Annotated in this window: 199 protein-coding genes, 14 tRNA genes, 3 rRNA genes, 7 pseudogenes and 2 riboswitches (1 of these 225 running past the window's edge); of the genes and pseudogenes, 54 read left to right on the forward strand and 169 right to left on the reverse strand. The window is 39.2% G+C overall.

Annotation, left to right across the window (positions count from 1 at the left end; all coding sequences use genetic code 11):
- Positions 1-712: 712 nt before the first annotated feature.
- From MUN88_RS00230 to MUN88_RS00270, 9 genes are all read right to left on the reverse strand, one after another.
- The gene (locus MUN88_RS00230) at positions 713-1972 is read right to left on the reverse strand and encodes an oligosaccharide MFS transporter (protein ID WP_244719426.1); all 1260 of its coding nucleotides are present in this window, start codon (positions 1970-1972) and stop codon (positions 713-715) included.
- 17 nt (positions 1973-1989) lie between these two features.
- Positions 1990-2973, reverse strand: a complete 984-nt coding sequence (locus MUN88_RS00235) for a glycoside hydrolase family 43 protein (RefSeq protein ID WP_244719429.1) — start codon at positions 2971-2973, stop codon at positions 1990-1992.
- Between the two features lie 652 nt (positions 2974-3625).
- Positions 3626-5572 carry a PTS fructose transporter subunit IIABC gene (locus MUN88_RS00240; protein WP_244719432.1) on the reverse strand — a complete coding sequence of 649 codons (1947 nt, stop codon included), beginning with the start codon at positions 5570-5572 and terminating at the stop codon, positions 3626-3628.
- 154 nt (positions 5573-5726) lie between these two features.
- Complete coding sequence (abc-f, locus tag MUN88_RS00245; protein WP_244719435.1) at positions 5727-7583, reverse strand: ribosomal protection-like ABC-F family protein; 1857 nt, start codon at positions 7581-7583, stop codon at positions 5727-5729.
- Positions 7584-7957: 374 nt separating this feature from the next.
- Positions 7958-8095, reverse strand: coding sequence for an RAxF-45 family protein (locus MUN88_RS00250; RefSeq protein ID WP_244719438.1), 138 nt, complete (start codon positions 8093-8095; stop codon positions 7958-7960).
- 65 nt (positions 8096-8160) lie between these two features.
- Positions 8161-10077, reverse strand: a complete 1917-nt coding sequence (locus MUN88_RS00255) for a BglG family transcription antiterminator (protein ID WP_244719441.1) — start codon at positions 10075-10077, stop codon at positions 8161-8163.
- 233 nt (positions 10078-10310) lie between these two features.
- On the reverse strand, positions 10311-10967 hold the full coding sequence (locus MUN88_RS00260; RefSeq protein ID WP_244719444.1) for a hypothetical protein: 657 nt from the start codon (positions 10965-10967) through the stop codon (positions 10311-10313).
- Between the two features lie 17 nt (positions 10968-10984).
- On the reverse strand, positions 10985-11458 hold the full coding sequence (locus tag MUN88_RS00265; protein ID WP_244719447.1) for a sensor histidine kinase: 474 nt from the start codon (positions 11456-11458) through the stop codon (positions 10985-10987).
- Positions 11445-11708, reverse strand: a complete 264-nt coding sequence (locus MUN88_RS00270) for a hypothetical protein (protein WP_244719450.1) — start codon at positions 11706-11708, stop codon at positions 11445-11447. The genes MUN88_RS00265 and MUN88_RS00270 overlap by 14 nt, the downstream gene beginning before the upstream one ends.
- Positions 11709-12007: 299 nt before the next feature.
- On the opposite strand from MUN88_RS00270, the gene MUN88_RS00275 reads away from it, so the two are divergent.
- Positions 12008-12211, forward strand: coding sequence for a hypothetical protein (locus MUN88_RS00275; protein WP_244719453.1), 204 nt, complete (start codon positions 12008-12010; stop codon positions 12209-12211).
- Between the two features lie 282 nt (positions 12212-12493).
- Here MUN88_RS00275 and MUN88_RS00280 read toward each other — a convergent pair whose 3' ends face one another.
- The 6 genes from MUN88_RS00280 to MUN88_RS21750 form a co-directional block, all read right to left on the reverse strand.
- A complete protein-coding gene (locus MUN88_RS00280; RefSeq protein ID WP_244719456.1) occupies positions 12494-13447 on the reverse strand; it encodes an ABC transporter permease in 954 nt (317 codons plus the stop codon).
- The gene (locus tag MUN88_RS00285; protein WP_244719458.1) at positions 13440-14498 is read right to left on the reverse strand and encodes an ABC transporter permease; all 1059 of its coding nucleotides are present in this window, start codon (positions 14496-14498) and stop codon (positions 13440-13442) included. The genes MUN88_RS00280 and MUN88_RS00285 overlap by 8 nt, the downstream gene beginning before the upstream one ends.
- A complete protein-coding gene (locus MUN88_RS00290) occupies positions 14495-16030 on the reverse strand; it encodes an ABC transporter ATP-binding protein (RefSeq protein ID WP_244719461.1) in 1536 nt (511 codons plus the stop codon). The genes MUN88_RS00285 and MUN88_RS00290 overlap by 4 nt, the downstream gene beginning before the upstream one ends.
- 489 nt (positions 16031-16519) lie before the next feature.
- Positions 16520-17641, reverse strand: coding sequence for a BMP family lipoprotein (locus tag MUN88_RS00295; protein ID WP_244719463.1), 1122 nt, complete (start codon positions 17639-17641; stop codon positions 16520-16522).
- Between the two features lie 387 nt (positions 17642-18028).
- Positions 18029-18175 (reverse strand): hypothetical protein, encoded by a 147-nt coding sequence (locus MUN88_RS00300; protein WP_244719465.1) that lies wholly within the window; start codon positions 18173-18175, stop codon positions 18029-18031.
- A gap of 379 nt (positions 18176-18554) precedes the next feature.
- Positions 18555-18863, reverse strand: coding sequence for a hypothetical protein (locus tag MUN88_RS21750; protein ID WP_369809921.1), 309 nt, complete (start codon positions 18861-18863; stop codon positions 18555-18557).
- A gap of 171 nt (positions 18864-19034) precedes the next feature.
- On the opposite strand from MUN88_RS21750, the gene MUN88_RS00310 reads away from it, so the two are divergent.
- From MUN88_RS00310 to MUN88_RS00320, 3 genes are read left to right on the forward strand one after another with little or no spacing between them, the layout of a single operon-like run.
- Positions 19035-19235, forward strand: coding sequence for a helix-turn-helix transcriptional regulator (locus tag MUN88_RS00310; protein WP_244719467.1), 201 nt, complete (start codon positions 19035-19037; stop codon positions 19233-19235).
- Between the two features lie 2 nt (positions 19236-19237).
- On the forward strand, positions 19238-19615 hold the full coding sequence (locus MUN88_RS00315; protein WP_244719469.1) for a permease: 378 nt from the start codon (positions 19238-19240) through the stop codon (positions 19613-19615).
- Positions 19616-19631: 16 nt separating this feature from the next.
- Positions 19632-19805, forward strand: a complete 174-nt coding sequence (locus MUN88_RS00320; RefSeq protein ID WP_244719471.1) for a hypothetical protein — start codon at positions 19632-19634, stop codon at positions 19803-19805.
- Between the two features lie 406 nt (positions 19806-20211).
- Here MUN88_RS00320 and MUN88_RS00325 read toward each other — a convergent pair whose 3' ends face one another.
- From MUN88_RS00325 to MUN88_RS00345, 5 genes are all read right to left on the reverse strand, one after another.
- Positions 20212-21309: a GGDEF domain-containing protein gene (locus tag MUN88_RS00325; protein WP_244719473.1), complete on the reverse strand. Its 1098-nt coding sequence runs from the start codon at positions 21307-21309 to the stop codon at positions 20212-20214.
- Positions 21310-21570: 261 nt separating this feature from the next.
- Positions 21571-22512, reverse strand: a complete 942-nt coding sequence (locus MUN88_RS00330; protein ID WP_244719475.1) for an NADP-dependent oxidoreductase — start codon at positions 22510-22512, stop codon at positions 21571-21573.
- A 132-nt stretch (positions 22513-22644) separates the two neighbouring features.
- Complete coding sequence (locus tag MUN88_RS00335) at positions 22645-23535, reverse strand: TIGR03943 family putative permease subunit (RefSeq protein ID WP_244719477.1); 891 nt, start codon at positions 23533-23535, stop codon at positions 22645-22647.
- Positions 23536-23552: 17 nt separating this feature from the next.
- Complete coding sequence (locus tag MUN88_RS00340; protein ID WP_244719480.1) at positions 23553-24560, reverse strand: permease; 1008 nt, start codon at positions 24558-24560, stop codon at positions 23553-23555.
- Between the two features lie 314 nt (positions 24561-24874).
- Positions 24875-25876 (reverse strand): ABC transporter substrate-binding protein, encoded by a 1002-nt coding sequence (locus MUN88_RS00345; RefSeq protein WP_244719482.1) that lies wholly within the window; start codon positions 25874-25876, stop codon positions 24875-24877.
- 248 nt (positions 25877-26124) lie between these two features.
- Here MUN88_RS00345 and MUN88_RS00350 point away from each other — a divergent pair, with 248 nt between their 5' ends.
- Together MUN88_RS00350 and MUN88_RS00355 are read left to right on the forward strand one after the other, a co-directional pair.
- Positions 26125-26424 (forward strand): hypothetical protein, encoded by a 300-nt coding sequence (locus tag MUN88_RS00350; RefSeq protein WP_244719485.1) that lies wholly within the window; start codon positions 26125-26127, stop codon positions 26422-26424.
- Positions 26425-26662: 238 nt separating this feature from the next.
- The gene (locus MUN88_RS00355) at positions 26663-28453 is read left to right on the forward strand and encodes a cation:proton antiporter (protein ID WP_244724701.1); all 1791 of its coding nucleotides are present in this window, start codon (positions 26663-26665) and stop codon (positions 28451-28453) included.
- 351 nt (positions 28454-28804) lie between these two features.
- Here the strand turns inward: MUN88_RS00355 and MUN88_RS00360 are convergent, their stop codons facing one another.
- The gene (locus MUN88_RS00360; RefSeq protein ID WP_244719488.1) at positions 28805-29470 is read right to left on the reverse strand and encodes an HAD family hydrolase; all 666 of its coding nucleotides are present in this window, start codon (positions 29468-29470) and stop codon (positions 28805-28807) included.
- 1070 nt (positions 29471-30540) lie between these two features.
- Positions 30541-30642, forward strand: a riboswitch (SAM riboswitch).
- A gap of 82 nt (positions 30643-30724) precedes the next feature.
- Here MUN88_RS00360 and MUN88_RS00365 point away from each other — a divergent pair.
- The 4 genes from MUN88_RS00365 to MUN88_RS00380 are packed head-to-tail and all read left to right on the forward strand — an operon-like array spanning position 30725 to position 34403.
- On the forward strand, positions 30725-31828 hold the full coding sequence (locus MUN88_RS00365; protein ID WP_244719493.1) for a 5-methyltetrahydropteroyltriglutamate--homocysteine S-methyltransferase: 1104 nt from the start codon (positions 30725-30727) through the stop codon (positions 31826-31828).
- Positions 31829-31840: 12 nt separating this feature from the next.
- A complete protein-coding gene (locus tag MUN88_RS00370; protein ID WP_244719496.1) occupies positions 31841-32605 on the forward strand; it encodes an SDR family NAD(P)-dependent oxidoreductase in 765 nt (254 codons plus the stop codon).
- A 29-nt stretch (positions 32606-32634) separates the two neighbouring features.
- The gene (locus tag MUN88_RS00375; protein ID WP_244719499.1) at positions 32635-33924 is read left to right on the forward strand and encodes a Na+/H+ antiporter NhaC family protein; all 1290 of its coding nucleotides are present in this window, start codon (positions 32635-32637) and stop codon (positions 33922-33924) included.
- Positions 33925-33935: 11 nt separating this feature from the next.
- Complete coding sequence (locus MUN88_RS00380; protein ID WP_244719502.1) at positions 33936-34403, forward strand: S-ribosylhomocysteine lyase; 468 nt, start codon at positions 33936-33938, stop codon at positions 34401-34403.
- Between the two features lie 116 nt (positions 34404-34519).
- Here the strand turns inward: MUN88_RS00380 and MUN88_RS00385 are convergent, their stop codons facing one another.
- The 3 genes from MUN88_RS00385 to MUN88_RS00395 form a co-directional block, all read right to left on the reverse strand.
- The gene (locus tag MUN88_RS00385; RefSeq protein ID WP_369809922.1) at positions 34520-35758 is read right to left on the reverse strand and encodes an IS256 family transposase; all 1239 of its coding nucleotides are present in this window, start codon (positions 35756-35758) and stop codon (positions 34520-34522) included.
- Between the two features lie 831 nt (positions 35759-36589).
- Entirely contained in the window at positions 36590-37603 is a 1014-nt protein-coding gene (locus MUN88_RS00390; protein WP_244719510.1) for a Rieske 2Fe-2S domain-containing protein, read from the reverse strand.
- Complete coding sequence (locus tag MUN88_RS00395; protein ID WP_244719513.1) at positions 37590-38957, reverse strand: nucleobase:cation symporter-2 family protein; 1368 nt, start codon at positions 38955-38957, stop codon at positions 37590-37592. Before MUN88_RS00395 ends, MUN88_RS00390 begins: the two co-directional genes overlap by 14 nt.
- 138 nt (positions 38958-39095) lie before the next feature.
- Positions 39096-39197, reverse strand: a riboswitch (purine riboswitch).
- Between the two features lie 202 nt (positions 39198-39399).
- On the opposite strand from MUN88_RS00395, the gene guaD reads away from it, so the two are divergent.
- A complete protein-coding gene (gene guaD, locus MUN88_RS00400; RefSeq protein ID WP_244719516.1) occupies positions 39400-40746 on the forward strand; it encodes a guanine deaminase in 1347 nt (448 codons plus the stop codon).
- A gap of 60 nt (positions 40747-40806) precedes the next feature.
- Here guaD and MUN88_RS00405 read toward each other — a convergent pair whose 3' ends face one another.
- On the reverse strand, positions 40807-41739 hold the full coding sequence (locus MUN88_RS00405) for a D-2-hydroxyacid dehydrogenase (RefSeq protein WP_244719518.1): 933 nt from the start codon (positions 41737-41739) through the stop codon (positions 40807-40809).
- Positions 41740-41830: 91 nt separating this feature from the next.
- Here MUN88_RS00405 and MUN88_RS00410 point away from each other — a divergent pair.
- Positions 41831-42613: pseudogene (locus MUN88_RS00410) on the forward strand (SDR family oxidoreductase).
- A 39-nt stretch (positions 42614-42652) separates the two neighbouring features.
- Here the strand turns inward: MUN88_RS00410 and MUN88_RS00415 are convergent.
- From MUN88_RS00415 to dhbA, 11 genes are all read right to left on the reverse strand, one after another.
- Positions 42653-42844 (reverse strand): hypothetical protein, encoded by a 192-nt coding sequence (locus MUN88_RS00415; protein WP_244719521.1) that lies wholly within the window; start codon positions 42842-42844, stop codon positions 42653-42655.
- A gap of 70 nt (positions 42845-42914) precedes the next feature.
- Positions 42915-43583 carry a ribose-5-phosphate isomerase RpiA gene (rpiA, locus tag MUN88_RS00420; protein ID WP_244719524.1) on the reverse strand — a complete coding sequence of 223 codons (669 nt, stop codon included), beginning with the start codon at positions 43581-43583 and terminating at the stop codon, positions 42915-42917.
- 528 nt (positions 43584-44111) lie between these two features.
- Positions 44112-45119 carry a bifunctional 3-deoxy-7-phosphoheptulonate synthase/chorismate mutase gene (locus MUN88_RS00425; RefSeq protein ID WP_244719527.1) on the reverse strand — a complete coding sequence of 336 codons (1008 nt, stop codon included), beginning with the start codon at positions 45117-45119 and terminating at the stop codon, positions 44112-44114.
- Positions 45120-45138: 19 nt separating this feature from the next.
- Positions 45139-45816 carry a 4'-phosphopantetheinyl transferase family protein gene (locus MUN88_RS00430; RefSeq protein WP_244719530.1) on the reverse strand — a complete coding sequence of 226 codons (678 nt, stop codon included), beginning with the start codon at positions 45814-45816 and terminating at the stop codon, positions 45139-45141.
- A 13-nt stretch (positions 45817-45829) separates the two neighbouring features.
- Positions 45830-47209 (reverse strand): DHA2 family efflux MFS transporter permease subunit, encoded by a 1380-nt coding sequence (locus MUN88_RS00435; protein WP_244719533.1) that lies wholly within the window; start codon positions 47207-47209, stop codon positions 45830-45832.
- Positions 47210-47219: 10 nt separating this feature from the next.
- Entirely contained in the window at positions 47220-47438 is a 219-nt protein-coding gene (locus MUN88_RS00440) for an MbtH family protein (RefSeq protein ID WP_244719536.1), read from the reverse strand.
- Positions 47422-54582: a non-ribosomal peptide synthetase gene (locus MUN88_RS00445; RefSeq protein ID WP_244719539.1), complete on the reverse strand. Its 7161-nt coding sequence runs from the start codon at positions 54580-54582 to the stop codon at positions 47422-47424. The genes MUN88_RS00440 and MUN88_RS00445 overlap by 17 nt, the downstream gene beginning before the upstream one ends.
- A gap of 22 nt (positions 54583-54604) precedes the next feature.
- Positions 54605-55495 (reverse strand): isochorismatase, encoded by an 891-nt coding sequence (locus tag MUN88_RS00450; RefSeq protein WP_244719542.1) that lies wholly within the window; start codon positions 55493-55495, stop codon positions 54605-54607.
- Positions 55496-55516: 21 nt separating this feature from the next.
- Positions 55517-57130, reverse strand: a complete 1614-nt coding sequence (locus MUN88_RS00455; RefSeq protein ID WP_244719547.1) for a (2,3-dihydroxybenzoyl)adenylate synthase — start codon at positions 57128-57130, stop codon at positions 55517-55519.
- A 12-nt stretch (positions 57131-57142) separates the two neighbouring features.
- Entirely contained in the window at positions 57143-58330 is a 1188-nt protein-coding gene (gene dhbC / locus MUN88_RS00460; protein WP_244719550.1) for an isochorismate synthase DhbC, read from the reverse strand.
- Between the two features lie 30 nt (positions 58331-58360).
- The gene (gene dhbA, locus MUN88_RS00465) at positions 58361-59131 is read right to left on the reverse strand and encodes a 2,3-dihydro-2,3-dihydroxybenzoate dehydrogenase (protein WP_244719552.1); all 771 of its coding nucleotides are present in this window, start codon (positions 59129-59131) and stop codon (positions 58361-58363) included.
- Between the two features lie 346 nt (positions 59132-59477).
- Here dhbA and MUN88_RS00470 point away from each other — a divergent pair, with 346 nt between their 5' ends.
- A complete protein-coding gene (locus MUN88_RS00470; protein WP_244719555.1) occupies positions 59478-59837 on the forward strand; it encodes an MFS transporter in 360 nt (119 codons plus the stop codon).
- Positions 59776-60222 carry an MFS transporter gene (locus tag MUN88_RS21755; protein ID WP_369809923.1) on the forward strand — a complete coding sequence of 149 codons (447 nt, stop codon included), beginning with the start codon at positions 59776-59778 and terminating at the stop codon, positions 60220-60222. The genes MUN88_RS00470 and MUN88_RS21755 overlap by 62 nt, the downstream gene beginning before the upstream one ends.
- A gap of 320 nt (positions 60223-60542) precedes the next feature.
- On the opposite strand, the gene MUN88_RS00475 is transcribed toward MUN88_RS21755, so the two are convergent.
- Entirely contained in the window at positions 60543-61244 is a 702-nt protein-coding gene (locus MUN88_RS00475; protein ID WP_244719558.1) for a deoxynucleoside kinase, read from the reverse strand.
- A gap of 193 nt (positions 61245-61437) precedes the next feature.
- Between MUN88_RS00475 and MUN88_RS00480 the strand changes: the two genes are divergently transcribed.
- Both MUN88_RS00480 and MUN88_RS00485 read left to right on the forward strand, forming a co-directional pair.
- On the forward strand, positions 61438-62283 hold the full coding sequence (locus MUN88_RS00480) for a MerR family transcriptional regulator (protein ID WP_244719561.1): 846 nt from the start codon (positions 61438-61440) through the stop codon (positions 62281-62283).
- Between the two features lie 62 nt (positions 62284-62345).
- On the forward strand, positions 62346-63710 hold the full coding sequence (locus tag MUN88_RS00485; RefSeq protein ID WP_244719563.1) for an MATE family efflux transporter: 1365 nt from the start codon (positions 62346-62348) through the stop codon (positions 63708-63710).
- Between the two features lie 296 nt (positions 63711-64006).
- On the opposite strand, the gene MUN88_RS00490 is transcribed toward MUN88_RS00485, so the two are convergent.
- Positions 64007-69637 (reverse strand): pectinesterase family protein, encoded by a 5631-nt coding sequence (locus MUN88_RS00490; RefSeq protein ID WP_244719567.1) that lies wholly within the window; start codon positions 69635-69637, stop codon positions 64007-64009.
- Between the two features lie 139 nt (positions 69638-69776).
- A complete protein-coding gene (pelA, locus tag MUN88_RS00495; protein ID WP_244719570.1) occupies positions 69777-73229 on the reverse strand; it encodes a pectate lyase in 3453 nt (1150 codons plus the stop codon).
- 377 nt (positions 73230-73606) lie between these two features.
- Between pelA and brnQ the strand changes: the two genes are divergently transcribed.
- Positions 73607-74929: a branched-chain amino acid transport system II carrier protein gene (gene brnQ, locus MUN88_RS00500; RefSeq protein WP_244719573.1), complete on the forward strand. Its 1323-nt coding sequence runs from the start codon at positions 73607-73609 to the stop codon at positions 74927-74929.
- 329 nt (positions 74930-75258) lie between these two features.
- On the opposite strand, the gene MUN88_RS00505 is transcribed toward brnQ, so the two are convergent.
- From MUN88_RS00505 to MUN88_RS00520, 4 genes are all read right to left on the reverse strand, one after another.
- The gene (locus MUN88_RS00505) at positions 75259-76953 is read right to left on the reverse strand and encodes a M20/M25/M40 family metallo-hydrolase (protein WP_244719576.1); all 1695 of its coding nucleotides are present in this window, start codon (positions 76951-76953) and stop codon (positions 75259-75261) included.
- A gap of 61 nt (positions 76954-77014) precedes the next feature.
- A complete protein-coding gene (locus MUN88_RS00510; RefSeq protein ID WP_244719578.1) occupies positions 77015-78214 on the reverse strand; it encodes an ornithine--oxo-acid transaminase in 1200 nt (399 codons plus the stop codon).
- A 533-nt stretch (positions 78215-78747) separates the two neighbouring features.
- Positions 78748-79116: a hypothetical protein gene (locus MUN88_RS00515; protein ID WP_244719580.1), complete on the reverse strand. Its 369-nt coding sequence runs from the start codon at positions 79114-79116 to the stop codon at positions 78748-78750.
- A 195-nt stretch (positions 79117-79311) separates the two neighbouring features.
- Entirely contained in the window at positions 79312-80058 is a 747-nt protein-coding gene (locus tag MUN88_RS00520; protein WP_244719582.1) for an SDR family oxidoreductase, read from the reverse strand.
- Between the two features lie 169 nt (positions 80059-80227).
- On the opposite strand from MUN88_RS00520, the gene MUN88_RS00525 reads away from it, so the two are divergent.
- Positions 80228-81388: an MFS transporter gene (locus MUN88_RS00525; protein WP_244719584.1), complete on the forward strand. Its 1161-nt coding sequence runs from the start codon at positions 80228-80230 to the stop codon at positions 81386-81388.
- A 15-nt stretch (positions 81389-81403) separates the two neighbouring features.
- Here the strand turns inward: MUN88_RS00525 and MUN88_RS00530 are convergent, their stop codons facing one another.
- From MUN88_RS00530 to MUN88_RS00560, 7 genes are all read right to left on the reverse strand, one after another.
- The gene (locus tag MUN88_RS00530; protein ID WP_244719586.1) at positions 81404-82099 is read right to left on the reverse strand and encodes a copper homeostasis protein CutC; all 696 of its coding nucleotides are present in this window, start codon (positions 82097-82099) and stop codon (positions 81404-81406) included.
- Between the two features lie 34 nt (positions 82100-82133).
- Positions 82134-82505 (reverse strand): iron chaperone, encoded by a 372-nt coding sequence (locus MUN88_RS00535; protein ID WP_244719588.1) that lies wholly within the window; start codon positions 82503-82505, stop codon positions 82134-82136.
- A gap of 669 nt (positions 82506-83174) precedes the next feature.
- Complete coding sequence (locus MUN88_RS00540) at positions 83175-84455, reverse strand: TRAP transporter large permease (protein ID WP_244719590.1); 1281 nt, start codon at positions 84453-84455, stop codon at positions 83175-83177.
- A gap of 4 nt (positions 84456-84459) precedes the next feature.
- Positions 84460-84960: a TRAP transporter small permease gene (locus tag MUN88_RS00545; RefSeq protein ID WP_244719592.1), complete on the reverse strand. Its 501-nt coding sequence runs from the start codon at positions 84958-84960 to the stop codon at positions 84460-84462.
- A 26-nt stretch (positions 84961-84986) separates the two neighbouring features.
- Positions 84987-85982, reverse strand: coding sequence for a TRAP transporter substrate-binding protein (locus MUN88_RS00550; RefSeq protein ID WP_244719595.1), 996 nt, complete (start codon positions 85980-85982; stop codon positions 84987-84989).
- A gap of 314 nt (positions 85983-86296) precedes the next feature.
- Positions 86297-87895 carry a hypothetical protein gene (locus MUN88_RS00555; RefSeq protein ID WP_244719598.1) on the reverse strand — a complete coding sequence of 533 codons (1599 nt, stop codon included), beginning with the start codon at positions 87893-87895 and terminating at the stop codon, positions 86297-86299.
- Entirely contained in the window at positions 87888-88682 is a 795-nt protein-coding gene (locus MUN88_RS00560; protein WP_244719601.1) for an ABC transporter ATP-binding protein, read from the reverse strand. Before MUN88_RS00560 ends, MUN88_RS00555 begins: the two co-directional genes overlap by 8 nt.
- A 123-nt stretch (positions 88683-88805) precedes the next feature.
- Between MUN88_RS00560 and MUN88_RS00565 the strand changes: the two genes are divergently transcribed.
- From MUN88_RS00565 to MUN88_RS00590, 6 genes are all read left to right on the forward strand, one after another.
- On the forward strand, positions 88806-90299 hold the full coding sequence (locus tag MUN88_RS00565; RefSeq protein WP_244719604.1) for a DEAD/DEAH box helicase: 1494 nt from the start codon (positions 88806-88808) through the stop codon (positions 90297-90299).
- Between the two features lie 25 nt (positions 90300-90324).
- Positions 90325-91335, forward strand: a complete 1011-nt coding sequence (locus MUN88_RS00570) for a helicase C-terminal domain-containing protein (RefSeq protein ID WP_244719606.1) — start codon at positions 90325-90327, stop codon at positions 91333-91335.
- Positions 91320-91457, forward strand: coding sequence for a hypothetical protein (locus MUN88_RS00575; RefSeq protein ID WP_244719609.1), 138 nt, complete (start codon positions 91320-91322; stop codon positions 91455-91457). Before MUN88_RS00570 ends, MUN88_RS00575 begins: the two co-directional genes overlap by 16 nt.
- A gap of 325 nt (positions 91458-91782) precedes the next feature.
- Positions 91783-92724: a response regulator transcription factor gene (locus tag MUN88_RS00580; RefSeq protein ID WP_244719611.1), complete on the forward strand. Its 942-nt coding sequence runs from the start codon at positions 91783-91785 to the stop codon at positions 92722-92724.
- Between the two features lie 167 nt (positions 92725-92891).
- Entirely contained in the window at positions 92892-93740 is an 849-nt protein-coding gene (locus tag MUN88_RS00585; RefSeq protein ID WP_244719613.1) for an ABC transporter ATP-binding protein, read from the forward strand.
- Positions 93740-94438: an ABC transporter permease gene (locus MUN88_RS00590; protein ID WP_244719615.1), complete on the forward strand. Its 699-nt coding sequence runs from the start codon at positions 93740-93742 to the stop codon at positions 94436-94438. The genes MUN88_RS00585 and MUN88_RS00590 overlap by 1 nt, the downstream gene beginning before the upstream one ends.
- A 152-nt stretch (positions 94439-94590) precedes the next feature.
- On the opposite strand, the gene MUN88_RS00595 is transcribed toward MUN88_RS00590, so the two are convergent.
- The 10 genes from MUN88_RS00595 to MUN88_RS00640 all read right to left on the reverse strand — a co-directional run bounded on the left by MUN88_RS00595 (position 94591) and on the right by MUN88_RS00640 (position 107158).
- Positions 94591-96648 (reverse strand): 5'-nucleotidase C-terminal domain-containing protein, encoded by a 2058-nt coding sequence (locus tag MUN88_RS00595; protein ID WP_244719617.1) that lies wholly within the window; start codon positions 96646-96648, stop codon positions 94591-94593.
- Between the two features lie 438 nt (positions 96649-97086).
- Positions 97087-98982, reverse strand: coding sequence for an ABC transporter permease (locus MUN88_RS00600; RefSeq protein WP_244719619.1), 1896 nt, complete (start codon positions 98980-98982; stop codon positions 97087-97089).
- Positions 98957-99721, reverse strand: a complete 765-nt coding sequence (locus MUN88_RS00605; protein WP_305852486.1) for an ABC transporter ATP-binding protein — start codon at positions 99719-99721, stop codon at positions 98957-98959. The genes MUN88_RS00600 and MUN88_RS00605 overlap by 26 nt, the downstream gene beginning before the upstream one ends.
- An 80-nt stretch (positions 99722-99801) precedes the next feature.
- The gene (locus tag MUN88_RS00610) at positions 99802-100803 is read right to left on the reverse strand and encodes a sensor histidine kinase (protein ID WP_244719623.1); all 1002 of its coding nucleotides are present in this window, start codon (positions 100801-100803) and stop codon (positions 99802-99804) included.
- A complete protein-coding gene (locus MUN88_RS00615) occupies positions 100800-101504 on the reverse strand; it encodes a response regulator transcription factor (RefSeq protein ID WP_244719625.1) in 705 nt (234 codons plus the stop codon). The genes MUN88_RS00610 and MUN88_RS00615 overlap by 4 nt, the downstream gene beginning before the upstream one ends.
- Positions 101505-102011: 507 nt before the next feature.
- On the reverse strand, positions 102012-103550 hold the full coding sequence (locus MUN88_RS00620; protein ID WP_244724243.1) for a BCCT family transporter: 1539 nt from the start codon (positions 103548-103550) through the stop codon (positions 102012-102014).
- Positions 103551-103780: 230 nt separating this feature from the next.
- The gene (locus MUN88_RS00625; protein WP_244719628.1) at positions 103781-104746 is read right to left on the reverse strand and encodes a permease prefix domain 1-containing protein; all 966 of its coding nucleotides are present in this window, start codon (positions 104744-104746) and stop codon (positions 103781-103783) included.
- Entirely contained in the window at positions 104746-105078 is a 333-nt protein-coding gene (locus MUN88_RS00630) for a PadR family transcriptional regulator (RefSeq protein ID WP_244719631.1), read from the reverse strand. Before MUN88_RS00630 ends, MUN88_RS00625 begins: the two co-directional genes overlap by 1 nt.
- Before the next feature lie 1037 nt (positions 105079-106115).
- The gene (locus tag MUN88_RS00635) at positions 106116-106448 is read right to left on the reverse strand and encodes a branched-chain amino acid transporter permease (protein WP_244719635.1); all 333 of its coding nucleotides are present in this window, start codon (positions 106446-106448) and stop codon (positions 106116-106118) included.
- Positions 106445-107158: an AzlC family ABC transporter permease gene (locus tag MUN88_RS00640; protein WP_244719637.1), complete on the reverse strand. Its 714-nt coding sequence runs from the start codon at positions 107156-107158 to the stop codon at positions 106445-106447. Before MUN88_RS00640 ends, MUN88_RS00635 begins: the two co-directional genes overlap by 4 nt.
- A gap of 208 nt (positions 107159-107366) precedes the next feature.
- Between MUN88_RS00640 and MUN88_RS00645 the strand changes: the two genes are divergently transcribed.
- Entirely contained in the window at positions 107367-108752 is a 1386-nt protein-coding gene (locus MUN88_RS00645) for an aminotransferase-like domain-containing protein (RefSeq protein ID WP_244719640.1), read from the forward strand.
- 710 nt (positions 108753-109462) lie between these two features.
- Here MUN88_RS00645 and MUN88_RS00650 read toward each other — a convergent pair.
- The gene (locus tag MUN88_RS00650; protein ID WP_244724246.1) at positions 109463-110989 is read right to left on the reverse strand and encodes a BCCT family transporter; all 1527 of its coding nucleotides are present in this window, start codon (positions 110987-110989) and stop codon (positions 109463-109465) included.
- Between the two features lie 774 nt (positions 110990-111763).
- Between MUN88_RS00650 and MUN88_RS00655 the strand changes: the two genes are divergently transcribed.
- Both MUN88_RS00655 and MUN88_RS00660 read left to right on the forward strand, forming a co-directional pair.
- Positions 111764-111913 (forward strand): hypothetical protein, encoded by a 150-nt coding sequence (locus MUN88_RS00655; RefSeq protein ID WP_244719643.1) that lies wholly within the window; start codon positions 111764-111766, stop codon positions 111911-111913.
- A 122-nt stretch (positions 111914-112035) separates the two neighbouring features.
- Complete coding sequence (locus MUN88_RS00660; RefSeq protein WP_244719646.1) at positions 112036-112500, forward strand: hypothetical protein; 465 nt, start codon at positions 112036-112038, stop codon at positions 112498-112500.
- 61 nt (positions 112501-112561) lie between these two features.
- On the opposite strand, the gene MUN88_RS00665 is transcribed toward MUN88_RS00660, so the two are convergent.
- The 3 genes and pseudogenes from MUN88_RS00665 to MUN88_RS00670 all read right to left on the reverse strand — a co-directional run bounded on the left by MUN88_RS00665 (position 112562) and on the right by MUN88_RS00670 (position 114315).
- Entirely contained in the window at positions 112562-113575 is a 1014-nt protein-coding gene (locus MUN88_RS00665; protein WP_244719649.1) for a DUF3231 family protein, read from the reverse strand.
- A gap of 236 nt (positions 113576-113811) precedes the next feature.
- Positions 113812-113928 carry a glycosyl-4,4'-diaponeurosporenoate acyltransferase CrtO family protein gene (locus MUN88_RS21760; protein ID WP_369809924.1) on the reverse strand — a complete coding sequence of 39 codons (117 nt, stop codon included), beginning with the start codon at positions 113926-113928 and terminating at the stop codon, positions 113812-113814.
- Positions 113928-114315, reverse strand: a pseudogene (locus tag MUN88_RS00670) (glycosyl-4,4'-diaponeurosporenoate acyltransferase CrtO family protein). Before MUN88_RS00670 ends, MUN88_RS21760 begins: the two are co-directional and overlap by 1 nt.
- A gap of 28 nt (positions 114316-114343) precedes the next feature.
- Here MUN88_RS00670 and MUN88_RS00675 point away from each other — a divergent pair.
- Positions 114344-114661 carry a hypothetical protein gene (locus MUN88_RS00675; RefSeq protein ID WP_244719655.1) on the forward strand — a complete coding sequence of 106 codons (318 nt, stop codon included), beginning with the start codon at positions 114344-114346 and terminating at the stop codon, positions 114659-114661.
- A 215-nt stretch (positions 114662-114876) separates the two neighbouring features.
- On the opposite strand, the gene MUN88_RS00680 is transcribed toward MUN88_RS00675, so the two are convergent.
- From MUN88_RS00680 to treP, 9 genes and pseudogenes are all read right to left on the reverse strand, one after another.
- Positions 114877-115596, reverse strand: a complete 720-nt coding sequence (locus MUN88_RS00680; RefSeq protein ID WP_244719658.1) for a nucleotidyltransferase domain-containing protein — start codon at positions 115594-115596, stop codon at positions 114877-114879.
- Positions 115597-115630: 34 nt separating this feature from the next.
- Positions 115631-116539, reverse strand: coding sequence for a class A beta-lactamase (gene bla, locus MUN88_RS00685; protein ID WP_244719661.1), 909 nt, complete (start codon positions 116537-116539; stop codon positions 115631-115633).
- A 190-nt stretch (positions 116540-116729) separates the two neighbouring features.
- Positions 116730-117278 (reverse strand): annotated as a pseudogene (locus MUN88_RS21955) (YgaN family protein).
- A gap of 48 nt (positions 117279-117326) precedes the next feature.
- Positions 117327-117779, reverse strand: a complete 453-nt coding sequence (locus MUN88_RS00700) for an ASCH domain-containing protein (RefSeq protein WP_244724249.1) — start codon at positions 117777-117779, stop codon at positions 117327-117329.
- A 546-nt stretch (positions 117780-118325) separates the two neighbouring features.
- Entirely contained in the window at positions 118326-119930 is a 1605-nt protein-coding gene (gene aspD / locus MUN88_RS00705) for an aspartate 4-decarboxylase (protein WP_244719669.1), read from the reverse strand.
- A 724-nt stretch (positions 119931-120654) separates the two neighbouring features.
- Positions 120655-121938, reverse strand: a complete 1284-nt coding sequence (locus tag MUN88_RS00710; protein WP_244719672.1) for an IS110 family RNA-guided transposase — start codon at positions 121936-121938, stop codon at positions 120655-120657.
- Positions 121939-122102: 164 nt separating this feature from the next.
- Positions 122103-122816 (reverse strand): trehalose operon repressor, encoded by a 714-nt coding sequence (gene treR, locus MUN88_RS00715; RefSeq protein ID WP_244719675.1) that lies wholly within the window; start codon positions 122814-122816, stop codon positions 122103-122105.
- 13 nt (positions 122817-122829) lie between these two features.
- Positions 122830-124503 carry an alpha,alpha-phosphotrehalase gene (treC, locus tag MUN88_RS00720; protein ID WP_244719678.1) on the reverse strand — a complete coding sequence of 558 codons (1674 nt, stop codon included), beginning with the start codon at positions 124501-124503 and terminating at the stop codon, positions 122830-122832.
- Between the two features lie 54 nt (positions 124504-124557).
- Positions 124558-125994, reverse strand: coding sequence for a PTS system trehalose-specific EIIBC component (gene treP, locus MUN88_RS00725; RefSeq protein WP_244719681.1), 1437 nt, complete (start codon positions 125992-125994; stop codon positions 124558-124560).
- A gap of 234 nt (positions 125995-126228) precedes the next feature.
- Between treP and MUN88_RS00730 the strand changes: the two genes are divergently transcribed.
- Positions 126229-126855: a 5-bromo-4-chloroindolyl phosphate hydrolysis family protein gene (locus MUN88_RS00730; protein WP_244719684.1), complete on the forward strand. Its 627-nt coding sequence runs from the start codon at positions 126229-126231 to the stop codon at positions 126853-126855.
- On the forward strand, positions 126848-127993 hold the full coding sequence (locus MUN88_RS00735) for a toxic anion resistance protein (RefSeq protein ID WP_244719687.1): 1146 nt from the start codon (positions 126848-126850) through the stop codon (positions 127991-127993). The genes MUN88_RS00730 and MUN88_RS00735 overlap by 8 nt, the downstream gene beginning before the upstream one ends.
- A 69-nt stretch (positions 127994-128062) precedes the next feature.
- Here MUN88_RS00735 and MUN88_RS00740 read toward each other — a convergent pair whose 3' ends face one another.
- The 8 genes from MUN88_RS00740 to MUN88_RS00775 all read right to left on the reverse strand — a co-directional run bounded on the left by MUN88_RS00740 (position 128063) and on the right by MUN88_RS00775 (position 134056).
- The gene (locus tag MUN88_RS00740; RefSeq protein WP_244719689.1) at positions 128063-128221 is read right to left on the reverse strand and encodes a hypothetical protein; all 159 of its coding nucleotides are present in this window, start codon (positions 128219-128221) and stop codon (positions 128063-128065) included.
- Positions 128222-128681: 460 nt separating this feature from the next.
- Positions 128682-129428: a tyrosine-protein phosphatase gene (locus MUN88_RS00745; RefSeq protein WP_244719692.1), complete on the reverse strand. Its 747-nt coding sequence runs from the start codon at positions 129426-129428 to the stop codon at positions 128682-128684.
- 18 nt (positions 129429-129446) lie between these two features.
- Positions 129447-130244: a PhnE/PtxC family ABC transporter permease gene (locus tag MUN88_RS00750; RefSeq protein WP_244719694.1), complete on the reverse strand. Its 798-nt coding sequence runs from the start codon at positions 130242-130244 to the stop codon at positions 129447-129449.
- Positions 130245-130269: 25 nt separating this feature from the next.
- The gene (locus MUN88_RS00755; protein ID WP_369809971.1) at positions 130270-130734 is read right to left on the reverse strand and encodes a PhnE/PtxC family ABC transporter permease; all 465 of its coding nucleotides are present in this window, start codon (positions 130732-130734) and stop codon (positions 130270-130272) included.
- Positions 130626-131066, reverse strand: coding sequence for a PhnE/PtxC family ABC transporter permease (locus tag MUN88_RS00760; protein ID WP_244719696.1), 441 nt, complete (start codon positions 131064-131066; stop codon positions 130626-130628). Before MUN88_RS00760 ends, MUN88_RS00755 begins: the two co-directional genes overlap by 109 nt.
- On the reverse strand, positions 131063-131893 hold the full coding sequence (phnC, locus tag MUN88_RS00765; RefSeq protein ID WP_244719698.1) for a phosphonate ABC transporter ATP-binding protein: 831 nt from the start codon (positions 131891-131893) through the stop codon (positions 131063-131065). The genes MUN88_RS00760 and phnC overlap by 4 nt, the downstream gene beginning before the upstream one ends.
- Positions 131893-132831: a phosphate/phosphite/phosphonate ABC transporter substrate-binding protein gene (locus MUN88_RS00770; protein WP_244719700.1), complete on the reverse strand. Its 939-nt coding sequence runs from the start codon at positions 132829-132831 to the stop codon at positions 131893-131895. The genes phnC and MUN88_RS00770 overlap by 1 nt, the downstream gene beginning before the upstream one ends.
- 391 nt (positions 132832-133222) lie before the next feature.
- Positions 133223-134056, reverse strand: a complete 834-nt coding sequence (locus MUN88_RS00775; protein WP_244719702.1) for a helix-turn-helix domain-containing protein — start codon at positions 134054-134056, stop codon at positions 133223-133225.
- A gap of 114 nt (positions 134057-134170) precedes the next feature.
- On the opposite strand from MUN88_RS00775, the gene MUN88_RS00780 reads away from it, so the two are divergent.
- Together MUN88_RS00780 and MUN88_RS00785 are read left to right on the forward strand one after the other, a co-directional pair.
- Positions 134171-135172 (forward strand): Gfo/Idh/MocA family protein, encoded by a 1002-nt coding sequence (locus MUN88_RS00780; RefSeq protein WP_244719704.1) that lies wholly within the window; start codon positions 134171-134173, stop codon positions 135170-135172.
- Between the two features lie 6 nt (positions 135173-135178).
- Positions 135179-136105: an aldo/keto reductase gene (locus MUN88_RS00785; RefSeq protein WP_244719706.1), complete on the forward strand. Its 927-nt coding sequence runs from the start codon at positions 135179-135181 to the stop codon at positions 136103-136105.
- Between the two features lie 98 nt (positions 136106-136203).
- Here MUN88_RS00785 and MUN88_RS21610 read toward each other — a convergent pair whose 3' ends face one another.
- From MUN88_RS21610 to MUN88_RS00795, 3 genes are read right to left on the reverse strand one after another with little or no spacing between them, the layout of a single operon-like run.
- Positions 136204-136326: a hypothetical protein gene (locus MUN88_RS21610; RefSeq protein WP_256463973.1), complete on the reverse strand. Its 123-nt coding sequence runs from the start codon at positions 136324-136326 to the stop codon at positions 136204-136206.
- Positions 136314-137387 (reverse strand): NAD(P)/FAD-dependent oxidoreductase, encoded by a 1074-nt coding sequence (locus MUN88_RS00790; protein WP_244719708.1) that lies wholly within the window; start codon positions 137385-137387, stop codon positions 136314-136316. Before MUN88_RS00790 ends, MUN88_RS21610 begins: the two co-directional genes overlap by 13 nt.
- Positions 137315-137659 (reverse strand): hypothetical protein, encoded by a 345-nt coding sequence (locus MUN88_RS00795; protein WP_244719711.1) that lies wholly within the window; start codon positions 137657-137659, stop codon positions 137315-137317. The genes MUN88_RS00790 and MUN88_RS00795 overlap by 73 nt, the downstream gene beginning before the upstream one ends.
- Before the next feature lie 539 nt (positions 137660-138198).
- Between MUN88_RS00795 and MUN88_RS00800 the strand changes: the two genes are divergently transcribed.
- On the forward strand, positions 138199-139047 hold the full coding sequence (locus MUN88_RS00800) for a CvfB family protein (RefSeq protein WP_369809925.1): 849 nt from the start codon (positions 138199-138201) through the stop codon (positions 139045-139047).
- A 261-nt stretch (positions 139048-139308) separates the two neighbouring features.
- Here MUN88_RS00800 and MUN88_RS00805 read toward each other — a convergent pair whose 3' ends face one another.
- On the reverse strand, positions 139309-139764 hold the full coding sequence (locus MUN88_RS00805; RefSeq protein WP_244719714.1) for a VOC family protein: 456 nt from the start codon (positions 139762-139764) through the stop codon (positions 139309-139311).
- A gap of 283 nt (positions 139765-140047) precedes the next feature.
- Here MUN88_RS00805 and MUN88_RS00810 point away from each other — a divergent pair, with 283 nt between their 5' ends.
- Complete coding sequence (locus MUN88_RS00810) at positions 140048-140530, forward strand: hypothetical protein (RefSeq protein ID WP_244719717.1); 483 nt, start codon at positions 140048-140050, stop codon at positions 140528-140530.
- A gap of 75 nt (positions 140531-140605) precedes the next feature.
- On the opposite strand, the gene MUN88_RS00815 is transcribed toward MUN88_RS00810, so the two are convergent.
- Positions 140606-141499 (reverse strand): macrolide 2'-phosphotransferase, encoded by an 894-nt coding sequence (locus tag MUN88_RS00815; RefSeq protein ID WP_244719719.1) that lies wholly within the window; start codon positions 141497-141499, stop codon positions 140606-140608.
- A gap of 78 nt (positions 141500-141577) precedes the next feature.
- On the reverse strand, positions 141578-142648 hold the full coding sequence (locus MUN88_RS00820) for an NAD(P)H-dependent flavin oxidoreductase (protein ID WP_244719722.1): 1071 nt from the start codon (positions 142646-142648) through the stop codon (positions 141578-141580).
- A gap of 138 nt (positions 142649-142786) precedes the next feature.
- On the opposite strand from MUN88_RS00820, the gene MUN88_RS00825 reads away from it, so the two are divergent.
- Positions 142787-143287, forward strand: a complete 501-nt coding sequence (locus MUN88_RS00825; RefSeq protein WP_244719725.1) for a DNA-deoxyinosine glycosylase — start codon at positions 142787-142789, stop codon at positions 143285-143287.
- A gap of 147 nt (positions 143288-143434) precedes the next feature.
- Here the strand turns inward: MUN88_RS00825 and MUN88_RS00830 are convergent, their stop codons facing one another.
- Both MUN88_RS00830 and MUN88_RS00835 read right to left on the reverse strand, forming a co-directional pair.
- The gene (locus tag MUN88_RS00830; RefSeq protein ID WP_244719727.1) at positions 143435-144217 is read right to left on the reverse strand and encodes a CPBP family intramembrane glutamic endopeptidase; all 783 of its coding nucleotides are present in this window, start codon (positions 144215-144217) and stop codon (positions 143435-143437) included.
- 243 nt (positions 144218-144460) lie between these two features.
- On the reverse strand, positions 144461-144655 hold the full coding sequence (locus tag MUN88_RS00835; RefSeq protein WP_244719730.1) for a hypothetical protein: 195 nt from the start codon (positions 144653-144655) through the stop codon (positions 144461-144463).
- A gap of 399 nt (positions 144656-145054) precedes the next feature.
- Between MUN88_RS00835 and MUN88_RS00840 the strand changes: the two are divergent.
- Positions 145055-145433: pseudogene (locus MUN88_RS00840) on the forward strand (PH domain-containing protein).
- 113 nt (positions 145434-145546) lie between these two features.
- Here MUN88_RS00840 and MUN88_RS00845 read toward each other — a convergent pair.
- Positions 145547-146410: a PhzF family phenazine biosynthesis protein gene (locus MUN88_RS00845; RefSeq protein ID WP_244719732.1), complete on the reverse strand. Its 864-nt coding sequence runs from the start codon at positions 146408-146410 to the stop codon at positions 145547-145549.
- A gap of 48 nt (positions 146411-146458) precedes the next feature.
- Positions 146459-146887 carry a GNAT family N-acetyltransferase gene (locus MUN88_RS00850; RefSeq protein ID WP_244719735.1) on the reverse strand — a complete coding sequence of 143 codons (429 nt, stop codon included), beginning with the start codon at positions 146885-146887 and terminating at the stop codon, positions 146459-146461.
- Positions 146888-147003: 116 nt separating this feature from the next.
- Between MUN88_RS00850 and MUN88_RS00855 the strand changes: the two genes are divergently transcribed.
- A complete protein-coding gene (locus MUN88_RS00855) occupies positions 147004-148392 on the forward strand; it encodes an aminotransferase-like domain-containing protein (RefSeq protein WP_244719738.1) in 1389 nt (462 codons plus the stop codon).
- 656 nt (positions 148393-149048) lie between these two features.
- On the opposite strand, the gene MUN88_RS00860 is transcribed toward MUN88_RS00855, so the two are convergent.
- The 5 genes from MUN88_RS00860 to MUN88_RS00880 all read right to left on the reverse strand — a co-directional run bounded on the left by MUN88_RS00860 (position 149049) and on the right by MUN88_RS00880 (position 152095).
- Positions 149049-149441, reverse strand: coding sequence for a DUF2178 domain-containing protein (locus MUN88_RS00860; protein WP_244719741.1), 393 nt, complete (start codon positions 149439-149441; stop codon positions 149049-149051).
- Positions 149434-149646, reverse strand: coding sequence for a helix-turn-helix transcriptional regulator (locus MUN88_RS00865; RefSeq protein ID WP_244719744.1), 213 nt, complete (start codon positions 149644-149646; stop codon positions 149434-149436). The genes MUN88_RS00860 and MUN88_RS00865 overlap by 8 nt, the downstream gene beginning before the upstream one ends.
- 144 nt (positions 149647-149790) lie before the next feature.
- Complete coding sequence (locus MUN88_RS00870) at positions 149791-150243, reverse strand: hypothetical protein (protein WP_244719746.1); 453 nt, start codon at positions 150241-150243, stop codon at positions 149791-149793.
- Positions 150244-150305: 62 nt separating this feature from the next.
- A complete protein-coding gene (locus tag MUN88_RS00875) occupies positions 150306-150758 on the reverse strand; it encodes a hypothetical protein (protein ID WP_244719749.1) in 453 nt (150 codons plus the stop codon).
- A 353-nt stretch (positions 150759-151111) separates the two neighbouring features.
- A complete protein-coding gene (locus MUN88_RS00880) occupies positions 151112-152095 on the reverse strand; it encodes a ketoacyl-ACP synthase III (RefSeq protein WP_244719752.1) in 984 nt (327 codons plus the stop codon).
- Positions 152096-152316: 221 nt separating this feature from the next.
- On the opposite strand from MUN88_RS00880, the gene MUN88_RS00885 reads away from it, so the two are divergent.
- Entirely contained in the window at positions 152317-152547 is a 231-nt protein-coding gene (locus MUN88_RS00885; RefSeq protein ID WP_244719755.1) for a helix-turn-helix transcriptional regulator, read from the forward strand.
- 1 nt (position 152548) lies between these two features.
- Positions 152549-152839: a hypothetical protein gene (locus MUN88_RS00890; RefSeq protein ID WP_244719758.1), complete on the forward strand. Its 291-nt coding sequence runs from the start codon at positions 152549-152551 to the stop codon at positions 152837-152839.
- A gap of 162 nt (positions 152840-153001) precedes the next feature.
- Here MUN88_RS00890 and MUN88_RS00895 read toward each other — a convergent pair whose 3' ends face one another.
- On the reverse strand, positions 153002-153175 hold the full coding sequence (locus MUN88_RS00895) for a hypothetical protein (RefSeq protein WP_244719761.1): 174 nt from the start codon (positions 153173-153175) through the stop codon (positions 153002-153004).
- A gap of 165 nt (positions 153176-153340) precedes the next feature.
- Entirely contained in the window at positions 153341-154381 is a 1041-nt protein-coding gene (locus MUN88_RS00900; RefSeq protein ID WP_244719764.1) for an NAD(P)-dependent alcohol dehydrogenase, read from the reverse strand.
- Positions 154382-154590: 209 nt separating this feature from the next.
- Here MUN88_RS00900 and MUN88_RS00905 point away from each other — a divergent pair, with 209 nt between their 5' ends.
- Both MUN88_RS00905 and MUN88_RS00910 read left to right on the forward strand, forming a co-directional pair.
- Positions 154591-154995: a MerR family transcriptional regulator gene (locus MUN88_RS00905; protein WP_244719767.1), complete on the forward strand. Its 405-nt coding sequence runs from the start codon at positions 154591-154593 to the stop codon at positions 154993-154995.
- A 134-nt stretch (positions 154996-155129) separates the two neighbouring features.
- Positions 155130-155429: a GRAM domain-containing protein gene (locus tag MUN88_RS00910; RefSeq protein ID WP_244719769.1), complete on the forward strand. Its 300-nt coding sequence runs from the start codon at positions 155130-155132 to the stop codon at positions 155427-155429.
- Positions 155430-155900: 471 nt separating this feature from the next.
- Here the strand turns inward: MUN88_RS00910 and MUN88_RS00915 are convergent, their stop codons facing one another.
- Complete coding sequence (locus tag MUN88_RS00915; RefSeq protein ID WP_244719772.1) at positions 155901-157292, reverse strand: family 4 glycosyl hydrolase; 1392 nt, start codon at positions 157290-157292, stop codon at positions 155901-155903.
- Between the two features lie 174 nt (positions 157293-157466).
- Between MUN88_RS00915 and MUN88_RS00920 the strand changes: the two genes are divergently transcribed.
- Positions 157467-158294, forward strand: coding sequence for an AraC family transcriptional regulator (locus tag MUN88_RS00920; RefSeq protein ID WP_244719774.1), 828 nt, complete (start codon positions 157467-157469; stop codon positions 158292-158294).
- Positions 158295-158669: 375 nt separating this feature from the next.
- On the opposite strand, the gene MUN88_RS00925 is transcribed toward MUN88_RS00920, so the two are convergent.
- From MUN88_RS00925 to MUN88_RS01000, 17 genes are all read right to left on the reverse strand, one after another.
- Entirely contained in the window at positions 158670-159749 is a 1080-nt protein-coding gene (locus MUN88_RS00925; RefSeq protein ID WP_244719776.1) for a DUF4179 domain-containing protein, read from the reverse strand.
- Positions 159746-159910, reverse strand: coding sequence for an RNA polymerase sigma factor (locus tag MUN88_RS21765; protein ID WP_369809972.1), 165 nt, complete (start codon positions 159908-159910; stop codon positions 159746-159748). The genes MUN88_RS00925 and MUN88_RS21765 overlap by 4 nt, the downstream gene beginning before the upstream one ends.
- The gene (locus MUN88_RS00930) at positions 159883-160263 is read right to left on the reverse strand and encodes a sigma-70 family RNA polymerase sigma factor (RefSeq protein WP_369809926.1); all 381 of its coding nucleotides are present in this window, start codon (positions 160261-160263) and stop codon (positions 159883-159885) included. The genes MUN88_RS21765 and MUN88_RS00930 overlap by 28 nt, the downstream gene beginning before the upstream one ends.
- Positions 160264-160660: 397 nt before the next feature.
- The gene (locus MUN88_RS00935; protein WP_244724260.1) at positions 160661-161914 is read right to left on the reverse strand and encodes an aminopeptidase; all 1254 of its coding nucleotides are present in this window, start codon (positions 161912-161914) and stop codon (positions 160661-160663) included.
- 249 nt (positions 161915-162163) lie between these two features.
- The gene (locus tag MUN88_RS00940) at positions 162164-162442 is read right to left on the reverse strand and encodes a hypothetical protein (protein ID WP_244719778.1); all 279 of its coding nucleotides are present in this window, start codon (positions 162440-162442) and stop codon (positions 162164-162166) included.
- 132 nt (positions 162443-162574) lie between these two features.
- On the reverse strand, positions 162575-163060 hold the full coding sequence (locus tag MUN88_RS00945; RefSeq protein ID WP_244719780.1) for a hypothetical protein: 486 nt from the start codon (positions 163058-163060) through the stop codon (positions 162575-162577).
- Positions 163061-163191: 131 nt separating this feature from the next.
- A complete protein-coding gene (locus tag MUN88_RS00950) occupies positions 163192-164460 on the reverse strand; it encodes a hypothetical protein (protein ID WP_244719782.1) in 1269 nt (422 codons plus the stop codon).
- 670 nt (positions 164461-165130) lie between these two features.
- Positions 165131-165526 carry a hypothetical protein gene (locus MUN88_RS00955; RefSeq protein ID WP_244719784.1) on the reverse strand — a complete coding sequence of 132 codons (396 nt, stop codon included), beginning with the start codon at positions 165524-165526 and terminating at the stop codon, positions 165131-165133.
- Positions 165527-165627: 101 nt separating this feature from the next.
- Positions 165628-166263, reverse strand: coding sequence for a hypothetical protein (locus MUN88_RS00960; RefSeq protein WP_244719786.1), 636 nt, complete (start codon positions 166261-166263; stop codon positions 165628-165630).
- Between the two features lie 530 nt (positions 166264-166793).
- The gene (locus MUN88_RS00965; RefSeq protein WP_244719788.1) at positions 166794-167111 is read right to left on the reverse strand and encodes an immunity protein CdiI family protein; all 318 of its coding nucleotides are present in this window, start codon (positions 167109-167111) and stop codon (positions 166794-166796) included.
- A gap of 265 nt (positions 167112-167376) precedes the next feature.
- Positions 167377-167811, reverse strand: a complete 435-nt coding sequence (locus MUN88_RS00970; RefSeq protein ID WP_244719791.1) for an SMI1/KNR4 family protein — start codon at positions 167809-167811, stop codon at positions 167377-167379.
- A gap of 90 nt (positions 167812-167901) precedes the next feature.
- Positions 167902-168729: a dihydrodipicolinate synthase family protein gene (locus tag MUN88_RS00975; RefSeq protein ID WP_244719793.1), complete on the reverse strand. Its 828-nt coding sequence runs from the start codon at positions 168727-168729 to the stop codon at positions 167902-167904.
- A gap of 394 nt (positions 168730-169123) precedes the next feature.
- Positions 169124-169441 (reverse strand): hypothetical protein, encoded by a 318-nt coding sequence (locus MUN88_RS00980; RefSeq protein WP_244724263.1) that lies wholly within the window; start codon positions 169439-169441, stop codon positions 169124-169126.
- Complete coding sequence (locus MUN88_RS00985; protein WP_244719796.1) at positions 169441-169833, reverse strand: zf-HC2 domain-containing protein; 393 nt, start codon at positions 169831-169833, stop codon at positions 169441-169443. The genes MUN88_RS00980 and MUN88_RS00985 overlap by 1 nt, the downstream gene beginning before the upstream one ends.
- On the reverse strand, positions 169826-170338 hold the full coding sequence (locus tag MUN88_RS00990; RefSeq protein WP_244719799.1) for an RNA polymerase sigma factor: 513 nt from the start codon (positions 170336-170338) through the stop codon (positions 169826-169828). The genes MUN88_RS00985 and MUN88_RS00990 overlap by 8 nt, the downstream gene beginning before the upstream one ends.
- A 547-nt stretch (positions 170339-170885) precedes the next feature.
- Positions 170886-172382, reverse strand: a complete 1497-nt coding sequence (locus MUN88_RS00995) for an MFS transporter (protein ID WP_244719803.1) — start codon at positions 172380-172382, stop codon at positions 170886-170888.
- Between the two features lie 333 nt (positions 172383-172715).
- Positions 172716-173144, reverse strand: a complete 429-nt coding sequence (locus MUN88_RS01000) for a MarR family winged helix-turn-helix transcriptional regulator (protein ID WP_244719807.1) — start codon at positions 173142-173144, stop codon at positions 172716-172718.
- A gap of 539 nt (positions 173145-173683) precedes the next feature.
- On the opposite strand from MUN88_RS01000, the gene MUN88_RS01005 reads away from it, so the two are divergent.
- The 5 genes from MUN88_RS01005 to MUN88_RS01025 all read left to right on the forward strand — a co-directional run bounded on the left by MUN88_RS01005 (position 173684) and on the right by MUN88_RS01025 (position 179923).
- Entirely contained in the window at positions 173684-175096 is a 1413-nt protein-coding gene (locus MUN88_RS01005) for a polysaccharide deacetylase family protein (RefSeq protein ID WP_244719809.1), read from the forward strand.
- 148 nt (positions 175097-175244) lie between these two features.
- Entirely contained in the window at positions 175245-176261 is a 1017-nt protein-coding gene (locus MUN88_RS01010; protein ID WP_244719811.1) for an ABC transporter substrate-binding protein, read from the forward strand.
- Positions 176262-176274: 13 nt separating this feature from the next.
- Positions 176275-178005, forward strand: a complete 1731-nt coding sequence (locus tag MUN88_RS01015; RefSeq protein ID WP_244719813.1) for an ABC transporter permease — start codon at positions 176275-176277, stop codon at positions 178003-178005.
- Complete coding sequence (locus MUN88_RS01020; RefSeq protein WP_244719815.1) at positions 178002-179075, forward strand: ABC transporter ATP-binding protein; 1074 nt, start codon at positions 178002-178004, stop codon at positions 179073-179075. The genes MUN88_RS01015 and MUN88_RS01020 overlap by 4 nt, the downstream gene beginning before the upstream one ends.
- A 305-nt stretch (positions 179076-179380) precedes the next feature.
- Positions 179381-179923 (forward strand): NADPH-dependent FMN reductase, encoded by a 543-nt coding sequence (locus tag MUN88_RS01025; protein WP_244719817.1) that lies wholly within the window; start codon positions 179381-179383, stop codon positions 179921-179923.
- 92 nt (positions 179924-180015) lie between these two features.
- Here the strand turns inward: MUN88_RS01025 and MUN88_RS01030 are convergent.
- The 5 genes and pseudogenes from MUN88_RS01030 to MUN88_RS01050 all read right to left on the reverse strand — a co-directional run bounded on the left by MUN88_RS01030 (position 180016) and on the right by MUN88_RS01050 (position 182709).
- Positions 180016-180765: pseudogene (locus MUN88_RS01030) on the reverse strand (ABC transporter permease).
- Positions 180755-181493: pseudogene (locus tag MUN88_RS01035) on the reverse strand (ABC transporter ATP-binding protein). Before MUN88_RS01035 ends, MUN88_RS01030 begins: the two co-directional pseudogenes overlap by 11 nt.
- A 172-nt stretch (positions 181494-181665) precedes the next feature.
- Positions 181666-181998, reverse strand: a complete 333-nt coding sequence (locus MUN88_RS01040) for a DUF1048 domain-containing protein (protein ID WP_244719819.1) — start codon at positions 181996-181998, stop codon at positions 181666-181668.
- Entirely contained in the window at positions 181995-182348 is a 354-nt protein-coding gene (locus MUN88_RS01045; RefSeq protein ID WP_244719821.1) for a DUF1048 domain-containing protein, read from the reverse strand. Before MUN88_RS01045 ends, MUN88_RS01040 begins: the two co-directional genes overlap by 4 nt.
- Positions 182349-182370: 22 nt before the next feature.
- Positions 182371-182709, reverse strand: a complete 339-nt coding sequence (locus MUN88_RS01050; RefSeq protein ID WP_244719823.1) for a PadR family transcriptional regulator — start codon at positions 182707-182709, stop codon at positions 182371-182373.
- Positions 182710-183405: 696 nt separating this feature from the next.
- On the opposite strand from MUN88_RS01050, the gene MUN88_RS01055 reads away from it, so the two are divergent.
- Positions 183406-183567, forward strand: a complete 162-nt coding sequence (locus MUN88_RS01055) for a YfhE family protein (protein WP_244719826.1) — start codon at positions 183406-183408, stop codon at positions 183565-183567.
- Positions 183568-184080: 513 nt separating this feature from the next.
- On the opposite strand, the gene MUN88_RS01065 is transcribed toward MUN88_RS01055, so the two are convergent.
- Complete coding sequence (locus MUN88_RS01065) at positions 184081-184320, reverse strand: hypothetical protein (protein ID WP_244719828.1); 240 nt, start codon at positions 184318-184320, stop codon at positions 184081-184083.
- Between the two features lie 264 nt (positions 184321-184584).
- Here MUN88_RS01065 and MUN88_RS01070 point away from each other — a divergent pair, with 264 nt between their 5' ends.
- Positions 184585-185154, forward strand: coding sequence for an MSMEG_1061 family FMN-dependent PPOX-type flavoprotein (locus MUN88_RS01070; RefSeq protein ID WP_244719831.1), 570 nt, complete (start codon positions 184585-184587; stop codon positions 185152-185154).
- Between the two features lie 311 nt (positions 185155-185465).
- Here the strand turns inward: MUN88_RS01070 and MUN88_RS01075 are convergent, their stop codons facing one another.
- The 14 genes from MUN88_RS01075 to rpsN form a co-directional block, all read right to left on the reverse strand.
- Positions 185466-186029: an NUDIX hydrolase gene (locus tag MUN88_RS01075; protein WP_244719833.1), complete on the reverse strand. Its 564-nt coding sequence runs from the start codon at positions 186027-186029 to the stop codon at positions 185466-185468.
- 206 nt (positions 186030-186235) lie between these two features.
- Entirely contained in the window at positions 186236-186739 is a 504-nt protein-coding gene (locus MUN88_RS01080; protein WP_244719836.1) for a hypothetical protein, read from the reverse strand.
- Positions 186740-186848: 109 nt separating this feature from the next.
- Positions 186849-187373, reverse strand: a complete 525-nt coding sequence (locus MUN88_RS01085) for a DinB family protein (protein WP_244719839.1) — start codon at positions 187371-187373, stop codon at positions 186849-186851.
- 344 nt (positions 187374-187717) lie between these two features.
- On the reverse strand, positions 187718-188425 hold the full coding sequence (locus MUN88_RS01090; protein WP_244719842.1) for an aspartate/glutamate racemase family protein: 708 nt from the start codon (positions 188423-188425) through the stop codon (positions 187718-187720).
- Positions 188426-188721: 296 nt separating this feature from the next.
- On the reverse strand, positions 188722-189291 hold the full coding sequence (locus MUN88_RS01095; RefSeq protein WP_244719845.1) for a GNAT family N-acetyltransferase: 570 nt from the start codon (positions 189289-189291) through the stop codon (positions 188722-188724).
- Positions 189292-190130: 839 nt separating this feature from the next.
- Positions 190131-190871 (reverse strand): type I methionyl aminopeptidase, encoded by a 741-nt coding sequence (gene map / locus MUN88_RS01100; RefSeq protein ID WP_244719851.1) that lies wholly within the window; start codon positions 190869-190871, stop codon positions 190131-190133.
- 815 nt (positions 190872-191686) lie between these two features.
- The gene (locus MUN88_RS01105) at positions 191687-192664 is read right to left on the reverse strand and encodes an aldo/keto reductase (protein ID WP_244719854.1); all 978 of its coding nucleotides are present in this window, start codon (positions 192662-192664) and stop codon (positions 191687-191689) included.
- Between the two features lie 223 nt (positions 192665-192887).
- A complete protein-coding gene (locus MUN88_RS01110) occupies positions 192888-194057 on the reverse strand; it encodes a GTP-binding protein (RefSeq protein ID WP_244719857.1) in 1170 nt (389 codons plus the stop codon).
- Positions 194054-194602 carry a dCTP deaminase gene (dcd, locus tag MUN88_RS01115; protein ID WP_244719860.1) on the reverse strand — a complete coding sequence of 183 codons (549 nt, stop codon included), beginning with the start codon at positions 194600-194602 and terminating at the stop codon, positions 194054-194056. The genes MUN88_RS01110 and dcd overlap by 4 nt, the downstream gene beginning before the upstream one ends.
- Before the next feature lie 16 nt (positions 194603-194618).
- A complete protein-coding gene (locus MUN88_RS01120; RefSeq protein ID WP_244719863.1) occupies positions 194619-195809 on the reverse strand; it encodes a GTP-binding protein in 1191 nt (396 codons plus the stop codon).
- Between the two features lie 17 nt (positions 195810-195826).
- A complete protein-coding gene (locus MUN88_RS01125; RefSeq protein WP_244719866.1) occupies positions 195827-197500 on the reverse strand; it encodes a nucleoside recognition domain-containing protein in 1674 nt (557 codons plus the stop codon).
- Complete coding sequence (locus MUN88_RS01130; protein ID WP_244719869.1) at positions 197494-198606, reverse strand: NAD(P)/FAD-dependent oxidoreductase; 1113 nt, start codon at positions 198604-198606, stop codon at positions 197494-197496. The genes MUN88_RS01125 and MUN88_RS01130 overlap by 7 nt, the downstream gene beginning before the upstream one ends.
- A 48-nt stretch (positions 198607-198654) precedes the next feature.
- Positions 198655-199620 carry a CobW family GTP-binding protein gene (locus MUN88_RS01135; protein WP_244719872.1) on the reverse strand — a complete coding sequence of 322 codons (966 nt, stop codon included), beginning with the start codon at positions 199618-199620 and terminating at the stop codon, positions 198655-198657.
- Between the two features lie 183 nt (positions 199621-199803).
- The gene (gene rpsN / locus MUN88_RS01140; protein WP_244719875.1) at positions 199804-200073 is read right to left on the reverse strand and encodes a 30S ribosomal protein S14; all 270 of its coding nucleotides are present in this window, start codon (positions 200071-200073) and stop codon (positions 199804-199806) included.
- A 631-nt stretch (positions 200074-200704) separates the two neighbouring features.
- On the opposite strand from rpsN, the gene MUN88_RS01145 reads away from it, so the two are divergent.
- Entirely contained in the window at positions 200705-202489 is a 1785-nt protein-coding gene (locus MUN88_RS01145) for a beta/alpha barrel domain-containing protein (RefSeq protein WP_244719878.1), read from the forward strand.
- A 365-nt stretch (positions 202490-202854) separates the two neighbouring features.
- Here MUN88_RS01145 and MUN88_RS01150 read toward each other — a convergent pair whose 3' ends face one another.
- Positions 202855-203169 (reverse strand): DUF3892 domain-containing protein, encoded by a 315-nt coding sequence (locus tag MUN88_RS01150; RefSeq protein ID WP_244719881.1) that lies wholly within the window; start codon positions 203167-203169, stop codon positions 202855-202857.
- A 193-nt stretch (positions 203170-203362) separates the two neighbouring features.
- On the opposite strand from MUN88_RS01150, the gene MUN88_RS01155 reads away from it, so the two are divergent.
- Entirely contained in the window at positions 203363-204511 is a 1149-nt protein-coding gene (locus tag MUN88_RS01155; RefSeq protein WP_244719884.1) for a DEAD/DEAH box helicase, read from the forward strand.
- Positions 204512-205055: 544 nt separating this feature from the next.
- Entirely contained in the window at positions 205056-205586 is a 531-nt protein-coding gene (locus tag MUN88_RS01160) for a hypothetical protein (protein WP_244719886.1), read from the forward strand.
- A gap of 83 nt (positions 205587-205669) precedes the next feature.
- Here MUN88_RS01160 and MUN88_RS01165 read toward each other — a convergent pair whose 3' ends face one another.
- From MUN88_RS01165 to MUN88_RS01175, 3 genes are all read right to left on the reverse strand, one after another.
- Positions 205670-206233, reverse strand: a complete 564-nt coding sequence (locus MUN88_RS01165; RefSeq protein ID WP_244719888.1) for a DUF2812 domain-containing protein — start codon at positions 206231-206233, stop codon at positions 205670-205672.
- Positions 206220-206537, reverse strand: a complete 318-nt coding sequence (locus tag MUN88_RS01170; protein ID WP_244719890.1) for a PadR family transcriptional regulator — start codon at positions 206535-206537, stop codon at positions 206220-206222. The genes MUN88_RS01165 and MUN88_RS01170 overlap by 14 nt, the downstream gene beginning before the upstream one ends.
- 427 nt (positions 206538-206964) lie before the next feature.
- The gene (locus MUN88_RS01175) at positions 206965-207567 is read right to left on the reverse strand and encodes an NAD(P)H-dependent oxidoreductase (protein WP_244719892.1); all 603 of its coding nucleotides are present in this window, start codon (positions 207565-207567) and stop codon (positions 206965-206967) included.
- Between the two features lie 120 nt (positions 207568-207687).
- On the opposite strand from MUN88_RS01175, the gene MUN88_RS01180 reads away from it, so the two are divergent.
- Positions 207688-208119 carry a MarR family winged helix-turn-helix transcriptional regulator gene (locus MUN88_RS01180; protein ID WP_244719894.1) on the forward strand — a complete coding sequence of 144 codons (432 nt, stop codon included), beginning with the start codon at positions 207688-207690 and terminating at the stop codon, positions 208117-208119.
- Positions 208120-208322: 203 nt separating this feature from the next.
- Here the strand turns inward: MUN88_RS01180 and rlmD are convergent, their stop codons facing one another.
- The 27 genes and pseudogenes from rlmD to MUN88_RS01315 all read right to left on the reverse strand — a co-directional run bounded on the left by rlmD (position 208323) and on the right by MUN88_RS01315 (position 228872).
- Positions 208323-209807, reverse strand: coding sequence for a 23S rRNA (uracil(1939)-C(5))-methyltransferase RlmD (rlmD, locus tag MUN88_RS01185; protein ID WP_244719896.1), 1485 nt, complete (start codon positions 209805-209807; stop codon positions 208323-208325).
- 410 nt (positions 209808-210217) lie between these two features.
- Complete coding sequence (locus MUN88_RS01190) at positions 210218-210640, reverse strand: VOC family protein (RefSeq protein WP_244719898.1); 423 nt, start codon at positions 210638-210640, stop codon at positions 210218-210220.
- Between the two features lie 75 nt (positions 210641-210715).
- Positions 210716-211696: a sigma-70 family RNA polymerase sigma factor gene (locus tag MUN88_RS01195; RefSeq protein ID WP_244719900.1), complete on the reverse strand. Its 981-nt coding sequence runs from the start codon at positions 211694-211696 to the stop codon at positions 210716-210718.
- A 785-nt stretch (positions 211697-212481) separates the two neighbouring features.
- The gene (locus MUN88_RS01200) at positions 212482-212988 is read right to left on the reverse strand and encodes an RNA polymerase sigma factor (RefSeq protein WP_244719902.1); all 507 of its coding nucleotides are present in this window, start codon (positions 212986-212988) and stop codon (positions 212482-212484) included.
- Positions 212989-213570: 582 nt separating this feature from the next.
- A complete protein-coding gene (locus tag MUN88_RS01205) occupies positions 213571-215757 on the reverse strand; it encodes an MMPL family transporter (protein ID WP_244719905.1) in 2187 nt (728 codons plus the stop codon).
- Between the two features lie 710 nt (positions 215758-216467).
- Positions 216468-216863, reverse strand: coding sequence for a hypothetical protein (locus MUN88_RS01210; RefSeq protein WP_244719908.1), 396 nt, complete (start codon positions 216861-216863; stop codon positions 216468-216470).
- The gene (locus MUN88_RS01215) at positions 216860-217924 is read right to left on the reverse strand and encodes a HAMP domain-containing sensor histidine kinase (protein ID WP_244719911.1); all 1065 of its coding nucleotides are present in this window, start codon (positions 217922-217924) and stop codon (positions 216860-216862) included. The genes MUN88_RS01210 and MUN88_RS01215 overlap by 4 nt, the downstream gene beginning before the upstream one ends.
- Before the next feature lie 30 nt (positions 217925-217954).
- Positions 217955-218626 (reverse strand): response regulator transcription factor, encoded by a 672-nt coding sequence (locus MUN88_RS01220; RefSeq protein ID WP_244719913.1) that lies wholly within the window; start codon positions 218624-218626, stop codon positions 217955-217957.
- Positions 218627-219691: 1065 nt separating this feature from the next.
- Positions 219692-220912, reverse strand: a pseudogene (locus MUN88_RS01225) (ISL3 family transposase).
- 199 nt (positions 220913-221111) lie between these two features.
- Positions 221112-221193, reverse strand: a tRNA-Leu gene (locus tag MUN88_RS01230).
- A gap of 10 nt (positions 221194-221203) precedes the next feature.
- Positions 221204-221277, reverse strand: a tRNA-Cys gene (locus MUN88_RS01235).
- Positions 221278-221327: 50 nt separating this feature from the next.
- A tRNA-Gly gene (locus MUN88_RS01240) sits at positions 221328-221402 on the reverse strand.
- A 6-nt stretch (positions 221403-221408) separates the two neighbouring features.
- Positions 221409-221483: transfer RNA gene (locus MUN88_RS01245), tRNA-Gln, on the reverse strand.
- 13 nt (positions 221484-221496) lie between these two features.
- A tRNA-His gene (locus MUN88_RS01250) sits at positions 221497-221572 on the reverse strand.
- Between the two features lie 14 nt (positions 221573-221586).
- A tRNA-Trp gene (locus tag MUN88_RS01255) sits at positions 221587-221657 on the reverse strand.
- 30 nt (positions 221658-221687) lie between these two features.
- Positions 221688-221773: transfer RNA gene (locus MUN88_RS01260), tRNA-Tyr, on the reverse strand.
- Between the two features lie 36 nt (positions 221774-221809).
- Positions 221810-221885: transfer RNA gene (locus tag MUN88_RS01265), tRNA-Phe, on the reverse strand.
- Positions 221886-221923: 38 nt separating this feature from the next.
- Positions 221924-222000, reverse strand: a tRNA-Asp gene (locus tag MUN88_RS01270).
- A 71-nt stretch (positions 222001-222071) separates the two neighbouring features.
- Positions 222072-222148 (reverse strand) — tRNA-Met (locus MUN88_RS01275).
- 27 nt (positions 222149-222175) lie between these two features.
- A tRNA-Val gene (locus MUN88_RS01280) sits at positions 222176-222251 on the reverse strand.
- A gap of 43 nt (positions 222252-222294) precedes the next feature.
- Positions 222295-222369 (reverse strand) — tRNA-Glu (locus MUN88_RS01285).
- Between the two features lie 11 nt (positions 222370-222380).
- Positions 222381-222472, reverse strand: a tRNA-Ser gene (locus MUN88_RS01290).
- A gap of 2 nt (positions 222473-222474) precedes the next feature.
- Positions 222475-222549 (reverse strand) — tRNA-Asn (locus MUN88_RS01295).
- A 13-nt stretch (positions 222550-222562) separates the two neighbouring features.
- Positions 222563-222679: ribosomal RNA gene (rrf, locus tag MUN88_RS01300) — 5S ribosomal RNA — on the reverse strand.
- Between the two features lie 118 nt (positions 222680-222797).
- A 23S ribosomal RNA gene (locus MUN88_RS01305) occupies positions 222798-225709 on the reverse strand.
- Between the two features lie 215 nt (positions 225710-225924).
- A 16S ribosomal RNA gene (locus MUN88_RS01310) occupies positions 225925-227487 on the reverse strand.
- The 16S, 23S and 5S rRNA genes sit together here with 14 tRNA genes alongside, the layout of an rRNA operon.
- Positions 227488-227999: 512 nt before the next feature.
- Positions 228000-228872 (reverse strand): nucleotidyltransferase-like protein, encoded by an 873-nt coding sequence (locus tag MUN88_RS01315; protein ID WP_244719916.1) that lies wholly within the window; start codon positions 228870-228872, stop codon positions 228000-228002.
- 208 nt (positions 228873-229080) lie between these two features.
- On the opposite strand from MUN88_RS01315, the gene MUN88_RS01320 reads away from it, so the two are divergent.
- Complete coding sequence (locus MUN88_RS01320; RefSeq protein WP_244719918.1) at positions 229081-229437, forward strand: YgzB family protein; 357 nt, start codon at positions 229081-229083, stop codon at positions 229435-229437.
- A gap of 75 nt (positions 229438-229512) precedes the next feature.
- Here MUN88_RS01320 and perR read toward each other — a convergent pair whose 3' ends face one another.
- The gene (perR, locus tag MUN88_RS01325; protein WP_244719920.1) at positions 229513-229962 is read right to left on the reverse strand and encodes a peroxide-responsive transcriptional repressor PerR; all 450 of its coding nucleotides are present in this window, start codon (positions 229960-229962) and stop codon (positions 229513-229515) included.
- Between the two features lie 168 nt (positions 229963-230130).
- Positions 230131-230686, reverse strand: partial view of a cob(I)yrinic acid a,c-diamide adenosyltransferase gene (locus tag MUN88_RS01330; RefSeq protein ID WP_244724266.1) — the 3' portion only. It continues 2 nt past the right edge of the window; 556 of the gene's 558 nt are visible here — the last part of the coding sequence; only part of the start codon is in view: it crosses the right edge, with 1 base visible at position 230686; the stop codon is at positions 230131-230133.

Genomic DNA, 230686 nt, shown 5'->3' on the forward strand with positions numbered 1-230686 from the left:
GTGCCCCACAGGACGCGCAGCATATTTCCGGAGCTATGCTTAGCACTCAAGACATATCAAAATCAACACTAAGATACTTTACATAATCCGTATTATAAGAACTCATACTGCAATATTATTTTATGATTTGCCTTCATGACAGTCATAATATAAAATACTTTCCTTACTTAACGAAAACATCATTTTAACCGAAACCATCGGTGATAGTACAGGAAGAAAATTAACAAGAGAAGAGTCAATCATTGTTAGAGAATTGTTCACTTCCAAGGACTTTTCATAAATAAAGGAGTGGTTTCTTGAAAAACAAACAGCTTGTAAAATATTTCATATACTCCATTGTTGTAGCTGGACTTTAATAGCACTAGGCTTTTACAGTCTGGTTCATTCTAATACCATTGAAAATACGAAAGTTGTCAAGGTTGATTGCGCAGGTCAAGATTATGTAACAGTTGCCAATAAGAAGATAAAATGTGACCACCATTACTACGTTTTTCTTAATGATATGAAGGTGTCAGTAAAAAATCAAAATACTTGGAACATCATTGATAAAAAACAAAAATATGATGTGACGTATGAATGGTATGGATTTGAGACACCTACCTTAACATCTATCAGACTAACAGGAGATACTGCTAATTCTCACTAGCATTTTAGAATACAAAAAACGCTTGGATGTGAAATATCCAAGCGTTTTACAAACATTACTTAATGACTAAGCAGCATGTTGTTCTAAGCTGTTTTTTGTATAGTATTTTTCACTTCTCATAATCAATCCACCAACAATAACAAATGCCAGAATGATGAATGCCATTACAATATAACCACTTTGGAAGCCAATCGCACTGTACAATACACCCATTACGTACGAGAATATGGTAATACCGACTTGCTTAGCAAAGTTAAATCCTAACATGTAAACCGTTGCAGACAATCGTACATCAAATACTCCAGTAATGTACTTCATAATAGAAACAAGCATTAAAGGCATTTCGATCGCTGCTAGTAAGCGCCAGATTGCAAGCATCCAAATCTCGGTAAACAGTGCTGAACCAAGAACACGGACAAATAACACCGCCCCAGCTATAATTAGACCGTTTTTGGCTCCTATTTTATTAATGATAAAAGGTGTTGCAATCATGAAACCAGCTTCAAGAAATACTTGTACAGAAGCGATTCGACTGAATACTAATTCACCTTGAGATGCATCGTTGAAAAAGCTTGCAAAATAGTTCGGGAATTGCTGATCAAATACGTCAAACATCGTCGCAATACCGATCATCATAATACAGAATCCCCAGAAACTGCGATTTTTGAAAACATTCATAATATTTTCTTTTGTAACAGGCGTTTCTTCTTCTTTCTCGTCTGTTTCTTCAGAATTATCTTCACCATAGCTATCTTTATCCACACGAAGCACAAATAAAAGGATACCTAACACAACGGCAGAAATAGAACATGCCCAGAAAATACTGTATGAATTTTGTACGAACATGATACCACCGATAAACGCTGCCGTACCACCAGCTAATGACCCGAATAAGCGAACGTGGCCATATTCATAATTACTGGCGCGTGAGGAACGTTCGATATATGCTTCTACGACTCCTACACCGCCATTTAAACAAAGACTTAAATAAGCACCGCCGACTACGGCACCAAAAATCGCATTGATTTCCAATAATGGAATAAACGCAAACTGCACAAATGGACCGATAAATAATAAACAAAGTACAACGAAACCGAATAACCATTTTCTCAAGCCCAGTTTATCTTGCACCACTCCGTATAACGGTTCCAAAACGAGGGCAGTAATTGCCATTGCAGAGAATACGAGACCAGAAACACTAGTATCAAGGTTCGCTGTTTTATTAAGCCAAAAAGGCAAAAAGGCGAAGATTAACGCCCAGATCATAAAGTAAAAGTAATACATACCGCCAAAATTCCAAAACTTTAACTGCTTTAAGTTTTTCATAGGTGTCTACTCCTTTTTTATTTTAATACTTCTGGTGTTTTCGGTGTCCAGCGATCATCTGGTAACGGCTCACCGAAGACTGGATATCCTTGCTCGTCCCATTCTATTTTTTGAGCACGAGCCTGACGATTCGGCTCATATAAAGGATCTCCTACTAATTCCGTATAATTTCTTGCATGGTAGACTAGGATTGTTTCGCCATCCTCAGATTCTGTAAAACTATTATGTCCTGGTCCATACTGACCATTTGCTTCATTACTTTGAAAAACAGGTTCCTCACTTTTTGTCCAAGCGTTTGGATCCAGCAAATCAGCGTCTGCATCAGCTGTAAGGATCCCCATACAGTAATCAACACCTGTCGCACTACCGGAATACGTCAAGAATACCTTTCCATTCTTAATTAAAACAGCAGGTCCTTCGTTTACCCAAAAACCTTGGATTTCCCATGAATATTCAGGTTTTGTCAACATAACTGGTTCCGTTTTCAAAGTCCACGGATTTTCCATCTTTGCAATATATAAATTAGAGTGACCCTGAATTGCTAAATCCTGTTGAGCCCAAACGTAGTACAATTCGTCCTTGTGATAGAAAATCGTTGCATCTAATGCGAACGTTGACATCCCCGTCTTTACTTCACCTTTTTCGATCCATTCACCTTCCATAGGATTATCTGAATCGTTTTCAAGAACGTACATACGATGGTTAAATGTATCGTCATCAATATTGGTATCAGGTGCAGCAGCGAAATAGATGTACCACTTACCTTCTGCACGATGGATTTCCGGTGCCCAGATTAATTGACTTAATGGACCGCTTTCATGTTTCCACCAAACAGCTGTTTCTTCTGCATCGTGTAATTCGTTTAACGTTTTTGCTCTTCTCAGTACGATTCGATCGTACAACGGATGTGAACCTGTAAAATAGTAATAGCCGTCTTCATGTTTGTAAACAAAAGGATCAGCTCGTTGTAATACAATTGGATTTTTGATTTCTTCTGCCATATTTAAACACCTCTTGATCATCTTTAATTTGAAATAACTATTTATTATCCAAAAACATAAAACGTTTCCTTCCGTTAAGAAGAATATCACTCATACGTATAAGTGTCAATAAAAATATCACGAAAGTTGTTTAATCACCTAAAATTTATTTACGCATTAATCATTTAGTTATGTGAACTCCCAGATGAAACGCATACATTTTTTATCATATCACCTTTTTGTTATGATAATATTATCGAAAATCCATTTTTCCTTATCAACAACTGACTTTCACTTAATACAAATATATACGTACAAGATTTCACTGACTACCCTTCTTTCATTCACTTGTTTAATGAGTGATGTTAATCGCTACGGCAAGATACTGCGCTTTATAGAGTGTTCTTACTAGGAAAAACAGGGCTTAAACACGCTCGACCCTAACTAACTTGAGTATATATAAAGTTACTTATAATACAAGTTATGTATGCTTCCTTTTCGTATAAAGAAAGACTGATGACATATGAATAAAACAACTTGCAGGTACTGCTGTACACGAGTTCACTTGATGGGTAGTGTATAGAAAAAAACGGACATAACCCGAATATTGCTTACATTCGTGTTATGTCCGGCTTGTACGGAGACTAAAACGAGACTCTTGTCCTATATATTATTATTGAACCTCCTCCAGAAGTTTCATCGCTTCTTCTTCCGTTTGAACAGCTAATAATTGATTTCTAAAGTTTTCGTCCATTAATTTACGAGATAGCATTTGCAATATCTTCAAGTGTGCATCTCCAGCGCTCTCTTCAGGGACAGCAATCATAAAGATCAGCTTAGCATCTGAACCATCCAGACTGCTCCAATCCACTCCATCGCGCTTAATACCAAAAGCTACTGCCGGACGTTTTACTGCTTTTGATTTTCCATGGGGAATAGCGATATTCATGCCAAGACCAGTAGAGCTTTGTGCTTCGCGGTCTAAAATGTCTTGTCGATAGACATCCTTGGATTCTAAGATCCCAGACGCTTGCATTTTGTCGATTAGTTCGTCAATGACCGCATCACGCGTCTCGCCTTCTAAACTTGTTTTGATCAAATTTGTATTTGTGATATCAACAAGCTTATTTATTTCTTGTTGTTCTTCATCTTGTTCAGTTGATTCTGCTGTCTTCTCTGGTTCTGTCTCTTCCTTAACCTCTGCTGGTCCGCCAGCTGGTACGGCTTCTGTTACATCTTTTTTCAAGAAATTAACCATCAGCACTGTTACGATTACACCCGCAATAGCAGCAATAAAGAACATGAGCACATTTTCCACTGCACCTAGCACAGCTACAATAGGACCACCATGTGCAACTTTATTTCCAACACTGCCTATCATCGCGATGACAGAACCTACTACAGAACCTGTAACGATACTCGGAATAACGCGGAGCGGATCCTGTGCTGCGAACGGAATTGCACCTTCCGTAATACCGAATAGCCCCATCGTAAATGACGCCTTTCCTGCTTCTCTTTCATTCGGCATATATTTATTTTTATTGATCATTGTTGCAAGTCCCATACCAATCGGCGGTATACAGATCGAAACCGCAATTGGTCCCATAATTTCATAGTTACCTTCTGCAATCATCGCTGAACCGAATAAGAAAGCTACCTTGTTAAACGGTCCACCCATATCAACTGCAATCATTGCACCAAGGATTACCGCCAACAGAATCGAACTTGCTCCTTGCATACCAGAAAGCATATTGGTTAAGCCTTCAAAAATTTGGGCAACAGGAGATCCAATTACAAAAATAAATAGAAGACCGACAATTACCGATGAAAAGATCGGAATAAAGATAATCGGCATGACAGGCTGTACGGCTTGTGGTACTTTTATCTTCTTGATCGCTAAAGCCACATAACCTGCTAGGAAACCAGCAATAATACCGCCGATAAAACCAGCGCCCGCTTCACTTCCATAAAAGCTTCCATTTGCAGCAATATAACCACCGATCATACCAGGTACTAATCCTGGACGATCTGCAATACTTACGGCAATAAAACCTGCCAAAATTGGCACCATAAACATAAATGATGTATTACCCAGTTTCTCAATCTGCTTCCAGATCGATTCTTCCGGTACTACAATACCGCTTGCCGTCTGCTCACCACCAAGGGTTAGCGCAAGTGCAATTAATAAACCACCAACCACGATAAACGGTACCATGTAAGATACACCATTCATCAAGTGCTTATAAATCGGATTTTCTTTCTTTTTACGATTCTGCTTAATTTCTTCCGAAGACTTCAATTCAGGTCGATAAACAGAAACATCGCCGTCCTGAATTCGCTTAATCAATTCTTTCGGTTTACGAATGCCGTCTTGTACACCGGTCACGATTAATTTTTTCCCGGCAAAACGGTCTTTTGAAACTTCTTTATCTGAAGCAATAATGATACCATCTGCTTCCTCTATATCCTGATCGGTTAACGCATTTTCGACACCGATCGAACCTTGCGTCTCGACTTTGATATCGATGCCCATTTCTTCGCCTGCTTTTTGTAAATTTTCTGCAGCCATATAAGTGTGTGCAATACCGACAGGACATGCTGTTACTGCTAATACTTTCATGTTGCTTCCTCCTTTTGTGCATGTTTACTGTAATTGCATACACCTATTTTACATCTCTAATAATCAATTATTATTTTTACTTTTTACCGGAACTTGTGGTAAAAATAAATTATTACCACAAGTTCAATTACGATTTCTTCGCTTAGCACATTTCTTATAATTGATTACACATTGCTTCCCATTTATTCTCTAATGTTTCTTTTTCCTGATAAAGTTCTTGTAATCGCACTAGATCATCTGTTCTCAACAATGCTTCTTCTATCTCGATAATCCTTTTCTCCAACGCATCTATCTCGGCTTTTTCACTATTCTTATTCATCTGTTTCCGATTGTTGCTATTAGTGGTTAGTTGTGGTTTATCTGTTCTTCTTGCTGGTATTTCTCTCATTTCTGTTATTTTTTTCTTGGCCCAATTATAATCACCCTCGAAAGTATAGAGCTTTTTAGATTCAATCCAATATATTTTGTGAAACAGTTTGTTAAGAAAATACCTGTCATGAGAAACTGCAAGTATCGTACCTTTGAAATCACTTAATGCCTCTTCCAGTACTTCTCTTGATTCAATATCCAAATGATTGGTTGGCTCATCTAAAAGCAGAACATTGATATCCTGATACATTAACTGCGCTAAACGTAATCGCATCCGTTCCCCACCGCTTAATTGAGACACGTGGCGAAAAACATCGTAGCCATAAAACATAAAGCGAGCAAGAATCGCTCTTGCCTCTCCTTCTGTTACCGCCACTTCTTCTCTAAAAACTTCTATCACTGTTTCCTGCTCAATTCCTGCAAATATTTGCTGCGATAGATAGCCAAATTTCACGTTACTACCAATACTGACCGCACCATTGCTGGGATCTAGCTGCTTGAGAATAAGTTTTATTAAAGTAGATTTCCCTGTTCCATTTTCACCAACAATCGCGGCTCGCTCCTGATATTGAAGCAGCAGATTTACTTGTTCCAGCAAGATTCGCCCAGCGAAACACTTTGAAACATCTGTCAATTTAATCACATCACTTCCACTTCGGTCAGACATTTCCATCGATAGTTTCATTTTGGCTGGATGTATTACAGGTCGATTTATTTTTTCCATTCGTTCTATCGCTCTTTCCATATTCCTTGCGCGTCGATGCAGGCTGGCATTGGGAGGATTAGCTCGATTCGCCCAATCTCTCAAGCGCTTGATCGCCTCTTTCATCTTTTTTATTTTTTTCTGTTGTTCTTCATACGCCATGAATTCCCTTAGAAGCTTTTCCTCTTTTTCTTTGACGAATCCTGAAAAATTAGTATGGTATGTCGATAACTCTCCATCTTCGAGATCAATGACTTTATTCGTCACTTCATCTAAAAAGTAGCGGTCATGGGAGATGATAACCACTGTTCCCTGATAAGTTTGCAGAAATTGTCCCAACCATTCCACAGCCATTAAATCTAAATGGTTGGTTGGTTCGTCTAACAGCAGCATATCTGACTGTTGCAGCAACATTAAACCTAATCCCACTTTCGTTTTTTCACCACCACTTAACGTGGAGAATGGTCGCTGCAGTAGATCCTGAATATTTAGACCATGCGCAATCTTTTCTATATTTGATTCTATTTCATAACCACCATTGATCGAAAACTGATCTTGTAAAATGCCATATTCAGCGATCAAGGTTTGTATGTGCTCGTTATTTTCCTCTGTTGCCATTTTCTTTTCCGTTTGTTTCAACTTATCCTCGATTTGCATTAAGGAGGAAAAGGCTGATCTTAAAACATCTTTTACTGTCTCTGCATTTTTATATTCTGGTATTTGGGAGAGATAGCCAATGACTAATCTTCGTTTCCAATGAATTTGACCAGAATCAGGGATTTCTTCTCCTGCTATAAGACGAAGCAGCGTCGTCTTGCCGCTACCATTTCGCCCAACTAAGGCAACACGTTGCTTCTCTTTTATTTCTAATGATAGATTTTGAAAAATGACATTTCCTCCGTACACTTTCTCTATATTATTTACACTGCATACAATCATTTCTGATTCTCCTTTTCATAAAAAAAACCATAGGAAGACAAATCTCCCCATGGCTAACGTTCTCACTATAGATAGATATAAGAAAAGCGCAAGTGCCCATTTAGAAACGAAGCGACTGGACGGCATTAACTAAGATAAAGGAATCACGGTGAGCAAGTGATTTCGATGATGACTTTCTCCCAAGGCCATAATCGTGACTAGGCCTCTTTTATCGTAGGGTGATGCAGGAAGTCGTCTAGTTTCTGAGTGCACGAGTGGACATGGCCGATATTCTTAAACATCGGTACATGGCCTCTAATTTTTCTTATACAATAAAAAAGGAGAGCACAAAACAGGCCCTCCTTCCTATCCTATATGTGGGTTAAGAGATGTTTTCACTGTTTTTCATTTGCTATTAAGTTGTTACAAAAGGACATACGTATCCCGTTAACAACTTCAATCGCAAATTTCGCACGGCAAAAATAAAGGTATTCCAACCATTGTCCATGCACAAAAACAGCTTGATTTAACATCTTTTCCCCACCTCCGATCATTAAAGTTAACACAATTGTACTACTAATTTGACAATAATACAAATCTAATGTAAACGATTTATAAAGGATTGGATATCCTTTACATCCAGTAATCGAGATACCGCTGCAGGACTTTCGCTTAATTGGACGATGTGACTGACTGCCGCACGATTCCATTGTTGATCGTTACCGGATATGGCCAGCATAAAAACAATCGATACACGTTCATCGCCCCATTTCATCGGTTCTTTTAGCAAAGCAACAGCTATCGCAGATTGAAGAACCTGCTTCGGATTACCGTGTGGAATCGCTATTCCTCCACCAATGGACGTAGCAGAACGTCGCTCTCGTAAAACCGCGCTATGGATAAACGATTTCTCAACAATGCCTTTTTCATATAATACGTTTCCAAGTTGTTCAATCACTTGAAAAGGATGTTCTTTCTCCAGTTGCAATTGGACAAGATCCCCTCTGATTAACGATGAGAGGGCCGTTGATTTGTTTTCTAGCTCCTTATGCTCTATCGCAGACAAAAATTGATTTAACTTCTGCTTGTCCTTTGATTCTAACAAGGGTGTAACTCTAACATAAGGAACTTGGGTAGTTGATAAATCAATCGTTGATATGATCAAATCAATGTGATCATGATCTAAATACGTGTTCAGATCAGCTTTTCCGACACAAGCGACTATCTCCATATCCTGATAATGCTGTTCGACCTTTGCTTGTAATAAATGAGACATCCCGACACCCATATGACAAACAATCAATGCTCTTCTTTTCCGTTCCCTGCTTGCCTCGAGACGTTCTACCGACGCTTGAAAATGTAGCACTAAATAGGCTGCTTCATCTTCTGGAACTTCGAGACGGTGCTTTTCTTTAATATCTGATAGAGCTATCATTACCATATTAAACATATAGGGATACATTTTTTTGATTTCAGGTAAAAGTGGATTTGTAATAGGAAATCCGTATTTCAAACGATTGATAACCGAATGAATGTGAACGGTTAATCCACTTTTCAACATGTCATCATTGCCGAATGCAAATAAGGTGAGATCACTAAGTCTTGCGATGAGAGTTTCAATCACTTCTGCTAGAAATTGATTATCAAGTAAGGAGTCGTCCTCTCTATCTCCTTTCTTCTTGCTGCTAATGAGATGCCAGGTGAAATAAATCCTTTCATCTTCTGAAAAAGAAAGCTTAAACACCTCTTCTAAATAGGCAAAGAAGGAAACCGCATACGCATATTCACGATGTTGAATGACGGTTTCTTTTTCAGTTAATGGAACCGTTACAGGAGACTTTTGTCTTGTTCGCTTCATCATAATCAATGCATGAACAAGCAGGCTTTCGATAGCTCCATCCGTAAAAGCGATCGCATATTGCTGTTGCAATTCATCAAGTGCTCGCTGGACTGTCGTTATTTCATATGGATAGAACAAATCCATCACATACGTCTTATCTGTTGAAACCGAGGAAATAAGCTCTGACAAATGTGCCAGTGCACTTCTCTTGTGCAGCTCGTCCCCTTCAACTATGTTACCGACGCGTGGTTTGGAAACCAATTCCAACTGATAATCAGATAGCCAATTTGCAATACTTGCTAACTCTTTTTTGACCGTTTGTTTAGGCACAAAGAACGCCGCCGAAAACTGCTGGAGCGTAGTCGGTTTATCATGTACCAGCAGTTGATATGCCATTTCTACCAGGCGATCTTCCTGACTTTTTGGTTCAGCTGCTAACAATTGCTGAAATACAGCAGTTCGATCATCATTGTTTATTTCCAGGGTAATTCCTATACCTGGCTGTCGTGTAATCTTTGCACTCTGATAATCGGCCAATACAGATTCTATTTTCTTTAAATCATTACGAACCGTTTTCTCCGCACATTCAAGTTGATTGGCTAAATGCATAATCGTAAGCGTTTGATCGTTTTGAATAAGTAGCGTACGTAACAATTCTTTTTGTCGATCGTTCATGATTACACCTCTTTTACTGTTGCTTCAAAGTGTAGCATATTCCGCTTTAACATGCATCAGCAGCTGTTTTGTTGGAAAGTTTCAGAATAAAAGTTTGTGTGAAAAAGGGGTAGCATTAAGACATTTCTAATAAAGAAAAACCGGGCATTACATCGCCCAGTTCTAACTAACATAAGTATATAGAACTCCTTTAATAAGAATCCATACTTTTATTTTTTCAATCTCTTTATGATTTACTCACCCAAGCATTGGTGGAATAGCCTCTTTTTTCCTAGATCTAGAAAATACGTACGAAGCCACTTTACGATCATTGGAGAAAAAACAAGTGTAATCATAAGGCCTGTCATCAGTTGTAAAAAAGTCCTCCGCCGATATATCGGATTGTTAGCCTCCACAATCATTGGTTTTTCTTCTTTTTTCACAGGTTTCACAAGTCGTTTAAACCACTTGCTCCTCGTAACACTATGATAAATCAAGTATGGCACACCAAGCCATGTAGCAAAACCATGGATAACTAATGCTCCTGAACTGATTATCGATGGAACTTGACGATGATAGGTCAATATTAGCCCTGATAAGATCAGCACTAATAGCACTGACAAAACATAATAAAGGTTGATTCGGTGATTTTTTCTCTTCTTTAGCGTTTTGAGATGCTTTTGCATTTTTGGTATATAGAATAATATAGGCAAAAGACTGATAAAACCTATCCATACATGACTCTCTCTTACCAAGACACGAATCGCTGGAAAAGCTAATCGAAAAGAAGAAGAGAATAATAGAAAACCGGTGATAGCTAATATCGTAAAGATAATCGCATTAGCATGATGAAGCCTGACTAACCGTTGTCCAACATTCAGCTTTCTTTTAAAGAATAAACGCCAATTCATCTATTTTCTCCCCTTTTTCAAATAGGTAACGTAACTGTAAAGGTAGTCCCTTCACCATAAATACTGTCCGCCGAAATGGTACCATCATGGGCTTCTACAATTGATTTAGCAATTGCCAGTCCTAGACCAGAACCACCATATTTCTGATTACGGGATTTTTCGGCACGGTACATTCGCTCAAAAATATATGCCAAATCCCCTTCTTTCATACCTTCACCACTGTCATGAATACTAATTTGCACCTCACTATTAAATTCGATTTGCACTGTTATCGTAATCGTACCATCTTCAACAGAATAGCGAATAGCATTATCGATTAAGTTAAACAAAACTTGCTTGAAGTAAGAGCTGTCGACATTTATGGCAACGGATTGTTTTGGCAGATCGATAGAAACGTGGAGATTTTTTTGCTCGATGTGAATATGCTCATGCTGAAGAACAGACAGTAAAAGATCATCTATATTTACCTTATTTCGATCAAGCTTCATCATTCCGGAATCTAACAATGATAATTGGAATAATTGCTGAATTAATTTTCTCTTCCTTTTCCATATCACCCTCTGACATGTCCTCTTCCGCCATTTCTTCAGCATCCATCTCACCTTCCATATCTTCTTCCATCATTTCCTCTTCGTTCATATTTTCATTTTCCATGTTATCTGCAGGATCCTCATCCCCTCCACAAGCTGCCAACACGAGTACACTCAATATGGATAATAATACCAACCATTGTTTCATCATTATATCTCTCCTTTAATTTGTGATTATAGTAAGGTTATCCAATAAATCTTGCGTATTTATAAATGAAATATTAAAAAAGTATTACATTTACATTCGAAAAGGTTGTCATAAAATCTCACACAGTATTTGTTACTTTTCACAATATGGTTTATTATTAAATTCAACAAACAGACACTAATCGATTAAATAAAATTAAGAATCTTTTACACTATCATTACAATAGTTAACAAAAAAGATGTTGATACCGTTTTCATTTTGTGGTAAGATACTAATACAAAGATCAAAATGGAGGTTCAGAGATGAATTTTTACGAAAAGTTGCCAGATGATGTATTAATTCAATTTTATGAAGAACTGAACAAATCGATCGAACTCGGCCACGTTACCAAATCATCTTATTATGAGCTCGGACTAATTATTTCTGTATTAAATAGTAGAAATATTAATGTGGAGCAACAAGTTTCAGAAGTAGCTAGCGAACGGATTTCATTTGTTATCGCATGATCACATTACAACTACTTTGTCTTTTTACATAATACAATGAAGGACAGTTCTTTTCAGGAGACCTGTCTTTTTTACGTGTAAAGAATGATAGTATCCCTATTTCTTTATTCTTATGAATATTTCATTTTGATTTTTCTCTTACTTGTCCATAAGTTTTAATCTTATGGACAGCTTTTTCATTTTCCCTCTTTTTGTCCATAAGATTCTCATCCGCAGGCATTGCGATATCTACTCTATATAAAAACAGACCTGTACCTATACAAGTCTGTTTCCTATTATTTTCTATCTGCTTCCTTTTATATATGGTACACCATTCGCTCGTGGTGCATCGGCACGGCCGATGAATCCTGCCAGAGCTAAGATCGTTAATAGGTATGGTGCAATCAACAGGATGATTTGCGGAATATTTTCCAGTACAGGTACTCCGGCACTGACTACACTTAAGCTTTGTGCAAGTCCAAAGAATAACGCTGCTCCCATTGCACCTAATGGATGCCATTTTCCAAAGATAACAGCTGCTAATGACATGAACCCTTGCCCAACAATCGTTGAGTGAGAGAAGTTCGAAGCGATGGTCAAGGCAAATACTGACCCACCTAGTCCACCTAATGCTCCAGACAGTAATACTGCAATATAACGCATTCTTTCTACTTTGATACCATTCGTATCAGCGGCCATTGGATGCTCACCAACTGCGCGCAAACGTAAACCGAATGGCGTCTGGTATAACACATACCAGGCAACAAAAGCAAGAATAATTGCTAAATACGATGTCACATACACGCCTTCGAAGAAGATTGGTCCGATCAACGGAATATTCGAAAGCACCGGGATATCTGTTGTATAAAAAGGCTGATTCACCATGTCTGTCTGACCTTTATCATACCAAACCTTTGTTAAGTAAACACCAATACCAAGTGCTAACATATTAATGGCCACACCACTTACAACCTGGTTGGCATAAAAAGTTATCGACGCAACGGCATGAATAAGCGAGAAAAGTGCACCAATCACTGTAGCTACGATGATCGACACCCATGGAGTCCAGGCGCCGAACACATCGGCAAATGTAAGGTTAAAGACAATACCGACAAACGCCCCCATCACCATGAGACCTTCTAACCCAATATTAACGACTCCAGATCGTTCACTAAATACTCCGCCTAACGCTGTTAAGATAAGAGGTGCTGAATAGAACAGAACAGTTGGAATAATCGATTGTAATATATCAAGCATCTATTTTCCCTCCTTTTTTGAAGCGAAGTAAGGCCCAGCGAATAATGTAACTAGATGCTACAAAGAAAATAATCAGTGCAATAATAATATCCACGAGTTCTGTCGGAACACCAGCTGCTGTCGGCATTTCCCCAGCACCTTCTTTCAAAGCACCAAACAAAATCGCGGCTAGTACGACTCCAAAAGCATTGTTTGAGCCAAGCAGCGCAACGGCAATGCCATCAAAACCAAGATTCGTAAAGCCTGACATGACAGAGATCGTACCATATGTTCCGAGGCCTTCCATTGTTCCCGCAAGCCCTGCGAAAGCACCACCTGCTACCATTGACAATATAATATTTCTGCTGACATTCATACCGGCATAATTCGAAGCATGCCGGTTAAAGCCGACCGCTTTTAATTCATAACCATACGTGGTACGTTCAATAATAAACCACATGATAAATGCCGCTAACAAAGCTATCAAAATACCGTAGTGTACCCTTGAATAAAACGTAATGTTTTGCAGCCAGACAGAAGCTAAAGAAGCTGTTGCTGTAATCGGTTCTGTTGTCGTGTCTTGATCTGTCAGTACACTTCGGATAATTTCATTGGTCACATGTAAAGCAATATAATTCATCATAATCGTAATAATAACTTCATGGACACCAAGTTTCGCTTTTAATAAACCAGGGATGAATCCCCATAATCCACCAGCTACCGCACCAGCTAACACTGCTAAAGGCAGATGAATAATCATCGGTGCATCCACTTCAATGCCAACCCAAATGGATGCGAGCCAACCGACTATTACTTGTCCTTCGGCACCGATATTAAAAAGCCCAGTCTTAAATGCAAATGCTACGGCAAGTCCTGTTAAAATTAATGGTGTGGTCCGACGAATCGTCTCTCCTAATGTATAGGCATCACCAAATGCACCTCTCCATAATGCTGCATATCCTTCGATCGGATTATGTCCTGAAGCTAGCATAATAATCGCCCCAGCTAATAAACCTACTATAACGGATATAACCGGAACTAAAATTCCAAACCATCTATTATTTACTATCATTCGCTTGTAACACCTGCCTTGTTCACTTGACTTCCTGCCATTAAAAGGCCAAGCTCCTGTTCATTTGTTTCTTCTGGTTTAACATCAGCAACAATTTTACCATCAAACATAACGGCAATCCTGTCACTGACATTCATAATTTCATCAAGCTCAAAGGATACTAGCAGAATTGCACTTCCCTTATCCCGTTCTTCAATTAATTTCTTATGAATAAATTCGATCGCACCAACGTCCAATCCTCTGGTCGGCTGGGCTGCGATCAATAGTTTCGGTGACCGATCGACTTCGCGACCAATAATCGCCTTTTGCTGATTACCACCCGATAGCGCCCGAGCCTTTGTATATACACTCGGTGTCCGCACATCATACTCTTCGATGATTTTCTCTGCTTTATCAAAGATTTCCTTATATTTAAGCACTCTGGCATTTGAATAAGGCTTCTGATAATACGTCTGTAATACAATGTTCTCTCCAACTGAATAATCTAGAACAAGGCCATATTTATGACGATCTTGCGGGATATGCCCAATGCCACTTTCAGTAATTTTTCTGGGAGATAGTTTAGTAATCTCCTTGTTCAATAATGTGATCGATCCTGATCTTGATTTTGCAAGTCCTGTTATCGCTTCAATTAATTCCGATTGGCCATTTCCATCAACCCCGGCGATACCGACAATTTCACCGGCACGTACGTCTAAATTTAACCCTTTTACCAAATCCACTTTTCTTGAATCTCTCACAAACAAGTCTTTTATAGCTAAAACGGTACCTTTTGGTTCTGCTAGTTTTTTCTCTGTTTTAAAGCTTACTTCACGTCCAACCATTAACGAAGCGAGCTCGGTAGTGTTCGTATCTGCGACATTGACTGTTCCGATCCCTTTTCCTTTTCGGATAACCGTACATCTGTCACAGACTTCCATAATTTCTTTTAATTTATGGGTAATGAGAATAATAGATTTACCTTCTTTAATTAAAGAGCGCATAATGTCAATAAGTTCATTTATTTCCTGTGGCGTCAGTACGGCAGTTGGTTCATCAAAAATCAACACTTCTGCACCTCGATACAACGTCTTTAAAATCTCTACACGCTGTTGCATCCCAACCGAAATTTCACTAATTTTTGCTTCTGGATCTACCTGTAGCCCATATTGATCGGATAATTCTTTTATTTCCTTACTTGCTTTAGCAAGATCAATCTTCCCGAATTTATTCGTAGGCTCGCTACCTAAAACTATATTCTGAGTAACCGTGAATGGCTCAACCAGCATGAAGTGCTGATGTACCATACCAATGCCTAATTCATTTGCAATATTGGGATTTGTTATGTTAACGGCTTTACCATTGACACGGATGTCCCCCTTTTCCGGTTGATATAGACCGAATAGTACATTCATCAATGTTGATTTACCGGCTCCATTCTCGCCTAATAATGCATGAATTTCCCCTTTTTTTAATTGAACGGTGATATTATCATTAGCCACGATTCCCGGGAACTCTTTTCTGATATTCAACATCTCAATTGCATAATCCACTTCTTTCACCCCTGTATATAAGACTTTGACTATTTTGAAATGATGTAAAAATGAGCAATGAAAAAGGCTTTTATTAGAAGAAACGCGAAAGCCCACCCAGTTCTAACTATTACAACTACCTATAATATGGATTATGTAACGTGGAACTGTCTGACGTTGTGGTAATTTTGATAGATTTCATCTGCTTAGCAAAGCTCCGGAAATATGCTCCGCGTCCTGTGGGGCACGGCGGTCTGCTAACTTTGGAATGAAAATTCTTTTCTTTCCAAAGTGGATCTTCAGTTCGCGCTGACACATGAGGAGTCTCCGCATATTTCCTACGCTTAAGCAGGTGCTAGTTTTATTTATACTTTACTCATTACAAATTTTGGATACCCTGAGCTTCTTCCATCACTAAAATTCTCCTAATGTAAAAACCTCTTTCATTGAAAATTTTCTGATCTAACATAATAGTAGAGAAGGCCTTAGATAGCCTTCTCTATTCAAAGCTTATAATGATTCTTCGAATGCTTCCAAATCTTCAATTGTAGAAGGAACTTCGATTTCACCGCTTAAAATTTTCTCTTTATACTCGTCCACAGCAGTAACAATTTCGTCAGTCATTGCTTCTTCATTTGTTTTAGCAAAATCAATACCATTTTCCTCTAATCCGTATTCCAGTTTCTCTCCACCAGGGAATTCACCGTTCATACCACGATTAGCGACGTCTTGAACCGCTACATCTACACGTTTCACCATCGATGTTAACGTTACGTTGTGGTCACCGATTGTACCTTCGTCATGCTGGTCACGGTCAACACCGATCACCCAGATTTCACGTTCAGGATCATTTTGCTTTATATCTTTTGCTTGGTTGAATACACCATTACCTGTTGCACCGGAAGCATGATAGATTACATCAACACCACTGTCATACATGTTCGTAGCAATCAATTTACCTTTGGCAGCATCAGCGAATGATTCTGCATATTGTACATCTACTTCAATATCAGGATTAACCGATTTAGCACCTGCAATAAAGCCTGATTCGAATTTTTTGATTAATGGAGAATCAACACCACCAACAAAACCTACTTTGTTTGTTGTCGTTTTCATTGCTGCTGCAACTCCAACTAAGAATGAACCTTGGTGTTCTTTAAAGGTAATACTTACGGCATTATCCGCCTCTACCGTATCATCTACCAATGCGAAGTTTGTATCCGGAAATTGCTCTGCCGCTTTTTGTATATCTTCTTTCAATTCAAAACCGATACCATATACTAAATTATATTCATCACGTACGAAGCGAGTTAAGTTCGGCATGTAATCTGCTTTATCAGTTGATTGTGCATAATCAAAGCCTTCTCCTTTAGATAAACCATGCTCTTCTCCCCATGCTTGAATACCTTCCCATGCAGATTGGTTAAATGATTTATCATCTACCCCACCAATATCTGTAACCATCGCTACACTATAATCACTAGAAGTTGCATCCTCACCGCTTGTACCTTCTTCATTACCTTCTGTTTCTGTATTGCCTTCTGCTCCATCTTCATCTGCAGTACCACAAGCAGCTAAAAACAGACCTAACGTTAAAGCCAATACGAATAATAAAAATTTACGATTTTTCATCGTATTCCCTCCCATGTTGGATTATTATGTAGGAAAAAACGCCTGTAATGAAAGGCTTTCCACCTTGTCCTTTCGAATTATCAAATCGCAGCAATACACACATTTTTTGATTAATAAGAACTATAATTAGACCTAAAAATAACCACAATATTATGTTATTCGATTTAATTTCGAAAGTCAGACTTAATATTACCACTATTAACTGGATTTATAAATACTATTGTTAAAAAATATTTCAATAAATTAATATTTTTGTAACAAAAACGAAACATCTCTAAGTCCTTTTAGGGAGCGCTTGTACAAAAGCTTGTTCCCATTAGTTATTCAAGCAGTATCGGGGATAATTGTCAGAATTTTGTGATTTTTAACAAGAGTTGAATCTGTCAATTAATACAACCATTCCAGTAACCAAACAAATAGATAACAAGGAACAGCTACCAATGTCACTCCTGCAAAAAAATAGCAGAGAGATTTTAATAAAGGATTACTTATACTATAGACGAACTGTGCTAGATTATCGATAAAATGCAACATGTTCTCCCTCCTTTTATTGATCAGTGAAGTATACGTTATTTCTTCCCTTGACGGAACGACTCCATCGATTTATAGTCTTGATTTAACACATCGACCATTTGCTTCTGGCGTTTTTCTTTTGTTTTTTCGTTGCTTTGCTGAATAAAGATAACTTGCGGAATCTCGTTGATAACCTAATGTTAAACGCAGGTAAAAATCCAATTGCTCAGGATAGTCTGATTAAAATGGCTCGATATCTTTTATATGGCCTCGATAATCTTCTAGCTTTTGACTAGCTGACTGTGTCTTTTTCGTTTTCTTTGGTTTCCGCTTTATCCATACAACAGTAAAAAACACCTCATCCATACTGACCATCCGGGAAAACTTCAGATCACTGCCCTCAATGTACCATCTTCCCCAACATGGAGAGAAGGAAAAATCTGATCGCGATGAACATATCTCTGCTATCGTTTATTTCCTTTTTTCGGATAAGCGAAATACAGTAACCTTTGTCAACCAAAGACTGCTGTTGCATAGTCTGCTGTACGTTCGTCACCATTTCCTCGAACGTTTCTACGAAAATAAAGATAGCAACATGTTGTTCGGACAAATCTTTGTCGTAATGATTAAGTAGTTCATAACCGTTTAGCTGGTTTAATACAACGAGATTTTTGTATTTACCCAGGTTCAGCTTGGTTATGACTGACATAATTCCCCCCCTTTTTTTTCATTTATTATTAGTATACTGCTTAATAGTTGTTTTATAAACCATACATTGCATTCAAAAAAATGTTGTTTGTAAACCCACATTGTAAAGTTCACTCGACGTAAAGCGACCTTTACATTTATACTATTGTTAATAAATGAGGAAGTGATTGGATTGAAAAATAAACTAAAAGAATTCCGCAATAAGCATCAATACTCTCAAGATTATTTAGCTAACTCGCTAGGTGTATCGAGGCAGACTATTATCTCTATCGAAAAAGGAAAATATAATCCTTCCCTTCCCCTAGCCATACAAATAGCAAGGATTTTCAACGTATATGTGGAAGAAATTTTTTTATTGGAACCAGAGGAGTGATCATGTTGTACAATCGTTTGGCATATTTCATATTTGGATGTTTGTTTACTGTGCTTGCCATGCTCATGTTATTATCAGCGATAATCGTCCAGGAAGCACCCTTAGCAATTACGTATACATTTGTATCACTGTCAATCATGTCTTTTTGTCTTTATTATCTTTTTCCGCATTTTGTTAAAAAGGATGAGAGAGTAAATATAATTAAGCAAAAAGGTGCCTATTTCTCGATCTTTGCCTTTTTACTTTATGTCATGATTTTCTTATTGCTTCTGCAAACGGAACTGTTAGAACTTTCTGCATCCTATTCGATAGCTATACTTGCTTCCCTTATGATAAGTACGATTTTTATTTCCTTTTGTATTTTTGCAAAGTTGTATTAAAAAAGGAGAAATGTCCATGCAAAACTTTTTATTCATTACTATCTTCATCATTAGTTACATCGTCTTGTTCTTGCTTGTTCGGAATGATGTTGACGAGGAGAAAAAACTGACGAGGAAAGGTTTTATCAAACTTCTAACAGGTATCACAGTTATATTCGTGTCAACAGCTGTAATAGTAGCGGCAACGTAAGAATACAATCCATAGCTAACTTAGGAAATTAAAGCCGCCTATAATACGGAGTATGTAAGTGGAACTATATCTCACAATATTGTAATTTTGACATGTTGTCACTGCTTAGCAAAGCTCCAAAAATATGCTCCGCGTCCTGTGGAGCACGGCTTCAGCTGTGCCCCGCAGGACGAAGCATAGTGGTTGGCCAGAGCGGTATCCCAGCACAAGAATTATTTCAACATTACCACCAAAGTCATTTTACATAATCAGTATTATCAGAACCAATCTTGTCGCCTTCTGCACTTCACCGTAATGACAGTAATTATTTGTATTCCTAGCTTACAAAAACAGGCTGATCATTATCTTGTCTGCCTGCATTCTCGTCCCTTTTCTATCCTCAGGATTGCTAGATGTCACATCGATTTCACCGTTTTTTATCCTGATACATCTTCTTATCTACTAACGTATACAACTCATCTACGCTCATTTGGCTGGAAAACTTTTGATAACCGTAGCTGTACCTTAAATTTTGGATGAATGTATCAGGATTTTTTGCTAATAGATGATCGATTTCTTTCATGCATTTCTTGATATCTCGATCGTTCGCTTCTAAGACTACAATAAATTCGTCCCCTCCCAATCTGGAAACGAGGGCATTGGTGTGAAATACTTTCTTCAAAACCTCTGCAAAAGAGACCAGTACTTGATCACCTTTATCATGACCGAAATAATCATTTATTTCCTTGAATTCATTGAGATCCATCAATAGAACACCAAACGGTTTTCTCCCTTCTACTAGATGCTGTAAATAAATTTCATAGCTTTGCCTGTTATAAAGTTTGGTCAAATAATCTTCTTCTGTTGAACTGGTTTCCAGAAAGATATAAGCTACTAATATCCCTAGTACAATTGAAGTCCAAGAAAAATGTAGTTTGGATTCGAATAGTTGAATAACCATTCCTATGATCGGCAGCATGAAGAAAACGAGGAAAATATTCATGACGTATTTTTGTGTCCGCTTACGATTAATGATCACAAAGACGAACATGTACACGTACAAACTTACGAGTATTAGATAATGCACCCATTTAAAGTCACCACTGTGAAAACTGTTGTCATCAGGAGTGATATAGAAATAAACGGGATAAAAAATATTGATAAGTAATACAATAAAAGTCAGCACACTGAAATCCTGATAAAACCTTCGTTTATAAAGACGGCCAGGTTCTTTAAAAAGATGATAATCTACGTATGATAGAATAATACCACCTATTACTGGACCTATCATAAACAACATAAAATTCGTCGCATATCCCCAAAAATACGCCCCGAAGAAATGCATGCCATCAAAAATCCATGTTAACGGTTCAACTATAATGGCAAGTGCAGTGGCAACCATCAATACTTTTAGAATTTTCTTACCAAAGCTTTTAACTTTTGATTTCATTTTAATAATGACATAGAGTACGATCAGAATCATGATAGCAAAAACATTTATTTGAAATTGCACCAAATAATCCATATATGTGACCCCTTCAAATTTTTTAATCATTTCACTGAATGATCCTTGTCATCATTATATACGGCTTTTTCGAAAGAGTCAAAAGACCTATTATTCTTGAAATTTTATGAACATAACACAATATAATGGAAATAATATTGAAATAAAGTCACATCGCATTCCATATAAAGTCATTTTATGTCATGTATTTCTAAATGATGCCATGCAACGTAAGATCCCCGAGGAAGGTGAACGTGTCACCCTTGTCGGGGATCTTATCGATTAAGATTTTATTATAATTTTTCCAACAGCATGGTGTGTCTCACTTAAGGCATGCGCATCATATACCCCTTGTTTGGTTAACGAAAATTCACTTCCTACTATACTTTTTATCTTTTTCGTTTCTAATAAATCTGCCAGGTTACTTAACTGTTTTCCATCCGGCTGCAGCCACATACTTATAGCTGTAATATTTTTTTGTTGGGCTCTTTCTTGATCAGGCTGGTTAACAACAGTGATTAAACGGCCACTTTCAGCCGTTAATATATCAAAGCTATCTTCCTGGGTTTCTCCACCTATCGTGTCAATAACTAGATCCACATTTTGAACAATATCTTTGAAATTGTTTTTTCGGTAATCAATCATTTCATCCGCTCCTAATGATTGAAGGAAAGGATGATTTTCTTGACTGGCAGTGGTTATGACATAAGCTCCAGCATCTTTTGCCAGTTGAATAGCAAAGATACCAACGCCGCCTGCACCAGCATGAATAAGCACTTTTTCACCTTTTTGGAGATTGCCATGTATGAATAGTGCCTGATAAGCCGTTAAACCAGCTAATGGTACTGCTGCAGCTTCTTCAAAAGAAATATTGGTTGGCTTCTTCGCTAGTAAATGATCATCGACAATGGTATGTTCGGCATAAGTACCGAATCTGGTTGTTTCCGGTCGTGCAAAAACCTCATCTCCTATTTTCCAGTCAGTTACTTCAGAACCAACTTCTTCCACGATGCCTGCTACATCCCAGCCAAGAATAATCGGAAATTCCCAATCCATCATTTGTTGCAAATAGCCTTCCCGAAGTTTCCAGTCAATCGGATTAACAGAAGTAGCCTTCATACGCACCACTACTTGATGTGCTCCTAATTCTGGCAGTGTCACGATACCTTCTTCCAGTACATCTTTTCCACCATATTGATTAATAATCACTGCTTTAGTCTCCACAATAATACACTCCTTTTTCTCTTTCTCCAAGTCCCCTTTCTTAGTCCATACTAGGGGACACTACTTGAATTATTCCCTTATTTATCGATATTAATCGTAAGTGAAGAGCTAAGGCAATTTAATCTGTAAGCCTTACATTAATTTTATAACTACCGGGTAAACATAAGGTTGCTCCGGCTGCTGAATCTCTTTCCAGTCCTTCACTTTTATTGCTGGTAAAGAAACACCATTATATTCTTGTAAATAGATAGTACCCTTTACACTAATCCAAGTATCTTCCGCTAATGACTCCACTCCTTGTAATGTCGACAAAAAGCCAATTAAGCTGGAGTCTGCCACACAATGAGTGATTAAGTAACGCCCTATCACCAGTTGGTCACTTTCAAATCCATCTTCTTTGTATACAAAACCATTTATAGTGATTTCTTTCCCTTCATACCTTGCTGGGTCGGCATTTATCATTTCATAATAAGTAGAATAAGCTTGATCTGTCATGTTTATCGAAGAGGCATCAGCTAATGAATCTTTCATTTGCTCATATTCTACCTTCTTCATTCCATTGGAGTTCAGATTAGGATCAGGCTGATTGTAGGCATCTTTTCTACTTGAGGCATTAGTAGTAGTAGTATTACTTTCATCGCTTTTGGCGTTATTTGTAAGTGAAAGCATGGCCCCTTTCTTTTCCGCCATCGACGCATCTAAGGTTGATAGCGGTAAAACGAGTCCTGTAACTATTGGCAATAGAATAATAGAGTACGACGTCAATTTTCTCAAGTTAATGATACCATATCCATGATCATGATGGTGATCAAATCCATGTTCATGATTCTCGTTCTGTTTCGTTTTCCAAATACGGTGAATCTGAAATCCAAATAAGATCAGCAAAATGCAAACACCGATCTTACTGATTGCTTCATACTTCGGATTAATTAGCAATAAGAGTTGATCCGAATAATGAAGATTAATAATAAATAAGGCAAACAGTAATAAAATCATGGCTCGAACAGCTTGTTGAACATTCATAAAATTAACGTCCCCCTTTAATACAATCCATTAAGCAAAAGCATGGTAATCAATACGGTAAACGTGACGATTCCTAAAAAAATAAACACAAACCTCGCTTTAAATGTACTTAACAACATAAACGTATTTTTTAGATCGATCATTGGACCATATATCAGAAACGCCAGTATAGCTGAGGTTGGGAATAAATTTCGAAAGGAGGCTCCAATAAAAGCATCTGCTTCCGAACATAGGGAAAGGAAATAGGCAAGGCCCATCATGACAGCAATAGATGAAAATGCCTGTCCATCACCTAATCCTACTAGTACTTCTGATGATATGTATGTTTGAACAAAAGCTGCTACCAATGCACCAATAATCAGGTATTTACCCATATCGAAGAATTCATCGACTGCGTGCAAAAAGACATTAGAACATTTATCGATGATCGATGTTGATGTTTTTTCTATATGATGCGAACAGCCAGCAGTGTGCGTGCTTATTTGTTTTAATTGATTCGATGTGAATAACATACTAATAATCATGGCGATCACGATGGCGATCACAAATCCGATTATCATTCTGGAAATGGCTATGTTCAGATCATTTCCAAATGCCATAAAAGTAGATAAAATCACAATCGGATTAATAAGCGGTCCGGTTAACAAGAATCCTATCCCCGCATAGATAGGTACGCCTTTCGCTATCAGACGCCGAACAATGGGCACAATACCGCACTCACATGCAGGGAAACACGCACCTACGACACAACTCATTACAATAGCCAAAAATTTATTCTTTGGTATTAACCGCCTGATATGTTCTTCTGTGATAAATGTTTGTATCCCGCCAGCGAGCAAGACACCGATCAGGACAAAAGGCAAAGCTTCAATTAAAATACTTAAAAAAATGGTATTCAAGTTATAGATAGAGTCTGGTAAAGTTAATACCCCTTTAAACATACTGCTTACCTGCAGTATACATATACAACACCCAAATAAAAAAAGCCCTGTTACATCTGTGATGGTGTTTCGAAAACTGCCCATTTCAGCATTCCTCCCCCTTATTACATTATGTATTTATCCATCAAACCAAAATCATTACGATTTAAAGTTATTACTAGTCTATGATAAATAGATTAGCTTATGCTATTTTCTTGGAAATACGATAACTACTTAAGTATAAAGCTACCTATACTTCAACTTGAGCATATTACTTCTGTGATTCGCCTTTATGATCGTATTTATCTTTACTCATAAGAAAAAGCCGAACGTAACACGCATCTTGTTCGATGAGATGTCGTGTTATGTTCGACTTACATTTTGGCTAAGAATCTATTGTCTAAGCTTTATACCCACTCTTATTCCGGTAGAAATTCAGTGGTAAAAATATCATTTGCATCAAATTTTTCGTCCAATAATTCTAACTCATATAATTGGTCAATTAAAGTAGACCAGCGTTCCTCTGTCATATAGCCAACTCCGTGCTCTGCTGCGTCACTGCCAAAAACAAATTCTTCTTGTGATTCCTGTTCAAATTGTAGTGCCTCTAATGAGAGATCTTCTGTCTCGTTGTGAATGACTTCTGTAATTTCATCAGGTGATTCTTTATAATAATTCCATCCTTTCACAAATGAGGTTACCATTCGTTGGACAATCTCTTTATTTTCCTCCAGATAATCCTTTGTAACAAATAAAACAATGTTATACGGATCATATCCGGAGTCGGAGATCAGCTTTGTTTGTGTTTTGATCCCCTCTTGCTTTAAGAAAAATGGTTCAGACGTGACAAACGCTTGACTTACTGAATCCGGATCATTGATGAAATTAGAATGTTGACCTGAATAAGCTAGTTCTTCAACTTCACTTAGCTCATAATTATTTTGTAAATAGTCCCAATAAACAATTCCTGGCTGAATAAAGACTTTCCTTCCATTCATTTCGTTGAAGTCCTTTACTCCTTTTCCCTTATGAAACATTAGTGCTTGTGGACTTCCCTGCATAGTTGCAGCGACAGCTACTAATTCTATTCCTTCATTTCTAGCTGTCACAAGCTGATCAGCATGGGCTAATCCAAATTCAGCGGTTCCTGAGGAAACCAGCTGTATCGGTGACACCTGTGAACCTCCTTGTTGTATCGACACATCAAGCTCGTTCTCAGAAAAAACACCTTGCTCTTCTGCTGCATATATGCCCCCATGCTGTGCTTTCGTAAACCAGTTCAGGATAAGTTTTACTGAGTCCGTTCCCTCCTCACCTGATGTAGTCTTACTAGATCCTTCTTCGCTGCATGCGATTAACAAAAACACCATCATTCCACAAATTATTAAAGCAAAACCGTTGATCCTTTTCCTATCCCCCATATCATCGCTCCTTCTTCACAACATATTTTTCTATCTTTTGGTAATTGCGTTTTTGCTTATTTATATCCTATATTTTTGTCTGACTGGTGTCATTGGATAGAATACACGAAAAAATCGGCATTAATTGTAAAGTGTTACAATTATAACCTAAATTTCATTCACTCTCATCAAATTCTCATCATCATCTCATAAGTTCTTAAAATTTTTCTATTAAGATTGGGAAAGAGTAAATAACAGGGGTGGATAGAATGAAAAAAATAGTATGGTTATGTATAGTTGTTTTTAGTTTGACAGCTTGCAACACCAACACAGGTGACATTAATGAAGATACAGCAGGAGAGTTAAAAGAATATGATTATATGGAGAGCTACACGGAGCTAGACCAGTATACGATCAATATAAAAGAGAATAATCCTTATAAAAGAATTATTCTCTATGAAGATACAAATGGGAATATTAAATATAAGTCCGTTTTAATTAAAAAAACAAACAGACTGAAGATCATTGATATTGCTCAAGATCAAATACTTTTTAATAATGATATATGAAGAACAAATGCCCTGAGCCTGAATATCGGCTCAGGGTATTGTACTACTCAGTTTTCCAGATAATTTTTTAACGCACCTTTCCACATTGAAGTGAATACTCAAACACATTACCCCTAACCATTTTTTAAAAGTATGTCATAAATAGATGATAGTCATTCACTGTTGGCACGTATTTTTTTACAATACAAAAACGAAAAGCTATAATTATCTGAAAGTCTAACACAATCAGAAGGTGATGATGATAGAGTCAGAATTTGCTTTGTTTAGTATCGTTATTGTCATATCGCTTGGAATCTTTTCACAATGGCTGGCATGGAGAATCCAATGGCCATCGATCGTGATAATGTCTATTGCCGGACTACTCATAGGTCCGATTACCGGTTTTATCAATCCACAGGAAGCGATAGGCAGCCTGTACAGTCCCATTATTTCGCTTGCAGTTGCCTTGATTTTATTTGAAGGAAGTACAAGCCTTGATATTCGTGAGCTTAAAGGAATTTCTAAATCGGTTTATCGCATCGTAACATTTGGCGCTTTCTTAGCATGGATTGGCGGTGCTTTAGCTGCTCACTTTATCGCGGGTCTTAACCTCGAAATTTCATTTATTATCGGTGGGTTGTTTGTTGTCACAGGTCCTACTGTCATTATTCCGTTGTTAAGACAGGCAAAATTAAAGACAAGAGTTTCCTCCGTTTTAAAATGGGAAGGGATTATCGTTGATCCGATTGGTCCACTTCTTGCCTTATTTGCGTACGAAATCATTAAAATAACATCTGCGGAATCATTTGAATTCGCTGATTTTATTCCCTTCTTTGGTGCTGCATTGCTCGCTGTGATGGTAGGATATATCATCGGTATTTTGGTAAGTCTCCTGATTGGAAAAGGAATCATCCCTGAATACCTCAAATCCCCGTTTATTTTATGTTTTGTATTAATTTGTTTCTCGATCGGAGAAGTGATTATGCATGAAACGGGAATGCTTGCGGTTACGATCATGGGCGTTACATTGGCTCGTACCAAGAAATATATCCGCTCGATTGGCAGTATCGGACATTTTATGGAAGATGTATCTGTTTTGTTAACTTCCACGGTTTTCATTCTACTGACTGCTTCGTTAACGAGAGATATCCTGACCGAAACGTTCACTTGGCCGATTATTAGCTTTGTCGTTGTAATGCTTTTCCTTGTACGACCGCTCTCTATTTGGATTTCCACGATTGGCACAGAGCTTACGTTAAAGGAGAAAGCGCTGGTTGGTTGGATCGCTCCAAGAGGAATTGTTGCATTGGCTGTTTCCGGGTATTTTGCTGAAGTATTGATCGCTGACGGTTATCAAAACGCAAGTATTTTAACATCGTTAACCTTTGCTTTGGTCTTTATTACCGTTTGTGTTCATGGCTTTTCGATTGGACCTCTTTCTAAGAGACTGGGCTTGGCGAATACCAGATCCAATGGTGTCCTAATGGTTGGCGCAAGCAGTTTTTCGATCGCTCTTGCCGCCCATTTAGAAACATTAGAAATAAAAGCGTTGATTGCGGATACCTCAGAGGACCGTCTCTACAAAGCGAAGAAGTTAGGGATCTCCACTTATCACGGTGAAATCCTCTCGGAACAAAGCGATTTCGAAATTGATATGACACCGTATCAAACAATATTGGCAATGAAGGGCGATGGTGCATATAATGCGCTTATATGTCAATCCTACCTTCCTACATTCGGGTATCACCATACCTTTTCGCTTATGATCGCTAAGAATACATTGGAACTTCAGGAGCTTTCGCCATCCATGAAAGCGAATATGCTTTTTGGTGAAAAAGAAACCTTTACTGAATTAAACAAAAAAGTCAACATTGGTTATACATTTAAAACAATAGAAATCACGGATAAGCGAACACTGGATAAAAATGCACGATCGGCAGAAGGAACACCGCTATGTGTTAAAAGTAGAAATGGCAAGTTGAATTTTGTTACTTTACAGAAAAAAGTGACGCTCGATAAAGGAGATCAACTAGTTGTGCTGGTAGCATAAGCTAAAGATATTGGAATCAGCAAGTATCATTAATAATTAATGATACTTGCACCCATCTTCCGGACGAAGGTGATGCCAGATATCGTACAATGTGTTCAGCCAATCAAATTCAAATAATTCCACATCCTGTGCCCGTGGAATATTTCTCGTAAACGTTTGTATTGGTTCCTGTCATTGTCCATTGTTATAATGTTTCTCGCATTTTTAATTAAAAGAGAATTCACTGTATCACCTACATCGTTGATTTTTAAAATGGATTGATCAAAAATAGCTTATCATCCACCATATAGTTTGTCATTGTAGTGATTAACAAATCGAAACTAATAAATTGTTCACACTAGTAAAACAGTGTTATACCACCCTGTTGTCACTGGCGATTGATAAGATTTCCTTTAAATCATCCACCGTCCAATCGGCAGAACAATTCTTCCATCCTTTATCCTTTTTCCAAATTGCTTGCATGCCTATACGCTGAGCGGCCAATACATCATTTTCCGGATGGTCCCCAACAAATACACCCTGTTGTGGCTGTACATGTAATTGCTGAAGTGCTTTTTGGAAAATACGAGGATCAGGCTTTTTCATTCCTTCCCACTCTGAAATCAGAATCGTATTAAAATATGGTTCGATTCCAAGTGCTTTTATATTGTCCATTTGGAACTGTCCTTTACCATTTGAAATCATCCCTAGTGCAAATCCTTTCTGTTTTAAAATCTCCAATGCTTCTTTCAAATGTGGAAAAGGTACACAGCTGAATTGGAATTGACTGATATAATCTTCAAGCAATGCTTCCCAGGAGAGACCTGTTATCTCAAATTCTTTGACCAGCTGTTGGTAGACTTTATCCTTCCAGACGTATCCTCTGTTGTCTAACTCGATAAATCGTGTAATATAGGAATCTTTGGATAGGTGATGTAACGAATCTAGTCTTTTGTATTGATTTGTTATAAAATGCTGGACGGAAGCATCCCTGTTTAATAATGTGCCATCTAAATCGAATAGAACTGCCTTGATCAATTTTAATTCCCCCCACTTTGTTTTTAAAAAAACCGGGAAAGCCCACCCGGTCCTAATTAACATAAATAATATACAACTACCTATAATATGGATTATGTCAACTAGCAGCTCTAAGCTATGTGATAGTTTTGAAATAATAAATCAGCTAGTATACCGCTCCGGCCAACCACTCCGCGTCCTGCGGGGCACGGCTGAAGCTAAATTTGTGAAGAAGACCGCTTCACAAAGTGGATCTTCAGCACCTGCATGTCCCGCGGGAGTCTACGTGGTTGGCCTACGCTCATGAATAGTTCTATAACTATTGCAGCAGGTAAAATATGGAGGACTATTTTCATGATTAATACCTTATTCTGATGACGTATAATGCCTAGCACCACTGCTTTTAGCTGTTCCAATCGTTGTAGTACTTCACTCAAGCGTAGGAAATATGCGGAGACTCCCGTGGGATCAGCGCGAGCTGAAGATCCACTTTGTCTGTGCCTGTGTCTGCTAGTATCGCTACGAAGTAAGCTTCCTCGGCACAAGGCAGCATGGAAGCAGTTCAAGTAGTAGCCTAGCTGAGGCCGTGCCCACAGGACGCGGAGCATATTTCCGGAGCTTTGCATAGCAGATAAATCATTTCAAAATTACCATACTGTAATACTGTTCCACTTTACATAATCCATATTATAAGAACCCATCTTCATGTTTAGCTTGATTACTTCTATGCCTGTACTTATATACTTTTACCTGGATGATACTTGTGCCTATGTTTATGAGTTCCTTATCCATTATTTGGGTGGTGAAAAAAGGAAAATAAAATATCAATCTATTGTCGCTTCTTCTCCAAATCTGCCAATCGACTGGCTCGTGTTAGAGGTATATCATAAATATGCGGATACTCTCTCCTTTTCATCCTGCCGTGATATAATTCGGCTCCTCGTGGTTACTTACCTTCATTGTACAGGGATCAGTTGTTTTTTTCCACAAGAAGGAAATTGACCTTCATGTATAATCTTAAAAATTTTTAACTTGACGTTTGTCGAATTTTAGGGTAAATTTAATCTTATTAATTTCATATTTTACGATAATTCTTATCAAGAGAGGTGGAGGGACTGGCCCTTTGAAGCCTCGGCAACAGCTGTTATTAGCATTGTGCCAATTCCAGAAGCGTTACGCTTAAAAGATAGGAAGAGTACTTGAACATTGTTTAATGACCTCTCCTTCTTGAAGGAGAGGTTTTTTATTTCGCACAAAACAATTAGGAGGAAATATATGATGACAATTTCTATTCACCCGCCATTTAAGGCAGACCATGTCGGTAGTCTCTTACGACCTGACAACTTACTTCAAGCACGAAAAGATTACAAAGCTGGTAACATCACTGCCCAGCAATTACATGACATCGAAACAAAAGAATTAAAGCGAATCGTCGACAAGCAAATAGAAGTTGGCCTTCAAGCAGTTACGGACGGAGAGTTCAGAAGAGATTGGTGGCACATAGATTTTCTTGAGCATCTGAACGGGATCGAAGGGTACGTCCCTAATCAAGGGTTCGATTTCGAAGACGAAGAAACAGACCCTTACAATGTTCGTAATATCGGTGAAATCTCATTTAATCCAGATCATCCATTTCTGCGAGACTTTAAAACGTTCAATAGTATAGTAGACGGGCGTGCAGTGGCTAAGCAAACGATCCCGAGTCCGAATCAATTATTATATGTAGGCATGAGAAACCCTGACATTTATCCAGATATCGAAGCGTATGCGGATGATATCGTGAATGCCTATCGAGATGCACTTGCTGCATTCTATGAAGCTGGCTGCCGCTATATTCAATTAGATGATGTATCGATCGCTGGTTTTGTCACAGAAAATGACTTTATTTACGACCATGCTTATTCCATGGATCAATTATTCGATCTGTCACTAAGAATGGTGAATCATGTATTAAATGATAAGCCGGAAGATCTTTATGTCACCACTCATTTATGCCGAGGAAACTATCGATCTACGCACGCTTTTTCCGGCGCCTATGATAAAATTGCACCTCGTTTATTTGCCGAGGAAAAAGTCGATGCCTTTTTCTTAGAATATGATGATGAGCGCTCAGGGACATTTGAACCGTTAAAGTATATTCCGGCTGGTGGACCTAATGTCGTGATCGGTATCTTTACTTCTAAAAAAGGAGAACTAGAAGATAAAGAAGAGATGAAAGCACGGATTGAGGAAGCAAGTCAATTTGTCCCAAAGTCACAACTGTGTATTAGTCCACAATGTGGATTCTCATCGACACATCATGGTAATAAATTGACAGAACAACAACAATGGGACAAGCTGAAATACGTGGTAGATATTGCAAAAGAAACGCTGAAATAATGGAGTGATCACATGTATGCGATGGATTTAACAAATAAAGTAGCCATTGTAACCGGAGGTATTAGCGGAATTGGAAAAGCGATAGTCGATGCATTTTTGGATTGTGGTGCTAAAGTGGCGGTAGCCGATATGGCACCACCTGCGATCACAGAGTCTGAACATCTCTTTTACCAGCAGGTTGATGTTTCCAATCAGAAACAAGTAACAGCCATGGTAGACAATGTCGCAGAGCACTTTGGCAAAATAGATATTCTCGTAAACAATGCTGGCATTTCAACGATGGATTACTTCGTAGATATCAAAGAACAGGACTGGGACAAAACAATGGATGTCAATGGCAAAGGTGTCTATATGTGCATGCAAACTGTCGCCAGGAAGTTACAACATCAAGGAGAGGGCGGTAAAATCATCAATATCGCATCGCAGGCTGGAAAAAATGGCTACCGGTTAATGGGCAGCTATGTTGCTTCGAAACATGCAGTCCTTGGCATGACAAAAGTAGCCGCTATCGAATTGGCAAAGGATCAAATCAATGTCAATGCAGTCTGTCCAGGTATTGTAGAAACAGAAATGAAGAAAAAGGAAAGAGTCATTGGTGGTAGCTTGCGCGGAGTTAATGCTGCAACGATTCAAGCGGAAGATCATTCGCAAGTACCACTTGGACGAACGGCAGTGCCGGCAGACATCGCAAATGTGGTTGTTTTTCTCGCATCTAATTACTCTAATTATATGACTGGTCAAGGCATCAACGTGACCGGCGGTATGACGATGAATTAACATAACTAAAAATGAAGGGGGCATACATCATGTCTAACAAGAAGGGGAATATAACGGCACTTGCCCCGTTATTCATCTTTGTCTTATTATTTATTGGAACTGGCATCATCTCTGGTGATTTTTCCAACATGCCGTTAAATGTGGCGGTCATTATCGCAAGTGCCATTGCATTAGCGATGAACCGAAAAGAGAAACTAGCTGATAAAATTGATATATTTACGAAAGGCGCTGGCCACCCGAATATTATGTTGATGGCTGTTATTTTTGTATTAGCAGGCGCCTTCTCCCAAACTGCTAAAGGAATGGGAGCAGTCGATGCTACGGTTAACCTGGGATTATCCTTAATACCTAGTAATCTATTAATGGTAGGATTGTTTATTGTTGGCTGTTTTATCTCGATTTCGATGGGAACTTCAATGGGAACTGTCGCAGCGCTGGCACCGATTGGAATTGGCATTGCGGAACAAACCGGCATCCCTTTGGCCTTAGCAATGGGGACAGTAATTGGCGGTGCGATCTTCGGTGATAATCTGTCGATGATTTCCGATACAACCATCGCTGCCGTTCGAACACAAAAAACAAAAATGAGCGATAAGTTTAAAGCGAACTTTTGGATCGTGTTACCTGGAGCGCTCGTCACTGCTATCATTTTATGGATCGTAACGTCTGGTGAGCAAATCGATGCACTTGGAGATTATTCTTATCAGTTTGTGAAAATACTTCCGTATCTTACTGTTCTGATTGCTGCAATACTAGGTGTCAATGTATTAATTGTTTTAACAGGCGGGACAATTTTTGCCGGTCTTATCGGTTTATTTGATGGTTCGTATACGTTGGCTTCTTTCATTCAAGCTGTTTCACAAGGAATCATCAACATGGAGGATATTGCTATTGTTGCGATATTAATCGGTGGTATTATTGCCGTTATTCAGCATAATGGCGGGATTCAGTGGCTATTACACGCTGTCACAAGTAAGATTAAAACGAAAAAAGGCGCGGAATTTGCCATTGCTGGCCTTGTCAGTACAACAGATATCGCGACTGCGAATAATACAATCTCGATAATTATTACCGGCCCATTAGCAAAAAATATCGCAGATGAATATCAGATTGACGCTCGTAAGTCTGCCAGTATTCTCGATATTTTTGCCGGAGGATGGCAAGGTATTGTACCTTACGGTGGACAAATGCTAGCAGCTTCAGGACTAGCAGCTATTTCGCCAGTAAGTATTATACCGTATTCTTTCTATCCGATTGCTTTACTGATTTTTGGGATAATAGCAATTTTAATAGGTTTTCCACGATTTAAACAAAAATAGGAGTGATAAACATGGTCAAGAAAATGAACGTAGAAAGTTTTAATCTAGATCACACAAAAGTAGCAGCACCATATATCCGCTTAGCAGGTACAACAGAAGGCGCAAATGGCGATATCATCCACAAATATGATGTACGTTTAAAACAACCGAATCAAGCGCACATGGAAATGCCCGCTCTCCATTCATTGGAACATTTAATGGCCGAAAACATTCGTAATCATCATGATACTGTCGTAGATTTTGGCCCAATGGGTTGTCAAACCGGCTTTTATTTAACGGTTATTAATCACGACAACTATGATGAAGTGTTAGATGCAGTAGAAGCATCATTAAAAGATGTGCTAGCAGCAACAGAAGTACCTGCATGTAACGAAGTACAGTGCGGGTGGGCTTCCAGTCACAGCCTCGAAGGCGCCCAAACATTAGCACAGGAACTGCTGGACAAACGGGCAGAATGGAAAAATGTATTTGCTGATTAATCTGCTTTTTATAGAAATCTTATAATACGCGAGAAAGAGACACCTTTTATGATAAAAGTGTCTCTTTTGGTTGAGGGAGTGTAATATAAACGGGCTTGTCAAGAAAAGTGTGTAAGTCATTCCAAATACTTTAATACACGATCCTTGAGGTGGTCATGAATTAATAACTGGTTCATCACCATGGCCCATTGCTGAATATGGCCACCTTCCCATTTATTTTCAAGTTCTTTTGTTCGTAAATATAAGACTTTTAATAGGGCATTCTCGTGTGGGAATGCTCCTTTTTGGGTAACTTTACGATAGCTGGAGTGAACACTTTCTACGGCATTTGTTGTATACATGATTTTGCGAATCGCACTACCGTAATCAAAAAGCTGTTCCACATGAGAAAAATGACGTTTCCACACATCAATGGCTCCAGGATAAGAAGACCATTGTTGTTGAAAGGTTTCAAAGGCGCTGCGACAAGCTTTTAGACTAGATGCTCCATATACTTTTCGTAAAGCAGCTGTGAAAGGTTTATAGTCTTTACTTGGTACATATTTAAGTGAATTTCGAATAAGGTGAACGATACAACGTTGGACTGTTAATGCCGGGAATATGGCACGAGCACCTTCTTCTAAGCCACTCACGCCATCGATAGATAGAAAGAAAATATCTTCTACCCCTCTTGTTTTAATCTCATCAAAGATTTGCATCCATTTATGCTTACTTTCGGTTTCATTAAGCCATAAGCCAAGTATCTCCTTTTTGCCTTCCATGGTGTAGCCTAACATCGTATAAACCGCATATTTCTTCGTTTCATAGTCATTGCGAATAGTGGCATAAAGGCAGTCTACAAAAACAAAAGGATAACACGGTTGTAAGGGTCTGGTTTGCCATTCTTCTAATTCTGTTAACACGTGATCCGTAATGTTAGACACCATTTCATGAGACACAGAAAACCCGTAAATATCTTCAATAGTCGAAGAGATATCTCTTTGAGACATACCACGGGCGTACATGGAAATTACTTTGTTTTCAATAGCTGAGACATCTCGTTGGCGTTTGGGAATGACTTGTGGTTCGAAGGAGCCGTCACGATCTCTTGGCACTTCTAGTTCCACTTCTCCAGTTGATGTTTTGACCGTTTTCTTTCCGTATCCATTACGTCGGTTTTCCGTATTTTTTTGGCCCTTTTCATTGGAGGAGTATCCTAGGTGATGGTCCATTTCGTCTTTTAGCATCGTCTCAAACATTGGTCCGAAAATGTCTTTTAATGCATTTTGCATGTCTTCTACTGTTTCAGGTTGATACTGTTCGATAATCTTGTTCGCTAAATCTACGGAGTTAGGATCTCTTTTTGGTTTCCCCATTTCAAACACTCCTTTAGCTTTATACTTTTATTCTAACAAATAAAAAAACTGTGTGAGTAAGAAACCGTACGCATTTCTTACTTACACAGTTTATATTACACTCCCACTGCTTCCATTTGAAGTTCCGTCATCTTCATGCATTTAACACTTCCGGTAGCTATTCTCCGCCTGAAGTTTCAGCATTTTCGAACGTTTTAACCTCTAAATTAGTTCCTTCCGTTTGAACCTCCTGCATCTTCAGACGCTTTAGCCTCTCGATTAGTTCCTTCCGTTTGAACCTCCTGTATCTTCAGACGCTTTAGCCTCTCGATTAGTTCCTTCCGCTTGAACTTCTTGCATCTTCAGACGCTTTAGCCTCTCGATTAGTTCCTTCCGCTTGAACTTCTTGCATCTTCAGACGCTTTAGCCTCTTGATTAGTTCCTTTCGCTTGAACTTCTTGCATCTTCAGACGCTTTAGCCTCTTGATTAGTTCATCTGTGCTGAGCATCGCTTTTATGAAATAAACCAGATAATTTAGCTGATTATTTTGGGATACCAATCAATATACTACCTCATGTCTTATTTGTAGGGTCTAAACATTATCTCTGGCCAACCGATAGACTCCCACGGTGCAGTACGAGCTGAAGATCCACTTTGTGAAGTGCCTTTCTTCACTAATGACTTTAATTATATACTGTCTATGCGTGATCAAAAGCTCAGCATTTCCCTCATCTTTATGCTCATGTCGAAGTTTTACGTATATCTAGTTTTTCGCTACACAGACTTCTAATGTAAAACTAAAAGTGGCACTCTGCAGGTTTCTGCATGAGTACCACTCCATCCTATTTCTACTAAGCTTTTTTCTTCTGTTTACTCCGTTTTTCCGGATCGATTGGCATTGTTCCATTTTCAACACCTAATTCATCCAGCCAGCGACGATATGCGATCGTAAGCGCGTCTGATTTTAAGTGCATTTCCATTTGCAGATCGAGTGGAAGTAATTCTGGTTTCTGACTTTCGACAACGTCTAAGTCTTGATAGAAAATGACATCCTGGAAATCGCGGAATGGCTGGTCCGGCGCATCTAAATCATAGTTTCTTGTTAACAGCATAAACACCTGACATTTTTCATGGTCTAACTGATTAACCGCCGTAAGAATCGTAAACTCTTCGTCAGAACCTTCCGTTGTTTTCGTAAATCTGGCAACAATCGGATTTAATACTTCATAGACATAATCGGTATAGCCACCTTTGGAGCGTCCATCCGAATTCGGCTGATAGACAGGAATTTTGCTTGTAATCAAACGACCATCGATAAAGTCTACATCATAATCGACTACTTCCGCATGGTCAGCATCACCCAGCATGCCTTCATGGACAAACATTAAGTGGGATACATCAAGAAAGTTTTCAATAATTCTTGGAGCATTGGCTTTTACATCATAGGGACCGCAAATAATCGTGCGATATCCTTTCTGCTCCCCTTCAGGATATTTAATAAATGGAGCTGGATCATCACCAAGATTAACCCAGATCAGACCTAAATAGTCCTCACAATGATACACAGTTGCTCTTGCTTTTTTCGGAATCGGTCTCTCACATGGAAGCGCCGGAATCTTTGTACATGTACCATGATCATTATACTCCCAGGCATGGTAAGCACATACTAACTTTCCATCGACGACTTTGCCTAATGATAGTGCAGCTCCTCGGTGAATACACAAATCCTTGAAAGCATGGACGCCTTTTTCATTACGAAAAACAACAACTCGCTCACCAAGCACATGTACTTGTTTCGGATCATCTTGTAATTCTGCTGCCGTACAAACCGGGTGCCATTCATTCCATAGCTTATCTTGTTGCATAGGTCATATCCTCCCCTTTATCATCTGCCGTTTTGTCATCACTTTTTGCTGGTAAAATTAAATTAAGAATTAAGGCTCCAATTGCTCCGACTGCTGTGCCTGAAGCAACGAAATACGTCACAATCTGTGGTAATGTGTTCATGGCATCTGCAGGTAATAAAACGGCAAACAATGCAAGCAAGATTGGTGCACCAATTACGATCATGTTGCGTTCAGTAAACGGTGCTTTCTTAATAACTTTAAATCCGTTCATCATAATAACCACACATAAGATTGCAAAAACGCCGTTAATAACAACTTCTGGAATACTTGCGATTACGTTCATTAATTTCGGCATCATCCCTAAAATTAATAGAATGACTCCACCCGCTAGTATTGGTTTACGACTTTTCACACCAGTAATCGCAATGATTCCTGCATTGGAAGAATAACCAGTGACTGGTGTACCACCAAAGAACGAGCCGATAAAACAACCTAACCCTTCACCAAATGCGCCACCATTCAAACGTTTATCATCCAGCTTTTCTTCCGTTACTTCTCCGACTGTAAACCACGTTCCGGTCGTTTCAATGACAATAATGAGATAAATAGCAAGCATAATTAAAATAGCATTAATATCAAATGTTGGTACGCCAAAAGCAAAAATACTTGGCAATGCAAACCATGACGCTTCACCAACTGCAGAAAAATCTACTAAATCAAAGAATGATGCCACAATCGTTCCAATACCCAAAGCTAATATAACCGAAGCTACTTTAACGAATTTAAATGATGTTACCTTTTCTCCAAGATACATACAAATGATGAGTACTGTTGCTGTAACAAAGGCAATCAGAATATTTTGATTAAAAGTTCCCTCACCGCCGTAAATAGAATTAATCGCACTCGGCATAAGCGAAATACCAACTACTACAATAACGGTTCCCGCTACGATCGGCGGAATAATTCTTTTCACAACTTTACTGAAAAGCTTTAACGGCTTTCCGATCAGCGCAATTAACAATGCGCCAGGGATTAAACTTCCAATCATTGCTCCAACTCCTGAAGTCGTGCCAATAGCTGCCAATGCACTTAGCGGGACAAAGGATGGTCCCTGCATAACTGGAAGCTTCATCGCAAATCCAGCTTGAATCAAGGTTGCCAGTCCACATGCAATAAAGGTCATTTGAATTAATAAGGCACTATCAGTTACGGAAAAAGATAATAATCCAGCCAAAATAATTGGAGGTATAAATAAGTCCATTGCTAGTACATGCTGTAACCCGATAAATAATGATTTCCCAATCGAAACATTCTCTTTCTCTATCTGTTCTGTTTTCACTTCTGTTTCTAACTTTCTAGCTGTGTTCTCCATGTTGCGCTCCCCCCCAATTTTGCTATCATTATTTTTCATATAATTAAAAAAGCTCGAAACACCTAATACACTATGGTAAAGTAGGTGATTCGAGCTTAAGAAGATCGAAATATGAAAAACATCTACAAAATAAGTAAATGCTTTTCTTTCCTTTTCCATAGTCGGTTTATTTAAGGTAAACCGGTAGAAACTCGCAGGCCATATCCCCGCTATTATATGAAAAACACGATTAAGTTTGTATTTAGTATAACATCCTTTTTTCTGTTTACAAGTATTATTTTGTCGAATTTTGAATTTTAAATTTTCTGACAAATGGCGAGAAGCCTTATCCACCTAGGCATCCTAGTTTTTGCTTCTATCACTTTTTTACTGTTGGACATCCGTTTACAATTCTATTATAATGACTAGTAAATATCCAAAATACGAACAATAAGGTGATAACATGAATAAATATTCGCGAATTTTCCTTGGAACTGCTTTTACTAGTCGATCGGAAAAAGAAGTTAACATTTTGCAAGACTATCTCTTTTGTATCAATGAACAAGGCATGATTGAAAAAGCAGTCGCTCCAGAAGACCCACAGTATCAAACTATTCTGAATGCGTATAAGGAAGAGGAATGCTTCCACCAGCTGCAATACGGAGAATATCTTCTTCCCGGATTCGTCGACTTGCATATCCACGCGCCTCAGTGGGCTCAAGCTGGCACTGCATTGGATCTTCCACTTAATGATTGGCTGCATACGTATACCTTTCCGCTCGAAGCTAAGTTCTCGGATATGGCTTTTGCTGAAAAGGTATATGATGACCTTGTTAATACATTGCTTGCTAACGGCACCACCACGGGACTTTATTTCGCCACTGTCCATAAAGAATCAAGTTTCCGGTTAGCTGAAATTTGTGCAGAAAAAGGACAACGCGGTCTCATAGGGAAGGTTGTGGCAGATGATCCGGAGCAAAATCCTGACTATTACCGGGATCTAGATGCAGAAACAGCTTTATCTGAAACAGAGGCTTTTATTCTTGAGGTCAAAGAATTAGCTAAGAACGTGAAACAAGGTGTTTATCCAGTTGTTACACCCCGGTTTATCCCAAGCTGTTCGGATGAGGCATTGAAAGGATTAGGGGAATTAGCAGAAAAGTATAATACACACATTCAATCACACTGCAGTGAGAGTGACTGGGAACACAGCTATGTAAAAGAGAGATTTGATAAAAATGATGCCTTTGCCTTAAATGATTTTGGCTTATTGCGAGAAAAATCTGTGATGGCTCATTGTAACTTTTTAGAAGACGATGATGTGGCATTATTTGCTGAAACAGGCACAGCGATTGGACATTGCCCATTGTCGAATGCGTATTTTGCCAACAGTGTCATTCCCATTTCCCATCTTCATGCAAAGGGTGTGGATGTTGGATTAGGTACTGACATCTCGGCAGGAGCGACGCCAAGCATTTACGATAATGCGAAGCAAGCAGTAGTTTCATCAAGAATGCTCGAAGATGGGGTCGATACCTCCCTTCCTCCAGCTAAAAGAGGAGTGGCAGATTCCCGGATAACCATTAATGAAGCATTTTATTTCGCAACCGCTGGTGGTGGCGAAAGTCTGAGCCTGCCAATCGGTCGCATCGACGCAGGGTACGCTTGGGACGTTCAGATCGTTAACACAGCGAAACTACCGATCTTCGATGAAAGTGAACCATTATACGACATTTTTCAAAAGATCTTATATTTGGTTAAAGCTGAGAATATTAAGGAAGTCTGGGTTCAAGGAGAAAAAGTCAAATAACGAGTAGGCAATAAGTATTTAGCGGATAAATCTCCCAATCAGAGAGATTTATCCGCTAAATTAGAATCCTTTTTCTATATCAACCTGGTTTTGTAAAGGACGATCATTTTCAACACGTTCGAGTGTTTCCACAAAACATTGTACAGCTTCTTCCGCTGTAGTAACAGCTGATATATGTGGTGTTATCGTAATTCTAGGCTCTTTCCAAAAAGGATGTTCTGCTGGCATTGGTTCATTTGCGAAGACATCTAATACTGCAAATCTTAGCTGTTCAGTATCCAGAGCTGTTAATAAGTCAGACTCTGCAACCGATTCTCCTCTGCCCACATTTATAAATCCCGCTTGAGAGAGATTGCTAAAAATACGATCATTGAAAAGCTGCTCCGTTTTTTTCGTTAATGGCAGTGTATTGATCATGTAATCAACGGACTTTAACATCATGCAATGGTCTTCGGTTTTAAATACTTGTTTAAACCCCGCTTTTTGCTTGCCGCTTAACGATACTCCGTACACTTCCACACCAAATGACGACAGTACAACTGCTAGCTTTTGACCAATCTCACCTGTTCCATATATGACAATCTTTGATTCCTTTAACATTCTCGGTTTTATTGGCTGCCAGCATTTTTCTGACTGGTGTTCAGTAAAACGATCATGAAATTGTAAATCTTTCAGCAGAAAACTTAAGCAATATTCACTGATTCTTTCACCAAATGAACAGATCGTTCTTGTTAGCAGAACATTCTCATCCCAATCTTTCTGAAACAAAAAATGATCCACGCCAGCACCAAGAGAATGAACCCACTTTACTTTACCATAGTCATAGCTTTTCTTGGTTTTAAAAGAAACAAAAGCATCCGCCCACTGCAAATCTGATGATTGGATGTCCTCTTCCTTTTTAAAGCGAATGTCTTTTTCTATTTGATACGGTGCGAGTAACTTCTCTAATTCTTGATTCAACTCACTCACAAATAAAAGATGATGAATCTCCATTGTATTTTCCCTCCTCATCAGAATCACTATGTATAGATCGCTATTATTCTAACATAATATGCATGTACACTTGAAAATGAGGTGAACTAAAATGGAACGTTACCAGGACAAAGTTGTTATTATTACTGGTGGTGCCTCTGGATTAGGTCGAGCATCTGCTTTACAAATTGCGAAAGAAGGCGGATCACTAGTTCTTGTCGATTTAAACCAAGAAGGCTTGGAAGAAAGCAAAAAAGAAATCCTCGCAGCTGCTCCTGATGCGAAAGTTGAATTAGTGGAAGCAAACGTTGCCAAAGAAGATGAAGTGAAACAGTATATCCAGCATACGATTGACACATTTGGTAAAATCGATGGCTTCTTTAACAATGCGGGAATTGAAGGAAAGCAGAGCCTAACAGAGGACTTCGGTATTGATGAATTTCACAAAGTTGTCAGCATCAACTTAGATGGCGTCTTTTATGGCATGAAATATGCGTTAAAAGAGATGAAAAAACAAGGCTACGGCTCGATCGTCAACACAGCGTCTGTTGGTGGTATTCGCGGTGTCGGAAATCAGTCCGGTTATGCGGCGAGCAAGCATGGTGTCGTTGGCTTAACGCGAAACTCTGGTGTGGAGTATGGTCAATTCGGTGTCAGTATAAAAGCAATTGCACCAGGTGCTATTATGACCCCGATGGTGGAAGGTTCCCTTAAACAAATAGGCGGAAATAATTGGGAAGAGGCAGGATAAGAATTTGTTAGTGTTAATCCAATGAAACGCTTTGGCAAACCGGAAGAAGTAGGCCATCTAGTTGCCTTTCTATTGTCGGATCAAGCTAACTTTATCAATGCGGCTGTCATTCCAATCGATGGCGGACAATCTTATCAATATTAAACACCGAAAAGAAAATCCCTTTCACTTGGGATTTTCTTTTTATCTTACACCTATATAAATTATCAGTGCCACAACAGATCCTATGATTGCAACAAGATAGATCGTACTTAATACAGTTAATTGAAACTTACTTTTTTCTCGATAATTCGGATCACTTCGACCAAGTTGTTTATACGTCAACACAAAAGCAATCACACCGAGTAGCAGGATAAGGACAACATAAACAGTCATTGTTGTTTACCTCCTTTATATGTCTGCTTACAGAACTATAACCTTGAAACAGTACATATAAACGTCAACCCTAGAAAGACAAAACTTCTGCATCACCATTTTCCCGTCCAATAATGAGTACATCGGCCATATCCACAAAGAGACCATTCTCTACTACTCCCGGAATGCTATTTAGTGCAGTATTCATGCCATCTCGATCCACTATCGAATCAAAGTAGCAATCTACTATATAATTACCATTGTCTGTAACAAATGGAGCTTGATTTCCCCGACGTAATATTGGCTTACATCCGAGTAAGCTAATTTGGCTGCTCGTGATCTCCCAACCGAATGTTATTATCTCTACAGGTAACGGGAATTGACCTAGCCTTTCCACATATTTGGAAGGATCAATTACCACGATAAATTGTTTCGCAATAGATGCTATCATTTTTTCGCGCAATAATGCTCCACCACCGCCTTTGATTAATGCAAAATTAGCAGTAGCTTCATCTGCTCCATCTATTGCAACATCTATTTTGTTAACTTCCGACATTTTCAACATTGGAATACCTAGTTTTTGGGCTAACTCCTCGGTATTTTTCGAAGTCGGAATTCCTTTGATGTTCAGCCCATCTGCTACTAATTCTCCCAGCTTCAAAATCGCCCAGTAAGCGGTAGATCCTGTGCCAAGGCCGACAATCATCCCATCTTCCACATATTTCGCCGCTTTTTCACCTGCTTTTCGCTTCAGATCCATCACAAACACCTCGTTTCCTTTTCTTACACTATTCCATCATACTATGTCAATCGCGCGATAAAAAGAGGAACGAAAAATAGATTTTTAGCCAAATAAAAAGCCAACATAACACGAAATCTCATCAAACTAAATTCGTTATGTTTGACTCTTTTCATTATGCAGTATGTATATACTGCGAATTATCTCTTCCATTTTTAATAGCTTACAAACAATTTGCTAAACGATACGGAAAGATTCTAAAAGGGCCACCTTCCACTTCAAATCAAGAGCGAATTGGGCGAAAGAAAGCCTCAATCGGACAATCCTACTTCATTCACATTGGTCGATAGAGCTTTCCAACCGGGACAAGTCCTAACCCACTCCTCATTATGCACTCATCACCGATCAGAAGTTCAGGAAGTCTTACCAACTTGTCATTACTTCGCAGTTTTCTTCAACTTCGTATTGCTTGCAATTAGAACAATATCTTTTGATAACGAGATTATTCGTATCGCAAACAAACTGCTGTTATATCACACCCTCTTCTTGTTAAAGCGAATGATGCTGTTCAAATTTTTCGATCGCATCCATAAAATCATGAAATTCCGAAAGGTCCATTTGTTGTTTCGCATCGGACAATGCAACGGATGGATTAGGATGAACTTCTGCCATAATGCCATCTGCCCCAACTGCTAATGCTGCCTTAGCAGTTGGCACGAGAATATCTTTTCGTCCTGTAGAATGAGTGATGTCCACAATCACAGGTAAATGCGTTTCTTGTTTCAAAATCGGGACAGCGGATATATCTAATGTATTTCTCGTAGCATCCTCATATGTTCGAATGCCCCTTTCACAGAGAATAACGTTAGGATTACCTTCTGCCAGAATATATTCTGCTGCCAATTTAAATTCCTTCATGGTGCTGGACAGCCCACGCTTCAATAGCACCGGTTTCTGCACTTGACCTACTGCTTTTAACAATTCAAAGTTTTGCATATTTCTTGAACCAACTTGAATAATATCGATGTATGGTAATGCTGTCTCTATCTGATCTGCACTCATTATTTCGGAGACCACTGCCATATCATGGATCCGTGCTGCATCAGACAACATTCTTAATCCATCTATTCCTAGTCCTTGAAAATCATAAGGAGAAGTACGTGGTTTGAAAGCACCACCTCTAATAAATTTCACACCACGTCTTGCTAAATCAGCTGTCGCCTGTCGAACCTGTTCTTCCGATTCCACCGAACATGGTCCCATTATTTTGACAGGTTCCCCTTGGCCAATCCAATGTTTTTTCACCTGAATGATCGTATCATCCCTCTGGTAATCCCTTGAATACAAATAGGTATCCTTTTTTGAATAAAATCGTTCATCAAGCTGTGTGAACAGCTTCTGAATCGACACAGTATCGTACGGTCCATCATTTACTTTCTCAATCTGATCCATTGTCAATTTGGCTTCTTCTTGATTTTCTAATATAAGCTTTCCTCTCTCGCTTATAAGCTGAATAATTTCCTCTTCCAGCTTTTGCAATGGTAATGTTACTGTCATCTTTTTCCCTCCTTGACTATTATTTCTGACCAGATAACAAAGACTGATATGTTATTTCATAGATAGCGGGTGTTTCATGAATATTCTCAGCACAAACACTTAAAGCATAATCAGCCTCTACCCAGTATGTGTTACCAGTCATCCAAGCAAGTAAATCCCGCTCCTCATATATATCGATCTGTCCACCTTGCTGAATCACCACTTCAAACGAGGTCAGGGAACGTGATAATCCCACACCACAGGCTTTCAAAAAGCTTTCCTTAGCAGTCCATATTTGATAGAACTTACGTAATGGAGATACATCGAGCGCTACAGTCCGACACTCATTATTCGTTAGAAATGCTGCAGCATAATCGATAGGTTTTATCTGTTCGATATCAATTCCGACTGGCGAATCGTGTACCGTGCAAGCAATCCACTCACCAGCGTGGGATACGTTAAAATGGAAACAGGAATCAGTTGATAGATACGGTTTACCGAATCGATTACGTTCGATCCATTTCCAATTCCATTCCTTACCATAATGCTTCTGATATAGATAACGAATCAGCAGATCACCAAGTGCAGAACGAAACTGATCTTCCAGACGGTGAAAACGTTGCAGCCGTGCAATTCTCTCCCTCATTAAATAAGGAAAAACAGCTGCTATATCTTGTTCCCGCTTCTCTTCTGGTAACCGACAAATCCAAACATCCAAGACTTGTTCCTCCTTATGCCCTCTCTGCTTGTACGTCTACTTGTTCTTTCTCTTGTTCTTGATAGGCTAAACCAATTAAAAAGCAAATACCAATAAATGCTGCCGATCCACCAAGCGCCCATTGATAAGGCACCATAGTGATGTCTGCTGTTTGCTGAGATCCGATGATGCTTGCGAGTAGGGCAACACCGAAGACACCTCCAAACCGTTTCTGGACATTATGTAAAGTTGTTGCCTGACTCATTTGATGTTTGGAAATGTGTTGGAAAGCGGATATCTGTGCTGCTGTTACTGCATGTCCTAAGAAAATTCCTACGCCGAACATAAGCAGCCGGATCAGCCATGGATTTGCTTCTGCTAATAAGGCGATTAACGAAAAGATAATCATCGAACCTAACAAGGACAACAGCATCAGTCGCCGGACGCCTAATTTTTTCATCGACCATGGCAGAAGCTGGGAAGCAACCATCAGTCCCAGCGCCTCCGGAAACGTCGTTAAACCGGTATGAAAAGCAGAAAATCCTAAAACATTTTGATACAGCAACGGAAAAACATATAACATGCCAAATAAACCTGCTGCCGAGAACATTCCTATTAAACTCATGACCCGGAACGAATTATCCTTAAAAAGGCTTAAATTCAGCATCGGTCTTTCAATCTTCCTCTCCCATTTCACGAGATACAGGAGGAAGGCTAAACCAATAAGAAACGGGATAAACACTTTGGGCTGAGCCCATCCGAGGATAGGCGCTTCAATCAAGGCATAGATTAACAGTCCGAAACCCGGAAGCGATAACAGAAATCCTTTTACATCAAATCTGCCAATAGAAGGCTCCTTGTATTCCTCAATAAATAAACCGGCTAATACAAGAACAATCACCCCAATTGGTATATTCAGATAAAAGATCCATCGCCAGGAAAGCTGATCAACTAAATAGCCACCAACTACCGGACCAAGTGCTGGTGCAATAGCGACCGGTACTACTAATACTCTCGATAACTTGGGACGTTCTTCAGGAGTAAACGTCCGGAACAGCATCGACATGCCAACCGGTGTTAAGAGACCCGCTCCCGCTCCTTGCAGCACTCGACATACATTTAACATCGTCTGACTCTGCGCCCAGCCACAACATAACGAAGCAATGGTAAATATACTGACTGCCAGCATCAACATCCGCTTCGATCCAAAACGATCTCCAAGCCAGCCTGCTACCGGCAGCAACATCGCAAGACTGACTAGGTAGCCAATGTTTACACCACTTGTGGCAGAAACGGGCACATTGAATTCCTCCCCGATTGTGGAGAGAGCAACATTAATAATTGTTGCATCCATCGCCACAATAAACATCGACATCACATATACCGCAATGATAATTTTTTTGGAAAAAGACAACGAGCGCATCTTATTTTCCTAATCCGATAGCTTTGTTGCTAGTTGAATCAATACGTATATCAATCCAATGTGTTTCAATATAATAGATGCAATCTTCTCTGTTTGCTTTACCATATTCGATATCCCAGCCATCGGGGATATCAAGAAAAGCAGGCCAAAGTGAATACTGCCCTTTATCGTTTTTTAATGCATAAAATGTTCCTTCTGGATTTTCAAATGGATTCTTCATGTTTTCTCTCTCCTTCATGTAATGATTTAAGAATTTGAGCACCAATTTCAGCAAGAGGTGCTGGCTGACACATATCCTTATGGCGACATGCTACTTCATATTCTTCGATATCACCAGTTACATATGGCTTCCACGTATCGGTATAAATGGGGTCGAACCATTCCGGGATGATGGTAGATCGGAAGAATAGCAAATCACCACGATACGGTTCTGGCTGATAGTCTTTTAGAATACTGACCGAATTAACATACGTATCCTTTAAATTCATCAATGTTTCGTGGTCTAAGCTGGCCAGTGCACTGCCATCTTCCTGAAGCAGCTCACTTACATTCTCAAAGGTTACCTTCTCCTCTCGCAAGCTTTCCGGATCATAGCCGCCAAGGGCAAGCAGTGCGACAAGTGCCTCATCGTCATCCGGAGCTGCTTTGATTGGTAAATAGAGACTTGGATAAGCGTCCAGCATCACCACCAGTCCAACTTCTTCTCCCTGACGCTGCAACTCATTTGCCATCGCATGAATGACATTTCCACCTAACGACCAGCCGACTAAATGGTATGGGCCATGTTCCTGAACGGTCTTAATATGTGCTACATAATCCTTCGCCATATCTTGAATCGAGCTTGGCCAGCCTCTTTCTTCGGCTATACCACGAGCTTGTAGTCCGTAAATTGGATAGTCTTTACCTAGTGCCTGCATCAATCCGGCATAGCACCAGCTCAAGCCACCTGCTGGGTGTACACAAAAGACAGCAGGTTTGGTTCCATTTTTTCTCAGCGGTAGGAGTATATCTAATGCATTGGCACTTTCACCATCCTCCATTTTTTCCGCCAGTCCTGCAACAGTTGGTGCTTCAAACAAGCTAGCGATCGTAATGTCCTTTCCGAATGATTGTTTAATGTTAGACATAAGTTTCACAGCTAGCAGCGAGTGACCTCCTAAATCAAAGAAGCCATCATCAATCCCGACATGCGAAAGTCCTAATACGTCTTTAAACAGCTGACAAAGTAGTTCTTCCGTCGGGGTACGCGGTGTTCGGTCTGAAACAGATCCAGAAAATTGTGGAGCAGGTAATGCTTTTTTATCCAGTTTTCCATTTGGTGTCAGTGGCCATTCTTCTACATGAACAAACGCAGAAGGTACCATATAATCTGGCAAACGGCTGTCTAGATATGCTTTCCACTCCGCTGTTTCTAATTTCTTGTCCTCATTTATCTGTAAATAGGCGACAAGACGCTGGTCTCCAGGCTTATCTTCGCGAACGAGTACTGCTACTTGGTTGACATCTTGGTGCTTAGACAATGCCGTTTCGATCTCACCTAACTCAATACGGAAGCCTCTTATTTTCACTTGGTGATCGGCACGACCGATATAATCAAGTGAGCCATCATCGCGCCATTTAGCAAGGTCACCAGTTCGATACATACGCGCACCATTTGGTTCAAACGGGTTGGCAACGAATCGATCAGCGGTCAAGTCTTGACGACCTAAATAACCTAGCGCCTGTCCATCACCTGATACATACATTTCACCGATCACACCTGATGGCACGGGCTGCAGCCAATTGTCCAATACATACACACCAAGGTCAGGAATGTTCTGACCTATCACACTATTTGCCCGAATATCGACGATACGCTGATCAAATTCGATATAACTGACATGGACCGTTGTTTCCGTAATGCCGTACATATTAATCAGTTTCGGTGCATCATTGGCGTGGCGATCGTACCACTCTTTCAGTCGGCCGGCTTCTATCGCTTCTCCTCCAAAAATAATGTAACGGAGTGATAAGCTTTGGCCGATTTCCTGATTGTCCCGGTCTGCTTGCATCAACTGATAAAAGGCAGAGGGTGTTTGGTTTAACACCGTTACGTTTTCTTTCACAAGCAGTTCGAGAAATGCTTCGGGTGAACGGCTGACATCATAGGGCACGATGACGAGACGCCCTCCGTTTAACAATGCCCCCCATATTTCCCATACAGAGAAATCAAAGGCATAGGAATGGAACAACGTCCAGACATCCTGATGATCAAAATTAAACCAATGATCCGTGGAACCGAACAAGCGGATCACGTTTTGGTGTGGGATAACGACGCCCTTCGGATTGCCTGTTGATCCGGATGTATAAATTACATACGCTGGATCCATTGGCGTTACTGGTCTACTTCGATCCCGATCAGTCGGATTGGTATCATTCTGTTGTTCTAATGCTTTTACTACCGCTGGTTCATCCAGCACGATCAGCTCTTCGCCATCCTTATCTTTCACAGCTTCGATATGTGCGGAAGTTGTAAGGATACATACAGGTTGAGCATCTTCCTTCATATAACGGATTCTTGCTGCAGGATAATTTGGATCAAGCGGTACATATGCTGCACCTGTTTTTAATATTGCTAGCAGCCCAACTACCATGTCTACTGATCGCGACATCGCTAGCGCAACAAACTGTCCTGGTCCTACACCTTTATCTATCATAAGATGCGAGAGACCATTCACTCGCTTGTTCAATTCTTCGTATGTCAGTACGATGTCTTCATAGCTTAATGCCAGTTGATCTGGGTACTTTTGCACTTGTTTCTCAAAAGCGGCAATTACCGTTTCTTCTGCAATTTCCATCTGCTCCGGACTACCTAAGTCTAACATCTTCGCTTTCTGCTGTTCACCTAACATATCAATCTGCGAAATAGTCTGATCAGCTTCAGCTGCTGCATGATCTAGAAAGCGCAGCAATTGATCTACTAGTCTCTCAATAGTGTCTCGTTTAAACAGTTCGGTACTGTATTCTACTAAGCCTTGTAAACCTTCACCTTCATCACGTCCATGTTCAGTAAACTCGAATGTCAGATCAAACTTAGAGGTTCCTACACTGCGAATACTGACGTTGCTGTCTAATTCCGGCAGATCTAACGATGCTTCCGGTGTATTCTGTAAGATTAACATGACTTGAAACAATGGATGCTTCGCTTTCGATCGGACCGGATTCAGCACCTCTACCAGTCTTTCAAACGGCAGCTCCTGATTTTCATAAGCACTAATGTTCACGGAACGAACACGGGCAAGCAGTTCACGAAAACTTGGATCATTGGATGTATCTGTCCGGAGAACAAGTGTATTAATAAATAAACCGACAAGGTCTGTTAAAGACTGTTCGTTTCGGCCAGCCACCGGACTTCCTAATGGAATATCCTCGCCTGCTCCAATTCGCGTTAACAGTGCACTTACTCCTGCTTGCAGAACCATGAATAAACTTACTTCATTCTCTTTCGCAACCTGCTCCAGTCGTTGATGGAGAGAAGGATGGAGTGTAAAGGCAAACGTCCCCCCTTGATGAGTGGATGCTGCAGGTCTTGGATAATCAGTCGGCAACTCCAATTGGTCTGGTAAATCAGCTAGTTCCTGCTCCCAATACTGAATCTGTTCCGCTATGAAACTATTTTTCCCCTGTTCTTCACTAATCAGATCTTTTTGCCACATAACATAATCTGCATAATCAATCGGTAATTCCTCCCAAGCTGGTCTCTCTTGTAATAAACGGGCTTTATAAGCCTCTTGTAAATCCTGTGTGAACGGATAAAGAGACCAGCCATCTCCGACCATATGATGGATAAGCACAAGTAATGTGTAACGTCCATTCCCCTGATCAAATAATCGGATCTGACAAGAGGGTTCTTCCGACAGATGGAAAGAATATTGGACAGCATCTTCTAATACCTGTTCGATATGTTCTGGTTTCACTTTCTCGATAGGAAGTGCCGGTATTACTTGTTCTGCTTCGATGATCGATTGGAATGGTTCGCCATCATGTTCTTTAAAAATAGTCCGAAGCGGCGGATGACGATCGACCACATCACAGAGTGCTTGATGCATGGCTGTCAGATCAAGATTACCTTGAAGCTCAATCACCATCGGGATATTGTAAGTCGGGCTCGCCCCTTCTAATTGATGCAGGAACCATAATCGCTTCTGAGCAAAGGATAAGCCTATCTCGTCTGGTTTTTCCCTTTTTTCAATCGACGGTTTCACCTTTCCTCCCACATTCAGCTGATGAACAAGCCCTGCTACAGTAGGTGCTTCAAACAGCTTACCAATGCTGATCTCCACTTCAAACTCATCTCGAATTCGATTAATTAAACGTCCTGCCAGTAACGAATGCCCCCCTAAATAAAAGAAATGATCATGTACACCAACATGTGGAAGGTCCAGTACCTCCGCAAATAATTCCGTTAAGTGTTTTTCCTGAGGGGTTCTTGGTTCACGATCATGTGAGGTACTCACTTGCTGCGGTGCAGGTAACGCTTTTTTGTTAATTTTACCGTTCGGTGTTAACGGAAAGGCATCGAGTACTACAATTGCTGATGGCACCATATATTCGGGCAAGTATTCGTACGCTAACTCGTGTAATTCCGCAGAAATCGATTCAGATGGCGCTGTGACATAGGCAACGAGACGCTTATCACCAGGGCGATCCTCTCTGACGATTACTTTCGCCTGATATACTTGGTTATGCTTGGCTAATATCGATTCGATCTCACCAGGTTCAATCCGAAATCCTCTTACTTTCACCTGATCGTCTACTCTGCCTCCGTAATGTAATGTACCGTCCGGATTCCATAAGGCACGGTCTCCCGTACAATACATCCGTTCTCCAGCTCCATCAAACGGATTCGCTACAAAACGCTCCGCCGTTAAAGCCGTTCGACGGTTATACCCTGCCGCAAGTCCGTTGCCGGCAATATACATGTTGCCCATTACACCAGGAGGAACTGGCTGGAGACTGTCGTCCAAAATATAGATTTGGGTATTCAGAATTGGTTTACCGATGGATGGCGTCTCTTCCACTTCCTGCTCAAACATCATCGCGGTTGACCAAATTGTTGTTTCTGTTGGACCATAAAGATTTGTGATCTTACATCCTTGCTGATGCAGAGACTGTGCCAACGTTTGTGGCAAAGCTTCGCCACCAACAAGCACTTCTACACCATGTAGTGCATCAGCGTTCTCTGCTACAATCGACTGCCACAATGTCGGGGTCGCTTGCATGATGGTAACGGCCTGATCTTTCATCTTCTCTGTCAATTTTCGTGGATCTTGAATCGTTTTTTTCTCGACAACTATACACGTTGCTCCACTTAATAATGGTAAAAATAATTCCAATACAGATATATCGAAGGCTATCGTCGTGACCGCCATTAACCGGTCTTGTCCGGTAAGCAAGAACTTCTGCCGCATCGCAAACAAGAAGTTCGTAATGCCTCCATGTGTCACCATTACCCCTTTTGGATTACCTGTTGACCCTGATGTATAGATCATATATACAGGATCATCCCAAGTTACGTCAGTCTCTGGGAAGTGTTGCCCTCGGTATGATTGCATCTCTTTTTGTACCAGAGAATTATCGAGCACGAGACAAGGAACATCGTTAGATTGAAAAACGTTCTGGATCTCCTGGTAGGTAATGGCATAGATCGGGCTGGCATCACGCAGCACATAACCAATCCGGTCAGAAGGATAACTCGGATCAATTGGTACATACACAGCTCCAATATTCATCACTGCTAGCATGGCAATTACCATGTCCTCGGAACGCGGCATAGATACTGCAATCACATCGCCTTTTTTGACGCCTCGATGATCTAATACATGGGATAATTGATTGACTTTTTCATCAACCGCGGCATAAGTATAGCTTTTATCACGAAATACAAGAGCTGTCGCCTCTGGTGTTCTACTTCGTTGCTCTCTAAATGCAGAGACAACAGAAATCATCGGGACAACGAGTGGCGTATCATTCCATTTCTCTAGCACTCGATCAAGTTCTTCTTCGAGCAGAAGGTGATAGCGACCGATCGAATCTTCAAAATTTTGATAGGCCAAATCTTTTATGTTTTTCACCATGCGTTGGACATGGAGCGCTACGTCCGTTTGTTTATATATATCGGGATTATAATCAAGATCGATTCTGATTCCTTGCTCGTCTTGCTGGTCATATACATTTACCGATAAATCATCAACAGGTCCTGTAGCTAGTTTGTGGGTAACACCTTTCACTTCACCGAAATGCCAATCATAGGTAAATGGCATAATATTGACTTGAGGTCCAAACAACCTGCTTTGGTCACCAACTTTATTTAAATCACGGCGTAAATCCTCATGCCGGTAATACTGATGCTGCTGGACCTGTTGCATTGCCGCTCTTATTTGGTGTAACAATGCCAGGAAAGACTGATCGGATTGCACTGTCACTCGAAGTGGCAGAATATTCATGACCATTGATGGCACATTGATCGATTTCGAACCCATTCGGTTCATCATTGGAACACTTAAGACAACATCATCTGATCCCGTCAATCGATGAACATATAAGGCGACAGAGGCCATCATCACCTCTGACCAATGAAAACGGTACTGCTGCGCCTTCTTCTTGAGCAGTTCAAACGCAGTTCTATCGAGATAATCTGTGCACTGTCCCACTGTTTTAGGTAACATGGAAGTCTCTTCTGTTAAGCTGACTACTTCAGGCTCATCAGCGAATTGGTCGATCCAAAATAGCCGATCGTCTTCAAATTTCTCTGATTGACGATATGCTTGATCCTCCTCTACCACAGATTCAAACGTTGAACCCTTTCGCTCTTGCTCATCATCAGCTTTTCCGTTTAGCAAGGATTGATAATGATTGACCACAGACTGATTGAGCAGGGTAAAACCATACGCATCTATGGCAATATGATGGATTTTTTGATACCAATAGTAATGGTCTTCCTCTAACTTAAATAAGACCTGCTTAAATAACGCTTCCTTGCTCAAATCAATCGCGGTCGCCACGTCTTCTTTCATCCAACGGTACGCTTGTTCACAAGGGTTCTGTTCATTACTAAGATCCATTAACCGAAACGGTACCTTTCGCTCGCTGCGTATTGTTTGGATCGGTCCGTCACCTTCATCGGCAAATTGCATCTGAAGAGCATCCGCTTCACGCATCGTCTTTCTAATCGCTTCTTCAAAGTAATCAATATGTAACGGACCGCGAATATCGACATACTCTGCCGTATTATAAATCGGGTTAGCCGGTTCAAGCTGTTGTGCATACCATATTCCAGTCTGCGCGCCAGTCAATGGCCAGTGCTGCGCAATTGTCTGCTGCATAAAAACTTGCCTCCCTTTCCAATTAGACACTTTGCTTTTGATAGTTGATTATTTTGGTCCACCAATCATTCAATGTTGGGTTTTCCGCCAATGTGACAAAGTCGACATCGATTCCTTCTTGTCGCAATTCTTCTCTGACACTCATCAATCGGATCGAATCAAGCCCGACATCAAGGAGATTCTCCTGACCTTTCAACTCATCTGGTGATTGGTCCAATAACTCTGCCACTCTATTTCGCAACCCTTCAAAAGAAGTAAATTGTAAGTCGTCTTGCTTTTGCTGTATTGCTTGTAATACTTGCTCTAAAGTGATTGTGACACCACAACGTGTCGCTACATAATTTAATGCCATATGGTGTTTTTCCACAGAAAAATCCGCTATCGCATCAGCTACCAGAAAGCTTTGAACATCCTCCATGAATGCCTCTGTGGCAGTTACTAAACAGCCAATATGCGCATAAACGCCAGTGATAACCAGCTGATCGCGACCTGTAGCTTCAAGAAATGATTGCAAGCTTGTCCGTTTAAAGGCACTATAACGCCATTTTGTTAACACAAGGTCCTCTTCATCTGGTGTGATGGTATCGGTAATTTTGGTCACTGATTCATCATCTGTTAGTCCACCTCCCCAAAAGTCTGTCAGCAGAGCTCTGTCTTTTGGATCCTGATCTCCTGGCTGTGCAGTATAAACAACCGGAATTCCAAGTGCCTTACACTGTTCTTTTAACTTCTCGATGTTATTAACTAGTTCAGGAATTGGCGATTGCTTCTGATCATAAGCATTCAGGAAATACTGCTGCATATCATGAATCAGAAGGACAGCTCGGTCTGCATCCACCTCCCATGAGACACAATTATCTGGTAAATCTTCTTTTGATGGCATTTGATAAGATGGAATGGTTGGTAATCCCATTATCCACACTTCCTTTCTCGTTTATTTTACTTTCACTAATTTATCCGAAATCTGTTGTCTTAATTGCTTTTTGCTCACTTTTCCTAGGGCAGTTTGCGGGAAGGATTCTACCCATTCGACTCGGTCAGGAATCTTGTATGTAGCCAATCCTCGTTCTTCCAAAAAGGAACGGATGACAGCCGTGGTTTGTTTTTCTCCCTTCGGTATGATGAACGCACAAGAACGTTCCCCTAAGAAATGATCGGGCATCGAGACAATCGCTGCATCATACACGTTTGGGTGCGCGAGCAAATGATTTTCTACTTCTTCTGCTGCAATTTTTTCACCACCGCGATTGATTTGATCCTTGTCCCTTCCTTCGACCGTGATACTTCCATCTCCATTACGTCTGACAAGATCTCCTGTTCGATAGAATCCATCATCTGTAAATGATTTCTTATTATGCTGTTCCGCTTTATAATAGCCACGAATTGTATAAGGTCCTCTCGTTAACAGTTCACCTACTTCACCGATCGCAACCTCCTGATCCTCTTCATCTACGATACGAATTTCATCATAGGCTGACATCGGTCGACCCTGTGTATGAATAATCGTTTCTTCCGGATCATCCAGGCGTGTGTAATTGACCAGACCTTCTGCCATACCAAACACTTGCTGCAGCTGACAACCGAAGGCAGGTCGTATTCGTTTCGCACTTTCCGCACTGAATTTAGCCCCACCGACTTGTATCACTTGCAAACTGGAAAAATCATATGAACGTGATTTAATTGCTTCAAGCCAAATCAACGCAATAGGTGGGACCATTCCGGTAATCGTTACTTTTTCCTTTTCAATGAGCGGAAATGCTTCATCCGGACTTGAGCCACTGGATAAAACAATTCTTCCACCTGCATAGATGGTTCCCAACACACCTGGCGAACTTAACGGAAAATTATGCGCAATAGGTAAAACAGTGAGATAGACACTGTCCTCTGTCAGTTCGCAAACCTCGTTACTTTTTATCAAGCTGTACATATAATCATCATGTGTTCGTGGAATCAGCTTCGAACGCCCCGTACTTCCTCCAGACAACTGCAGAAAAGCAACATCTGACGATTTTACATCTGGCTTTTCCAAAGGAGCGTCTTTATATAAATCTGTTAAACTGATAAACTGTTCGACCTCTCCATGAACGATAACATGCTGGAGTGTCGGCACCTCTTCCTTTACGCTTTGAGCCATCGGCAAGTAATTGTAACCGGCATGCTTGTCGGCTGCAATATACGCTTTGGCTTCTGAAAACTCACAGAAATACTGTATTTCACTATAGCGATGAGTTGGTAATGCAAAAACTGGCAAAGCACCTAGATTAAATAAAGCGAAAATCACTTCAAAAAATGCTATCTGATTGGGCAGCTGCACTACGACTCGATCTTCTTTTTCAATACCAAGCTGCTGCAAGCCAACCGCTAATCGTTCCACTCGCTCCTGCAGCTGTGCATAGCTGATATGTTCGTCATGTGTGGAGAGGACGATTCGATCACCGTTCTGTTCTGCCCGGTTTCGTAACATCTCATCAAATGTTTCCCCTTTCCAGCAGCCTTGTTCACGATAATATGCTGCCAATTCCGCTGGCCATGTCGGACAACCTTCCACAAATAATCCCTCCTAGTTATCATGAATTCCCATTGCACGTAGCATGGTTTGCATTTTCGCACCTGTTTCGGCTAATTCTTCCTCTGCTTTCGATCCGGCAACAACACCCGCTCCTGCAAACAGCTGCATCGAGTGATCGGTTGCTTCGGCACAACGAATCGTGACAATCCATTCCCCGTCACCTCGTTCATTGCACCAGCCGACCATACCGGTAAAATATTGGCGGTCAAATGGTTCAATATAGCGGATAGCCTCATGTGCCGCTTCTGTCGGATGACCGCAAACAGCAGGTGTCGGATGAAGAGCTGTCGCTAATTCTAAAGATGATGTTTTTTCATCTCTGACAATCCCTTTCACCTCAGTGGACAGGTGCCACATTGTTTCTGTTTTGATTAAGGATGGTTTATCTGGTACATGAATCATTTCACATAAAGGATCCAGCGACTCTTTCACGGCTCGAACAACCACTGCATGTTCATGAAGGTCTTTAGCAGATTGAATCAGTTCGTCTGCACGTCGTTGGTCTTCCGCCGGATCATTACTGCGAGGACGAGAACCGGCTAATGGATTGGCCATTACCATAAATCCTGACTTAGAAACCAATAGTTCCGGACTTGCACCAATCAATGTTCGAGGTCGATCATTTTCTTTTGGCAAATCAAGCGCAAATGTATAGCCGCTTGGATTATGATGTGCCAGATTGAATAGGATAGATTCGACTTGAATCGGTTGATCCGATGTCATTCGTAAGGAACGTGATAAAACAAGCTTCTCCATATCACCTTTTTTAATCCGATCTAAACCATCATTTATACCTCGTTCGTAATCCTCTGGTATTGGCACAGGCTCGAGTGTATACGAAGCTTGAAGATTGTTATGCTCCTTCACCTCATGATGTTCTATTGGTCCTGCTATTTCAACTTCTTCCGGGACGACCAATTGGGCTGGGTTCTTTTTATCAAAGGGTACTGCACCTATTACGATAGGGTGTGTATGACCTGCTTCTTTCGCCTCGGAAATAGCAGATTGAACCGATTCGGCTAGCGTCGGATACTTAGTATCACCGATACTCCATTCGACTCTAGCAAATACTCCACTACCTTTTAACGTTTGATTTGGCGAGGCAAGAAAGTAATCTCCCACTTCGTATTTGTTCATTAACTCGTTACCAGTTTGCTTTAAAACATCGGTAAGCATCATTGGCTGAAGACCTCCTTTTTGATTTTTCTACTAAACACCAAGGGTTGCACCACCATCGACACATATATCCTCCATCGTCATATGTCCTGAGCAGTCTGATGCCAAGAAAAGAATAGTATCGGCAACGTCTTGGGCTTGTCCCAATTTCTGAAGTGGAATACCGAGACGATATGCCTCCTGTGTACCTTTAATCGATTGCTCTGCTCCATTCGCATCCGTCCACAGTTGTCGTAGCATATCTGTTTCGGTAGATCCTGGTGATACGACATTGCAGCGAATGTTGTATGACGCAAGTTCGAGCCCTAAGCACTTTGTATACATGGTGGCAGCTGCTTTCGATGCTGCATAAGCCGCCATTGACATTCTAGGCATTCGTCCTGCATTCGAGCTAACAACTACAATGGATCCTTGCTCCCTAGATTTCATACGTCGACTTATAGCTTTCGTGACAATAAAAAGTGATGTCGCATTAACTTCAAAAGTTTGCTCCCAATCCTCTTGTGTCAATGCATCCACTTCCGCTAAATGAAGTACTCCTGCAACATTCGCGAGAATATCGATAGCACCTATCCTGTTTTCGACGGTTTCCACTAACTCCTCCACAGCATCAACATCTGAAATATCTACGCAAAATGGCGTGACTTGCGGTTTTTGCTGAAATCTTTCCATGACTTTGCTCTGACAATCGACAGCAGCTACATGTGCTCCTTGTTGTACAAATGATTCAACTACAACACGGCCAATTCCGCCTGCAGCACCTGTAACAATAACTGTTTTGCCTGCTATATCTTGTAATTGCATGTCATCCTCCTTTCCAATAATTACACACACAATTGATAACGATTATCATTATCGGTGATGTCTGTTTAAATGATAACCATTCTCAATGAAAAGCGCAACCCTTTTTCCATTATTTGAAATAAATTAACTAAGTAATTTACATAAAATGGTATATATAACTCTTTACACATTGCTCCCTGATAAATAACTACTACTACAAGGACTTACTGTACACTCAACAGGATTTGTGATGACGAGACGAAGACCAGATGTACTATTTTTAGTAGAATATTGCGCTGATTAGTAACAATATTCAGGAAGAAAGTCTTGATGATAATCTTTATAGTTGTAGGTGAGGTGAACTTACATGTTCAGAAAAGTTTGGAGAAATAAACATATACGTTTCTATCCGCGTGGTAGTGGTATCTCCAAGTTTGGGGATGTGTTATCAGGTATGGCTTTTTTATTTTTGGCATACGATCTCACGAAGTTGAATTCTCTGACAACCGTCATGGCGATTGCGGAAACCGTGCCCTATTTACTATTTGGATTGATTGGCGGTGTTGTGGCAGATTGGGCAAATAAGAAAAAATTATTAATCATACTTGATTTTAGTGCGGGTCCCATTGGTCTTGTCCGTTGTATGCTTCTACTATTTGGATCTAATGTCCTTCTATTACTTACTCATCGTCAGTTTTCTTATTCAGAGTATAGGTTGTTTCTTTAATCCCACGCACAGGACAGTTCTGCCTGCTATTACTCCAGAGGATGACAGAAATATCGTAAACAGCATAAATGATATACTCTCAAGAGGAATTAAGGTCTTAAGTCCCTTTTTGTCTGTGTGGATATTGAATCATTATGGGACAATTCATTTCTTTACCATTGATACGATCACCTATGCAGTGAGTGCGTGGTGCATTTCTAGGATTCCAATAACCGAACATCCCCCCGAATTCGGGAACAAAACGGTTAACAATTTGTTTCATTCCATAGCTGAATTTGCTTATTGGGCAACATCACACCTTACGATAAGACGGCTATTCCTATTTACGTTTATTACCGTATTTTTTAACACATGGGTTTGGGAAGTTGGGATATTACTTGGATGAGATGAGAGGGAATAGCGAAGCATGTCATTTTCAATTTTTCTGATTGGGGGGTTACAACCTTCCTATAATACGAATTATGTAAATGACAAAGTGGTAATTTTGAAAAAATTTATATGCTTAACAAAGCGCCGAAAATATGCCCCGCAGGACGCGAAATGGTTGGCCGGATCGGTATCCCAGCACATGAAACATTTCAAAATTACCCCATAGCCAGTTTTTACATATCCCGAATTATAAGCACCCATTTATACTTCCGATTCAGATAGAAAAAACCATTGCCAATAGATAGACAATGGTTTTGCTGGATAGAAATGATGTTATTAGTTCAAAGTCTCTACTAACTCCAACTTTACAAGCTCTTGACGGATCATTTCCACGACAGCTTCTCGATCGGCTGGGTTATTTTCAAAATCCAAATCATCGACATTTATCTTAAGAATCGGAGAGATATTATACTCATCAAAATAATGACGATATTCTTGATTTAGCCGCTCCCAATAAGCAATCTCTGTATCCAGTTCATATTGTCTGCCACGCTTTGTGATACGACGAACGGCTTCGTCTGTGGAAGCTTCCAAATAAATCATTAAGGCAGGCGGCTGACAGTGTTCAATCATATTTCCAAACAAATCTTTATATATGTTAAACTCTTCAACCGACATATCACCAGAATCCTTCAACATTTTGGCAAAAATGACATCACCATAAATACTGCGATCCAGTACTGCTTTGTTCAATTGGCTCGCATTTTTTATATGACGGAATCGTTCATTCAAAAAGAATACTTGCAGTGGGAAGCTGTAGCGCTCGCGGTCATAATAAAACTTATCCAAGATTGGATTGTTTACTACCGGTTCTTCAAATGGCGTATAGCCAAATTCATTTACAACGATATCCATTAACGTACTTTTTCCAACCCCTACTACACCATCTATTGTAATCATGTTCCATATCTCTCCTTCAATGTTGTCTTTTAGTCCTTTCAGACATTCTTGATAAAAACCCTTGTCTTGTTGTCTCAACCTGTTATCACTCCTTCAGATTGCGTTGGATTATCGGGTTTGCTGTGTTCTGTTTACACTTGATTCATTATACGGAAAATTAATCTATTTTACTATATCCATTCGAATTTTCATTTTACAATGTCGTGAACTCTGTATGTTATACTAAATAAACGCTTAAATCCTGGTCAATGATAGTCTATGGAGGTAAAAAATGAAAAATCATTTCCTTATTGGTGAACTTGCGAAATTATTTCAGTTACCCACTTCTACTCTTCGATATTATGATGAGATCGGTATTTTTCAACCGAAACATAAAGATCCAGACAGTATGTACCGCTATTACTCCGTCGATCAATTCATCGTATTGGACACCATCATCTTTTTAAAAAATCAAGGTTTTTCTATCAAAGATATAAAACAGCATTTGAAACAAAGAAAGCCTGAAAATATGAAAAGCTTATTAGAAAATAAACTTGAAGAAGTCGAGAAAGAAATGGAACGGTTAAATCAGGTATACGCAAAAATAAACAATAAGATTTCTACCATTAATACCGGGCTTTCTCTAAGCGCTAATCCTATTTTAGAATTCAAGTGGTTCCCATCAAGAACGATATCTTTTATCTATAATGATTCACCGATCAATTTACAAGAAGATTTTAATTCACTGTATATAAGGGATTTAGAAGAGATTTCTACATCTGGCATAGGATATGAAGGCTATTTTACTGGTGATTTTGGTAACATTGTTGACTTACAAAGTCTGTATCATGACAAAGAAGTTAAGTATCGCGCAGTTTTTGAAGTGCTCCCTAATGATAAGTACGGACACCGGATAAAACTGTCTAAACTTGACGAAGGTACATATGCATGCTATCCCCACTGCGGACCGTATGAGACGATTAAGACTACTTATTTATACGTATTAGCAGAACTAGAAAAAAGCGACTATCACATCACGGGTGATCCACTCGAAATTATCATGCTTGATGAATCGATCATCCAAGATGAAAAATCATATGTTACTTGGATACAAATTCCAATAAGCAAAGCGACTTGACCTTCAAGTTACTTGAAGCTTTATACTACCTCTTGTGACGAAAAAAGCAGGAGGTATGCTACATGAACAATACACACTCTCATTTAAAACATAAACCTGTGAAAAAGGTTTTTTTCGCTTATTTCTTTCCATCGATATTGGGTATGATGCTGATGTCAGCAAATATTTTAATCGACGGAATATTCGTTGGTAACGGTGTCGGTTCAGCAGGAATTGCAGGGGTAAACCTAGCAATGCCGGTATTCTCACTATTATTTTCAATCGCACTTTGGATCGGTATCGGTGCAGGTACCATGTACTCGATAAACATCGGCAGCGAAGCAAATGATAAAGCAAGCAGCATTTTTTCACTTGCAGTAATCAGTACATTGGTACTGCTATTTTTTATTGGTTTGATCGGATACTTGAACGTTGAAAAAATTGCGATTCTCCTCGGAGCTAATCATGACACCTTATCTTATACCGTTGACTATTTAACTATTCTGTTTTTATTCGGGTGGCTGATTGCTCTTCAGGAGCTGATTAGTATTTTTGTAAGAAATGATGGCAGTCCAAAATTATCCATGATCGCGCTTGGCATGACTGCCTTAGTAAATATCCTGTTGAATTACGTGATGATTTTTGTATTAGATCTAGCAGTTTTTGGCGCTGCTCTCGCTACTGTATTAGCTAGCGTTGTCGGCTTACTCATTCTGTGCCTTCACTTTTTGAAAGCTACCACCTTGCTGAAAATTTCCTTCCAATGGTGGTCATGGCGCTTGCTTGGTCGTATATTTACAGTTGGATTTCCGAGTTTTCTTGCAGAAGCTGGCACGCTGGTTTTTGTAGCGGGTTATAATTTAGCCATCGTCCATTTATTAGGCACAACAGGTGTGGCGGCATTTTCAGTGATAAACTATTTACATGGCTTTATGTACTTGTCATTTTTCGGTATTGAATTAGCTCTGCAGCCAATGATCAGTTATTACCATGGCGCAAAAGAAAAATCTCATATACAGGAAAGTTTGAGGATCGGAGAAAAAACAGCTTTCACGCTTGGAGGCATGCTTCTCATCATCGGTTTATTTGCTGCACCGGTGCTCGTTTCATTCTTTGGACTGGAATCAGATGAAGTACGCACATTGGCTGTCCAGGGAATCAGATTGTTTTTCATTGGCTATCTGTTCATTGGTTTCAATTTTGTTTATATGACCTACTTTCAATCAATTGGTCAAATCAGAGCATCGGTGACAATCGCGCTATTGAGAGGCTTCGTTATCCTTATACTACTTTTATGGCTTCTGCCGAAAATATTAGGAGTTGCAGGTGTCTGGTTGGCTTTACCGGTTGCAGAGATGATCGTGGCTTTGTTGATTATCTGTTTTGCCAGGAAGCATGTGATCAACAAACGAACTAAAACTGGAACAAAAGCATTCTCGTCACAATAACAGCCGAACATAACACGATAATGTCGTGTTATGTTCGGCTAGTTTCTTACTTAGTAAAGAGGACCGCTTAGCAGCTTTCTCTTATGTTTAAACGATACGGCTAGATTCTAAAATTCCTTTTGCTCAATAGGATTGTTAAAACATTCCATCTTTTCATGTGCGTATTATGGGCGATAGAAGAATGCTTAGGACAATTTCGCTCCTTTTCAACTCATATTGTCCGTTTGAACGCTTCTATCGGATAACTCCGCTCCTCTTCATGCTCACATTGGCCGAAAGAACGGTCCTGTACGTCTTTACTGTCTTCTTCTAATCGTCACTAAAGCACTTCCGGCAATTAGAAGAAGCAAGCCTGTTAACAGAAGATTAAAATATCCATTAAATGTATTTGGTAACTCTTCTTCTTCGTTTTGATCAGTGTCAGTGCTTGAAATCACATCTTCTTCATTTGAGGATGAGTCTTCGGCATCATCGTTATTTTTGTCACCATCAGATCCGATTTCCACGTCCTCAATGGATTCATCTGTATTTTCATCAGTCGTATCATCTGCATCATTATCCTCTTCTTCGCCAGTAACAAACGATAATCGATAGGTTTGCGTAATACCGTCCTCGGCTACTACTTCAATCACGGTTTGTTCTGACATATCCGCTGCTTCTGTAATGCTGACACTGCTTTGTTCACTTGCTGCATCAGCTGTTACAGTCGGAATGGCCGTTGTTCCATCAGATAATGTCACCTCATATTCTGATTCAGACGGATCAAATGCTGTCAAAGCTTCTCCATCTATTGAGATACCAGTCAATCCTGCATTACTATTTAAAAGCGTCTTACGATCTACCGGATTCCAATTATCTTCACCTGCCAACACTTTTTCTGGGGTATAAGCAGCCGCCTCTTCTGCAGTCAGCTGTTTAGACCATGAATATCGTGCTTGTGGATCTCCACCTGGGCCACTGTTAGCAAATTCCGAATATCTCGCAGTCTCTTCATTTGCCGGATCTCCCCAATTGTTCCAGCCATTCGGCTTAATATGATCATCCATCCAAGTATTGATATAGGCAACATTGGAATATGGTCGCCACGGTCTGCCAAGCTCTACTTCACCCTCAAGTCCTTCTGCTGCTGTTAGTTTACTATTATAGAAGATATAACCGGTTTTGCCTTCCTGTGTTGATGCGGCTGTCACATAACCAGAGTCTCTGCTATGAATGACAGTTTGATCAAAAACAGCAGTGGCATCCCCGAAGATAAAATCAACATCACCAGAAATATAACTGTCTACATAATATTGTCTTACATCTTCTGTTGCTAAAAGTGTATCCTGCCAACCGATCAATCTTACATTTCGATACACTTGACGATCTCCTCTCGCTGAAAGTGCTAATGCTTGTGACGTGTCGTTACCAGAATCATTTTCAATAGTTAAGTTTTCTGCGACAAAATCATCACTTTGTGCAAGCATACTGTAACTATCAGAAGTCCCAATTTCATTACCATCGGGGCCGATCGTTTTGGCATTGTCATCATATATTAACACCGTATCTTCCGGTTGATCGCCTTTACCGATTAGACTAATGTTGGATTTCTCTCTGGAAATAACAATCTTCTCACGATACTCGCCACTCTTTATATTAATGACAGTTCTTGTTTCATTATTATCTGGAACCGCATCGATAGCTGCCTGCACGGTTTCATAGTCTCCAGAGCCCTCTTTCGCCACCGTCATTACTTCTGCTGCAGTACCCTTTAGTTGTTCGGATGAGTATCCTTGCCCTTCATCATTAACAGCATGAACGAGATAGTAATAATCGGTACCTGTGGTCAGATCTTCATCGATAAAAACTGGCTCTGTGACATTATCTGCTATTGTTTCAAACGGTTCATCGACACTCTCTCGACGTTTTACCACATATGCATCAGCATCTTCCACAGCTTGCCATGATAATCGAAGTTTACCATCATCCGGATTACTTATTTCAATTCCGGTAGGCGTCGATGGTTTTCCATCATCTGCTTTTGGTTTATTGACTACCACTTGACTCGTTAAACTCACTGTATCTCCATTTTTAGCTGTAACTATATAGTAATACGGTTTTCCATTAAGAAGAGCTTGATCCGTATAGGATGGATCAGACACATTCGCAACCTTCTCAAAAGGGCCACCACTGTTTTCCGCACGCTTTACTTCATATTCTGTCGCACCTTCTACAGCTTCCCAGTTGAGTGTTATCTCTTCATTTCCAGCCTCCGCTTTTAGCTCAGCAGGCGTTGTTAGTGCCGCAACAGGGGTTACTTCCTGTTGTTCAGAATTCAAACTTTCCCCTCCCACGTGTTTCGCCGCAATCACATAATAGTAGGTCGTACCATTCGTTAATCCACTATCCGTGTAGAAAGTTTCGGTATAATCCTCAGCAACAATCTCATACGGACCTGCCTGATTAGTCGCACGCTTAATTACATAAGAAGTGGCATGTTCTACCGCTTCCCAGCTAATGTTTACCTGTGTGTTTCTCGCCTTTACTGTAACATGTTCTGGTGCAGGAGGAACTTCCGGATTCGCTGTTGGTGTCACTTCTATTTCCTCTGAATTAGGACTCTCCCCATTCTCACTATTACTGGAAATAACGTAATAATACGATCTCCCATTAATCAGTTCAGAATCTGTAAACGAAGTATCAGTAACGTCTTCTGCTACCATCGTATAGTCTCCACCACTTGTTTCACTTCGTTTGACATTATAAGAAGTAGCCCCCTCGGTCGCTTGCCAATTCAATTGTACCTTTGTATCCCCTACAATGGCGTCCAATCCTTCTGGCGCCTCCACCGGTTCAACAAAAACCTGGATATTGTCAAAATAAATGTGTCCACCACCACTTCCAGGTGTTGCCGATGCAATCCGGGCAATTCCTTCCTCCGATAGATCATCGGAAAAGGCTACATCCTCTGCTACCAGTTGATCATCAATATAAATATCGGTCGTTGAAGTTACGGCATTTGCAACCATTTTAAAATGGTACCACGCGTTATCTTCCGGTCGATCCGTCAGTTTCGTATAAGCACCACTCTTGGAATACACAAAGGTATATTCCTCTTCACCTGCCGGCTTGCGCAATTCCAGCGAAACAGCGGTTTTATCTCCCTCTTCATTTTGCAAGCTGAAGAATCGTGATGTACCTGCCATACTCGGCTGCATAAAGTCCATCTCCACAACGACTGTACCTTTTTGCGGAGCAAAGTTTTTGGCAAATGTTACGTTTGTTCCACCTTCATCATGAAGTTTCACTGCTTTTTCTGAGTTGTTTCCGTCTGAATCTTTCGGAACCTCTGCTACGATGGTTCGGTTAATATCGACTTGAGGAACCGGGCCAACGGTATAATCTGCTGGTGCCTCATTTACTGTTTGTTCTTCAAAATCATCATCTATATAATAAATTGTCTCAGGATCCCCTCTTGGAACAGCACTTACTTCCGTTGAAGGAAAACTCTCGCCATCTTCGTTCTTCGCACTGATCACAAAGTAATATGTTTTGCCTGCCGTGAGGTCTGACACCGTGTAATTAGTGTCTTCGTTTTCCTCCACTACTTGATAAGGACCACCTGGAACTGTCGATTGCTTCACCTTATAACTGGCAGCACCATCAACTTGATCCCAGCTCAGAGTCACTTGTTTATCACCGGCATTCGCTTCGACATTTTTTGGTGTATCCGGAATTTCACTTGATAATTCTTGAAGTGACACATTGGAAAATAGGGATCTGTTCAATTTCTCAAAATGATCATTCGGCTTAGCTGCATCTGCCATTAAGCCAAAGTAGATTGTGTCATCTAATGACAATGTTTCCGTTCCAAGCTTCGTCCATGATTCACCATCAGCTGATATCGAGCTTGTGAACTGATCGCCGATTCGAGTGATTCTTACCCAATATGGTGTATCTACTGCAGCATCGCTTGTTGCAGCATTTAGTTCTGCGCCATTTTCTGAACGGGTGAATGTTTTCGCAGCCTTTCCACCTTTCACATAGGATATCGCTGTCGTTACCATTGGAGAGGATTCTTTTAAGTCTTCTCTTATCATCACACCAGCTTCTGCTTCATTGTCTGTACCTGTTATCTCTTCCACTTTTGCAACTATTTCACCATTTCCTGTTAACTCCTGATAAGCATAATGGAAATGATCCGTTGCTCCTGCCACATCCCCGCTCGATTTAACGATGATTTCTTCTCCATCGATTTCCGTATGGCCAGCAATTCCCGGATTTCCAATATCCGTACTTGCCCATGGAGATATATCTTCCTCGGTATTGACATGAATGACAACATTACTAGAGTCTGTCGAAGTACCTGTGTCATCGATCGCTTTTGCAGTAAGATGGTGTGTGCCTTCAGGCACGTCACTCCACTGATACGTATATGGAGCAGAGCTGTCTTCGCCAAGCTTCTCACTTCCTTGATAGAAGACGACCTTTTCCACTGCACCATCGCTATCAGATGCATTCGCTTCTATCGTGATATCTGATCCAGTTTCATGGATATCATTCATTGCTGGTGATTGAATAGATACAGTTGGATTCGCTGACCCATTTGCTGCAATCGTATTTAAATATTCTTCTAGATTCGTATACCCATCTCCATCTGTATCATCATTTCGATCAGCCGGATCTGTTGAATCCAGACCATGATCTGCCTCCCATTGATCTGGCATACCATCTTGATCCTCATCTGCAATATCTGATTCCACTTCCGCAAAATCGGGATAACCACCGACTTCTTGTTGTGAATTAATGAAATGTCCTGTTCCATTCTCCACTTCATTAACGATTCTTGCATCAATCGCATCACGACGCGGCAATATTGCACCACTGTTTGCTAATACATCCTGAAAGGCGTCCGTTGCACTTTGGTCTGGTAAAGGGTTTTCCATTTCTTTTGGTGAATCGGAGACATTGACATCCGTATACGACCGTACTCCTTTCCAGTTATCCGCTGTCACTTCAGGAGACCCATCCATATAATTTCCGCTCAAGAACCAATTACTTCGCGGATCCATATCAGCAAATATTAATTCTCGGGAACTGTCATAGGTATTGACACCAGGTTTGTAATAGTTATCAGCGATATTATTTTGTCCATTCTCGCCACCATAGGAAGAAAATAAGCCCCAGTTATAAATCACGTTATTTTGAAAATCAACATGGTCAACCAGTCCATCTGGTAGTGCTGGCTCAGTACCTGGAAAGCGTGGATTACGGCTAAAATTATGTGCAAAAAGGTTGTGATGAAAGGAAGCATTATAACCACCCTGGATTCCGCCATAACCGTGGCGCCCCTTATGGTGTGCTGTCATTAACATACTTTCCGATATAATCGAGTATTGCACGGTCGTATGGAGGTTTGCATATAGAGAAAGCACTTCATCCACCGACCAGCTAAAAGAACTGTGATCAATCATGATATTTTCATGGTAACGGCCACTTAACGCATCTGCTTCGGTGAGATTCTTATCACCAAGGCGAAATCTCAAATAGCGAACGATAATATTATCTGCTTCGATTGTTACATTATGGCCAACTAAACTAATCCCTTCTCCTGGAGCTGTTTGCCCTGCGATCGTTAGATTTTCCCCAGTCAGTTTTAACGTGGACTCCAATTCGATTGTTCCACCAACTTGAAAGATAATCGTGGTATTATCACGTGAAACACCTTCACGTAAAGAACCTGGTCCGGAATCATTTAAATTCGTCACATAATACACATCTCCACCTCGACCACCAGTCGTATATTTCCCACCGCCTTCAGCTCCTGGAAAAGCTGGTGTTAATTGTTTTTCACTCTTCTCGTCTTTAGTTGTCTCGGCAGTCATTTGCACTGGCATCGATGGAAGTACAAGCAAAAGAATAAGTAAGATGATTAATCCTTTTTTCATGCAGTAATCCTCCTTTTTTTTGACCAAAACTTGTATGGATGGCTTGGTCGTCTCGTCTAATAAGTTCATCTAACCAACAAACAAAGAAGATATGGTTATACAGAAAAAGTCAGCACTAAACTGACTTTTTCTGATTGATTTAATCATTCTTAACGGATTTTGTTTTTTTCCGTTGATAGATGAAAATACCAGCTCCAACTAGTACAATAACGCCGCCCATCATTAACCAGTTATACATATTGGTAGCTGTATCAGGAAGGGACTGTCCTTCAGATTCTTCCATGTTTGCAGTGTTTTCTTTTTCTTCTGTGTTCTCGTTCGTTTCTTCTTTATCGTTCTCATCAGAAGAATCATCATTTACTTCTTCATTTCCGTCAGTGTCTGTTGTATTTTCATTGTCTTCTCCATCGGTGTTCTCATTTTCATCCTCACCATCATCTGGATCAGGATCTACCGACTCTGATTGTCCTTCAATTCGATGTAATGCATTTGATTTTAATGTCTCTCCTGCTATATTCGTAGAATTCTCTCCTACCACTTCTACATAGGCGCGATTTTCGAAGTAACCTGTAGTATTGGCTACTTGCAATAAGTCCGCAGCAAAATCACCAGCCCACATGTAGCTTGATCTGTTATCTTTGTCCAGGTCCATAATATCGTGGGTAACCAGCTCGTTACTGCGCTGCGTAAATAATGGTTTATTCGTACCAATTTCATAGAGTCGATACCAATATGAACTGGATGGATCCTCGTAATAATATTGTTCATTCTCATCAAACCGTTCAAAACGGTAGCCTTCTACTTCTACTTCATCAAACCAATTCAATGCGCCTTCAATCGCTGTCTGTACCGCTGGCGTCTGATCTGGTAATGCCATCAGATATTGCACAATGCTGACAGACTCAAAGCCAGATATCGATGGTATTTCGAAGGCTCTGCCTGTTGTTGGCTCATACGTAAAAGGGTCATGCTGCTGCCCCCATGCCGTCAGTTCCCCATCTACCTCGATCTGTGCGTTCACTAGATAATCAGTCGCCAGATCAACAGAATCTTGGATGTCTGTCGCTAAAGCATCACTGATAATATCTGAATTAAATGGATATTTTTTTTCTGCCATTAACGTCATCGCGTTTAATGTGCGAATCATCGCATTATCATTAAATGTCACATTATCCTGATAGCTTCCGTTTAATGGATAGGCTTGTGCAAAACCACCAGTTTCATATTGTAAGTTTTGCAAGAATTCTATCCCTTTTAAAACAGATTCTTTATACCTTTCATAACCGGTTTCCTTGTACATCAATGCCAGGAATAAAATTTCATCAATGGTTGCATTGTTATCAATCGTTCCTGTTTCCATGTCCTCAATAAACGAATACGATTCAGACCGTGGTTCTTCACCATCCCAAGGACGAGTGAATAATGTATCTGATTTATTTTTATCCCATCCCCCATGCTCAATCTGCCATGTTAACAGGTTATCTGCTTGAGTAATTGATTCTTCCAGGTTATCGGAATAATAATCAGCCTTTAAATATGGAACATGATGAGGATCTTCACTCACTTCTCTTTCAAGTGTTCCATCTAATCCAAATGCTTCTTCGGTCTCGTAAATCACTACCGTTTGACCAGCTTCGTTCTCTTCAACAGTAGTATCGACTATTGTAAAATTCGCCTGAAGATCAGGATTTAAGCTCTCCCATTCCCCCGTCGCCGCCAGTAATTCAAGGTCGTTCGGATCAAAATTGGCAATCTTACCATTAAAGGTCACTTTGACAGAATGTCGATCAAGTACTTCTGCGCTGACAATTTTAATTGGTCCTGGCGCTACGGTTTCTGTGTCAGGTAACACCGTTAATTGGATTTCTTCTGATCTATTTCCCGCCTTATCGACACCTACAATCGTAATGGTGTTTTTTTCACCTTGGGTAAGCTTCAAGTCCGTCTCGAATGAAAGATCTTCTTTTACTTCAACTTCTTTCCCATTAATCAATACGGTACCAGCTTCATTCATCGTACCTGCAATCGGATATGGATTATAAACGGTTTGGTAGTAACCCCCTTTATCCTCACCGACTGTATCATCTATTGTTACGATTGGTGCATCTGTTTCATATGTGACAGTTAGTTCCACTGGTTCTGCCGCTTCTCCATCATCATTAACAGCTTCGATGGTAATGATATTTTCCACTTTGGCAAGCTTCAGTGTATGGGTAAAGGTAAGATCAGCTACTTCCACTTGCTCACCATTAATCGAGACGGTGCTCGGTTGATCAACGGATCCTGAAATCGTATACATTTTTTCATTTGTAGAGGAAGGCAGTTCATCTAGTTCGATGACTGGACTTGTATCTACTGGTGTGACAGCAACTGATTGTGAATGGACACTGGTCGCGACATCATTACCAGCCGTTACTACATAGAAATACTCTTCTCCATTTGTAACATCGGTATCGGAATAGGTTGGCTCTGTCAGATTGTTTGCTATTAATTCATATGCATCTGATTGATCCACTGCACTTCGCAGCACATCATAGGAAGTTGCATCATCAACCGCATCCCAATTAAGCGTGACTTCGCCGTTCCCAGGTGCAGCATCTAAGCCCGTTGGAGCTTCTAATGCTTCTACCGGTGTAGCATGAATCTCCTCAGAAACATCACTTTCACCTTCATTTGATGTTAGCGAAAGCACATAATAATAAGTAGTGCCATTGTCTAGTTCACTATCTGTGTAGGAAGTAGTTTCCAATCCAGATGCTACTGTCTCATATGGTCCTCCTGCTTTTTCACTTCGTTTTAATGTAAATGTTTTTGCTGATTCGTCTGTATCAAGCGCCCATTTGACAGATGCATCGAATAGCTTCCAACCTGCTTCTGTCATGTAATCCTCTTGATCTTTAAATAAAAAAGTGGAAACACGCCGAGCTGGAATGGTGTCACCATTTACACGCTTGTCACTTTTTTCGTATCCAAATATAGTAGCCTTATCTTGATCTCCTGCAACGGTTGCGATCACTTCAGCATCTTCACCTGGAGTACCAAAATTGACTTTCCCTGCCTGATCATAAATCTCCACTGTATCTGTAAATCCTGCTGCCAATGGATGATCGCTATTTTGAATGGAAATAGAAGTTTGTCCGTCAATATCACCTGAATCGCCGGATGCAGCACTACTTAAATGCACATCATCTACGACCCATCCTTTTGCATAAATAACGGGAATTTTTACGTTCATAAATTTCTGACCAATATCTGCAGAGCCACCTGATTCGCCAACAAAGACAATGTCATGTCCCTCGGCATCTGATGTTACAGCGTCTTCCGCTCGTATCAGTTCAATGTTGTTAAACCCTAATGTTTCTAAATGGGCAATGGTCTTGTGATCCGCTGGAATGTCATTACCTATGTATAGTAATGATTTGCCGCTGCCTACAGAACGATTCCAACTCAATGTTACTTCCCCATCACCCGCGTTTGCCGTGAGTCCTGTTGGCGCATTAGTAGATGCTGCCCCCGATACTTTCAACGGGCCAATAGGTATTGTTGTGAAGGTAATAAGCAATACTAAAAATGATATCAATAATTTCTTCACTAAAACGTAACCTCCTTTTTTATAAAAATGAAATTAATTTAAGAAGCGGGATTCTTTGTTTGAAGTATTCTGAGGAAAATGAAGCTGGTGATCTAGTTGGTGTCAAAACACATTCTATTTTTACATATGGCTTTTTCACCTCCTGTTATTACTTTCATTCTATCAATGATTAGATTACATTTTTTTATATCAAACAATAAAACCCTTACATTTTTTGATAGTTGGACTTATGATCAGAAGGTCCATGGATCGCTTAATTCGTTGTTTACATTTACCAAAATAATATTTGTGAAAATAATTGCTTTTCAGATTATTCCATGATATTCTGTTAATATTTTGACGAAGAATGTCGATTTTGGAGAATGCGGAGGTTTAGTATGTCATCACGAAGTTCAATGGGGATCATAACGGTAGGCTTTATGTTATTTGCGCTGTTTTTTGGTGCGGGAAATCTCATTTTTCCAGCGCAAATCGGGCAAGCTGCTGGGGATCATCTTTTTACAGCTAACTTAGGATTTATTATTACAGGAGTAGGTTTACCAGTATTAGGGGTATTGGCTTTAGCGATTTCAGTGAAAAACGATCTTCAGACGTTAGCGAGCCAAGTACATCCTCTCTATGGTATTATTTTTACGGTGGCTCTTTATTTAACAATTGGGCCATTATTTGCTTTACCAAGAACAAATACAGTGGCATATGAAATAGGTATATCACCTTTTTTTGAAAACCAATCCAATGACTTGGTGTTACTCATTTTTACGGTTATATTCTTCAGCCTGTCTTTATTTATGGCATTACAATCAAGCAAAATTGTAGATATTATCGGTAAGGTGCTGACTCCTTTACTATTAATTGTGATTGCTTTATTAATTATCGCAGCATTTATTAATCCTATCGGGGCAATCCAGGAACCTACTGAGGCCTATACGGTGAACAGTTTCTTTAAAGGATTTCAAGAAGGATATTTGACGATGGATATGCTGGCAGCATTCGTGTTCGGGATAATTATTATTAACGCGGTCAAAGACCTTGGTTATCATTCAAAAAAACAGATGATGAGGTCTACGATGAAAGCAGCGCTAATAGCAGCAGTACTGCTAGCTATCGTTTATTCATCACTTGCGTATGTAGGGGCAATCAGTGTCAATGAAATTGGCTATGTTGATAATGGTGGTACGATTTTAGCCGCCTCATCGGAGTTTTATTTCGGATCATTTGGAAAAATTATTCTCGGGTTTATTGTGATAGGAGCATGTTTGACAACAAGTATCGGCTTGATCACATCCTGCGCATCGTATTTCCATAAAATTATCCCGAAATTGTCTTATCAACTATGGGCTGTTGTTTTCACCGTAATCAGTGCTGTCATCTCTAACTTCGGCTTAACGACCATTATTGAATTTTCGGTACCAGTGTTATCCATGTTATATCCTTTAGCAATGTGTCTATTGGTGTTAACCTTATTGCACCCGCTATTTAAAGGAAAAAAGGAAGTTTATCAAATCAGTATTTTGTTTACCTTTGTGATTGCATTAGTCGATGGCTTAAAAGCAGCAGGAATCAATATTAAAGCAGTGGATGAGTTATTCACATCTGTTCTTCCACTGTATGCTGTTGGTTTAGGCTGGATGATACCTGCCATTGCAGGTGGCCTGATCGGCTTTGTTTGGAGTCGTTTTAGGAAGGATACGGTAGCATAATATGGTAAATGCCAGGTGATGTCACCTGGCTTTTTTATTAAGCAAAAAGTATTTTTAAATGTCGTTCATATGAATCTCCTTAGAGAATGAAAACATAAAAGAAGGGTTCTTGGTTCTTGTAATACGGATTATGTAAAGTGGCATTGTATATCAAAAGTAATTTTGGGATAATTTGTCTGCTTAGCAAAGCTCGGGAAATATGCCCCGCAGGACGTGGTTTGCCGGAGCGGGATCCAATCAGATGAAATATTTCATAATTACCACTAAGCAGTTAGTTGACATAATCCATATTATAGGTAGCAATAGTTAGTGAGGACCGGCCGGATTTCTTACTGGCTTTGAGATAATGTCATTTGAATCGCTTGTTTTAATACTAGAGGGGCTACTTCTGCTGTGTATTGCACATCTAATCGTTCCGTTCGTTTATGTGCATCCTTGCCGTATGGGCAAACATTAATGGTCGGTACATCAAGTGCAGCAATCTCCTCAACAGGTATCGAATAGGTCTTTCCCCATAAGGGCATGTTTGCTTCAAGTGTTGGTAAAACCTGTTCAATATTTGCAATCCTGCAATAGCTGACATCAGACAATCCTGTGAAAAATTGCTTAGGAAGTAAGGTTTCCTTCCACTCTCGATTGTGTTGTTCAATCAGATCGCTTACGCATTTTGCTATTTTTTGGTCAGCTGGTTTTGTGCTATCCAAGCTCACATGTGGATAATATGGCGGCGCGAGCATAATAACAAAAAAAGGAGCCCGATCAACAAAAAACTCACAGACCACCTCCGCTACTTCGATCGTTATTTCTCTGTCATCGCATCCTTTTTCCTGACTGGTGTAAATGGTTTCTTGAATCGTTTCTTCAAAATGTGCCCCAAATTGCTGCACTCCCATCCGGTACAATTCTTGGAATTCATACACCACAGGCTGCTTTACGTTATAGAAATGGGGTCTTTCTCCTTGTTTAAACTTGTTGTACTGCAGCAAGGCTTTCTCATGTAATTGCTCGGCAGCATGTTCGATGACTGCCTTTAGCTTGGTTAAAACGGCTAACGGTGTTTGTGCGAGCGTCAAAATGTTGTACATGGCATAGGCCATTCCAATTGTTTGGACGTCATACCTTTTCTTCAAATCTCTCATTTGCAAACAGGTAGGTGGCGGATTGTTTTCCCCTTCAATTGTTTCGGTGAAAAGCTCTGACCATTCCATCTGCTGTACCACTTCCGTCAACATCCAGCCAGCATTCATACCCTCCAGCGGCTCACCTACATGTGTTTCTTTTCCAACACTCATCACAATCGGCAGTACTTTTCCAACAGAACCTTTATAAACATAGTTGGACCTGTCTCCCGGATACGCGGCGAAGTTCGGTTCTGAGCAGATACATAATTCATATGTTAGTTGGTGTTCTTGTTTTGTCCGGTTCAAAAATGGTATAGCAGCCAGCATCCCTTTTGAGTTGGTTTCTTCATCCGGTGTTGCAAGTAATAAAATATTCCCGTCAAAATCTTTTTGTTGAGACAACTCGTAAAGAACTGCTAATTGAATCGCAAGCCCTGCTTTCATATCCATAATCCCACGACCAAATAGCCAATGATCACTTTGTAAGTCTACCTTTACTTCTTCCGCCAACGTATCCACATACTGATCACGTAATATTTTCTTTATTTTAACAGGATCAAACGCATGATCCTTTAAATTCCCATAATCTTCTACACCGACGACATCATAGTGGCTGAGCAAAATAATTGTTTTGTTTGAATCGCCATTCCCTTTTAGCAATCCAGCAACGGAGAAACGAGATAATGGATCATTTTCAAGTGGTATTCTATATAAATGAGAGAGATTGGCTTTGAAATATGGCATTTCTTCTAAGATAGAAAAAATTTCATTACCCATCTGATTTTCCCCATCCGTATTAGTAATACTTGGAATGTTCACTAATCTTGTAATTAATTCGGGAATCGATTGTATTGTATTTTTTACACCCTCCATCATGTCACCCCATTTTTCTATTTTGTACATTGTAATCCTTACCTCTGGGAAAGAAAAGGAACATGACGTTTTATCTGCCGTTGTTTTTTTCTTAGACAAACACACATTTAATTCGTGCAATTGCCCAATCTAATTCCTCTTCTGTAATCACTAATGGTGGTGCAAAGCGTATGACATTTTCATGTGTTTCCTTACACAGCACGCCTTTCTCTTTCAGTTTTTCACAGTACGGTCGTGCACTTGTGTTCAACTCCATGCCAATGAACAATCCTTTCCCACGAACTTCTTTGATCGCTGGATGCTCGATCTGCTTTATTTTTTGTAAAAGATATTCTCCTTGCATTAGAGAACATGCTGCCAGCTTCTCTTCCTCGATTACTTGTAAAGAGGCAATGGCAACCGCACAGGCTAATGGATTGCCACCAAATGTGGAACCGTGAGAACCTGGATTAAACACCTGCATGATGTCTTGGTCTGCAGCAATGCAGGAAATCGGCATAACGCCACCGCCTAATGCCTTACCAAGGAGATACATATCGGGACTTACTTCCTCCCAATCACAGGCAAACATTTTGCCAGTCCGCCCAAGACCTGTCTGTACTTCATCGGCAATCCACAAAACATCGGCGTTTTGGCATACGTCCCACACTTCTTGTAAATAGCCAGCTGGAGGAATAATAATACCTGCCTCTCCTTGAATCGGTTCCATCAAAAAAGCCGCGGTATTAGGAGTTATTGCTGTTTTTAACGCCTCGATATCTCCATACGGTATCAGCTTGAGGCCTGGTAACATTGGACCGAAAGCTCGCTGATTACCGGCTTCCGATGATAACGATACAGCGGTCATCGTCCTGCCATGGAAATTCCCTTGACATGCTATGATTTCCGCTTGGTCTTCACGAATTCCTTTCTTGTCATAGGCCCAACGTCTTGCTGCTTTAACCGCCGTTTCCACCGCTTCAGCTCCGGTGTTCATCGGCAATACCTTTTCTTTACCTGTTAATTCTGCAACTTTTTGAAAAAATGTACCGAGCTGATCATGATGGAACGCACGTGAAGTCAGCGTTACATGATCCGCTTGTTCCTTTAATGCTTTTATAATCTTAGGATGTCGATGGCCTTGGTTTAGGGACGAATAGCCACTTAACATATCTAAATAGTCATTGCATTCAATATCTTTCACCCAGACACCTTTTGCTTCTGTAATGACAACCGAAAGTGGACGATAGTTATGTGCACCATATTTAGACGTCTGTTCAAGGATTTTTTGCGAATCATTTTTGCCCGCCATGTTCATTTCTCCTTTGCCTATGCAATCGATATGTAACCATAGTCTATGCAGGAATTGGATAGACGGTTATTACATAATTCACCAGGTGTTATCCCTCCCTTCATTCGCTTGGGTATAAGACAACAAGAACAAACAGTTAATTATCAGATTTTTGAAAGCTGTCACTACAACGCCTCAGCATCGCACTTGATTTTCGTTGCTATCGAGGCAAATCTTCGCTTTACTTCTGCACTTTTGGCTCCTTTCATCCGCTATCGAAACAAATCTTTGCTTTACTCCTGGACTTTTGGCTCCTTTCTCCACTATCAAAACAAATCTTCACTTTACTTCTGCACTTTTGGTCCCTTTACCAGCTATGAAGACAAATCTTTGCTTCTTTGCCTTATACTTAAAAAAATACAGACGACAAAACCGCATGAAGTCAAAATGATTCATGCGGTTCAAAAATATATTTATACATAAATAATATTGCAAATTATTGATAAGCTGTTCCAACATCCAAAAGAATTTATATCTTACTGCTTGGGAACAGACTACGCATCAATAATTTCATAGTTCGATAAATCAGCTGTTTCAGCCACAGATTCTAATTGTTTTCTGATTTCAATATTATTACTGATTAAAAACTCAATCTTTTTAAACTCGGAGGCTTTATACAACTTAAATGAATGCATTAATTTCGGAAGCATCTTCTCATCAATAACTTCGAAATCTTTACAATCTATTTCCAACAAATAATTAATCGTTGATATAGAACCTATTTTTTGTTGGTAATCATATTGAAATTGCTCTGCTTGTTCGGTAGTAAATGCTCCTACAACATCCATGTACACTTTTTTCTTTGCCGGTTGAACATCAATGACATACCCACCATTTTCGGTCATTTTCTCAATCTTTGACATTGGTATCTATCCTTTCTGATAGGGAGGAGAGCCTGCCTCCAGATTATATTCTATGTATAACCATAAAACGCCAAATAATAGGTAAAAAAGACCACTCAACTATACAATAACAAAACCATATTAGCAAGTATTTCCATTGTTTTTCACAAAAAAGAGCGGGCCCTCGTATGCCCGCTCTGCCCAACTTCTATTCCGTTAACCTTGATTAGTTGGCTTCACAATGATTTCACTGACATCAACATTTTTTGGTTGATTGACAGCATAATAGACTGCGTCGCCAATGTCAGCACTATCAAGCGATGTAATCCCTTCAAAAAAGCCTTCCTTCAGCATACTTTTCACATCTTCATCAGAAATCGTATCCAATAGCTCTGTTTCCACTACACCAGGTGATATGGTGGTAGTCCGTACATTACTTTTCGCTATTTCTTTTGATAAACCTTCCATTATAACCCGAGCAGCGAATTTCGTACCACAATAAACCGCTCCAGAAGGCATGACCTCATGTCCTGCAATAGAGGAAGTAGTGAGAATGTGCCCTTCATTTCTCTCGAGCATGTGAGGTAAAACGGCTGCAATGCCATATAATACACCTTTTATATTAACATCTACCATTTGATCCCATTCATCTACCTTCGTGTTTTTCATAAAGCTAAGCGGCATGAGTCCGGCATTATTAAACAGCACATCTACTTGATTAAATTCATCAATTACAAATTGAATTAAATCTTCCACTTCTTGCTGTGACGTTACATCTGTTGATTTTATCTTAATATCTCCTGAATACTGTTGTAAACGATCTTGAATTTCAGTTAGTTTATCCTCTCTTCTTGCAGCAAGCACAACATTTGCACCTTCTTTGACAAAACGTTCTGCTGTCGCTTCACCAATTCCACTGCTAGCTCCTGTAATTACTACAGACTTACCTTTCCAATTCGCCATTATAACAATCCTCCAATTTGATAGTTTCATTAAGCTTCTATTGGTGTTATTCACTGGGAATACTTTTCCTAAACTTATTTTATCGAGTGCTTCTAAAGCATATCATGTGTCCTTTCCCCCATTCTGTTGTATCATAATTATCGTTAAACAACGAAAGTGGTGATTTTGCATGTCGCATCTTAGAAATAACAGATTTCGGTTTTGGGTTTTGGTAAGTATTGTGGCTGTTTCCGGCTTTAGTCAAGGGATGCTGTTGCCTTTGATTGCGGTTATTTTTGAAAATAGTGGTGTATCTTCCTTTTTAAATGGATTACATGCTACCGCTTTATATATAGGTATTCTGTTGGCATCACCATTTATGGAACATCCATTACGGAAATACGGATATAAACCGATCATCGTTTGTGGAGGGTTATTAGTACTCGTTTCCCTTGCGTTATTTCCACTTTGGAAAACATTCTGGTTCTGGTTTTTCTTAAGACTTTTGATTGGTATAGGAGATCACGCATTAAACTTTGGCGCACAGACCTGGATTACCCATTTCTCACCGGAACACAAAAGAGGAAGAAACATTGCACTATATGGATTATTTTTTGGGATTGGTTTTGCAGTAGGGCCGTTATTGGTGCCTTTAGTTGACATCAATGAAAACCTGCCATTTATCATTTCTTCTGTTCTCAGTTTCATGGGATGGTTATGTTTACTATCCCTCACAAACGAATTTCCTGAACAGAACGTTGGCATGAATCATTGGGGAGAATCGTTTTATCGGTTTGCAAAAGCATGGAAAATAGCGTGGGTAGCTTTTTTACCACCTTTAGCATATGGTTTTCTGGAAACGTCTTTGAATGGGAGCTTTCCCGTCTATGCGTTACGGATTGGTTTAGATGTGAACAACGTATCTACTTTGTTAGTGGCATTTGCTTTAGGAGGAATTATCTTTCAGCTTCCTCTGGGGATGATTAGTGATAAGCTAGGCAGAAGCAACGTATTACTTGGCGCTCTGTTCCTTGGATTCGTGTTTTTCTGTATGGCAGCCATGCTGGAAACATCTTTTGTCAGTCTCCTTATCTGCCTGTTTATTGCAGGTATGTTTGTTGGTTCTACTTTTTCACTAGGGATTTCTTATATGACTGATTTAATGCCGAAAAATTTACTGCCTACGGGTAACCTCTTATGTGGTGTGTGTTTTAGCTTTGGAAGTTTAATCGGACCATCCATTGGGGGACTGGCGATTGAAACCCTTCATTCCATCAGTTTTTTCAGCATTATCAGCCTTTTATTTTTCGTTGTCTTTTTGTTAACACTGTATAAACGGGTAAAAACTTAACAGTGTTAACAAAAATTAATGCGTCGCTTTGAAATCGGTTAATGCTTGCACAGCCGTTTCATTAAATGACTGTTGAAAGGATTGCTGCTTTCTGATAGAACTTCCAAAGTGATACTGCGACGCATTGACACTATCATGAATGGATGCAATATTACTTGGGGAAAGTCCAGAGCCAGGCATGATTCGCGGGCCATTTAATTGCTTAGAAAGTGCCAGCAGTTCGCGTAATTGACTTAGTCCTGCCGTGCAATTGGCTTCTCCTCCAGACGTTAAGATTCTTTTTATATGTGGATGATATTTGGTTAGTGTCGAATACGCTTCGCTTTGAGAGCGCACAGCATCAAATGCCCGATGGAATGTAATATCAATAGTTGGAAAGCGTGTGACGACTGCCTCTAATAGGCTCTCATCAATCGTGTCGTCCTCTGTTAATCCGCCAATTACGATTCCTTTTCCACCAAGACTGACTACATGATCTATATCTTCTAACATGATTGCTTTGTCCGCGCTTGAATAGCGAAACTGGTAGCTGTGCGGACGAACCATGACTTGAACAGGAATAGAGACACTTCGTAAAACTCCTTTTAGTGCACCATGACTTGGCGTTAATCCCCCTTCACTAATCGCTGAAACAAGCTCAAGCCGGTCAGCACCCAAACATTCTGCCCGAACAGCTTCTTCTGCATTTTGCACAATAAATTCTACTAACATTGTGTTAACTCCTTCATTTTTTGTTTTACAGTGTTTACTTCCGCCAGAAGGTAGAACAATCGGCTTTATCTAATATGTTAAACTCAATCATTTTCTCTAGTAATGCATAATCAACTGGCTGGTTCCACTTGATCCGGATCAATTCCTTCGTGTGATCATAACGAGACGCTTCGATATCATTAGCAAAATGAATCATTGCTGCTCTCTCAGGTGCTATCGCTAAGTGATGTTTGGCCACACTAAACCCAATAATAAAAGTATCGTGATCAGTAAACATCGGCTGATTCCACTTCACGACCGGGGCTAATTGGGGAAATTTCTCCGGTATCCACTTTAATAATTCTTCCGTTCGTTCGCGATGATCAGGGTCGTCTATTTTCGATAAAAAGTCGGCAAATAATTCCATACCGTTTCCTCCTCAAAATACGAAATCTATCCCTTCTATCTTAATATATATCCAATTTAAATTCACCTCTGAGTATGTACAGAAAATGAGACTAGGGCCATACAAAATTATGTAGGCTTTGATTTAGTTACAAGTAGAAGAAAACTGCGAAGTAATGACAACCTAGTTATGTAGCAAGTTTTGTGTTAAGTAAAAATACTTCTTTCCTAATGATATAAAGTTGTATTTCCATTGAGTGATTTTGACATTTTTACTGTGCTAAGAAAAGCTCCGGAAATATGTCCCGCGTCCTGTGAGGCACGGTTTCAGCCAGGCTACTACTAGGACTACTTATTTGCTGCCTTGTGCCGAGGAAGATCACTTCGAAGCGATGCTAGTAGACACAGGCACAGACAAAGTGGATCTCCAGGTCGCGCTGACGCATGCGGAGTCTCCGCATATTTCCCACGCTTCAGTGAAGTGCTACAACGTATGGAACAGCTAAAAGCAGTGGTTCTACATTATATTATTTATTCAAATACTATTATTTATGGACACGACTATATAAGAAGTTACTTAGCAGCATACCTTTATAGCATAAAGACAGCCGAACATTCACGAATAATTTAGATTCGGGTATGTTCGGCTTAGAAATTAATTAAAAATCTTTCGCCAAAGCCTCACCTCTGTTTAAGCACCTAATAAATGTGGTAAAAATAAAGTTAAGCTTGGAAAGTATGCGATGATTAATAACGCAACAATCATCACAATGTAAAATGGCAGCATCCCTTTTGTTGCTTCTTCTATGGATAATTTGCCGATTGCTGACCCTACGAATAGAACAGAACCTACAGGCGGCGTTACTAATCCGACTCCTAACGCCAGCATTAATACAACACCAAAGTGAATAGGATCCATCCCTATATTTGTAGTTACTGGTAAAAGGATCGGCGTGATAATCAAAATGAGTGGCGCCATATCCATTATCATCCCAAGTACTAACATAATAATAAGGATCATTAGTAAAGTAATGGCCGGGTTTGGTGAGAAATTAATCAAGCCATTAGAAACAATCGAAGGAACTTCCAGCAATGCCAGTAACCAGCCAAAACCTGTAGAAGCTCCGATCAAGAATAGCACCATTGCTAACGTCTTAAACGTTCTTTGTAAAATAACGCCCATTCTCGAGATCTTGATATCCCGATAGACAAAAAAGGTAATGGAAAATGCATACAAAACTGCAATAGCGGCAGATTCTGTAGCAGTAAATATACCAGTTAAAATACCACCGATGATAATCACGATTGTAAAGATACCTAATAAACCTTCTCGTACAATTTTTGGCACTTCTTCTCGGCTGATCACTTCACCACGGGCATAATTTTTCTTCGCTGCAATGAGGTAGGTCAATACCATGATGACTAATCCTAGTAATAAGCCAGGAACCAGTCCTCCCATAAAAAGTCCTCCAATGGAAACCCCACCTGCAACGCTAGAGTAAATAATCATATTATGACTTGGAGGAATCAGCACGCCTTGCACCGAGCTGGAAATCGTAACCGCGATCGAATAGTCGGTATCATACTTCTGTTTTTTCATGATTGGAATTAACACAGACCCTAACGAAGAAGTATCTGCTAAAGCGGAGCCAGATATACCACCGAAGAAGCTGCTAGCCAACACGTTAACCATGGCAAGTCCGCCTCTGATTTTTCCAATCATAACATTCGCTAAATTTATTAATCTTTTTGAAATCCCACCTTCATTCATGATTTCGCCAGCCAAAATGAAGAAAGGAATTGCTAGTAATGAAAAAGAATTCAAGCCTGATGCCATCTGTTGAATAATCGCAGCAGGGCTGATCCCCATATAAATTCCTGTACCAATCGAAGCAATAGCCAAGGAGAGTGCGATTGGTATTCTAAGCAGTAACAGTAATATGAAACCACCAATCAAAAATAATATCTCCATTTTTTCACCCCTCCATTGCATCGTCATATTCCTGATGCAGTCCTTTTACAAATAACAACTCAATTCCATTTATCGTGACAAAAATTCCTGCCACTGGAACAGCAGCATATAAAAAGCTTGAAGAAATCCCCAATCCTGCCATCGTTGAATAATTCATCAACAACATAAATTCTGTTCCAAAATATATTAACACCAATCCAAAAATAATGATCAATGCTTTCGTCATGTATTCTATTAAACTTTTTATTCTATCGTTGAATTTCTTCACTAATAATCCGACTGCGATATGCAGCTTTTCTTTAAAGCCGTAAGCGATGCCGAGAAAACTGATCCAAACAAATAATAAGCGCGCAAGTTCTTCTGACCATGCGGGAGTAAAATTCAAAAATGTTCGAGTAAATATTTGTAATAGAATCGTTAAGACAATAATGCCTATTAACGATACCGAAAGACCAAGTAATAAGTGATCCATTACCTGCTTGATTCTTTTTAGCGCTTTCATCATACTCCTCCTTCATAGATGTCCATTAACTATTCATCCTCTGTCAATCTTTCAATCCACTTACTATATTTGTCACCATATTTATCGTAAACAGGTTGTACCGCTTCTCGCCATTCACTTACGTCATCGACTTCAATCAGCTCACTTCCCGCTTCGGTTACTTTTTCTTTTGAAACTTCTGTTAGCTCATCCCATGCCTCACGCTGCACTTCTATTGATTCCGTCGCGGCTTCTTTAAATATTGCCTGATCTTCTTCACTTAGCTGATCCCATGTTTCCTGAGAGGCTAAAAGAACTTCAGGAGCTCCTTGAAATCCATTTACCGTATAATATTTCGCAACATTATAATGACTGGAGGTGTAGTAGCTTGGAAAGTTATTCTCTGCCCCATCAATCACACCATTTTGCAGAGAAGAATACACTTCCCCATAATCCATTGGCGTCGCTGATGCTCCAAGCGATTCGACAATATCTATTGCTAATTCAGAAGATTGTACACGGATCTTTAAACCTTGTAAATCTTCTGGTGACTTAATTGGTCGTACCGTATTATAAAAGCTTCTTTCGCCAGAATCATAGAATGCCAGACCAACTAACCTAGTACCTGAAAACGTATTCAAAAGAGTATTTCCTACTTCGCCTGTTAACTGATCCCATTTTTTCTCTTCGTCCTCAAAAAGAAATGGCATTGCTAACACACCTATTTGATCATTAAATTCCGTTAGTGGGGTTGTATTAGATCGAACAAAATCAATCGCCCCTAACTGTGTAAGTTCGACGGCTCTCTTCTCATCACCTAACTGACCACCGTGATACACTTTGATTTTATATCTTCCATCCGTTTTTTCCTCGACCAATCTAGCGAACTCCTTTGCCCCGATAGTGGTTGGATAATCAGCTGGCTGGTTTTCAGCCAAAATCAAGGTGGTTGTTCCATCTGCATTAGCAGAATACTCACTACATCCTGCTAACAAAAGAACTGTGACACAAACTATCCAAATTAATGACATCGCTTTCTTTTTCATGTAGCTTCACTCCTAAATATGTGTTGAAATCAATCTGTGTAGATAATCATTCAAAATCTTAGTAGAAAAGGAACAAAAGAATTAGATTTTTTGTAAGCGTTAACTTTTCTAGTTTTACAATAACAACGTTGTTATTGTAAATCTTAAAATAAAAAGTCATGAAAATCAAGATTAACCTATCTGTTAAGGTGGAAATGGTTTTAAAGTAATAGAGAGAAAACAAAAAGAAGGTTCTTCTGTACCACTATACAAAAAACTGGAAATTATATTGCTCATAAAACGGGACAGGAGAACTGTTCTCCTGCCCTACTCTCCTATTTTCTCCATAAAACCACATTTGCTACCACTAATATTGCAATCAAGATATATGGACCGATTGCGAAGGAGCTTGCTATGAAATGGATGACGCCGAAGAATATCGTTAGACCTAGAAGTGCGAATGATTCTGCAGCTTGTTTGCTTTCTGCGCCTTTGTATGATTCTGAAAATGGCATGGACTCTTTGAGAAATACACGATAACAAATTCTGCTGTGAATCCCGGTCACCAATAGCAGCACAAGCAAAAACGTCCAGATTTTGACCGAGAATATCACAAGAAAAATAGCAGCTAACACAAGATAAACCGGGATAAACAACCTGACCAAAAACGCTTTTAACGCTGCACGATGTAATATCGCCTCGTTACTGACCGGTAATGCACGAAAAATCCAGGCGCCTTTCTCATTCGTGGAAAACTTAAGCATCTGAACACCTGCAGGAATTAAAATTAAACAAACATACATAGCGAAATACATTTTTCCTTCTCGGATTTCGGCCCAGGAATGTAGTGTCAGGTCATTAATGATAAAAATAAAAGGAAATACTAAAGCCATTCCGATAGACGGATAGACCTTCAACTTAAAATCTCGTTCATTTCGTAATATTCGTGATGTAAAATCGAAAAAAATCCGTTCTTCCTTCCCCCAGACCAACAGCTTCGACCACAGGCGACTCCACCATTCCTTCACTTGTTTATGCTTACCGTTGTTAGATAAGAGCTTCTCCAAATTCCGTTCAAAGGTAGGAATCATTTTTATATAAAGAATGATAGCAACGATTGGGACCACTACACCTAATGCAGCAAGTATGATATAGTCTGCATTCCACGCTCCATGCAAGACAATTTCATAGATGGCACCATACCAGATCGGCGGCATCAATACATGCCACCAGCCGAAATCAAATTGGACATGTAAATCAACAAATTCAAAGGAGCGCGCTACTACTTGATAGCCGACAATCATTGAAATACTTAACAGAATTTGGATATAATTGATAATATCTTTTAATTTCTCGCCATCAAAAAAACGCAAAATCAAAATATAAACAAAAGCTGTCATAATCAAAATCAGCAGATTTACAAAAAACAGGATCACAATACTTAACAAAAAAAAGACAATGCCGTGGTTCACAAGACCAACAATCATCGGAATAGCCGTAAAAGCAATCGTCAACTGGCACAGGTAAAGAGTAATATGCACTACTTTGGCACTGTTAATCGTTCGGCTGTCTACCGGCTTGGTATGGAGTATCATATTATCACGGACATCTAACAATACACTCGAAAAATCTGAAATTGTTGACGTCATGATAATAAACATGACAACGCCGTACAGGATACTCAGCTGGAAAATATATTGATCGCCTATTAAGAAGGCAATTAAGATAAGCCCCATCAAGGCGTAAATACCGAGTGATTTCAGAAACTGATTGCCCGAATCTGACTTGGAATCATTAAAAATTGTCGGTACCCTTCGCGAATCCATCGTTAATTTCAATTGCAGAATCTTGCGCATCATCGGATAATCAACATGCATTTGTTCAAAAAAGAAGCGCAGCATATCCAAGATTTTCAGCGATTTAAAATTATCCATTCGGATCACCATTCTTCACGATCTCAACAAAAGAATTAGCAATTTCCTGATGGTTATCAAATCCTGTCAGCTGATTGAAGATTTCCTCCAGAGAACCTTCCTGACTTTGCTGCTGTAATTGCTCAAATGTGCCATCCGCAACAATTTGCCCATCAGCCAGTAATACAATTCTGTTGCTGATTTTTTCGACGACATCCATAATATGTGAGGAATAAAAAATCGTCTTGCCTTCACTGGCTAACTGATCTAAGATTTCCTTCACAATCATCATACTGTTGGCATCAAGCCCACTTAACGGTTCGTCTAAAAACAGTAAATCCGGGTTATGTATAATACTTGCGATAAAAAGAACTTTCTGGCGCATCCCTTTGGAGAAAGAAGAGATCCTTGTATACACCACATTCTCTAATTCAAATAATCGCATTAACGCCATCGTTTTAGAAGTAATGACATGCTGATCCATCCCATACAATCCACCAATGAAAGACAGATACTCAAGTGGTGTTAAACTATCATAGATCTCACCGTTTTCCGGGACATATCCAATCCGCTTTTTATAAGCAACACCGTTCTTTTTGATATCTTCACCAAATATTTCAATGTCTCCTTCAAAACTGGAAATTAAGCCTAACATCATTTTTACTGTGGTACTTTTTCCTGCACCATTCGGTCCGATATAACCTATAATTTGTCCTTGATAGACATCGAGATTAATAGCTTCCAACACTCGGGTACTGCCATATGATTTCGATACATTTTTTAATGATAAAATGACTTCTTCTTCCATTTTCACACCTCCACCGATATCTTAACATATATTTCCTCCAACTGTTGTTTCTTTAGTGTCAAAAATAAGGAAAAATGTGTATAATTATCTATATAATCCATACATGAACGGAGCGTTTTTTACATGAATCATTTTCCTCAAGGAATTGCGTTTTGCTTCCCGTGGCGCAGTTATCAACATGATGTATTGGAACAGTTAGACCATCATCTGGAGAACCGGCATTTGCATCTGGTAGCCCCGCCTGGTTCAGGGAAAACGGTATTAGGGTTAGAAGTGATAAAAAGATTGGAAAAGGCAACACTTATTATCGCTCCAACACTTGCAATCCGTAATCAGTGGGCAGATCGTTTTACCGAGCTTTTTTTGCAACAGGAGGAGCAGCCGGACTGGATATCAACTGATATTAAGAGGCCAGCATTTGTGACAATAACAACTTATCAAGGATTGTATGCGTTATTTCATGATTCATTACAAGCGCAGGAAACAGAGCTGGATGATTTAGAAGAAGAAGAGATTCCTCTCGAAAATGAAGCCAAACATGCTGCTATCGAGCGACTTCTTCAACAAAACTTCCAAACGCTGGTATTAGATGAAGCCCACCATTTGCGAACGAATTGGTGGAAAACAACGATGCACCTCAGAAATCAGTTAGATGATCCGACACTCATCGCCTTAACAGCGACCCCGCCTTATGATGTGGGAAAATCAGAATGGGATAAATATATCGAATTGTGCGGACCGATTGATGAAGAAATCGAAGTAGACGCGCTCGTTAAAGAAGGAGATTTATGTCCCCATCAAGATTATGTCTGGATGTCGTCCATGACAGCAAAAGAAAAAGAACCGATTGATACGTTTCATGGTGAAGCAGAGACAATAAGAACCGGTTTATTGGATAATGCAACATTACGGCAAGCCATCGAGAATCATCCATGGATACTATCAGAGGAATATATTGAGGAAAAACTAGCAAACTATCCATATTTTATAAGTATGATTATATATTTGAAAGAAGTTGATAGTCTCGCTTGGAAGAAGCCTTTTGAAATGTTGAATGAAAAAGCAGCTGATCTCCCCTCGTTTGACCTGGAATGGGCGGAGGAGTTATTAACCTTTTTGTTATACCACGATAAGCATATCGATCCGAAAGAAGAGCCGTTAATGACAATCAAAAAGCATTTATCATCGATCAAAGCAATCGAACATCGCAAAGTGAAACTAATGGCGACAAGATCGATAGAAAGAACTTTATTACATAGTGCTTCGAAGCTGGACAGTATTACGGAAATAGTACAATTAGAGAAAAACGCGCAAAAAGAGTCACTTCGATTAGTCGTATTAGCTGATTTTATTTATAAAGAAGACCTTGGCGAAGATAAACCATTGATTCGTTTAGGTGTGGTCCCTATCTTTGAAAAGCTGCGCAGAAACGTATCTGATCAATGTCGTATCGGTGTACTAACTGGTTCTGTTGTGATTGTACCTAAAAAGGTGCTCTCATTACTTGAGGAATATCAGTTGCGATTTTCTGCACAGATACTTGAACATGATGATCATTATGCAACGATTACATGGAAAGGTGCATCGAGACAGGAAATGGTGAAAAGTCATCACTAACATTTTTGCAAGTGGGGAGATTGATGTGTTAGTCGGGACAACAGCATTGCTAGGAGAAGGCTGGGATGCTCCGAGCGTTAATACGTTAATCCTTGCTTCCTATGTGGGAAGTTTTATGCTGACCAATCAAATGCGTGGCCGTGCAATCAGAGCAGAACGTGGCAATGCAGATAAAGTAGCGAATGTCTGGCACTTAGTCTGTGTCGATCCGCATATGTATGGCGGTGGTTATGATTATCAGTCTTTAAGCAGAAGGTTTCAGTCCTTAAATGGGGTCGATGCAGAGCTTGCAATTATTCAAACGGGCATGAAGCGCTTGCGAATTGCGAAGCCGCCATTTAATAAACAGGGGATCAACGAAACCAATCGTATCATGTCAACTCGTGCAAAGGATCGTATTCGACTTTTTGAAAGGTGGCAGGAAGCCGTCCAAAAAGGGGAAAAGAAAAGAGAAGAAGTGGAAATAAGTGCAAACCAACTGCCACGTATTTTTGAGTATCGAAACACCATGAAATCGCTATTCATCATGACGATCACTACTATTTTAAGTATTCTTTATTCCATCGGTGAAAATAGCTACCATCTTCATTCATGGAAGGAACTAATGGTAGCACTGATCATGGGTCTTCTAATCGGAATCGTACTATCCAGCCCATATTGGTGGCGGGCATTACGGATTCTCTTATTCAATTCCACACTTGAAGCAAGGATGAAGCATGTCGCTGAAACGCTCTATCAAACCTTAAACGAGATCGGAATCATCCATACGCCGATGAAACAGAACAAAATCATTATTCATAAAGAGGACTCGGGCGGTCTGTCCGGCTATTTAGAACACAGTACGACTCAGGAACAAAAGCTATTTATCGAAGCGTTGGCACAACTGTTGGACCCTATTGAGAATCCGAGATATATTCTCCACCGACAGTCAGGAAAATGCTTATGGATTCGACATGATTACCACGCCATCCCTGATGGAATTGGACGAAAGAAAGAACACGTAGAAGTCTTTTTGAGAAATTGGAAAAAAAATTAGGAAAAGCAGCATACATCTATACGAGAACACCAGAAGGAAGACAGTTATTATTAAAAGCCAGATACCGTGCCATGTCCAATAAATTCGTCACCAAATCAGAACGGCGCAGTGTTTGGAAGTAGAATGGGGGCTCACTCCATTCATACAAGTATTCCTGGTTTCAATTTGTCATTGTTAATGTGGAAGACCATATATGGATTATGTTACGTTTATAATAGTAGAAAAAACATTTAGTCATCTCACGATATAAACCTCTTAAGAGGATGTTCAAAACGCCCGGAAAAAATCGCTTTGATTCTGCGTGTATGGATAAGCATACATTCTGGTGCTCGAAGCTGCGCCTTGCATTTCTTTGCGATTTTTGCCCTCCTTTTAGAACATGCTCGATAAGCATCACGTGCTATAAGGATAATAGAATATGTTTAACCGAATAGGAGTTTTCAATAAATGGTATATTTTAAAATTGACAATGATCATTCAACGAGTGAATTGCTTCCGTCTTTTTCGCTCACTGTGGAGGAAACATCTACTACGTCTCTTTACTGTGATGCAGACATTCAAGGCGAATTACTAAATTTTTTACAAAAACATAATCACATCCGTGTTTTTGACCAAAAGGATGGATTGTATCAGCGATTGACAGTGGAAGACAATATCGCTTTTTTCCACAAATGGTTCCGTTGTTCTGTACCACTTCCTGAGATCCTTGTCTTATTTGAGCTGCACACCTGTGTTAAAACACCTTTACATAAATGTTCAGTATCTGAGGTTCGCCGTGTCCATTTTGCCAAATATTTTATGAGCGGGAGCAGTCCCATGATTTTTAGAGAGCCTATTTACCATATTGATATCCGCTCCATCAATACATTTATAAAAATGCTGCAAAAAATAAAGGAAAGTCATATCCCTGTAATCGTTTTAGTCTCTAACATGGAACATGCCTTATTGCTCGGTGATGTAGCATACAAATTACAAAACAAAGGATTGCAACAAATAGAAGTAGAGGATCAAGACAGTGATACATCTTCAATTGAATCGGAAAGCACGTCCATCAACTTGTTGAAGATCCCTGCAAAAGTAGACGATAAAATCATTCTTTTCGACCCACCAGAGATCGATTATATCGAAAGTCAGGATGGCAAAGCAGTGATTTTTATTAATGAAACATCGTATACCATGGATTCCACGCTTACCAAAATGGAAAAGAAATTAGAACTGTACGGTTTTTATCGCTGTCATCGATCCTACATCGTTAACTTGCAAAAAGTGCGCGAAATTATTACGTGGTCTAAAAATACCTATTCATTAAGAATTGATAATAATGTACAGTCCACCATTCCACTGTCACGAACCAAAATTCAGGACATTCAGGAGAAATTCACCCTCTAATTGGTACTGTTCAGCATTAATAATCGAATAGGAAGGATTATTTGACCAACATTTCACCTGTTTTCGGATACAGTTCAGCTTATCTCCAGTACATTCCGTACGAATTCGGCTGAACACCTCCTTGCATCAAGCTACAATGAAGGTACCACATCAAAGGAGGTATTCGATTGGAACATGCAATTGAAGTAAAAAACGTACGAAAGGTATTTGATCAAGTCATCGCTATTGATCATATTCATTTTCATCTGAACAGAGGAGAAATTTTTGGCTTACTCGGTCCAAGTGGATCAGGAAAAACCACAACCGTTAAAATGTTAACAGGAGAAATGAAACAGACACAAGGTGAAATTAACGTATTAGGAATAAACGCTAAACAATTTCGAACACCCGCGTTCAAATCCATGATTGGCATTCTCTCCGATAATAGTGCGCTCTATGAACGACTCACGGTTTATGACAACTTGAAATTATTTTGTAAATTATACAATACGCCGCTTACAGCTATTGATACGATTCTTAAGGAAGTTAATTTGGAAGGCGAACAGTCCAAAACGGTCTCCAAATTATCCAAAGGGATGAAGCAACGGGTTTTACTTGCGAAGGCCCTGATTCATAAGCCTGATTTAGTATTTCTTGATGAACCAACCTCTGCCTTGGATCCTGGAAACATTGCGCAAATTCACCGCGGACTGCGTAAGCTAAATGAAGCGGGTACGACGATTTTCCTAACTACCCATAACATGGAAGAAGCAACCACATTATGTGACAGGGTCGCTTTCTTAGATGGAGGAAAAATACAAGAACTTGACACTCCAGAGGCACTTCGTTACAAATATTCCACCCATGCCTTTCATGTCGAGACATTTGATGGGCGACGCTTGGTCTTTGAGAACGAACCAAATAGTGCCGAACAGATGAAAGAACTGATTGCAAATGGAGAAGTGAAAACAATGCATACGGATAATCCTACGCTTGGCGATATCTTTCTTGAAGTAACCGGAAAGGAGTTGGTTTGATGAATGTTCAACGTATTAGTGCCATTTTTGAAAAAGACAGTAAAGATTTTATAAAAAACATAACCTTACTGATGATGCCTTTCATCTCGATTGTATTAGCGCTACTTTATGACCGAATCGGAGACAGTGAAGCGCAAATGCCAATGCTTATGATCTATATTATTGTAGGAGTAACCTTTTCGACGGTTACCTCTGTTACGATTATGACAATGATGGCAGAGGAAAATGAAAAGAAAACCTTAAGAGGATTGATCTTATCACCCGCCACATTTGTAGACATCATTGTCGGCAAAAGTCTAGTTACCAGCATCATTACATTTATTACGTTGGTTGTTTCGTTGCTCATTATCGGCATTGATCCCATACTAGACATTAGACCGATCATAAGCCTGGTTCTATTGTTTTTGTTCTTTCTCATGCTTGGCATAGGTATCGGCCTTTTTGCAAAATCGATGGCTTCTACATCTGCTTACGGCATGCCTGTTATGTTTCTTTTCGGTTTCACCCCTATGTTCTCTATCATTGGGTTAAGCGAGGATAATATTATAATGAAAATTCTTGAGCTGTTCCCTATCATGCAGGCAATCGAAATCCATAATACTTCGTCTTGGCTGCCTTTAGGGGTTTCCAGTATATGGGTTGTGGCTGCTGCGATCTTTATGTACGTATGCTTTAGAAAAACTGTGACGGATGAGTAAGTTATAGCCAATAGTTGGGTGCTGGAGAGTGGTGCTTAGGCGCCATTCTTTTTTTTCATAAATCCATATAAAAACAGGGCATTTCCAAAAAGAATGCCCTGTCACATTAAAATCGTTATATATCAGCTTCGTATCCTATCTTGTCACTTACCTTAAGACATTTTTATTCTTCTATATATGAAAATTGCTACACCAAGCATCATTAAAATCCCGCCAATCAAAATCAACCTATTCATATTGGTTGCCGTGTCTGGCAGTCGCTCACCAGATTCTTTGTTAGTATCTTCCTCTGAATTGGATTCCGTGACGCTATCATCAGAGAGTTCTTGTTGAGTTTCTTCTTCCGAATCTTGACTATTCTCTTCTGTTTCCGAACCGGTATTGTCTGTTGGATCGTTTCCTCCGTTCTTACTTGCGTTGTCTGAATTTTTTTCAGAATTGTTATTATCATTGCCAGAATTGTTATTATCATTGCCAGAATTGTCTTCGTCTGTACCCTCTTCTGCATCTTCCTCATTCTCGTCAGGCTGCTCTGGATCCTCTCCGAGTAAATCCGTAATTCGCCCTTCCACCTCTGGAGCAACCTTACCATTTAAATCATCTATCATATACTCGCGTAATTGTTCCCAGTCAATTTCACCAATATCTCTGACGCGCCCTTCATTGTAAGCTTGGGCAAATACTTCAAAACCGTCTCCACCTTTACCAGTAAAATTATTCGTCGTTACTAAATAAGTCTGACCGGCTTTGATTTCCTGATACTTCCCATCGATTTCCACTTCCATCTTCACAATGCGAGACCCGGGTTCCTGGGTACTGTCATAACTAACTTTCATACCGGCAACTTGCAGGAATCCGCCGCTTTCTTTAGGAGCCTGACGAACACTGTGCTCTAAGATTTTCTTAATTTCTCCACCTGTTAGTTCAGTAACCACTGGATCATTGCCGAACGGTAACACCGCAATTACTTCACCAACCGTAATCGGACCTTGATCAATGGCGGCACGGATACCACCACCATTTTGCATCGCAACCACGACATCTGGTTCTTTTTCCTGCGCTTTTGAAAGCATGGCATCGGTTATTAAATTACCTAATGCTGTTTCATTCGCACGCACGCTGACATCACTATCACTGAGACGCGGATTTGGAATAGACTCTATAGCAACAGCACCTGTCTCCTGATTGGCTAATGCATCGACCTCATCTTTGTATGAGGTGAGTACTTCTTCCGCTTCAGGATCGGCTTCTTTTTCATTTACATCGATTAATTGACCACCATAGTCAACAACTGTTCCATTCTCATCAAATGACACATCTAATGTCCCAAGCATTTGCGCATACTGATAAGCTTGAACAATAACAGTTGGATCTTTCTCAGCACCATTTTTATCTGTCGAAACGATGTCTGGCTCGTCCAATCTTGTATGGGAGTGTCCACCGACAATAATATCAATACCATCAACGACAGTTGCCAGTTGCACATCATTGCCCATGTTCGGATTACTGTTATAACCAAGATGATTGACTGCAATAATTTTATTGACACCTTGCTCTTCAAAGGCAGCAACCGCCCGCTGTGCTTCTTCCATATAGTTTAAAAACTTTACATTAACCGGGCTTGATATATTTGCCGTATCTTCCGTTGTTAAGCCGAAGATTCCTACTTTTTCGCCGTTAATTTCTTTTATAATACCATTATACACGGATCCATTTTCTGGTGACTCCGCAAATTTTTGATCATTTATGTAACTGTTCATAAACGAATCTCCTGAAAAATCAACATTTGTCCCAAGCAAAGGGAAGTCTGCTGCTGCTACGAATTTTGATAAAGACTCATGCCCATTTTCACCAGAACCGAGATCAAACTCATGATTACCAAAAACCATGGCATCGAAATCCATCATATTTAATAATGCTAAATCAGCTTGTCCTTTAAACTGGCTAAAATACAAGGTTCCTGAGAAAACATCGCCGGCATGGAATAACAATGCTTCCGGATTTTCTGCACGCACTTCCTTTATTGCCGTTAACATCTTTGGTAATGGTTCTACATGTGCATGGGTGTCATTCATATGCATAAGTGTTAACGAATAATTCTCATTATCATCTTCGGCAGCAAACATACTTACAGGTAACACGAGCGCTAATACGACAATTGCCATCACATACAACTTCAAAGAAAAAATGGTCAGTCTAGAGCTAAACATTATCATTGCCTCCTAAATAATTTTTTTAAATAGAAGTAAGTCGTGATAGTGTGCTATGCTATCATCCTACAATAATCCTCCTTTTTTTACCATCTTCTTTCATTTTAAAAATAATTTATTAAACGATAATGACACGCTCGTAAAATACTTGTAAATTTTTGCAGAAAATCCCCCTCTGTAATATCTAGAATTCTATAGCTGCTAGTAATACGAATTATGTTAACAGCATAGTGGTAATTTTGAAATTATTCGGGTGATTGATCGGTATGTATAAGCTATCAGAAATGTTACCATCATACTCCTTTTAAATTATAATGCTAAGAACCACTGCTATTTACTGTGTTTAACGTTTATTGGCATCCAGCTCTTTACACTCTTCAGCAAATTACCCTATTGACAGAAAAGGGACAAGAGAACCGTCCTCTTGTCCCGAATTTCTTATAAAATGGCACTTTTCACTTGTTTGATATAGAAATATCGCACTAGCAAAAAATAGATGATTTGAATGACAGCGAAGCTTCCCAACACGAGCGAAGATTCTGCTGTTAAGTTGTAATCGAATAGATGAGATAAAGCGGTTAGTGCTACAGCACCGTGAACCAAAGCGATAATTATTGGTGAGAAGAATAGTAATGCAATCTGCCGGTGCACCACTTTTTTTAACTCAGATTCTTTCAAACCAATCTTTGCAATAGCACGGAACTTGCGCTTTTCCTCATCCAAATCAGTAAATAGGCGGAAGTAAAGGAAGCTACCGGCGGAAACAAAAAAGACAATTCCAATAAACAAACCAATAAATAAAATCGGCCCATATGCTTTATTAATTTGATAAAGCGTATAATCATTGGCATATGCTTTATGTGGCAATTGTTCGTTTAATTTTCTTCCTGCTTCGAGTATTTGATCCTCTTGTCCTTCTTTTGCTTCCCATACAATACTCAAGTCGGTTCTCAATGGTGATCCTAGCCGGTCGTACGCCTTGTCATTTACCACATAGTAACCATTTAATTCAGAAAATATCTCTGAATGCACTACTTCTTCAGGTTGGATTTCCTGTCCAATATCCATTTGAATACTAGAGGCCATCAGCTTTTCACTTGCTTTCGGCCCTTGAGTCAGCATCGCAGCACTCTGTTCCACTACAATTGCCTCGTTTTCATCTGGATGTACTTCCTTCTCTCCAATTAAGGCAGCAAAGCGATTATAGTCAGAAGCACGAGTAATCAATACGCCATTGCTCATTTCTGATGTTTCAAAATAACGTAACTCAGCTGATTCCATCTTAGCCTCTACATCTTCTTCCTTCAGAATAGCATTAATCGTATGAATATCCTTCTCGATCACTTCTTCACTATCATCCTCCCAAGGTAAATATTCTATGGTATATGGATTAGCATCCTTTACACCTTTCGTGAGATAGGATTGAAATCCATATAGCGTACCAATCGCACTAAAAGCCACCGTTGAGATAATAGCCACTAAGAAAAATGTCCTTGCATTATCCTTCATTCGAAATGACAAGTCAGAGAATAACAGCATATTTGTTTTCCGCCAGAAAATAAGTTGATTCCCTTTTAAAAGACGGATTATAAAAACACTTAATTGCGTAAATAAAAGATACGTTCCAAGTGTGACAACTAAAATAACAGGAATCATTGCAAAAACAACAGTAGCACCCTTTACGTAAAGAGCAGTTCCATAGCCAGCAATAAGTAACAATGCTGCTAGAATGGACAGGAGCACAGAAGCTTTCGGTTCTCCCTTGGATTGTTTATCTCCTTTAATTAAATCAATTAATTTATTAGTACGAAGAATAAACGAAACAAATACCGATATACAGAAAAATAATAAGATAAAGCTCAGAAACGTCACTAAGATAGCCAGAGAAGGAAAATAAAAATCAAGTGATTCATTAATTATTAATACATTCTCCGCAATTAATAAAATCACTTTTGCAAATAGTAAACCAGTCAAGATACCTCCGACTGTCGCAAAAAAACCTATTAAGATATTTTCCAAAAATACCATTAGTCGAATTTGTCTGTCGGAAGCTCCCAGCATCATTAATAAGCCAAATTCTTTCTTTCTGGATTGTAAAAAAGAACTCATTGAATAGAGGACAAAAAAGAAAGAAAACACATAAATGATTCCACCAGAAACAGCCATGCCAAATAAAGCATTTTGATTGATCGAACCACCTGTAAACGCTGGATGAAACGCGAATATGGCAAAAGTGAAAAATACCATCACCGTGAACATACTACTAAGGAAGTAAGCAATATACATTCGTTTATTACGAAGTACATTATTAAACGCGAACTGACGAAAAGTCATTGCCATCGCCTCCCATCAAGGAAAGCATGTCTATTATTTTCTGAAAAAATGCTTGTCTGCTCTCCCCACGGTGAATTTCGGAATGTAACTTGCCATCTCGGATAAAAATAACTCGATCTGAATAGCTTGCCGCTTGCGGATCATGTGTCACCATCAATAAGCTTGCTTTTTCCTGCTCATTGATCGATACCAACATCTTCATCACATCTTTTGATGCTTTGGAATCCAGGTTTCCTGTTGGCTCATCTGCTAACAGTAACTTAGGCTGATGTATCATTGCCCGGGCAATAGCAGCTCGCTGTGCCTGGCCACCAGATATTTCGGATGTCCGTTTACTCATGATTGAAGAAATACCAAGATTTTCAGCAATTTTAGATGCCTTTTCTTTCATCTCTTTAACATTAGTACCATCTAACGTCAGTGGCAGTACAATATTTTCTTCAACGGTCAATGTATGCAATAAATTGAAATCCTGAAAAATAAAGCCCAATTCATTTCTACGGAATTTAGCTAAATCATTTTTCTTCAGATTATGAGGATTTTTCTCTTCGATTTCTACTGTTCCTGTAGTCGGTGAATCGTTTGTAGAGATAATATTTAGCAAAGTCGTTTTACCACTTCCGGATGGACCCATAATCGCGACAAATTCACCCTTTTCAATTTCTAAATCAATATCAGTAAGGGCACGGTAAGCTACTTTACCATCGTAAACCTTACTTACTTTTGTAAGTTTAAGCATAATCATTCTCCTTTCAAAACTTATAGTAAAAGTATAGCCAAGTCTTTACCTTTTAACTATCGATTATGCTTTCACGAATCTTACAGTGATGTAAGGTTTTGTGTTTTGGAAAAAATGATTCGAATGGTTGTACCTTTACCAACTGTTGATTCCAATTCGAGGCGATGATCCAATCTATCTGCAACTTCTTTTACTAGATATAGTCCCATACCTGTTGATTCCCGATATTCACGCCCATTTTCACCAGTATAAAACTTGTTAAAAACACGCTTTTGATCCGCAATCGGGATACCGATTCCAAAATCCTTTACCTCCAGGACCGCTTCTCCTAAATTTTCATAAAGTGAAATCTCCGTTTGATTTGCTTTTCCAGTAGTATATTTAACAGCGTTATGTACTAGTTGCGTTATCAGAAAAAAAAGCCATTTTTCATCGCTCTCCACTGTTATTCCTGGTTTCTTTTCCTTTAATTGTGGATACACTTCATTTCGAATATAGAAACGCCTGTTTTCACCGTTCACTTCATGTACCAGTTTGGATAACATGACAGGCTTAATCTGAAAATCTTCTGAAATGGTTCGGAGCCTTGCTATATAGAGGACCGTATTCAACCCATTTCGCATTCGATCTGTTTCTTCACGAATACTGGATGATTCTGGCTCATCTAGTGATTGTGCAGTTAGTTCAATCACTGAAAGTGGCGTCTTCATTTGATGAACCCAACGATCCATAAATAACAAATGCTCATCCTGTCTCTCCTCCGCTTTTTGCAGTTCTTCCTGATAGTGACGATATTGCGAGATCAGTAATTGGTCGAGTGCTTTTGAAATTGGTGTATATTCGGTTGTCTTAAGCGAGTCCTCTAGAGATACCATTGGATGTTGCAGCTTTTGGTAAACATTTTTTCTACTTGCATATCGATAAGCTAGTACGGCTGCTGTCAATATGATGGATAAAAAAACAGCGTAAATACTCACCTTAAAATCTCGATAGCCGTCTAAAAAAAAGAGTATAGAGATCAATACAGACTGGCTTATCTGAACCACTATCAATAACAAATGTTCACGAAGAAATAATTTCATGCTTCTTCCTCATTCCATGTAATTCGAAGGCGATATCCTGCCCCTCTAACCGTTTCGACAGCATCTTCAATTCCTAGCTCTTCAAATTTTTTCCTTACACGAGCAATGTTCACATTCAAGGTATTCTCATCAACATATGATTGAGCATCCCATATTTTTTCCAATAAATCCTGCCTGCCAGCAATACGTGGATATCGCTCCAACAGGCTTTCCATAATGTCGGTTTCGTTTTTAGTTAAGAGGGCCACTTCATTTTTAAACCTCAGTTCTAATCGTTCCGGATACAAACTCAATCCATCTTGAGTAAGTACCCTTTCCTCTACCTTAGCCGCATATTCCCCATAAGCCCGTCGTAGCTGACTTCTAATTTTCGCCATCACAATATCAGGATGAAATGGCTTAGTAATAAAATCATCTCCTCCATTATCTAACGCCATGACTTGATCCATTTCACCTGTTCGCGCCGAAATAAAAATCACCGGACAAATCGACTCTTTTCTAATTTGCCGGCACCAATAATACCCGTCATAACTTGGCAGATTGATATCCAGTAACAGCAGCTTTGGCTGTACTTCGCGAAAGGTGGCCAGAATATGATGAAAATCCTTGGCAATCATTACTTGATAGCCGTATTTCTCTATATAAGAAGATAAATATTCTGCGATTTTGATATCATCTTCCACAATCATAATTTTTTCCATGTCTGGTGTCTCCTAGCACATTAATTGATTTACGTTTAATATAACATATCCATTTCGTTTGAGACCATTTAACTGATCCGTTCATTCCTAAAATAGAGGGGGAATGTGTGACTAGGACAATCAAGATGTACATATTGATTGTCCTAGTTACACGTAATAGAAGTGGAAGAAAACTAAGAAGTGCTTAAAGGGGGAGTGAGATTGTCCGATGGAGCTCTCTTTCGATCAACTCAGTATTGAATTGAAGCTGAATTAGCCGATTGGATCGTTCTATTGCCCAAAGCATTTGGAAACAGAATCAAAAGGTTTTGACAATCGCCCCTGAGTAAATAACTTTGTGGAGTAGAAGGTGGAAATTATATAATCTTACCGTATCGTTTTAACAATTGTTTGTAAACATCCGCTGTTTTAGTCTTTACTTCATAAGAAAAAAGCCGAACATAACATGCATGAAAATCCGTGTTACGTTCGGCTGTTACTGTGACTAAAAATTATTTAGTCACAGGCTTATTTTTTCTTAATGATATTTTGTTCTTTCGCCATTTTTTTCGCTATGATTGGTGCATCCCAGAGTGATGGCAGCAGGAGTAATGATACCGGTGCTGCAGTTACAACGATAAAGTTTTGCAGCATACCGACTGTTTCCTCTCCGATCGCTAATAACGATACCCCAACAACGCCAAACATAAGCGCCCAAAACACACGAGTAATACGATTAGGTTCATCCGTACCACTTAATGTCACCGCAACGGTATAGGACATGGAATCAGCAGTGGTAGCTACGAATACAACTGATACAATAATAAATCCAATCGCAAATGCAGTTCCCAATGGAATTTGATTCATGATAGCCATCACCGTAGCGGGCATTCCACTTTCAATAAGTGCAGTCGATACAGAACCCGGGTTTTCCAGTTCAGAAAAAATTCCTGTACCACCGACAACAGTGAACCAAATGTTACTAACAATTGGCGCGATAATAGCAACAGCAATAATCAATTCTCGTATTGTTCTTCCTCGCGATATTTTACTGATAAACATCGCCATCATTGGGCCGTAGCCAATAAACCATCCCCAGAAAAAGATGGTCCACGATCCCAGCCAAGCCTGGTCTACCCGATATAAACTCATAGACAAAAAGTTTTGCAGGTGAAAGGCTTCTGCGCCAAGAAATAAATCTATGATAAACAACGATGGTCCAAGAATGAACATGGCAATCATTAACATGACAACCAGACTGACATTCACTCGGCTAAGCCATTGAATACCTCGTTTCACACCAGTCGCTGCCGAAATAGAAGCAATCACAGCTAAAAAGATAATAATGATAGACTGGGTAATAAACGTATTCGGAATATCAAATACTGCTTCCAGTCCATAGCCGACTTGAAGACCTAAAAAGCCTATTGGTCCAATAGTTCCCGCTGCTGTCGCTACGATCGAAACAATATCAGCCAATGAGCCAATAAAACTGTTTTTAAATATTCTCTCACCGAACATTGGGTATAAAAAGGTTCGTGGCTTTAGAGGGTGACCTTTGTGATAATGGGCATACATAAGCACGATCGTCGTTAACGTACCCAAACATGCCCATGCTGAGAAGCCCCAGTGTAAATAACTTTGTGCCATTGCAGGTATTGCGGATTCTATCGTTCCTTTTTCGATACCTGTAAATAGCGGAGGTGTCGTCACATAATGATACATTGGTCCTGCCGCGGCCCAAAAAACTCCCCCACTAGCTAAAAGTGTACACAGAATCATGGAAATCCAGCGAAAATTTCCGATTTCTGGTCGATCAATTTTACCAAGTCGTACTCTTCCATATTTACTAAACGCTAATATTAATCCAATAATAAACATGACAAGCAATAATACTTGCCAATATGCTCCGAAATACTTTGCTGTAAAAGAGAATGAATCATTGATCAGCTGTCCCACTAATTTATCATCAACAAGCGATGCGATGACAAATAGAATAAGCAGTCCTCCACTTATACTAAATGCGATCCAATCCAAACTCTTCTTCTTCCTCGTATAGTCATCCATCATTTTCCTCCTACAATACTTCCAGATAATCGTTACTTCTATGAACCTTATCCCGCTAGCCTAACCGCAAAATTCCATTATTGGAATTAATATTCATACTCTAGAATATTAGCGATAAATTGGTTGCAGATAAAAGCACAGATCATCAATTATAGGATAATGAGGACAATAAGTCAAAACACCCTTCGTTCTATCACTGAGTCAATTACACCAAAATATGGAAAGGGTATTTAAGCGTCTTTTTTTGAAAAAAGCGTATATGAAGCATTGAAAATAGCAATTAACAAACCAGCGATTGGGAACACAAGCCAGTTAATATGCCATAATCCAAAGACGAAACCGCTAATCAAGAAAAAGATAACAGCTAATGGCATGATGATTGAAGCAATCGCTCCGTTTATACGTCCTTCCTTTTCGGCAGCCCTTCTATTAATTGGACGCTCCAGCAGTGTCGTAAAACTACCATGCACCGTACCAAAATAAACAAATAGATAAATAGCGAAGGCGACCAATGTCAGCATAACGACCACACCAAAGATAATCAATTGCTCACTCACAGCCATTATAAAAATAAGAATGGCAGGCGATAAGATGATTAGAGAAACACCGCAAATAAGGGCAGCCACAAATCTTGGATGCTGATTGTTTTTCATCGTTTCTACTTTATAGTGGAGTTCCTTAGTCAAATCGAAATTCATCTGCTGATTAATATATTTAAATTTATCAAGTTTCAAGCCAGCGTAAATAAACAGACTTACGGCAATGGCAACGAGTATGGTAAATAGAATAACACCTGTAGTGAGAGCTAGGCTTCTATTCATATAGCCATTCTCAAATAATGCTGTGAAAAAGACTATAGTTGCTGATCCTATAATACAAAGCAAAACACCGATCCCTATCCATTTAGCTGCTAATCTATTTGTTTCGAGGTATTGATCAACCTCTGTTTCTGTCAGCAGCTGATTTGATCCTGTTTGTTTCTCCTGGGTAATATCAAAAGCTTCCATAATTTCATCGATATTACCGAACTCAGATATAACAATGCCAACCGCTTCATTTTCTGTCTTTCCATCTTGCTTTAATTCATGATACTTCTCTTCCATATTAGCCAAGAGCTCATCCCGTAATTGCTTCATTTCCAATGTTTTAGGAAGGGAAGCAAACATATTATCTAAATAATTGATAATCGTCTCCATCAGCGAAATTCCTCCTTAATAAATTGATTGATCACATCTTTCGTTAATTCCCACTCGCGACACTTCTCTTTGTAAAACCGCAGTCCTGCTTCGGTAATCTTATAATAAGTTCTTTTTTTGCCGAAGGTCTGCTCTTTATGAAAGGATTCAATAAACCCTTTCTTTAGCAGTCGGTTAAAGGCAGAGTATAGCGTTGTTTCCTTAATGATATATTTTTCATCAGACAGCTCCTTGATCCTTTTGGAAATTTCATAGCCGTACGATTCTTTCTCTAATAATAAATAAAGAATGATGGTGTCATTGTAACCGCGAATCACATCACTACTAATCAATAAGCTGATCCCCCTTCTTCACATGTTATTTTACTTCGTCTGTCGTAGTAATCTTATCATACCATAATTACTACGACAGGTGAAGTAATTTTTTTCCGAATAAGAAAAACCGGGCATAACCAGCCCGGTCTTAACTAACAAAATAATATACAACTACCTATAATATGGATTATGTTAAGTGGCACATAGCGGTCATCTTGAAATGATTCATGTGCTGGGACACCTTTACCAGCCACTTTTCGCCCTGTGGGAGTCTATGTGCCGGCCTGCGCTATGGTACAGACTTTTTAAGGAGACAAAACCAGCCGGGAAACACCAGCATTTGTCTTCTTTCTTTTTAAACACTACAAATCTTGTTGCGCTGCTTCCCACTTTTGGTCCCTTTCTCGCTAAACGATACAAATCTCTGGTGACTGCTCCCCACCTTTGGTTCCTTTCTCGCTAAACGATACAAATCTCTGGTGACTGCTCCCCACTTTTTGTCCCTTTCTCTTTAAACGATACAGGGCGTTTTTGATCGAATGCCCCCTCTTTCGACCATTAACCGCATCTCACATACAGCTATAAAGTAATTTACATATTTTACCACAAACCGTACTATAGTCTGTTTTATTCCGTATAATTCCACAATAAAAAAATATGCCTTCTCGACGTAGATGCCTAACATACTCTATCAATAGCTTCGTTTCTTCTTCTCTATAAAAAAAGTAGACACTTCACTCCAACTTCTATTGACGTGCGCCCACTGAAAACGAAGCAATTTTTAGGAGCTTTGCAAAGCAGATGAAATCTAGCAAAATTACCACAATGTCAGACAGTTCTACTTTACTAATCCATATTATAAGAACCCATAACCATGTTCAGCATGATTACTTCTTTACTCATTAGAAAAACTGGGCAGTTCCACCATCTGTTTTCATAACAGTCATCATGTGTTCCCATATTAGCAAAAAAGCGTATTATCCAAGAGCAGATAATACGCTGGGGCTATTTCTGTTTATTGATGCTTGGTACTTCTACAGCACCTTTTCATTGAATTAAAGCACTACTTGCACCATAACCATATACACAACCGTTCCTGTTGCAATGGAGAGAAGCATGTTTTTCTTCCAGAAATGGATCAGGACAACGGTTGCTACACCAACTAGTTCAGGTATGCCATAAGACCCCGATAGAAACGTTACATCTTTCAGACAATAGATCACCAACAGACCTAGTACCGCTGTTGGCAACACTTTCCCTAGGTAACGAATATAATCCGGCGTAGTCTTACCAGCTGGAAACAGGATAAATGGCAGAAATCTGGTCATCATGGTCCCTAGTACAACCATCGCAATCGTGATAACCTGCTGTGTTAAACTCATTGTCATACGGTGCTGACCTCGACTTTCTCCTGTGGTTTTCTAAGTAGAGTGAATACGGCTAAAATAGCGAGCATAGTAGGTATAATAAACAGATCTCCTCCGAATATGACAAGGCAGATAACGGAACAGCCCAGTCCTATAATGGCACTCTGATGTTTTTTCTCTTTCATCCAGTTGTCCATCAAAATAACGACAAACAAAGCCGTCAAAACAAACTCAAGTCCTTCTGTATTGAACGGGATAAGCGCTCCAAAATACGCCCCTATGATGGAACCAGCTACCCAATAGCCATGATTAAGCATTGTTACGAAAAACATAAACCAGCCCCTGTCAATATGGTCTGGAATATATGCTGTACTATTAATTGAAAAAGCTTCATCTGAAAGACCATATATCAGGTAAAACTTTTTCTTCCCCATCCCTTTATACTTCTCCAGCATCGAAACACCATAAAAAAGATGTCTTGCATTAACCATTATCGTTAAAGCCAGTGCATATAGCGGATTGAAAGTCGCTAATAATAACGTAGCTGCCAAGAATTCCATAGATCCCGAATAGACCACTAAACTCATTACAATCGGATAAATGGGATGAAAGCCTAATGAGTTCATGAAGATCCCATATGCTATGCCTAGAAAAATAAAGCCAGCCATAATTGGAATGGTAAGCGGAAATGCCGAACGTAATGCTGCTGTTATATGATTTCTGTCTGTCATACGATCACTTCCTGATAAATTACTGTATATTATTTTTATCACAATAAATCCATACAATAAACAAAAGAATTGTATGGATTACAATTCTTTTTGCTTACCATCATATGCAGGAAAAGATGAACTCCCCTGCTTTCTTCGACAAAATTGGACAGATATATGCATACAATCAATGGTATAATTGTACTAATTATAAATTGTGAGGTGTACCATGCCAGTAAATTCATTCGATCATTATCCAATGTCCTGGAAACCTGATAAACAAATATTGAAACGCCCTTATTATCAGTCATTAGCTGCGTTGCTGGAACAGGAAATAACAAATGGCTTTTTGGCACCTGGAACGAAGCTGCCACCACAACGAGAATTAGCTGATTTTCTTGATTTAAATTTCACCACCATTACCCGCGCCTATAAAGTTTGTGAAGAACGGGGCTTAATCTATGCCGTTACTGGAAGTGGAACCTTTGTCTCGGCGAATGCGACTCGTTCGATTACGATTTCAACCGATCAAGTCGCTACGAATATCGATTTAGGATTTGTCGCCTCTTTTGAACAAACGAATGCAATGGTAACAGAAACGATTGAAGAGGTTGTAAAGAAAAATTATTTAGAGCAATTGCTCAATTATAATGATCCGACGGGCATCCCGCATCAAAAAAAGGCAGCACTTAATTGGATGGCATCGTTCGGAATCAGTGTCGACCAGGACCACGTAGCGATTGTTTCTGGTGCGCAAAATGCGTTAGCGATCAGCATGTCGGCACTATTTGAACCGGGAAATCGGATTGCCACCGATTTATATACGTATTCTAATTTTATCGAATTGGCCAAAATGTATCAGATTCAGCTCGTTCCTATTATCAGTGATACGTATGGAATGTCAGCAGAGGAACTGGAGAAGCAGTGCAACAAAACCAATATTCACGGCATTTTTCTCATGCCTTCTTGCAGTAATCCTACTACGATCATGATTCCGGATTTTAGAAAACGAGAACTTGCCGAGGTCATCCGCAAGCATCGGTTAATTTTAATTGAGGATGATATCCACGCTTTTCTAACAGCTGGCATTATACCTGATTATCAGCAGCCTATGTTTCATCTGCTTCCAGAACAGACGGTTTATATTTGTGGTACGGGCAAATCGATTTGTTCTGGCTTACGAGTTGCCTATATGGTTTATGGAGATGTGTTGCGCGAGAAAATTTTGCGGGCTATTTTTAATATTAATCTTAAAACCTCTTCATTAGATGTGGAGATTATTACAGAATTGATCCTATCTGGCAAGGCGCATGAAATCATTACACAAAAAAAACAGCTGGCACAAACAGCGAATGATATTTATTCTGAGTATTTTCCAATTAGTGAGACAAACGGACATCCCCTTAGTTTCTATCGTTGGCTTCCAATCCAGGGACACGGCAATCAAATAGAACAACAATTAGAAGAACACGGCATTCGCGCTTTTCATTCTGATCGTTTTCTAAGTGGTCAAACAACGCCTGATAAGTATTTACGCATTGCCTTGTCGTCTGCGAAGTCTATGGATAAATTGCGAATAGGTTTACAAATTTTAAAACAGTATCTTAACCAATAGGAATGGTTAAGATATTGTTATGGATATCAATTTAAGAATGCTTGTATACTTTTTTGTTTACATGCATTCATTGCTAATGATAGCTACCTATAATATGGATTATGTAAACTATATGCTTAGTGTTTATTTTGAAATGATTCATGTGCTGGGACACCGCTCCGGCCATCCACTTCGCGTCCTGTGGGCACGGCTGAAGCTAACTTTGTGAAGAAGATCGCTTCACAAAGTGGATCTTCAGCACCTGCCTGTCCCGCGGGAGTCTACGTGGTTGGCCTGCGCTAATGTATAGCTCCACAATTCATGCGGCAGCTAGGATGTGTAGCGCTATCTGCGAGATTCACACCTTAATTTGATAAAATACAATGCCTAGCATGACTGCTTTTTGCTGTTATATACGTTGTAGAACTTTCCCTAAAGCGTAGGAAATATGCGGAGACTCCCGTGGAATCAGCTCGAGCTGAAGATCCGAAAGAAAAGAATTTTCCTTCCTAAGTTAGCAGACCGCCGTGCCCACAGGACGCGGAGCATATTTCCGGAGCTTTGCTAAGCAGTTAAATTCTATCAAAATTACCACAATATCAGACAATTCCACTATACATAATCCACATTATAAGAACCCGCCCTTAGGCGATGAATGATATGCTTTCTTCATTCAAAAAAGCCACTCTTATCTTGGGTTGATAAGCAGTGGCTTTTCTAGTTAGTTTATTCTATTTCTTTTTCACAATCTTTTGTTCTCTCGCCATCTTAGCTGCGATTTTCGGTGCATCCCATAGTGCTGGGAGCAGCAGTATGGAAACAGGGACTGCTGTTACTACGATAAAATTCTGCAGAGCAGTGATACTTCCCTCGCCAATCGCTAATAAGCAGACAGCGACAACACCGAACATAAGCGCCCAGAAGACACGAATGAAACGGTTCGGTTCATCGGTACCACTTAATGTGACCGCAACTGTATAGGACATCGAATCTGTAGTAGTCGCCACGAATATAATCGTCACAATTATGAAGCCAACAGACAATAAGAAACCTAGTGGAATCTGATTCATAATCGCCATTACAGCTGCCGGCATACCACTTTCGTTAAGAGCGGTGGACACCGAACCTCCATTTTGCATTTCGTAGAAAATACCCGATCCACCAACGACAGTGAACCAAAAGTTACTAACAATCGGTGCAATAATGGAAACCGCGATAATTAATTGTCTGATCGTCCTACCGCGGGATATTCTACTCATGAAAATGGCCATCATTGGGCCATAACCGATAAACCAGCCCCAGAAGAAAATGGTCCAATAACCAAGCCAGCCCTGATCAACCCGATACAGACTCATCGTTAAGAAATTTTGCAGATAGAAGCCTTGCGAACCAATAAACAGATCAATGATGAACAACGTTGGTCCCAAAATCAACATCGCTACCATTAACACAACCACAAAGCCAACATTTATTCTACTGAGCAATTGAATACCTCGCTCAATACCAGTGGCTGCTGAAATCGAAGCAATCACTACTAAGAAGATAATGATGAGAGACTGCGTAAAAAACGTATCAGGGATTCCGAATATTTCTTGTAAACCATACCCTACTTGCAGACCAAGAAAGCCGACAGGTCCAATCGTTCCAGCCGCAACAGACACGATCGAAACAATATCTGTAATCGTACCTATAACACTTTTGCGAAAAATTTTCTTACCAAACAATGGAAACAATAAAGTACGTGGCTTAAGTGGATACCCTTTGTGATAATGAGCATACATCAGCACAATGGTCGCAAGGGTACCTAAGATGGCCCAAGCTAAAAAACCCCAGTGTAAGAAACTTTGTGCCATTGCCGGGAATGCAGCTTCCATCGTCCCATTTTCCATTCCAGAGAATAAAGGTGGTGTCGTGATAAAATGGTACATCGGTTCTGCCGCTGCCCAGAACACTCCCCCACCAGCTAATAGTGTACATAGAATCATCGAAATCCAACGATAATTATCATTTTCCGGCTTAACCAAGTTACCCAGACGTACTTTTCCATATTTAGAAAAAGCTAATATTAATCCAATCACAAAGGTTGCTAGCAATAATACCTGCCAATAAGCTCCAAAATACTTCACTGAAAAGTTAAAGCTCTCATTAATCCACTGACCAGTTATTTGGTCATCCCAAACAGAAGCGAGGACAAATAGAATAAGGATGCCTCCACTAATACTAAAGGTAATCCAATCCATTCTGCTTTTTTTTTCTATCTCGTCGCGCATTATTTTCCTCCTATAATGTAATACCGTTACTTTTATCTTAACCTGATTCGTGTTTATTATAATTTTATTCTTTTTCAAAAATTAAGCTTTCCAAAAGTCAGCAACTCGCTCTTTCCCAAATAATCTTAAATAGTTTAGTGATAGTTCCACCTGCCAATCTTATTTTAAGCACAGATTTCACATTATAGGTGAGTATAGAAGAGAAGTCAAAACACACCCCACAACTTCTAACCACTGTAAAATCGTCCATTTCCGATAAGAATACCTCCTCCAAGTATAGAAACGGCTAGTTGGAGAAAAATTAGTTAATAGGATTGCTTTAATCTGGGATGGTTATCATTCGCAAAAAAATGTTTAATCAGAAACGAAATAATGATGAATATTCTAATACAAATAAAATAGAAAATGATTATTAGATGAACCGAATGATTTACACGTACGAACATTCACCATACGAGGCTCAAAGCATCTCTGTGCCACCGTCTATATTGATGGTTTAGCAGACAGCAAGAATGTACGTAAAAATATTATCGAAAATATTCAACTAAAAACGGAGAGAGGGCAAATTCCTGGATGATAAACAACAACTTTCCATGTATTAAATCAGGAGCTTCTACCCAGTTCCTCCCTTCAAATAGGGTATACGCTCGATGATATATCAATTAATCTCAAATAGTACGAAGACAGAAGTTTCTGCAAACGCTATTGTACGAAACATTTCGCTTCCGATAAAGCAAAAGATCAATGAATGGAGAGAGGATCATGTGGGAGAATATCATCGGAAGATTACCTGATAAATTAATTTTGATTTGCTCCATCTTCATCTTAACTTTTTTAGTACCTTTTGTTATTTATAAAATCAATAAAAAACTGCACGAGAACAGCGATCCTATTTGGAAGAAAGAAGACTAATCTTTTTATTAAAGTAAAGTAGGTGTTACGATTGAATTTCAATGCTAACAATATATCATTCAACGAGAAATTCCACCTTTATTTCTCTATAACAACCATTATTCTAGTAAAGGCTCAAAAAAATGAAAGTTGCTGAGGTATTGTTCTGGAGCATTGCATTACCAGGTTTCGGACAAATACTCAATGGGAAATTGGTAAAGGGGATCATATTAATAGGCCTGGAAATGATTATCAATGTACAGGCCCATATAAACGATATCATTATTTACAGTTTTTATGGGCAAATTGATCTCGCTATTGAGACAGCCGATTTCCAATGGCTGATGTTCTATCCTTGTTTGTATTTCTTTGCTATATGGGATGCTTATAAAGACGCTGGTGGTGGTAACAAGCCGTTTGCTTTCTTCCCCTTTGTATGTTGCGCTTATTCTGTAACAATTGGAACGATCTTCTCCTCAAGCTTCACTTTGTTTGACGTTTTAGTCGGCCCTATTTGGCTGCCCATTTTAAGTGTCCTGCCTGGACTTCTTCTAGGATTACTTTTGCAAATGATTATGACAAAAATCACTTCAACTAAGCTAAAATGAAAACAGTCCATTTTGCAGGATAGCGCGATGCCTCCTTCCAAATGGACTGTTTTTTGATGCATTAACTTTTATTTCTCACTAATTCCTCTCGATTCTTAGTACCTGGTGGTTCCTCTAACCAATTGTTCTTGATCATGATATCTACTCCGCTTTTGGCTAATTTCGCCACTTCTACAGACAACCTTTCATAACTGGCCATCAAATCAGTTCGTTGACTGGTAGCAGCTGCAGTAGCATAATTACCGATTCCCGATGAAATCATAAGTGACATATGGAACATCATTAATTTATCGGAAAAGGTTGGAGAAGTCGAGTCACTAACCGATACATCCGGAACCTGTGGAGCTTCCAAATCATTTTCTAAAAGAATATCCCCGAAAACCTTGATATGCTTTTTGGCGATTTCTTTTGCTCGCAACATGTAATCTTGCACTTCTTTCATCGGAGACGTCTGGGCGAAAGATAGACATAACTTTACCCCAATCGTATTTGTCTGAATGTTCATGTATAAATACGAAATCTCGCTAGCATTTAATGGACGTTTGTGATGTAATGGATTTAAACCGCTCATATATTGTTTACTGTCTATATAAGTTGCTTCTTTAGGCACTTCAATATATGGCTGCCTTGCATTTACGCCTTTGGATAGCGCAATCTCAGATGCTTGATGAAAAAGCTTCGTCGTTTCTTTAAGAGCATCCATAAAATAAAATCGGATATCCTTCCTGTCACTCATGGCAACTAACCCACTATAAGTCAGCATTCCTACTTTCGCCATATGAGTGACATAGCTTAAACAAAATAAATCTGTATAGAGCCAAGGAGCTTCCTCTTTCACATCACTGGAGGTAAACCCGACTGGTTTCGCATAATGCTCATGTTCAAAAATAGCCAGTAATTGGTCAAGATGGTTGGCTGATATGTCATACGCCAACTGAATTACTGGCTTTATCTCCTCATCCTCTATATGTTTCAGCATAAAACGCAAGATACTGTTCGCCATACTGTCATTCATGTACCCCATCCATAACGAAGAAATCTCGCCAGACGTCAGGTGTATATTTTTGTCACTCATCTGCATCCTCCCAAGTAATTCATTCTTCGTTTATTATGTGCAGAATGGAACATATTATGACAAAAGTCCTCTATTTAGCCCATATGATCTTTACAACTTTTCAGCAAAATTGTCGTCCTGCTTCGCTTTCCCCTCTTCAGACTTGCTGGTAAAAAATAATGGATTCATTCAGCCCTGGTGGAATCCTTAAGAAATGAGATCTTATTCCTTTTCATATAAAAAAGAAGCTAATCCCATTACATAACCAGCCTCCCCTTACCTTTTTTTCTTTTCACAACAAGTTCTAGTCTTGAGCGGTTATATCGTTGCAGCATAATAATAGGTATATTCACCACCAGTGCATATGCAAACATTATCGCTCCTGCCCATGGTGGATTCTATAAAAAAAGAAAAGAGCTGGGGGAATACACAGCCAATGTGTCAACTCTGCTCTTCGTGATTCCTTGATAAATGTCTCCAGATAAACTATATCCAGTGTCAGCAGCTCTTTTTTTTTGAAAACCTTTTTTAAATAATTTTGCTCCATCTGGGACAACATGCTTCCAGCGTTTTATCTTAAAATAATTGGCCCAAAACTTACCATCTTGTTCCCAGCTTCTAATTTGATATAATCCACTATTTTTTCTAAAACGTTCCTCTGGCATTATTAATGTGATGAATGAGATAGCTATATGGATGATACCCCACATCAACATGTTTACGATAATCGTCAACATGTTTCCTAATTCAATCATTTGCATAGTCCTACCACCTTAGACTTTACCTGCTATGAAAGTAACCGATAAAAACGAAAAAGAAATCGAACTGGCATCTTTAGATATACTCGTAACAAAGTGGTCCGATAAATCAGGCATTGCCTTATCTGTCATTAATAAACATCCGGAAGAAAGCCCAACGATCCATCTCTCCTTTTCCACTGCTAACAAAAAGGTAATGTTATATGGTATAAGCGGCGATTCACCTGATGTTTATAATGATGTCGACAAAAATAATGTCACTATTTTTGAGAAAGATCTTGGCGAATTTGTGCCTCATATGAAAGTGAAAGTAAAGCCGCATTCCTTGAATATTGTACAGATAGTGTGATCAGATAAGTAATTGGCAATGTTAATATTGCAAGTAGGGTCGAATTCATAATGTCGTTGTTAATATTAGGTTTTTTTCTGTGATTAGTGTGAAGAAAATTGGCAGTTTAACTCAATTGATCATGACCTTACGAGGGGGATGCTTGTCCACTTTCTGGTCATAAGTTTGTACTTATGACCAGTTCATTCCTTGGGCGCTTTTGCTCTTGGTTGTAATCACTTCACAGAACCTTTTCCCATACAAAATCCTTCAAATAATCGTCCGCCATATGGTGCCAAAACATTGTCAACCAGCTTAACAATCTTACCTTTTTCCCCAGTTCGATAATAAACGTCAAAGGCATCTACAAATCTTTCCGTGAAATTTTCATTATAATCATTTAATGCACGAACTATCCATTTCGAACTTCCTATCCACCGACCATTGGTTCTCAGAATAAATTCATGTATCAATTGGGCTAAAGTGTTTGCGATAAATATATCTTCCGCTCTGTTATTACTACCTGTAAAGTCATCAAGGGCATCTGTTATAAAATATCGCTTCGTTCTAATTATGTTATCCGTCCACTTTTCTGGCCCTTTAACCAACATATCAGCTGCTTCTTTTTTGATAGATTCTATGATTCCTTCATCCTTTAATATAATTCCCTCTGAAATCATTCTTGGCATTGAAGGCTTCGCAGATTTGCAATCCATTTCCATAAAATATTTATAAAAGGTTAAATTATGAACGAAGATCTCTATTGGCCAACCAAAATCAAACATGGACTCCCGATAAGAAGAAGCAAGTTTCTTATCAAAAATAACCAGATCTAGATCTGAAGTTTCAGTGTCTTCTCCCCGGACTACACTACCTGCAAGAATTGCTCCTTGGCACTCCGGAAAGTGCTTATCGATAAAGTTATTCGCCGCCTTAACAGGTTCAAGTTGTTTCATAGTCTTCACCTCAAAAAAATTTGACTATTTGCCCTTATTTAAAGGCATTTAATGTGACTTCAGCTGCCTTAGCAATCAATTCATTGTCATACTCCGCATCCTCTGTATCATGCCGTGACATAATAGCAATGACGATCGGTTCTCTGTCTGCTGGCCATACAATAGCAATGTCGTTTCTTGTACCATAGCTTCCGGCCCCGCTTTTGTCCGCCACTTCCCATCCTTTTGGTTTACCTGCTCGAATCAGCTCATTGCCTGTTGCATTTCCTAACATCCAATCGATAAGCAGTTCGCGCTTTTCTTTTGTTAGAAAATCGCCGAGTGCCACCTCTTTCAAATTCGTTGCCATGGCTTTCGGGGTACTCGTATCGCTGTTGTCATCTGGTGTAAAATTATTTAATTCGGTTTCGTATCGTTCGGGGTTCGTGACGTTATCACCAAGGTCGCGTAAAGCTTGTTTAAATTTAGCTGGACCTCCTAGTTCTTCCAGCATTAGATTGCCTGCCGTATTATCACTTTTTCGAATAGCCGCTTCACTTATTTCCAATAGTGTCATACCAGTCTCCACATGATTTTCAGTAACGGGTGAATAGGTAACCAGATCATCCTTATCAAAATGGATGACTTTTTCGAGATCATCGATGTCATTTTTCTTCAATAGTGCTGCTGCAGCTAAAACTTTGAAGGTAGATGTATAAGCAAAACGCTGATCTGGATTGTATGCAACCGTTTGATTGGAACCAGTATCAATTGCATACACACCAAGCAAAGCATCAAAGTCCTTCTCGAGTTGAGCGAACGCTTTGTCTTTGTTAATGGATTGATCTGTATTGTCCTTTTTATCAGCGAATCTGTTATCCACATTCGTGCATGCAGTAAGTGTTATAAGAGCCAATAATGCTATGTATAGTACGCCCTGCTTGATTGGATTCGATGTACTCATTAGAATACCTTCTTTCTATTAGAAATCGGTTGTTGGTTGAACTTGACCAGACAAAATATCTTATATCCGTTAAGAACGAATCGTTAAGCTGTTTTACGGCCATCCTGACTTTATTATATACACTTTCTTCATTATGATATTTTAATAAATGATACTTGAACTCCGTTATTACCTCGACCTGCTCTTATCTTTATTCCATAAATCGCGCTTTAACTATATAAGCAATATCATAATCTGCTAACTCATCCAAGTGACCATCAGCATCTTGATAAAAATCGTTTGTTAGTGAGGCCATGCTGCCTTCTTCTGAATAACAAATACTTGCTAATGTTACTTCTTCTTCAATCGATACATCTTCTTCTGAAAAACTGCCCCATACACTGCCCATATCTTGTAAATTGGAGAACGTTGGATCAAATCCACTTGTTGAAGCTGTACTTCCAGCGTTACTGCTTATACCGATGTGAAAGGTCTTCTGTTTCTCGCTTTCATTCGATTTAGCGGTTGACTAAATAATCGAGCCATTGTTCTCTATTACAGTTTTGAAATCGATTATTTTGTCATTGGCTAATTTACCAGTTTCATATTTTTCCACCCATACCACAACTTCTTTATACTTATTGTCGACATCGAAATCAAATACATATGATTGATCTGACGTAATCGAAAGGATTGCCTCTTCTCTTTCTGTTAATTCAAGCTGTAGAAATAGTGTTTGGAATATTACTGTCACAAGCACTTAACGCAACTATTAGTCCGGTTAATAGGAGGAAAAAATTTAACCTTTTCATTTTTCAACCTTCACATCAACCACTTCAAACCGCTCACAAACTAATAGCATATCTTGAGAAAATTCCCGTCCAATTGCTTGTAATTCGTTTCGGAAGAATGATTCATGTGCGTTCCACCAATACCGGTAAGACCTGTCTCCTTCACCTTCTGCAGCAGCAAATGCTTCTGACACTTCGTTCATTGGTGTTAAAGTAACTTCTATTGTCTTAATAAGCGCAACAGGCTTATCTTCACTATTTAAAACAACACTGTAATCCTCTGTTGTTGGCAGAGGTTCATTTTCCAGTTCATAAAATATATGGCCGGAGCATGTGGCCGTTTTGATTCCATCGATCACTAATTGTGCGAGGTAATCAGGATCAGCCCCGAATTGCCATGCACTGACATTTTGAGGTTGATCGCGATCACCCCAATATTCATTCCAGTATGCTTGAGCTTCTTGATTCATCATTTACCTCCAGTGTTTTTCCTATCACTCGTATATGAAGAAAATATTTTTGCTTGTCGTTGCCTTTAAGTAGAACACTTACGTAAGATATCATCATCTTAATTGATAATATTTACCATTGCAAATTTTTTCTTTTCTTCATTATAAACTAGATCTGTTTCTGACCAACTTATCGAACATTCAAGCTGTGACCATTTATTATGCTTTTTACCTTGTTGAAGCGTAGTAACTGATTAAAGGACACGGCAATCCTTAATCTATTTAGATTGTTAATTCGCCATTTATTACAAACGCTAGAAAAGTATAAAATTTTAGCAATGAAGAAGCTCGACGTAGTGAAAATTTAGATCGTACCAAGTATTAGAAAAACTACGGCACTCGCTAAAAGGTGAGGCGAATGCGGAGTTTTTCTAACAGCACAAAACAATAGCCGAACAAACAGAAGATTAAATGAAAAAACCATGTTCGTTCAACTATTATTGTGACTGCAACACCTTGTCCCAGGCTCAGCCATTATTCATATCCACTTTTGCACAGCTTCTACTGTCATCTATTTCCTTTCCATTCTTCCACATACTCATCCAATACATTTTTCAGTTCTTCACCTATTCGTGAGTATGCTTCATCATCAAGATTGGCGAGGGACACACGAATCGACCAGGCTGGTGCTAAGAAACCTTGACCACTTAGTAAAACAATCGATGACTTTTCGGCCAGGCGGTATAAAACATCTATCGGTTTATAATGCTTTGTAAGATAATCAGTGAATCCTTTTTCATAATGATGATCACACCAGATTTCCAAATCAATTTTTGTATAATAATCCGCTTCATTTGGTAGATGTTTTTTTGGTAAACCTAATCCATCGTATAATAGATGCATTCTTCGATGTAAAATGTCATTTGTTTTGTGTTTATATCCATTATCAGTATCTAACATAGAAAAAATGGAGAACATCGCCATTTGGACTTGCTGTGGTGTCGATAGTCCAGCTGTATGGTTCATCGCAACGTCTCTGCTGTCTGCCACTATTCGGTCAATAAACTTAAGGTTTTCCGGATTCCTTGTAAGAGATGCATACCTTTTGTTTAAGAGCTTCTTCTTTTCTTCCGGTAATTCCTTCAATAATTTCTCGAACACATTGTTTTGGTTAATAGCGATCGTACCTAATCGCCAACCCGTCACACCAAAATATTTCGAAAAGGAGTATACGCCGATTGTGTTGAAGGGCAGATCCTCCATTATAGAGTGAAAGCCCTCGACAAACGTACCGTACACGTCATCAGAAATAATCATAAGATTTGGGTTATCCTTCATAACAATTTGTACGATTTTTTCAACGGATTCCTCTTTTATCGAAACAGATGGTGGATTACTCGGATTAACCAGAAACAACGCTTTGATCTCCGGATCTCTGAGCTTTTTTAATTCATCATCAGGATATTGCCATGTATGATCGCCTTCATCATCTGTTTCCGTCGCTTTAATTTTCACCAGTTCGTAAGCATTATTGGGGAGTTCAGGAATCTCTATGTAAGGTGGAAAAATAGGAACCATGACAGCTATTTTGGACCCTTTTGTTAACAAATAATTTTTGTATAATGTTTCAAATATGTAGCACATCGCCGCTGTTGCGCCTTCCACAGCAAAAAGATCAAAAGTACCATCGTGACCACAAAGTTCTTTCATTAAAAAATCACGAACAACTTGTTCCGTTCTTACCAGCATCCGGTCCGGGTTAGGATAGTTATCTCCGATAATGCCATCTACTAATTCATAAACCCAGACATCTGGTTCAAACTCCTTTACTTCGATTCCGTATTGGATGATTTGCTTAAGCATTGGAATACCAGGAGTTTGCTTATTTTTCTCGGCGTATGTTTGGAATCTTTCCGCAATGCCTATACGACTTGGCATGCCAGCTAAATCCCCTTCATTCCATACTCGTCTTGCTTCTGTTATTGCAAATTGTCCAAGTGCAAAAAATGCTTCACGAGGAGTTGCTGCAATCCAATTGGGATTCCCCCGACCCGCATCCAGCATCGTTCTCGTCATCCTCTTTTTCCCTTGTGCAAGTTCAATAAGTTGGTCCTTTAATTCAAATGGACTTATTTCATCTAACTGCTGCCTTTCCTTTTTTGGTTCAACCATAAATACATCCTCCTACACAGACTGCTTTGTTCTTAACAAGAGTATTCCACAGTTCGGAGTAGAATATTATAGAACATTTCCTTCACTGCAGCTTGTTTAGAATAAACTGCTCAGATAATTCGTTCAAAAAGAATCATAAACCGAGGAGAATATTGTAGGAAATGGCTAAGCATTTCATCACAAATTGGAGCTTTCATTAGAAAAACTCGGCATTCGCCTCGTCTGTTAAAGAGTGCCGAAGTTTTTCTTATACTTGGTACATTCTAAATTTTCACTGCGTTGTGCTTCTCCATTGTTAAAATTTTATACTCCCTCTTTATTCTAACGAAATCTCTTGTTTTCTCTGTTTAGCTTAGAATTTCAGTTTATTTATCAAGAATCTATTACCTTTTTATGGATATAGAGAACGTTTTTTGTGTAGAAGGGTGCACTTAATAAACCATTCTCCTCTTTTTGAGAAAAAATAGGAATTATTGATATGATCGCACCTTTAATTCCCACAATACTCATGGCGACAAACCCTCCCACATCTCACCGCGTCTTTGCGCATACATTCCTTCGTTCGGTCTATCCATGAAGTGGGGCCGGCGATGCTTTCCTGCAGGGTCATTGCCCGTTTGTATAAAACTTTCCAGCTGCTCCGTGCTTCTATTATTAGGGATGATTCTATTCCAAATAAACGTCTAATCAAGCTTCACTTTGTACAGGTGACATCCTTATGTCTTTAGGCTACATGTTGTAATCGAAAATGCGGAATATCATGCAACATCTTCTCGGGACTAAATGGCACTTGTTTTGTTCCAACTGTAAATAATACGCGAATCAATTTACAACATAGGGCTATCAAGGATTGCTTTTTCTTCAACGAATTCTCTTTTCTGGTCGTAAAATAACCATGTAATGCTTTAAATGCAGGATTATGATGAACTAAAGGCAACACGACTTTAAATAATAGGGCTCGTAATTTAGGACGTCCCCTCTTCGTAATCACGGTTTGGCCTTTATATTTACCTGACGTAGCTAACTTTAAGTTTAACCCTGCTAACTTAATGATCTGTTCGGGATGGGTATACTTGTTTAGTTCCCCGGTTTCTGCGAGGAATGAGGCAACCGTTATTTCGCCTATTCCGTTTATATCTGTCATTTCTTTCACACCAGGAATCGGTCTAATTAATTCTTTTACCATGTCCAACACTTCATTTATCTTTTGATGGAGGAGGGCATATTGATCCATCAAGGTGTGGATTTTCACCCTCGCCATCCTTCTTCCTTCTTTGATCCCCACAGATTCACTTGATACTTCTTTTAGATGGCGGATCTTTTTTAATCCAATTCCTCGTTTCACTTCTTTGCGCATTTCTAGTAGAAGGCGTTCTTCATCCATTTTGGCTACCTCTTCCGGGAATAATCCCAGCTTCAATAGTTGAATCGATGCTTTTCCTTCCCAATTCGCAAAGACTTTCGTATATTCTGGATAATACCGATCCAACCATTGATGAACACGCCCTTGAACAGCTTGAAGATCTTTCATTAACTGCTCATACATATTCATCCCTTCCCGAAGATCTGCATAAATGGCTTCTGGTAAGTGCGGATCAGCGTAGCGTCCATCTTGAATCAAGCGCGAAATCACTCGAGCGTCTTTTACATCATTCTTCGTTGGTGAATTATCATCCAGCTCTTTTGACTTCTTCACATGTGCTGGATTAACAACTACAACTTTATATTGCTTTTCCATTAACCAATAGGCGAATGGCAGCCAATAGTGGCCGGTAGGCTCCATACCGATGATCCAATCACTTTTATTGTGCTGCCCCGCTAACTCTTTTCTCCAACACTCAAATCGTTGGAAGCCTTCCAAACTATTGTCAAAATACAGCACTTTTCCAAATTGTATGCCTCGGTAATCTTGAGCGCGAGCAACATGCCTTTCTTTGGCTATATCCACTCCAATAATCAAAGTTTGTTCAGACAGTTGTAATATCTTTTCATTTTGTTTATAATGCATGATAGTCCTCCTTGGTTTATTTAAGGGTCCTTTTTGCTGATCAGCTCTGGACACCTCGTATCATACCAAGGGGGCTTTTTTTATTCAATCCTCATTTTGCTTTATTACAGGAATGCTTTCCTAACGTATAAAAATAGAGCAGTAGCATATTAGCTACTGCTCCCTCAATGATTCCTCCGCGCAAAATCGACAAACCGGAATTTATCCGGGCGGTGTCGTGATTCGGTATACTGAAATAAACTGGCGTCATCCAGGTACACGTAGTTTTTGATCACTACAATGTTATGGAATCCTTTTAAGTCCAGCAACGATCGATCCTCTTCCGTCGGCTCCTCCACTACAATTTCTTTCTTGGCAAAGCTGATGGTAAGTTTTAGTTCCCCTTCGATATAAGCATAAATCGAATCCTGTGCGATTTCCTCGCTCATATGTGGGACAAAACGTTCCAGCAAGTAATCCTTATCCAAAATAATCTTACTTCCTGAAAAAGACCGGATCCGGCAAACCTGCCAGACTCGTTCTGCTTCTTTCAATTTCAGGTGCTCGCTTATATCTGAAGGGGCATCGATTAACTGACAGGCGTGCACCATTGTTTCCGGTTTTTGTCCGATTTTCTCTGACACTTCCTTAAAGCTTACAAGTCCAGATACCGGAAAATCAAACTTACTCCTGTCAATCACGACAGATCCCTTCCCTCTGATCTTCTGGATATAGCCGTTTTGCGCCAGTAAGGTTAACGCCTTCCGAATCGTTTCGCGTGATGTGTTGTATTTCGTTGTCAATTCATTTTCAGATGGCAAAAATTCCTTCGGTTTATATGCTCCGATGTCAATCTGTTTTACCATGTCCTGATAAATAATCATGTACTTATTCTGCATGCTGGAAATCCTCTTATTTCTTCTTTTGATAATAGACGAATGACTCATATGGCAGAAGCTCTCTATGATGAACTGCACGATCTTCCATCGGATAATTAGCTAGTATCACTTCACCTGATCCGTCAAATCTGTCTATGTCATCCGGTAATGTAAAAAGGACACGCTCGTCATAAAAATTATTGACGACAAGCATCCATTCCTCATCATTTTCTCTCACATAGGCAAAAATTGCAAGGTGTTCAGGTAACAGTAACTGATAAGTACCATCTGTGATGACCTGGTACTCTTTTCTTAGTGCGATGAGTTGTTGATAATGATAAAATATAGAATCACTGTCAGCTATCGCTTGTTCCGCGTTAATGTCAGGATAATTGTCAGCTACGTTAATCCATGGTGTGCCAGGCGTAAATCCCGCGTGTGCACCACTATTCCACTGCATCGGTGATCTCGAATTGTCCCGCGATTTCTCCTGTAAGATCTCGATTATTTTCTTTTCCGACATACCTTCTGCTTTTTTCATGTCATACATATTCAATGATTCAACATCTCGATATTGATCAATGGTTGCAAGCTTAGGATTGATCATTCCCAATTCTTCCCCTTGATAAATATAAGGCGTCCCTTGCATCAAGTGAATGGTGGTGGCGAGCATTTTGGCCGATTCCTCATGAAATTCCCCATCATCTCCAAACCGCGAAACGACACGAGGCTGATCATGGTTACACCAGAACAGTGCGTTCCAGCCACCGCCTTGCTGCATGCCGAGCTGCCATTTTGATAAGATTTGCTTTAATTCGAGAAAATCAAAATCAGCTTTCGTCCATTTCTCGCCATTCGGATAGTCCACTTTTAAATGATGGAAGTTAAACGTCATATCCAATTCTTCACGCGCAGGATTGGAATAATCGATACAGTCCTCTAAAGTAGTCGATGACATTTCTCCAACCGTAATCGTTTGGCGACCTTTGAAGACTTGCTGATTCATCTCATGCAAAAATTCATGCACTCTCGGCCCATCTGTATAAAATTTACGGCCATCTCCTGCATCGTCATTCGGAAAGAGCTGATCTTTGGAAATAAGATTGATAACATCTAACCGGAAGCCATCCACGCCTTTATCTAACCAGAAATTCATCATTTGATAGACTTCACGCCGAACCTGTTCATTTTCCCAATTGAGATCTGCTTGTGTGACATCAAATAAGTGGAGATAATATTGCTCTGTCGCTTGATCCCATTGCCATGCAGACCCGCCGAACTTTGATTGCCAGTTGGTTGGCGGTCCATCTGCTTCGCCATTTTTCCAAATATAAAAATCACGATACAGATTGTCCGGCGATGATTGTGATTGTTTAAACCAGTCATGCTCGGTTGATGTATGGTTTACTACAATATCCATGATTAATTTCATGCCACGCTGATGCGTTGCTTCCAGTAACGCTTCAAAATCTTGAATCGTTCCGTATTCAGGATGGATGGAAAAATAGTCAGAGATATCATAGCCATTATCGTTCTGTGGTGATGCATAGACAGGTGTCAGCCAGATCACATCCACACCCAACTTGCGTAAGTAATCTAATTTTTCAATAATCCCTTGAATATCTCCTGTGCCATTTCCTGTTGTATCCCGGAAACTTTTCGGATAGATCTGGTATACAACAGATTTCTTCCACCATTGTTTACTCATTGTCATACATCCTTTCTTACCTGTAACGGAAAGAGAGAGTTATCTCCTCTCTCCTTATCTTTTTCCTAGTCGTTCATACGCATCCTTACCAATCTTGGTTCTTGCGAGGATTACTGTCAATATAAACGGAACCACAATTGCTACAATCATCGCAACACAGAACATCACTATATCTGCGACTTGGATCGACAGCACGCCTGGGATACCACCTACACCGATCGAATTAGCCATAACACCTGATCCGACCGATATAACGGCAGCGATCGCTGAACCGGTAATTCCCGCGAAAAAGGGGAAAAGGTATTTTAAGTTAATCCCATATAATGCAGGTTCTGTTACACCTAAATAACAGGAAATCGCGGCAGGTACAGACACTTGCTGTTCTTGCTTGTCTTTGCGATTCAAATAAATCATAGCCACAACTGCAGATCCTTGCGCAATATTGGATAGCGCGATCATCGGCCATAATATCGTACCGTCGAAGTCACTCATCAGCTGTAAATCAATCGCATTGGTCATATGATGCAGTCCGGTAATGACCAGAGGCGCGTAGGCAAAGCCGAATATCGCAGCAAACAACCAGCCAAAACCTGATGTTAATCCAGAATAGACAATAGTTGAGATCCAGGAACCGATCTCCCAGCCGATTGGTCCTAACACAACATGTGCAACTAGTACGGCAGGAATCAATGCAAAAAATGGAACAAATATCATCGATACGACACTTGGAATCACTTTTCGTAACCAAATTTCTAAATAAGCTAAAACAAATCCGGCTAGGATCGCAGGAATAATCTGTGCCTGATAACCAATCATATCAATTTGGACAAAACCGAAATCCCACTGCGGAACCGAATCGGCTCCTGCTACACTATAAGCATTTAATAATTGCGGTGAAACTAACGTAATACCTAAGACAATACCGAGTACTTGTGTCGTTCCCATTTTTCTTGAGATTGCCCACGTAATCGCAACCGGTAAGAAGTGGAAGATCGCTTCCCCAATTAACCAGAGAAAGTCATAAACACCATTCCAGAATTGAGACGTTTCTGCTAAAGTCTGTGTTCCACCATTGACCATGCCAATCTCACCAATTACATTACGAAACCCGAGAATCAGACCCCCAACAACTAATGCAGGAATAATTGGGGTGAAGATCTCCGCAAGATGGGAAACCATCCGCTGCAGGAAATTCATGTTCTGCTTCGCTGCTTGTTTTGCTTCATCCTTTGAGCTGTCCCCCACACCGGCAACTTTAGTAAATTCATTATAAAACGTTGCAACCTCATTCCCGATAATGACTTGAAACTGTCCGCCAGATGTAAAGGTACCTTTAACAAGATCAATCTCTTCAATCGCTTCCACATCTGCTTTGTCTGTATCATTCAATACAAAACGCATCCGCGTCGCACAATGCGTCACAACGGAGATGTTGTCACTGCCGCCTACTTTTTCGAGCAGCTTCTCGGCCTGCTGTTTATATTTACTCATTTTCATTCCTCCTCACTTTTTGCATGTATATACAAGTGATTACGCTTTCATAATATCCTGTATATACATGTTTGTCAATAGAAAATATATCTGGGGGCAGAACAGCTTCGCTTGCCAACCTATCCTATATAAACACCGGATGGGGAAACAGGCAAAAATCGATACATTTCACTGAAACTTTTCTCTCTCTCAATCGTAGTACTAGTTAAGGATATAGTTAGGAGTCGATTAAAGATGTATAAATTACTAACGGTAGTCATCGGCATATTCATCGCTGTTCCGGTCATGATTACCACATGGTTCGTTAGTTTTTTTGCTATAGATTTGTCCTATTGGTACGCCTCTTTACTATCATTGATAGTGGCAGGTCTTACCTATGGACTGGTTTCGCTTATCAGTTATTCCCGTTTTCTCAAAAAGAATCATTTAACGATGAAGGATTATCGCTACATTCGCAAAAATCTGGCGGAGGCTCGTCCAAAAATACGCCGCATGCAAAAAGCCCTGTTCTCCATACACCATCTTACTTTCATTAAAGACAACATGGACCTGGTACGAGTCGTCAGGAAGATTTATCGCGTGACAAAGAAAGAGCCAAAACGTTTCTATCAAGGCAGTCAGTTCTATTTTTCACATCTAGATTCAGCAGTAGAGTTAACGGAAAAATATGCCCTGCTCTCATCACAGCCAACGAAAAACAAAGAGATGGAACTAGTGCTAAAAGAAACACGTCATGCATTAAAAGATATCCAGGCAAAAATTGAACAGGATCTCTATGACATTCTCTCCGACGATTTGGAGCAGCTACAATTCGAGGTAGATTTTGCAAAACATAAGAAAGGGTTGGATTACCATGAATAAAGAAGAACATAATTTGATGAATGACTTATTGGACAATCCATTTGCTGAGCATAAAAAGGAGACAGCTACAGAAGTTCCTGAAGAGAATAAACTGATTGACGTGCTTCCAGAAGAAGATCAGGAAAGAGCTCGTTCACTTGCCACGCAGATTGATCCAAAGAATCATAAAGCGATCATTTCCTACGGTACACAGGCACAGACCAAGTTATTATCCTTTTCCCATTCGATGCTCGACCATGTCCAGAAGAAAGATGTCGGGGAAGTCGGTCAGGTGATCAGTGACTTAATGAAGAAATTCAACGAGATCAACCCGGACGATTTGAAGCCGGAGAAACAAAATGTCCTGAAACGCTTATTCGGCAAGCTCTCCAGCTCGGTACAAGAAACACTGTCAAAATATCAAAAAACCGGTGCCCAAATTGACCGGATAACGGTGAAGCTCGAACGTAATAAAGAGGGACTGTTATCTGATATCTCGATGCTGGAAAAACTTTATGAACACAACAAGGAATATTTCAAAGGATTAAATGTCTACATTGCAGCCGGCGAACTGAAAATGGAGGAATTGCAGGAAAAAGAAATACCAGCTTTAAGAAAAACAGCTGAATCGACAAATGATCAGATGAAATATCAGGAAGTGAATGACCTGATTCAATTTACTGATCGTCTGGAAAAACGACTGCATGATTTGAAATTAAGTCGTCAAATTACGATTCAGAGTGCACCACAAATACGGTTAATCCAAAATACAAACCAGGTGCTGGTGGAAAAGATTCAATCATCGATACTCACAGCAATTCCATTATGGAAGAACCAAATCGCCATCGCGTTAACGATGTTCCGTCAGCAGCATGCCGTTGAAGCGCAGAAACAGGTTTCAAAAACAACAAATGACCTTTTGCTGAAGAATGCGGAGATGTTGAAAACCAATACGGTGGAAACCGCCAAGCTGAACGAGCAAGGCCTTGTTGATATTGAAACGTTAAAAACAACGCAGGAGAATTTGGTTTCCACACTGGAAGAAGTATTCAAGATACAGGAAGATGGACGCAGAAAACGCTTGGAAGCAGAGCAAGAGATTAGTACGATGGAAAATGAGATGAAGCAGAGATTACTGCAGGTTAAGGACAGCAATTAGATGATGAAATGGTGCCAGTCTTTTATCGGGGGCTGGCATTTTTTCTGATGGGGTCATGCTAGATAAAGATTAAGCTGTTCTTTTTAAGTTCTCTGCTTCCTTCACCTTATTTACATGCTGCCTTTTCACATCCCAATAGTAAATGCGGGGCAGGCCTGTTAATAACCAATATTCATGCAATAATGTCGAACTAACATATACGATCATCGTCCAGTCTAGAGACTTCATAAGAATCTCTCCCTTCGTCATATTTTATGGCGAAGGGAGGTTGTCTAAGAACGGTTCATTTATATATGGGGTTGACCATAACATAGCAATAAAAATACAAATTCACCCACAATATATTTATTTGTAAATATCACGCGAGGTGTGCGCAACCACACAATTTTTCGAGGTTTAGGTTGGTGAATGCCATCCGATCATAATGAGCAGTTGAATTAGCTTTTTAATTGAATGGGGGCATGCTTTCGTTCATAACTGCTTTCCAAAGTGACTCTTTTGTCCGAATGTAGCTGGCTTTCGTTCATAACGACCTTCAAAAGTTGCTCTTTTATTCGAATGCAGCCGGCTTTCGTTCATAACGACTTTTAAAATAGAGCCTTTTTGTTCGAATAGCATTAAAACCATATCAGAAAACATAAAAAAGCTCACAAACATTTCTATATCCATGTTTATGAGCTTTTTAAAATTATACAGTCACAACTGAATCCTGATCAACCAACCGATTCTTCACCAGTGTAATGACTTCCTGCTCCACACCTTTAGCTAATAAGTATTGTTCAACCGATTCATATGTAGCTGTAAGATACTCATACGCCTTCTCCATGTACTCCCCTTTCGAGTACATATAATCTACCGGAATGCCTTCTGGAAGATCTTCTTCCGTGTGCATGGTCTTTAAATTGGTATAACTCACTTCGTAATTTGATATGATATCCTTTTTTTCCACACCAGCTAAGCTCAGAAGCATCATGGCCAGGATACCAGTTCGGTCTTTACCACCTGCACAATGAAAAATGATAGTTCCTTCCTCAGCATGGGCAATAAGATGGAATATGTCCTGGAGCACTTTATTCTCTTCCAGTAATTCAATATAAAAGTCTCCCATGAATCGCTTTTCACTAGAATAAATAATATTAGAAACCTGCTCTGTGATAAACGGAAAATTGTAATAGTGGCAAAACGCTTCCTTCGCTAACACATTCGGTTTTTCCTGAATTTCATCTTCACCGCGTAAATCGATGACCGTCTTCACACCGTATTCTTTTAAAAACATGATATCCTCTTCTGTTAACTTACTCATATCACTGGATCGTAATAATTCGTGCCATTTTGTCTGCTGACCATACGCTGTATTATAGCCACCTAACTCGCGGCAATTGTCGATGCTCTCTAACGGCAAACGAACCCAATTTAATGCTGGATTTTTTATCATACAATTCCTCCCTCCTGGTTATCTACTTTCTCCATACTTCACCATTGTCTTAAGCTTTGTCATCGAAAATTCCAACACTAACATCAGTAGACAGATAACAATTAAAATCGTCGTCGTTTGGGCGTAATCATAGGCACCAATCGCTTTTGTTAAAAGCAGTCCAATACCACCTACACCGATAATCCCTAAACCGATGGACTCCGCCACATCCCCTTCAAAACGGACGGTAATCCAGCCGAAGAAAGACGTAATACAAAGTGGAATTAAGCCGTGAAAAACAATATTAAACCAGGACGCACCTGTTGATCGCATTGCTTCGACAATGTCGGTACCGACTTCCTCAATACTTCCGGTAAACAGTTTGATAAGATAACCGATCGAAGATAATAACATCGCAATGAATCCTGACGTATAGCCAAAGCCGAGGCTGGCAATGACCATCAGACCCCATACAAGACCGGGAACCGAACGGATCACGGCGAAAAAGGCTTTAATAAAATTGGCCAGATAGTTGCTTGGCGTAATGTTTCTTGCTGCCAAAAAGCTCAACAGCATCGCAATAATCACCGAAACAATTAACGTTAGGAAAGCTAGTGATAAACTGGTGACACATGCTAATAAGGCATCTGGGATAACACTCAAATCAATCACCATCATTCTGCCAATGACAGCTGGTACGTTTTCCAGTCTTTCAAAAAATTTCTGAACATCTAAGTTAACGAGCTTGATCGAGCCAATAAACACGGTGACCATAATAAATGCAATAAGTATTGATTTGACGGCACTCCCTTTTGAAGTTACTCGTATACGCTCCATTATTTTTCCATCCCTTACTATTGAGTTATGCAATTCGACTGCGAATCGAATTTGTCACGTATTCTGTTATTAAAATAATGCAAACAATGACCGTAATGATTGTCAACGCTTCACCATAATTAAATAAATTAATATTGGTATCAATTAAGACACCGATACCGCCGGCACCTACTAGACCAATGACAGTCGATGCACGAACGTTTATTTCAAATGAAAATAAAGTCCAGTTTATCCAAGCAGGCACAAACTGCGGGATCACGCCATGAAATAATATTTGAAAATACGACGCACCATTCGCCTGCAGTGCTTCCAGCTTATCTCCGGAAATTTCATCAATGGATTCTGCATAGCTTTTGCCAAGAAAACCAACTGTTACGAGAATTAAGGCGATGACGCCGACAATGCCACCAATTCCAAAGATATAAACCAGTAATGCCCCCAGATAATAAAAGGAATATTTCTTAAGATCGAAATGAAGCCACGGACAAATACGCGTAAGGCTTTAAATTTATTCGTATGTTCCGAGATTAAGATGCCTAACACAAAGGCAACGAGAGATGAAATATAGGTTGCAATCACGGCATATCCCAACGTGTCAATCACTAACGGAATATATTCTCTGAAATTCTCCAAATTTGCAGGAAAGAATTTTTGAAAGAAGAACATCAGAAAGTTGGGCAACCCCATTACCATGTCAATAAAACTCAATTCTAAATAGTAGATACTAAAAATACTGGCTGCCAACAAAGCCGTTACCGTTATGATAGCTTTGCTGGAACCACCTTGCTTTATTGGGATTTGATTATTTGATCGCATTATCATTGTTCTGCTCCACTCACTTGTCTGTCTTCATTCACAAACGCAGAGGCTGCTCCACCTTTATTTTGCAGCGTCATTTGCGATTCTTTCCCTTCATAAATATCTCGTACAATCGAATCTGTTAAATGGGACGGTGAGCCATCAAATACGACTTCCCCTTTTTTAATTCCGATTATTCGAGACGCGTATCGCTTGGCATAATCCACCTGGTGAAGGTTGACGACACACGTTAATTGCTTTTCAATCGAAATGCTGTGGAGTTGCTGCATGACAATATTGGCAGATACCGGATCAAGAGAAGCAATCGGTTCATCCGCTAGTAAAATTTTCGGTCGTTGCAGCAATGCCCTGCAAATACCGACGCGCTGCATCTGACCACCGGATAAGGCATCCGCTCGTTTATACATTTGATCTTCGAGGCCAACTTTTTTCAACAGCTCGACTGCTTCCTGTTTATCTTGCTGGCTGTACAAACCTAGTAAACTCTTATATAAAGGAGTATTACTTAATTGTCCATGCAGCACATTTTTAATCACATTAGTCCGGCTGACTAGATTATAATGTTGAAAAATCATACCGATCTTGGAACGTTGGTCTCGTAATTTACGTCCGCTTAATTTCTCCATATGCTGACTGTCAAATACGATATCACCTGCCGTTGGATCGACAAGACGGTTGATACAACGAATAAAAGTGGATTTCCCCGCTCCTGATGGGCCGATCACCACGATAAACTCACCAGGATAAAAATCAAGTGAAATACCGTTCAGCGCGCGCGTTTCTTTTCCATATACTTTAACTAAATCTCGTATAGATAATATTGCTTCCATTATTCCTGCACATCCTCTAACGCATTAATGGTATCTAACATTTCAATGGCCGGATCATAATAATCAGTTTTCGTTGCTTCGAATCGAGTTCCCGCATCTCCATGAAGTGCCTCAAAGTATTCTTCATTTTCAAAAGATACAAAGGCTTCCTGTAATGCTTTTTTGAAATCTTCCGGTAAATCACCACGAACAATATAAGAAGCGTCCGGAATATTAGCTGTACGGCCAATCACTTTGATATCATCTGGATTAAAACTATCTGATTCACCCATCATCGCCATAACCTGGTGTGCTACGGCTGCTGCCTCGTAATCTCCCATTGCCACACCCATCAAACTATTTGGATGTCCCTCAGAAAACACGACATTTTCAAAGAAGTAGCCGGATTGTTCGATTTTGTCCGGATCTAAATCCAATTCTTGTACCAGCGTAGCCTTCGGATAAAGATATCCAGAAGAAGAAGCAGCATTAACAAAAGCAAAGTTAGTTCCCTTTAAATCTTCTAAACTATTAATATCATCATTGTCTGCTTGTGTAACAAAATCAGTGTAATACTCGGACCCGCCTGGCACGACAGGTGTAACTAATAATTCTGCGCCTGCCTTTTGTTTGGCCTGATAGTAGCTCATTGGGCTTGCCAGCATGACATCAAGATTTCCAGCAGCCATTGCTTCTATTCCGACTGCATAGCTTCCTCCGTCAAATTCCTTGACTTCAATCCCTAGTTCTTCGGTAAGATGTTCTTTTAAAGAAGTATGCATGGTTGCAGCTTCTGTTGGATTATTTTCATCAGGCATCTGAACCAAAGTAATCGTCTCTGGCCATTCACTATTTCCAGACTCTGCTTCTGCAGTTGTTGCGCCCTCTGCGTTTCCACATGCTGCTAAAACGAATACGAATAAAAGCGGCAAAATTATTTTTCCTAACAAACTTTTCATAACCATCATCTCCTTTGATTAATTACTTCCTGATCAGACCTTGAAACGGATAATTTGTATATAACTTGTATACAACTCAAATACAATTTACTTACACTGATAAATATACAGATCAATTGTTAAGGAAGTGTTAATCTATTGAAAATGTTCTATTAAGTTTGGAAGTGTTTGTTTTACTTATCTACTTTTGACTTCTTTCTTTTAATCGATACAAATCTCGATGCGCTGCTCCCTACTTTTGGCTCCTTTTCTTTTAAACGATATAAATCTCAATGAATTGTTTTTCTTATTTAATACCTATGCCTCGTAGCAATTTTTAGGCGCTTTGCTACACATAAAAAAGCATTCCCAATCGAAAATGCTCTTTTACAGTCTATTATTACTGATACTTTTACACATACATCTGCCGATACTTCGTCGGCGTCATGCCCTCATTCTCCAGAAACAGCTTATTAAAATAGCTTGGATTAAGATAGCCAGATCTTTCGGCGATTTCTTTCACTGTGAGATTTTTTTCTTCCAGCAGTAATTGTTTACTCCATTGCAAACGACATAACGTAACAAAAGTCACCGGCGTCATCTTGGTGACACGTTTGAACAGCCGGCAAAAATAGTACGTGCTTACCCCCGTTTCTGCCGCCCAGTATTCCAGATCGAATGGTTCTGGTGCTCTCTCTTGCATTTTTGGTAAAAGGGATTGGATCCGCAAATCTATTTCCTGATTTGATTTCGATTCTCTCGGAACGGCATGGTTAGTAAAACAGGATAAGAAAGAATACGTAAGGGTAGATAATTGTGATAATCTCAAAAAGCTGTTCTCCTCGGCTTCCTGTAATAATAACTCATGTTCCTTCACCAACCTCGCCAAATCCGGTAATCGCCACAAGGTAAATCGGCCAAAGCCAATCTCAGACAAAAAGTGAGTTAACGTACTTCCATAAAAGTGAACCCATCTCACACTCCACGGATCATCCGAACTGCTAAAATAAGTTTGTTCCTGTTGCGGGAAATAAAGAAAGGAATCCCCTTTTTGCAACGTATATTGCTTGCCATTCATTTCTACAAAACCAGTCCCAGCTAAGACGACATGTATACTAAAATTATCTAACGACCCTGCCTCACGATAGACCTGATGATCCCCGGCCATCTGATAGGAACCGACTGATTCCGGAAGGATCATATAGGCATGTTTTTTTAACGTTGGTAATAGCACTTGACGATTCATTGCTTCCTCCCTCTTCCAAGGACAATATTGTGTTATCTTATTGCAAAAAGCTTCTATTTTCATTTTAATCACAATCGCTTATAATAACAACAAAGTTATAGAGGGGGTTCATACATGGCGATTAAATGGGGAGTTATGAGTACAGCGAATATCGCAAAAAAAGCCGTTATTCCTGGTATAAAACAATCAGAAACAGGTGAAGTCTATGCCATTGCCAGTCGAAACCTGGAAAATGCAAAAGAAGTCGCAAATGAATTAGAGGTACCAGTTGCCTATGGAAGCTATGAAGAATTATTGAACGATGCGAGAATTGATGCCGTGTACATTCCATTACCTAACCACCTGCATAAAGAATGGGCGATAAAAGCAATGGAAGCCGGTAAGCATGTGCTCTGTGAGAAGCCCATTGCTTTAGATGCTAAGGAAGCACAGGAGATGGAAGCAGCAAGTCATAGAACTGAAGTCATTTTGGCAGAAGCCTTTATGTACCGGTATCATCCACGATACCAAATGATAGAGGAAATCATCCAATCCGGTGAAATAGGAGACATCCGCAGTATTCACAGTGCATTCACCTTCAATAACGCTGCCGCGAAAGAAAATGTCCGCTATCGTAAAGATTGGGGTGGCGGCTCGTTATATGATGTCGGCGTCTATCCGATCAGTGCTGCCAGAATGATTTTAAAAGGAGAACCAGAAGCCGCAACGGTCCATGCTTTCTTTTCAAAGGAACATGATCACGTCGATATGATGGCTTCCGGGATTTTGGAATTTGACAATGGGATTGCCCTCACCTTTGATTGTGGCATGTGGGCTGCCTCCCGTAATCGTATGGAGATTATCGGAACAGAAGGCAGAATCGAGCTGCCGTCCGCTTTTGTTTCCCATCAAGATGAACAGGATCATTTCTACCTGCACACCAATAATGGAACGAAAGAGGTCGAAGTCCCACATGTCAATCAGTATGCACTACAGGCAGATGCTGTTGGCAAAAGTATTCAAAACGGCAAGGCATTACCTTATCCTGCTGATGATGCGGTGTTAAACATGAAGGTACTCGACGCTTGTCTAACTTCTGCTGAGGAAAGAAGACGCGTCGAAATCCAAGGAGGTTAAGTAAATATGAAAACGATTCAGATAAAAGGACTTGATAAGCCTGTCACGACTTTGATTCAAGGATCTGATTTTTTTAAACCGAATGTGTATGAAAAAGTGTGTCAGGTACTGGATCGGTATGTTGCGATTGGCGGGAATACGATTGATACAGCACACATTTATTGCGGCGGCGAGAGTGAAGTCACGATCGGGATGTGGTTAAAGGAGCGCAATAATCGCGAGGATATTGTTATTTTAACAAAAGGAGCCCACCACGACCAAAACGGGCCACGCGTCAATGCCGAAGCGATCCGTCAAGACCTTTTTGAAAGCTTAGAACGACTTGGTACGGATTACATTGATTTATATGCACTGCACCGTGATGATCCTGAGGTTCCCGTTGGCGAGATCATCGATGCGTTAAACGAGCATATCGAAGCAGGTCGTATTAAAGCGATCGGTGGTTCCAACTGGACAACCGATCGGATTCAGGCAGCCAATGAGTATGCTGCCGCAAATGGCTTAACAGGATTTTCGTTCAACAGTCCGAACCTCAGTTTAGCGAAAGCAAACGAGCCATTCTGGAAAGGATGTGTGTCGTGTGACAGTGAGGATCTCCACTGGCATGAAGAGACACAATTACCACTGTTATCGTGGTCTTCACAGGCCAGAGGATTTTTCACAGGACGATTTACACCAGAAGATCGAAGTAATCAGGACCTTGTTCGTGTCTTCTATAGTGACGCAAATTGGGACCGGTTAAAAAGAGCAGAACAGCTGGCAGAACAAAAAAATGTTACAGCGATCCAGATAGCGTTAGCGTATGTACTGAATCAGCCCTTCCCAACTTGTGCATTGATTGGCGCGCAGAATGAACAGGAGTTAATCTCTTGTTTGGAAGGATCGAGCATTGAATTAACGAAGAAAGAAGCAGCATGGATGGAGAATGGGTGAAGACTTGATGATCCAATATAATTTGTAACAGTATATCCAGAAGCATGATAAAGGTCATTCTAATAATTAGAATGACCTTTATTGTTGATCACTTTTTCTTAGCGCTCCATTAGCTTTTCTATATCCGTTAGCTCTTGTTCACTAATGGCATTCGTTGATAGCCTTGCTGCTAATCCTTCAAGCTTTTCAATGACTTCATAAATGTGATTCACCTTTTGCATTTCTTTTTAGCCTCTCTTTTTAATACTTTAAAAATAATCGCAGGATGAAATAAAATCGTTACTGGTTGGATAAGGTTCATTACTTGAATAAAAGCATTGTACACTTTCTTATCCTGTGAAGAAAGTAAATATATGTTTTTCACATACCATTGTTGAAAACGGAGCATGCGTGATTGGGTACCTGCAATACTTGGATAACGAAAATCTTCTATTTTAACCGTGTTCCAAATCGGAGCAATTAGTTTTGATGCTTTTCGATGGAACTTCCGTATTGTATGGACCGTGCATTGTTTGTCTCTCTGCAATTGTTTTTGCAGCAATAATCCTTCCATAACAGCAATACTCATTCCCTGGCCAAATACAGGGTCAATTCTGCACACCGTATCACCAATGACGAGTAAGTTATTCGGGAGATCGTTTACTTGATCGAACCTCCGCCAAATGATAGATGGTACACGGAAAACGGTTGTCTCCGATAGTGCTGCTCCTTCTTTGATTTCATGATAGATATCTTGTTTTGGCAGTTTTTGCGATAATGCAAGAAATGCTTGCTCATCCTTTATCACTTCTTTTGTATTTATTTGATTCAGATAGCCGATCATCGTGACGATATAGCGATCACGTTCTACTTTGGAAATGGTACCGCCAATTTTTTCGCCAGGAGGATTCGGATATACGAGCTTAATCTGCCAATCTCTTATCCGATCTGGTAAATGAAAGAATATACTCACATAAGTCAAACCGAGATCTATTTTTTCGGCTGGTACTGCTTTATTATTTTTTTGGAGCCAGTTGGCAGTAAGGCTACTCGCTCCACTTGCATCCACGATTAAGTCCGCGGTTAAAGTGCTGGTAGATTTATCATGATGAAGAATTTCTACACCATCCATACGGTTCTGTTTCTCACTATATAAAAAGTTTCGGACGGATTGATTGTAATGAATGGTGACATTGGGAATTTGTTTTATGTATTGTTCGATATGCCATTCTATGTGAGGACGGGTCTGAAGGACTGTCGTATAGCCACACATTTTCGCTTCCAGACACCATGATGAAACCAAGATAACTCCTGTGTAGAATTAATCTTAACTGCACCACTTTCAAGATAATTTTCGGTAATACCTGGGAACAATGCTTCCAAGCCATGCTGACCAGCATGAAGGAGTGCGTGAAGATGTTCCCCTTGACGCGCTCCTTTTCTCGGCGAAGGAGAGTCGATCTCGTTGTCTTGTTCCAAAATAATTACTTCGGCATAATAATTAGACAAGACGCGCGCAACTACTTTTCCTGAAATGCCTCCTCCAACAATTATTACTTTTTGACTTGTATTCATTCGGATTGCACCTCACGTATCTTCTTTATTCAAATGATAAACGTGCTCTGCTGTATCATTACTCAAGAAAATTATATCATTATATAGAGGTAGGATGATGGAAATGACAATTTTTTCACACGTTTTTTTGTATTGAGGACGGAATAGTCAAGACTACCACATTGAATAAATCTAAAAGTAATAGTTGACAATTAGTGATATTTATGAGATTATTATAAGGTTAACGAAATATGAAGTAACAAATAAGTGAATCTGGCATTCTACGGAAAGTTTTTGAAGATGCTTATTCACACTGGCGCGACTACGGGGTCGCAAGGACGTAAGAGCAGGTAGGGCTTACGTTGCTTAAGTTAGAAAATTACCAGTGGAACATGTACCGCGGTAAAAGTGAAATTTGATAACTGAAATTTCCCACCCGAGATTATCGGGATATAAAAATAATAATAAATCTTATGTGTTACTTTATAATTCAAAGGGGTACTCTTATAGTAAGAGTACCCCTTTTCCAATACTTATAATTGAAGAAAGAAGGTCTTAATATGATGAATCAAATCGGTACAATCCAGACGCTGGAGGTACTTCGAAAAATAGATACTGGATATGTTTTAGCAGGCGACATCCTCCTGCATCATAACGAAACAGAACAAGAACTGGAAGCGGAGCAAGCTGTTGATGTTTTTGTTTACCAGGATAAAAAAGGACAAACCGTTGCAACAACACAAGTACCAGCGATCCAAATCGATACATACGGCTGGGCTGAAGTGGTCGAAGTCTTACCGCACTTAGGTGTTTTTGTTAACATTGGTACAACAAAAGAAATCCTTGTATCAAAAGATGAACTGCCGTTGTTCATAGACGTATGGCCGATCGTTGGTGATGAGCTGTATGTTTCATTAGGCAAAGATCGGAAAGGACGCCTTCTTGCCCTCCCGGCTACAGAAGGAATTTTTGAAAGAATGTTCGAATCAGCACCCGATGATCTATTTAACGAAACTATCAGCGGTCGCATCTATCGTACAGACAGAGAAGGTGCTGTATGTATAACAGAAGCAGGCTACCGCGGGTTTATCCATCACACCGAACGAAAAGAAGAACCGCGTTTAGGCGAACAAGTAGAAGGCCGCGTGATTGAAGTGAAGCATGACGGCACATTAAATGTATCACTTAGACCGTTGAAACAACACAGTATGTGTGAAGATGCGGACGAGATCCTGGCACAATTAGAAGAAAGTAATGGAGTCCTTCCATTTTCTGATAAAAGTAATCCTGACGAGATACGCGAAACCTTCAACATCAGTAAAGCAGCGTTTAAACGCGCATTAGGTAAGTTAATGAAGGAAAGAAAAATTGAACAACGCGATGGGAAGACTTATTTGATCTCTGAGTGACAGCGCAGTTGGGCATCACGCTGGGAGTTCGGGATAGAGCGGAGCTATTGGACAGGTCCGTTCCTTTTTTCGTGCGTATTGGGGCGATTGAGCTCTTCTATCGGACAGCTCTGCTTCTTTTCTCGTGCACATTGTCCGATTGAACACTTCTATCGAAGGGGGCCACAATTTTCCCGCCTTCATCATGAAAAGTATAGGGTCAGTTCCTCTATCTCTATTTAGACACTATTCTTCGTGGAGAGGCTGACCCATTTCATACTGTTATTCATCATTCTCTAAAAGTTCAGTAATAATTTTCAAGTCTTTAAACGTATCCATATAGGCATAGCGTCCACCTGGATATTCACCCTTTTGTTCCAAAGCCATTCCATTCGCTTCCATCACTTTGACCTTTTCTTGTAAACCTTCCACACTAAAGGCAATATGATGTGGACCCTCGCCGTGTTCATCTAAATATTCTCGCCACGTACTTGGATGCTCGTCAGGTTCGATCAATTCCAGCTGCAAGGAACCCATATCAAAAAAGGCTAGCTTTGCTCTTGCGGAGGTGCTTTTACCTTTGTATTCCGTTTGAGCTTGTTCAGGTGCATCTGTTTGATTAATCTGTGGCTTATCCATTCCAAAAAAATCAGCATAGGTTTGCGCTGTTTTTTCAATGTCATGAACAAGAATCCCTATTTGAGTTATTACGTTCGTTCCTAGAATATTTCTTTCCATTTACATAACCTCCTGATTTTTTGGATCATCGCTCGCTGACCTTTAAATCCATATTTCAATAAACATTAAAACCCTGTATAATGTTTTATTACTACATTCTACAGAGAGATATATGCTTCCTGCTTGTTTATACTACTTTTTATATTAATTGTGTCAGACCCTTCCCTCCTGACTTGGCTGACGTGTTTAAAAAATTTAAGAATTAATTAAGAATTCAATAATAATGTGATAAGTTTTAACTCTTATGATGGACTCAAACCAAAAAGGAAAAGGAGTTTTCGTCATGAAGCAATTATCGTTTTTATCCGTAGCCTCTCACTTATGGATACAGTGGATTATGTTAGGAAGTATACTGGTGGATACATTTATGCTCTATCCAAATATCTTTCATAACATTCCCGAGTCTTTTGAGATAGGCCTCGAATTCATGGCAGTGGCCAGTCCGCACACCTACTTCCCACCTCTCGGAGCAGCGAGTATTATCACGGGTGTATTAGCACTTATTTTTGCATGGAAATTTCGGCCTGCTCGATATTGGATTTTTTTCAGTATGTTGATGATCGTGTTGGAAGGGGCTACTTCAATGATTTTTGAATGGCCACGGAATCACGTTATGTTTATCGAAGGAGCAGAGGTTCATTCGGTTGCGTTTTTGAAACAAACAGCGAATGAATTTTTAGTTGTTCACGGCTTTCGAGTTGCTTTTAATGTGATTGGGTCTGTGCTGATGTTTGTTGGTTTTTTGAAGTATTATAAGCAGACATGAATGTCCAGCCTCACCAGAAAAGGAATGAATGCATTTAGCATTCATTCCTTTAACTTATATTGTCTCACAGGTCGTTCATCCACTCCCCAATGCGCCTTTCGCCATCTGCTCATACTCTTCCAATCCCGAGGTGATTGCAAATTCAGCAATCGCTACCGGATATGCCGCACTAAGTTCCATGATGTGCTCTTTCATGGTAGGCCAGTAAATTCCTCCCGCTTGCTTATAATAGCTGATCAATTTATCCAAAGCCTCTTCACCGAAGGCTTGGTATTGGAAAACAAAATCAGTTGATACATCTGTTACTTTTGCTTCGGTCCAGTCGATCAAACCGGTTACGTTCACATTTTTATCAATCATCGTATGACCAGCATGCACATCACCATGAGTCAATCCGGTATTGACAGGCCACAATTCCTTATTGTTCACCCATAACTGCCAGCGATTCCATAAAGATTCGCTTACACCAAACTGTGCTTTCACTTTTTCCATTCGCTCCATCATCGATAACCTAGCTTCTTCTGCTGACTGAACAGAGAGACCTGCTTCAAGCGCCTCTTCTGTCGGAAGTGTGTGCAGTGAGGCCAATACGTTGGCTAATGTCTGGTGAAATTGTTCAGGTACGTTTTTATAATCCATTTCCCACACATAGTTTTGAATCTCTGGATCAATCGTTCCTGCTGGAATGCCGGTTAATTTCTTGTAAGCAATCAGGTCATCTTCATAGATCGACCAAACCGGGACCTGAAAACTGGCATGTTTATCGATTAAATCCAAGGCTTTCTTCTCAACAACTGTCCTCGGCATCACATCGTCACGTCTCGGAAGCCTCAGCACCCACTCTTCTCCTTCAGTATCTTGCGCATATGCAACCAAAAAATCCAAACCTGACTCATTGAACGAAATAGTATCAACTTTTACTTCCAATCCGTACTTCCTGGCTGTTTCTGCCACCTGCTGTTTGTTCAAACGATCACTTCCTTTTCCAATTTTTCATGGTGCCAAATCCTTATAAATTAAGAAAGCAAATGGAAAATTATACCTTTTTTACCGTCTGCTTTTCATTATCTCATCTACCTGAGCGGCAATGTCAGCGATAAGCTTTTCGACCGTTTGTCTTTTGCATAAGCGAGGGGATTGACCACTCCACATATGTACCCATTCCGGACGATTTTGCTTAGCTGCTTCACTGCGAATTGATTTGGTTAATGTATTTAGAATCGGATACTCTGGAAGACTTTTTTCATATGGCTGTAATTTCGTGATGAACTCATTTTGAATCCCTCTTGCCGGTTTACCACTGATGACCGAAGTAATGACGGTTTGCGCTTCCGTACTGTTCAAGATGGCGGCGATATGTTGTTGTTTCGCCCCACTTTCCAACACAGTCAGAAAAGCTGTACCCATTTGAACTGCTTGAGCTCCTAAGGTAAGGGCAGCTAATACACCTCTTCCATCCATGATTCCTCCAGCAGCAATCACCGGAATGTTCACCTGATCCACCGTTTGCGGAATAAGCGACATCGTTCCAACCATTCCATTCTCGAATGTATCTGCGAACGTACCGCGATGGCCACCAGCTTCACTTCCCTGCATGACTACCATATCCACGCCTTTTTCTTCGTTGATGAGGGCTTCTTTTACGGTCGTGGCTGTACCGACTACCACAATATTTTTTTCTTTTAATTGTTGAATGACTCGCGTAGACGGAACGCCGAAAGTGAAACTGCAAACAGCTACTTCTTCTTGCATGACCACTTCCAGCTGTTTTTCAAACGTTTCTGTTGATGAGGTTGCTATTTCTGGTTCTGTGAGCTTCAACTCTTCGCGAAATGGCTGCAACAATTCATTGGCTTTTTTAATCTGCCTTTCAGATACATCTTGTATTTCGGGAATAAAGAGATTGACTGCAAAAGGTTGATTCGTTAACTCTTGTATTCTCTGGATCGCTTCTTTCATTTGATTGGGTTTCATATACCCAGCGCCTAATGTTCCCAGTCCACCTGCATTGGAAACTGCGGCGACAAGCTCTGGCGTTGTTGGACCTCCTGCCATTCCAGCCTGGATAATGGGATATTGAGTGTTCAGTGCTTTGGTAAATAGGTTATCATTCCACATTACGTGCTCTCCTCCCTATGCCTTTCTTTATTTTATTGTAACATCAAAACAATCATAGAACGGCTTAGTCATTATCTAATCCAGGAACAAATCTGATATAATCTTATGATAAGAAACAAGCGGAAAGGTGAGGTAGCCATGGCTAATCAGAAAATACATTCATTGGATCCGATTATCGATCAACACGCCAATATCTTGATTCTTGGCTCTATTCCAGGAAAACAGTCCTTAATGAAACAGCAGTATTATGGCAATTCACGCAATCATTTCTGGCCGATATTATTTGAGATTTATGAACGGGAATGGATAGAAAATTATGAAGATAAGGTTGCATTTTTACACGAAAAAGCTATTGCCCTATGGGATGTGATCGGAGCATGCTACCGGGAAGGCAGTCTGGATTCCAATATAACAGAAGCAGAACCAAACTCGCTGGAAGATTTACTTGATACTTATCCTGCGATTCAGAGGATTGGTTGTAATGGTACAAAGGCCTATCAAACCTTTCGAAAACACTTTGCACATTTAATCGATCGATATGATGTGAGAAAGCTGCCTTCGACCAGTCCGATTCCCGGGCGTTATAATAAAACGTTTGAGGAAAAGGTGGACGTTTGGAAGGATATATTTGAGGAATAGAGGGAGTCTAATATTCTATGGGCTTAAAGGACAAAAAGCGGCTAAGCATGGCCAAGAAACATTATTGGATCATTATTAATGTTCCTTGGCCTGCAATTACTCATATAATATAGATGCAGAACTACTCAACAAACAACATCCGATTAGTTAATGAAATATAGACGCAAACAAGACGTGAATAAAAAAATCTGCTGACATATGTGCAAGCATTGCATACTCTAAGCCTTTTTTCCAGTACAAGTAACCGAACCATAAGCCCAGAAGGCCATTTAACACCAATGCCCGTATCACAATGATTACAGATAATTCACCGAATACTTGCATCGTCGCTGGCAAATGTCCTATACCAAATAAAATGGCAGTGAGTATAATCGCAATATAGTAGAAGCTTCTGGGGATATCTCCTTTTTCTTTCTTAGTTATTCGTGCCAGCAGCCAGACAACTAGTGTCATGCCAAACAACCTTAGCATGAGTTCTTCTGTAATACCTCCATAAACAATAGCAAGTAAGCCTTGCCACCAACTAGTAACGGTAGTTTGATTATCCGGCATATCGATAAGGGGGGCGAACACCCACATGTCCAAAAGAATGGTGATAAGTGAACCGATGAATGCTATGAAGACACCGATGATCAGCCATTTTTTCGAGATAGGTTGTAGTTTTCTTTCATAAATAAGACCTTCGATTATGGGAGCACTTAATCTCGCTCTTTTTTGTAATCTTACACCTATTAATACCAGCACAAACAAAAATATAATGTCTATGATCGAATTTATTGTTACAACCAATGAAACTGGCATGGCTTCTGGACTGGATTGATAAAATTCATCGTTCATTAAGACGGTCATTTCATATGGGATAATAGCAACTATTCCAATTACACCTAAGAACGTGAGTAATAGAACCAATTTTATTTTCCATTTTTCCACTGAACCACTCCTATTTTCAGATACTTACTTATACGGATATTATTGTGAAAAAGAGTACATTTTGCATTTTCCCATATACTCTTTACCATTTAATTCTATGCAACAGCTCAGTATCACGAGTATTAATTAATAGTTCTATAAGTATATGCTAAGAATTTTTGTCTAAACCTCATTTTTGACATTTATAAACATAATTCATCTGTGGTATTCCTTTATCAGATGTTTTACGATTACTGCCAAATACTATCCCTCTGCATTCTTTCTTGCTTCTTTTCGTTCCAACGTCAAGTAGTCCTGTGTTTTAAAGATAGATACATCATGATTTTCTGCAAATTCCGCTACATATTCATACGCTTTTGGTGGTACCAGTACTGATAATCTAATATTTCTAGCCTTTTTCACATCTATAATCGCAGCTTTTTTAGCCCAACTGGGCACGTATGAATTTCACTTGCTCTATTTGATCAGGGAAAATCACCCTCCTTATAATTGATTTTTTAAACAATAATACTTGATAGACTAAATGATTATCCTGTATTTCAAATCTAAAGTGAATGGAATTAGCTAATACAATAACAAAAACTAAATATATCAGGAATAAAGTTATGGAGAATCCATAATAATCTGATAACAGACTCCAACAAAAAGCAATACAAAAAATACTAATAGTTGACCACCTTAGCGGCTTTATATGGTATTCCATGCATAACTTCCTCCTATATCTATTCATCCATGTAAAATTTACTTATTTTTGAAAACATACTTCCATTTTATATAAGTATTAATAAAGAAACAACTATTAAATGAATTAACTTCAAACTCTAGGCGGTATTATTAATGGGATTTCTGGATGGTTTAATGGGTAACGCTTCAAATGTAGACAAGCAAGAGGTCACTAAGGAATACGGGCAATTATTAGTTGACGGAGAAGAAGTAAATGTAGCTTTTTAAAGTAATTAGGGATTTATTTATTTTTACAGATAAGCGATTGATTTTAGTAGATAAACAAGGACTTACAGAAAAAAAGACATCCTATCATTCTATTATGTTCAAAAGCATTTCACATTTCAGCGCGGAAACTGCTGGGCATTTCGATATGGATGCTGAACTAAAGATTTGGATTTCAGGCAATCTGGAGCCTTTAGTCTCAAAAAATTTTAAGAAAGATGGTAATATATACGAAATTCAAAAAGTTCTTGCAGCTGTGAGTGGTTAAAAATAAATGACAAGGCTATTCGCACAAACAAACTCAAGGATTTTTCGTTACATCCTTGAGTTTGTTTACTTTGTTTACACAACAAATTCAAAAAGCTGATGTTAGTTCACTATTTATAACCACTTCCCTTCTGCTACAACGAAAGCACGACCACCTACTTGGATAGCGTATTTGTATTTGTGTTTAGTAGCTGATACCTTTAACAATGACTTCCTGTTTATCAAGTACCCTTGCTCCACTGCATAACTTATCACATTGCTTCCCAACACATTATGTTCTAATAAATACCCGGCTAGATTTCCGTTAGCACTACCCGTTGCAGGGTCTTCTAAGTGACCAGACATAAACATAAACACTCTTACATGTAAATCGTTAGAAGCATTTACTGTGTCATTTGTGAAAACAAGAAGATTCGCCTCTCCTATTTCTTCTAGCAGTTTGTCATAGCGTTGATGATTTATTTTACAACGGTTAACTGCATCTAAAGTCTTGAGGTTTACGATAATGCTTGGTAATCCCGTTGAAACTACTTGAACCGGAAACTCGCCGTCTATATCTTCTCGATCAATAGCTAGAATTTCTGATATCGTGTCTACATCTATTTCAGCGTGAAATGTAGGGGGATTCTGTACCATCCAACCCTCTTCGTCATTAAACGTGACAGGAATTTGCCCAACTTCCAGATTCAGTTTTATCTGACTGGAGTGGTCGGGATCAATAAAACGTTGAATAATTAATGCTGTACCAAGTGTCGGATGTCCGGCAAATGGTATCTCTGAATCAGGTGTGAAAATTTTTACATGGTAGCCGCCGTCTTGTTGTAAACCTGACAGGATAAATGTCGTTTCCGAAAAATTTATTTCCTTTGCAATTTGCTGCATTTTTTCCTGGCTGATCCGCTCATCAGGAATACAGACAGCTAATTGATTCCCTTGATATGCTTTCTCTGCAAAAACATCTACTATATAAAATTTCAAATTATCGTCTCTCCTCCAAAATCATAATAATGGAAATGGATTACTTCGTTATCTCCGGCCCCAGCTAGCAGGATCATCGACTCTACACTGCATGGTTTCTACATTAGAAAATCCGAATTTCCGGTAAAGTGTATGTGCATCTTTTGTAAATAAACCAAATGTCTTTACTTGGTTCTCCGGATGCTCCATTATGCATTGAAACAACCATTTACCCAAGCCTTTTCCACGATGGTCGGGATGAATAATGACATCACAAATCCATGAAAATACTATATTGTCGGTGATTACTCTTGCAAAACCAACTTGTATCTCCCCTTCATAAACACCAAAACAAATAGAGCTTTCCATACTTTTAACAATCACTTCCTTAGATCGGTCGGATGCCCAATAACTTTTTGATAACATGTCAAAAATGACATCTGTATCCATTTCCCTTTGATCATCACTAACTGTATAGTATTTACTGTACCATTTCAAAAAAACACCTCCCATTACTATTTATCTTGATATAATGGAAGTATAATAGCTTTATTACCTTTAAGGAATCTCTATTTTCACCATCTGTATAGGTACAGAAGAGGAGGCAATATATAATGAACACCAAATATAACCATATAACAGAGGATATCAAACAGAAAATCTTGAATGGAACACTAAAGTCTGGAACTAAGATTCCTTCTATTAGATATTTATCCGAACAGTATCACTGTAGTAAAAATACGGTCATAAGAGCTTATATCGAGCTTGAAAAACAACACCTCATCTATTCCATACCGAAGAGTGGATTTTTTGTTGTCGATAATGCCAATCCGTCACATGACACATCTTCGAAACATAGTCAGATTGATTTTCTCTCTGCAGGTCCAGATAAAGAAGCCATGCCTTATGAAGATTTCCAGCATTGTTTAAATCAAGCGATAAATTTATACAAAGTAGAACTTTTTTCTTATTCCCATCAGCAAGGGCTTCTCTCACTCCGGAGGGAACTTATCAAGCATTTACAAGATCAGCAGGTTTTTACTGTACCTGATAGATTATTTATTCTCTCAGGGGCACAACAAGCAATAAATTTACTTGTACCTATTCCTTTTCCTAATGGGAAATCTAATATACTTGTGGAACAACCTACTTACTTTGGAATAATCGAATCCGTTCAACTTCATCCTATCAAAACATTCGGAATTGAACTTACTATGCAAGGAATAGACCTAAATCGATTAGAGTATATGTTCCGCCACAATGACATTAAATTTTTTTATATCATCCCTAGATTTCATAACCCACTTGGTCATAGTTATACAAATGAAGAAAAGAGGAAAATAGTCGAACTCGCCAACAAATACGATGTCTACATAGTAGAAGATGATATATTTGGGGATCTTGAACCTGACACGAAATCTGACCCGATGTTTTCTTATGATCCATCCGGAAGGGTCATCTACTTAAAGAGTTTCTCAAAAATAATGCTACCCGGTTTGAGAATTGGTGTGGCTGTATTACCTGAACTATTAGTAAATACTTTTTCACGCCATAAATTTAGTAATGATCTGTTTAGTACAACCATTTCTCAAGGTGCACTAGAACTTTATTTAAGGAGTGGTATGTTTAACGGGCATACAGAAAGGATTAAAAAATTATACAGAACAAAAATGGACAAGGTTAAACATGCATGCGAACGATATTTATCACCACAATATTACAATTTCACCAAACCTGATACGGGCTTTTATTTATCTATTTACTTACCAAAAAGAGTACAAGCAAATAGATTAGCAGCTGCATTGGAACATGAAAACGTCTTAGTTGACGATGCAAAAAGAATGTATTTACCCGAATTTCAAAAAAACGATTTAATTAGATTGTCCATTTCACAAATAGAAAATACTCAAATAACTCCTGGCATAGACTTAATCGCAAAACAAATGGATAAGCTGAATAATCGGCAAGTTAACTTCATCGAAAGCACAAGTCGGTTACTTTAATAAAGTGATACTTCAATCAGTAGGGGTTTTTGACACCCACTGATTGCTAGCGAAACTTATCAGGAAGTTATCGTCCGTTTATCCCCCACTTAGCTTCTTATTTATCTCTCGCATCTTGAAGTGGGGGTATTACGGATGGTTAGCGCCGTGATAAAAGTTTTTAAATGGAAAACCTATCAGATGAATATATAAAAGGGTAATTTCTGACTGAAATAATTGAAAAATGTTCGACAAAGGTTGAATCCACCATTACAAAGCGATTTCCATATATTATAAAAAGAAAAATATACCAGGAAAGCAGTGTAGGTTCTAACATACTTGAAGCAAAACCGAAGTTCATTCCTATTCTCCGATTGAGAGGATTGATGATAATGGTACAAAGACCTATCCATCAGTCATAACAATTTTCACAGTTATTTGATTAATATAGTGTGAGAGAAATGGCTTCGATTGCAGGTTGTTATCATAAAGAGTGTTATTGTCGAAGGATATCTGGAGGAATAATTTGAAGCTAACTGTGGATAGCCTTATACTATTGCACAGCTCCAAAAATGCAGAATGTTCCAGGCAATTTTAGGGGGCAGCCTCCACCGGTGTACATTTCTCCATGTGCCAGGATTTACCCCCGCGTTTTTTTATGTGAACAAAGGGGCTGCTTACTTGAACTTCTTTGCATAAATAAACTCTGTAATCGGTACTGTGACTAATGTAAGTCCCACTACGATAACCAAAGGATAATTATCAATCTCATTAAAATTTCCCGTTCCTTCTGAAATAAACAATATTAAACCAGATAAAATCATCAATACATAATATCCTATTTTAGCACTTTGCGTTTCAATATGTCTGTCTAATTCGTCTTTTTCGCCACCGCCTTGATGATCTCTCCATTTAAGCCAATTAAAAAAATAGCTTAGAGCAACAAAACTAAGGAATATACCACCTGCATCAATCGTGCCAAATCTTATCCATTTGTATAAAGAAAAACCTGCGATAGATAAGAAAACGAGAAAGGCCAAAACAGCGATAACCTTTTGTGTTTTATCCATTTCTTTTCCCTCCGTTCCCTGATATAAATAACTCTTCCATGCCGACTCCTAAACACTTTGCAATATCGAATCCTAACTGTAAACTTGGGTCATATTTATTGTTTTCTATAGCATTAATCGTCTGCCTGCTTACACTACATTTATCCGCCAATTTCCCTTGAGAAAGATTACATTTTTCTCTGTATTCTTTTATCCTATTCTTCATTACTGAGCCACCTTATGATTACGCGCAATGTAAAATGTGTTTGACACATTTATTATAAATAAAGACAAATAAAGTGTCAAACATATTTTACACTTTATTTGTCCTATCGCTTCATGTCCTTAACTTGAACTTATTAAGAACCCGTTAACTTGATTTGTATTTTTGCTTCTTTTCCAATATTAAATACTCATCCGTTTTAGCTATCGATATATCATGACCTTCTGCAAATTCCATTAAATGCTCATACGCTTCTGAAGGTTCAAGTACAGCCAATCTAATGTTTCTTCCTGTATGGACATATAGTATTGCAGCTTTTTTCGCCCACCCGGCCCGTATGAATTCTAATTGTTTGACTTGATCGGGGTAGATCTCTCTTTTTATAAATGATTTTTTAAATAAGAATACTTGATATACTAAATGATCTTCCTGTATTTCGAATTTAAAGCGAATGGAACTAGCTATTCCAGCCGCACCGATTAAATACAAAAAGAATAAAGAGTAAGAGAATCCATAATAATCTGATAACACAGTCCAACAAATAGCAACACAGAAGATACTTATATTCGACGATCTTATCGGATTTATATGATATTCCAAAGATAATGCCTCCTTTTATGTATCAATATATTTCCATTAACTGCTCACTTCCTTTTTCATAACTATAACTGCCTCGTATTCCCATCATCGTCAGTGACTGTGACATTAAACAAATTAATCTGACCGCCTAAATCCTGATACATAGAGGATTCAAGTGAGTGACTGAATTTAATTTCAAATGCTCTATGTTCTTTTGCATCAAGCTCCAACCGATGATCCTTCCGATTAATAATATCCAATACGTTCCATCCACCGCTCACAAATTTTTGGTGTAGTGATAAGTGGAATGTGACAGGTCGATTACTATGGTTCACTAAGAATAGTGTGCATGTGCCGACAAGAATTCCTGAATCATTCGTATCATACTGACATTCGCCACTCTCTTGATGGTATTCCAATGCATAAATACCATTTGCAAAGTTTGATTGATACGTCTTGGCAAACAAATCTGAGGGAAAGACCATCAAAGCAAGAAATATCAAAAAGATCACTTTTCCACTGTACTCATTCGCCAAAAAAATCAGTCCCACAATCAATAGAATGATCGAAACAAATGCTGTGTAATGTAAACCACTGCTTCCATTAGACCAAGCAGAGATACCTATAAAGCCCTGAGCAAGCGATCTCCAACAGATTCATTATAGATAAATCTCCATTTGAACAAGAACGCGATACCCAGCATGATAAAGCCGGTTATGACAAATATTCTTTTAGGTTTTGGTTGATTCATTCCAATGCCCCTAACTTGATACAGCATATTAAAGAATTCTTTTCACTCCAACTACACGTATAACATCATGCAAAGGTTGCAGTTTTCATTAATCGAGGTAAGGTACGAAAAACAAAATTACATAGCCAATTCTCTGACTTAAAGCGTCCATTTTATGAGTAATCCTGCGTGCGCCAATCCACCACCAAAACCATACAATAATACTTTATCACCATTATTCAATTTTCCATTTTTAACGCCTATATCTAAGGACAATGGAATAGTGGCGGAAGATGTATTTCCGTATTCTACCAAACTGTATAATGTCCGTTCAATAGGGAAATTGCTTTTTTCGCAGATAGACTCAAGCATCCTTAAATTGGCACTATGAGGCACAAACCAATCAATACCATCTAAGTTTATTGACGTATTATTCAGAACCGATTGTATTCCTTTAGGTACCGTTTTAACCGCCCATTTATAGACCTCTCTGCCATTTTGCACAATATACCCACTATCTGTTAACTCTTCGTTATACATGCGTTTTGACAGGTTTGTACAATATAGACTTTTCCCGCTCTCGCCTTCTGAACCCAAATGTGATGAAATAAAACTTGGCTGTTGTTCATCATATTCTACAAGAACTGCCCCTGCACCATCACCAAAGAGTACACAGGTTGTTCTATCCGTATAGTCCGTTATTTTTGATAAAGTTTCAGCTCCAACTACAAGAATTTTTTTATTTAAACCAGCTGTTATCAAACCATTTGCTACATGTAAGCCATACGTAAAACCCGCACATGCGGCATTTAAATCCATTGCTCCCGTATTTTTAACCCCCAGTTTAGCTTGAAGATTAGATGCTACACTAGGAGTCTTAAAATCAGGAGTTAACGTACAGACAATTATTAAATCAACATCTTCTACTGTTTTATCATATCGTTCCATTAAGTTTAAGACAGATTTATAACCAATATCACTCGTAAACTCGTCTTGATGGGCTATTCTTCGCTCTTTAATACCTGTACGCTTCACAATCCATTCGTCATTTGTATCCACCATCTTCTCTAAATCATAGTTTGTTAAAATTCGTTCTGGAACATATGAACCTAACGCGGTTATACGCGCTGTTGAATTAGCCATAGTACTTCACCTCATTATTTTTAATACTTAATATTATGACCTGGTACTAATATTTATGTAAAAGTTTACCACTAATTAGATAATAGCGCAAACGTTTTATTCCCTTTGTACAAATCACTGGATAAGTAAAGAAAATTTGACTATATGTAAAAATAACTTTACTTATAGTAAAAAATATATTACACTCAATCTATACCCTTTCCAGTAAAGGAGGAATTGATTTGGGATTTAAGGAAACAGGATATCTTGAAAATCGACTTGCCATCCTTCGTGCAGAAAAAAAATGGTCACAAAAGCAAGTGGCAGAAAAAGTAGGTGTAAGCCGGCAAACTATTATTTCGTTGGAAAATAACCGTTATAGTCCTTCCTTAAAATTAGCATTTGAAATTGCCCATTTATTTAAAAAAGATATTAATGAAGTATTTCAGTACAAGACAAAGGAGGAGAATTAGAATGTTGCTAATTGGTATAATTCTGGTGCCACTGTTCATTATTTGCCTATTTATTTCATTAAAATTTATTTGGGGAGAAGAAGGAAAGGATGAACGTGGAAAACAGATTACAAACATATCCTACATGTACTCGGCCTCGATCTTTCCAATTGGCTGGCTGCTTATAGAAGCATATCACGGTTACATGAATGAGCTTGCTTTTGAAACCTATCGTGATACTATTTGGATATTAGTGTTACTTACGTTTATTGTGCAAGGATTAGTAATATTAAACCTGAAAAAGAGAATATAAGTTTTATCTTAACAGTAAATGGAGGGGATGTTCCCCCTTCTATAGCTGTTCAGTTGAAATTTGCATACTTCACTTGTTTTCGAAATACGCTAAGATACTATTCATACTCGCGCATCACTTTTTATAAACAGGCTATTTATAAAAAAACGTTCTCTCCTGATTTCAATTATCCGTCTCATACATCTCCGGTTCCTGATAACGATCATCGAATTGATCTAATAACAATAACCCGCCAAATATTATAGTAAAGCCTATGATGACAAGTGAAACAAAAATAATCACAGAATAAAGCAATAATTTTTTCCAACCCAACTCTTTCATCCGCTCTATCAACATACGCACCCTTCTCCCAACTATTTTTTACCATATTGCAACAAAAAATGGTCATTCATGCGCAATTTTTCAGATATCTTTATTCTTTTGTAAATCGATTGAAGCATCGTTTTGCTCATAGAAAAAAGGCTTAGAGATTTTCTCTAAGCCTCCTGATATTAATCTTCCTTACATCGTACTAATATCAATCACAAAGCGATACTTCACATCAGAAGCTAACACTCGTTCATATGCGTGATCAATCTGATCTGCCGAAATCACTTCAATTTTTGGAACTGTGTTATGTTTTGCACAGAAATCCAGCATTTCCTGCGTCTCACGAATGCCGCCAATCATGGAGCCTGCAAATGAACGGCGGTGTGGAATGAGAGAGAACACATTGACGGCCAATGGCTCTGCAGGCGCACCAACATTTACGAGTGTCCCATCTAACGTTAATAAGGAAAGGTGCGCATTTATATCAATGTTAGCACTTACTGTGTTAATAATCAGGTCAAATGTACCCGCCAGTTTCTCGAAAGTTTCCGGAGAGCTGGTGGCATAGTAGTGATCTGCACCGAATTGCATGCCGTCCTCTTTTTTATTCAATGTTTGTGACAATACCGTCACCTCTGCACCCATAGCATGTGCAATCTTGACAGCCATATGACCAAGACCACCCATACCGACAACGGCAACTTTCTTACCTGGTCCAGCCTGCCAATGATTTAATGGAGAATATGTCGTAATTCCCGCGCAAAGTAACGGCGCGGCTACATCAAGGCCTATGTTATCAGGGATTCTTAGTACAAAATCCTCTGTTACGACGATATGCGTAGAATAACCGCCTTGAGTCAGTTCACCGTATTTATCAACACCAGCGTAGGTCGGAACATTTCCTTTGAGACAGTATTGTTCTTCTCCTTTTTGGCAATTCTCGCATTCGCCGCAGGAGTCCACCATACATCCGACACCTACACGGTCACCTACTTTATACTTGGTAACATCTGGTCCTACATCCGTCACTACCCCTGCAATCTCATGTCCAGGTACGAGAGGATAGTTCACTTCGCCCCAATCACCATGGGCAGTATGAATGTCAGAATGGCAGATTCCTGCGTATTTAATTTCAATTAACACATCATGTAAATCAAGTTCGCGTCGTGTAATCTCAGCTGCGCGAAACGGTTTATCTGGACCGTCGACAGCACGTGCTTTAGCAGTTACCATTAATAAAAACCTCCTGTTATGATGTTAAGAGAGTATTTTCTCTTGAGAATCATTCTACGCCTTATAGTTAACTCTAGGTCAAGAGAAGAAGTTTATTTTTTGGAAGATCGTTCTATACTATTAGATTTTGACTTTATGATACTATCGTGATACTATTTTTTCACAATATTAAAGTTAACTCGAACTCTATTAAAGAAGGGAGATAATAGATGAAAACATATTCTATCGGTGAAGTGGCAAAAGAATTGAACCTTACCGCGTATACCTTGCGTTACTATGACAAAGAGGGACTTCTGCCCTTTGTGGAACGGACAGATAGTGGAACGAGATTATTTAAAGAATCCGATATAGACGCATTAAAAGTGATTGAATGTCTAAAATCGACAGGAATGCCTATTAAGGAAATTAGACATTTCATTGATTGGTGTTCGGACGGAGATGACACATTACAACAAAGATATGACATGTTTCTAGAACGAAAAGCGAGTGTAGAGCAACAAATGGAAGAACTTCAGAAAACAATGGAACTGATTGAGCATAAATGTTCCTATTACAAGACTGCACTGGATGCCGGCACTGAAGTTATTCATAAAAATAATAAGATAGAGATTTAAAGCAAACCACCTGTATATTGCAGGTGGTTTATTTCTGCACCAAAAGGGAATAAATTGGTAACCCATTGGAAAGGATGAAACTTTTCACGAGGTGGATCGTATACATTAGAAAGATAAGGAGAGGTGATAGTCACATGGAAAATGTCATAAAAAGGGGAATGGCGAACCTGTGGAAAGGAAAAGAAGCCGTAGGTGGCAAGCTGTACTTAACTTCTCAACATCTAACACACGAAGCACATAAAATGAATATCAACAAAGAGAAAGTGGAAATAAAACTATCAGATATTGATCATTTGGAATTTTACACGAATAAAGTTTTGGGATTGCCACTTATGAAAAACGGCTTGAAAGTGGTAGATAAAGAGAATCAACAGTATAAATTTGTGGTGAATAAAAGGGCGAATTGGAAGAATGAGATTGAGGCGTTGTTATGAAACTAATCAGCAATCAGAATTTATGAAGTCATGATAGATAGGCACACTTCAAGCGTTTGAAGTAAATACGAGCAGACTTCGGTTTGAAGACGAGGGAACTTCAAGCGCTTGATGCATATACTATGTGCCTCACGCTTGAAGATAACCGAACTTCAGACGTTCGATGCATTTGCTATGTGCCCTTACGCTTGAAGATAACCGAACTTCAGACGTTCGATGCATTTGCTACGCGCCTTCCCGCTGGAAATGGACGATACACGTTCGATATGACGTAATAAAGTCCAATTATAGCACTCTATCTATCCACTAACTTGTGAAAAAATGAGAATGTACCAAGAGATAATTAGGTCAGGAAAACACACTAGATGTTTCTTGACCTAAGACGCTTCTTGGTTTATTCATTTGACAACGCGGCCAATCCCGCTTGACTCTTCTGTTTTTCACATCAATTTGATTTTTTAATAATCCAACTTACACCAGCCCCTTCTCATACCACTGCTCAGGTATCATATCCTTCTCCAACACCAAAAGTTCTTCAATAATCTGATCCGCGTCTGCAATCGAATGAACAAGTGGATCCGTCAACATCGCCATTCTAAGCTTGTCACGATCTCCTTCTACAACGGCTTCCGCTGTTAATTCATGCGTGTCTAATACCACCTCCTGCATGCCGCGAATTCCGCGAGGCATCTCGCCAACAGGCAGAGGCTTTACTCCATCCATCGTCACTTCACATAGCAATTCCAGGAAGGAATCATCGTTCATATTGGAGACAGCGCCGTGATTGACCGTGTTAATGTAGAAGGGTTTTCCTAATCCTCCCACCATATTTTCAATAATATCGGTTGCATGGTCCGGGCCAAATGTGTCCATGAATTCACTTATTGGCGTTTCACCACTTAAGAACTGATCAATCTGCTGCCACATCTCATCATGACGCTGATAACGGTCTTCTGTTTCCCAAATCGACAATGGTGGTATTGGATCTTCCAGCTTGCCAAGTCCTTGCCAATAAGGAACATATTCCTTTGTATGTGCTGTACAAGTTGGTACATAGCCAAAAATATCATATAATTCATAGCTGATCGCATCATTGAAGAGCGTCTTGGCACCTGTGTCACCACCTACTGTTTCTGTCTCTGCAGAACGTTTCAATGATTTCGCAATCACAGAAAGAACATCCTCCCCTTCATACTCCGCCTTTAACAGCCATGTGAAGTGATTGACTCCCGCTATACGTACATCGAATTTACGATCGATTTCTTCGGTATACTCGCTTTTTTTATTAATGATCCCTGCTCGTTCCGCATAAATGATCTTCTTATGCGGCATATGATGCGAATCACACAAAGCAAACGTCTTTAAATTTGGTGCATATTTTTTCAATGCCATGCCATTCACTGTCGACGGGTTAATATAATTAATCACCCAGGCTTCCGGACAAATTATTTCAATATCTTTAGCGCACTCCATAATCATCGGTAGTTCGCGCATCGCCCGGAAAATACCACCCGGACCGATCGTATCACCGGAACACATTCTGATTCCATATTTCTCAGAAATCTCACAGTCTATGCCTCTGTATTTCACCGTATCTACAGCAAAACTAAGTACGACAAAATCGGCATCATGCAGCACTTCTTTGCGGTCCACTGATCCTTCAATGTTCAAATCTACCTGATTTTCATCGACCACCATTTGAGCTAAGTTGACCAGTTTATTCAACCGCTCTTCATTTGTATCTACTAAAGCCAATGTTCCTTTATTTAGATGCTCGGAATGTACCATTTGCCAAATACACTGGCGGCCAAAGAACAAGCTGCCTGCTCCTATCACCACTACCTTAGGTTCCTGAGTCGTCATTTAAATCCCCTCCAAATCATTTGTTATGTACCATTATAGAAAGCGGATTCAATAAATAACATGCAAGAAAGTAAGAACTTCATGTCAAATAGTAAGATTATCTATCCATTAAAAATTCATGTGCTATAATGAACAGAAAGTAATATGTCGAAAAGTATGAGGATGATTTCAGGGATGGATAGTTTAAATATATTTAATGAGCTTTCAGAACTTGTTACGGTTCGGATCAATTCCTGCAGCGAAGTCGAACATCCAAACAGCTGGATAGAAAGAAGACAGTATAAAGATTATGACTTATGGTGTATTCAAGAAGGGCAAGTAGAAATTCGGATACAAGATGAGGTTCATATCGCTTCAAAGGGAGATTTGATTCTTTTTAGTCCAAAGGTTGCTTATACCGCAACAACTCCAAGTGAAAGTTGCACATTTATTTTCACTCATTTTGACGTCAGTCTTGGCGATCATCTTCGGATCCTGGACAATTTTCAGCTAGCAGGAATTTTTAAAAATGAGCTTGTAAAGGAGGAACATTATCTTTTTTTGAATGCGTATGATCAATATAAACGAAATGCAGCCATGTCACAGATGCGTTTAAAAGGAGCTTTGACGATTCTGATCGCCAAGATTATGGAGCAGTATAGCCGGCATCAATATCGAGGGAAATTTATCCAAAACGCCACCGATCAGAAGCTGACCAAATACTTGGATAAGCTGCAGCCTGTATTTGATTACGCTCATGAGCACCTCCATCAAACACTGACAGTTGGGGAACTTGCTAATATAGCAAGTATGTCAGAGAAATATTTCATCTCTTATTTCAAGCAAGCACTTGGTGTGACCCCGGGTCGCTATACCTATCAATTAAAAATGAACCGGGCTCGCGAATTATTGTACAGCAAGCAATATTCGGTCCAGGAAATCGCAAGCATGCTTGGGTATCCAGATCCATACAGTTTTTCGAAGGCGTTCAAGAAATATTATCAGTCTAAGTTTGTTTGGTGAGTTTGGGTTTAAGTGACAGTCATGATGAAGGGCTAGATTACTTACTCCCCCTCATAACGTAACTTGGTTATGCCACCTTACTAAAAAAGTTGATTTTAGTGGGGGGGTTTATTCTTTGTCCTTCATAATCAGCACTATAAGACCAGAGAAACTGCTCCTTAAAACTAACGCTTCATATACAGACAAACTATCACTCCCATTTGCCTTTCACTATTTATTGGAGTTAGGGAATAACGGAGTGACCACCACCTTCAGCGCACTATCGCTATCTTTTTTTAAACTATAAATCTCCTTTGTTTACCGACAAAAGATAGAAACAACATTCCTATCATTTGAATGTTGTCTCTATCTGTCACAATAACTAATTAAGTGGATTTATTTATATAATATCTCATAAAGATTATCTTGTTCTTTGTTTCTGATCATAATTTTATAAGGTATTTTTTCGACTGTTAAAGTATCTCTTTTTACTTCTATTACTTCCCTTGCGTATTTCGCAATTTCTTCCGCCAGTTTTTTAGCTTGTTCTCCATCTGACAAAGAAGTCTTCAAAATAATTTGGAGTGGTTCTGGATGGAAGGAATAAGCAAATCCGTTCATCTCACTATATTGTTTATTTACCTCATCCATAACCGAACTAAAAATCGGCTGCCAGTTCTGATCTCTTATTTCTGCCTCGCTTCGTCCAGTGATTTCAACTTCATATTCTAAATCTGTTTTATTATAAATCGCATCATGTACAAGACTTTCAACATCATCCTTTTCTTTATTAAATTGTTGCTGGGTATCTCTAACTTCAATTTGCAGAATTGGATTTTCAGCATCAACACTCATCATTCCAAGTTTATATCCCTTTTGTTGCAATACTTCTTCAGCTATATTAAATAATTGTTCGGAAAGTTCCATTTCTTCTTTGTCCTCTTTGCTTATATCAGCAAAATCGTTGTTTTGTACTTCTATTGAAATTTTTACTTCGTCAATGTGGAACGAGTCGGCTAAATCATTAATCACTCGTTTTATTTCCTCTCCGTAATCTTGTTCGAATGTTTTATTCTCAGCCCCAATATTGATTTCAGGTGGATCGTAGGTGAACATTCTGGACAAGGAAACACTAACTACACCTTCATAATTTTTGTTTAATGTTTCACTTACCTTGCTATAGAATTCATTTAACATTTCTTTCCTATCTTCCGTTTGATCCATACTTTGCAAAATTTGATTCAGTAAAGGGACATTTGACATAACTTTTGCCATGATGGGAGAAACAAAAGTAGAGCCCATTAACAGTGAAATGAATATGACGGCAGCACTGCATAAATAGGTTATTTTTTTGCCCAGACTCCATTTTTTTCTTTTCCCTTGTTTTATCGCACTTTCTACCGCAAGATTCAATTTCTTTTCGGGAATTTCTATTTGATCGATATCCTTCTTAAAATTCGGAAAGTCATTGTTCATTGAATACTTTCCTCCTTTAAATACATTTTTAACTGTTTAATGGCCCGGTGCAAATGAGTCTTTACCGTTCCTTCCGGGCAATGCAACGTTTCTGCAATTTGTTTTACCGTAAAATCCTGATAATACCTAAGGATTACAACTGTTTTATACTGGTCTTGCAGTGATTAATCGCATCAACCAGGTCGATGTGATCTTCTACCTGATAAACTTCGGTTGTGTGGAGTCCTTCCATTTCTTCAATAGGTATGACTCGCTTGTTTTTCTTTATAAAATCCAAGGCATTGTTAATCAGAATTCGAGTTAACCAGGTCGAGAAATATTGATTTTCCTTTAATTTTTTCATTGATATGTACGCTTTGTATATGGTTTCCTGCACAATATCTAAAGCATCATTTTCGTTTTTAACATACATATAGGCCATACGGTAAAGCTTGTTTTTCTCTTTTTGAATCAATTCTTGAAAAGCTTTATCATTTCCCCTTTTTGCCTTCTTAATCATCTGCTGCTCCGACATATTTTCCTCCCTTCGCTTCAATAATTAGACTCAAAACAACACTAAAACGTTTCAATAAAAAACAAGAACCTCATCATTTGAGATTCTTGTTTTCTATGGGATCCAATCGCAATAACATTATTAGAATGATTAATTACTTTTCCATCAAAGTAATTTTATTTGCAACCAAGCGACCTTTCGTTTTCTCTATCCAAACTTTTACTCGCTGCCTTTCTTCCAGGTCATCAATAGTGCTTCCTTTTCCCGCTATTTTTATAACTTTAGTAAAATAGAATTTATTATAATGGTAGTCTGTTTCTTCCTCAGCATTTATCGGTTGTAAAATAAAGTAATCTCTTTCTAGTTTTGTTATGCCCCCTTTATAATTGGCCGCATATTTAAGTTTTTTCGTTCCATTTTAGAATTGGAAATCACCATCTTTCATTAATAGGACTTCAGTTCCACCTTCTTTAATACCCACTACTTTCATATCTTCGGTACCAAAGGCCACATTGACTAACAGGAGGGAAGTATTAAGTCCTGCCTCCTTCAACTCTTTCACCGATAGGTTGCTGCCATTTTGAAGGTTGGAAGGGGAGGCGTTTCCGATTCCAATATGGCAGGCCGTATTTTCATCAAACAAGGTGTTGTAAAAGAGCGTATCCGCCTGAGAAAGAGGAGAATTGTTAGAGACCAAGGCAATTTCACCTAGATAATGTGAACCTTCGTCTGTTTCGATGAGACTTTGTAACGCTTCTTGCCCAGTGGCGGCATAATAGGCAGTAATCCGTCCCTCATTAAAGGTTAGGTAAAAATCATCGATGACACTTCCCCCATAGATAAGCGGTTTAGTGGCTACTAGTTTGCCATTCACCTCATTTTTATGGGGAGCAGAAAATATTTCCTCCGTGGGAATGTTCGGAAAGAACGGTATTCCCTTTTTATCTATAACACCCCCGCCGATAAAGAAGTGATTTTTAGGCATACCGACTAATAAATCAGTTCCTCGGCTATTTGTAAAATGCAGGGCTTCAAACTGGCTGTCGTTTAGAAACTTTTTCCGTGACTCGAAGGCTCTGTCATGATTTTCCCAGTCTTTTATAGGATTTTTTCCATCTGCCCGAGCTCCACGTAAGATTAATTGCCATAACGATTGCAGGGCTTCTTCTTTACTTAAGTGAGGAAATACTTTAGTTGCCCATGTGAAGTACGGGACAGCTAGAAGACACCAGCGTACCTCGTGGGATCTAATCTTTGCGTAATAATCCTTCAACTTGGTGCGAGAGGCCTTTTGAAAGCGGCTTATCCGTTCTGTGGAAACATCCTTAAAGACATCTAAGTTTTCAGAAATAATATGGATGTAAGCAGCACCCGCATCGTCCCATTCCTTAAAGCGAGCACTCTGCCAGTCGGGAAAGTGATCGATAGCATCATCTGCTGCATTTAAATAAAATTCTTTGGTAGACTGTTCATCTGTCCAATCCATAACCACATTTGAAGCCCCCGCCTCATAGGCTGCCGTTTGGATTAGACGTGCAAACGTTACATTTTTTATGTCACTATGAATAATCACTAATTGATTCTTTTGCACATTTACACCAGCTCGTACAGCAAGCTCTGCATACTTTTTCAACTGTTCTTCGCTAACAAGCTCATATATTCCTTTAATCATCACACACTCAGCTCCTAACTTTTTATTCCTTTATAAATAGAAAAACTTCCATTAACTAAGTTAATTTCATTAAATGTTAATGGAGTTATAAAAAGAGTACAAGAATAACATCATCACAATGAAAATCGAATTCAAGAAAAATTAGGCTATCACTTTTCCAAAAAATTTAGGAATGTGAAGCCTAATTTACTTGTTTATATGCGTCTCGCCTAGCTATGTCAATCTATCTATTAATTCTCTTTAATTGTGTTAATCTCTATAAAGAAACTTATTCATCTTTTTCTTTGTATCAAAGTAAGCAACAACGAGTAAACAGACGTTAATGATCAACATACCGATCCCCATAACAGTTGAAGCACTAAACCCTAATATTAATGCATTAATCATACCTACACATATACTTGCAAGATACAAATAGCCTCTTTTTCTACTTTCAATAAAAACAGAAGAGAAAATGGCTAACGCTAAAAATGCACCAATTAACTGAGCGATATAAACCGTAACATACATCCAAATATTGAATTCCATAGTTCCTCACCCTTTTATGACAATATAACCTTTGAGTGAAATTTGATTTATTTTAAGCTCTTCAAGATCAATTTCTGTATTCCCAAGTATTCGTTTCGTACGTTGTCTGTATGTCTTCACAAATTTTACGACTCACTCAAACCAGCCGATAACATATGTAGTCCCTATAAAAAATACCCACACTAAAATGGGAATCCAAAAGCTTTTCACAGCATGATTCCACTTATAAATATCCTTCTTCATCAACACATAATCCGTGATGAAATACAATATAGACGCAAACAAGCTGTACCAAAGTAAAATCAAACCAAAAAGAACATGGAATGTTAACAAAAAATATATCTTCAAATTTTCCCTTGTGTGAGCAGCTAACCAATAGGCGATATAATCGCTTATCACAGACGTTATTGTGGCGTACACAAGGATAACGGGAAAACTGTACATAAGATATGCCGGAACTGCTATTGCTGCATCTTGAAAATATTGACCCACCGATCTAATTTTACTGAATGGATTAGGATCTGCTAAGCCCAGCATGATAGCAAATAATGAACCCGAAATGGTAGCTGCTATCACTTTTCTTGATAATAAATCACTTAATTCACTTTTCCCACTCACCTGACATTACTCCTTACGAAACAACTTTATACATCTATACTAACATAATATTCCATAAGGAAGCCCCCGTTTACTTGATTGATTGCTTTCAAAGCTCTATCCTTGGACTTTAGGAGTAAGTACTACATTCTCTACAAATCATTTAGCTTAATAACATTTCCGCTGCTTGCATTTACCCCATAATGACAATCTAATTTTCCGCACAGCACATATTGTTTTTGTTCAAAGTCATACACATAAAAAGGCTCTAACACCATTAATTCTATCAATTTTTTATATGCTTCTTCCTTATCCACCGTCACTTCATCCGGCGCTTGAAATGCATCCATCATCTCCAGCATCGGCTGGTTATCCATGTAATTTACTGCTTGCAAGCTGGCGGCATCGATTACAACCATAAGTTTTCTTTGAAACACCCGGTTGTCCTGTCTATTCGTCCGCAATGTTGCATGGATATACCCTTTGTCACGATGTAATGTTTTCAGCATCCAATTTCCGGAGTCATCAGGATACTCTTGACGTAAAAAGTCTTTGACTGCCTGTTCACACGCCGCTTGCTCCTTATAGGAAATAGGGTAAGAATCAGGGCTTGGCTCATTTGAAAATGCTTGTTCTACTGTTACTTTTTCTGTCCAACTAATCTCTTTTCTTTCAAACGGATCGTTAATTGGCTCATCCAAAATAAGGCTTTTGTCTATTTTTATGTAGGAGTTTACATCCACGATAAATTCAAACGGAATCGTCGTCATTTGATCATTCGTTACATAAATCTCTTCTACCGCGTATACAGGAATGAATTTTTGTTGCTCATGGGAGGGAAATTCAATCAACTTCAATTGTTCCTTCGCCAGATGTTCGACTTTCTCAAAAGATAGTGTATATGGCTCTTTTTTTATCATCTTCTTAGCCGGAAATTGGCCATGTACTGCATAGAAAGTCAGCTTTCCATCTTGATCAAATTTTATTTCAACAGAGCCAGACGGAGAAACAGCTACCCCATCGATCACTTCTTTCAGTAACAGTCTTCCTTGCTCTTCTTTTTGAAGCTGTAATTGGCTCCCATACGTTAATCCAGTTTCCTCATCCAGCCATTGTATAATGTCAGCTGTTGAAAGATCTGCAAAGCTAATCCCATTTGTTGCATATGTTTTATCCATGACAAAAATAGCACGAATAAACTTATGAGAATAAAGATTGATTTCAATTACTGCTGCGCCCTCCGGATTGGATTCAATATCCGGTTCATCTACATGTTCGGGAAACCATTCCATCGTTAATGTATATACCGTCTCACCAATTATGTCTGTATACCGATCCAGTCCATGTCTTTTTAAATAGTAGTGATCCAGACCAAATTTCTTTTTTGAAACATCGATTAATTCTTTTATTCTGCTATCCATTTGCTTCTCCCCTCGTTTTTTCGTGTCATTAATTACATTTTCGTTCGCCAAAGATTATATATTAATACGTTTTTTACAGTTCATTGGTTTCGCATAACCCTGGATTTCCTTTCTTATTAAAAAAAAAGAATCTAGAAACCCTACTGGTATGTTTCCGTTTCTGATGGAATGATAAAAAACGTCTGTTCGAATTATTTCAAAAATAACTGAATTTCCTAATACCATGATTTTAGCAAGTAGTTTTTAGCTAGCTATTCCGATACACCATTACAGTAATCCCATTTAGAATAATAGTACCTACAAGAAGAACTGCCGAAACAGACACACTGGCACCTGTTATATCAATGAGAGCGGACCAGTCCTCAGTCTTTACACGATTATAACTATTGAACACCTGGAACAACAGAGAAATAGCACAAGCACTCATGTTAACCATTACAAGGATAATCCAATTATATTAATCGTTATTCTTATCACGAGAAAGATTAAAAATAGGAAGTATCCAAGCGATTAGTCCTATCACCATACTGCCAATGTTAAGTATACCAATCATCTCTAATCCCACCTTGTGTTTATTTCTTCGATTTCTGGTGTGGTTACACCAATACACCCGTTATCCTTTAGGTGCTACCTAAGTTCCTCTTGATTACAAACAAAGAAAGTTACATTACTAATACCTCTCAATATTTATGCCGTCATTAGATGGCGTAAGATTTCCCTCAATTGAAAAATCAGCATCCTGCCGTTCTATTTCAGCATATTGAACAACTTTACCTTTGTTTAGGAAAACTAAAAGATAAATATCATCTCTCATATCTAGATCACTCGGATCTTTGAAATCAACATCTAATTGTTCCTCTATCATTTCTTGTGGGCTATACGGTGAGAAAAGGAATGCTTTTTCCCAATCAAACGTTGTCAATGATGAGAGCCTGATCACACTTTCATTTTTATCCTCTACAATTGAATAAGTGGTATCTTCCAAATCTTGATTATGCCTAATATCACTTTGACTACATGTAACTAGAAATAGGAAGAGCAGGAGAGAAACAGTTATTCTTTTCATATCAAAAAAGCTCCTTTTCTTAAAATCGAAAAAAACTATAACATCCTTCTATTAAACTAAAATATTTTACTTATCACTTAAAAAGTCAGGCATCCATGTCATTACTTTATCTTGTTCTCGAAAAAGTAAATTTGTCTCGCACAGGAATCCCAGTCTCCAGTATCAGTATTTATTTCTATAGTCGGAATAACGGAGTCAGTCGCTTGTTGTCTAAATTCTTCTTGTTGTTTACTAAATAAATCACATGCCATTTTTATTTCGGCTTCCGATTTTCCAATCCATTCTTCAGGATGTCTGCTTCTCAACCTATTCTCTATGTAATCAGGAGATATTGTAAGCAGCACACACTTTGCACCCATAGCAAGCAACTGTGCTTCTATTTGTTTCATTTCATTCACTTCAGAATCAGAAAATGCTACTCTATGATTTAAATGAAACCTTTCTAAAATAAAAAATATACCTTTGGAACGTTGCACTTGCCCAAGTTCTCTTGCCCATTCATTTAATTTTGTTAACATCAACGTTCGATCTTGAAGAAGTGATAAATGTTCTCTTCGGTTTAGTGCTGTTATTTCTCCATTGACTCTATGTAAAACTTGAGAATAATGTTCACTCAGAATAACAACACTTCGTTCAGCATCATCATCGTTAGCCTGCAATTTCTTTAACGATTTTAATACAGAAGTTTTTCCAGCGTTAGAATTACCTTCTAAGATTATTCCGTTAAATTGGTTCATTTTCTATATACCCCTTACCCATAGCAACTAAATCTAAGAACATGTTCTTAAAAACATCAAACACCTTATTCAAAACGATCACCCCATAGCACCTCTTTCGCTATTATTTCACTTTGGAAAATTTACTTCTATTAGACGCTGCATCTGCATCAAATTCAATAATATTTCCAAATATAAAGCTCCCCAATGATAATAACAATGAAAATAAAAAGAAGGATTAAAAGACCAAGTGATAGTGCAAGACCATTTACAATTAAAGATGACATTCCCAAGAAATTTCTCTTTTTCTTAATACTTAATACACCGAATACACAGCCTAACGCCCAGATGAACAATACCAAATAGAACGTGTTAGACAATATAATCCCTGTCACTGCACATAACATAGAGAAATATTTAAAAATAATGAACACTTCCTCTAATCATCTTTTATCAAACATCCTTCTGCCTCTTGCCGTATTGCTGCAGAATTGCACCTTATCTATATCAAAGAAATTTTGATGAAACTAGTAATTGGCATAGTTATTGTTTCAGAGTGATGTATGTACATAACTTACCTTATATCCATCTCCAAGTTCCTCTTTCAATTTTTGGTGCAAACGGATTCCTTTTTCATTATGAGACTTAATTAAAATAGCAGTATCATCCGTTATTTTTTCGCCCCAATCCGACTGTTCCAATATGTCGCCATATTCAACAATCCATTCCATTAAATCAGTTTTCAATCGTTGTGAAAGAGGGAAATCATTAATTTCCAGATTAAAGCCACACATTGAGCACCACAAAGGATCAGCGCTATGATCAGCTTCCATCTTGTAGGAATCGTGCGAACATTTGAAGTTTTTCACTATCATCTCCCCCTTTATTTAACATTACATCACCTATGGATATTTAGTTTAAAAATATTCAAGTAATGGTTTACATGCCATATACAAAATAAAAATGAGCATTACTAAAATAAACCAAGAATACGAATGTTTTTTATTTCTTAAGATATCGTAAGTAAAAGCGACTATTAGACCTATAAGAGATATTCCAGCAAAAATTGAAATGATGGTTAAGAAAACGTACATAATGACTTTATCCCCCCTGTTGTGAACGAAATAGCCTTAGCTATGTAGTAATTTCCCCAGTAATCCAACCTTCCACAAATTTTTCTAATGACGAAGCAACCCACGTCCTACTGTCATCTTCATGATTCCATACATAAATATCCTCTGTTTGAATACTTCCGTTTAATATTTTATAGCCAAATAGGTCACCACACCCGTCATCTGCAAAAAATAATAAGTGATCAAATGGCATATAAATATCTTTATAGTCATCAAAGTTTCTAAAAAATAAATTATCCTCCACTACTCGTGAAGTTGACCATATTAAAGGACAGTCGAAACTATCAAAAATCCCATTGGTTTCGCTATATAATTCCAGCAACTTTTTATGTAATACTACATTTAGTTTCTCACTAATTTGACTTATTTCCCGGTTTGATGCTGGGGGCCGGAATGTATACTCTTTTGATATCGAACTTATAAAATACTTCCACATCTATGGAACACCGTCCTTTAATTAGGATAATAATTTTCATAATTTCTATGTTTGATAATTGTAAATTCAGTCATCACTAAATCTATCTAATTAAACATTACCAATAGGCTTTCTGCAAACTCCCATCTTAAACCCATTTTGATTCAGTACTTTCTTTAGATTAACTATAGGTGATCCTTGATTAACTTGTTGAAAAATTACTTCTATATTTGCTCTTTCCTGTTCAGAAATCGTTTCTTTCACAAGCAATTTTTGAAAATAGTTACGGATTTCTAAGGGAGAAATGTTCCCAGCAATGGAAGAAAGACGGTCAAATCCCTGTAATACTTTCTCCTCTAATTCTAGTTCTCCACCAGCATAGTAATGAAAATTGTTCCTGTTAATCTCTTTTTTTAGTAATCTGATTTTTGCTTTATCACCGGCTTCTTTCAATCCAACAACTAAATCTATGCTACTTAATTCAGCAATACTTGTTACCGATAAATCAAATCCAGTTCTTTTCGGATTATTATATAAAATAGTTGGTTTATTACTATAGTTAATAATGGTTTTTGTATAAACCAAAGCCTCTTCCTGCGTTGGTAACACATATGGTGAATAGCCAAGCAAAATGCCTGATATTTTAGTATTGGAGATAGCCATCGCAAGTTCTTCAGCCTCTTTTTGTCTGATTGACGATACACCAAAGATAATTTCCATATTATTCATCAAATCGCATTCTACTTCCAAACTTTTTACTAATTCAATCTTTTCTCTAAGGTTCAGACTATGCTGTTCTCCAGTGGATCCTGAGACAAGAACAGACTTGATTCCTTGTTTATACAGATGGTTTATATATTCGATGGTTCCCTGAACATTTAATGATTCGTCGTCAAAAAATGCAGTTGGTACAGCAATATGAAATGTTTCTTTTAACATATATATTCTCCTTCGTATAGCTGAATTTTTGTGTATTGGTTGCTTGTTTAAGTTACTTTATATGGTACTAATACGGCGTTAGAAGAAAATCAATAAATAGCAATTGTATATCCATTCTCATTTAATACACTTAGCCTAATAAAAACAATATAATAGAAAAAATGATTAGTATAAAAGTTAAAAAGAGAAAAATAAAACTCCATTTCCTTCTTATTACAATCTCTATCTATTTTAACATAATATTACAATTATTCTATTATATTTCTACATTAAACACCTTAAAAACACGTTCACCATCTCACTCGTGAACGTGTTTTTAAGGTACTAATTGAGCTCAATTTTTTTCATGACTTTCGCAAACTTGGTTACAGCGGCCCGGGCGCTATTTTTATATCTATTTTGCTGATCTGTCAAGACATACAATCACTGTAATAGCATTCAATAAAAGTGTTCCGATCAGAAGCACTCCTCCTACCCGAACCACCGCCCCGCTTGTGTCCATTAAAGCAGACCAATCCTCAATCTCTACCAGATGATAATCATAGACTATTTGGAAATATAGCGATATCGCACAGGCACTGATGCTGATAACGGCAAGTACGCCCCAATTCCTGTAGTCATTGTTTTTATATCGCACGAGATTAATAACTGGAAGTGTCCAAGCAACAAGTCCAAGTATGAGACTGCCTAAATTAAACAAACCCCAATCCATCACTTTTTATCCTCCTTCTTATTTTTCGATTCATAGTATTTGTTCATAAAATAAATCTGAAACCCGGTAAATATCAGAAATGCGACGATGGCAACTAATCCAAGACTAAAGAATCTTAAGGAAATGACTAGCCCAATGAGAATACCGATTAAAATAGCCATCATTATCATATTATTGATTCTCCGTTTCACACCTTTCATCAGCTTCCTGTCATCCTGTTCTTCATCAGGGAATTCATCCATAGGCAAATCACGTTCAGCATTTTTAAGAAAATGGCTGCAATCTTCATCACAAAAGTGAAGATGCTCTTCAATAAACTGATTACTGTCTTCACTTGTAAGCTTTTCAACATACATCGGAATTAAATCCTTCACAATTTCACATTTATTCATCTGCATCACCTCCATTGATCATTGAAACGAGTCTATTTTTCGCTCTGTAAAAATTCACCCTTGCCCACTTATCCGACTGGTTCATGATTTCCCCAATTTCTTTGAAGCTCAATTCGCTGTACAGACGCAAGATAACGACATCCTGCTGCGGTTTCTTTAGTTTCTTGATTGCAGTTAACAGATTCATTGCATTTTCTTTCTTTAAATAGATATCCTCTGGGGTTTCCTTATTGGAAAGGTCGTTCTCTAAGGCAGAGATATCAGCAGCACTTTGCACATTCACATTCTTATGTTTCTTCAAATAGTTGTAAAAGGTATATTTGGCAATTTGAAAAAGCCAGGTAGATAGTTTGCTGCGACCTTTGAAACTGTAAATAGATTTAAAGGCTCTCAGAAATGTTTCCTGCGTTAATTCTTCCGCAATGAATTTGTTTCCAGATAAGAAGAACAAATATCTATAAATCTGTTTTTCATATTTGATGTACAACTGCTTAAACTCATCCAATTACGTACCTCCTTTCGAGAGGGTTCATTATGTAAGTGTATATATAAAAGAAAATGTTACATATTTTCCACTTTTGTTTCGTTTTTTTCTAAACGATACAAATCTCTTGTTTCTGCTTCCCACTTTTGGCTCCATTCTCCCTAAACGATACAAACCTTTTGCTACTGCTTCCCACTTTTGTTTCCTTTCTCTCTAAACGATACAAATCTTTTGCTACTGCTTCCCGCTTTTGGCTCCTTTCTTTACCAAAAGATACGAACATCTCACCTCGCGCTTCTAGCCAAGGCTATGTAGAATATTTTTTTAATGAGTAGCTTATTTGCTTTCCTGCCTGCTTCATAATCTCATCATTTATACTAACATAATATTACATTTTTACTTTTTATATTTTCAGTTTCCCTACAGCAAAAAGTGTTCCATTTTCTAAATCATTTGTAAAATCGTATAAAAAACGGCAAGTATAAAAGTATTTCTCTTATACTTGCCGTTAGCTATTTGACTGTACAACACAAATGAACGGTATTACTCACTCTAATGCTTTTCATTTTCACTTCTGAACGAGTGCACGCCCTTTTCCTGTGGTCATTTTTACAACGGACGCGACAAACATAATGAACCCCAGGATGAATAAAATGGTAAATAAATCATGATATGCACCTAGTATGGCAGATTTTTTGACGGTCCCTTCTAACTGACTTGATGCCTCTTCGACATTTACATGTTGCTTGATTTCTTGATAGTGAATGGTATTCTGTCTTAGCAATAGCCAGCCAACTAACGGAGACAGAGTCGCGCCTATAAAGTTGCGGATAGAGTGCAACGTAGCGGACCGCATGGATGCCTGATGGATATCACCAGCTAAGGCCGTACCCAGTGCTCCTGATACAAGAACCATACTTACTCCACAACCAAGGCATGCGATTTGAAAATATAAGAATGGCAAAGATATATCTGTCTCAATTACCATCCATTGGAAACTCACATAAAGCACCACAAGGGATCCCAGCATACCAAGCACCCCTGCTCCTAATTTATCATAGAGCAGCGTTTTAAGAATGGCGCTGCCTATAATGCCAACAAAGAACCAGGCATAAAAGTAAACGAAATGCAAATAAGAAAGATCCATATTATGTTGCAAAAAGCCATTAATGCCAGCAATAGCTATAATCAGTGAAGCATGTGAAACGACAGCCATGATTGTCCCGGACACAGGCTTTGCCGCCTTTAGTGTCCGAAAAGGAACTAATGGTGCTTCAGCTTTTTGGTCAACATAAATAAATAAGCCCAATAATAGGAGTCCGATTCCTAGAAACGGCCATACATAAAGGGATGAAAATCCTTCGTTAGTCAAACGACATAATGGGACTGCGAACGAAAGGATGGTGGCACACAGCAACACTACTGCTTTTTTATCGATACGGGTTTGTTCCTGGACTGTTTCTTCCTGTCTCGGCAGTCCGAAATAACCGATGATGAAGCAGAGCAAGGATGCGATCACATTAAATAAAAACAGCCATCTCCACGAATCTGTGTATAAGGATAACGAGCCACATAAAGCTCCAAGAGCACTGGCACCGAACAATCCAGTGATAATCATAAGTAAAAATAAGTTTCTGATTTTATTCGGAAACGATCGTAAACTAACAGGAAGGATGGTTAAAAATAAAATGCCTGATCCAAATCCTTGAACCACCCTTCCTATACTCAATGTCACAATCCCAGTAGACACGACATCTATAACCGATCCACACAAGAATATCAACGTAAACAATAAATAATTTCTACGCAACCCTAATTGTCTGGTAAGAACGGGGCCAAGCGGCACACCTAGGGCAAAAGCCAAATTAGACAAAATGGATGGCAAAAGTAAATCATCTGAACTTATGTGAAGCCCATTTTGAATCACCCCCTGATTTAAAACATAAGAAAGATTAGAAAAATACTGCGCTCCTATCGCGAAAATCGTTAGAAAAGAGATCACTAGATATGGCGGTATCGCCATTTTATTTCTCGTTGGTTCTAATCTTTGAAGCTGTTGACTCATCTATTGTCCTCCCATCACAAGGAACAGACTGACTCCTTGCAAAGTTAATTTGTATAATACAAGTTGTATTATACAACGAATGGATTAAAAATAATATTACTTGGCCAACATTTCGAATATGTCTAGCTTATTGCTTATTTTGAAATGTTGTTAGTGACCAATCACTTCGTCCTGTGGGGCATATTTCCGGAGCTTTGCTACGCACATACTATTTGTCACGATAAAAATATAGAAACTGTTAACATCGGCTTTAATGAGGTAATTATATGCTTTCTGCTTATAGAAAAAAGCCACAATCATTCGCATGTGAATGATCATGGCCCTAGCCCTCGCTTACTTATTCCACTTTTTAAAAGATTGATTCAGACGGCTCAAATTCATCTCCAACTGATTAAGTTCCTCCTTCGACCAACCTTCAAGAATCTCATCATATCCAGCAGCGCGTGCCTCTTGAACTCTACTCAGGGCCGCGCTTCCTTCTTCTGTGATTTGCAGTAGGCTAATTCGGCGATTCTTAGGATCCGCTTGCCGAGTTATATATGCTTTCGTTTCGAGATTTCTGACTTGTCTACTTGCTGTTGAAATGCTGATCATTAATTGCTCAGCCAGAACATTAATCCCTAACGGCCCGCTTGCTTGCAATTGATATAATATAAGATATTCTGATCGATCCAAAACACCCAACTTTGGACTATGAGCCGTTGTCAAACGGACCAACAACGCAACTTGATATTCAATACTTTGGAGTGCTTCCCGTTTCAAAATATCCCTCCTTCGATATGTGAAACGTAATAAAAATAATATGTACTAACCGCTACCAGTATATCATATTAGAAATAAATGAAAGGAAAGGGCATTGGGATCAAACCCATTAAAAAGACAAATACACTAATAAATACGGAATCTCGTATGCGTTTTGTTGGTGTTGCGATAGAATGCTTTTCATTACTATAACCAATGGAAATGAGGAAAAGGTATCTACAACAATAATCACATCATACAGGAGCATAGATCTTTGACCAGAGCAGTTGTCCACGAGGAGAAGCTGCCCCACTTTCTTCAACCATATTTCAAAGAAGCACAGAATATCCTGTGCTTTTAAATAAAAACATTACTTCGACTTCCCACCAAATGCCGGAATAACAATCTCGTCTGTAATCCGTCAGCACATTCGTTTCTATTACGCCAGCGGATATAAACGTCACCCTGATAAACAAAACGAATAACAATTTATTTGCTTCCCAGTGCAATAGACGGTTAAAATATACATTTGTGATTAAATAATTTAGAGGGTGACAAGCATGAATGCAACATCTAAGAGGATTATGATTTATATTGGTGTACTACTTATCTTTACTCTTATTATCTTACTTATGACCTTTTTTCAAAAAGATCCTAATACGCCAAACACTGAAGAAACCATTACCCAATCGAAGTATGAAGGGGTAGACATCGTCACAGACGTTACTTATGATGATTATAGATCTGCAATACACTATCCTGCATTTGAAATAGCAGAATTAGATGATGAAATTGCATCATATGTACAGGAAACAAAAGATAATTTTTTTGCTGATTTAGAAGATAAAGATCCAGAATGGTTAGAGAAAAGGTCAGCATCATTCTCTCTATCATTTGATATTTTTCCAATACAAGACAATTTGTATTCGATTGTATTTTACAAAGATACTTATTTAGGCGGAGCAAATATGCAACAGGAGTCAAAAGTCTATCTGGTAGATTTAGAGAATGGCCAATTCATTAAACAAAATGAGATTATTGCCAATACAAAAGAAAACAAAGATCAATTGTATGATCAGCTCAAACAAGCTTTTATTCAATCTGAAGACTACCAAGATTTTTTCTTTGAAGAAGAATTACATAAATGGTTTTATGATGAATCCACTCCATTCTCCAATATGTACATCGAAGAAGATCAGCTTGTATTCATCTTTAATGAATATCAGGTTACAGCAGGTGCAGCAGGAAGACCTGTCATCCGCATTCCGTTAAATGATATAAAAGGTATCATTTCGAAAGAATGGAAGGATAAACTCAAAATAGAAGAAGAGGAATCAGAAGAACAAGAGAAACCAACCGAGCCAGAAGATGATGAAAGTGAAGGTAAAGGAGATGCAACAGAGTCAAAGATTCCGGATGATGCTAAGAAAGTAGCAATTACCTTTGACGATGGACCACACCCTGAAAACACGTTAGAAATTCTCGATATTCTCGATCAATATGAGATGAAAGCCACCTTTTTCATGCTCGGAAGTCGCGTTGATTTCTACCCAGATATCGCCAGAGAAGTAGCGAAGAGAGGACATGAAATCGGCAATCACACCTGGCACCACAAAGACTTAACAACGGTAGGCAAAGCCAAAATTAAAGAGGAAGTGCAGTCAACAGCGGATGTGATCAAAGAAGCAACTGGCGAAGCTCCCACCGCATTCCGTCCACCATACGGAGCAATTAATGACGAGATTCGAAGCGTAGTAGACTTAGATTCTACACTTTGGACGATTGATACAGAAGATTGGAAGTCCCACGATCCCGACGCCATTCTGCAAATGGTAAAGGATACTATCGAAGATGGTTCGATTATCCTTATGCACGATATCCATTCAACCACAGTTGATGGATTTAAGAAGGTAGCAGCTTACTTAAAACAAGAAGGCTATTATGCCGTTACCGTGTCTCAATTAAATGAGTAACAAGCAAGGAATCACTTGATTCCTTGCTTTTTTTCTCCAAATTTACAAACACTTCATCAAAACATAACTTTAATTAAAACCCTCTTAATATTCATCTGTAATAATGGTAGTCATAATACCACTACTCAACACAAGGAGGCATTTTTCCATGTCAAAAATTAAATTCTCATTTTTACTCATCAGCATTCTTACTATTTTTACTCTATTAGCTGGATGTGGACAAACACAGGAAGGCAATGCAAGCAGTGTTTCCGGTGAGCTAAACTTCTACACCTCTCAACCTGACGCAGATGCGGAGAAATTGATTTCCGCTTTCAATGAGCAATATACGGATGTGAATGTAACGGTATACCGATCTGGCACTGAGGAAGTCATCAGTAAGGTCCAAGCAGAGAAACAGGCAGGAGAAGTCCAGGCAGATGTGTTATTAGTAGCAGATGCTGTCACATTTGAAAGCTTAAAAAAACAAGACATGTTACTGGAATACAAATCCAGCGAGGCAGAGCAAATTCCAGATTCGTTTGTCGACTCTGATGGTATGTACACAGGCACAAAAGTAATGTCCACTGCTTTAGTGGTGAACAAAGAGAAAGTAAGCGAGATGCCGACTTCATGGAAAGTACTTACTGATGAAGGTTCATCAGGTCAAGTGGTAATGCCTAGTCCGCTTTATTCCGGGGCAGCTGCCTACAATTTAGGTGTTCTGACTCGACATGACGATTTCGACTGGGAATTCTATGAAAATATCCAAGCAAACGAACCAATGATCACGCAAGGTAATGGCGACGTGTTGAAGGCAGTAGCAAATGGTGAGAAATCATATGGTATGGTCGTCGACTTCATTGTCGCTCGTGCAGAAGCAGACGGATCACCGGTAAAGCTTGTTTATCCTGATGAAGGTGTACCCGTGATAACAGAACCAATTGGAATCATGAACAATACAGACAATCAGCCTGCCGCCAAGGCATTTGTTGACTTTGTCTTGTCACAAGAAGGGCAAGAATTGGCAGCGGAAATTGGTTATACCCCGATCCGAGAAGATGTCTCAGCACCAGAAGGCCTGAAAACCATTGAGGAAATGAATGTACTGGATGCAGATATCAATGAACTGTATCAAAACCGCGAATTAGACAAGGAACAGTTTAACCAATTATTTGGAGAATAAGGATGAGGACAGCATGGAGAACCCTAACCGTAGAGAAGTAATGCCAACTCTGGCATTACGTTCTCTTTTTTCACATAAAAGCATCATCAGGATTTTAGCGATACTTGCGATTTGTGTGATTTTTCTTTTACCAATTTATCGCTTAATCATGCTTAGTTTCACTTCTGATGGTAATCTAACGTTCGCAAATTACACGACCATTTTGCAGGATGCTGCTACATGGCAGGTCATGAAAAATACACTGATTGTGGTTGCGGGATCGACTGTGATTTCCCTTATTATTGGCGTTTCACTGGCATGGTTAGTAGCGTACACCGATATCAGAGCGAAACGAGTGATGCAGCTTTTTATTGTATTACCCTTTGTGATCCCGTCTTATATCACAACCTTAGCCTGGACACAATTTCTAGGAACGGACGGGCTGTACATGAAACTTGCTTCTCTGCTTCCTTTTAGCGTGGAGCCTATAAATTTGTATAGTCTGGCAGGCATCATTTTTGTCCTTGGGCTTTCGCATTATCCACTTGTTTATTTACTTACGGTCAGTGTCTTTGGCAAAATACCGCGGGAGCTTGAATTAGCTTCACGGGCTTCAGGTGCAAAACGATGGACCACATTTCGAAAAGTAAACGTGCCACTGGCCATGCCGGGTATTGTCAGTGGAGGGTTTCTCGCATTTCTGGCAAACCTGGATAACTTCGGGATACCAGCTTTTCTCGGCATACCGGCACAAATTAATGTGTTAAGCACTTATATTTATCAGCAAGTAGTCGGCTTCGGTCCTTCCGCTTTCGCCAGGGCAGCAACCTTTTCGGTTTTACTAGGCATGGTGGCGTTGATCGGGACAGCGATTCAATGGCTGTTTTTACGAAAATCAAAACGGTTAGAAACGACGATTGAAGATAAACAACCACGCTATTTCTTAGGAAAAAGAAAATGGCTGATCGAGCTGATCATCTGGCTATTTTTCTCTCTTACCGGCGTCGTACCGCTAATCTCAATGGGAATGACATCGCTGATCACGGCGTATGGTGTTGATTTTTCATTACAAACCATTAGTCTGGAAAACTATCAATTTATCCTGAATACGAGTTCCAAAGCAAAAGAAGCGCTAGGTAACAGTGCCATGCTTGCCGGTGTCACCGCGGTTATCGGGATCGTAATCGGTACAGCTATTGCCTATCTTCGTGTACGAAAGCCAAATTTTTTAAGTAAGTTTACCGAGGTGTCGATTGGATTGCCATATGCACTGCCGGGAACCGTAATGGCTTTATCAATGATTTTCGCCTGGATGGAGCCTGTTCCTGGATGGAATCCTGGCATTTACGGATCGATCATGATCCTTTTTATTGCTTATATCACGAGATTTCTAATTTTACAAGTAAGAGGAAGCATTACAGCGATTATGCAGGTGGATCTGTCGATGGAAGAGGCGGCACATGTAAGCGGAGCGAAAGGATGGTCGAAATGGCGTAAGATCTTACTGCCACTCCTTTTCCCTGGTGTCTTAACTGGCGCTTTTCTCGTTTTCCTTAGTGCTTTAACCGAGCTCACCGTGTCCTCCTTGCTTTGGTCCTCTAATTCAGAAACAATTGGCGTTGTTATCTTCGGCTTTGAACAGGCAGGTTACACTACCTATTCGACTGCTTTCTCGAGCCTGATTGTGATGCTGATCATCTTAGGTTTTACGATTTTGTATTTGGCACAGTCCTATTGGAACAGAAAGGTAGGGAAACGTACATGACCACCATCATTGAAGATTTATTGAAAAAATTTGAACAGACAACCGCTTTACAAAACATCAATATCTCGATTCAGGACGGGGAATTCATCGCAATTCTCGGTCCATCCGGTTGCGGCAAAACAACCTTACTGCGCTTACTGGCTGGTTTTGACTCACCATCAGATGGAAGTATAACGATTGGTGATCAGCAAATGAGCAATAAGTATGTCACGCTGCCACCCGAGAAGCGGAACATTGGCATGGTTTTTCAATCCTTTGCGCTATGGCCACACCTGAATGTTCGAAAACATATCGAATTCCCTCTGCTCCACCATCAATATGTACCGACAGATATTCGCACCAATACTGCTCAGCGAGTGGATGAAGTGATGGATATCATTGAATTAACCGAGCTAGCCAACCGGATGCCTAGTGAGTTGTCAGGTGGTCAGAAGCAGCGTGTGGCACTGGGACGAGCGATTGCATCAAAACCAGAGCTTCTATTAATGGATGAACCGCTCAGTAACCTGGATGCAGAGCTGCGAATGGAAATGCGCAAAGAAATTCAAGAACTGCACCATCTCACAAACGCAACGATCGTATATGTCACCCATGATCAGGCAGAAGCGTTAGCTATGGCTGACCGGATTGTTGTGATGAATAAGGGTGAGATCGAACAGATTGGCACACCAGAGGAAATTTACAGTCGTCCGACAACAGCGTTTGTTGCTAATTTTGTAGGAAAAGCGAATTTAATGGAAGGAACATGGGAAAGCGATCAGTTCACACCTGCCTCCTATCCCGCTATCACATGGCCGGACTTAGGTGTTTCAATTTCATTAAAGAAAAAAGGAATTTACCCGATTCGACCTGAACAGCTTGTGATTTTGAAGGATGACCAGGAAGGGATCGAGGGGCAGATTACCAGTGTTCAATATCAGGGAAAAGAGATTCATTATACAGTTCGGGCTGATGAGCTTGATTGGGTTGTGCATAGTGGAATGATAAAGAAGTTTCAGTTGGGGGAACGGGTTGTGTTGCAGTTGAAGGTTGGGGTTAGAAATAAGCAAAAGGATGTTGTGTATTCGTGATGGTTAGAGTATAGCTACTAGAAGGTGCTATCAGAATCAGGTGCTGATAGCATTTTTGTATCTACGGCAATCGCTCGATACCTTTTACAAAAACGATTACCTTAACCACTTCTTTCAAGCCAGGACTCCCTACTTGCACCTATTATTCTAACTTGGTAAACTATCACTTGTATGTGCAACGAATAATACATGATTAGCGCCAACAACACATTATGATTTCATGATTGTGTGCTGAAAAGCTCCATGTTGGCCGCCGTATAAATAGAAAAAATTGCTCATCAATATTTATTTACTGGAGGTAAACAATGAAAGTAGCAGCTATTGTAGGAAGTATACGTAAAGATTCATATAATTTACAGCTAGCGAAGCATGTTCAACGACGTTATGCAGATCAAGTCGAGGTAGAAATTCTAGATTTAACTCCTCTCCCAATGTATAACCAAGATATAGAGTTAGATGCACCAAAAGAGGTTCTTGATTTCAAAGCAAAAGTAAAAGAAGCGGACGCAGTGCTTTGGATCACGCCTGAATACAATTCCTCTATTCCAGGTGTATTAGGAAATGCGATTGATTGGTTAAGTCGTGTCGACCAAGTAATGATTGGCAAACCATCTATTATTATGGGGACTTCAATGGGAACATTAGGCTCCGTTAAAGCACAGATGCATTTACGAGATATTTTATTTGCGCCTGGATTAAATTCGCCAGTGCTTAGTGCCAATGAAGTATATGTAGGAGCTGTGCATACGAAATTTGACACAGAAGGCAACTTAACAGATGAATCAACGATCGCCTTCTTAGATAATGTGATGGCTAATTCACAAGAGTGGATGAAGCAATACGTATAATACAAACACCTCTTCCTTTTTCAAAATAGGGAAGAGGTGTTTTTTCATATCTAGCAATCTATAATGGCGAAACCATGAACTCAAAGGTACACCTATCCTAACTGACGCTTAAACACATTTCCAGCAACAAAATAAGCAATAACCATAATAGCCGCACACCAACCAAGCGCAATCCAAATACTGCTACCAACAACCCCATCATACAAAAGGGCTCGAATCGAATTCACTATAGTTGTCACCGGCTGGTTCTCCGAGAACGCACGTACTATCGCAGGCATGGTTTCAGTCGGGACAAAAGCCGAACTGATAAACGGCAGAAAAATTAGTGGATACGAATATGCTGTCGCCCCTTCCATCGATCCTGCTGTTAATCCTGGGATGACCGCAAGCCATGTCAGTGCCAGCGTAAACAATCCCAGTATCCCTGCTACTGCAAACCAATCCAAAATACCTGCATTAGAGCGGAATCCCATCAAGAGCGCAACGAGGATAACAATAGCGATAGTGAGCGTATTGGATATAAGTGATGTCCACACGTGCGCCCACAATACGGAAGAGCGCTTGATCGGCATCGTAATGAAACGCGTCATCAACCCGCTCTTTACATCGTTAAAAAGTCACAAAGAAGTGTAAGCAACGCCTGATGCGATCGTAATCAGCAAGATTCCCGGCAATAAATAATTTACGTAGTTATCCGTGCCTGTTTCGATAGCACCGCCAAATACATAGACAAACAACAGCATCATCATGATCGGCGTCACCGCCACCGTAATAATCGTATCCGGACTACGCATGATATTTCGCATTAAACGTCCAAGCAATACTCCTGTTCTATTTTTCATTTAGATCTCCTCCTTTTTTGCCGACGATTGCGAGGAAAATTTCCTCTAGTCTCGATGTATTCTACTTTCGCTGGCGGGAACATCTCTTTGAGCTCAGCCAAGGTACCGGTCGTGATGATTTTTCCACCATGTAAAATGGCAATACGGTCTGCCAGTTGTTCTGCTTCCTCCAAGTACTGGGTCGTCAGCAATATCGTCGTGCCACCACTAGCAAGCTCCTTAACCGTATTCCAGACTTCCTTCCGTGCTTCAGGATCAAGCCCTGTCGTCGGTTCATCAAGAAAAATGACGGCAGGCTTCCCAACCAGGCTCATGGCGATGTCCAGCCGGCGCTTCATCCCGCCGGAATACTTATCCACGCGGGTGTCGGCCGCATCGATCAAGCTGAATCTTGTAAGCAGATTATCAGCAGCTTGAGCAGGATCGAGTACTCCTCGCAATTTAGCAATCATCAACAGGTTCTCCCTTCCTGTCAGCATCCCATCTAAAGCGGCAAACTGCCCCGTCAGACTAATGCTCTGGCGAACGGAATCCGGTTGACGCTGTACGTCAAAACCGCTAATACTAGCTTCACCATCGTCTTGCTTCATCAGCGTCGAGAGAATGTTAACCATTGTCGTCTTGCCCGCTCCATTTGATCCAAGCAGGGCAAAAATTTCACCACGTTGCACCTCAAATTCCACTCCCCTTTTTTGTAGTCTTGTTACAGAAATCGTTGCATTACTCATACATTTTTCCTCCTTTTTCATTGTCAGCATTACACTATTTAGTTATACCGATAATCTGTATCACTTAGTACTAAGCTAAAAATAAAACTGAATAGTAAAGTTGATAACTTACCATTATAATCAGCTATTCAGTCGATATTATCTGCGATTTTTTTCATACTAGATGTTTCTGCTATTTTTTCTTACCCTTATCGGCTTTATGTTTGACCGATTCTTGATAGAGATCCGCGTAAGTTTTTGAATCTTCAATCAGCGCATCACAGAAAGCAGCAACGTCTGATCCTGTGATTTCAAGCACACCTTTCCCATTAGCTACGCCTTCCTCAAAGAAGTTGAGAATGTCTGAGAGCGGTCCTATCCCTTCATGTAGCTCAACAGGACCCACTTTAAAAAGATATTTTTGTATCTCTTTATAGACAATCTGGTAATCCTGAGGAAGTGCACGGACACGTGAAACATGGGCTCTCCATTCTTTTTTGCCTTCCATAATTTTTTTGATGCTCATTTTAGTCCTCCTAATTTTCTTGCTACGTTCTTGTTGAGCTGCTCACGCCATTTATCTCTATATGTTTTTGCACCTTCGTCCCCAACAAGTGCTGCACAAAAGCCTTTCATATCATCTCCCAGTACTTCTTCTATACTCTGTCCGTCTGCTGCTGTAACTTCCAGCAGTTCAAGAGCACTGTCCAGAATCGGCATCAAATTACGACCGGTGAAATCACCGTGAAGCCATAGATTACTTTTTATTTCTTCCCAAGCAGTTTGATAGTCAGCTGGCAAGACCTTTGCTCGTGCTTCAAAGCCCTTCATTTCTTTCGTCATATCACTGCCAGTTATTTTTTCAAAAAAGTTCATTATAGTCTCCTTCCCACACCTTTTAATTGCTCCTGTTAATTTCTTTCGTCCTCAGTTCGTTCATTTTGTTCGAAACGAATTCCCATTTCCTCCAAAAAAGCGCAAGGTGTTCCTGACCTGCTGCGTTAAGCTTGTAAAATTTTCGTGGCGGTCCTACAGTGGATCGCTTTTTCTCGATGTCAACCAAATTGTTTCTCTCCAACCGCATCGTAATCGTATAGACGGTGCCTTCCACTACATCGGAGAAGCCCAATTTTCGCAGCTGCTGTGTGATTTCATAGCCGTATGTCTCACCTCGACTGATGATCTCCAGCACACAACCTTCCAGCACCCCTTTCATCATTTCTGTGTTATTTTCCACATTCATCCCTCTTTTGTATTCACTTTTTAGTACTCTGTAATACCGGTATTCTGTATTGCTTATTACTAGTATATAGTAATGCATATTAGTGGTGACTGTCAAGCACATTTTATTAATAAAGCAGGCATAATTCGCCTGCTCCATAAATCAAATGTTAAGTTAGATGGGGTTGATCGATCATCTGTGATGGTTATTAGACAGAGTAATTATATAGAAGTACGGTTTGCTTGAAAGAGAATTTCTTACGTTCATTACACTTTTCTCTTTCCTCGCTTTTGATCGAATAGCGTGTGCTTTCGTTACGCTCTCCTCTTATGATGTGTACATAAGAAATCAGCATTTTAATTTCTTACGTACACTTACAAATCACCCATCTCTTTAAGATTTGTTGATAGGTTGCGGTTCTTTTATGAGATCTCTTTATTTTGTTGTAAGGATTTATGATATTGGCGAGCACAACATTTCATAGGGTTATACGTGAAGAGGATGGATCGTTGATGTTCATGATGAGGATCATGGAATATAATTGTAATCTTTCTTTTCCAATTAATCTACAGGAAGTATATCATAGTAAGGCAGTCAATAAAGCAATAACATTTTTTACGCGAAAATTTTCGATACCTACTATGTTTATCATTCGAATATGAAGGGTAACTAATATATATAGCCCAATTCCAATAGAAAGGATGAACAACTATGTCTAAAAAAACACAGTATCAACCTATAGGAGGAAATGGGGAAGAACCATCAGACGCTCAGGAAGTTATTTATGCAAAAGAATTTAAACGAGCAGATATTGCTGGTGGCTATCGAAAACCTAAAGTAAATGAAGCTAAAAACGAAAACCCTGATTTATAAAGACAGATTAAGTTAGCATAGCTTTGCTTTTACCATAGTGTGAATGGATAGAGATCGTGCAGGTTTATTGTACGATCTCTTTTGATTATGTAAAGCATAAGTGGAATAGCACAAACTAACGGGCATATTGGAGATTAACTGGTAAATTGCTATGCAAAGACCTAAAATACTCGCTTTCATTTTGGATGGATGGTTACTTTTACTATGAATCAAGTAAACGAAAACTGATATAAATCCCAAGGGAATCAAAAGCTGAAAGACACCTTCTGTTGTACTGCGAGAATAAATGGGGGTAATGTAAGTGCTAATCAAAAAATAAAGAAAAACTTTAAAACGTGATTCTTCAGATTGCTTACTCCACCTTACTAAAAAGAAAATAACACTAATTGCAATAATTGTAATGTGGAGAGAGGGTAAAATAATAGCAAAGTTACCAAATACAAATTCCATTCCATAGCCCACTTCTTTCTGAATATAAAGTCATATTTTTTCAGTACAGTATCTTTCATTCATTTAAGCAATAACTCTTGCCCTTCCTTTTGCTGCTTTTACATTCAAAATAAACGACCAGGCAAAAGCAGCTACCAAACCAATCAAAAAGATAGCAAAGTTAGAAAACAAATAACTTTTGAAAATAAAGAAATATAGCTGGTTTGCAAATAAAGCTATTAAGAAAGTGTAAAAGCCTACCATACATCCTTTTTCCCAATTCTTCGATTCGATTTCGGACATCTTTTTAAAGAATATTCCCAATGTGTCACCTCATTTTTTTTCAAAACAGTCTTATATGAATCTGCTTTCTCGTCACCTCACTTACATTTTTTCACAAATCGATAGCAAAGTGAAGATATTTTTTTTGCGCAATAGGAAGATAGTGCACAGTAGGAAACGGGACTTTTTGTTCGAGTTATTACAAAACAAAATATTGATAACGATTTTCATTCACTGTAAAATAGGTATTATCTTTGTCGTTAAAGAAAGAGGTTAATATAATGGAGCGAATCAATTTTTCAGCCGATGCGGTTACTTCAGAAGAGGAACTTCGCAATAGTAGGAACACCACACGAACATGTCATTAAAAAGAATACTTCGTTAATAGATGAACATTGTAAGAGATTTATAGAAATGTCACCACTGTTTTTTCTTTCTTCATCAAATGCGGAGGGAGAATGCGATGTCTCACCAAAAGGAGACTTCCCAAGTGGCGTTCAGGTATTAAACAACAAACAATTAGTGATTCCAGATCGTCCAGGAAATAAACGCGTAGACTCGATCATCAATATTTTATCCAATCCACATGTTGGGCTATTGTTCCTCATTCCAGGACTTGGAGAAGTACTGCGTATAAATGGACGTGCAACCATCATAAAAAATCCCGAGATTCTAAGCAGTATGAGCCTGAAAGGAAAGCCGCCATTATTAGGGATCGGTGTAGATGTAGAAGAGTGCTTTATCCACTGCCCACGTGCCTTGTATCAATCAAAAGTATGGAACTCCGACTCATGGCCAGACAAAGCAGATCTCCCATCCAGTTTAGAAATATTTCATGCAGCTTTACGACATAACGGCGTGGAATTGAAGAAATAAGAGTTTGTTAGATTTCTAAAAATGGAACAAATTTGCTATTAGAATAACAAGCATAACAGCAAGATATATGTAGTTTTTCTTTATATAAAAAAGCAATAATAATTGCTACAGAAATGAATACCCAGAAGATATTATCTGTTAATGGTGGCAACAGGTCAAAAAAATAGATCAATTGACTGCTTTAAAAATAGTATGATTACTAATGCCATTATTAAAATGGAGTCAGTTGTTTTATTTTCTTTTTCCTGTTTATATTAATTTCCACCGAATTCCAAATTTCTGAACTTTGCTCATTAGGTTAAGTGAATAAGTTATATGTGAGAGTCTTTAATCTTAGCTATTATTTTGCTATAGATTACCTTCATATGTGGTTCATCAGAATATGTATTTATTTCTTCAAATGAGATCCACTGAACATCACTGTTCTCATCATCCTTCACAATAAGTGGTGCGTCCTCATCTGCTTCTAACAGATAAGCCACTGACAGGTGCAGGTGTGGTGCTACATACTCCCCTCTTTTTTCATGTCCTAATACAGGTAAAATGTCTAACGATACCATCTCATCAGTGATCGGGCGAATATCTTCCACTCCGGTCTCTTCCTTCACCTCTTTTATTGCCACATACAACAAGTCATCGTCTCCATCTGCATGCCCACCAGCCCAAGACCAGGAATTAAATATATTGTGATGAACCATTAAAGCTTTGTTTCTATTTTTATTTACAACAAAAGCAGAACTGGTTATATGTGCGATTTCGTTATCTCTGGTGAGAAGATCATCAAACTTTTTTATACAGTTAACAACGATTTCTTTATCTTTTTCTTCCTGCTCATTATACGTTTTATAATTAATTATGGATTCAATCCAACTCATGATTTACCTACTTTCTTTTCAGAGCTCTTTACAACTTTCTCTATCTTATCATACTCTCCCGTTCAATTCCTTTTCACCACTGGTATCATAATCGAAACATATAAGCTCCGTTACATTAAGGACCAAAAATTAAAGTCTAACTGCAACCCTGTTCACTTTCTGAAGAACAGGGTTGTAACTGAAAACTATTTCACCTGATTAAGCTGTCACAACTTCCCAACGGGTGTTTCCATTTCTTCTATTAGAGCAACCCAAGATCCAAAACCCGGTGTCTTTAGCGCCAGTTTTCCTTCTATTTTATATTCATTTTTTACTTTTACCCATTCTACTGACACTCGTTTTCCCGGTTTCCAGTGGGCTTCATCGATCTGTAGCCATTGCACACTCCACTCATCATTATAAACCCACAGATCGAGTTCCACTGATTCCTCTTCCGGGAAATAGACCGCATACTGTTGACCTACATTCGCAAAGCAATAGCAATCGTTTTCATTTCTGTTAGTTAAAAAGTGATTAGCAGGCTTACAGGCAAATACGTCCAACCTTTTTACAAGCAGGTCTATTGCTTGAAGCTGTCTCTGTGCTGTCGGAGAAAGGCCCATCCCCCAATTTCCTTCATTTCTATGAAAACGGACGGAAGCACTTCCGCCAAAAACATCGCACCAGAAACGCTGCACTGCTTCTGTTGTCGTACCTGCTGAAGTATCCATTTACTTTTATACTATCATAAACATCAAAGGAATAATGAGGCTATTCAATCAGTGTGCCAAAAAAATCTAACTATTGCAGGTTTATGCCAAATACAAGCATGCAAAAATATCACTCTCGCAATCCAGACTGACTATTGACAACCTGCGCATCAGGTAATCCTAGTATATCTGTGTTTTTAGGTATGTAACCGAGTAGACGAAGCATTGCCGCAATTTGCCCTTTATGGTGGTACTCATGTGTAATAGAATGAATGAATAATTGATGAGGCGTTTTTCTGATAGCTACATTATCTGTTTTCCAAGAAGGTTCCTTTTCAATCGGTTTCTCCCATTCATCGTTAAATGTATGAAACATAGTCTCTACATATTGATCTGCTTGCTGGAAATACCCCTCAATATCCTCTATCTTCATAACGCGTATAGCTTCTTTTGTTAAGAGCGGTGAAGAAGTTTTTGCTAGCACGAATGAACCTAACCAAGCGTGATAACAGCCTGCCACATGGACTAAAGAATCTCTGATACTTTGAAAACCAAAACCTAACTCCTTTGTAATTTCAGTTTGACTGAGCTCTTTACACTGGTCTAATAAAATCTGTCTTGTTTGTTTTACCCATTCATATTCTGCTTTTTCCATAATGATCTCACCTCGTAGTGTTTTAACTGAACATTCCTTCTATTCTATCTAAATGAGTATTGTACAACCTGTTTAACCACCGATTCTTAGCACAATAAGACTGATCAAGTTTTTTCCTTTTTCCTTTCACTATAGTTCCAGATGTAATATATAATCCAAAAAATAATTGGAGGTAGAAACGCATAAAATTTCTGACGTCCTAGAAGAAATATAAACAAGATGCTCATAAATATAGTCGCTGGTGGCATAAGAATAAAATATTTCTTTTTATCCAATTTTAATACCTCGCTTTTTTTAAAACACCTTTTTGTGTGAATTAATTAAAACACCATTTATTTCTACCTTCATTCATTTTTGGAACTATGTTCTAAAGCAACATTTACTGCTTCGATTGCATGAATAACAGTTGTATCGAACAATGGCACTTTTGCATCTTCAGGTTTCACTAATAAGCCAATCTCCGTACATCCTAAAATAATTCCTTCGGCGCCTTTTCTAATTAATTGTTGAATGACATCTTGATAATAATCTCTAGATGAAGACTTAATTTGACCTAAACATAACTCTTCATAAATGACACGATTCACATTAATACGTTCTTCTTTATCTGGTATGACAACGTCGATTCCATTTAACTTCAATCGTGACCTATAAAATTCTTGTTCCATCGTATATTTAGTTCCTAATAATCCTACTGTTTTTATTTTACCTTTTAAAATGTGATTTGCCGTTGCATCGGCTATATGTAAAACAGGTATTTTTATCTTTTGTTCAATATATTCCATTACTTTGTGCATCGTATTCGTACAGATGACGATAAAATCCGCACCTGCTCTTTCTAAAGCTAATGCTACTTCTCCTAAGGTTTCTCCCGCTCCTTCCCAATCACCTTCAGCTTGATAGCTTTCAATCTCATCAAAATCAACACTATATAATAAACATTTTGCTGAATGTAAACCTCCTAATGTATCTTTTACTTCTTCATTAATTATACGGTAATATTCTAAGGAAGACTCCCAACTCATTCCTCCTATAAGCCCAATAGTTTTCACAAACATCTCTCCCTATGATTTTCTATTTTTTACTATTCTAATTCTATTTTTAACTCTTGTAAAACTCTATTATCTGTTTTCAATAAACCCGCTTGCAGTCGTTTATCTTCGTCTGTTGCTATATACCAGACAGAAACTAAGTAATTAAAAAGACACCTACCTTGTTCCATACAGGTGCTTATTTGAAAGACTTTATGTTAAAGAGAAAATTGCTATGAAAGCTGATTATATAAATTGATCCACTGTTTGTACCCAATTGTTGTCCTATTTTTCAGTACTAGTAATCTGTCGTTCGTTTACGTCGAATAAGACATTTTTTCATAGTCTTGCTTCAATAACGAATACATCAATAAATCATCAAATTTTCCGCACGTAAATTCATAATTTCTCAAAAGACCTTCTCGTATAAATCCCTTTCTTTCTACCAATCGTTGTGATGAAATATTAGGAGGTTCAATTAATGCTTGTACCCGCTGCAGATTCAATTGTTCAAATCCGTATGTAATGACTGACTCTAACGCCTCACTGGCCATGCCGTTTCCCCAGTATTCTTTACTTAACTCAAAACCAATTTCAGAACGGCGATGCTCTGAGACGATGTTGAGAAATCCACAACTGCCAATAATCCTTCCTTGCTCTTTTAAGGTAATGCCCCATCTAATGCCCGTTTTCTTTTCAAATATTGCTTGGTACCAAGCAATTTCGTCCAATGCATCATCAATGGAGTCAAAAGGTTCTAACCCATAGTGCTTCATGACATCTTGATCAGACAAATACGCCAGTATACTTTCTGCATCATCTTTGGTTACTTGTCTTAGATTCAATCTATCGGTTTCAATTACAGGAAATCTATTTTCCTCTATCATCCTCATCATCCTTTTTCCATCACCAAATTTTAATTGTGTCCTATTCCAACGATATGCTATGACACTATATTAGCATAAAATTCCATCGTGTCATGTTCGATTTAAAATAATCGGCATTCGCCTCGTATTTTAGCAAGTGTCATCGTTTTTCTTACACTTAAAATTTCACTACATAAGAAAAACTGGGAAAGCCCACCCGATCCTAACTAACCAACTACCTGTAATATGGATTATGTTAAGTGGCACATAGCTGTCATTTTAAATGATTCATGTGCTGGGACACCTTAGACCAGCCACTTTTCGTACTGTGGGAGTCTATGTGTCGGCCTGCGCTTTGGTACAGACTCTTCAAGGAGACAAAACCAGACGGGAAACACCATCATTTGTCTTCTTTCTTTATAAACACTACAAATCTTGTTGCACCGCTTCCCACTTTTGGTTTCTTTCTCGCTAAAGGATACAAATCTTTAGCTACCGCTCTCCTCTTTTGGTTCCTTCCTCGCTAAACGATACAAATCTTTGGCTACTGCTTCCCACTTTTGGTTCCTTGCTGACTAAATGATACAAATCTCGTGGCATCGCGTTCTAATTTTGGCTCCTTTTCTTATCTCGCTAATGAGAGTGATTATATACTTTTCATTCTTATTAGAAAAAGCTCGTCATTCGCCTCGTTTCATAACGAATGCCGAAGTTTTTCTACTTGGTACATTCTAAATTTTCACTACGTCGAACTGCTTCTTCGTTAAAATTTTATGCTTTCTTAACGTGTAAAAATAGACGACCTTTTGATGATCGTCTGTTTGAACGCTTATCCCCCGTAATTACAACTATCCACGCTCTTACAATGTCGTAATAATCGGTCCGTCCTTCGTAAGAATAATCGTTTGTTCAAATTGCGCGACACAGCTTTCGTCGGTTAAGAAGGTCCAGCCATCATCCGATTGGAAAACTTCCTCTTCTAATGTAGAGATAAAAGGTTCAAAGGCAATGACCATACCATCTTTTAAAATTTCGTCATCCCAGCGCGAGTGGAAATTGAAAATATGTGCTGGCGCTTCATGAATTGAGCGCCCAACGCCATGACCGGTAAGATTTTTGATAACCGTTAAGCCATGCTGTTTCGCTACATTGTGTACCGCTTTTCCAAGGGCACTTTTCTTCGCGCCTGGTTTCGCCTTCTCCAATCCCGCATCGAATGCTTCTTTCGCAACGTCACATATTTTTTGTAAAATCATCTCTCCCTGTCCAACAACAAAAGAAATGCCAGTATCTGCGAAATAGCCGTTTTTCGAACCTGACACATCGATATTCACAAGGTCTCCTTCTTGAATGACCCGGTCGCCAGGAATCCCGTGCGCTACTTCTTCATTGATGCTAATGCACGTATATCCTGGAAAATCGTATTCTCCTTTTGGCGCAGATTGAGCTTCTGCCTTCTGAAACATCTCTCCTGCCTTTTCATCAAGTTCTTTTGTAGTCACTCCCGGTTTCGCGGATTGCACTAATTCATCGCGGATTGCTCCGCAAATTTTACCGATTTCTTTTAATCCATTAAAATCCTCTTCTGTCTTTGCTATCATTGTTGTTCCTCGCTTTTTATCTTATTTATGATTATTATTTTAACATAAATGGGAAGGTTGACCTCTATTGTTGAATAATTCAACAGCAGCATACTCGTTTCCATTGATATTTTAATATAGAGGTAGGTGTTATTGCAAAGTATGATGAATGGCATTGCTTTGTTACAAAGTAAATGAAGAAAAAACGGGGATTAGCACTAATGTGTATAGCTACCTATAATACGGATTATGTTAACTAGCTGCTTAGTGATGATATTGATATGTTTCATGTGCTGGGCAACCGCTCCGTCCAACCACTCCGCGTCCTGCGTGGCACGGCTGAAGCTAACTTTGTGAAGAAGACCGCTTCACAAAGTGGATCTTCAGCTCCTGCACGTCCCGCGGGAGTCTACGTGGTTGGCCTACGCTTTTGTTTGACTTTACAACTGATGTATGAGCTAGCATTTTAAGTTTTATCCATACTTGATTAAATCATGTATAAAGTTTAGCACAACTGCTTTTAGCTGTTCCATAAATTGTAGCACTTTACTGAAGCGTAGGAAATATGCGGAGACTCCCATGGATCAGCGCGAGCTGAAGATTAGTAGCCTAGATGAAGCCGTGGTCCCACAGGACGCTGAGCATATTTCCGGAGCTTTGCTAAGCAGATGAAACTTAACAAAATTACCACAACGTCAGTCAGTTCCACTATACATAATACGTATTATAAGAATCTATACTTTTATTCGCTAAATCTCAAGATAAAATTATTGTGATTGCGCAAAAAAAGAATACGAACCACATCCAGTTCGTATTCCGCTCTCTTCTATTAAACATTACCATGCATAAGAATTTGGCGCTGCACCATAACCAGGGAAAATCTCATCCAAACGGTCAAGTGATGCTTGATCCAATTTGATTTCCACTGCACGTAAGGATTTTTCAAATTGATCCAGTGTACGCGGGCCTATAATCGGCGCATCTACTGCTGGATTATGCAATACCCAAGCAAGGGCTACATCCGCTTCCTTTTCTCCCAGTTCCTTACAGAATGAAGAGAACGCTTCCAGTTGTGCTCGATGTTTTTCGATTCGTTCAGTTTGAGCAGCTGATCGTGAACCTTTAGCTGGATTTAAAGCATTCCCCCCAAGCAATCCACCATCTAATGGACTCCAGGCAATCACACCAATTCCCTGATCCTTGGCTGCAGGCAGTACTTCCAATTCCGGAAGACGGCATAGTAAGCTGTATTTATGCTGTTCAGACACAATGCCTAAGAAATGACGTTCTTTGGCAGCTGCCTGCGCTTTAATGAGATCCCAACCTGCAAAGTTACTGGAACCTACGTAGTCAACCGTGCCTTTCTGTACTTCCGCCTGAAAAACTTCCCACAGCTCTTCCCAAGACACATTACGATCAATATGGTGCATTTGATACAATTCAATGTGATCGGTCTGCAAGCGCTTAAGTGAACCTTCTAAATGACGACGGACCTTATAAGCAGATAGAAATCTTCCTTCATTCGGACCATCGTTCTCATCTCCCATATGATTATACACTTTCGTAGCAAGCACCACTTTTTCCCTGCGATTGCCGCCCTGAGCAAACCATCTGCCAATAATCTCTTCTGTCCATCCATGATGACCTTTCCCACCATATACATTTGCCGTGTCAAAGAAGTTTAAGCCTGCATCAAGGGCAGCATCCATAATTTTGTGTGCTTCCTTTTCTTCCGTTGCCGGGCCAAAATTCATCGTTCCTAAACATAGTTTACTAACTTTCATGCCTGTTCGACCTAGATTGGTGTACTCCATTGTTTCCCCTCCTGTTATTTAGCTTTTCACTTAGAGTATAGGGGAGTTGTATAATTTAGGCAAAGAATGTGTCTTGCTGAAGAGGCGATGATCTTACGGACTGATAGTCTGACTTCATTACGAGACAGTAATCCGCCAAGAATAGCTAACTCTTTATAACATTTTTTTGTGAGGATACATTCAAAAGGTGCTACCTAATACCTCCAGGCAACACCTTTTTAACTTACGTAAATGAGGGTAAGGGATCCTTAAAAGAAATAGTCTCTAGTTCTTCCTCAGTTACTAAACATTCATTCAATGAATGGATCATCCCTTCCTTATCCATATTACTTCCAATAAATACGATCTCTGTCATTCTATCTCCTGCTTGTTCATCCCAATCTTCAAACAAAGCAGGATCTTGTACCTTTAGTTTAGCTAATTCTTCTTGAGAATAACTGGCCAGCCACCTTCCTGCTCCTTCTAACGTCACCATCGATCCTGCTTGTGACAAGAGTCCAGCAACTTCATTTCTTGTCACTAACCAAAAGAAACCTTTTGCCCGTATAATTTCTGTTGGCCAATTTTCTAACCATTGATGAAATCTCTCTGGATAGAATGGCTTTCTGCTTCTATAAACAAATGAACGAATACCATACTCTTCTGTTTCCGGTGTATGTTCCTCATTCAATTCCTTGATCCAGCCAGCACCCTGACTTGCCTTTTCAAAATTAAATTGATTGGTATGAAGCACTTGTAATGGATCGATTTGTCCAAAGCTTGCAGGGACAATCTTCGCTTCTGGGTTTAGTTTATGAAGTACATTCGTTAATTTAGCGACTTCCCTATCTGACAGCATATCTATTTTATTTAACACAATTACATTTGCAAACTCAATTTGATCAATTAATAAATCAACAATACCTCTTTCATCATCATCCGAAACATGTAATTGTCTGTCGATCAATAGATCCTCTGATTGATAATCCTCCCAGAATTGCTGACCATTAACCATTGTTACCATGGTGTCAATCTGGAAAAAGGTGTTTAAATCTATTCCTAATGCTTCGTCATGATAGATGAAACTCTGCGTTACAGGGATAGGTTCAGACACACCACTTGATTCAATCAGCACGTAGTCAATGTCCAATTGAGCAAGTTTCTCTAATTCCACTACTAAATCCTCTCGCAGTGTACAGCAGATACACCCATTCGTTATTTCTACCAAATTTTCTTTCGTTCTCACAAATCTACCATTATTTACAAGCTTTGCGTCTATATTGATTTCGCTCATATCGTTGACAACAATGGCTATTTTTAAGCCTTGCTGATTTTTAAGGAGATGATAAAGTAAAGTTGTTTTTCCAGCTCCAAGAAAACCACTTAAAACTGTTACCGGTATTTTTTTACTCATTCCTTTCCTTCCTCTCTGTCTAAATACACCCGACTAGGTGTAGCTCCATCCTGAAATAAGTACTTGCCGCTATATCCCTCTGTCGCCTGATCAACTTGCGCGATGACTAATTGACATACCCGCATACCGACTTTGAGTTGAACGGGTACACGATTTGCATTATATAACTCTAAAGTGATCTGACCGGAGAAGCCCGGATCGATCCAGCCTGCATTTTGAATAAAAACGCCCAATCTTCCGATAGAACTTCTCCCTTCCACAAAGGCCGTTAAATTGTCAGATAAACGAATTTGCTCTAATGTTGTTCCTAACATAAACGTTTTCGGTGGAATCGTAATAACCTCACCCTCTATTACTTGCATTTCATGATAATTTGCTGGTCTGTTGACCGATAAAAAAGGAGTAGATAAGTCATCCACTACTAAAAAATGCTTTCCTAAACATAGATCAATAGACGCTGGTTGTATGCTTGATTCCTTATAAGGAGTAATAGAAATTCGTTCATCATATATGAATTGTTTAATCGTTTGCCCTGATAAGATCACCTGTTCTCACCCCTGATTATGAAATTCGCCAATGGAATGGGTTTCTGAATTGTGACCAGTCTTCTTCCATCTCTGACTCCGTTAGTAGACAGCGATCTAGTTCACTGGTTATCTCCTCAACATCCAACTCCATTCCGATGAACACAAGCTTTGTGTGACGATCCCCATATGCAGGATCCCATAAGTCTCTTACTTCCTGATTATTTCTTAATAGCTCCTCACGCTGCTCCTTCGGAAGAGAAGCCACCCAATAGGCTAATGGTTCAACATTTACGGAAGGGCCAGCTTGTGATAACAATAATGCCATATCATGATGTGTCGCACACCACATCACACCTTTCACCCGAACAATCTCTTTGGGTAAAACTTGATACCAGCTCACTAATCGATCCGTGTGAAAAGGCAGCCTTGACCTATAGACGAACGAACTTATTCCATATTCCTCTGTTTCCGGTATATGATTTTCTACTCCTGCATTAAGTTCCTTCAACCATCCCGCTGATGCACTGGCCTTCTCAAAATCAAACAAGCGAGTATTCAGTATTTCTTGCGGATCGATCTTACTATGTTGTGTTCGTACAATTTTTGCTTCAGGCTGTAACTTCCGGATGACTTTCTCTAACTTTTTTAAATCTTCCTCTTTTACCAAATCAGTTTTATTCAAGACAAGGACATTACAGAATTCAATTTGGTCAAGCAACAAATCCGCAATATTGCGCGTATCTTCCTCGCCTACCGCTTGCTGTCTCTCCAATAAGCTTTCTCCTGAACCAAAGTCATGCCAGAAACGATTTGCATCGACAACTGTAACCATCGTATCCAAACGACAATAATTCGTTAAATCAATTCCCATTTCCTCATCAATATAAGAGAAGGTTTGTGCAACAGGAACAGGCTCACTTATTCCGGATGACTCAATTAAAATATAATCAACATCACCTTTTTTCACGAGCCTTTCCACTTCTACTAATAAATCCTCTCGTAATGTACAGCAAATACAGCCATTAGACATTTCCACTAACTTTTCTTCTGTACGGGAAAAACCACCTTGTGATTGAACCAGATCGCTATCAATATTGGCTTCACTCATGTCATTGACAATGACCGCTACCTTCAAACCATCACGATTATGTAAGACATGATTCAATAATGTTGTTTTACCAACACCTAAATAACCACTTAATACAGTAACAGGAATCTTTTTCATTTGTTTCTCCTCCTATTTCAACTTATAAAATATAATCCTGCAGCAACAACAGCTGCACTATCAACACTTGTCACCATTTGTTTCCACCCAATGGATACAGTATTCTTCCGGCTTAGCTCTTTGCTGATTGTCAATAACGTAACGAGGCAAGCTGATAATGTCGATGCCAAGTAAACAAGAATAAATAGTTGACTGGACGACATATTCATTAACAAGCTGCCCTGTCCCTCATTTAAGACAAGTAAGCCATCCTTTCTAATAAAAGAAAAGATCAAACCAGGTGCTGCATCTGTCGGTAATGAAAATAAATATAATAATGGCATGGCAATCCAACTAAAAATCGATAATACCCCTACTGCATCCAATACAGATGCAACCAAACATATTAACAGAAAAATTGGCATAGCTTGCAACAAAAATTGTTTAATCACACCTGAAACCTTCCACCAAAATGTACGCCAATTGATTCCCTGCAGATAGGGTAAAGGAGCAATTCTCTTTAGTTCATCAGTAGCTGTTCTGTTCAAAACCCTTGTATGAATAGCACCCACTACTAATAGCACGAGCAAATATGGGATAAATAAAAAAGGAACATGTGCAGCATTGAAAATAGATAAGGTAGCGCCTATTTGATAACTGCAAGCTGAGCCAAAGGAAACCATCGAAACACAAGATAGCCGGGTGCAACTGCTACAACTTCTGCTTTGCATGACGGCGACAACATTACAGCCAAAACCGGTGATAACAGGAAGCAAATCTCTTCCCGTTAACCCTATTTTACGAAGCCACGGATCTAAAGCATTCGTTAAGTGCTCCTGTATGCCGATCTCTTCTGAAAAAGTAGTGGCGATGCTGATGAACAGGACAACAGGAAATGCCCAGAGAAACGAATACCAACCTAAGGTAATGACACCATAATCACCCACCAATACATGAGCTAAAAAGTCAGGTACCTCCCCCAACGTTGCAATGATCGGTGTCAACAGATGTTGTTCTGTCATCGGTTCTAGCCAACTTACAAATAAATAAGCTGCAAATACTGGCAAGGCAAACATAGCCATAATAGTTAAACAAGCTAGCATTGGACCTATTATTTTCAAACGGAACATCGGTATGACTTTAGTAACAGGATGAGGCAATGAGGGTAGAAAATGAAGGATACTCGCAGTAGCAGCCCACGTTCCGGCATTCTGGATACATGTGATTACTTTTTCTTGTTCAACCAAATCCATCTTTCTGGCATTCACCCAGACAACCGGTACCTGCAACAATTCTTGCACTCTGTTTTGTTCAGCTCTAGCAGGTAAATATTTATCCCGATGTGTTGCAACAACTGCTACTTTTTTATCTTTCAAATTCAATTGCTTCTGCAGCTCGATCAGTTCCTCTGCCAGCTCCGTTGCTTTTACAACTAAGAGTAAAGTTTGTTCCCCTTCTAAATGATCTAAAGTAAGCTGTGTATTTTGGCTGTCCATTTCAAATTGAATTCCTGGTAAATCTGTTAGTCGCATAACACTGTTTAATTTACATGGTGCTGTTAAGGCAGCTATTGTTGTGCCTCTTACATTGCTTGTCAACGCTCGGTTTTCCCCAGTCATATGGCGAAATAAGCCGGATTTTCCAACTGATTCACACCCTACTAACATGACTTCTACCGGATTAGCATAGGGAGGCGTAACGCTTTCTAGCATTGACACCGCTCCCCACACATAGAGAGATCATTAAGATAAAAGTTTTCTCGTTTATACTCCGCTAATATAGATAAATCTAAGTCTAACCGGTGACCGATTGTTTCTGCTATAACAGCAAAGCGCTGGCGGAATTTGTAAATATAACAAAAGATATGATCATCGTGCCGAAGTTCTGGTCCTGCTAGAAATAAGCCAGGTGTAGCCACAGATTCATCTCTTTCATCAACAAGCACTTCCCCGTACTTACCGCGCCTCACTAAATTTTCTATCTTTGATGTGCTGCCTGAAAAACCGGTAGCTAATATCGGTTTCTCCTTTGTAAAGTAAACTTTCCCACTACTCGTATACACATCATATCCCGACGACACTTTTTCAATGCGTGTCACTGCTGTATTGCCTACCACTCTTAATAAGTCTGAATCCAATAAGGGACGGACACGACCATATGTATAGGTTGACAGGGCAATGCTAGGATCACTATTGTCGATCTCCCAAGTATTCGTTTTAGCTATTAATGTAGCTCTCTTACCTGTTCGTCCTAGATGGAATGCTGCATCCATCCCACTTTCATATCCTCCGATGATAACAAAATCATCACCTTCCACACCCTCCCAAGATGGAATCAAGCTATTGTGTACGCCAACTTCTGCGCCTGGAAAAGGCTTCAAATTAGGATATTGATATTGCCCTGCTGCCCAGATAACAAAGCGACTTTGATAAGTCCCTTCTGTCGTATCTAGTGAAAAGATGCCTGCTTTCTTGTGCATTTGATTTACTTGCACACCTTCTTTAATAGGAAGTGTAAAATGATCTGCTATCACATTAAGGTATTCTGCATAAGCTTCACCAGAGGGATGTTCCATATCTAACGTGTAAGCGGGTGACGTTTTTGGAACAATTGCATTTAAATCTGTATGGCCAAAACCTTGTGCCGGAAAAGAAGGTGTTATGAATCTCATTTCCTCTGGCCAACGCTGAAAAGATGCACCCACTTCTTCTTTCTCTATAATTAAATAGGAAGTGCAATTCATTTGTTGTAATAAAGCAGCAACACCAATTCCGGAAGGACCTGCTCCAACCACAATGATGTCATATATTTTATTCATATTTACCACCTCTTAAATAATAATCATTACGATTTACACAACAAAAAATTAAGCAAGACAATATTGAAAACCTCTCTCAAGTTCCTGATAATCGAGATGCTTTCCAATAAAAACGATCTCACTTTGTCGCTTCTCATCATCCGCCCATTTAAAGCTTTCAGTTCCTGCAAATAGCATATGTACACCTTGGAAAACCACTCTGTTCTCCAATTGATTAATATAGAGCACTCCCTTATAACGATATAAATGTTCTCCTTTAAACTGAACTAAATAAGCGAACCATTTATTCACTTTTGCTAAATCAAGCGGACGATCGTCTCGAAAAACATATGATGTGACTTGGTCATTATGATGATGGTGATGTGTTTGAGTTAATAGATTTGGATCCCTATTTAAAATATATTCTAATTCAAAGGATTTTTTCCCTATTACATCTCCATTGTCAACATTGGCATATGTCGTATATATCCGTTCTGCATGTGGATTCATATTAATCAGCTGTTGTTCTAATTCACTTTTTTCAGCCTCCGTGATCAAATCCATTTTATTTATTAATAGAACATCTGCAAAAGCGATTTGTTGCCCTGACTCTTCTTCTTTTACATGTTGCCAAATATGCTTGGCATCGACCATCGTAATCACACTGTCTAATTCAAAGGATGCTGCTGTCTGTTCATCCATTAGGAAGGTTTGAATAACAGGTGCTGGATTAGCCATACCAGTTGTCTCAATAATAATGTGATCCATTTCTGTTTCCTGTTTCATCATGTTACTTAAAATGTTGATTAAATCTCCACGCACATTACAACATATACAACCACTGTTTATCTCCATAATTTCTTCCTTTGTTGACACCACCAAGTGACTATCAATGGATGTGTCACCAAATTCATTGATGATGACAGCAACCTTCTGATCTGGCATATCATGCAGCAAATTATTTAACAATGTCGTTTTCCCAGCCCCTATGAAACCAGTTAATATAGTTACTGGAATCGGGATTTCTTGTGACAAGGCTTTTCCTCCTTTTAAAGTAAAACTATGATAAGATGGGGTTTTTTGACCTTCACTGATCAGTAGCGATACTTAACTCTTAGAGTCTGTATACCCCCACCTAGCTTCTTTCTGTTACCTGAAACTTGGAATGGAGGTCTTACAGACGTTAGTACCGTGATATACAACGCAAACATGATTTTGTTACCAGCTTGCTTTTTTCACACCAGGCACTTGCCCTTTATGCGCATATACTCTGAATGCGATACGGGACATGTTGAATTTGCGCATATAGCCACGTGGTCTACCTGTCACTTCGCAACGGTTTTTTAAACGTGTAGGCGAAGAATCCCGTGGTAATTTGCGAAGTGCTTCATAATCTCCCTTTGCTTTTAACTCTCTTCTTAATTCTGCATATTGTAAAACCATTTGCTGACGTCTTTTCTCTTTAGCTATTTTTGATTTTTTAGCCATTTTTAATATACTCCTTTCGTTATTAACTATTTTTTAAATTTTTCAAACGCTTCACTTGTTAAATCGTAATTATTACGAATAAAAATCATTATAAATCATCTCGCTCTAAATGTAAATAGTAATGATTACGATTTACAATATATAGTTTTGTCTCTTTACTCGTTTTGTTCGATACGCTCCGCTGTCTTCATGCCCCTGGGATATTTCTAGAGACAGGTACAATTTATTCTGATGACTTAATTTAAGATTTTATACATAGATGTGGATTGGTGTTTATATCGATAACTCTCTCTAAAGATTACCGACTATATCTGAAGACTGAACATTTAGAGATTATTTTAGTGTGAAGTTTCCTTATGTTTAGAAGTTATTCACTTAAACTAATAAGCAGGATTGTTTAAGAAAAAAATCTTTGTAGGGGGATTGGTTTTGGGAACTTTTGTAAATATATTTGTATTTTCTGTATTAATTAGTGCTATTCTCTTTTTACTATCTGGAAATCTTTTTTATAATAAAATTCCTTCTTCTTTTGCACCTAAAAGGATACAATCATATCGGTTCCTCTGTGTCCTTCTTTCTGATAACATGTTACACTCATCTTATAATCAGCTAGAATGGTGAGGGATAAATTATGCCTGATTGGTCGTATCATACTATTTTTAAACCAATACTACATAGGTTATCTAGTTATAAATCCAGGGAATTTATTCATCGTGGAATGAGTCTAGTAGCTTCCGTTCCATTTGGTTCCCATTTTATTAACTTTTTAGGAAGACACGAAAGCTCCCCAGCACTTTCACAACAACTCGATGGAATCACATTTGCAAATCCTGTAGGGCTTTCTGGAAAAATAGATCCATTATTAACAGGAACGAAAGCTTTTACCCATCTTGGTTTTGGGCTCTTGGAGATTGGACCGATTACGTTAGCGCAAAAGGATTCTGCACATTCCCCCTCGGTTGATACAGAAAATCAATCAATTGAATTCCCAAGCGAGCAAGGATCTATAGGACTTCAAGCAACCGTCAACAAGCTTAAAAGTGTAAAGACGACACAACCGATATTTTTAAGGCTGGCAGGAACGGATAGAGAAGTGGAGAAGTTAATACTGACCTTAGACCCCTATGCTGATGGTTTTATTATCGATAATAAGGAAGAAAGCTTAATTCATCTGACATCCAAGCCAATTTACTGTGCAATTTCCTCTGAACAAGAATTGGAGGAATCCATTTTTGAGTTGCACAGTGGATTTTCAGGAATTTTAGTGTGTTTCGATGAAAACAAAGTAGACGATTATATTTCGAAGATCAAAAATATAAAGCATTGCGGCTATTCCAAAACAATCATTACCTCAGGTGGCATTACAGAGCCGCAGCATGCGTTAGACGTAATAGAAGCTGGTGCTAATCTAGTGTTGTTAGCAGGTGATTATGTCTTCTCGGGTCCAGGATTAACAAAACGCATCAATGAAGCAATGTTATCCAAAGAAGAGCTACCGACCGAGCAGCAAAAAGGCTGGCGGGCCTATTGGCTATTCGGTCTATTTATATGTATAGGTGGATTATTAGCTTTATTATTTAGCGTTACTTGGATCATACTGCCTTACGATGAAGCATTTCTAGGAGTGAAAAAAATAGAGATTTTTCAGTTCAATAAGCGAATAATGTTGTTTATGGCCCATGATAGAATGACGCTTGCTGGCACAATGATCTCAGGTGGGATCATCTATATGAATTTAGCGAAACACGGGATAAGGCATGGAATGAAGTGGGCAAAACAAGCTACCGATGCAGCTGCCATTTTAGGATTTTTGGGAATTTTTTCATTTATTGGATTTGGCTATTTTGATTGGCTACATCTTTTGTTTTGGCTTGTATTACTACCTTTTTATATGAGAGGATTCTTTTCTACAAGAGGTATTTCGGGAACACCTACTTCAAATAATAGAAGAAATCACCGAATTTGGAAACGGTCTGTATGGGGGCAATTTCTATTTGTTATATTGGGATTTTCTTTCATACTTGGTGGTATTGTTATATCGCTTTACGGTGTTACTTCCGTATTTGTTCCAACCGATCTTCTATATATATGTATGTCACCAGAACAATTACAATCTTTCAATGACAGACTGATTCCAGTTATTGCACATGACCGGGCTGGATTTGGAAGTGCTTTACTAAGTGTGGGACTCCTTGTATTAATGTTGTCACTTTGGGGCTTTCATCAAGGAAATAAGTGGATGTGGTGGACTTATTTAGTAGGGGGGTTACCTGCATTTATTACAGCAATATCCATCCACATTGCGATTGGCTATACAACATTTATTCATTTACTTCCTGCCTATTTTGCTATTTTGCTTTATACCGGAGGACTTGTCACGACCTATTCATTTTTTCATAAAGGGAATGAAGAATAATAGCAGAGGGGTCTCTTGCTTTCAATAGTGAAACGTAAGCGTCATCCTTGTTCATACTTAATTGAAGTATTTATTTATGAATGGTTAAAAGAAGACAGAGCTACGCTGTCTTCTTAAATATCTTTAGTTTTAGACCGTCAACAGTTTCTGCTTAATATTTCTGCTATAAACGTAGTCTGTCTAGCATATAACCCTCAACTAATTCGATATTCTTTTTGTTCTTAATATAGTTCTTTATTTGCTGTTTAATATTTGGTATCAGTAAAATGGAATCTAATTCTTCTAGAGGGATCCAATTTACAACCGATTGATGAAGATCCGGATATTGTAGTAATCGTGGTACGGAGTTTTCTTTATCAATCCTTTTAAAAAGTATCTAATTGATCTAGATTATTTTCTTTAATACCGTCAGGTTCACTACGGATAATGTCTCGACCATACTTATGAAATACGTCAACATGCTCCAATTTTCCTGCTTTTGCTTCATCAATTGCGGTTACGTAGTCTAACTCTCTGCTACTATTCGTTTTAAATGCAATAATATCGCCCTCATCATTTTTTCGAACAGCAACAATTTGTTCTTTTCCAAGCTCTCCTGATGCTGGCACTTCCTGCTGAGCTTGTTCCTCCCCTTGCTGTTTATAATCTTGAAATATTTTCTCGAATTCTTGATTGTCCATATTCTACACCTCCTGAACATACATTTAGTTTATAACGAAGGGAAATTTTTATGTGTAATCTCTCCCCCAGCTTATGGAGAGCACATAATCGATTTAATTTATCGCAAAATAATGGTGCAGGTTGACGTATATAGTAATCCGCATTACTCTGAATAAAGATGTACGAATTGAAGCATTAAAAGGAGCATTAAAAATGAATAAAACCCAATCATTAAATGAAGTATTACCTGACCTGAAACCATTTCTTCAAACCACATGGGATAAATCCGGATATGAAAAGCTAACAGCCATTCAACTACATACGGCCCGTTTTATAATCAACGGAAAAGATATCATTGCTGAGTCACCAACAGGCAGCGGTAAAACGCTAGCTTACCTTTTACCGCTTTTGCAACAAATCGACCCAACTCAAAAAAATACCCAAGTTGTTATCTTAGCATCATCCCATGAACTAGTGATGCAAATAAATCAAGAAGTTCAGGAGTGGTCAAGGGATAGTGGAATTGGAAGTGCTACACTGATTGGTGGAGCAAACGTAAAACGACAAATTGAAAAGTTGAAAAAGAAACCGCAAATCGTAATTGGAACACCAGGAAGAATGAACGAACTAATTAACCAGAAAAAATTAAAGATGCATCAAGTAAAAACGATTGTATTGGATGAAGCTGATCAACTGTTAGTACCCGAACATATATCTACTATCGATAAAGCTGTGAAAAGTACCTTGAGTGACCGGCAAGTACTCGTCTTTTCGGCAACTCTACCTAAAACAGTACAATCAAAGGCAGAAGAACTAATGAACAATCCTGAAATAATTCGAGTAGGCAAAGAAGATGATGATCGACCAAATGTAGAGTACATGTATCTTGTTAGTGAAGCGAGAGATAAGATTGAACCGCTACGAAAGCTGGTACGAAATCATGAAATGAAAGCACTTGTTTTCGTCAAAGACATTACAACGCTTTCGGTACTGGCAGAAAAACTAGATTATATGGGAATCCATGCAGGAGTTTTACATAGTGACTCCAACAAGCAAGAACGCGCTAAAGCAATTAAAGAATTTCGCGAAGGAAAATCTGAACTACTACTAGCTTCAGATGTTGCTGCAAGAGGATTAGATATTCCTGATTTAACCCATGTTATTCATATGGACTTGCCTAAAGATACGACACAATTTGTTCATCGCTCCGGAAGAACTGGGCGGTTAGGTTCTGACTCAGGAACCGTTGTAGCCATTGTCACGGAGAGTGAGGAAAGACAACTGCAGAAGTTTAGTCGCCAATTAAATTTAACTGTTTCAAAGAAAATCTTATTCAAAGGAAAATTAGTTAATTCAAAATAAAGTGAGACTTTGATCAGTGGGGGTTTTTGCCCCCCACTGATCATTAGCGAAACTTATCAGGGTGTTAGCGTCTGTTTACTCCCACTTAGCTTCTTTGTGATACTTGAAGTGGGAGTCTTACAGACGGTTAGCACCGTGATAAAGTGAAACTCTTGTTATTTTTCTAACACATGTCTATAATACCTCTAAAATGTTAAAACTCCTTCCTTCACGGGCGGTCACCTGTTGTAGTCAAAATTAAATCTTATCTTTTTTATTTTCAAACATACCTTTCTCTTCACGGGGGAGGTGATGCTGTAGAGGGGATAATGAGTAGGCTTCACAGGATATATTGCTCGCTTGACGGGATAAGTCATTCTTTCCCGCCAAACAGAGTAGGTATCCCGTGAAGCAAGAGAGTTATCAGTAAATAAAGCTTTATAAAAGCCTTTGGATGAACTTGGCTATTTGTAATGCACGACACCATTGCTAGCAATATAGTTAGTTGGAAAATTGAAATAGTATTGATATAATTCATACAAATCTATAATAAGGTGGGGTTGTTATGACTACAATTGCGTCAATTGTTCAAACGTTAGAAGACAGGAAATCGCTTCCACCTCTTTGTCCAGAGGAAACGTGGAAGCCCGAATTATCAAAGGAGATTAATGATTTATCCGAGGAAGAAATCACGGGAAAAACTGCTCCTTCAAGCCTTACTATCCTTGCAACTCGTTCTGGCTTATTGCTATGGAACGACGATCTTTACGCTTCACATGCGATTTCACAAAATATTTCAGAACCAATCGGTAGCTATTGGCACGGGATTATGCACCGACGAGAAGGTGACTTTGGCAACTCAAAGTATTGGTTTAGTAAGGTTGGCGACTCCCCAATTTTTGAAGAGTTGTATGAACAAGGTAAGAAAATCTATCCAAAAATAAAGGAATGGAAACAATGGAATCCTTCTCTTTTTATCGATGAGGTAGAAGAAGTAACGTCCAAAGGCGAAGAAGATACACAACGTGGCAAGCAATTACGACAGCTACAAGCACTAGAAATATCATTGTTATTACAATATAGCTTGCACCAGTAACAAATGAGATAAGGTACCAGGGCACCATATATGGACAAATGTCTTTTTATGGTGCCTGACCCCTTAAACATAACCTCTTTGCATTATTCTTCTTTTAACATTGAATACTTGCTATAAGCTTTATAATAACTTCTACCAAAAAGAACTACCATAAGTGCGGGAAGTAACTTCAAGAGGACAAATGGAGTTTCAAATAACAATGCCTTCCAAAATAATGCACCTTCCATACTCCAAAGACCTTCATGGTATAATTCAGAATCACTATACAACATAAAACAATATGCCAAACACAGCGTACCCAACCAAAATGAATAACCCATTAATCTTTTATAATAATTACCCCTTGATTGACGATCCGAGAAGATTTCATTTTGATTATCATCTTCTTTTTGCCAATACCTTATTCCAAGACAGGTCCCCTTTATATAGTTCCAACCGAAATCCTCATATATCCCTTTGTATTCAACGATCTTTTTCTTGGGTAAATAATCTTGATAATCAAGTCTCATAACATATCTCTTGTCAGTTTTTTCGAAAGTGTATATTCCTAATCCACTAATATTTGTACAGCGATAGCCTTTTTGTAATTGCTCGTTCAGCCATTGCTCTTCTTTTTCAATATTAAAAAATACTTTAAACCTCTTCATTTGATTCGCCTCCTTCATACAAGGATAAAATGTGCAATAGTCTTTCTTGTTCCATCTTCAAAATGGCGCTTCCTTCTGTCGTTATCATATAAATTTTTCTTCGACCTGAATTTCCAACAGGTTCAATCCAACCATGTTTATTCAAGTTTTCAATAGCACCGTATAATGTACCAGCCGCTAAAATAACGGAACCATTGCTTATTTCTTCAATCTTCTGCATTACTGCATATCCGTGGAGTGGCTCACGTAGAGCTAATAAAATATAATGCATGGTTTCAGACAACGGCAATAATTTGTGTTTCATTCTCTCATCCTCTATTCAGTTTAACTATACATTTCAACTTTATAGTAAATATAATACAGTTCAACTGTATAGTCAACAGCATTGTTAAAATTCATCGAAGGAAATTAAAGTACCTTTATAATTAGGCAAAAAAATCAATCTAAAAAAGTCGATTTCCCAACGCAAAGGAAATCGACTTTTTGCCTACTCTTATCAATTTAGATTGCCCAATTGTTGAACACAGCTGAAACACCGTTATGCAATACGGAGGAGGGGGCTGACCCTTTCCAACTAGTAAAGCAGGAACCTGTCAAGTTACTGCTTTTCTCTTCAACACTTTCTCCACTACATTTTCTACATGTGGCTTGATAGTAAGATGATACTGTTATCCATAAATATTATTCTTGCGTGTGGCCCTCTACAATCACTAATTACTAGCAGTTGATTATTATGATGTTAAGCTATGGATATTCAACTTTTGAAAATACCTATATACTTTGTTTATTTTTTTCTGATGTTTCCCCTTTGAATTTTCCATATTCCCAAACTCAAAAAACTTTACCTTTTTAATGCCTACGTATTGGAATAATGCTTTACGCATTAAAACTTTATGAGCATTATTTAGCCAAAACAATGGATAAAAGGTTGGACCTTTCATTACAGAAATACATACGACTGATTTATCCTTCAACAAACCATCTGGTAACAACTTACCGTTATCTTTGTAGGCAAATCCTGATGCAAACATTTTATCAATATACCCCATTAACATAGCAGGAGGCCTCCCCCACCAGATAGGATAAATAAAGATAATCTTTTCAGCCCACGATAGTTGATCCCGATATTTTTCTAATTCTGGATCTTGATACATATCTCTTCTCTTCTTTTTCTCCCCAAATTCAAGGACCGGATTAAATTTTTCTTCATATAAATCTAAAACTTGAACATTTTGTATAACATGATTTTCCTCACACCCTCGAAGTACCCCTTGTAAAAAGGCGTAGCTCAAGCTTTGATGATTTGGATGGGTAAAAACAATTAAAACATTCACTATTAAACACCTCATTAGTTATCATTTGATAACTAAACACTAACACTCACCCATTTTAGTTGTCAATTGATAATTGTTTTTTGATAATATATTTGATACTTTGTAAATGAGGTGATTGATATGGACAAGGGTAAGCTTTTCCATCAGTTTGTTCGATTTACTACATCTGTACATCAAATGACAAACGATATGACAAAAGAAATCAAAATTGAAAACATTACTACCGTTCAATACAAAATATTAGAATTCATTACAGTTAGCCAACCAGTAACTCTTAGTGAAATAAGTGAATGCTTGCATTTATCTTTACCTAATTCTAGCCGTGAGTTAAAGAAACTAATTGAAAACCAATTATGCGAAAAAATTATTGATTCGAATGATCGTCGTAAATTTGACATTCGTCTCACCGAAAATGGAACAGAGCTAATGAATAAAGTATTTCAACAGCTTGAATTAACATTTCAAGAGCGAATTAACAATTTAACAGAGCCTGAACTAAAAGAAATTGAAGAGGCAATCCAAATTTTACAAACTAAATTTTTGCATAGATGAAATGGACAGGACCAATAGGAAAGAAATCATGGTCTTTATGTTAAATTTAAAATGTTATAATATAACTCATATTTCCATAAGAAAGACCTCTAGCATTTGCTTTTTTGTGTAAAAGTAAGACACTAGGGGGCAAAAAATCCCTCGAACCATTAGTCCGAGGGATCATAAAACATACTTTAATTTTTAGTTAAAAACCACTAAATCTATTTTAACTCTATCAACGCTACACACTCCACGTGCACCGTCTGTGGAAACATATCCACTGGCTGCATCTCTGTTACCTTATATCCGTTCTGTACTAAATATCTCATATCCCGCACCTGTGTCACCGGATTGCAGGACACATAAACTATACGTTCCGGCTTAAGCTTAACAACACTAGACAAGAATGCTTCATCACTTCCGCTTCGTGGTGGATCCATAATTACTACATCTGCTTTCTTACCACGTGCTGCCATCTCCATCATGAATTCGCCGGAATCGCCTTGATAGAAACGGGCATTTTTCACGCCGTTGCGCTTTGAATTGCGGATTGCGTCTCGAACAGCATCCTTATTCAACTCTACCCCAATGACTTTGCCAGCCTTTTGACTAGCAATCAGACCAATTGTACCGATCCCACAGTACGCATCAATTACGGTTTCACTTCCAGACAACTTGGCCATTTCAATGGCTTTTGCATATAACTTTTCCGTCTGGACCGGGTTAATCTGATAGAAGGATTTCGCGGAAATATCAAACTTCATTCCACAAAGGGTGTCTGTTATAGTCCCTTTACCGAACAACACTTTCTCCTGATCACCTAGAACCATGCTCGTATTCCGGTTATTAACGTTCATGAGGATGGTCGTAATCTCTGGGTGAGCCTTCCTAAGAGCTTTTACAAAATTATTCTTCCCTTTAAAAATAGGTGAAGCTACAACCAGCACCACCATGATCTCACCACTGACCTTGCCGACCTTCACCAGTACGTGACGCAGGAAGCCTCGTCCAGTGTCTTCATTATATGGCTGCATTTTAAAGGACTTCATCATGTTCTTAATCGTTTGCCAAATCTCATCCGCTTTCGGATCGTGAATGAGACACCGATCCATCGAGATAAGCTGATGACTATTCTGAGCGTATAGCCCACCAATAATCTGCCGTTCCTTATTCAGACCAAATGTTGTATGGCTCTTGTTCCGGTAATCATACGGATGGTCCATCGTTAAAATGGGTTCTGGTTTACCGAATGGTTTCATCAATTTATCTATTGTTTCCTGCTTGAAACCTTCCTGAGCCTGCTCGTTCATATGCTGCAGCTGACATCCCCCACAATCATAGTAATAGGAGCATATTGGCTTAATCCGGTCTTTTGACGAGGTGATTACCCGCTTCAATTCCGTATGAACATATCGCCCACTAGTGGACAAAGTAATCTCAGCCGTTTCACCTGGCAATAGATGCTCTACCTCTAGCTGCTTTCCTTTCCACTGAACGATGCCTTTCCCCTCATTGGTCAGGCCTGTGCAGGTCACCACTAAGGTTTCAGATTTCTTATTACCTCGACGCTTATTTGTTGTCGAGGGCTTACCATGGAATTTGTCGCCCTTTTGATAAGTCAGTGCGGAGCGCTTTTTCCCATATGTTTTTTTCGATTGATTGCGTGTTTTTCCCGGTTTATATCCATTCTTTTTGCTTTTATTCATAGGCACTTCCTATCTATTTTTCTTTGGTTTCCCATTATATACTATCCAAAGACAGTAGTAAAACTAACTAATACAAAAAGACTGGCACCAAATATTGGATGGAAAAGTCCTACTTCTATCTAATGCTCATGTTACTAAATAGTAATCATGAAGGGAATAGGGATCAGAGGCTCCGCTTGGACAAAAGCTCGTATGAGGAGACTGCCCCCTTCAACTATGCTAGCTATAATAAAACTTTGCACTATAGAGAAGGTTCACTGTCCTCCCCGTAGAAATTTGTCTATGAACCTCTCATCACTAAAGTGACGAGTTTTTTTTGGCGAACATTCATAAACTTTTTCCACAATATCTCTCCCTTTTATTATAAAAAAAGAGTTGCGCAATCAGTCACGCAACTCTTTAACCGTCATTTAATCTTCAATCTCTGTATAAATTTGAAAGGTCACGCCAAACTTGTCCGTTACATCGCCAAATCCAGGGCTGAAGGGTTCTTCTTTAAACGGTAAATTGATTTGACCGTCTTGCCTCAAAGCTTCATATATTCGTTTTGATTTTTCTACTTCGTTTGTTGTAATGCAAATAGTTATCCGTTTCCCGTTTTCAATAGTCGAATCGCCTGGGGCATCAGATAACATGAGTTCTGTTTCACCAACTTTTAATTTGGCATGCGCCACAAGACTCTTTAGCTCGTCCGTGAACGTATTAGGCATGTCTGGCATTTCTCCGTAAGTAAAAATGGAGATAATTTCTGCACCAAGGGTTTCTTCATAAAACTGAATGGCTTCCTTTGCGCGCCCCTCCAAAGTAATATATGGGGTAAGTTTTACCATCATAGATTCTTCCTCCTCGAGTTTGGATTGAATGGAAATTGATCATTCATAAGTATAGACGTTCCTGCCACTGTAAAATCATCGGTTTGTCGCGAAATTCTTATTCGCATCCAAATCTGTCGGCAATCCAAATCGAACAAATAAATCAAAGTCTATGAAATGATGGATATGGGCGATCTTTCCATGGCTCATCTCGAGGATATGTATTGCCCATGGTGTCAGCAACCCTTCTCGTCCATTTGGTACATATTGAGCATAAGCGGGACTATTGCCATTAGCATGGATTGGTAGCAACCGGGAACCCAAACAATGGCTCCGTGTTAAGTGATAGAATTCAGACAGATTCGAGTTGCCGCGAACCCACATCGTAAATGGTGGCATTGACAAGCTACCGTTCTCGTTGAATAGAGATAATAACGCATCAATATCGTACTTCTCAAACGCTTCTACATAACGAGCAAGCAACTGTTGATCCTTTTCCGAAACTCCAACCTGCCATTCATTGGAATGCAGATTCGATTGGGCGATCGTCCTTCGTGCTCGTTGCAAAGCACTGTTAACGGCTGCCGTGGTCATCCCCAACACATTAGCCGTTTCACTCGCTGACCATCGGAAAACATCATATAAGATTAGTACGGCCCGTTGCCGAGGTGGCAATATTTGCAGGATCGCAATAAACGATAATCGAATCGTTTCTCTGCTAACAACGATATCCAGCGGATCGCCAACTGTATCAGGTGTTGGCCATATCCAGGAGGCTCGAGGTAATTGGTCCCTAGGCTCTGTTACACTAGTGGCCGGTCCTGAGATATCCATTGGGAGCGCCCGTCTCTTTGCATTCCTTAGCTTATCTAAACAAACATTCGTGACGACACGATACACCCATGCTCTACGCGAAGAATGCTCCCGAACCTGATCCCAATTCTGCCAGACGCGGACCATGGCATCCTGTACCGCGTCTTCCGCCTCAAAAATCGATCCCATCATCCGATAACAGTATCCGGTTAATTCAGGACGGAGCTCCTCGATCATATCTATTTTTCCATGCTTTTGGCACATTTTACATCCTCCTTTTTTGGACCCTCAAAACTCACCCCATTGCGGTTTTGAATTTGCGCTTAATTTGTCAATACGGTAAAGTTCTCGATTGAATCAATTTCATAATTGCTCTTTTAAAAAAGACCTGCAGATAATCAAATATTTATTTAAAAAATTTTCTGCAAGTAGCTTGTTGTTGATATGACAATACCTTTAGATGATCTGCAGCTGATTTGGGGGGATTATAAACTTCACTGCAGTCCGACGCTTGAAAAGCTTTTCCAGACATTAGAACCGAGAGCTAATGCCGTATACCGATTGATGGATTTGCTTGTAAATAGGGTTCATAATCATTACCAGTATCCATGTTCTGTCAGCGCACAAATAAAGTGTGTTTATTTATCCCTTTTAATAACGGGATAGCAGGTGGATTAATAATTATGAAATTCACTCAACTAGTATCTTAGTATTATTTTCAGGAATATATATTGGCAAACAGAAAATAAGCTTGAAAATTATGTGATCTCAATCTTGAGTCTCACCTTTTCCAGCTATTCTTTTTATGGTGGTAGAAGTTTTGAGATAGGGGGGTTCTTCCCATTAATGCGGTATAAATTCTTATTTTATCTTTTACCAATAAGCTCGGCAACTGGGATTAAACCTGCTTTCATTTACTCATTAATAGACATCAACAGAATGTTTAATTCCTTTTCTTTTGTATATCTTCCTATGGACCTAATCGAATTAATAGGATGAACAGCTATTAAAGTGACAATCTCGCAGTGTTGTAATAGATAAAGGGGTATTCAAAGAATGATTACCTGTTCATCTTCTATAAGCTGCTTTTTAAAATAATATGTAGCTCTACTCAAAGTGGTCTTTACTTTACTTGTTGACCAATTTAATTGCTCTCCCGTTTCATCTGTTGTATAACCTAGTAATTTTCTAAAAATGATTACTTGTTTATAAGATTTTTTTAATTTCTCTAGTGAATTAATAAAGTCCATATTATTCTCTGCTAAAACGTCTGGATGCCATTGTCGGACTGAATTACTCCTTAACTCATTCAGACAGTTATTAAGTACCTTTTGCCTTCGAACATGATCAATAGCAATATTATGCGCAATTCTAAATAACCATGGCTTCACATTAGCCTCTTTTTTTAATGTGTTTATTTTTACTAGTGCCCTTATGAAAGTTTCTTGCATTAAATCCTCGGCTTGATGATAATTATTTAATATGCTATTTATATAATTCGATACATGTTTACTATATTCTATATACAATTCCTCTATATACTCCTCATTTGTCATATTAATTCGCTCTCCTATTTGTTATTTTGTAATCTGTATTATATCAGTCACAATTCTTTTATTAGATATTAGATGTTTATGAATCATCTAATAACACGCTTTAGTAGTAAATAAGGGTAACTCAACATTATTACCGGAGCGATTAAAGTCATTAAAAACCAAGTATACTTTGAACGATCATCCCTTATTACCCAAACGAAAAAAATTAATCCAATCAGCAAGTAAAACAAAACTACTATTGTCCAATTCAATTCAATATCCCTCTTTTCTTAATTGCTCCTTCCATGTATCTGTTCATGACCATAAAATCTTTGTATTTCTGTCCAGCAGAATACATGTTCATTACTAAAACTAAAACACTATTCTCTTTAATCAGCTCTGTTACATTCATTATGAGTATAAGTTGTTATGATGATGTTAGAAAAATGTTTACAAAAGATTAAATTTCATCATATACGGAACTACCGATTTAGTGGGTGATTCATAACGTGTCTAATTTCTATACGGATTAATCTATACATGCTTTCTCTTAAAAAAGGAAGAAAATGAATTTAACAACCATTTTCTTCCTCCCATTATCTACTAACTTACATTTCTTTCCTTGTATTCATTTTGGGAGAACTCTTTCATAATTGTTTCTCCTTCAATATCAAAGTTGGGTAGTATTCTATCTAACCATTTTGGAATATACCATGCTGCACTTCCCATCATCGTCATAACAGCTGGTACAATCGCCATTCTTACCACAAAAGCATCAAACAAGACACCGAATGCTAATCCTAGTCCCATTTGTTTTATAGTAGGGTCATGGGAAAAGATAAAACCAGAGAATACAGCTATCATAATTAAGCCAGCTGCGGTTATAACTGCTCCATTTTCTTTCATCCCCGTTAGAACAGCTTGTTTTGCATTTTTTGTATAAATATACTCTTCTCTCATTCTACTTACAAGAAAAACTTCATAATCCATAGCTAAGCCAAATAGTATACCAATACATAATACAGGTAATAGAAACAATACAGCACTAGTTCCTGGAAAACCAAATATGTCAATCAAATTACCGTCTTGTACAACCAACACTGTAAAGCCTAATGTTGCTGCAATGGAAAGCACAAAACCCAAGACAGCTTTTAATGGAACAAGTATAGACCTAAAGACTACCATCATGAGTACAAACGCAAACACAACAATAAACATAGCGAAATTAGGGAGAGCGTCCATTATTTGTGCGGTGACATCAATGTTAACAGCTGTGGAACCAGTAACCATAACTTTGATACTATGCTCATCAGATAGCTCTCTTATTTCTTTCACTATTTCTTTTGTTTCTGGGTCAGTAGGACCGTTCTCAGGTGTTACATTCATGATAAATTTATCACTTGCCTGATTTGGCATTGCAGGAGTTACAGTCTTGACGTCATCTAACTCACTTATTTTTTTCGACAATTGTTCTATGTTATCTTCTGTAGTATCATTAATATTAAGAGGATCCGCAATCACAACTAAAGTTGAATGAAAGCCTTCTCCATAGCCTTCTGCTAATAGATCATAGCCTTCTCTCTCTGCAAATTCATATGGTTTGTCCCCATTATTAGGAAGTCCAAGATTTAAGTGAAAGAATGGAATAGCTAATGTTACTAAAGTTGTAATACCCACTATCGCAACCAAGAATGGATGTCTAGTGACAAATTTACCCCATTTGTTTGAATTTGTTTTCGTATTAGCACGAGTAATTTTTCTTAAAAACGAATTGCTTTTCTCTGGGTGAATTCTATGGCCTACTAATCCCAATATAGCTGGTACGACTATAATAGCTACAATAATGGAGAGAAGAACGACTACAGCTGTAGCTAGACCCATCGTGGTTATAAACGGAATCTTTACGACAGAAAGCCCTATTAATGCAATAATTACTGTAATGCCCGCAAAAACAACAGCATTACCTGCCGTTCCGTTTGCGATCGCAACTGAATCTTTAACAGAATATCCTTTTTTCAATTGTTGTTTAAATCTAGAAAAGATAAATAACGCATAATCAATACCTACTGCTAGTCCAAGCATCCCTGCCAAGGTAAGCGAAACAGATGATATATCAAAGTAATTCGTTCCTATTAAAATTAATAATATACCTATTCCTAACCCAATAAGAGCTGTAAGAATTGGCATACCTGCAATCAAGAATGATGCAAAAGTGATCGCCAGAATAACATAAGCGATAATAACACCTGCAATTTCACCTGGTCCGCCACCTGCTTGTGTTTTTTCGAATTCCACACTTCCAGCTAATCCTGTCTCCATACCTGAATTACGGGTTATATCCAAGTTATCTTCCACTAATTTTTTTGATTCTTCCGTAACATTATCGGCAACTGTATCGTAAGTGACGATAGCATAACCAATCTGTTTTTCAGGGTTTATGTTACCAAGTTCAGCAGGGGTTTCAACAGATTTAACAGTGTCATCTTGCTTTATCACATCAAGTAATTCCTTGATAGCTGAACTGTTCTTTTCAGAGTCCAAACTTTCATTCTCACCAGCCTTGAATACGATATGTACTTCACCAAGACTTTCTCCACTCGAAAATTCTTTGCTTAAAATTTCCATTGCTTCTTTCGATTCTGTTCCTGGCATAGATGTTCCTCCATTAAAGGACATCCCCATATTAATTGCTATTCCACCTAAAACAACAATGGAAAGCATAAACAAAGCTAATACTTTCTTACTATTTGAACCTGCCCACTTTCCTAATTTAAATAATAATTTTGCCATTTCATTATGCTCCTTTTCAAACTGATTTTCTTTTGGTAATAATGTTTAATGCTACGCAGACGACAAGGAAGATGACTAATAAGCTACTCCCCATCTTAAGTAATTCTTTCATATAAAAACTCCTTTCCTGTAGATGGCCCCATAACACTCATTGCCTTGAGGTGTGTATTTAACTTCTGTAATCATTATTCAATGAAGATGTTTAGATGATGTAAGAGAAATGTTTGCAAAATATTAATTTGTAAAAAAATCAAATATTCTACAGCATTATTATTCAAAAATATTATAAGTAGGGTCAGATTGAATAAACATAATAAATCTATTGAATTAGATAAATGATGATGGATTGCCTAAATAGTGTGGAATTATTGTAGGGGGAGTTGCGAAGACGACTATTTTTAGTAATGAATGTAGTTGTTCCCATCATACCAGTCTAAAAATTGCATACTTTATGACATAAATAAAAACATGAGCCTGTATAAAACCTAGACTCATGCTTTTTCGCATTACTGACGTTTCCTGCTTTTAATTGCAGTACATAACAATATCGATTATCATTTATTCTTCATTCAACGAAAACTATTCTTATTTTACTGTTTCATAATTTGAGCCCATTGAAACAGTATTAATTAAAATCTGAACTATAAGAACAAAGCAATATCCTAATTTCTTTCCTTTAAAAAGAGTTACTTATATAACCAATACTTAGGTCAAGATTCTAAAACATCATCGCATAATTTAATTATTCTCGAAGAATACTTTTGCTTTCTTCTTTTCAAGATCTTCTGATTGATCGGGTAAGCAAGAAACAATACAATAAAACCAAATGCGATATTAATAAGTCCAAAAAATAAATAATCTTTTACTAGCCACAAGCTTAAACCACTACCAATTATAAAAATCCCTAGTACGACTAAAAAATAAAATATTATTAATGCTGGTACTTTGACCTTTTTATCCAGTGCTCTTAATTGTTCCATTTTATCTATATTTACATTCTCATCCATGTACTGTAAACGAATCTGTTCGACCTCTGAGCGTATCTTTTGCTTTGATACAGAATGATAAGTAAAACTATAACCTTTGTTATCTTTCTGATCTGTCATATATACTCACCTCTTAGTGTTTTCTTAATGCGCACAGTAAAAGTAGTCCCTTTACCTAGCTCACTTTCCACTGATAGATCCCCCTCAATTATATCTATCACTCTTTTTACCATTGCAAGACCTAAGCCATTACCTTCTTTGGCATGAGAAGTATCACCTTGATAAAATTTGTCAAAAATATGTTTACCAGTCCCCTCATCTATACCACATCCGTTGTCTTGCACCTGTACTTCAATTGCATCTGGATGATTATTTAATGTAACTTTTATTAAGCCATCCGGAGGAGTGAATTTAACAGCATTAGATATAAGATTGCTCCATACAATTTCTAAGAGGTTCTCATCACACGATAAATAGGCATCGTCAATATCAACGTGTACCTCGATATTTTTCTCACTCCATGCCTCTTCAAAGGAAAGTAAGCTGAATCTTAACTGCTCACTAATATTATATTCTTCTTTATCCGGATAAATTTGCTGATTTTCTAGCTTATTTAATTTAAGTATATTGGTGACCAATCCTGTTAATCGTTTGCTCGCATCTTCTATCGTTCGAGCATATTCGATTCTCTGTTCCTCACTCAGCGTTTCACTTTTCTGCATGTTTGCATAATTTTGAATAATGGCAAGCGGCGTTTTTATCTCATGAGAAACATTAGAAATGAAATCCGTTTTCAACGTTTCCAGCTTGGCTAATTCATCTGTCATTTTATTAATTTCATTACCAATTTCATCAAACTCATCCATTTTCCCCATATGTCGAGAAGGAATTTTAATGGTGAAATCTCCTTTTGAAATCCTTTCTACTGACTCCAGAATTTTTCGAACCGGTTTTTCAATCGTGTATTTTCTTCGTATGCTATCAATTAAACTTATTGCAAGACTAATTAATATTAAGTTTCCAATAATATATACTTCTATTAATAGTCCTGAAACATCATCGACTCTCGTATAAAGTAAAATACTGATAGAGCAAGCAGTCAATGTTAATAGAAAATAAAATAAAAAATTATAAAAAGAAGACAAAGTATAGCTTCTCTTTTTATTATTTTGCTTTTTCATAACTCCCACCACATCCTGGTTTAGTAATACCTATCTTTCTTTCAAAACCGCCTTATACCCCAAACCATGCACAGTAACGATTTCAAAAGCAGTCGATTCACTAAATTTATTTCGTAATTTCGTAATATACACATCCACAGCACGAGGTTCAGATTCGGTTTCATATCCCCAAAATTCATCCATTAATTGTAACCTAGTAAATGTCTTTTTTGGATAAGACAAAAGTTTATATAATATTTGAAATTCCCTTAAGGTTACTTTAACTGGCTCTTCATTCAAAAAAGCAGTTACCTCCTCAGCATTTAGAACTAAATCACCGACTCTAAGTTCTTTTTCATTTGCAATATTTGCTCGTCGAATCAGTGCTTCTACACGCATAAGTAACTCTTCCAATTCTATTGGTTTGACCATATAATCATCAATTCCCATTCGATAACCTTTTCTTTTTGTGTCATCTAATGCTGACACAAAAAGAATTGGAATGGTTTTATTTAGTCTTCTAACAGAGTCAGCAAATTCAAATCCATCTATCCCCTTCATCATGATATCAGACACAATAATATCAATCTTTTGTTCTGTGAGTGTTTCCATCGCTGTATCAGCATCTAAACAACTTACTACAGTGTACCCTTGGTCACTTAAATATTTCCACATTACTTTGTTTAATTTTTCATCATCTTCTACAACTAATATACTACTCATCTTGTACCTCCTCGTATTTTGAGAAAAAGTATATCACAAACTTGTTAAAAAAATGTTAAAGTACATATAAATGTTATAATCAAGATTAATTGCCCTTCATAATAATAGTGGATTTCAATTTTGCATTTGGCACAATGAACAATAAATTAATTACTATTTTCAAACGATTTTATTTAAATTTAACATAAAAATGAATGGTTGTTATAGAAAGCATGTTATTATTTACTGGGATGAATTCGTTATCTAATTAAATTACCAATAATTTGGCTTACACTTTCTAACTTAAAATCAAATATTGAAGAGTAAATGGAAATGTATTACATTTACTTAATTTGATTTAAAGATTTATTACTTCCATAACCATTGAGTTAGGTATAGAGCCTCCTGCTTGTTTAATTAGTGCTTCAACAGTCATAGCATTCATTATTCTAGTCATGGATTCAGACTGTTTCACATTTTTGCCACGTCTCCACGTTTAGACTTTACAAAAGCCATCATATCGTCTAGGACTTGGGCTCCCTCAAGACTTTTCCGAATATCCGCCATTACATCTTTAATAGAAAATATCCCTCGGGCTTACTCGGACTAAGCGACCGGTACCAACTAGATAAAACCATTCAGCTTATCAATCCAGATGGGGACCCAATAAGGCTAAATGACATTACAGGTATCTATATGTTGGTACAGTGGAAAAGTAAAAATACGGATGAAATACAAGAAGACAAAATAATATACTTTCAGTAAATAGCTCAACAGCTCTTAATGGCGAAACTGATGCAAATAGATATACTAAATATGCAACATCAATTGATTCAGCTAAGTTTTATAGGTTAAAAATATGTAGAATTAATGTTGGTATTTGTTAACCCATCAACAGGGGAAACTAAAGATTTACACTGGATTACGGAGATAAGTTTACCAAGAAATTTTATCTAAGCAATAAATTACCTGGTCAATACTATCATATGAAAGAAGGAATCACTAAATTATGACTAATAGAAGTAGTTCCATTTGAGAAAATGGTTCTGCGTCAAATGTTGGGGTAGGAATCTTTGCTCCTATCCCTTAACCAACTTGAAAATCTAGGTTTTTAAATTGATGATGCAGTAATACACGTAACCTTAATCGATCGTATCGTTTAAAGCCAAATGCATTACGTTTAATAACCTTTGTTTGGTTATTTAGGCCCTCCACAAATCCAGTGTTGTAGTCAAAGGCAAAACTATTTAAAACTTCTGCTTGCCAGTTCTTGAGTGTACCAGCGGCTTTGATGAACTCATCTAGTCCTGCTTTTTCTACCTGTTTGTAATAGTTATACAGTCCTTGTTTTACTTCACCTAAATCTTTTGTTCCAACCTTTTTCGCTCCTTCAAACCAGGAGCGGAATGCTTCCTTTAAACCATAGGCCTGTCGTAAATCCTCCGACAAGCCTAAATATCTGTCTAAATACCAGTGTTGCTTACTACTCAGTTCTTCATATCGTTTATAAAAAATGTGTTTCATACGCTTGCACTTTTTGCGGTCGTAATCATGGAATTCTTTTTGAACACGTCTTCTCACTCGTTCTAAAGCCCAATAAATATACCGACAAAAGTGGAAGCGATCTGCAATGATGATGGGGTTCCGCAAAGCCTTTTGAACTGCTGACTTAAAGCTTTAGCTCATATCCATGACAACCATCTTTACTTGAGATCCTTTTTTAGCTAAGTACTTTTTAATCGTACGTACAGAGCGATTCGGTAATATATCAAGCGGGACACCCGTTTCTCCATTTGCGATGATTACTTGGTATTTACCTTCTGTTGTATCCCCTTTATATTCATCGATAGCTATTACTGGTGGTAACGTGTCCACTTCTTTTAAACTAGTAGCTGCTAGTTGATCAAATCGACGAATAGCTGTTGTTTGAGAAGTTCTGAACTGACCAGCAGTATCTTTAAAGTTTTTTCCCTGAATAACACGAAGCCCTAGGGCTTGATTCCATTCCTTTGAATGTCTTTGATATCGCCCTACAACTTGGTTTTTCTCAGGAAACCTCTTTCCACAAGTACAAACGTATCTTCGCTTCCTATAAAACAGATAAGATGTTCGTTCAAAGAGCTTTAAGTGTTGTACCTTTTGTATTCTATAGTCATGGACGTGGCTTGTTCTTTCCCCACAAGCAGGACAACGGTGTTTCTTAACAGGCAACTTTATATGTAAGTAAAAGTCCCCCTCCAACTCCTCCATCTTAGTAACAATAACACTTTCTAATCCTGGTAAATTCATGTTAAACTGCATGTACACGCATCTCCTATCCCTTTGGTTTGTTTCTAGTCCATTCAAGTGTAAAGGATATAGGAGCTTGCGTGTTTTATTATGCTTAATTTTTTCAAACCCCAACATATATAATAGAGCCTATTTTGTAGTGTTATGAGAATACAAAAAAGCTCCGCACTTATTAGTGCGAAGCCTTGATGTTACAACGTTTTAGTTGTGTATTTAGTACCGGTGGCCGGGGTCGAACCGGCACTCCGTGAGGAACACGATTTTGAGTCGTGCGCGTCTGCCAATTCCGCCACACCGGCATAATTATGATGGAGGCGGCAACCGGATTTGAACCGGTGATAAAGGTTTTGCAGACCTCTGCCTTACCACTTGGCTATGCCGCCTCGATATTATATAGTATATGAAAATAATACTTGAATATGTTAAATACAAATGGAGCGGAAGACGGGATTCGAACCCGCGACCCCCACCTTGGCAAGGTGGTGTTCTACCACTGAACTACTTCCGCTTAAAATGGCTGGGCTAGCTGGATTCGAACCAGCGCATGACGGTACCAAAAACCGTTGCCTTACCGCTTGGCTATAGCCCAATAAAATATATAATGGGGCGACCAGTGGGGATCGAACCCACGCGTGCCGGAACCACAATCCGGTGCGTTAACCACTTCGCCATGATCGCCATCACAAGAAAAACAGGGGTAGTAGGAATCGAACCCACACTGGAGGTTTTGGAGACCTCTGTTCTACCGTTAAACTATACCCCTACAATAAATAATATAATTATTAAATTAAAATGGTGGAGGGAGTAGGACTCGAACCTACGAACCCGATGGGAGCGGATTTACAGTCCGCCGCGTTTGGCCAACTTCGCTATCCCTCCATAAAAATATAAACATAAACGTGAATTTTTTTAAAGTGGTGGCTCGGGACGGAATCGAACCGCCGACACACGGATTTTCAGTCCGTTGCTCTACCGACTGAGCTACCGAGCCATATTAATGAATGAAAACATGATATGTTGTTTTATAAGTGGCGGTCCGGACGGGACTCGAACCCGCGACCTCCTGCGTGACAGGCAGGCATTCTAACCAACTGAACTACCGGACCATTAGGTTGCACCCAATGGGCACTACGAACATTTTCTTTCGAAGAAATTATTTCATCGTAGTAAGAAAAATTGGTTGCGGGGGCAAGATTTGAACTTGCGACCTTCGGGTTATGAGCCCGACGAGCTACCAGACTGCTCCACCCCGCGATAATATAAATAATGTTAATTTAAAAATGGTGGAGGATGCAGGGCTCGAACCTGCGACCCCTTGCTTGTAAGGCAAGTGCTCTCCCAGCTGAGCTAATCCTCCATTTGAAAGGATTTATACTTTCCTAAAAGTTAAGTGGCATTTATGGTGACCCGTACGGGATTCGAACCCGTGTTACCGCCGTGAAAGGGCGGTGTCTTAACCACTTGACCAACGGGCCTATATTTAAAGTGGCGGAGAGCGAGGGATTCGAACCCTCGGTACGGCGTTGACCGCACACACGATTTCCAATCGTGCTCCTTCGACCACTCGGACAGCTCTCCATTGGCTCCACAGGTAGGATTCGAACCTACGACCGATCGGTTAACAGCCGATTGCTCTACCACTGAGCTACTGTGGAATGGAATGAAATTGCTTGGCAACGTCCTACTCTTGCAGGGGCGCGAGCCCCAACTACCATGGGCGCTGAAGAGCTTAACTGCTGTGTTCGGCATGGGAACAGGTGTGACCTCTTCGCTATCGCCACCAAGCCTGTACTGTTTTCAGTGACAAAGAATATTATACTATGTATTTTGAAAAAATCAAGTATAAATTTAAAAATACTTTCAAAACTAGATAAGAATTTTTGACATCAACAAAACCGTTGGTATAGATAAGTCCTCGATCTATTAGTATTCGTCAGCTTCACATGTCACCATGCTTCCACCTCGAACCTATCAACCTCATCGTCTCTGAGGGATCTTACTCACTTACGTGATGGGAAGTCTCATCTTAAGGGGGGCTTCATGCTTAGATGCTTTCAGCACTTATCCCTTCCACACGTAGCTACCCAGCGATGCTCTTGGCAGAACAACTGGTGCACCAGCGGTGTGTCCATCCCGGTCCTCTCGTACTAAGGACAGCTCCTCTCAAACTTCCAACGCCCACGACGGATAGGGACCGAACTGTCTCACGACGTTCTGAACCCAGCTCGCGTACCGCTTTAATGGGCGAACAGCCCAACCCTTGGGACCGACTACAGCCCCAGGATGCGATGAGCCGACATCGAGGTGCCAAACCTCCCCGTCGATGTGGACTCTTGGGGGAGATAAGCCTGTTATCCCCGGGGTAGCTTTTATCCGTTGAGCGACGGCCCTTCCATTCGGTACCGCCGGATCACTAAGCCCGACTTTCGTCCCTGCTCGACTTGTAGGTCTCGCAGTCAAGCTCCCTTCTGCCTTTGCACTCTGCGAATGATTTCCAACCATTCTGAGGGAACCTTTGGGCGCCTCCGTTACATTTTAGGAGGCGACCGCCCCAGTCAAACTGCCCACCTGACACTGTCTCCGAACCGGATCACGGTTCTGGGTTAGAAGGTCAATACAGCCAGGGTGGTATCCCACCGGCGCCTCCACGTAAGCTAGCGCTCACGTATCTCAGGCTCCCACCTATCCTGTACAAGCTGTACCAACATTCAATATCAGGCTACAGTAAAGCTCCACGGGGTCTTTCCGTCCTGTCGCGGGTAATGCGCATCTTCACGCATAGTATAATTTCACCGGGTCTCTCGTTGAGACAGTGCCCAAGTCGTTGCACCTTTCGTGCGGGTCGGAACTTACCCGACAAGGAATTTCGCTACCTTAGGACCGTTATAGTTACGGCCGCCGTTTACTGGGGCTTCGGTTCAACGCTTCGCTAATGCTAACGCATCCCCTTAACCTTCCAGCACCGGGCAGGTGTCAGCCCCTATACTTCGCCTTACGGCTTCGCAGAGACCTGTGTTTTTGCTAAACAGTCGCTTGGGCCTTTTCACTGCGGCTTCTCGCAAAAGAAGCACCCCTTCTCCCGAAGTTACGGGGTCATTTTGCCGAGTTCCTTAACGAGAGTTCTCCCGATCACCTTAGGATTCTCTCCTCGCCTACCTGTGTCGGTTTGCGGTACGGGCACCCTTTTCCTTGCTAGAGGCTTTTCTTGGCAGCGTGAAATCCGGAACTTCGGTACTATATTTCCCTCCTGATCACAGCTTGTGATTGCCAGACGGATTTGCCTATCTGACTCACTTACTGTTTCAACGCACACATCCAGTGGTGCGCATTCCTTATCCTTCTGCGTCCCCCCATCACTCAAACGGAATTGGGTGGTACAGGAATATCAACCTGTTGTCCATCGCCTACGCCTTTCGGCCTCGGCTTAGGCCCCGACTAACCCTGAGCGGACGAGCCTTCCTCAGGAAACCTTAGGCATTCGGTGAAGAAGATTCTCACTTCTTTTTCGCTACTCATACCGGCATTCTCACTTCTAAGCGCTCCACCAGTCCTCACGGTCTGACTTCGCTGCACTTAGAACGCTCTCCTACCATTGATCGTAGATCAATCCGTAGCTTCGGTGATACGTTTAGCCCCGGTATATTTTCGGCGCAGCGTCACTCGACCAGTGAGCTATTACGCACTCTTTAAATGATGGCTGCTTCTAAGCCAACATCCTGGTTGTCTATGCAACGCCACATCCTTTTCCACTTAACGTATACTTTGGGACCTTAGCTGACGGTCTGGGCTGTTTCCCTTTCGACTATGAACCTTATCACCCATAGTCTGACTCCCAAGGTAATATGATTGGCATTCGGAGTTTGACTGAATTCGGTAACCCGGTAAGGGCCCCTAGTCCAATCAGTGCTCTACCTCCAACATACATGCCTTGAGGCTAGCCCTAAAGCTATTTCGGAGAGAACCAGCTATCTCCGTGTTCGATTGGCATTTCACCCCTACCCACACCTCATCCCCGCACTTTTCAACGTGCGTGGGTTCGGGCCTCCAGTCAGTGTTACCTGACCTTCACCCTGGACATGGGTAGATCACACGGTTTCGGGTCTACGACCACCTACTAAAACGCCCTGTTCAGACTCGCTTTCGCTGCGGCTCCGTGTCTTCCACTTAACCTTGCAGGGGATCGTAACTCGCCGGTCCATTCTACAAAAGGTACGCCGTCACCCATAAAAGGGCTCCGACTACTTGTAGGCACACGGTTTCAGGTTCTCTTTCACTCCCCTCCCGGGGTGCTTTTCACCTTTCCCTCACGGTACTGGTTCACTATCGGTCACTAGGGAGTATTTAGCCTTGGGAGATGGTCCTCCCGGATTCCGACGGAATTTCACGTGTTCCGCCGTACTCAGGATCCACTCCGGAGGAAACACATTTTCGACTACAGGATTGTTACCTTCTATAATGGGCCTTTCCAGACCACTTCGTCTAATGTATTTCTTTGTAACTCCAAAGGAGTGTCCTACAACCCCAAAAAGCAAGCTTTTTGGTTTGGGCTAATTCCGTTTCGCTCGCCGCTACTCGGGAAATCGCGTTTGCTTTCTCTTCCTCCGGGTACTGAGATGTTTCAGTTCCCCGGGTCTGCCTCATTTATCCTATGGATTCAGATAAATGTTCTACTCCATGACGAGCAGAGGGTTTCCCCATTCGGAAATTCTCGGATCAAGGCCTACGTACGGCTCCCCGAGACATATCGGTGTTTGTCCCGTCCTTCATCGGCTCCTAGTGCCAAGGCATCCACCGTGCGCCCTTCTTCACTTAACTATACTTACTTTATTCCAATGAAAAGCGAGTTGGTTATTGTTTGATGTCTTGTCATCAGTTTCGTTTCCACAGCTGTCAAGCAGTTGCTTCCACGTCCTGATTACTCTTATCTAGTTTTCAAGGTACAAGTTCAAGAGAGTATTGATCTCTCAAAACTGAACCAAACAACCAAGTATGATTTGTCACCTTGTAAAAGGTGTTCCTATAATCCTTAGAAAGGAGGTGATCCAGCCGCACCTTCCGATACGGCTACCTTGTTACGACTTCACCCCAATCATTGGCCCCACCTTCGGCGGCTGGCTCCAAAGGTTACCCCACCGACTTCGGGTGTTGCCAACTCTCGTGGTGTGACGGGCGGTGTGTACAAGGCCCGGGAACGTATTCACCGTGGCATGCTGATCCACGATTACTAGCGATTCCGGCTTCATGCAGGCGAGTTGCAGCCTGCAATCCGAACTGAGAATGGTTTTATGGGATTTGCTTGACCTCGCGGTTTCGCTACCCTCTGTACCATCCATTGTAGCACGTGTGTAGCCCAGGTCATAAGGGGCATGATGATTTGACGTCATCCCCACCTTCCTCCGGTTTGTCACCGGCAGTCACCTTAGAGTGCCCAACTTAATGCTGGCAACTAAGATCAAGGGTTGCGCTCGTTGCGGGACTTAACCCAACATCTCACGACACGAGCTGACGACAACCATGCACCACCTGTCATTCGGTCCCCGAAGGGAACTCCCTATCTCTAGGGACATCCGAAGATGTCAAGACCTGGTAAGGTTCTTCGCGTTGCTTCGAATTAAACCACATGCTCCACCGCTTGTGCGGGCCCCCGTCAATTCTTTTGAGTTTCAGCCTTGCGGCCGTACTCCCCAGGCGGAGTGCTTAATGCGTTAACTGCAGCACTAAGGGGCGGAAACCCCCTAACACCTAGCACTCATCGTTTACGGCGTGGACTACCAGGGTATCTAATCCTGTTCGCTCCCCACGCTTTCGCACCTCAGCGTCAGTTACAGACCAGAGAGTCGCCTTCGCCACTGGTGTTCCTCCACATATCTACGCATTTCACCGCTACACGTGGAATTCCACTCTCCTCTTCTGCACTCAAGTTCCCCAGTTTCCAATGACCGCTTGCGGTTGAGCCGCAAGATTTCACATCAGACTTAAGAAACCGCCTACGCGCGCTTTACGCCCAATAATTCCGGACAACGCTTGCCCCCTACGTATTACCGCGGCTGCTGGCACGTAGTTAGCCGGGGCTTCCTCGATAGGTACCGTCAAGGTGCCGCCCTGTTTGAACGGCACTTGTTCTTCCCTAACAACAGAACTTTACGATCCGAAAACCTTCTTCGTTCACGCGGCGTTGCTCCGTCAGACTTTCGTCCATTGCGGAAGATTCCCTACTGCTGCCTCCCGTAGGAGTCTGGGCCGTGTCTCAGTCCCAGTGTGGCCGATCACCCTCTCAGGTCGGCTACGCATCGTTGCCTTGGTGAGCCGTTACCTCACCAACTAGCTAATGCGCCGCGGGCCCATCTGTAAGTGATAGCCAGAGGCCATCTTTCAACATTCCTTCATGCGAAGCAATGTATTATCCGGTATTAGCCCCGGTTTCCCGGGGTTATCCCAATCTTACAGGCAGGTTGCCCACGTGTTACTCACCCGTCCGCCGCTCGTTCCACTAACGTCCTCCCGAAGGATTCAGTTAGCTTCCCGCGCTCGACTTGCATGTATTAGGCACGCCGCCAGCGTTCGTCCTGAGCCAAGATCAAACTCTCAATAAAGTTGACTTGCGCTCGCTTCTATAAGCTAGCTTGTTTATTAATTCATACTGGTTGTTTTGTTCAGTTTTCAAAGATCAAATTATTTCGCTGTTTTTTGAGACAGCTTTATTATTATATCATCTCTCAAAATTAATGTCAACAACTTTTTTGAAGCTGTTTGAGATGAAATTGTTTCGCTGTTTTCTCGACAACTTTTATATCATATCAACTCTTGAAGTTGATGTCAACAACTTTTTTAAGTAATTTTCAAAGCTGTTGGCGATAAAATTGTTCTGTCGTTTTCAGCGACGTCTAATAATATACCATGTAATTTCTGAAAGTGTCAATAACTTTTTCTGATTTTTTATAAGATCTTTTAATCTTCTTGAATTCACCAACTTCTAACGCCAACAAAAGCAGTATATGCTGCCCATTTAGATGTGTGCATCACTTTATGAGATTCATATTTTATTTCTATAGTAGTAATGCGGAAGGGAACTCTCTCTACAAAAAAAGCAAAAGCATAAAGGCTTTTACTCTTGAGATACTCGATATTTACGATGTCGAATGGTTTTACTCTTTGTTTCTTCCAGAACAACTTCAATGACATTCTTTCCAACTAAATATTCAATCGCACTTACCAGATCATACGTATACGGTTCTACATCGGGATGTGTCTTCAGCTCACCAAATCCCCACGGTGCATCCTTCTTCTGCATGACTTCGAGCAAATGCTCTGCACATTGCTCCGTGCGTTTGTTCAAGGCAAAGTCTATGGCAATCATCATTAATTCCACACGCTTCTGTGTTTCCTCTGTACTTCTCACTAATTCTTCATATAGCTTATATATTTCGGGATCAATTCGTTTTACTTGATGCCACACCATTACTTCAGGATGATAACCTTTCTCTAAAATTGCAATTCTCCCTAAATAATGTAGTGAACGTAACAATCTGCTGTATGCATCAAGAAAGTTACCTGATTCATACAAATTACGTGCTTCACTATAACTTCTTGTCAGCTTTGAAAACTCAATAGCTAATCGTAATTTTCTTTGTTCGTAAGGAAATACACGCAATGTTTCTTTTAAATTAGCTACATATTCGTTCCGGTCAAAAATGACCTTCCCGTCAATTATCCATTCCACCGCTCTTCGGTAGGAACTAGTCTCAATCCATTCTTCTAATAAATCCCTGTCAATGACATGAAGTGCCGCAGATTGCTCCTTGAACTCATAGTGTTTCACAATCCATTGTTCTTCTAAATCCTGTACCACCACTAACAATATCGAATCAAAGTTATCAGTCTCCGGACTAATCGTTTTCTTTTTCTCCATGATCAGAATGCCCAGAGTGTTACGGTTACTGGCCCTTTCCTGATAAATCGGGCGTAACATATCTTCCATTGAGTCTCCCCCTTTACTCATACATAATATATTTCGATAAAAAATGGCGAATCCCTTCAAATTCGAGAAATTTTTATAAATTCATATTTTATTACCCTTTTTTGTAAAGAATAAACACCTATTATTAAACATTCATTAATCGGTTGCAAGCATTTTCCTGCTAATTATGCTATACTACAATCGACATATCATATTTGGGGGAAGGCTTATGGCTGAAATTACCTATAAAAATAAAATAAATAGAATTAGAACCTTTGCATTGTCCTTGGTGTTCATTGGTTTCATTATCATGTATGTAGGACTCTTGTTTAAAGACATACAATGGCTGATGCTAGTTTTCATGATTCTCGGTACGCTATCCGTTGTCTTCAGTTCGGTCGTATACTTCTGGATCGGTCTTCTGTCAACCAGGGCTGTCCAAATTATTTGTCCAAGCTGTGAGAAGCCAACGAAAATGCTCGGACGTGTCGATGCCTGCATGCATTGCAGACAGCCATTAACAATGGACAAGAATCTCGAAGGTAAGGAATTTGATGAGAGTTATAATAAGAAGAAACGTCGCTAACTTATGCAGCGACGTTTTTTTATACACAAAACAAAAAAACACACGTGCAATAACATTGCATCGTGTGTTTGAACATTAAACGATTTGTTTCTTTTCTTTTTTGCATTCCTGGCAAACACCGTATACTTCCATTCGGTGATGGCTTACATCAAACCCTGTGATTTGTTCTGCTAATGATTCCACTTCATCAAGACTCGGGTAGTGAAAGTCAACAATCTTGCCGCAGCTTTCACAAATGATGTGATAATGCTTGGATGTATTAACGTCAAAACGACTAGAAGAATCACCATATGGCAATTCACGCACTAACCCGATTTCACGGAATACACGTAAATTGTTATATACAGTTGCCACACTCATATTCGGAAACTTTCCTTCTAACGCTTTATAAATATCATCAGCAGTAGGGTGAGTCTCAGCATTCAGTAAGAATTCCAACACCGCATGACGCTGTGGTGTAATACGAACGCCTGATGATTTCAGTTTTTCTACCGCTTCTTGTAGCATATGTTCAGACACCGCCATGCACCTCACTTTCCTACATATTAGTAAAAGTTATTTGTGCCAAAAATTAGCACTAATTAAAACAGTACCAGTATTAACACAATTATCACTTTATAATTCTTATAATTAGTGTACTCCTTAAGTACATGTTATGTCAATATAAGTATACGTGCTCACAGCAAAATTATGCTAGATATCCGCTTTTAACGGCTTTTCTTCATCACCCATGAAATAATTTACAGAGCGTGCCACGACAAAAAGATAGTCCGATAATCGATTCAGATACGTTATAGCTAATGAATCGGTTAATTCCTTCTGCAGCCCAATCGCTAGCCTTTCTGCTCGTCTTGCAACCGTTCGTGCATGGTGCAACGAGCTTGCCGCCTGATGTCCTGATGGCAAAATAAAGTTACGTAATTCCGGCAACGCTTCCTGCCAGTCGTCAATTTGTTCTTCTAATTGTGTAATATGGCGTTCCTGCAATTGCCATGCTACCTCTTTATCTTCCGGTGTTGCTAATTCCGAACCGACATGGAATAAAATCGTCTGGACATGATCCAGTTCATCCAGCATTTGATCCTTATTTAGAAAATTAATTGCCTCGATCATGCTAATCGCCTGGCCAATGACAGCATTTACTTCATCACACGTGCCATACGCTTCGACACGAAGATGATTTTTCGGCACTCGCTTTCCGTAAATCAGGGAGGTTTGTCCCTTGTCACCAGATCTCGTATAAATCCGC

The sequence above is a fragment of the Gracilibacillus caseinilyticus genome (assembly GCF_022919115.1).
GTDB lineage: Bacteria > Bacillota > Bacilli > Bacillales > Amphibacillaceae > Gracilibacillus > Gracilibacillus caseinilyticus.

What these genes read in the sequence shown, in the direction of transcription:
- MUN88_RS00230 (WP_244719426.1), bottom strand. Translation starts at nt 1,972, where the DNA reads ATGAAAAACTTAAAGCAGTTAAAGTTTTGGAATTTTGGCGGTATGTAT.
- MUN88_RS00235 (WP_244719429.1), bottom strand. Translation starts at nt 2,973, where the DNA reads ATGGCAGAAGAAATCAAAAATCCAATTGTATTACAACGAGCTGATCCT.
- MUN88_RS00240 (WP_244719432.1), bottom strand. Translation starts at nt 5,572, where the DNA reads ATGAAAGTATTAGCAGTAACAGCATGTCCTGTCGGTATTGCACACACT.
- abc-f (WP_244719435.1), bottom strand. Translation starts at nt 7,583, where the DNA reads ATGATTGTATGCAGTGTAAATAATATAGAGAAAGTGTACGGAGGAAAT.
- MUN88_RS00250 (WP_244719438.1), bottom strand. Translation starts at nt 8,095, where the DNA reads ATGTTAAATCAAGCTGTTTTTGTGCATGGACAATGGTTGGAATACCTT.
- MUN88_RS00255 (WP_244719441.1), bottom strand. Translation starts at nt 10,077, where the DNA reads ATGAACGATCGACAAAAAGAATTGTTACGTACGCTACTTATTCAAAAC.
- MUN88_RS00260 (WP_244719444.1), bottom strand. Translation starts at nt 10,967, where the DNA reads ATGAATTGGCGTTTATTCTTTAAAAGAAAGCTGAATGTTGGACAACGG.
- MUN88_RS00265 (WP_244719447.1), bottom strand. Translation starts at nt 11,458, where the DNA reads ATGATGAAGCTTGATCGAAATAAGGTAAATATAGATGATCTTTTACTG.
- MUN88_RS00270 (WP_244719450.1), bottom strand. Translation starts at nt 11,708, where the DNA reads ATGATGAAACAATGGTTGGTATTATTATCCATATTGAGTGTACTCGTG.
- MUN88_RS00275 (WP_244719453.1), top strand. Translation starts at nt 12,008, where the DNA reads ATGAATTTTTACGAAAAGTTGCCAGATGATGTATTAATTCAATTTTAT.
- MUN88_RS00280 (WP_244719456.1), bottom strand. Translation starts at nt 13,447, where the DNA reads ATGCTTGATATATTACAATCGATTATTCCAACTGTTCTGTTCTATTCA.
- MUN88_RS00285 (WP_244719458.1), bottom strand. Translation starts at nt 14,498, where the DNA reads ATGATAGTAAATAATAGATGGTTTGGAATTTTAGTTCCGGTTATATCC.
- MUN88_RS00295 (WP_244719463.1), bottom strand. Translation starts at nt 17,641, where the DNA reads ATGAAAAATCGTAAATTTTTATTATTCGTATTGGCTTTAACGTTAGGT.
- MUN88_RS00300 (WP_244719465.1), bottom strand. Translation starts at nt 18,175, where the DNA reads ATGTTGCATTTTATCGATAATCTAGCACAGTTCGTCTATAGTATAAGT.
- MUN88_RS21750 (WP_369809921.1), bottom strand. Translation starts at nt 18,863, where the DNA reads ATGTCAGTCATAACCAAGCTGAACCTGGGTAAATACAAAAATCTCGTT.
- MUN88_RS00315 (WP_244719469.1), top strand. Translation starts at nt 19,238, where the DNA reads ATGTTGTACAATCGTTTGGCATATTTCATATTTGGATGTTTGTTTACT.
- MUN88_RS00320 (WP_244719471.1), top strand. Translation starts at nt 19,632, where the DNA reads ATGCAAAACTTTTTATTCATTACTATCTTCATCATTAGTTACATCGTC.
- MUN88_RS00325 (WP_244719473.1), bottom strand. Translation starts at nt 21,309, where the DNA reads ATGGATTATTTGGTGCAATTTCAAATAAATGTTTTTGCTATCATGATT.
- MUN88_RS00335 (WP_244719477.1), bottom strand. Translation starts at nt 23,535, where the DNA reads ATGAATGTTCAACAAGCTGTTCGAGCCATGATTTTATTACTGTTTGCC.
- MUN88_RS00340 (WP_244719480.1), bottom strand. Translation starts at nt 24,560, where the DNA reads ATGGGCAGTTTTCGAAACACCATCACAGATGTAACAGGGCTTTTTTTA.
- MUN88_RS00345 (WP_244719482.1), bottom strand. Translation starts at nt 25,876, where the DNA reads ATGGGGGATAGGAAAAGGATCAACGGTTTTGCTTTAATAATTTGTGGA.
- MUN88_RS00350 (WP_244719485.1), top strand. Translation starts at nt 26,125, where the DNA reads ATGAAAAAAATAGTATGGTTATGTATAGTTGTTTTTAGTTTGACAGCT.
- MUN88_RS00355 (WP_244724701.1), top strand. Translation starts at nt 26,663, where the DNA reads ATGATAGAGTCAGAATTTGCTTTGTTTAGTATCGTTATTGTCATATCG.
- MUN88_RS00365 (WP_244719493.1), top strand. Translation starts at nt 30,725, where the DNA reads ATGATGACAATTTCTATTCACCCGCCATTTAAGGCAGACCATGTCGGT.
- MUN88_RS00370 (WP_244719496.1), top strand. Translation starts at nt 31,841, where the DNA reads ATGTATGCGATGGATTTAACAAATAAAGTAGCCATTGTAACCGGAGGT.
- MUN88_RS00375 (WP_244719499.1), top strand. Translation starts at nt 32,635, where the DNA reads ATGTCTAACAAGAAGGGGAATATAACGGCACTTGCCCCGTTATTCATC.
- MUN88_RS00380 (WP_244719502.1), top strand. Translation starts at nt 33,936, where the DNA reads ATGGTCAAGAAAATGAACGTAGAAAGTTTTAATCTAGATCACACAAAA.
- MUN88_RS00385 (WP_369809922.1), bottom strand. Translation starts at nt 35,758, where the DNA reads ATGGGGAAACCAAAAAGAGATCCTAACTCCGTAGATTTAGCGAACAAG.
- MUN88_RS00390 (WP_244719510.1), bottom strand. Translation starts at nt 37,603, where the DNA reads ATGCAACAAGATAAGCTATGGAATGAATGGCACCCGGTTTGTACGGCA.
- MUN88_RS00395 (WP_244719513.1), bottom strand. Translation starts at nt 38,957, where the DNA reads ATGGAGAACACAGCTAGAAAGTTAGAAACAGAAGTGAAAACAGAACAG.
- guaD (WP_244719516.1), top strand. Translation starts at nt 39,400, where the DNA reads ATGAATAAATATTCGCGAATTTTCCTTGGAACTGCTTTTACTAGTCGA.
- MUN88_RS00405 (WP_244719518.1), bottom strand. Translation starts at nt 41,739, where the DNA reads ATGGAGATTCATCATCTTTTATTTGTGAGTGAGTTGAATCAAGAATTA.
- MUN88_RS00415 (WP_244719521.1), bottom strand. Translation starts at nt 42,844, where the DNA reads ATGACTGTTTATGTTGTCCTTATCCTGCTACTCGGTGTGATTGCTTTT.
- rpiA (WP_244719524.1), bottom strand. Translation starts at nt 43,583, where the DNA reads ATGGATCTGAAGCGAAAAGCAGGTGAAAAAGCGGCGAAATATGTGGAA.
- MUN88_RS00425 (WP_244719527.1), bottom strand. Translation starts at nt 45,119, where the DNA reads ATGACAGTAACATTACCATTGCAAAAGCTGGAAGAGGAAATTATTCAG.
- MUN88_RS00440 (WP_244719536.1), bottom strand. Translation starts at nt 47,438, where the DNA reads ATGAAGAATCCATTTGAAAATCCAGAAGGAACATTTTATGCATTAAAA.
- MUN88_RS00445 (WP_244719539.1), bottom strand. Translation starts at nt 54,582, where the DNA reads ATGCAGCAGACAATTGCGCAGCACTGGCCATTGACTGGCGCGCAGACT.
- MUN88_RS00450 (WP_244719542.1), bottom strand. Translation starts at nt 55,495, where the DNA reads ATGGGATTACCAACCATTCCATCTTATCAAATGCCATCAAAAGAAGAT.
- dhbC (WP_244719550.1), bottom strand. Translation starts at nt 58,330, where the DNA reads ATGATGCTTACCGATGTTTTAAAGCAAACTGGTAACGAGTTAATGAAC.
- dhbA (WP_244719552.1), bottom strand. Translation starts at nt 59,131, where the DNA reads ATGCAATTACAAGATATAGCAGGCAAAACAGTTATTGTTACAGGTGCT.
- MUN88_RS00470 (WP_244719555.1), top strand. Translation starts at nt 59,478, where the DNA reads ATGTTCAGAAAAGTTTGGAGAAATAAACATATACGTTTCTATCCGCGT.
- MUN88_RS21755 (WP_369809923.1), top strand. Translation starts at nt 59,776, where the DNA reads ATGTCCTTCTATTACTTACTCATCGTCAGTTTTCTTATTCAGAGTATA.
- MUN88_RS00480 (WP_244719561.1), top strand. Translation starts at nt 61,438, where the DNA reads ATGAAAAATCATTTCCTTATTGGTGAACTTGCGAAATTATTTCAGTTA.
- MUN88_RS00485 (WP_244719563.1), top strand. Translation starts at nt 62,346, where the DNA reads ATGAACAATACACACTCTCATTTAAAACATAAACCTGTGAAAAAGGTT.
- MUN88_RS00490 (WP_244719567.1), bottom strand. Translation starts at nt 69,637, where the DNA reads ATGAAAAAAGGATTAATCATCTTACTTATTCTTTTGCTTGTACTTCCA.
- brnQ (WP_244719573.1), top strand. Translation starts at nt 73,607, where the DNA reads ATGTCATCACGAAGTTCAATGGGGATCATAACGGTAGGCTTTATGTTA.
- MUN88_RS00505 (WP_244719576.1), bottom strand. Translation starts at nt 76,953, where the DNA reads ATGTACAAAATAGAAAAATGGGGTGACATGATGGAGGGTGTAAAAAAT.
- MUN88_RS00510 (WP_244719578.1), bottom strand. Translation starts at nt 78,214, where the DNA reads ATGGCGGGCAAAAATGATTCGCAAAAAATCCTTGAACAGACGTCTAAA.
- MUN88_RS00515 (WP_244719580.1), bottom strand. Translation starts at nt 79,116, where the DNA reads ATGTCAAAGATTGAGAAAATGACCGAAAATGGTGGGTATGTCATTGAT.
- MUN88_RS00520 (WP_244719582.1), bottom strand. Translation starts at nt 80,058, where the DNA reads ATGGCGAATTGGAAAGGTAAGTCTGTAGTAATTACAGGAGCTAGCAGT.
- MUN88_RS00525 (WP_244719584.1), top strand. Translation starts at nt 80,228, where the DNA reads ATGTCGCATCTTAGAAATAACAGATTTCGGTTTTGGGTTTTGGTAAGT.
- MUN88_RS00530 (WP_244719586.1), bottom strand. Translation starts at nt 82,099, where the DNA reads ATGTTAGTAGAATTTATTGTGCAAAATGCAGAAGAAGCTGTTCGGGCA.
- MUN88_RS00535 (WP_244719588.1), bottom strand. Translation starts at nt 82,505, where the DNA reads ATGGAATTATTTGCCGACTTTTTATCGAAAATAGACGACCCTGATCAT.
- MUN88_RS00540 (WP_244719590.1), bottom strand. Translation starts at nt 84,455, where the DNA reads ATGGAGATATTATTTTTGATTGGTGGTTTCATATTACTGTTACTGCTT.
- MUN88_RS00545 (WP_244719592.1), bottom strand. Translation starts at nt 84,960, where the DNA reads ATGATGAAAGCGCTAAAAAGAATCAAGCAGGTAATGGATCACTTATTA.
- MUN88_RS00550 (WP_244719595.1), bottom strand. Translation starts at nt 85,982, where the DNA reads ATGAAAAAGAAAGCGATGTCATTAATTTGGATAGTTTGTGTCACAGTT.
- MUN88_RS00555 (WP_244719598.1), bottom strand. Translation starts at nt 87,895, where the DNA reads ATGGATAATTTTAAATCGCTGAAAATCTTGGATATGCTGCGCTTCTTT.
- MUN88_RS00560 (WP_244719601.1), bottom strand. Translation starts at nt 88,682, where the DNA reads ATGGAAGAAGAAGTCATTTTATCATTAAAAAATGTATCGAAATCATAT.
- MUN88_RS00565 (WP_244719604.1), top strand. Translation starts at nt 88,806, where the DNA reads ATGAATCATTTTCCTCAAGGAATTGCGTTTTGCTTCCCGTGGCGCAGT.
- MUN88_RS00580 (WP_244719611.1), top strand. Translation starts at nt 91,783, where the DNA reads ATGGTATATTTTAAAATTGACAATGATCATTCAACGAGTGAATTGCTT.
- MUN88_RS00590 (WP_244719615.1), top strand. Translation starts at nt 93,740, where the DNA reads ATGAATGTTCAACGTATTAGTGCCATTTTTGAAAAAGACAGTAAAGAT.
- MUN88_RS00595 (WP_244719617.1), bottom strand. Translation starts at nt 96,648, where the DNA reads ATGTTTAGCTCTAGACTGACCATTTTTTCTTTGAAGTTGTATGTGATG.
- MUN88_RS00600 (WP_244719619.1), bottom strand. Translation starts at nt 98,982, where the DNA reads ATGACTTTTCGTCAGTTCGCGTTTAATAATGTACTTCGTAATAAACGA.
- MUN88_RS00605 (WP_305852486.1), bottom strand. Translation starts at nt 99,721, where the DNA reads ATGCTTAAACTTACAAAAGTAAGTAAGGTTTACGATGGTAAAGTAGCT.
- MUN88_RS00610 (WP_244719623.1), bottom strand. Translation starts at nt 100,803, where the DNA reads ATGAAATTATTTCTTCGTGAACATTTGTTATTGATAGTGGTTCAGATA.
- MUN88_RS00615 (WP_244719625.1), bottom strand. Translation starts at nt 101,504, where the DNA reads ATGGAAAAAATTATGATTGTGGAAGATGATATCAAAATCGCAGAATAT.
- MUN88_RS00620 (WP_244724243.1), bottom strand. Translation starts at nt 103,550, where the DNA reads ATGGATGACTATACGAGGAAGAAGAAGAGTTTGGATTGGATCGCATTT.
- MUN88_RS00625 (WP_244719628.1), bottom strand. Translation starts at nt 104,746, where the DNA reads ATGGAGACGATTATCAATTATTTAGATAATATGTTTGCTTCCCTTCCT.
- MUN88_RS00635 (WP_244719635.1), bottom strand. Translation starts at nt 106,448, where the DNA reads ATGACAATGAGTTTAACACAGCAGGTTATCACGATTGCGATGGTTGTA.
- MUN88_RS00640 (WP_244719637.1), bottom strand. Translation starts at nt 107,158, where the DNA reads ATGACAGACAGAAATCATATAACAGCAGCATTACGTTCGGCATTTCCG.
- MUN88_RS00645 (WP_244719640.1), top strand. Translation starts at nt 107,367, where the DNA reads ATGCCAGTAAATTCATTCGATCATTATCCAATGTCCTGGAAACCTGAT.
- MUN88_RS00655 (WP_244719643.1), top strand. Translation starts at nt 111,764, where the DNA reads ATGTGGGAGAATATCATCGGAAGATTACCTGATAAATTAATTTTGATT.
- MUN88_RS00660 (WP_244719646.1), top strand. Translation starts at nt 112,036, where the DNA reads ATGAAAGTTGCTGAGGTATTGTTCTGGAGCATTGCATTACCAGGTTTC.
- MUN88_RS00665 (WP_244719649.1), bottom strand. Translation starts at nt 113,575, where the DNA reads ATGAGTGACAAAAATATACACCTGACGTCTGGCGAGATTTCTTCGTTA.
- MUN88_RS21760 (WP_369809924.1), bottom strand. Translation starts at nt 113,928, where the DNA reads ATGTTTGCATATGCACTGGTGGTGAATATACCTATTATTATGCTGCAA.
- MUN88_RS00675 (WP_244719655.1), top strand. Translation starts at nt 114,344, where the DNA reads ATGAAAGTAACCGATAAAAACGAAAAAGAAATCGAACTGGCATCTTTA.
- MUN88_RS00680 (WP_244719658.1), bottom strand. Translation starts at nt 115,596, where the DNA reads ATGAAACAACTTGAACCTGTTAAGGCGGCGAATAACTTTATCGATAAG.
- bla (WP_244719661.1), bottom strand. Translation starts at nt 116,539, where the DNA reads ATGAGTACATCGAATCCAATCAAGCAGGGCGTACTATACATAGCATTA.
- MUN88_RS00700 (WP_244724249.1), bottom strand. Translation starts at nt 117,779, where the DNA reads ATGAATCAAGAAGCTCAAGCATACTGGAATGAATATTGGGGTGATCGC.
- aspD (WP_244719669.1), bottom strand. Translation starts at nt 119,930, where the DNA reads ATGGTTGAACCAAAAAAGGAAAGGCAGCAGTTAGATGAAATAAGTCCA.
- MUN88_RS00710 (WP_244719672.1), bottom strand. Translation starts at nt 121,938, where the DNA reads ATGCATTATAAACAAAATGAAAAGATATTACAACTGTCTGAACAAACT.
- treR (WP_244719675.1), bottom strand. Translation starts at nt 122,816, where the DNA reads ATGCAGAATAAGTACATGATTATTTATCAGGACATGGTAAAACAGATT.
- treC (WP_244719678.1), bottom strand. Translation starts at nt 124,503, where the DNA reads ATGAGTAAACAATGGTGGAAGAAATCTGTTGTATACCAGATCTATCCG.
- treP (WP_244719681.1), bottom strand. Translation starts at nt 125,994, where the DNA reads ATGAGTAAATATAAACAGCAGGCCGAGAAGCTGCTCGAAAAAGTAGGC.
- MUN88_RS00730 (WP_244719684.1), top strand. Translation starts at nt 126,229, where the DNA reads ATGTATAAATTACTAACGGTAGTCATCGGCATATTCATCGCTGTTCCG.
- MUN88_RS00735 (WP_244719687.1), top strand. Translation starts at nt 126,848, where the DNA reads ATGAATAAAGAAGAACATAATTTGATGAATGACTTATTGGACAATCCA.
- MUN88_RS00740 (WP_244719689.1), bottom strand. Translation starts at nt 128,221, where the DNA reads ATGAAGTCTCTAGACTGGACGATGATCGTATATGTTAGTTCGACATTA.
- MUN88_RS00745 (WP_244719692.1), bottom strand. Translation starts at nt 129,428, where the DNA reads ATGATAAAAAATCCAGCATTAAATTGGGTTCGTTTGCCGTTAGAGAGC.
- MUN88_RS00750 (WP_244719694.1), bottom strand. Translation starts at nt 130,244, where the DNA reads ATGGAGCGTATACGAGTAACTTCAAAAGGGAGTGCCGTCAAATCAATA.
- MUN88_RS00760 (WP_244719696.1), bottom strand. Translation starts at nt 131,066, where the DNA reads ATGATAATGCGATCAAATAATCAAATCCCAATAAAGCAAGGTGGTTCC.
- phnC (WP_244719698.1), bottom strand. Translation starts at nt 131,893, where the DNA reads ATGGAAGCAATATTATCTATACGAGATTTAGTTAAAGTATATGGAAAA.
- MUN88_RS00770 (WP_244719700.1), bottom strand. Translation starts at nt 132,831, where the DNA reads ATGAAAAGTTTGTTAGGAAAAATAATTTTGCCGCTTTTATTCGTATTC.
- MUN88_RS00775 (WP_244719702.1), bottom strand. Translation starts at nt 134,056, where the DNA reads ATGAATCGTCAAGTGCTATTACCAACGTTAAAAAAACATGCCTATATG.
- MUN88_RS00780 (WP_244719704.1), top strand. Translation starts at nt 134,171, where the DNA reads ATGGCGATTAAATGGGGAGTTATGAGTACAGCGAATATCGCAAAAAAA.
- MUN88_RS00785 (WP_244719706.1), top strand. Translation starts at nt 135,179, where the DNA reads ATGAAAACGATTCAGATAAAAGGACTTGATAAGCCTGTCACGACTTTG.
- MUN88_RS21610 (WP_256463973.1), bottom strand. Translation starts at nt 136,326, where the DNA reads ATGCAAAAGGTGAATCACATTTATGAAGTCATTGAAAAGCTTGAAGGA.
- MUN88_RS00795 (WP_244719711.1), bottom strand. Translation starts at nt 137,659, where the DNA reads ATGAATACAAGTCAAAAAGTAATAATTGTTGGAGGAGGCATTTCAGGA.
- MUN88_RS00800 (WP_369809925.1), top strand. Translation starts at nt 138,199, where the DNA reads ATGATGAATCAAATCGGTACAATCCAGACGCTGGAGGTACTTCGAAAA.
- MUN88_RS00805 (WP_244719714.1), bottom strand. Translation starts at nt 139,764, where the DNA reads ATGGAAAGAAATATTCTAGGAACGAACGTAATAACTCAAATAGGGATT.
- MUN88_RS00810 (WP_244719717.1), top strand. Translation starts at nt 140,048, where the DNA reads ATGAAGCAATTATCGTTTTTATCCGTAGCCTCTCACTTATGGATACAG.
- MUN88_RS00820 (WP_244719722.1), bottom strand. Translation starts at nt 142,648, where the DNA reads ATGTGGAATGATAACCTATTTACCAAAGCACTGAACACTCAATATCCC.
- MUN88_RS00825 (WP_244719725.1), top strand. Translation starts at nt 142,787, where the DNA reads ATGGCTAATCAGAAAATACATTCATTGGATCCGATTATCGATCAACAC.
- MUN88_RS00855 (WP_244719738.1), top strand. Translation starts at nt 147,004, where the DNA reads ATGAACACCAAATATAACCATATAACAGAGGATATCAAACAGAAAATC.
- MUN88_RS00860 (WP_244719741.1), bottom strand. Translation starts at nt 149,441, where the DNA reads ATGGATAAAACACAAAAGGTTATCGCTGTTTTGGCCTTTCTCGTTTTC.
- MUN88_RS00865 (WP_244719744.1), bottom strand. Translation starts at nt 149,646, where the DNA reads ATGAAGAATAGGATAAAAGAATACAGAGAAAAATGTAATCTTTCTCAA.
- MUN88_RS00880 (WP_244719752.1), bottom strand. Translation starts at nt 152,095, where the DNA reads ATGGCTAATTCAACAGCGCGTATAACCGCGTTAGGTTCATATGTTCCA.
- MUN88_RS00890 (WP_244719758.1), top strand. Translation starts at nt 152,549, where the DNA reads ATGTTGCTAATTGGTATAATTCTGGTGCCACTGTTCATTATTTGCCTA.
- MUN88_RS00895 (WP_244719761.1), bottom strand. Translation starts at nt 153,175, where the DNA reads ATGTTGATAGAGCGGATGAAAGAGTTGGGTTGGAAAAAATTATTGCTT.
- MUN88_RS00900 (WP_244719764.1), bottom strand. Translation starts at nt 154,381, where the DNA reads ATGGTAACTGCTAAAGCACGTGCTGTCGACGGTCCAGATAAACCGTTT.
- MUN88_RS00905 (WP_244719767.1), top strand. Translation starts at nt 154,591, where the DNA reads ATGAAAACATATTCTATCGGTGAAGTGGCAAAAGAATTGAACCTTACC.
- MUN88_RS00910 (WP_244719769.1), top strand. Translation starts at nt 155,130, where the DNA reads ATGGAAAATGTCATAAAAAGGGGAATGGCGAACCTGTGGAAAGGAAAA.
- MUN88_RS00915 (WP_244719772.1), bottom strand. Translation starts at nt 157,292, where the DNA reads ATGACGACTCAGGAACCTAAGGTAGTGGTGATAGGAGCAGGCAGCTTG.
- MUN88_RS00920 (WP_244719774.1), top strand. Translation starts at nt 157,467, where the DNA reads ATGGATAGTTTAAATATATTTAATGAGCTTTCAGAACTTGTTACGGTT.
- MUN88_RS00925 (WP_244719776.1), bottom strand. Translation starts at nt 159,749, where the DNA reads ATGAACAATGACTTTCCGAATTTTAAGAAGGATATCGATCAAATAGAA.
- MUN88_RS00930 (WP_369809926.1), bottom strand. Translation starts at nt 160,263, where the DNA reads ATGTCGGAGCAGCAGATGATTAAGAAGGCAAAAAGGGGAAATGATAAA.
- MUN88_RS00935 (WP_244724260.1), bottom strand. Translation starts at nt 161,914, where the DNA reads ATGATTAAAGGAATATATGAGCTTGTTAGCGAAGAACAGTTGAAAAAG.
- MUN88_RS00940 (WP_244719778.1), bottom strand. Translation starts at nt 162,442, where the DNA reads ATGGAATTCAATATTTGGATGTATGTTACGGTTTATATCGCTCAGTTA.
- MUN88_RS00950 (WP_244719782.1), bottom strand. Translation starts at nt 164,460, where the DNA reads ATGGATAGCAGAATAAAAGAATTAATCGATGTTTCAAAAAAGAAATTT.
- MUN88_RS00955 (WP_244719784.1), bottom strand. Translation starts at nt 165,526, where the DNA reads ATGAAAAGAATAACTGTTTCTCTCCTGCTCTTCCTATTTCTAGTTACA.
- MUN88_RS00960 (WP_244719786.1), bottom strand. Translation starts at nt 166,263, where the DNA reads ATGAACCAATTTAACGGAATAATCTTAGAAGGTAATTCTAACGCTGGA.
- MUN88_RS00970 (WP_244719791.1), bottom strand. Translation starts at nt 167,811, where the DNA reads ATGTGGAAGTATTTTATAAGTTCGATATCAAAAGAGTATACATTCCGG.
- MUN88_RS00975 (WP_244719793.1), bottom strand. Translation starts at nt 168,729, where the DNA reads ATGTTAAAAGAAACATTTCATATTGCTGTACCAACTGCATTTTTTGAC.
- MUN88_RS00980 (WP_244724263.1), bottom strand. Translation starts at nt 169,441, where the DNA reads ATGGATTGGGGTTTGTTTAATTTAGGCAGTCTCATACTTGGACTTGTT.
- MUN88_RS00985 (WP_244719796.1), bottom strand. Translation starts at nt 169,833, where the DNA reads ATGAATAAATGTGAAATTGTGAAGGATTTAATTCCGATGTATGTTGAA.
- MUN88_RS00995 (WP_244719803.1), bottom strand. Translation starts at nt 172,382, where the DNA reads ATGAGTCAACAGCTTCAAAGATTAGAACCAACGAGAAATAAAATGGCG.
- MUN88_RS01005 (WP_244719809.1), top strand. Translation starts at nt 173,684, where the DNA reads ATGAATGCAACATCTAAGAGGATTATGATTTATATTGGTGTACTACTT.
- MUN88_RS01010 (WP_244719811.1), top strand. Translation starts at nt 175,245, where the DNA reads ATGTCAAAAATTAAATTCTCATTTTTACTCATCAGCATTCTTACTATT.
- MUN88_RS01015 (WP_244719813.1), top strand. Translation starts at nt 176,275, where the DNA reads ATGGAGAACCCTAACCGTAGAGAAGTAATGCCAACTCTGGCATTACGT.
- MUN88_RS01020 (WP_244719815.1), top strand. Translation starts at nt 178,002, where the DNA reads ATGACCACCATCATTGAAGATTTATTGAAAAAATTTGAACAGACAACC.
- MUN88_RS01025 (WP_244719817.1), top strand. Translation starts at nt 179,381, where the DNA reads ATGAAAGTAGCAGCTATTGTAGGAAGTATACGTAAAGATTCATATAAT.
- MUN88_RS01040 (WP_244719819.1), bottom strand. Translation starts at nt 181,998, where the DNA reads ATGAGCATCAAAAAAATTATGGAAGGCAAAAAAGAATGGAGAGCCCAT.
- MUN88_RS01045 (WP_244719821.1), bottom strand. Translation starts at nt 182,348, where the DNA reads ATGAACTTTTTTGAAAAAATAACTGGCAGTGATATGACGAAAGAAATG.
- MUN88_RS01055 (WP_244719826.1), top strand. Translation starts at nt 183,406, where the DNA reads ATGTCTAAAAAAACACAGTATCAACCTATAGGAGGAAATGGGGAAGAA.
- MUN88_RS01070 (WP_244719831.1), top strand. Translation starts at nt 184,585, where the DNA reads ATGCGGTTACTTCAGAAGAGGAACTTCGCAATAGTAGGAACACCACAC.
- MUN88_RS01075 (WP_244719833.1), bottom strand. Translation starts at nt 186,029, where the DNA reads ATGAGTTGGATTGAATCCATAATTAATTATAAAACGTATAATGAGCAG.
- MUN88_RS01080 (WP_244719836.1), bottom strand. Translation starts at nt 186,739, where the DNA reads ATGGATACTTCAGCAGGTACGACAACAGAAGCAGTGCAGCGTTTCTGG.
- MUN88_RS01085 (WP_244719839.1), bottom strand. Translation starts at nt 187,373, where the DNA reads ATGGAAAAAGCAGAATATGAATGGGTAAAACAAACAAGACAGATTTTA.
- MUN88_RS01095 (WP_244719845.1), bottom strand. Translation starts at nt 189,291, where the DNA reads ATGATAGAGGAAAATAGATTTCCTGTAATTGAAACCGATAGATTGAAT.
- map (WP_244719851.1), bottom strand. Translation starts at nt 190,871, where the DNA reads ATGATAGCAAAGACAGAAGAGGATTTTAATGGATTAAAAGAAATCGGT.
- MUN88_RS01105 (WP_244719854.1), bottom strand. Translation starts at nt 192,664, where the DNA reads ATGGAGTACACCAATCTAGGTCGAACAGGCATGAAAGTTAGTAAACTA.
- MUN88_RS01110 (WP_244719857.1), bottom strand. Translation starts at nt 194,057, where the DNA reads ATGAGTAAAAAAATACCGGTAACAGTTTTAAGTGGTTTTCTTGGAGCT.
- MUN88_RS01120 (WP_244719863.1), bottom strand. Translation starts at nt 195,809, where the DNA reads ATGAAAAAGATTCCTGTTACTGTATTAAGTGGTTATTTAGGTGTTGGT.
- MUN88_RS01125 (WP_244719866.1), bottom strand. Translation starts at nt 197,500, where the DNA reads ATGCTAGAAAGCGTTACGCCTCCCTATGCTAATCCGGTAGAAGTCATG.
- MUN88_RS01130 (WP_244719869.1), bottom strand. Translation starts at nt 198,606, where the DNA reads ATGAATAAAATATATGACATCATTGTGGTTGGAGCAGGTCCTTCCGGA.
- rpsN (WP_244719875.1), bottom strand. Translation starts at nt 200,073, where the DNA reads ATGGCTAAAAAATCAAAAATAGCTAAAGAGAAAAGACGTCAGCAAATG.
- MUN88_RS01145 (WP_244719878.1), top strand. Translation starts at nt 200,705, where the DNA reads ATGCCTGATTGGTCGTATCATACTATTTTTAAACCAATACTACATAGG.
- MUN88_RS01150 (WP_244719881.1), bottom strand. Translation starts at nt 203,169, where the DNA reads ATGGACAATCAAGAATTCGAGAAAATATTTCAAGATTATAAACAGCAA.
- MUN88_RS01155 (WP_244719884.1), top strand. Translation starts at nt 203,363, where the DNA reads ATGAATAAAACCCAATCATTAAATGAAGTATTACCTGACCTGAAACCA.
- MUN88_RS01160 (WP_244719886.1), top strand. Translation starts at nt 205,056, where the DNA reads ATGACTACAATTGCGTCAATTGTTCAAACGTTAGAAGACAGGAAATCG.
- MUN88_RS01165 (WP_244719888.1), bottom strand. Translation starts at nt 206,233, where the DNA reads ATGAAGAGGTTTAAAGTATTTTTTAATATTGAAAAAGAAGAGCAATGG.
- MUN88_RS01170 (WP_244719890.1), bottom strand. Translation starts at nt 206,537, where the DNA reads ATGAAACACAAATTATTGCCGTTGTCTGAAACCATGCATTATATTTTA.
- MUN88_RS01180 (WP_244719894.1), top strand. Translation starts at nt 207,688, where the DNA reads ATGGACAAGGGTAAGCTTTTCCATCAGTTTGTTCGATTTACTACATCT.
- rlmD (WP_244719896.1), bottom strand. Translation starts at nt 209,807, where the DNA reads ATGAATAAAAGCAAAAAGAATGGATATAAACCGGGAAAAACACGCAAT.
- MUN88_RS01190 (WP_244719898.1), bottom strand. Translation starts at nt 210,640, where the DNA reads ATGATGGTAAAACTTACCCCATATATTACTTTGGAGGGGCGCGCAAAG.
- MUN88_RS01195 (WP_244719900.1), bottom strand. Translation starts at nt 211,696, where the DNA reads ATGTGCCAAAAGCATGGAAAAATAGATATGATCGAGGAGCTCCGTCCT.
- MUN88_RS01200 (WP_244719902.1), bottom strand. Translation starts at nt 212,988, where the DNA reads ATGACAAATGAGGAGTATATAGAGGAATTGTATATAGAATATAGTAAA.
- MUN88_RS01205 (WP_244719905.1), bottom strand. Translation starts at nt 215,757, where the DNA reads ATGGCAAAATTATTATTTAAATTAGGAAAGTGGGCAGGTTCAAATAGT.
- MUN88_RS01210 (WP_244719908.1), bottom strand. Translation starts at nt 216,863, where the DNA reads ATGACAGATCAGAAAGATAACAAAGGTTATAGTTTTACTTATCATTCT.
- MUN88_RS01215 (WP_244719911.1), bottom strand. Translation starts at nt 217,924, where the DNA reads ATGAAAAAGCAAAATAATAAAAAGAGAAGCTATACTTTGTCTTCTTTT.
- MUN88_RS01220 (WP_244719913.1), bottom strand. Translation starts at nt 218,626, where the DNA reads ATGAGTAGTATATTAGTTGTAGAAGATGATGAAAAATTAAACAAAGTA.
- MUN88_RS01315 (WP_244719916.1), bottom strand. Translation starts at nt 228,872, where the DNA reads ATGGAAGATATGTTACGCCCGATTTATCAGGAAAGGGCCAGTAACCGT.
- MUN88_RS01320 (WP_244719918.1), top strand. Translation starts at nt 229,081, where the DNA reads ATGGCTGAAATTACCTATAAAAATAAAATAAATAGAATTAGAACCTTT.
- perR (WP_244719920.1), bottom strand. Translation starts at nt 229,962, where the DNA reads ATGGCGGTGTCTGAACATATGCTACAAGAAGCGGTAGAAAAACTGAAA.